This is a genomic window from Lonsdalea quercina subsp. quercina (assembly GCF_000688655.1).
Taxonomy (GTDB): Bacteria; Pseudomonadota; Gammaproteobacteria; order Enterobacterales; family Enterobacteriaceae; genus Lonsdalea; species Lonsdalea quercina.
The window spans coordinates 173,015-403,700 of the sequence record NZ_JIBO01000004.1 but is presented as its reverse complement, the minus strand read 5'-3'; the positions used below and the strand labels follow the sequence as shown (position 1 = coordinate 403,700).

At 54.6% G+C, this 230,686-nt stretch carries 175 protein-coding genes, 4 tRNA genes, 1 other RNA gene, 10 pseudogenes and 1 riboswitch (2 of these 191 cut by a window edge); of the genes and pseudogenes, 92 read left to right on the top strand and 98 right to left on the bottom strand.

Going from position 1 to position 230,686, the window contains the following annotated elements:
* From RZ35_RS04620 to RZ35_RS04605, 4 genes are all read left to right on the top strand, one after another.
* Nucleotides 1-109, top strand: partial view of a fimbria/pilus periplasmic chaperone gene (locus tag RZ35_RS04620; RefSeq protein ID WP_081825696.1) — the 3' end only. Its footprint begins 737 nt before the window's first position; only the last 109 of its 846 coding nucleotides appear in the window; its start codon lies off the left edge, out of view; the stop codon is at nucleotides 107-109.
* A gap of 17 nt (nucleotides 110-126) precedes the next feature.
* The gene (locus tag RZ35_RS04615) at nucleotides 127-2,607 is read left to right on the top strand and encodes a fimbria/pilus outer membrane usher protein (RefSeq protein WP_026742245.1); all 2,481 of its coding nucleotides are present in this window, start codon (nucleotides 127-129) and stop codon (nucleotides 2,605-2,607) included.
* Nucleotides 2,608-2,651: 44 nt separating this feature from the next.
* Entirely contained in the window at nucleotides 2,652-3,104 is a 453-nt protein-coding gene (gene afaD / locus RZ35_RS04610; RefSeq protein WP_157755368.1) for an AfaD family invasin, read from the top strand.
* Nucleotides 3,105-3,231: 127 nt separating this feature from the next.
* A complete protein-coding gene (locus tag RZ35_RS04605; RefSeq protein ID WP_026742243.1) occupies nucleotides 3,232-3,750 on the top strand; it encodes a hypothetical protein in 519 nt (172 codons plus the stop codon).
* 261 nt (nucleotides 3,751-4,011) lie between these two features.
* On the opposite strand, the pseudogene RZ35_RS18255 reads toward RZ35_RS04605, so the two are convergent.
* A pseudogene (locus tag RZ35_RS18255) lies at nucleotides 4,012-4,374 on the bottom strand (transposase); the annotation flags it as partial.
* A 78-nt stretch (nucleotides 4,375-4,452) separates the two neighbouring features.
* Here RZ35_RS18255 and RZ35_RS18510 point away from each other — a divergent pair.
* Both RZ35_RS18510 and RZ35_RS18505 read left to right on the top strand, forming a co-directional pair.
* Nucleotides 4,453-4,683, top strand: a pseudogene (locus RZ35_RS18510) (RstR family transcriptional repressor); the annotation flags it as partial.
* 84 nt (nucleotides 4,684-4,767) lie between these two features.
* Nucleotides 4,768-4,905 (top strand): SymE family type I addiction module toxin, encoded by a 138-nt coding sequence (locus RZ35_RS18505; protein ID WP_327062220.1) that lies wholly within the window; start codon nucleotides 4,768-4,770, stop codon nucleotides 4,903-4,905.
* A gap of 39 nt (nucleotides 4,906-4,944) precedes the next feature.
* Here the strand turns inward: RZ35_RS18505 and RZ35_RS04590 are convergent, their stop codons facing one another.
* The 3 genes and pseudogenes from RZ35_RS04590 to RZ35_RS17620 all read right to left on the bottom strand — a co-directional run bounded on the left by RZ35_RS04590 (nucleotide 4,945) and on the right by RZ35_RS17620 (nucleotide 6,453).
* Nucleotides 4,945-5,169 (bottom strand): hypothetical protein, encoded by a 225-nt coding sequence (locus tag RZ35_RS04590; RefSeq protein WP_026742241.1) that lies wholly within the window; start codon nucleotides 5,167-5,169, stop codon nucleotides 4,945-4,947.
* A 2-nt stretch (nucleotides 5,170-5,171) separates the two neighbouring features.
* The gene (locus RZ35_RS18045; protein WP_162174218.1) at nucleotides 5,172-5,309 is read right to left on the bottom strand and encodes a hypothetical protein; all 138 of its coding nucleotides are present in this window, start codon (nucleotides 5,307-5,309) and stop codon (nucleotides 5,172-5,174) included.
* 42 nt (nucleotides 5,310-5,351) lie between these two features.
* Nucleotides 5,352-6,453 (bottom strand): annotated as a pseudogene (locus RZ35_RS17620) (IS3 family transposase).
* Between the two features lie 497 nt (nucleotides 6,454-6,950).
* Here RZ35_RS17620 and RZ35_RS17925 point away from each other — a divergent pair.
* The 5 genes and pseudogenes from RZ35_RS17925 to RZ35_RS04570 form a co-directional block, all read left to right on the top strand.
* Nucleotides 6,951-7,031 (top strand): annotated as a pseudogene (locus tag RZ35_RS17925) (IS3 family transposase); the annotation flags it as partial.
* Between the two features lie 30 nt (nucleotides 7,032-7,061).
* Nucleotides 7,062-7,166: pseudogene (locus RZ35_RS18500) on the top strand (helix-turn-helix domain-containing protein); the annotation flags it as partial.
* Between the two features lie 77 nt (nucleotides 7,167-7,243).
* Entirely contained in the window at nucleotides 7,244-7,399 is a 156-nt protein-coding gene (locus tag RZ35_RS18495; protein ID WP_327062217.1) for a hypothetical protein, read from the top strand.
* On the top strand, nucleotides 7,354-7,485 hold the full coding sequence (locus tag RZ35_RS18575) for a SymE family type I addiction module toxin (RefSeq protein WP_394296477.1): 132 nt from the start codon (nucleotides 7,354-7,356) through the stop codon (nucleotides 7,483-7,485). Before RZ35_RS18495 ends, RZ35_RS18575 begins: the two co-directional genes overlap by 46 nt.
* A gap of 51 nt (nucleotides 7,486-7,536) precedes the next feature.
* Nucleotides 7,537-8,079, top strand: coding sequence for an RNA 2'-phosphotransferase (locus tag RZ35_RS04570; protein ID WP_026742239.1), 543 nt, complete (start codon nucleotides 7,537-7,539; stop codon nucleotides 8,077-8,079).
* Here RZ35_RS04570 and RZ35_RS04565 read toward each other — a convergent pair whose 3' ends face one another.
* From RZ35_RS04565 to RZ35_RS04555, 4 genes and pseudogenes are all read right to left on the bottom strand, one after another.
* Nucleotides 8,080-8,478, bottom strand: a complete 399-nt coding sequence (locus RZ35_RS04565; protein WP_026742238.1) for an SMI1/KNR4 family protein — start codon at nucleotides 8,476-8,478, stop codon at nucleotides 8,080-8,082.
* Nucleotides 8,479-12,114: pseudogene (locus tag RZ35_RS18665) on the bottom strand (hemagglutinin repeat-containing protein); the annotation flags it as partial.
* Nucleotides 12,115-12,396: 282 nt separating this feature from the next.
* Nucleotides 12,397-20,184, bottom strand: a pseudogene (locus RZ35_RS04560) (two-partner secretion domain-containing protein); the annotation flags it as partial.
* Nucleotides 20,185-20,252: 68 nt separating this feature from the next.
* Nucleotides 20,253-21,893: a ShlB/FhaC/HecB family hemolysin secretion/activation protein gene (locus RZ35_RS04555; protein ID WP_235195083.1), complete on the bottom strand. Its 1,641-nt coding sequence runs from the start codon at nucleotides 21,891-21,893 to the stop codon at nucleotides 20,253-20,255.
* Between the two features lie 583 nt (nucleotides 21,894-22,476).
* Between RZ35_RS04555 and RZ35_RS04550 the strand changes: the two genes are divergently transcribed.
* From RZ35_RS04550 to RZ35_RS04515, 8 genes are all read left to right on the top strand, one after another.
* A complete protein-coding gene (locus RZ35_RS04550; RefSeq protein WP_026742236.1) occupies nucleotides 22,477-23,457 on the top strand; it encodes a 6-phosphofructokinase in 981 nt (326 codons plus the stop codon).
* Between the two features lie 9 nt (nucleotides 23,458-23,466).
* Nucleotides 23,467-23,757: a PTS sugar transporter subunit IIB gene (locus RZ35_RS04545; RefSeq protein WP_026742235.1), complete on the top strand. Its 291-nt coding sequence runs from the start codon at nucleotides 23,467-23,469 to the stop codon at nucleotides 23,755-23,757.
* 15 nt (nucleotides 23,758-23,772) lie between these two features.
* The gene (locus tag RZ35_RS04540; protein ID WP_026742234.1) at nucleotides 23,773-25,110 is read left to right on the top strand and encodes a PTS sugar transporter subunit IIC; all 1,338 of its coding nucleotides are present in this window, start codon (nucleotides 23,773-23,775) and stop codon (nucleotides 25,108-25,110) included.
* A gap of 46 nt (nucleotides 25,111-25,156) precedes the next feature.
* On the top strand, nucleotides 25,157-25,435 hold the full coding sequence (locus RZ35_RS04535) for a hypothetical protein (protein ID WP_026742233.1): 279 nt from the start codon (nucleotides 25,157-25,159) through the stop codon (nucleotides 25,433-25,435).
* Between the two features lie 6 nt (nucleotides 25,436-25,441).
* A complete protein-coding gene (locus RZ35_RS04530; RefSeq protein ID WP_026742232.1) occupies nucleotides 25,442-25,879 on the top strand; it encodes a PTS sugar transporter subunit IIA in 438 nt (145 codons plus the stop codon).
* Nucleotides 25,876-26,454 (top strand): P-loop NTPase family protein, encoded by a 579-nt coding sequence (locus RZ35_RS04525; protein ID WP_051625471.1) that lies wholly within the window; start codon nucleotides 25,876-25,878, stop codon nucleotides 26,452-26,454. The genes RZ35_RS04530 and RZ35_RS04525 overlap by 4 nt, the downstream gene beginning before the upstream one ends.
* Nucleotides 26,451-27,362, top strand: a complete 912-nt coding sequence (locus tag RZ35_RS04520; RefSeq protein WP_026742231.1) for a tagatose-bisphosphate aldolase — start codon at nucleotides 26,451-26,453, stop codon at nucleotides 27,360-27,362. Before RZ35_RS04525 ends, RZ35_RS04520 begins: the two co-directional genes overlap by 4 nt.
* Nucleotides 27,363-27,431: 69 nt before the next feature.
* The gene (locus RZ35_RS04515) at nucleotides 27,432-28,139 is read left to right on the top strand and encodes an HAD family hydrolase (protein ID WP_026742230.1); all 708 of its coding nucleotides are present in this window, start codon (nucleotides 27,432-27,434) and stop codon (nucleotides 28,137-28,139) included.
* A 126-nt stretch (nucleotides 28,140-28,265) separates the two neighbouring features.
* On the opposite strand, the gene RZ35_RS04510 is transcribed toward RZ35_RS04515, so the two are convergent.
* Nucleotides 28,266-29,195, bottom strand: coding sequence for a LysR family transcriptional regulator (locus tag RZ35_RS04510; RefSeq protein WP_051625470.1), 930 nt, complete (start codon nucleotides 29,193-29,195; stop codon nucleotides 28,266-28,268).
* 938 nt (nucleotides 29,196-30,133) lie between these two features.
* Between RZ35_RS04510 and RZ35_RS18435 the strand changes: the two genes are divergently transcribed.
* From RZ35_RS18435 to RZ35_RS04485, 5 genes and pseudogenes are all read left to right on the top strand, one after another.
* Entirely contained in the window at nucleotides 30,134-30,259 is a 126-nt protein-coding gene (locus RZ35_RS18435; RefSeq protein WP_268748613.1) for a hypothetical protein, read from the top strand.
* 350 nt (nucleotides 30,260-30,609) lie between these two features.
* Nucleotides 30,610-31,925, top strand: a pseudogene (locus RZ35_RS04500) (aldehyde dehydrogenase family protein).
* Between the two features lie 108 nt (nucleotides 31,926-32,033).
* A complete protein-coding gene (eutR, locus tag RZ35_RS04495; protein WP_026742228.1) occupies nucleotides 32,034-33,077 on the top strand; it encodes an HTH-type transcriptional regulator EutR in 1,044 nt (347 codons plus the stop codon).
* 422 nt (nucleotides 33,078-33,499) lie between these two features.
* Nucleotides 33,500-34,285, top strand: a complete 786-nt coding sequence (locus RZ35_RS04490; RefSeq protein ID WP_026742227.1) for a glucose-1-dehydrogenase — start codon at nucleotides 33,500-33,502, stop codon at nucleotides 34,283-34,285.
* A gap of 93 nt (nucleotides 34,286-34,378) precedes the next feature.
* Complete coding sequence (locus RZ35_RS04485; protein WP_026742226.1) at nucleotides 34,379-35,227, top strand: GRP family sugar transporter; 849 nt, start codon at nucleotides 34,379-34,381, stop codon at nucleotides 35,225-35,227.
* A 103-nt stretch (nucleotides 35,228-35,330) separates the two neighbouring features.
* Here RZ35_RS04485 and RZ35_RS04480 read toward each other — a convergent pair whose 3' ends face one another.
* Nucleotides 35,331-36,836: a sugar porter family MFS transporter gene (locus RZ35_RS04480; RefSeq protein ID WP_026742225.1), complete on the bottom strand. Its 1,506-nt coding sequence runs from the start codon at nucleotides 36,834-36,836 to the stop codon at nucleotides 35,331-35,333.
* A gap of 492 nt (nucleotides 36,837-37,328) precedes the next feature.
* On the bottom strand, nucleotides 37,329-38,984 hold the full coding sequence (locus RZ35_RS04475) for an alpha-keto acid decarboxylase family protein (RefSeq protein WP_455709695.1): 1,656 nt from the start codon (nucleotides 38,982-38,984) through the stop codon (nucleotides 37,329-37,331).
* 293 nt (nucleotides 38,985-39,277) lie between these two features.
* Between RZ35_RS04475 and RZ35_RS04470 the strand changes: the two genes are divergently transcribed.
* From RZ35_RS04470 to RZ35_RS04445, 6 genes are all read left to right on the top strand, one after another.
* Entirely contained in the window at nucleotides 39,278-40,102 is an 825-nt protein-coding gene (locus RZ35_RS04470; RefSeq protein ID WP_026742223.1) for an alpha/beta fold hydrolase, read from the top strand.
* A 385-nt stretch (nucleotides 40,103-40,487) separates the two neighbouring features.
* Complete coding sequence (locus tag RZ35_RS04465) at nucleotides 40,488-40,901, top strand: GNAT family N-acetyltransferase (protein WP_026742222.1); 414 nt, start codon at nucleotides 40,488-40,490, stop codon at nucleotides 40,899-40,901.
* Between the two features lie 30 nt (nucleotides 40,902-40,931).
* A complete protein-coding gene (locus tag RZ35_RS04460; protein ID WP_026742221.1) occupies nucleotides 40,932-41,621 on the top strand; it encodes a helix-turn-helix transcriptional regulator in 690 nt (229 codons plus the stop codon).
* Between the two features lie 176 nt (nucleotides 41,622-41,797).
* The gene (locus RZ35_RS04455; protein WP_026742220.1) at nucleotides 41,798-43,072 is read left to right on the top strand and encodes a cytosine permease; all 1,275 of its coding nucleotides are present in this window, start codon (nucleotides 41,798-41,800) and stop codon (nucleotides 43,070-43,072) included.
* Nucleotides 43,073-43,300: 228 nt separating this feature from the next.
* Nucleotides 43,301-43,984: an oligogalacturonate-specific porin KdgM family protein gene (locus tag RZ35_RS04450; RefSeq protein ID WP_026742219.1), complete on the top strand. Its 684-nt coding sequence runs from the start codon at nucleotides 43,301-43,303 to the stop codon at nucleotides 43,982-43,984.
* 21 nt (nucleotides 43,985-44,005) lie between these two features.
* Entirely contained in the window at nucleotides 44,006-45,283 is a 1,278-nt protein-coding gene (locus RZ35_RS04445; RefSeq protein ID WP_051625468.1) for a histidine-type phosphatase, read from the top strand.
* A gap of 94 nt (nucleotides 45,284-45,377) precedes the next feature.
* On the opposite strand, the gene def is transcribed toward RZ35_RS04445, so the two are convergent.
* From def to RZ35_RS04410, 7 genes are all read right to left on the bottom strand, one after another.
* Nucleotides 45,378-45,902 (bottom strand): peptide deformylase, encoded by a 525-nt coding sequence (def, locus tag RZ35_RS04440; protein ID WP_026742218.1) that lies wholly within the window; start codon nucleotides 45,900-45,902, stop codon nucleotides 45,378-45,380.
* Nucleotides 45,889-47,127, bottom strand: coding sequence for a DUF2075 domain-containing protein (locus tag RZ35_RS04435; RefSeq protein WP_455709694.1), 1,239 nt, complete (start codon nucleotides 47,125-47,127; stop codon nucleotides 45,889-45,891). Before RZ35_RS04435 ends, def begins: the two co-directional genes overlap by 14 nt.
* 214 nt (nucleotides 47,128-47,341) lie before the next feature.
* Nucleotides 47,342-48,328, bottom strand: a complete 987-nt coding sequence (locus tag RZ35_RS04430; protein ID WP_026742217.1) for a nickel/cobalt transporter — start codon at nucleotides 48,326-48,328, stop codon at nucleotides 47,342-47,344.
* Nucleotides 48,329-48,566: 238 nt separating this feature from the next.
* A complete protein-coding gene (locus RZ35_RS04425; RefSeq protein ID WP_455709693.1) occupies nucleotides 48,567-48,794 on the bottom strand; it encodes an MliC family protein in 228 nt (75 codons plus the stop codon).
* A gap of 256 nt (nucleotides 48,795-49,050) precedes the next feature.
* Nucleotides 49,051-50,853 (bottom strand): phosphogluconate dehydratase, encoded by a 1,803-nt coding sequence (gene edd / locus RZ35_RS04420; protein WP_026742216.1) that lies wholly within the window; start codon nucleotides 50,851-50,853, stop codon nucleotides 49,051-49,053.
* A 12-nt stretch (nucleotides 50,854-50,865) separates the two neighbouring features.
* Entirely contained in the window at nucleotides 50,866-51,387 is a 522-nt protein-coding gene (locus tag RZ35_RS04415) for a gluconokinase (protein WP_026742215.1), read from the bottom strand.
* Between the two features lie 212 nt (nucleotides 51,388-51,599).
* Entirely contained in the window at nucleotides 51,600-52,100 is a 501-nt protein-coding gene (locus RZ35_RS04410; RefSeq protein WP_026742214.1) for a TIGR00645 family protein, read from the bottom strand.
* A gap of 683 nt (nucleotides 52,101-52,783) precedes the next feature.
* Between RZ35_RS04410 and RZ35_RS04405 the strand changes: the two genes are divergently transcribed.
* The 5 genes from RZ35_RS04405 (at nucleotide 52,784) to ydfZ (ending at nucleotide 56,874) form a co-directional block, all read left to right on the top strand.
* A complete protein-coding gene (locus tag RZ35_RS04405; RefSeq protein ID WP_026742213.1) occupies nucleotides 52,784-53,398 on the top strand; it encodes a helix-turn-helix domain-containing protein in 615 nt (204 codons plus the stop codon).
* On the top strand, nucleotides 53,399-54,268 hold the full coding sequence (locus RZ35_RS04400; protein WP_026742212.1) for a queuosine precursor transporter: 870 nt from the start codon (nucleotides 53,399-53,401) through the stop codon (nucleotides 54,266-54,268).
* A gap of 4 nt (nucleotides 54,269-54,272) precedes the next feature.
* On the top strand, nucleotides 54,273-55,115 hold the full coding sequence (gene queF, locus RZ35_RS04395) for an NADPH-dependent 7-cyano-7-deazaguanine reductase QueF (RefSeq protein ID WP_026742211.1): 843 nt from the start codon (nucleotides 54,273-54,275) through the stop codon (nucleotides 55,113-55,115).
* A gap of 177 nt (nucleotides 55,116-55,292) precedes the next feature.
* Nucleotides 55,293-56,492 (top strand): multidrug efflux MFS transporter, encoded by a 1,200-nt coding sequence (locus tag RZ35_RS04390; RefSeq protein WP_026742210.1) that lies wholly within the window; start codon nucleotides 55,293-55,295, stop codon nucleotides 56,490-56,492.
* Between the two features lie 175 nt (nucleotides 56,493-56,667).
* Nucleotides 56,668-56,874 carry a putative selenium delivery protein YdfZ gene (gene ydfZ, locus RZ35_RS04385; RefSeq protein WP_026742209.1) on the top strand — a complete coding sequence of 69 codons (207 nt, stop codon included), beginning with the start codon at nucleotides 56,668-56,670 and terminating at the stop codon, nucleotides 56,872-56,874.
* 72 nt (nucleotides 56,875-56,946) lie between these two features.
* Here ydfZ and alkB read toward each other — a convergent pair whose 3' ends face one another.
* Nucleotides 56,947-57,603, bottom strand: coding sequence for a DNA oxidative demethylase AlkB (gene alkB, locus RZ35_RS04380; protein ID WP_026742208.1), 657 nt, complete (start codon nucleotides 57,601-57,603; stop codon nucleotides 56,947-56,949).
* 533 nt (nucleotides 57,604-58,136) lie between these two features.
* Here alkB and fumA point away from each other — a divergent pair.
* Nucleotides 58,137-59,780 carry a class I fumarate hydratase FumA gene (fumA, locus tag RZ35_RS04375; protein ID WP_026742207.1) on the top strand — a complete coding sequence of 548 codons (1,644 nt, stop codon included), beginning with the start codon at nucleotides 58,137-58,139 and terminating at the stop codon, nucleotides 59,778-59,780.
* 247 nt (nucleotides 59,781-60,027) lie between these two features.
* Nucleotides 60,028-60,891 (top strand): SAM-dependent methyltransferase TehB, encoded by an 864-nt coding sequence (gene tehB / locus RZ35_RS04370; RefSeq protein WP_026742206.1) that lies wholly within the window; start codon nucleotides 60,028-60,030, stop codon nucleotides 60,889-60,891.
* A 49-nt stretch (nucleotides 60,892-60,940) separates the two neighbouring features.
* Here the strand turns inward: tehB and ribB are convergent, their stop codons facing one another.
* A complete protein-coding gene (gene ribB, locus RZ35_RS04365) occupies nucleotides 60,941-61,594 on the bottom strand; it encodes a 3,4-dihydroxy-2-butanone-4-phosphate synthase (protein ID WP_026742205.1) in 654 nt (217 codons plus the stop codon).
* 127 nt (nucleotides 61,595-61,721) lie between these two features.
* Nucleotides 61,722-61,888: riboswitch (FMN riboswitch) on the bottom strand.
* 162 nt (nucleotides 61,889-62,050) lie between these two features.
* Between ribB and ubiK the strand changes: the two genes are divergently transcribed.
* Nucleotides 62,051-62,344, top strand: coding sequence for a ubiquinone biosynthesis accessory factor UbiK (gene ubiK, locus RZ35_RS04360; RefSeq protein ID WP_026742204.1), 294 nt, complete (start codon nucleotides 62,051-62,053; stop codon nucleotides 62,342-62,344).
* A gap of 165 nt (nucleotides 62,345-62,509) precedes the next feature.
* On the opposite strand, the gene zipA is transcribed toward ubiK, so the two are convergent.
* Nucleotides 62,510-63,415 (bottom strand): cell division protein ZipA, encoded by a 906-nt coding sequence (zipA, locus tag RZ35_RS04355; RefSeq protein ID WP_026742203.1) that lies wholly within the window; start codon nucleotides 63,413-63,415, stop codon nucleotides 62,510-62,512.
* Between the two features lie 220 nt (nucleotides 63,416-63,635).
* Between zipA and cysZ the strand changes: the two genes are divergently transcribed.
* The 5 genes from cysZ to crr all read left to right on the top strand — a co-directional run bounded on the left by cysZ (nucleotide 63,636) and on the right by crr (nucleotide 68,531).
* On the top strand, nucleotides 63,636-64,406 hold the full coding sequence (cysZ, locus tag RZ35_RS04350) for a sulfate transporter CysZ (RefSeq protein ID WP_026742202.1): 771 nt from the start codon (nucleotides 63,636-63,638) through the stop codon (nucleotides 64,404-64,406).
* A 146-nt stretch (nucleotides 64,407-64,552) separates the two neighbouring features.
* Entirely contained in the window at nucleotides 64,553-65,521 is a 969-nt protein-coding gene (cysK, locus tag RZ35_RS04345; protein WP_026742201.1) for a cysteine synthase A, read from the top strand.
* A gap of 426 nt (nucleotides 65,522-65,947) precedes the next feature.
* Nucleotides 65,948-66,205: a phosphocarrier protein Hpr gene (gene ptsH / locus RZ35_RS04340; protein WP_026738658.1), complete on the top strand. Its 258-nt coding sequence runs from the start codon at nucleotides 65,948-65,950 to the stop codon at nucleotides 66,203-66,205.
* Nucleotides 66,206-66,253: 48 nt separating this feature from the next.
* The gene (gene ptsI, locus RZ35_RS04335) at nucleotides 66,254-67,981 is read left to right on the top strand and encodes a phosphoenolpyruvate-protein phosphotransferase PtsI (protein ID WP_026738657.1); all 1,728 of its coding nucleotides are present in this window, start codon (nucleotides 66,254-66,256) and stop codon (nucleotides 67,979-67,981) included.
* A gap of 40 nt (nucleotides 67,982-68,021) precedes the next feature.
* Entirely contained in the window at nucleotides 68,022-68,531 is a 510-nt protein-coding gene (crr, locus tag RZ35_RS04330; RefSeq protein ID WP_026738656.1) for a PTS glucose transporter subunit IIA, read from the top strand.
* A 339-nt stretch (nucleotides 68,532-68,870) separates the two neighbouring features.
* On the opposite strand, the gene RZ35_RS04325 is transcribed toward crr, so the two are convergent.
* Together RZ35_RS04325 and RZ35_RS04320 are read right to left on the bottom strand one after the other, a co-directional pair.
* Nucleotides 68,871-70,235 carry a sensor histidine kinase gene (locus RZ35_RS04325; protein WP_200873743.1) on the bottom strand — a complete coding sequence of 455 codons (1,365 nt, stop codon included), beginning with the start codon at nucleotides 70,233-70,235 and terminating at the stop codon, nucleotides 68,871-68,873.
* Nucleotides 70,235-70,915, bottom strand: a complete 681-nt coding sequence (locus RZ35_RS04320; protein ID WP_026742199.1) for a response regulator transcription factor — start codon at nucleotides 70,913-70,915, stop codon at nucleotides 70,235-70,237. Before RZ35_RS04320 ends, RZ35_RS04325 begins: the two co-directional genes overlap by 1 nt.
* A 184-nt stretch (nucleotides 70,916-71,099) precedes the next feature.
* Here RZ35_RS04320 and RZ35_RS04315 point away from each other — a divergent pair, with 184 nt between their 5' ends.
* Both RZ35_RS04315 and RZ35_RS04310 read left to right on the top strand, forming a co-directional pair.
* Entirely contained in the window at nucleotides 71,100-72,302 is a 1,203-nt protein-coding gene (locus tag RZ35_RS04315) for an efflux RND transporter periplasmic adaptor subunit (RefSeq protein WP_026742198.1), read from the top strand.
* A gap of 3 nt (nucleotides 72,303-72,305) precedes the next feature.
* Nucleotides 72,306-74,282, top strand: a complete 1,977-nt coding sequence (locus RZ35_RS04310) for a MacB family efflux pump subunit (protein ID WP_026742197.1) — start codon at nucleotides 72,306-72,308, stop codon at nucleotides 74,280-74,282.
* A gap of 18 nt (nucleotides 74,283-74,300) precedes the next feature.
* Here RZ35_RS04310 and cysM read toward each other — a convergent pair whose 3' ends face one another.
* The 4 genes from cysM to RZ35_RS04290 form a co-directional block, all read right to left on the bottom strand.
* Nucleotides 74,301-75,188: a cysteine synthase CysM gene (gene cysM, locus RZ35_RS04305; RefSeq protein ID WP_026742196.1), complete on the bottom strand. Its 888-nt coding sequence runs from the start codon at nucleotides 75,186-75,188 to the stop codon at nucleotides 74,301-74,303.
* 46 nt (nucleotides 75,189-75,234) lie between these two features.
* Nucleotides 75,235-76,134, bottom strand: coding sequence for a Dyp-type peroxidase (locus RZ35_RS04300; RefSeq protein WP_026742195.1), 900 nt, complete (start codon nucleotides 76,132-76,134; stop codon nucleotides 75,235-75,237).
* 235 nt (nucleotides 76,135-76,369) lie between these two features.
* A complete protein-coding gene (locus RZ35_RS04295) occupies nucleotides 76,370-76,960 on the bottom strand; it encodes an RpoE-regulated lipoprotein (RefSeq protein WP_099049237.1) in 591 nt (196 codons plus the stop codon).
* Nucleotides 76,961-77,117: 157 nt separating this feature from the next.
* Entirely contained in the window at nucleotides 77,118-77,543 is a 426-nt protein-coding gene (locus RZ35_RS04290) for a GNAT family acetyltransferase (protein WP_026742193.1), read from the bottom strand.
* Between the two features lie 169 nt (nucleotides 77,544-77,712).
* Between RZ35_RS04290 and hemF the strand changes: the two genes are divergently transcribed.
* The 3 genes from hemF (at nucleotide 77,713) to tal (ending at nucleotide 80,220) form a co-directional block, all read left to right on the top strand.
* A complete protein-coding gene (hemF, locus tag RZ35_RS04285) occupies nucleotides 77,713-78,648 on the top strand; it encodes an oxygen-dependent coproporphyrinogen oxidase (protein ID WP_026742192.1) in 936 nt (311 codons plus the stop codon).
* On the top strand, nucleotides 78,648-79,100 hold the full coding sequence (locus RZ35_RS04280) for a YaiI/YqxD family protein (RefSeq protein WP_026742191.1): 453 nt from the start codon (nucleotides 78,648-78,650) through the stop codon (nucleotides 79,098-79,100). Before hemF ends, RZ35_RS04280 begins: the two co-directional genes overlap by 1 nt.
* Nucleotides 79,101-79,269: 169 nt before the next feature.
* Complete coding sequence (gene tal, locus RZ35_RS04275; RefSeq protein ID WP_026742190.1) at nucleotides 79,270-80,220, top strand: transaldolase; 951 nt, start codon at nucleotides 79,270-79,272, stop codon at nucleotides 80,218-80,220.
* Between the two features lie 56 nt (nucleotides 80,221-80,276).
* On the opposite strand, the gene nudK is transcribed toward tal, so the two are convergent.
* Together nudK and RZ35_RS04265 are read right to left on the bottom strand one after the other, a co-directional pair.
* Nucleotides 80,277-80,858 carry a GDP-mannose pyrophosphatase NudK gene (gene nudK, locus RZ35_RS04270; RefSeq protein WP_026742189.1) on the bottom strand — a complete coding sequence of 194 codons (582 nt, stop codon included), beginning with the start codon at nucleotides 80,856-80,858 and terminating at the stop codon, nucleotides 80,277-80,279.
* A gap of 90 nt (nucleotides 80,859-80,948) precedes the next feature.
* Nucleotides 80,949-81,833, bottom strand: coding sequence for a LysR family transcriptional regulator (locus RZ35_RS04265; protein WP_026742188.1), 885 nt, complete (start codon nucleotides 81,831-81,833; stop codon nucleotides 80,949-80,951).
* Between the two features lie 111 nt (nucleotides 81,834-81,944).
* Here RZ35_RS04265 and RZ35_RS04260 point away from each other — a divergent pair, with 111 nt between their 5' ends.
* The 3 genes from RZ35_RS04260 to RZ35_RS04250 are packed head-to-tail and all read left to right on the top strand — an operon-like array spanning nucleotide 81,945 to nucleotide 85,218.
* Nucleotides 81,945-83,135 (top strand): MFS transporter, encoded by a 1,191-nt coding sequence (locus RZ35_RS04260; RefSeq protein ID WP_036152610.1) that lies wholly within the window; start codon nucleotides 81,945-81,947, stop codon nucleotides 83,133-83,135.
* A gap of 3 nt (nucleotides 83,136-83,138) precedes the next feature.
* Nucleotides 83,139-84,974: an FAD/NAD(P)-binding protein gene (locus RZ35_RS04255; protein ID WP_026742186.1), complete on the top strand. Its 1,836-nt coding sequence runs from the start codon at nucleotides 83,139-83,141 to the stop codon at nucleotides 84,972-84,974.
* Nucleotides 84,975-85,017: 43 nt separating this feature from the next.
* Nucleotides 85,018-85,218 (top strand): tautomerase family protein, encoded by a 201-nt coding sequence (locus tag RZ35_RS04250; protein ID WP_026738640.1) that lies wholly within the window; start codon nucleotides 85,018-85,020, stop codon nucleotides 85,216-85,218.
* Between the two features lie 41 nt (nucleotides 85,219-85,259).
* Here the strand turns inward: RZ35_RS04250 and RZ35_RS04245 are convergent, their stop codons facing one another.
* Nucleotides 85,260-86,498: an Nramp family divalent metal transporter gene (locus tag RZ35_RS04245; RefSeq protein ID WP_026742185.1), complete on the bottom strand. Its 1,239-nt coding sequence runs from the start codon at nucleotides 86,496-86,498 to the stop codon at nucleotides 85,260-85,262.
* A 328-nt stretch (nucleotides 86,499-86,826) separates the two neighbouring features.
* Complete coding sequence (grpE, locus tag RZ35_RS04240) at nucleotides 86,827-87,399, bottom strand: nucleotide exchange factor GrpE (RefSeq protein WP_026742184.1); 573 nt, start codon at nucleotides 87,397-87,399, stop codon at nucleotides 86,827-86,829.
* Between the two features lie 136 nt (nucleotides 87,400-87,535).
* Between grpE and nadK the strand changes: the two genes are divergently transcribed.
* The 3 genes from nadK to bamE all read left to right on the top strand — a co-directional run bounded on the left by nadK (nucleotide 87,536) and on the right by bamE (nucleotide 90,611).
* A complete protein-coding gene (gene nadK, locus RZ35_RS04235) occupies nucleotides 87,536-88,414 on the top strand; it encodes an NAD(+) kinase (RefSeq protein ID WP_026742183.1) in 879 nt (292 codons plus the stop codon).
* An 85-nt stretch (nucleotides 88,415-88,499) separates the two neighbouring features.
* Entirely contained in the window at nucleotides 88,500-90,161 is a 1,662-nt protein-coding gene (gene recN, locus RZ35_RS04230; protein WP_026742182.1) for a DNA repair protein RecN, read from the top strand.
* Nucleotides 90,162-90,272: 111 nt separating this feature from the next.
* Entirely contained in the window at nucleotides 90,273-90,611 is a 339-nt protein-coding gene (gene bamE / locus RZ35_RS04225; RefSeq protein WP_026738635.1) for an outer membrane protein assembly factor BamE, read from the top strand.
* 322 nt (nucleotides 90,612-90,933) lie between these two features.
* Here the strand turns inward: bamE and RZ35_RS04220 are convergent, their stop codons facing one another.
* The gene (locus tag RZ35_RS04220) at nucleotides 90,934-91,224 is read right to left on the bottom strand and encodes an RnfH family protein (RefSeq protein WP_026742181.1); all 291 of its coding nucleotides are present in this window, start codon (nucleotides 91,222-91,224) and stop codon (nucleotides 90,934-90,936) included.
* Nucleotides 91,217-91,651, bottom strand: coding sequence for a type II toxin-antitoxin system RatA family toxin (locus RZ35_RS04215; RefSeq protein ID WP_026742180.1), 435 nt, complete (start codon nucleotides 91,649-91,651; stop codon nucleotides 91,217-91,219). Before RZ35_RS04215 ends, RZ35_RS04220 begins: the two co-directional genes overlap by 8 nt.
* A gap of 153 nt (nucleotides 91,652-91,804) precedes the next feature.
* On the opposite strand from RZ35_RS04215, the gene smpB reads away from it, so the two are divergent.
* The 6 genes from smpB (at nucleotide 91,805) to ddlA (ending at nucleotide 99,118) form a co-directional block, all read left to right on the top strand.
* Nucleotides 91,805-92,287, top strand: coding sequence for an SsrA-binding protein SmpB (smpB, locus tag RZ35_RS04210; RefSeq protein WP_026742179.1), 483 nt, complete (start codon nucleotides 91,805-91,807; stop codon nucleotides 92,285-92,287).
* A gap of 49 nt (nucleotides 92,288-92,336) precedes the next feature.
* Nucleotides 92,337-92,700: a transfer-messenger RNA gene (ssrA, locus tag RZ35_RS17130) on the top strand.
* A gap of 605 nt (nucleotides 92,701-93,305) precedes the next feature.
* Nucleotides 93,306-93,674, top strand: coding sequence for an ArsR/SmtB family transcription factor (locus RZ35_RS04205; protein WP_026742178.1), 369 nt, complete (start codon nucleotides 93,306-93,308; stop codon nucleotides 93,672-93,674).
* Nucleotides 93,631-96,255 (top strand): heavy metal translocating P-type ATPase, encoded by a 2,625-nt coding sequence (locus tag RZ35_RS04200; protein ID WP_081825692.1) that lies wholly within the window; start codon nucleotides 93,631-93,633, stop codon nucleotides 96,253-96,255. The genes RZ35_RS04205 and RZ35_RS04200 overlap by 44 nt, the downstream gene beginning before the upstream one ends.
* A 490-nt stretch (nucleotides 96,256-96,745) precedes the next feature.
* Nucleotides 96,746-97,828 carry a lytic murein transglycosylase B gene (gene mltB / locus RZ35_RS04195; RefSeq protein WP_026742177.1) on the top strand — a complete coding sequence of 361 codons (1,083 nt, stop codon included), beginning with the start codon at nucleotides 96,746-96,748 and terminating at the stop codon, nucleotides 97,826-97,828.
* 189 nt (nucleotides 97,829-98,017) lie between these two features.
* Complete coding sequence (gene ddlA, locus RZ35_RS04190) at nucleotides 98,018-99,118, top strand: D-alanine--D-alanine ligase (protein ID WP_026742176.1); 1,101 nt, start codon at nucleotides 98,018-98,020, stop codon at nucleotides 99,116-99,118.
* Between the two features lie 133 nt (nucleotides 99,119-99,251).
* Here ddlA and RZ35_RS04185 read toward each other — a convergent pair whose 3' ends face one another.
* A complete protein-coding gene (locus tag RZ35_RS04185) occupies nucleotides 99,252-99,836 on the bottom strand; it encodes a GNAT family N-acetyltransferase (RefSeq protein ID WP_026742175.1) in 585 nt (194 codons plus the stop codon).
* Nucleotides 99,837-100,129: 293 nt separating this feature from the next.
* Here RZ35_RS04185 and nifJ point away from each other — a divergent pair, with 293 nt between their 5' ends.
* Together nifJ and RZ35_RS04175 are read left to right on the top strand one after the other, a co-directional pair.
* Complete coding sequence (nifJ, locus tag RZ35_RS04180; protein WP_026742174.1) at nucleotides 100,130-103,663, top strand: pyruvate:ferredoxin (flavodoxin) oxidoreductase; 3,534 nt, start codon at nucleotides 100,130-100,132, stop codon at nucleotides 103,661-103,663.
* Nucleotides 103,664-103,960: 297 nt separating this feature from the next.
* The gene (locus tag RZ35_RS04175; protein WP_026742173.1) at nucleotides 103,961-105,112 is read left to right on the top strand and encodes a L,D-transpeptidase family protein; all 1,152 of its coding nucleotides are present in this window, start codon (nucleotides 103,961-103,963) and stop codon (nucleotides 105,110-105,112) included.
* Between the two features lie 145 nt (nucleotides 105,113-105,257).
* Here RZ35_RS04175 and RZ35_RS04170 read toward each other — a convergent pair whose 3' ends face one another.
* Complete coding sequence (locus RZ35_RS04170; RefSeq protein WP_026742172.1) at nucleotides 105,258-106,268, bottom strand: AI-2E family transporter; 1,011 nt, start codon at nucleotides 106,266-106,268, stop codon at nucleotides 105,258-105,260.
* Between the two features lie 733 nt (nucleotides 106,269-107,001).
* The gene (locus RZ35_RS04165) at nucleotides 107,002-107,394 is read right to left on the bottom strand and encodes a hypothetical protein (protein WP_026742171.1); all 393 of its coding nucleotides are present in this window, start codon (nucleotides 107,392-107,394) and stop codon (nucleotides 107,002-107,004) included.
* 763 nt (nucleotides 107,395-108,157) lie between these two features.
* Here RZ35_RS04165 and acs point away from each other — a divergent pair.
* Nucleotides 108,158-110,116 (top strand): acetate--CoA ligase, encoded by a 1,959-nt coding sequence (acs, locus tag RZ35_RS04160; protein WP_026742170.1) that lies wholly within the window; start codon nucleotides 108,158-108,160, stop codon nucleotides 110,114-110,116.
* 48 nt (nucleotides 110,117-110,164) lie between these two features.
* Here acs and RZ35_RS04155 read toward each other — a convergent pair whose 3' ends face one another.
* The 3 genes from RZ35_RS04155 to lpxP all read right to left on the bottom strand — a co-directional run bounded on the left by RZ35_RS04155 (nucleotide 110,165) and on the right by lpxP (nucleotide 114,710).
* Entirely contained in the window at nucleotides 110,165-111,811 is a 1,647-nt protein-coding gene (locus RZ35_RS04155; RefSeq protein WP_026742169.1) for a Na+/H+ antiporter, read from the bottom strand.
* A gap of 246 nt (nucleotides 111,812-112,057) precedes the next feature.
* Nucleotides 112,058-113,425, bottom strand: a complete 1,368-nt coding sequence (locus tag RZ35_RS04150) for an NCS2 family permease (RefSeq protein WP_026742168.1) — start codon at nucleotides 113,423-113,425, stop codon at nucleotides 112,058-112,060.
* Nucleotides 113,426-113,783: 358 nt separating this feature from the next.
* Nucleotides 113,784-114,710, bottom strand: coding sequence for a kdo(2)-lipid IV(A) palmitoleoyltransferase (gene lpxP, locus RZ35_RS04145; protein WP_026742167.1), 927 nt, complete (start codon nucleotides 114,708-114,710; stop codon nucleotides 113,784-113,786).
* Between the two features lie 728 nt (nucleotides 114,711-115,438).
* Between lpxP and RZ35_RS04140 the strand changes: the two genes are divergently transcribed.
* From RZ35_RS04140 to RZ35_RS04120, 5 genes are all read left to right on the top strand, one after another.
* Nucleotides 115,439-116,311, top strand: coding sequence for a carbohydrate ABC transporter permease (locus tag RZ35_RS04140; RefSeq protein WP_026742166.1), 873 nt, complete (start codon nucleotides 115,439-115,441; stop codon nucleotides 116,309-116,311).
* Nucleotides 116,301-117,185 (top strand): carbohydrate ABC transporter permease, encoded by an 885-nt coding sequence (locus tag RZ35_RS04135; RefSeq protein ID WP_026742165.1) that lies wholly within the window; start codon nucleotides 116,301-116,303, stop codon nucleotides 117,183-117,185. The genes RZ35_RS04140 and RZ35_RS04135 overlap by 11 nt, the downstream gene beginning before the upstream one ends.
* Nucleotides 117,186-117,196: 11 nt before the next feature.
* Nucleotides 117,197-118,018 (top strand): phosphodiesterase, encoded by an 822-nt coding sequence (locus RZ35_RS04130; protein ID WP_026742164.1) that lies wholly within the window; start codon nucleotides 117,197-117,199, stop codon nucleotides 118,016-118,018.
* Nucleotides 118,018-119,103 carry an ABC transporter ATP-binding protein gene (locus tag RZ35_RS04125; RefSeq protein ID WP_026742163.1) on the top strand — a complete coding sequence of 362 codons (1,086 nt, stop codon included), beginning with the start codon at nucleotides 118,018-118,020 and terminating at the stop codon, nucleotides 119,101-119,103. The genes RZ35_RS04130 and RZ35_RS04125 overlap by 1 nt, the downstream gene beginning before the upstream one ends.
* Complete coding sequence (locus RZ35_RS04120; RefSeq protein WP_026742162.1) at nucleotides 119,096-120,403, top strand: ABC transporter substrate-binding protein; 1,308 nt, start codon at nucleotides 119,096-119,098, stop codon at nucleotides 120,401-120,403. Before RZ35_RS04125 ends, RZ35_RS04120 begins: the two co-directional genes overlap by 8 nt.
* A gap of 68 nt (nucleotides 120,404-120,471) precedes the next feature.
* Here the strand turns inward: RZ35_RS04120 and RZ35_RS04115 are convergent, their stop codons facing one another.
* Both RZ35_RS04115 and RZ35_RS04110 read right to left on the bottom strand, forming a co-directional pair.
* Complete coding sequence (locus tag RZ35_RS04115; RefSeq protein ID WP_036152648.1) at nucleotides 120,472-121,020, bottom strand: sugar transferase; 549 nt, start codon at nucleotides 121,018-121,020, stop codon at nucleotides 120,472-120,474.
* 34 nt (nucleotides 121,021-121,054) lie between these two features.
* Entirely contained in the window at nucleotides 121,055-122,008 is a 954-nt protein-coding gene (locus RZ35_RS04110) for a UDP-glucose 4-epimerase family protein (protein ID WP_455709692.1), read from the bottom strand.
* Between the two features lie 188 nt (nucleotides 122,009-122,196).
* Between RZ35_RS04110 and RZ35_RS04105 the strand changes: the two genes are divergently transcribed.
* Nucleotides 122,197-124,065, top strand: a complete 1,869-nt coding sequence (locus RZ35_RS04105) for a polysaccharide biosynthesis protein (RefSeq protein ID WP_026742159.1) — start codon at nucleotides 122,197-122,199, stop codon at nucleotides 124,063-124,065.
* Nucleotides 124,066-124,140: 75 nt separating this feature from the next.
* Here RZ35_RS04105 and RZ35_RS04100 read toward each other — a convergent pair whose 3' ends face one another.
* From RZ35_RS04100 to RZ35_RS17915, 17 genes are all read right to left on the bottom strand, one after another.
* Nucleotides 124,141-125,277 (bottom strand): glycosyltransferase family 4 protein, encoded by a 1,137-nt coding sequence (locus RZ35_RS04100; RefSeq protein ID WP_175527818.1) that lies wholly within the window; start codon nucleotides 125,275-125,277, stop codon nucleotides 124,141-124,143.
* A gap of 8 nt (nucleotides 125,278-125,285) precedes the next feature.
* Nucleotides 125,286-126,419 (bottom strand): glycosyltransferase family 4 protein, encoded by a 1,134-nt coding sequence (locus tag RZ35_RS04095; protein WP_036152598.1) that lies wholly within the window; start codon nucleotides 126,417-126,419, stop codon nucleotides 125,286-125,288.
* Complete coding sequence (locus RZ35_RS04090; RefSeq protein WP_026742157.1) at nucleotides 126,420-127,316, bottom strand: GDP-mannose 4,6-dehydratase; 897 nt, start codon at nucleotides 127,314-127,316, stop codon at nucleotides 126,420-126,422.
* Nucleotides 127,316-128,350 (bottom strand): GDP-mannose 4,6-dehydratase, encoded by a 1,035-nt coding sequence (gmd, locus tag RZ35_RS04085; RefSeq protein ID WP_026742156.1) that lies wholly within the window; start codon nucleotides 128,348-128,350, stop codon nucleotides 127,316-127,318. The genes RZ35_RS04090 and gmd overlap by 1 nt, the downstream gene beginning before the upstream one ends.
* Nucleotides 128,351-128,372: 22 nt before the next feature.
* The gene (locus RZ35_RS04080) at nucleotides 128,373-130,211 is read right to left on the bottom strand and encodes a glycosyltransferase family 4 protein (protein WP_455709691.1); all 1,839 of its coding nucleotides are present in this window, start codon (nucleotides 130,209-130,211) and stop codon (nucleotides 128,373-128,375) included.
* Nucleotides 130,212-130,918: 707 nt separating this feature from the next.
* The gene (locus RZ35_RS04075; protein ID WP_162174219.1) at nucleotides 130,919-133,243 is read right to left on the bottom strand and encodes a methyltransferase domain-containing protein; all 2,325 of its coding nucleotides are present in this window, start codon (nucleotides 133,241-133,243) and stop codon (nucleotides 130,919-130,921) included.
* A gap of 13 nt (nucleotides 133,244-133,256) precedes the next feature.
* Nucleotides 133,257-134,549 (bottom strand): ABC transporter ATP-binding protein, encoded by a 1,293-nt coding sequence (locus RZ35_RS04070; protein ID WP_026742153.1) that lies wholly within the window; start codon nucleotides 134,547-134,549, stop codon nucleotides 133,257-133,259.
* Nucleotides 134,549-135,346: an ABC transporter permease gene (locus tag RZ35_RS04065; RefSeq protein ID WP_026742152.1), complete on the bottom strand. Its 798-nt coding sequence runs from the start codon at nucleotides 135,344-135,346 to the stop codon at nucleotides 134,549-134,551. The genes RZ35_RS04070 and RZ35_RS04065 overlap by 1 nt, the downstream gene beginning before the upstream one ends.
* Nucleotides 135,347-135,349: 3 nt before the next feature.
* Nucleotides 135,350-136,726, bottom strand: coding sequence for a phosphomannomutase CpsG (gene cpsG, locus RZ35_RS04060; RefSeq protein WP_026742151.1), 1,377 nt, complete (start codon nucleotides 136,724-136,726; stop codon nucleotides 135,350-135,352).
* 22 nt (nucleotides 136,727-136,748) lie between these two features.
* A complete protein-coding gene (locus RZ35_RS04055) occupies nucleotides 136,749-138,155 on the bottom strand; it encodes a mannose-1-phosphate guanylyltransferase/mannose-6-phosphate isomerase (protein ID WP_026742150.1) in 1,407 nt (468 codons plus the stop codon).
* A 369-nt stretch (nucleotides 138,156-138,524) separates the two neighbouring features.
* A complete protein-coding gene (gene rfbC / locus RZ35_RS04050) occupies nucleotides 138,525-139,073 on the bottom strand; it encodes a dTDP-4-dehydrorhamnose 3,5-epimerase (RefSeq protein ID WP_026742149.1) in 549 nt (182 codons plus the stop codon).
* Nucleotides 139,074-139,077: 4 nt separating this feature from the next.
* Nucleotides 139,078-139,950 carry a dTDP-4-dehydrorhamnose reductase gene (gene rfbD, locus RZ35_RS04045; protein ID WP_026742148.1) on the bottom strand — a complete coding sequence of 291 codons (873 nt, stop codon included), beginning with the start codon at nucleotides 139,948-139,950 and terminating at the stop codon, nucleotides 139,078-139,080.
* Nucleotides 139,951-139,970: 20 nt separating this feature from the next.
* Nucleotides 139,971-140,834: a glucose-1-phosphate thymidylyltransferase RfbA gene (rfbA, locus tag RZ35_RS04040; protein WP_026742147.1), complete on the bottom strand. Its 864-nt coding sequence runs from the start codon at nucleotides 140,832-140,834 to the stop codon at nucleotides 139,971-139,973.
* Nucleotides 140,831-141,901, bottom strand: a complete 1,071-nt coding sequence (rfbB, locus tag RZ35_RS04035; RefSeq protein ID WP_026742146.1) for a dTDP-glucose 4,6-dehydratase — start codon at nucleotides 141,899-141,901, stop codon at nucleotides 140,831-140,833. The genes rfbA and rfbB overlap by 4 nt, the downstream gene beginning before the upstream one ends.
* 601 nt (nucleotides 141,902-142,502) lie before the next feature.
* Complete coding sequence (locus RZ35_RS04030) at nucleotides 142,503-153,542, bottom strand: amino acid adenylation domain-containing protein (protein ID WP_455709690.1); 11,040 nt, start codon at nucleotides 153,540-153,542, stop codon at nucleotides 142,503-142,505.
* A gap of 152 nt (nucleotides 153,543-153,694) precedes the next feature.
* Nucleotides 153,695-163,213 carry an amino acid adenylation domain-containing protein gene (locus RZ35_RS04025; RefSeq protein WP_455709689.1) on the bottom strand — a complete coding sequence of 3,173 codons (9,519 nt, stop codon included), beginning with the start codon at nucleotides 163,211-163,213 and terminating at the stop codon, nucleotides 153,695-153,697.
* Nucleotides 163,214-164,488: 1,275 nt separating this feature from the next.
* Nucleotides 164,489-164,767 (bottom strand): hypothetical protein, encoded by a 279-nt coding sequence (locus RZ35_RS17915; protein WP_139171503.1) that lies wholly within the window; start codon nucleotides 164,765-164,767, stop codon nucleotides 164,489-164,491.
* A 615-nt stretch (nucleotides 164,768-165,382) separates the two neighbouring features.
* On the opposite strand from RZ35_RS17915, the gene RZ35_RS16910 reads away from it, so the two are divergent.
* The 4 genes from RZ35_RS16910 to RZ35_RS17125 all read left to right on the top strand — a co-directional run bounded on the left by RZ35_RS16910 (nucleotide 165,383) and on the right by RZ35_RS17125 (nucleotide 170,486).
* Entirely contained in the window at nucleotides 165,383-165,937 is a 555-nt protein-coding gene (locus RZ35_RS16910; RefSeq protein ID WP_051625462.1) for a fimbrial protein, read from the top strand.
* Nucleotides 165,938-166,000: 63 nt separating this feature from the next.
* Nucleotides 166,001-166,690: a fimbrial biogenesis chaperone gene (locus RZ35_RS04010; RefSeq protein ID WP_051625461.1), complete on the top strand. Its 690-nt coding sequence runs from the start codon at nucleotides 166,001-166,003 to the stop codon at nucleotides 166,688-166,690.
* A gap of 101 nt (nucleotides 166,691-166,791) precedes the next feature.
* Nucleotides 166,792-169,233: a fimbria/pilus outer membrane usher protein gene (locus tag RZ35_RS04005; protein WP_051625460.1), complete on the top strand. Its 2,442-nt coding sequence runs from the start codon at nucleotides 166,792-166,794 to the stop codon at nucleotides 169,231-169,233.
* 239 nt (nucleotides 169,234-169,472) lie between these two features.
* Complete coding sequence (locus tag RZ35_RS17125) at nucleotides 169,473-170,486, top strand: fimbrial protein (RefSeq protein ID WP_071999751.1); 1,014 nt, start codon at nucleotides 169,473-169,475, stop codon at nucleotides 170,484-170,486.
* 426 nt (nucleotides 170,487-170,912) lie between these two features.
* On the opposite strand, the pseudogene RZ35_RS18245 reads toward RZ35_RS17125, so the two are convergent.
* From RZ35_RS18245 to xerD, 7 genes and pseudogenes are all read right to left on the bottom strand, one after another.
* Nucleotides 170,913-171,197 (bottom strand): annotated as a pseudogene (locus RZ35_RS18245) (IS3 family transposase); the annotation flags it as partial.
* Nucleotides 171,198-171,249: 52 nt separating this feature from the next.
* A tRNA-Gly gene (locus tag RZ35_RS03995) sits at nucleotides 171,250-171,323 on the bottom strand.
* A gap of 335 nt (nucleotides 171,324-171,658) precedes the next feature.
* Nucleotides 171,659-173,176, bottom strand: coding sequence for a lysine--tRNA ligase (gene lysS / locus RZ35_RS03990; RefSeq protein WP_026742142.1), 1,518 nt, complete (start codon nucleotides 173,174-173,176; stop codon nucleotides 171,659-171,661).
* A gap of 9 nt (nucleotides 173,177-173,185) precedes the next feature.
* Nucleotides 173,186-174,284 (bottom strand): peptide chain release factor 2 gene (prfB, locus tag RZ35_RS03985; RefSeq protein WP_099049236.1). Its coding sequence is split into 2 segments (ribosomal slippage): nucleotides 173,186-174,208 and nucleotides 174,210-174,284, totalling 1,098 coding nucleotides; the frame shifts between segments, so codons are not numbered across the junction.
* Between the two features lie 162 nt (nucleotides 174,285-174,446).
* Nucleotides 174,447-176,180: a single-stranded-DNA-specific exonuclease RecJ gene (recJ, locus tag RZ35_RS03975; protein ID WP_026742139.1), complete on the bottom strand. Its 1,734-nt coding sequence runs from the start codon at nucleotides 176,178-176,180 to the stop codon at nucleotides 174,447-174,449.
* Between the two features lie 7 nt (nucleotides 176,181-176,187).
* On the bottom strand, nucleotides 176,188-176,898 hold the full coding sequence (gene dsbC / locus RZ35_RS03970) for a bifunctional protein-disulfide isomerase/oxidoreductase DsbC (protein ID WP_026742138.1): 711 nt from the start codon (nucleotides 176,896-176,898) through the stop codon (nucleotides 176,188-176,190).
* An 80-nt stretch (nucleotides 176,899-176,978) separates the two neighbouring features.
* The gene (xerD, locus tag RZ35_RS03965; RefSeq protein ID WP_026742137.1) at nucleotides 176,979-177,878 is read right to left on the bottom strand and encodes a site-specific tyrosine recombinase XerD; all 900 of its coding nucleotides are present in this window, start codon (nucleotides 177,876-177,878) and stop codon (nucleotides 176,979-176,981) included.
* 252 nt (nucleotides 177,879-178,130) lie between these two features.
* Here xerD and RZ35_RS03960 point away from each other — a divergent pair, with 252 nt between their 5' ends.
* Together RZ35_RS03960 and fldB are read left to right on the top strand one after the other, a co-directional pair.
* Complete coding sequence (locus tag RZ35_RS03960) at nucleotides 178,131-179,459, top strand: MFS transporter (RefSeq protein ID WP_026742136.1); 1,329 nt, start codon at nucleotides 178,131-178,133, stop codon at nucleotides 179,457-179,459.
* Nucleotides 179,460-179,616: 157 nt separating this feature from the next.
* Nucleotides 179,617-180,150, top strand: coding sequence for a flavodoxin FldB (gene fldB, locus RZ35_RS03955; protein WP_026739682.1), 534 nt, complete (start codon nucleotides 179,617-179,619; stop codon nucleotides 180,148-180,150).
* Nucleotides 180,151-180,208: 58 nt separating this feature from the next.
* Here the strand turns inward: fldB and rlmF are convergent, their stop codons facing one another.
* The 3 genes from rlmF to sdhE form a co-directional block, all read right to left on the bottom strand.
* Nucleotides 180,209-181,162, bottom strand: coding sequence for a 23S rRNA (adenine(1618)-N(6))-methyltransferase RlmF (gene rlmF / locus RZ35_RS03950; protein ID WP_026742135.1), 954 nt, complete (start codon nucleotides 181,160-181,162; stop codon nucleotides 180,209-180,211).
* Nucleotides 181,163-181,454: 292 nt separating this feature from the next.
* Nucleotides 181,455-181,871 carry a protein YgfX gene (locus RZ35_RS03945; protein ID WP_026742134.1) on the bottom strand — a complete coding sequence of 139 codons (417 nt, stop codon included), beginning with the start codon at nucleotides 181,869-181,871 and terminating at the stop codon, nucleotides 181,455-181,457.
* Complete coding sequence (gene sdhE, locus RZ35_RS03940; RefSeq protein ID WP_026742133.1) at nucleotides 181,852-182,118, bottom strand: FAD assembly factor SdhE; 267 nt, start codon at nucleotides 182,116-182,118, stop codon at nucleotides 181,852-181,854. Before sdhE ends, RZ35_RS03945 begins: the two co-directional genes overlap by 20 nt.
* Before the next feature lie 232 nt (nucleotides 182,119-182,350).
* Between sdhE and ygfZ the strand changes: the two genes are divergently transcribed.
* A complete protein-coding gene (gene ygfZ, locus RZ35_RS03935; RefSeq protein WP_026742132.1) occupies nucleotides 182,351-183,331 on the top strand; it encodes a tRNA-modifying protein YgfZ in 981 nt (326 codons plus the stop codon).
* Nucleotides 183,332-183,638: 307 nt separating this feature from the next.
* Here ygfZ and trhA read toward each other — a convergent pair whose 3' ends face one another.
* Nucleotides 183,639-184,286, bottom strand: a complete 648-nt coding sequence (trhA, locus tag RZ35_RS03930) for a PAQR family membrane homeostasis protein TrhA (RefSeq protein ID WP_394296475.1) — start codon at nucleotides 184,284-184,286, stop codon at nucleotides 183,639-183,641.
* Between the two features lie 230 nt (nucleotides 184,287-184,516).
* Between trhA and RZ35_RS03925 the strand changes: the two genes are divergently transcribed.
* The gene (locus RZ35_RS03925; RefSeq protein ID WP_026742130.1) at nucleotides 184,517-185,119 is read left to right on the top strand and encodes an HD domain-containing protein; all 603 of its coding nucleotides are present in this window, start codon (nucleotides 184,517-184,519) and stop codon (nucleotides 185,117-185,119) included.
* A 60-nt stretch (nucleotides 185,120-185,179) separates the two neighbouring features.
* Here RZ35_RS03925 and RZ35_RS03920 read toward each other — a convergent pair whose 3' ends face one another.
* The 4 genes and pseudogenes from RZ35_RS03920 to RZ35_RS03905 form a co-directional block, all read right to left on the bottom strand.
* On the bottom strand, nucleotides 185,180-186,505 hold the full coding sequence (locus RZ35_RS03920; RefSeq protein WP_394296474.1) for an MFS transporter: 1,326 nt from the start codon (nucleotides 186,503-186,505) through the stop codon (nucleotides 185,180-185,182).
* The gene (locus tag RZ35_RS03915; protein WP_026742128.1) at nucleotides 186,502-187,152 is read right to left on the bottom strand and encodes a DUF4286 family protein; all 651 of its coding nucleotides are present in this window, start codon (nucleotides 187,150-187,152) and stop codon (nucleotides 186,502-186,504) included. The genes RZ35_RS03920 and RZ35_RS03915 overlap by 4 nt, the downstream gene beginning before the upstream one ends.
* Before the next feature lie 14 nt (nucleotides 187,153-187,166).
* Nucleotides 187,167-187,599: pseudogene (locus tag RZ35_RS03910) on the bottom strand (amidase); the annotation flags it as partial.
* The gene (locus tag RZ35_RS03905; RefSeq protein WP_026742126.1) at nucleotides 187,592-188,281 is read right to left on the bottom strand and encodes a DUF2848 domain-containing protein; all 690 of its coding nucleotides are present in this window, start codon (nucleotides 188,279-188,281) and stop codon (nucleotides 187,592-187,594) included. The pseudogene RZ35_RS03910 and the gene RZ35_RS03905, both read right to left, overlap by 8 nt.
* A gap of 92 nt (nucleotides 188,282-188,373) precedes the next feature.
* Here RZ35_RS03905 and RZ35_RS03900 point away from each other — a divergent pair, with 92 nt between their 5' ends.
* Nucleotides 188,374-189,087: a GntR family transcriptional regulator gene (locus tag RZ35_RS03900; RefSeq protein ID WP_081825689.1), complete on the top strand. Its 714-nt coding sequence runs from the start codon at nucleotides 188,374-188,376 to the stop codon at nucleotides 189,085-189,087.
* A gap of 97 nt (nucleotides 189,088-189,184) precedes the next feature.
* Here RZ35_RS03900 and gcvP read toward each other — a convergent pair whose 3' ends face one another.
* The 5 genes from gcvP to budA all read right to left on the bottom strand — a co-directional run bounded on the left by gcvP (nucleotide 189,185) and on the right by budA (nucleotide 196,714).
* On the bottom strand, nucleotides 189,185-192,058 hold the full coding sequence (gcvP, locus tag RZ35_RS03895; RefSeq protein WP_026742124.1) for an aminomethyl-transferring glycine dehydrogenase: 2,874 nt from the start codon (nucleotides 192,056-192,058) through the stop codon (nucleotides 189,185-189,187).
* Between the two features lie 83 nt (nucleotides 192,059-192,141).
* Complete coding sequence (gene gcvH, locus RZ35_RS03890) at nucleotides 192,142-192,543, bottom strand: glycine cleavage system protein GcvH (protein ID WP_026742123.1); 402 nt, start codon at nucleotides 192,541-192,543, stop codon at nucleotides 192,142-192,144.
* Nucleotides 192,544-192,571: 28 nt separating this feature from the next.
* Nucleotides 192,572-193,672: a glycine cleavage system aminomethyltransferase GcvT gene (gene gcvT, locus RZ35_RS03885; protein WP_026742122.1), complete on the bottom strand. Its 1,101-nt coding sequence runs from the start codon at nucleotides 193,670-193,672 to the stop codon at nucleotides 192,572-192,574.
* A gap of 558 nt (nucleotides 193,673-194,230) precedes the next feature.
* On the bottom strand, nucleotides 194,231-195,910 hold the full coding sequence (gene alsS, locus RZ35_RS03880; protein WP_026742121.1) for an acetolactate synthase AlsS: 1,680 nt from the start codon (nucleotides 195,908-195,910) through the stop codon (nucleotides 194,231-194,233).
* Between the two features lie 51 nt (nucleotides 195,911-195,961).
* Entirely contained in the window at nucleotides 195,962-196,714 is a 753-nt protein-coding gene (gene budA / locus RZ35_RS03875; protein WP_394296476.1) for an acetolactate decarboxylase, read from the bottom strand.
* A gap of 147 nt (nucleotides 196,715-196,861) precedes the next feature.
* Here budA and RZ35_RS03870 point away from each other — a divergent pair, with 147 nt between their 5' ends.
* A complete protein-coding gene (locus RZ35_RS03870; protein WP_026742119.1) occupies nucleotides 196,862-197,755 on the top strand; it encodes a LysR family transcriptional regulator in 894 nt (297 codons plus the stop codon).
* Between the two features lie 528 nt (nucleotides 197,756-198,283).
* Nucleotides 198,284-198,568, top strand: a complete 285-nt coding sequence (locus RZ35_RS03865) for a DUF1435 domain-containing protein (RefSeq protein WP_026742118.1) — start codon at nucleotides 198,284-198,286, stop codon at nucleotides 198,566-198,568.
* A 78-nt stretch (nucleotides 198,569-198,646) separates the two neighbouring features.
* Here RZ35_RS03865 and RZ35_RS03860 read toward each other — a convergent pair.
* From RZ35_RS03860 to RZ35_RS03845, 4 genes are all read right to left on the bottom strand, one after another.
* Nucleotides 198,647-198,733 (bottom strand) — tRNA-Leu (locus tag RZ35_RS03860).
* Nucleotides 198,734-198,782: 49 nt separating this feature from the next.
* Nucleotides 198,783-198,869: transfer RNA gene (locus RZ35_RS03855), tRNA-Leu, on the bottom strand.
* Nucleotides 198,870-198,902: 33 nt separating this feature from the next.
* Nucleotides 198,903-198,989 (bottom strand) — tRNA-Leu (locus RZ35_RS03850).
* A gap of 115 nt (nucleotides 198,990-199,104) precedes the next feature.
* Entirely contained in the window at nucleotides 199,105-200,007 is a 903-nt protein-coding gene (locus RZ35_RS03845) for a LysR family transcriptional regulator (protein WP_026742117.1), read from the bottom strand.
* Nucleotides 200,008-200,123: 116 nt separating this feature from the next.
* Here RZ35_RS03845 and RZ35_RS03840 point away from each other — a divergent pair, with 116 nt between their 5' ends.
* Nucleotides 200,124-201,119, top strand: coding sequence for an aldo/keto reductase (locus RZ35_RS03840; RefSeq protein ID WP_026742116.1), 996 nt, complete (start codon nucleotides 200,124-200,126; stop codon nucleotides 201,117-201,119).
* Nucleotides 201,120-201,169: 50 nt separating this feature from the next.
* Here the strand turns inward: RZ35_RS03840 and rsmC are convergent, their stop codons facing one another.
* Complete coding sequence (gene rsmC, locus RZ35_RS03835; RefSeq protein WP_026742115.1) at nucleotides 201,170-202,210, bottom strand: 16S rRNA (guanine(1207)-N(2))-methyltransferase RsmC; 1,041 nt, start codon at nucleotides 202,208-202,210, stop codon at nucleotides 201,170-201,172.
* Between the two features lie 112 nt (nucleotides 202,211-202,322).
* On the opposite strand from rsmC, the gene RZ35_RS03830 reads away from it, so the two are divergent.
* The 7 genes from RZ35_RS03830 to RZ35_RS03800 all read left to right on the top strand — a co-directional run bounded on the left by RZ35_RS03830 (nucleotide 202,323) and on the right by RZ35_RS03800 (nucleotide 210,242).
* The gene (locus RZ35_RS03830; RefSeq protein ID WP_026742114.1) at nucleotides 202,323-202,760 is read left to right on the top strand and encodes a DNA polymerase III subunit psi; all 438 of its coding nucleotides are present in this window, start codon (nucleotides 202,323-202,325) and stop codon (nucleotides 202,758-202,760) included.
* Entirely contained in the window at nucleotides 202,705-203,148 is a 444-nt protein-coding gene (rimI, locus tag RZ35_RS03825; RefSeq protein ID WP_026742113.1) for a ribosomal protein S18-alanine N-acetyltransferase, read from the top strand. Before RZ35_RS03830 ends, rimI begins: the two co-directional genes overlap by 56 nt.
* A gap of 136 nt (nucleotides 203,149-203,284) precedes the next feature.
* Nucleotides 203,285-203,827, top strand: a complete 543-nt coding sequence (locus RZ35_RS03820; RefSeq protein ID WP_026742112.1) for a sigma-70 family RNA polymerase sigma factor — start codon at nucleotides 203,285-203,287, stop codon at nucleotides 203,825-203,827.
* Between the two features lie 20 nt (nucleotides 203,828-203,847).
* Complete coding sequence (locus RZ35_RS03815) at nucleotides 203,848-204,837, top strand: FecR domain-containing protein (RefSeq protein ID WP_026742111.1); 990 nt, start codon at nucleotides 203,848-203,850, stop codon at nucleotides 204,835-204,837.
* A 98-nt stretch (nucleotides 204,838-204,935) separates the two neighbouring features.
* A complete protein-coding gene (locus RZ35_RS03810; RefSeq protein ID WP_051625458.1) occupies nucleotides 204,936-207,362 on the top strand; it encodes a TonB-dependent siderophore receptor in 2,427 nt (808 codons plus the stop codon).
* A 36-nt stretch (nucleotides 207,363-207,398) separates the two neighbouring features.
* Nucleotides 207,399-209,072 (top strand): ABC transporter ATP-binding protein/permease, encoded by a 1,674-nt coding sequence (locus RZ35_RS03805; RefSeq protein WP_026742110.1) that lies wholly within the window; start codon nucleotides 207,399-207,401, stop codon nucleotides 209,070-209,072.
* 216 nt (nucleotides 209,073-209,288) lie between these two features.
* A complete protein-coding gene (locus RZ35_RS03800; protein ID WP_455709684.1) occupies nucleotides 209,289-210,242 on the top strand; it encodes a DMT family transporter in 954 nt (317 codons plus the stop codon).
* Nucleotides 210,243-210,375: 133 nt separating this feature from the next.
* Here the strand turns inward: RZ35_RS03800 and deoD are convergent, their stop codons facing one another.
* From deoD to deoC, 4 genes are all read right to left on the bottom strand, one after another.
* A complete protein-coding gene (gene deoD, locus RZ35_RS03795) occupies nucleotides 210,376-211,095 on the bottom strand; it encodes a purine-nucleoside phosphorylase (RefSeq protein ID WP_026742108.1) in 720 nt (239 codons plus the stop codon).
* A 56-nt stretch (nucleotides 211,096-211,151) separates the two neighbouring features.
* Nucleotides 211,152-212,375, bottom strand: a complete 1,224-nt coding sequence (gene deoB / locus RZ35_RS03790) for a phosphopentomutase (protein ID WP_026742107.1) — start codon at nucleotides 212,373-212,375, stop codon at nucleotides 211,152-211,154.
* 43 nt (nucleotides 212,376-212,418) lie between these two features.
* Nucleotides 212,419-213,762: a thymidine phosphorylase gene (deoA, locus tag RZ35_RS03785; RefSeq protein ID WP_026742106.1), complete on the bottom strand. Its 1,344-nt coding sequence runs from the start codon at nucleotides 213,760-213,762 to the stop codon at nucleotides 212,419-212,421.
* Between the two features lie 68 nt (nucleotides 213,763-213,830).
* Nucleotides 213,831-214,610 (bottom strand): deoxyribose-phosphate aldolase, encoded by a 780-nt coding sequence (gene deoC / locus RZ35_RS03780; protein ID WP_026742105.1) that lies wholly within the window; start codon nucleotides 214,608-214,610, stop codon nucleotides 213,831-213,833.
* 1,149 nt (nucleotides 214,611-215,759) lie between these two features.
* On the opposite strand from deoC, the gene RZ35_RS03770 reads away from it, so the two are divergent.
* Nucleotides 215,760-216,065, top strand: a complete 306-nt coding sequence (locus RZ35_RS03770; RefSeq protein WP_026742103.1) for a GIY-YIG nuclease family protein — start codon at nucleotides 215,760-215,762, stop codon at nucleotides 216,063-216,065.
* Here the strand turns inward: RZ35_RS03770 and RZ35_RS03765 are convergent.
* Nucleotides 216,052-216,555 (bottom strand): GNAT family N-acetyltransferase, encoded by a 504-nt coding sequence (locus RZ35_RS03765; RefSeq protein ID WP_026742102.1) that lies wholly within the window; start codon nucleotides 216,553-216,555, stop codon nucleotides 216,052-216,054. The two genes, RZ35_RS03770 and RZ35_RS03765, sit on opposite strands and share 14 nt — an antisense overlap.
* The gene (ubiT, locus tag RZ35_RS03760; protein WP_026739651.1) at nucleotides 216,549-217,073 is read right to left on the bottom strand and encodes a ubiquinone anaerobic biosynthesis accessory factor UbiT; all 525 of its coding nucleotides are present in this window, start codon (nucleotides 217,071-217,073) and stop codon (nucleotides 216,549-216,551) included. Before ubiT ends, RZ35_RS03765 begins: the two co-directional genes overlap by 7 nt.
* 318 nt (nucleotides 217,074-217,391) lie before the next feature.
* Here ubiT and ubiU point away from each other — a divergent pair, with 318 nt between their 5' ends.
* The 3 genes from ubiU to RZ35_RS03745 all read left to right on the top strand — a co-directional run bounded on the left by ubiU (nucleotide 217,392) and on the right by RZ35_RS03745 (nucleotide 220,444).
* Nucleotides 217,392-218,387 (top strand): ubiquinone anaerobic biosynthesis protein UbiU, encoded by a 996-nt coding sequence (gene ubiU / locus RZ35_RS03755; RefSeq protein ID WP_026742101.1) that lies wholly within the window; start codon nucleotides 217,392-217,394, stop codon nucleotides 218,385-218,387.
* Nucleotides 218,388-218,400: 13 nt separating this feature from the next.
* Entirely contained in the window at nucleotides 218,401-219,279 is an 879-nt protein-coding gene (locus RZ35_RS03750; protein ID WP_026742100.1) for a U32 family peptidase, read from the top strand.
* 142 nt (nucleotides 219,280-219,421) lie between these two features.
* Nucleotides 219,422-220,444 (top strand): luciferase-like monooxygenase, encoded by a 1,023-nt coding sequence (locus RZ35_RS03745; protein WP_026742099.1) that lies wholly within the window; start codon nucleotides 219,422-219,424, stop codon nucleotides 220,442-220,444.
* Nucleotides 220,445-220,502: 58 nt separating this feature from the next.
* Here the strand turns inward: RZ35_RS03745 and RZ35_RS03740 are convergent, their stop codons facing one another.
* The 9 genes from RZ35_RS03740 to nusA all read right to left on the bottom strand — a co-directional run.
* Nucleotides 220,503-222,350 carry a DEAD/DEAH family ATP-dependent RNA helicase gene (locus tag RZ35_RS03740; protein ID WP_026742098.1) on the bottom strand — a complete coding sequence of 616 codons (1,848 nt, stop codon included), beginning with the start codon at nucleotides 222,348-222,350 and terminating at the stop codon, nucleotides 220,503-220,505.
* Nucleotides 222,343-222,411: a protein YrbN gene (gene yrbN, locus RZ35_RS18570; RefSeq protein WP_368073407.1), complete on the bottom strand. Its 69-nt coding sequence runs from the start codon at nucleotides 222,409-222,411 to the stop codon at nucleotides 222,343-222,345. The genes RZ35_RS03740 and yrbN overlap by 8 nt, the downstream gene beginning before the upstream one ends.
* Nucleotides 222,412-222,524: 113 nt before the next feature.
* Nucleotides 222,525-223,409 carry a lipoprotein NlpI gene (gene nlpI, locus RZ35_RS03735; RefSeq protein WP_026742097.1) on the bottom strand — a complete coding sequence of 295 codons (885 nt, stop codon included), beginning with the start codon at nucleotides 223,407-223,409 and terminating at the stop codon, nucleotides 222,525-222,527.
* Nucleotides 223,410-223,536: 127 nt separating this feature from the next.
* On the bottom strand, nucleotides 223,537-225,657 hold the full coding sequence (gene pnp / locus RZ35_RS03730) for a polyribonucleotide nucleotidyltransferase (RefSeq protein WP_026742096.1): 2,121 nt from the start codon (nucleotides 225,655-225,657) through the stop codon (nucleotides 223,537-223,539).
* Between the two features lie 263 nt (nucleotides 225,658-225,920).
* Entirely contained in the window at nucleotides 225,921-226,190 is a 270-nt protein-coding gene (rpsO, locus tag RZ35_RS03725; protein WP_026739644.1) for a 30S ribosomal protein S15, read from the bottom strand.
* A 112-nt stretch (nucleotides 226,191-226,302) separates the two neighbouring features.
* Entirely contained in the window at nucleotides 226,303-227,259 is a 957-nt protein-coding gene (gene truB, locus RZ35_RS03720; protein WP_026742095.1) for a tRNA pseudouridine(55) synthase TruB, read from the bottom strand.
* Nucleotides 227,259-227,663, bottom strand: a complete 405-nt coding sequence (gene rbfA, locus RZ35_RS03715) for a 30S ribosome-binding factor RbfA (protein ID WP_026739642.1) — start codon at nucleotides 227,661-227,663, stop codon at nucleotides 227,259-227,261. Before rbfA ends, truB begins: the two co-directional genes overlap by 1 nt.
* Nucleotides 227,664-227,738: 75 nt before the next feature.
* Nucleotides 227,739-230,444 (bottom strand): translation initiation factor IF-2, encoded by a 2,706-nt coding sequence (infB, locus tag RZ35_RS03710; protein WP_026742094.1) that lies wholly within the window; start codon nucleotides 230,442-230,444, stop codon nucleotides 227,739-227,741.
* A gap of 25 nt (nucleotides 230,445-230,469) precedes the next feature.
* Nucleotides 230,470-230,686: the 3' portion of a transcription termination factor NusA gene (nusA, locus tag RZ35_RS03705; RefSeq protein ID WP_026742093.1), read on the bottom strand. It continues 1,274 nt past the right edge of the window; only the last 217 of its 1,491 coding nucleotides appear in the window; its start codon lies off the right edge, out of view; it ends in the stop codon at nucleotides 230,470-230,472.

Genomic DNA, 230,686 nt, shown 5'->3' with positions numbered 1-230,686 from the left:
CGCTTCCCGCACCTTCCACCTGCCGGAAGGCGCTGGCGGACAAGTGAGTTGGAAAATCATTACTGACGAAGGTGGCGAAAGTCACCTCTTTCAGGCACCGCTGAGATGATCCCGGCGCCTTAGATAATGAAGGTTAGATCACCGAGTTTTATCGCCATCAGCATATGTTTGGCACTGCAGTCAACACTTGTACAGGCTGAAAAATGGGAGTTTAACGCCTCTGCCCTGGGCGTTAGCGATCAGGATGTCGCGCTGTTTAACCAAGGAGGCCAGCTTCCCGGTACCTATCGGGTGGGGGTACTCCTAAACGGAGAGTTAGTGGATTTACGCGATGTGACCTTTCGGCTGGAGAAAGACGCTGCCGGAAAGAATGTCCTGTCTCCCTGCCTGGATCGGGTACAGCTTTCACGGTACGGCATCAAAACAGATGATTATGCAGAACTAGCAGCGGGGGCAGACGGCTGCGCAGAACTCAGTGCCATACCGGGAGCCAGCGCGGAGTTCAGCTTCAGCGGACAGCAGCTTTTACTGAGCATACCTCAGATCGCGTTGCGCCCAGAGTTAACGGGAATTGCACCACAAGAGATGTGGGATGACGGGGTGCCCGCTTTCCTGATGAACTATCAGGCCAGCGTCAATCGCTCGGAAAACAGAGCCGGAACGGGTAACAGAGTCGAGTCAGGCTACCTCCAGTTGGAGCCTGGGGCGAATCTGGGTCCTTGGCGGCTACGTAATTCCGTCACCTGGGAGAGCAAACGGGGACAGTCGAGAGGCTGGCAAAGCGCATACACATACCTTGAGCGCGGCCTCTACAAAATGAAAAGTCGCCTGACGCTGGGGGAGCGTTTTACCCCCTCAGATGTGTTTGATAGCGTCCCCTTCCGCGGGGTGATGCTGGGGGCAGATGGAAACATGGTGCCGTCAAATATGCGCTCATTTGTCCCGATAATACGCGGCATTGCCCGTACTCAGGCCCGTGTGGAAGTGAGTCAGAAAGGTTATACGATTTACAGAACCACGGTAGCGCCAGGCCCATTCCAATTGGAAAGCCTGCCGGTCTTTGGCTCGGGTGGAGACCTGATGGTTACCGTCATTGAGGCGGACGGCAACAATCAGGTGTTTATCGCGCCATATCAGACGCCGGCGATAGCACTGCACAAGGGATATCTGGATTACAACCTGATGGCAGGAAAATACCGTTCGTCGTATGCCGGCGTAACTCGCGCGAACGTAGCACAGGCCGTAGTGATGTACGGGTTGCCCTGGAATCTGACCCTTTATGGGGGCTGGCAGGGGGCGACGCATTATCAGGCACTGTCTGCCGGGCTTGGTATCTCGCTGGGACGATGGGGAAGCCTCTCTCTGGATGCTACCCGCGAACGCGGCCAGCTGTATGAGCACAACGCGGAAGGCGGCGGAACCAGGCGGCTGCGCTACAGCAAGTTGATAGACGCAACGAATACCACGCTCGCACTGAGCAGCTACCAATATTCCTCATCCGGTTATATGGCGCTGTCAGATGTTTTGGACAGTTATCGCCAAAACTCCGGAACGTCGAATACGAATAGACGAAAATCCCGGAACGCTCTGACCTTGAGCCAGTCACTGGGTAACGCCGGAAGCCTTAGCCTGGGGGGTTATCAGGACCGCTACCGCAGCAGTCAGCAGGACACAACAGGATTAAGCGCCAGCTACAGCGTCGGTATACATGGGGTTTCCCTGTCGCTGAGCTGGTCGCAAAACCGCAGCGGAGGCCGTAACGATCAGCTGGTGAGCGCAGTAGTCAGTATGCCGCTATCCCGCTGGATGGGTGGCAATACGCGGGCCAGCGGACAAATAACCTCGCCCGTTCACGGATCAAGCACCGAGCAGTTGGGCCTCAGCGGAGATTCGTACGACCACCAACTGAGCTGGAACGTGATGCAGTGGCATCAGTCCGGCATGGGCGATCACAATAGTAGTGCCCTGCAGCTTGGTTGGAGAGGGACCTACGGACAGCTTGATGGAAGCTACAGCTACAGCCCGTCTTACCGACAGGCAGAGCTGGATGCGTCAGGTGGCCTGCTGATTACCCGCGATGGGCTGGTTGCAGGTCAAACGCTGGATGACACGGTGGTTCTGGCGGAAGCGCCAGGCGCTTCCGGAGTCCCGGTAGGCGGTATGACAGGCGTGAAGACAGATTTCAGAGGGTACGCAGTACTAGGGGGGCAGCAGCCCTATCAGAAGAGCGTGGTCAGCCTGGATCCAACATGGCTGCCAAATGACGTCGAAGTCACTCAGACCGACGTCACGGTGGTGCCAACCGGGGGGGCCGTCATCCCGGCCGCCTTTACCACCAGCCTCGGGGGAAGAGCACTGGTAACCCTGACCCGTCCAGACGGCAGGCCTGTGCCTTTCGGAACGCTGGTAACGCTGCTGGAGAAAAATTTATCCACCACCAGCGTGGCCGATGAAAGCGGACTGGTCTATCTGTCGGGCCTGCCGACTACAGGGCAGTTACAGGCAAAATGGGGCGCCTCTGCCGAGCAGCAGTGCCGGGCGGATTACCATCTGCCAGACAAGGTCGGCCCCGCTGGCGTGTATACAGTGACGGTGGCCTGTCATTGATGATTACACGGATGAAAATAAGGAAATCTTTCGGAGAAAGGCTGATGAAAGATATAGGCAAAGCGGTTGGCTGTCTGCTGGTGGGCATCCTGGGTGTAATGACCACCTACCCCGTACAGGCAGACGAGACTCCACGGCTGGGGCTGCGAATGAAGCATGGCCTGCAGGCGCATGTAGTAAAAGACGGAATGCGTCTCGGTCAGGGCACGCTGGTGAGCCATGAAGCCCACGCCGGCTTCCGGTTGTGGAGCGAGGTTCAGACTTCCTCCTTCCCGACAGGCCATTTTGTGCTGTCCGGGAAGCAGAATGATGCACATAAGCTGCGTATCCGGCTGGTGCCGAGAGGACTTACCGCCGAGGGTAGCCCTGGCAGCTCAGAGATGGTTCTGAATACCAAAGATGATCGGGTTGTGTTTGACGTCATCGCAGACGGCGAGCAAAGGGTTGAAGCTGACCATTATAGGCTGGATATCAGCGGGACGGCTCTGCCCCCCTGAAATAGGGGTACGAACTATCTGATGCGTGTGGCATGACGGAATTATGCTTCCATTTCGATCGGAAGCTAATGGCCCACCAGTAAATACTGGTGATTAATCTAAGTAAAATACTTTAAAGGGTAAATTTATGTCTATGATGAAAAAAACAATGCTGGCTGCGGTAATTCTGGCTGGCGCAGGTCTGGGCGTGGCTCACGCTGGCGTGAGTGGTAGCGGTATTAGCGCGACAGCTGATCTGGTATTTTCCAATGTCACCAACATCACCAATGCGATTACTGCATCCAGTAACTTGACCGCCGGAAAACATTCGGCAGACGATACTATCGCTACCGGTTCTATTCGTTCATTGGACGGGCTGGCTCATGCTTATGCGGTAAAATTTAGCCCAGACATCGACACTTCAAAGGGTGGCATGTCCATCCCTAGTGCGGTTGTCAAAGGTAAAAACGACAGCTCCAACCAAGTCACTCTGGCATTGACTGGTGTAATTGGCGAGAGCGCTGTACCTAAGGATGGTTACTTGATCGTCGGACAGAGTAGCGCTGCTAACGAGACGGTTAAATACTCAATCGTTATGCCTGCTGGTCAAACTGTAGCCGCAGACACCTACACTGTAGGTACTGTTGCATACACTTACACCGCTTAAAAAAGCATCATAGGGTTGTCAAGAAAACCCTATATTTAGCACAGCTAAGCCAACACCAAAATTCGGTAGATTTCAGCCGACGATAAAGAACGGTGTTTAACAACGTTCTTTTTGAAGCCAGCGGGGGTGTGTTTCAAGACACTCCCCCGCTTTCATGTATTTTGACATCTGGAAAACTAAATCCCGTTCTTCCCCAACAATAATCGACTCATCATTATATGTATAAGTGACATGTCCTGATAAGGTTGACACTTTTCGGCCTTACAATGCCCAATAAACTCCCTCGGGCGTTTTGTATTTTAACGACAGATGGGGACGCCGAGTGGTGTTGATTTTCACCGACTCTCTGACCATTTTTTGCCTGCGTGATATCTTTTGGTTTAACAGCAGATATTCCATTTATAAAATCTCATTTCCGCGTTCTGCCCATGCATTCTGATAGCAGTCATATCCGTTCGTCATTGAGCAGATGACGCCATGTCGTTCATGTTATTCCTGATATTTTGTAGAGCAGTATTGGATACCTCGATCGGAGTGATGCACCAGCGGTGCTCGCGTGCGCCTCTTCACCAAGGCCATTTTAAATGCTCTTATAACTTGATGCGTATGCACACTCTCATGCACACACTATTCTTCTGCCTTTCTCGACCAAAAAACCGGCACACGCGCGTGACGGTGAGTCCCGGCGCTTGTGCTTGCAACGAGGCGGGGTCGGCTCACCCCNCCTTAGACGCCCTCATCAGGCTGGCTAAAGTGTTGCATGTCTCGCTGGATGGACTGGTGTTTGATGACCACGAGCGTGGCCCGTCTGATGATTTGGCGTTGCAGTTTGAGGCCGTCAGCGGGATGCCCGAAGAAGAGCGCCGTATTATCAAGGCGTTACTGGATGGGATGATACTGAAGTACCAGGCTAAAAAGATTACTGAACGCGGTTGTAAGTCAGAACCCGCCATACCCCCAGCATTACGACGCCGGAAGGTCGGCTATGTCAGCCGCCGTCACGCCGACCGCAATGACATGACGCGCTATTACAGCCGCAGCCCCAGCCTGCACCTCAAGGGCCACTGGTTGGAAGCGGCAAGATTTGGGACCGATACACCGGTTGTTATCACCGTTGAACATGGCCAACTGCTGATACGCACTGTGGCTGAATGACGGATAAAAAAATCCCGGCCTTTTTAGGGGCCGGGGTTTTTATCCTTGATTTAATAATTTTTTTCTGGCTTCGTTTAATGCATTCTGAAGCCAGTCAAAATCCAATGCATTAATGTTGGACGAAAACTCAACTTTAATATCATTAATGCCATTTTCTTGTTGCAAAAGAGCAATGAACTCATCATTACAATAAATTTCAGCTATTAATTTTTCATAATCAATATCACTAGTGATTATGATCTTTAATTGATCTTTAAAATTCATAATTAAGGTTCCAAAAATCCACGGAAGTTACCTTGAGGATCGAATGTAGCTCCGCGCCCATCAGGAGCTATAACATCAAATCCACCAAAACGATTCCCTTCTTTTACTGAAGCATTCGGTGCATTAATTATTCCATCCAATATTTTTTCCCTTGCTCGTTGATTTTGTAGTCCCTCCGTTTTTTAGTACCACCGCCAGTGAGGATCTCCGGCCAGTTTTTGCCTCGCATAGATAACGGGTGGCATATCACCCAGTGTGCTATGCGGGCGTTCTTCGTTATATTCTGTGCGCCAGTCTTCTGTTAGCACGCGGACTTCTGACCGTGTTCTGAACAGATACCTATCGAGTATTTCTGTTCGTAGCGTTTTGTTAAATCGCTCAATAAATCCATTCTGCATCGGCCTGCCTGGCTGAATAAAATCGAGTTTCACACCATGTCATTCTGCCCATTCGGCTAAAGCAACGGCAGTGAGTTCTGGCCCATTGTCACTTCGTATAAAAGCCGGGTAGCCTCGTTCTGCGCTTAATCGTTCCAGAATACGCACAACACGATGAGCCGGTATATTCAAATCAACGTCGATGGCCAGCGCTTCCCGATTAAAGTCATCAATGACGTTAAATAACCTGAATCGCCGCCCGTCGATCAAGGCATCACTCATAAAATCAACTGACCAACAGTGGTTCATTTTAGGCGGAAAAACCAACGGTTGTGGATGCCTGTTAGGTAGGCGTTTTTTTCCTTTGCGTCGAAGATTGAGTTTTAATAGACAGTAGATCCGGTAAACCCGTTTTGCATTTCACGGTAATCCTGCCTGACGTAACTTATTGAACATCAGTCCAAAGCCATAGGCCGGATACTGATGCGCCAATTTTTGTAGTGCCTCGACCACCGGCAGATCCCGTGTCGTGTTCGGGCGGTAATGCAACAGACTTCGACTAATACCGATAATGCGGCACCCACGTCGCTCACTGGCCTGATGTTCCGTCATGACATAACGCACCAACTCACGCTTTTCAGGCACCGCTAGAGTTTTTTGCTACAACATCCTTAAGAATTTCATGATCTAAGCTGAGGGATGCGTACATTTGCTTTAATCGGCGATTGTCTTCTTCCAGCTCTTTCATTCGTTTAATATCGGAGGACACCATGCCGCCGTATTTGGCTTTCCAGTTATAATAGCTGGCTTTCGACACACCGTTTTCGCGGCAAACATCCTTCACGTGTCGACCCCCTTCAATCCCCAGGTTGCCGTTGGCCGTGATCACGCTGGCATCATTGAGCAACTGCCCGTTAATACGCAGCGTCATGTCGCCGCCCGCCAGAATTCGGGCGCCGGTCCCTTCCGAAATCAGTCTGTCACGCGTGAGCGAGCCGGTGACCGTACGCTCACGCAGGTTGTTGTAATCCGTGACGTTCGGCGCGCTGTAAATATCGATGTGTTTTTCCGGGTCCCATTGTTCCAGCCTGCCGCGGTTAAATTCGCGCCAGACGGTATTTTGGTAAGGCGTCGGCACCGCTCTCTGCCAGAATCCGGTGGTTTGATAAAACGTCATGGCATAGCTGCCGTCTGCATTCGGTTGCAGGGCGAGGTAATTCACCCACATGTCCGTTAACGTCCCGGACGTGTCTTTTACGCGAACCTGCGCCCGCTTGCCGGCCGCGTCAATCGCCAGAATGGTGCCGTACGGATTGCTTTGCGCCGCAGCCTCATCTTGGAACGTCAGCGACTGTGTGACGGGAGCCACGGTGTTCTTATCGGTGTTGACCGTTAAGTCGTATGTGTGATTACAATCGTTGGCGTCGTCACACTGCCTGCGGCGGTCTTAGCCCGGAACAATTTGAAAACCAGAACCTCGCTTAGGGCGGTGTCCACATTACGTGGGTAGGATCACAGTTCGAGGGGCTTAAGCAGATGGACAAAGAAGAACTGAAGTCAGTGACATCGATTCTGGATGCACTGATTTTAAAACATCAGGCCCGGCGAGTGCTGGGGTAAGCCTGATTTAGCGCGGCCTTAGCGTGGTGCAACAAGATAAGACTGCTGACCACAACAACTAGTTAGGATTAGTTATTATGGCTGAGCAGGATTGTATTTCAGAAGTGAAGATTTCCAAAGCGCAGCGGCGGCTAAAGGTGGGTTATACCAGTATTCGCCATGAGCAACGCGCCACTAAAATGACTAAATATCACAGCCGCCCCCCAGCCTGCACCTTAAAAACGACTGGCTAAAAGAGGCTGGGTTCACCACCGATACGCCAGTGATAGTGGTGGTTGGGTGGGAACAGCTGGTTATCAGACCAGTGACCGCTGAGTGACCGATAAAAATACCCCGGCTCGGTGACCGGGATTTATTTGAGATTATTATCATGAGTAAAAAAAACACAGATATAAGCAAGTTTTTGAGTTATGTATTACGCCATAAACCAGAAGCCATCGGTTTATCTCTGGATAATGAAGGATGGGCTATCATAAGCGATCTTATTCTTTGTTCAGTTAAAGAAGGCTATACACTTGATGATAACCTTCTTCATGATATTGTTGATAGCAGTGATAAAAAACGCTTTACGATTTCAGACGATGGGTTACGCATCCGGGCAGCTCAGGGGCACTCAACACAGCAGGTTAATATCGCTTATACAGAGAAAAAGCCGCCAGATATTTTATATCATGGAACAGCAAGCCGCTTTATATCTGCAATCAGGGAGCATGGTCTGATCCCTCTGTCACGCCAGTATGTACATCTTTCACCTGATGAAGATACTGCAATTCAAGTAGGACAACGTCATGGAAAACCGGTAGTACTAAAAATAAAAGCCCTGAACATGTACGAACAGGGCTTTAAATTCTTTCAGGCTGATAACGGGGTCTGGCTAACTGACACCGTTCCTTACCGGTTTATTCAGGAATAATTACTCTTCGTCTTCTGCTCGTTCAGCTTTATGACGGGCAGACTCAAGACGCGCCATTTTTAGCCATTCCTCGAAGTTATCTGTATAACCTTTGTCCTCCCAGCCTGCGGAAGCAAAAGCATGGACATAATATACTTTCGGATCGCCTGACGTATCTTCGCCGTCGAAACAGACAATATCATCCGTATAACGCCAGTTCGCAAAAGGTATCAAACTCCGTTCCGGATAAAGCTTTCTAATCTTGTCGCACCAAAAATCAACATAATTTTGAGCACAACAAAATAACCACCACGACTCGATATCTTCTAATTCAGCTCCTGAGACATAATCAATAAAACTTTCAGGTAAAGAAAAACCTGGAGATAAATAATTTTTATACATGCCTGCTCTGTTAGTCATTTATTTACCCTTACCAGTTATTCTTGGCGAATCGGATGATCCATTGGGATTATTTTTACTAAAACTACTGCTCTGGTTGTTAATTCTTCCAGTGATAGCTTCACCCCATGTTTTAGCAGAACCAAAACGTCCCGAGTCCACCATATCTTTTGGTAATGGATCGTCAAAACTCCTGACGTTAGCTTCAACTTTTATGCCTGCTTCTCTGGCAGCACTGATCCTTGTATTATCCATACTGGTCATTTTTCCATCAGGCATCTTGATAACATCAACTGGTTCACCTTTCCAGCCATCTTTTTTCATGCTGGAAACAAGATCATCGTAAGTGTATTTCACGCGTGTATCTCGATCTGTCTTATTGTAAGAAACGGTATTCTGTGAAAAGCGAATTTCGTTAGCATCAAATGAGGAAGTATTTCCTGTCGGTTTAACTGTGGTCTGCTCATTGATTCCTTTTTTCCCAATCCCTGCCGCTATTCCCGCAGCACTGGTTCCAGCCGCCTGGGCCAGTGAGTTGATCGCAAGCTGCTTCGCTTCCTCCGAATCCCCTGACATCAGTGCATTATGGATCGCCGTATTTCTGTCTGCCTCAAGCTGGATAGATGTTACCTGAAGAATAGATAATTCGTCCTGTTCTTCCGGCCTCAGACCACCTGTAGTACGTGCTTTCTCCAGCAACTCACTGGTTCGTTTGGCATAATCAGCCTGCAGCAGGCCAACTTCATTCGCTTTATCGACACAATCCTTAGCACCAGAGCAGTTCACAACGCTTTCATGCTGTTCTGCATTGATTTTCTTGTACTTATCAATAACGTCATTTTTACAAGCAGCATCCCCCTGGCACTGAGTCATTTCTTTGGCCCGGTCCTGGTTTTGCTGAACACTCAGCGCATTATTCTCAACCTCAACCCTGGCCGCATTACCCGCGCTCACTATCCCGCTCGTGTCGCCGGTGGCCAGTCCTCCGCCTGCCGCACCCAGTGCTGAAACCAGATTGAGGATAACCATTTTCTCATCCGGCGCCAATTCCTCCGCTTCTTTTCCATACAGTGCCTGCGCAAACGTTTTTGCACTCGCCGCTGCGATGAAGCCCCCCGCAGCACCCGCTGTCGCATTGCCTCCCTGCGCCTTCGCCAGGACCGCTGACGCCAGCGTATGCAGCGCTATACGCGCACCCTCATTATCATCTCCGCTCGCATCCTTTATCAGCTTTGCCAGCACCGGGGCGGCGCCCGCTGCCGCTCCGCTCTGTACATTGCCCCCCAGAACGCCGGCCAGAAGACCGCTCACCGATGTCCCTGCCGTCCAGAACGGACTGCCTACTCCGTACTCGCTTTCCGCCGCCTTGAACGTCTCCGACGCCAGCACGCGCTGTTCAATCTCCGCTTCGCTCAGTCCCTCAAGCTCGCCCGATGCCGCCATTTCATCACGCGCCTGCTGTTTCGCCGCATTCTGCTGGCTCTCTGCATACGCCGTCATCGCCTGCGTACCCAGCGACGTCGCCTGCTGCTGAATCTCCAGCTTGTCCCGGATGGCATTTCTGTCGAAATTATTCTCCAGCACGCTGTGCGCATGCTCCGTGTCACGACTCAACGTCGCCACATCCTGCTGCTGGTTGGCGTTGTCGCGGACCAGCACGTCACCCTCAGCGACCGCGCTGTGCGTCGTGCTGGTGACCCTTTGTGTGAAGTTCGCCATCGACATCGACGGCTTACCCCCCGACGAACCTTGATATCCCCCCGTCTGCGACTCGCCCGTGGTCGCGACCNCGCCACCCGAGTCCGTACTCTTTCCCACGCCGCCGGATACGCTCAAGGCATACTGGCTACCGCTGGACTCCGCCCAGTTCTCGATATCGCTCCAGCCCAACGTGTCCGTACTGAGCCGATTTTTCGCCGCCTCCGCATCCGAGGCGATGACCGCTCCCTCCAGCTGGGTATGCCCGCCGACAAAAATATCAAAGCCGCCTTTACCGGCGAACAACCCGCTTTGGTCTACCACCGCCCGATATTCGTTGTTCATCCTGCCGCTGCTGACGTCCATGCTGCCCTGAGCCGAGGACGCGGAAGAGGCCCCGGCGCAGATGGGAGGGACACAGATACTCAGGTTGAGTCCGGTAGAGTTCGAGCGACTATGGTACTCCGCACTGTCCTGCTGGCTGCTGATAGTCAGGTCCCGGCCAACATCGGCGACGACCCGCTCCCCATACAGCTCCGCGCCTTGTAAAGTGGTATCGCGGTCACTGTTCATCGTCAACGTGTCGGTGGCCCGGACTTCGCTGTTATGGTTAACCAACGAATGCCCCTCCATTTGGCTCCGCGAACGGCTGGCGCCTATCTCCACACTGAAGCCATTTTGCTGACCAATCAGCGAGAAACCCACGCCGAGAGAGAACTGATTGCCGCTGCTCCGGCTCTGCTCTTTCTCCGTATCTTGCGCCGAGTTCAGCGTGATATCACGTCCTGCATCCAGCGCCACATTCTTACCGGCGATGCTCACGCCCCGACCCGCGATATCCTTATCCGCATCGAGACGCACCGTCTCGCCCGCCACCAGATGAGTTCCTTGCTCCTCTTGGCTACGGTAGTCTTGCTGCTCTTTCGAGCTGCCAGCAGAAACGCCAACGGTCACTTTCACCAACGAACCGTTGTAAGCCTCCTGAGCCACGCCGGTGGCGGTAGTCAGCGCAGCCTGAGCGGCATAGATAGCTGTCAGACGCGAGTCACGGCCCTCTTCTTTCGAACGGGCCGCATTCTCCAGGGCCTTCGCGGCGGAAACTGCCCAGCCAGAGGCCGAGGCCGTGACGCCATACTGCGAAGAAGAGGACTTACTCGAGTTATGCAGGCTGTCTTCACTGACATCCAGATGGATATTGTCACCGCTCAGGAGCAGCGATTTACCAGCCCGGATATCCGCACCATCCACTGATACATCCTGCTTGGCCTGGAGGGCGATATTGCCCTGTTGGCTTGTTATCTGACTGTGCAGCGTGCTCTGCTGATTGCTGTCGAGCTGCGACGAATGTTTTGAGCTGCGGTAGCCTACCTTGCCGCTGTAGCCATCACCGCCAAGGCTGCCCACCATACTTTCTTTACCGTCCTGTCTATCGGATATCGTGTTAGTGCCGGTGGTGATGTTGATACCGCCGCTTTCAGCAGACAAGAGGAGATTGTTGATCGACGCCAGGGTGCTACCCTCAAGATTGATATGTCCGTCTTTGCTGGTAATAAAGATGTCATTCCCAGCCATCTGGCTACCGCTCTGGGCAATGGTCTGCCGCTCGCCTTCGCTGCTGGATTTTTCCATACCAAACGGTAGTACGCCACTGCCATGGTTCGGCCCGCCGTTCATCGTACGGGTGCCTGAACCCACCGTTGGCGCTGCGGAAGTCACACTCCAAGCGCTGCTAGCGGTGCGGGTGCTCAGGTTCTCTTGGTCCGTTGAGGTCGTGATATCGACACTGTTTTTAGCATCAATAATGATAGATTCTTCAGCCCCGAGGCGGCTACCGCTAATCAGGACATTACCCTGACCTTTTTCGCCGGTGGCATTAAGCTGAATATTACCCGCCGCCGTCAGGTTGCTGCCGCTCGAAAACGCCGCGTAGTACTGTGACTCACTTTTTGAAGATGAGCGCCCGTAACTGATGGGCAACGAGGCTCCACCGCCAATGTCGGCCGCCGCCGCCAATTCACTTGACAACTGCTTCGCTTTAGTTACGCCACTGTCGTTTTCCTTGTTGATGGCCTTAATGTTACGCACCGCCTCGACAAGCGGATCGGAGAGAGAGATACCTACGCCTTTGCTATTACTGGACTGTTTCGCCGTCTCCTGCACCACGTCCTTGCCGGGGATAATATCAATATCACTGGCGGTAATGTCGATATGACCAGTTTTACGTTCCGTATCACCTTCTTTACGTGCTGCCGTCACGTCCGACGCGCTCACCGTAGCCTTATTACCGGCGTTGATTATCACGTTGCCGCCACTCGTTCCAATTAGGCTACGCGCCTCGCTTTGCGTTACCTCATTCCCTTCACGTGATGCCTTAGATGATTGAGAACCGATGGTGATGCCGAGATTATTGCTTAAAACCCCGCTCTTTTTTGACTCCTTTATACTGAGAGATGAAGACGTTTCCGTCGCCGCCTCAATGGTGACATCGTTGACCGCTTTCAGACGAACATCCTCCTGAGCAACAACGGAAGAGCCTTTTACCACCAAATCATTTCCCGCATTCACGCTGATACTGTTACCACTCAGCAGCGAGCCGCGTTCCGTCGTCACACGGTCATGCTGTACCGTGAAACCGGTGCTTTTGTTCAAAAAGCCTTTATTCTGAGAACGCTCTTCACTATGTTCAGTCTCTTGTTCGGTGGCGCTATTCATCGTCACATCGTTTTTGGCCTGTAGCGCAATCTCGCCGAGTTCGCTGTGCAGCGTACTGCCGGTAACGGCAAGATCGCCTTCACGCGCAATCGCGGTCACGCCGCCCTGGCCGCTAAAGGTGCTGCCCACCACGGCATCGCTGGCCCTATCAATCATGCGCTGGCTTTTCGTCCGCCCATCCTGTTTGTCTTCGCTGTCAAAAGCATTCGTTAGCTGATGCGCTTCTTTAATCGTGACGTTTTTCGCGCTGACGCCGACCCGACCTTCCGTACTGTCGACCTGAGCGCCCTCTGCGAGCAAATCATTGCCTGCGATCAAGGTGACACCCTTGGCCCCGCTCATCGAGCTGAGCAGCAGACGATCTTCCTCCCGACTATTGCTCACCGACGACGTGCTGCTGTTGGCCTCAAGGTGCGTGGTGTGGGTGGATTTGTCCGCCAGCAAATTGATATCGCCGCCCGCTTGCACGCCTAGCAGCCCTCCCGCGCTGGCCTGACTGCCGCGCAGCGTAATATCTTGGCCAGCGTTGAGCGCCAGATTGCCCCCGGCCTTCAGTTCGCTTCCCAGTGACTGCTGCCACTCCCCGCTAAGGGTCGCCATGCGCTCGCCGGCTTCTTCCATGCCGTCGCTGGTTCGATTGCCCATCGCACCGGAAATGACCTGCAATCCATCAGACTTGAAGCTGCTTTTCGCCGCGCTGATGTCCAGATTATCGCGGGCGCTCAGGCTAAGGTTATTCGTCGCGTCAAGCTTGGCGCCCTGTAGATGGATGTCGTTGCCGCTGAGGCTAATGTCGCTGGCGCTCAGGGTGGCCTGACGCAAGGCGTCCTGAAGATTCGTACTCATAGTCAGGCTTTCCGCCTGAACGTTAATGCTGTCACCCTTGATATCGCCGCTCAGATGCGAAAATTGCCCCGCATCGATGCTCAGCGCCTGGTCGGCGAACAGATTGCCCGCATTCGCGATGCTCTCCGCAGAGAGATCCAGTTCGCCACCGGCAATCAGCGCGCCATCACCGGTCAGGCGCAGTGTGGACTGAGCGAGGTAAACCTTAGGCACGAGAACGGTTTGCGGACCTGAAGCCGTCTCGACCGTCTCGTCAACCATCCAGACGATATCCTGCTGAAGTGAGGCGATCTGCTCCGGCGTCAGCGCCACGCCCGTGACCAGATGAAAGTCCTGCGCCACTTTGATGCCGTTGTTCATCAAATTCTGGTACTGCGCCATGGCATCTTCACCCTGAACGGACTGACGTCCGGTCAGACTCAGCACCTGATCCCGCACCAATCGCTGTTCGTAGAATCCGTCACCCAGACGCTTATGCACCGTCGACGGGTCATACCCTACCTGCGACAGCAGATAATCGCTGCTGACAAACTTCGTGCGGCTGGTAAACCGTTCATCGGTGACCACCAGATAAGGGCTGCCCGTCGCCGGATTCTGGNGGAACAAGCCATTGTCCGGAATCGAGGTCGCGACGCTGCCGACATATTGCTTAGCCGTCAGCGCCACTTCGGCTGGCAGCAGCGGTCGGCCTAATGCCGATGGGCTTCCGGCCGTGGCTTTGGCGCCCGGGGCTAGCGCCACGTTAGCCTGCTGACCGTCGACACCCTCAACGCTAAACGCCAGCGGATTACGCTCCCACTCCGCCCTCTCCGCCTCGGCCGCTTTCAGCGCCGCTTCCACGCTGCTGATCTGCGCCTGATTCACCGTGGTATTAGTGATATTCGCCGCGGCGATCGCCACCTTCCCTTGACCGGAAATGATGCCATCAATGGTGGTCAGCGCCGTGGTGGCATCGTAGTTGGTGGTGGGATACCAGTGGCGCGTGTCTCTGTCATAGTGGTCGGCAATCACTTCGGTGCGGTGTTCGTTGACCGAGTATCCCCGGTTATCCACGTTGCCGCTCCCTTCAATCCCCAGGTTGCCGTTGGCCGTGATCACGCTGGCATCATTGAGCAACTGCCCGTTAATACGCAGCGTCATGTCGCCGCCCGCCAGAATTCGGGCGCCGGTCCCTTCCGAAATCAGTCTGTCACGCGTGAGCGAGCCGGTGACCGTACGCTCACGCAGGTTGTTGTAATCCGTGACATTCGGCGCGCTGTAAATATCGATGTGTTTTTCCGGGTCCCATTGTTCCAGCCTGCCGCGGTTAAATTCGCGCCAGACGGTATTTTGGTAAGGCGTCGGCACCGCTCTCTGCCAGAATCCGGTGGTTTGATAAAACGTCATGGCATAGCTGCCGTCTGCATTCGGTTGCAGGGCGAGGTAATTCACCCACATGTCCGTTAACGTCCCGGACGTGTCTTTTACGCGAACCTGCGCCCGCTTGCCGGCCGCGTCAATCGCCAGAATGGTGCCGTACGGATTGCTTTGCGCCGCAGCCTCATCTTGGAACGTCAGCGACTGTGTGACGGGAGCCACGGTGTTCTTATCGGTGTTGACCGTTAAGTCGTAGGAACGCCAGAAATAGTTGTAGCGCTGCCATTTGTAATCACTGGACTCCGCATCGCGCTCGATGTTCAGCCCCACGCGCTCGTTGACCAACCGCTGCGCATCAACCGTCACATTGCCGTCCGCCTCGATCGCGCTGGCCCGGTTTTCGATGAGATCGTCACTGCCCAACTGTAAGCTGCCGCCGCTGAAAATCAGGGCGCCGTCACGGTTAGTCAGACGTTCGTTACCGCGTAAATTGAGGGACTGAGCGGCCGCCAGCACCGCTCCCGAGCCGTAGTTATCAATGACGCGGCCACGAAGGGTCAGGTTGTCGCCCATCACCGCATTCGGGTTATCCAACGTGTCGACATCAAGCGTCATCGCATCGGCTTCAATCCGTCCACGGTTGGTCAATTGCCCGGTAGTGACCTGCATCGACTTGCCGACCAAAGCGCCTTGGTTATTGAAGTGAGCGCTGTTCAAGGTCAGGTCGCCGGGAAGCAGCCAGTCCGTCAGATTGGTTAATACGCCGGCGACAGAGAACGTGAGCGCGCCGTTGCTGCTCAACGTGTCGCCCGCGCGATGGGTATAGTCCTGCTGTACGCTGAGGCTTANCGCCTGCTGACTCTGCAACGTACCGCCCTGATTGTTCAGGGACAGGGCATCGAGAACCAGCGATGCCCCGCTCTGCATCAATCCGTTGGGGTTCAATACCGACAGCGCCGACGCCGAGCGCGCCAGACGACTGCTGAGAGCATTAATGCTGAGCGGTCCGTTCGCGACAACGCGCCCCTGAGTGTTGTCTAACTGGGTCAGTCCTGTCAGCGTCATGCTCCCGGCGCTTTGCAGGCGACCTGCCGTGTTATCCGCTTCACGCGCAGTCAAGCCTGTACGTGTTGTCCCTAAGATCAGTCCGCCATCACGGTTATTCAATGTATCGCTTTGGATATCCAGCGCGCCCTGACTGCTGATGATCCCTTGTCCGTTATTGTTCAACTGTGCGGCGTTAAGGAGCAGATCTTGTGTGGAAACCAGCTGCCCCGCCTGATTGTTGACCTGACTCCCGGTCAGCATCAGCGCATTACCGCTATGCAGTTTGCCCTGAGAGTTATTCAGCGTATCGACATGGTACGTCCCTAGGCCTTGACTGATGAGCGTTCCGCCCGCGTTGTCCAGCTGCGGAGCGTTGATCGTCAGGCCGCGTTGACTGCTGATCACCCCTTGCGCGTTATCAACACGATAGGCGGCAATGCGCTGATCGCCATTGCTGCGCAGCGCCCCGCCCTGATTGCTTAGCTCGCCCGACGTACTCAGCAGCATCTGTTGCTGGCTGTCTACTGTGCCGCCATCGTTTTGCAGTGATTGCGCATTCAGCGTCAGCGTTTCACCGCTTTGCAGTTTGCCGCGCTGATTGTCGATCTGTGTCCCAACATTCAAATCCAACTGCTTCTGGCTATACAACAGACCGTCCTGCGTATTATCCAGCCTCTGCGCCGTCAGACTTAAGCCCTCACCCGCCAGCCACTGTCCGCCCGCATTATTCACGGCGCCCGTATCGTCGTCCGCCGTGCGGCCCCGCACAGTCAACTGATGCTGAGCGCTGACCTTGCCCCCGCGGTTATCGATATCGCCCGCTACCCTTAAGGTCATATCGGCGGCGGACTGCAATCCCCCTTCCGCGTTGGTTAACGCGTCGGCCGTCAGCTGAGCGCCCTGTTGCGACTGCACGCTGCCCTTCGTATTGTCAAAACGGGTGGCGTTAGCGCGCCACTCGCCCTGACTGCCCATCCATCCTTGATTGTTCAGGATCTCTTGCGCAGCCAGCGTTTGCGTAGATTGACTGAAAATGCGGCCACTGCCGTTATCCAGCGTTTCTGTCAGTTGCATGTCCAGACTGCCCAGCGCGTTAACCGTTCCCTGCGCGTTGTACAGATTAGCGGCACGCAGCACGGCCGGCCCCTGACTGGTCAACTGACCGCCCTGGTTATCCCAGTCTGATGACAGATCGAATGAAAGTGCTTGCTGGCCCAGTACCACGCCCTGCTGACGGTTGCTCAGACGCCCGCCGTTCAGAACCAGATCGCCGCCGCTCTGTAACGAACCACCGTCATTATTTAGTAAGCTGGTCGATGCGCCTTGCCAGTTGAGGTGGTCCTGAGCCGTCAATTTCCCCGCTTGATTGTTGACGTCGGCCGTCGTGTTCAATGATAACCCGCCGCCTGACTGTAGCCGCCCCTGAGTGTTGTCGAGGNGGCGGGCCGTCGCGACCACCCGGCCGCCGCCTTGCGCGGTCCCACCCTGATTGTTCCAGTCTCCTTCGGTCTGAACTGTCAAAGTCTCGGCGGCTTCGAGCAGTCCGGCGGTATTATCCACGCCGTCCTGCACCCGCAGGTTCAGGTTTTGTCCGGCGATAACCCTACCCTGTACGTTATCGAGCTGTATGGCCGCGACGTCCAGCTCGGCCGCGCTGGCTTCTCCGTCGCGGTTAGTTAATAGGCCGTCGGTACGAAGAACCAGTTTCTCGCGGGCAGACAGTAGCCCCTGCGCATTATTCAGCGCCTGCGCCGCATTCACCTCCAGCGAGCGCTGACCGATGACCTTCCCTTTTTCATTTGAGAAATTCGCCGCGCCGAGTTCAACCGTCGTCGCGCTGATCTCACCCGCCTGGTTGTTGACGCCGCCAGCGGCATTGAGCGAGAGGTGGTCGCCTGACAACAGCTTGCCGCTCTCGTTATTCATCGTGTTCGCCGTGGCGCTAATCACGGTTTCACTCTGCGCGGTGCCGCCCTGGTTGTTCCAGTCGCCTTCGGTCTGAATAGCCAGATCCTGCCCGGCCCCAATAAAGCCCTGCTGGTTATCCAACCCCTGATGCGCGGTAAGCTGAAGATCTTGCTGACTGATGACCTGCCCAAGCGTGTTGTTCAAACCTTCAGCCGAGAGCTGGAGCTGTTCGCCGCCAAGAACTCCTGATGCGTTATCGACCTGTCCCGCATCCAGGCTCAGCGCAGCGCCCGCCAGGAGAGTGCCGCGGGTGTTATCCACGTCGCCTGCGCTGTTGATACGCAGCGCCTGCAAGCTTTTAACCGAGCCCGCCTGATTTTTCAGCGCGCCGACATTGAGCGCCAGGTCGCCGTTGCTGCCCAGCTCACCCTCGCTGTTATCCAGCAATCCCCCGACCTGCCACTCCCGTGCGTTGCTATCCAGCGACACCAGCCGACCACTCTGGTTATTCACCTCACCGGCAAACAGACTCAGGTTGTTCGCCTCAATATCGCCCTGCGTATTATCAAGCTTGCCGTTCAGTCTGAAGCGACTTTCCCCGGCATCAGTCTCTACCCAGACGGCCTGCTGGTTAAGCAGATTATTGCCGCCCACCGCCCAGGTTCCCGCCTTAACCTGCGCCTGACGGGCGTCGATATCCCCAGAGGTATCGACAGTGAACTGCTGAGCATCGACTTTAGCTTGCCGCAACCCGACACCGCCGCTCTGGGCGGAGACCGTCGCCTGCCTGGCGGCAAGCTGCGCCTGACCGATATCGACGCGCTTTCCGGTCAACGCCACGTTTTTCTGACTCAACAGGCTGCCGCTGCTGCGGACCTCGCCCTGACTGGTCAGGGTGAGATCGGCGTCATTTATCAACGTACTACGGGTATCACTCCCCGCCAGCAGATGCCCGGTATTTTCAATGCCCGCCGCAGCGGAGAGCTGGACGTCGCCGGCTGCCGCCAGGGTGCCGGACTGCTTAATCGACCCCGCACGACTCTGAACATTTAATGTGCCGCCGCTGTGTAATTTTCCATCGTGCTCAATATCATTATTGGCCGTCAGACTGATGGACTCTGCCGCCTGCGTCACGGCCTCCTGCTGGGCGGGCTGCCAGACCAGTCGACCTTCGCTGCTGACGGTCAGCGTTTTGCCCGCCTGTAGTTGTCCGCCCTGATTGCGCACCCCGACGCCCGCTTCAGTGCCGATCATGTGAATCTGGCCGCTGTACATCCCCCCCATCTGGCCCATATCAATGGCCAGCTCGGGTTTGGCTTCATCCGACGCCGCAGAAGGAACGACGGTTTCACCGTCTGCGCTGACGCGGTTGCGGCCTGCGACGACATTGACTTTCTCTTTGGCCCAAACGCCCGCATTCACCTCAACGGCCCGGGCAAGCACATCGACATACTCCGTATCATGGCGGGCGTCGCCGNTCAGCCCACCGCCTTCGATACGCACGACGCCCCGCTCAACCTGATATCCGGCCAGGCTGCCATCCGCATTGAGTTGGGGTTTGCCGGTGGTCAAGGTCATCCGCCCCGCATTGATCGTCCCGCAGCCGTCGCAGACAATCCCCGACGGGTTAGCCACAATCACCTGAGCGCGTCCGCCCGCCACTTCCATATAGCCGCGAAGCTGGCTGGGATTGCTGCTATTAACCTCATTCAGGATGACTTTGGCTGACGCGCTACCCACATTCAGATTGGGGTTGCCTTGAATCATCCCCGCCATCTGGGTAGAGGTCATCGCCGCCGAATTGTTCAGAATGGCCCCTTTCTGATCGACATCGAACTGGCTGTACTGGTTGTGTGAAATCCCGGCCTGATTCGGCGCGGTGATGTTGACCTGAGGAAGACCATTTTGCGTGGCAATAACATCGGGTCGTTGGCCCGCCGCCGCACCGCTATCCGCCACAATGCCCGCCGCCAGCGCCGGAGTGGCGAACAACGCCAGTCCCAGCATCCAGACCGCACGACGCACCGTCACCCACAAACGAACGGCCCCCGGACCTCGGGTCTGACCGGGTTCGCTGCTGCAACTACGCGCTAATTCGGAAACAACTCGTAACTCGCCGTGCGTGCGGCTAAAAATAAGACGGTAACAATGCTTGTTCATGACATCCTTCCGTGAAAAAGGTTAATCCCTGGGAAAACACAAAATGGCAGCGGACCTAATAGCGTGAATCAGATTTCAACGTTGATACTGAAACCGGCAGTCGCACCTGAGGTATGGAACGCATCCGGTTTTAAGAGCGGTACGCCGGCGAAAACGTCATAGCTAATGTGTTGCCAAAGAGCCCCGCGTAGTCCCAAGGCGGAACCCGCAAGTTGATGCCCGACCAAATAACGTGTTCCCGGTCCGCCCACTCGCCCATAATCCAGCGCCAGATAGAGTTCATGTCCCCGCGACCGGATGTTCCAGCCTAATTCGTTACGCCAGACAATCCCTCTTTCTCCTGACAGCATCTGCTCGCCATCGAAGCCTCGTACGGTGTAGCGACCGGCAATCGCCAAACGTTCCTGAGGGGTTAATGCGTTAGCGCTCCACTGCCCACGCAAGGTGGTGGAGTAACGCAGGGATTGGTCGACGAATGTGAAAGGTTGATGAATACTCACGTCCCCCAACAGCACGCCCGTGCGCGCACTGCCGCTGTGCGTCGCTTCTTCCGGCGCGCGCGTCGCGCCGAATGCGCCGGTCCCACGACGCCAGCTAACATTGGCATCTACCGTGGTATCGCCGAAGTAACTGCGCTGATTGACGCCCAACTCCCAGCCCGCGGTGCGGCGACGCTGCTGTTCGATCTCAATGCCATTAACGGAGTTTGTGGCGTGTTTGCGGTAGGTCCGCAGGTTGAGCGTGGTTTTATNGGACTGATTGCGAAACAGCAATCTGGAAACGGTCACCACGACGTTGTCGCTTTTTCCGTTGTAGCTCAGGACTTCATTCGCGTTGGGAATATTTTGATGGTACGTGTAGTCGCTATAGTTAGCCGAAAACGCCCAATAGCCTACGGGGAAGAAGTAGTTCAGCGTGTTAGAGCGGTTGCCGTACGGCCCCTGAGCAAACATATCTCTGCCGATATTGGCGTAAAACAAATCGTTTTGTGCGAAAGGCGCATCGATGGCCAGCGTGGCGGTGCCCAGATAACGTCCGGTGCTTTCAGAGCCGCTGTCATCCAGTCCCAGACTCAGACGAACCGGGCGCTTTTCTTGCCAATTGACCCGCAAATCACTGGCGCCCTCCTGTTCTCCGGGAACAATTTCAATATCCGCCGTCGCGCTGGAAACACGCTTGAGGTTCTCCAGCCCCTGCTCGACATCTCGCAAATTGAGAATATCGCCACGCGATGCCGGAATGGCATTCCACAACCGCCCACGCCACGACGTCGGTTGGCCGAAGCGAATATCGCTGATGCGCCCCGGCTGAAGGGTAAGCGTAAGAATCCCTTGAGTTAAGTCCTGTTCCTGCGCCATTACTCGGGTGGTCACATAACCTTTTGCAAGAATGGCATTTTGCACTTTGTTGATAGCGAGCGTGATGCCCTGAGCGCCCAGACAGCGGCCGTTGGCATCGGCGGCAGAGGCCAAAGCCCACTGGAATTGCTCGGAAGCCTCTCCCTGTAATGCGAGGTAATGAAGGGTGAAGCAGGGATTTTCCTCTGTCGGATACCCTGGCAACGCGGCGTCAGGCGTTTGGAGACGAACATCGGCCTGCGGGGTGTTTTGTTCTCTCAGCGCACGCGTTCGCTCTTGCTGACGCAGCTGCTCGCGAGCATCAATCGCGGCGGCCCCTTGCATCGGCGCATCAGGACTGTCTGCCGCCATCACCGAGGAAGCATAGGCAAGCACGGTTGCAGCTAACACAGGGGAGATCGACTTTGAATAAGAAAAACACATCAGAAAAATCCCTTTAATGAAAAGATTTCATCCATTAATCGTAAGATTGTGTAAATTTCCACGTATTATTCATTCGGTGGTATTAAAAGCAAGCATATTATGTGCACTCTACAAACAAATCCGCGTCGCCCTTTCCTCATCCCTGACATCACAAGATCGCTTACCTCCCCCCAACGCCTCCCCTCGCCCCGACTCCTTTCGCGCTTTANCCCAAATTAATGTGAAGAAAATCACAAAAGCAGCAGCCGTTTTCCTGTGCAAATCCGCCTCGCCTGTCCGTCAAACGTCCTATAACCAAAACATATGTAAAACAAATAATTACCTAGCGGCATTAGAAGAGTCAGGACAAAATAGTGTGATGCCAATCACAAAATCAGGTGCTAAAACAGCCTGTCAAGCCTCGCTGGCCGAATGAAATGTTGCATAAGTGTGACGTGCTCCAAAAAAATTAATCCCGCCATCTCTACTATCGATCCCATAGTCACTGAGGAGCCTTCATCCGAGGTTAACCATGAGAATAGGATTGGTACTAAGCGGCGGCGATGTCAGCGGAATGAATAATTTCCTTTTTCAGATCAACCGGATGACAGAATCTGACATGGTGATCTTCGACGGCGGCATTAATGGGCTGATTGAAAATCGCTGCAAAGACATCACGCGCCGCGATCTGGTCGATTTATCTCTCTCTTCCGTGCCGTTGCTCGCGTCAGGGAGAAAGGAGGATAAATGCCGGAAATCCGACTACGAGAGGATTGTTAAGAACATTCGTCATAAGAAACTGGATTGTCTGATCATGGGCGGCGGCGATGGTTCTTTTCAGTTTCTGAAGACACTGAGCAGCTACGGCATCTGCTGTTACGGCGTGGGAATGACGATTGATAACGATATTGACGGCGACAGTTATACCCTCGGATTTTCCACCGCCTGCGAACAGGTCATCAGTGAAGTCGCCAAATTACGCAATACCGGACGCGGCTTGCCGGGACGGATATTTATTATTGAATTGCTGGGAGGCTACTGCGGCGAACTGACATTACAGGCGGCGNTAAAAAGTAATGCGGATATTGCGCTCATTCCAGAAGCCCCCTGGGACATTGATGTCCTGGCGGACCAGATAAAACAGAAAATAAAAATACAGAACAGCGTCATTATTTTATGTTCTGAAGGATATACCAAAGAATATACCCCCGGATTTCAGGGGGCGATTGATACCATGATTGGAAAGATAGAGCACAAGATAGGCATCCGCATCCGAAAAACGATTCTGGGATACGGTTTAAGAAATGGCACGCCGACCGGAGAGGAGATCATTCAGGGCGCTATTCTCGCAGAAGAGCTAGTGAGATGTATTAACAGCGGCCTGACAAATAAAATTGTTGTCATCAACAATAATAATAAAGCCATACCGATAGATCTTGAAAACATTAAAAAACGATTGGTGGACAAAGATAGTTATCTCTACAAACTCGCTAAAGTAAATAACCTTATCTGAGGTAATATTATGCTTAATGTACTCTGCGTATGTGGCTGCGGTCTCGGTTCAAGTTTTGCTATTGAAATGAGCGCCAAGTCTGTATTACAAAAACTCGCCATTGATGCGAATATCGATCACACAACAGTATCGGAAGCGTCATCCTATCAATACGACATTATTCTTACCCAAAAAATGTTCGCTGACATTCTAACGTCGGATGCCAGCGAAGAGGATAAGAAAAAAGTCATCATCTTGAATAAACTCACCGACAAAAAAGAAATTGAAGAAAAAATCCTCGCATATCTGAAATCCATCTAAAAAATGAGGTAACCCGTGGACGCTATTATTCATTTTATTGTGACTGATTTTCTAGGCCAGGCTTCGATATTAATTGCGTTAATCGCAATGATCGGTCTTATTCTGCAAAAAAAATCCGTCGGTAAAACCGTGGAGGGAACGTTCAAAACCTTATTAGGGTTTCTCATCATGATGGCGGGGATTAATATTATTGTGGCCGCCCTGACCTTTCTTAACGATATTTTTACCCACGGATTCGGCATGCAGGGGTATATCACGGACGTGGCGGCGATTGCCGGCGTCGCTAACCGTGAACTGGGTTCCGAAGTCGCGCTGACGCTGTTGGTGATTTTTGCCGTCAACATCCTCATCGCCCGGATCACGCCGTTCAAATACATCTTTCTCACCGGCCAGGCGTTGCTATGGATGGCGACCATTGGCACCGTCATCGGCTACAAAGCGGGGCTGACGGGCGCGACGTTGATTTTGACCGGCGGGATCTTCGGCGGCGTGATGGCGGTGCTGATGCCGGCCATCGCCCAACCTATCGTCCGGAAAATCACGGACTCAGACGATGTAGCGCTCGGTCATTTCTGTACCATCGGCTACCTCGTTCAGGCCGCGGTAGCGCGAGCAATCGGCAAAAACTCGCGCTCTACCGAAGATCTGGAACTGCCCGATAACTTCAAATTTCTGCAAGACACCTACCTGTCGATGGCGGTCATCATGGTGCCGATGTACCTCATTCCGGCCATCTTTGCCGGGTCGGCGTACATCGCGCAGTTCGCGGGCGAAACCAACTACATCATGTATGCGTTTATGCAGTCCATGCAGTTCGTCGCCGGGGTCTTCGTACTCTATAGCGGCGTCCGCCTGCTGCTGAATGAGCTGGTGCCCGCCTTCCGCGGCATCGCCATGCGGCTGGTGCCTAACGCCAAACCCGCGCTCGACTGTCCGGTGCTGTTCCCGTACGCCCCGAATGCCGTCATCGTCGGCTTTTTGGCCACCACCGTCGGATCGATTATCGGAATGCTGGTCTTCCCGCTGTTCGGGCTGGCCATGATCCTGCCGGGCCTGCTGACCAACTTCTTCGCGGGCGGTGCCGCCGGGGTCTTCGGCAACGCAATGGGCGGCAGAAAAGGCGCCATCATCGGCGGCGTGGTTCACGGCCTGTTCATTACCTTTCTGCCCGCGATATTGGTGCCGCTGCTAGAAACCTTCGGCTTCAAAGGCGTGACGTTCAGCGACTCAGACGTCATCAGTACCGGTCTGGTCCTTGGCCATACCTTCCAGCATGACTGGCCGTTCGTCATCGGTTTCATCGCCTTCGTCATCCTGATTGTCTGGCTAGCGAATAGAAAATTGGGCAAATAAGGCGGCAGAACGCGCGGGTTATTCCATCACGACGTGAGGAGGAAATATGTTCGCGAAATTAAAGCATCTCTTTCAATTAGAAAAGACGCCAGGGAAGCCGGAAAATGAAAACAGCGAAGAGGCGGAAACGCTTCACTCGGAAATCATGCAGCTGGAATCCGGACTCAAGAAAAACCCGGCGGATACCACGATTCAAAAACGGCTGATGGTGAAATATACCCAGGCGGTAAAAGTATTCTCAGCCGCTAAGCCGTATCGACATCAGGTTGACGATATTTTCCTGAGAATGGATGAGTTAAGAAACACCATCCGCAAAAATATATGAGGCGATATGACGATTAAATCATTTCTTGCTCAAAATTCGTTTATTCAGGTCAGAGTCAGCGTTAACGCCTGGCAGGAAATTATCGAAAAAGCGGCAAGACCATTAATTAAAGGTGGTTTTGTCACCGCTGACTATCCGAAAGCCGTAATTGATAACACATTGGAATATGGCCCCTATTATGTTTTTGATGAAGGTATCGCCATTCCTCATGCCCGACCGGAATGCGGGGTCATCAAAGACTGTTTCAGTATGGTGACACTCGCAACGCCCATCTCAATTAACGGCAGTGAACCCGTCGATATTATTGTGATGTTTGGCGGCGTTAACGGGGACTCTCATATTACGGAAGGCATTGCTTCCATTGTTGGCCTTCTGGATCACGAGGACACGTTAAGTCGAATAAGACACGCCGCCACCGTTGATGAAATACTTGGATTATTATGAAAAAACTGATTTTGGTTAATGGAATACCGGCATCAGGAAAAAGTTACGTTGCCGGACAGATTGCCGACTTTTTCAATTTACCTGTCTTGAGCATCGACGAAATTAAAGAGCCTTTTATGGCGCAGTTCGCCGATATTATTGACAGGCCATTGAATCGCCAACTGGGCTATTCCGCTTATGCGGCTATGTTCAACATTGTAAAAAGTTCGCCGTCGAACACGGTATTTATTTTAGATGCCTGGTTTGGATTTCGGCATAAATCAGTCTTAGCCAATTACCTGTCGCAATGCGACTGCGAAACCGTGATTGAAATATGGAATCAGATTTCGCCCGAGCGGGTGGCGGAGCGTTATTCCCAGCGCTGCCACTGCCGGGTGAAAGGACATCCCGGCGAAGAGTATATCCCCGAATTAGTCGCATTAGCGGAAAAGGCGCAGCCCATGGCGTTAGGCCCGGTTTACACCGTGATTCAGGATAAGGAGATCGAGACAGAACGCCTTATTTCATGGGTCGCTCAGCACCTTAATCATTCAGAACCCTACATCTTATCTCCTGTACGAGGAATTAACCGATGAACAAAATGACAACAGCAGAACGTCGTGGCTATCAAATGATTTGCGACAATACCGGCGCTATGATGGTGGTCGCCTGCGATCAGCGCGGCGGAATGAGAACCCTATTGGCCGATACGCCGGAAGAACAGGCGAAAATCAGTAACGAGACGCTGGGGAAAACCAAATACGATATTACGCAATATCTGGCGTCGGAGGCGGGCTGCGTGCTGGTCGATCCGCTCTGCGCCGTCCCCGGCATCATTGATGAAGGCGTGGTACCACGCAATACCGGCCTGCTCGTCGGCCTGGATGCCTCCGGTTGGGACACCTCGCCCGAAGGCTACCGCATCTCAAAAATGGTCGAAGGCATCACCGCCCGCAAAGTGCGTGAACTGGGGGCGACCGGCGGCAAAATCATGATCTACCTGCGCATGGATACGCCGGAGGCCAATACCGCCAATCTGGCGACGCTGCGCAACGTCATTGCCGATTTCGCCCGAGAAGATCTGTTCTTGGTCGTCGAGTTCCTGACCTATCCGCTGGAAAATGAAAGCAAAGAAGACTACCAGCGTAAAATTCCCCAGCTGATCCTGGAAGGCTGCCGCGCCTGCATCGACTGCGGCTCTAAAGTGCTGAAGATCCCGTACCCCGGCTCGGAAGCAGCCTGCGCCGCCGTCACGGAAACCTGCGGAGACGTTCCGTGGGCAGTCTTGTCCGCCGGCGTCGACCACGAAACCTTCCTGCAACAGGTTGACGTCGCGCTTCGAAACGGCGCGTCCGGCGTGATCGCAGGCCGTTCACTGTGGAAAGACTGCATCTCTCTTGACCGCAGCGTCACACGCGAAAAATTGACCACCCTCGCCGTGCCCCGTTTACGGGACATCCAGCGGCTGCTGGTGAAATATCGCCAACAACGCATCAGCGCTTAATCTCCGATTTAACCAGGCTGGCCAGCGCAGGCAACGGCGCTCGGCCAGCCCTGCTGACAGGAAAATGAGATGACGGACAGAGTGGATTTAATTATTTTCGACTGTGACGGCGTGTTGGTCGACTCGGAGATCATCGGTATCGAGCTGACGGTGTCCTTGCTGAATCAGCATAGGGTCAATATCGGGCTTGATGAGTTCACGCATCGCTACAGCGGACTCACCTGGGATGAGCTGCTCGACCAGATCCGCGTTCACAAGGGGGTCACGATCCCGCCCCACATACGTCAGGCGTTTTATCCGCAGCTGATGGCCGCGTTCGCCGACAGGCTGGTCAGTATCGCCGGCGTGCGGGAGACCTTGTCCCAAATTCCCCTCCGTCGGTGTATCGGCTCCAATTCCAGCGCGGAACAGCTGGATTACATGCTGACGCGGGTGGGTTTGAAGTCCTTGTTCGCGCCGTATATCTTTTCCGCGGTCGATCTCGGTCCAGGCCGCGGCAAACCCCGTCCCGACATTTTTCTGCATGCGGCTCAGGTCATGAATACCGCGCCGAAACAGACGATTGTCATCGAGGATTCCGTTCATGGCGTCGCGGCGGCGAAAAGTGCGGGAATGTTTGTCGTGGGATTTACCGGCGGCGCGCATACCACGCCCAGCCACCGTACACGGCTGATTGACGCAGGCGCCGATCGCGTAATTGAAGCCATGCCGCAACTTATCGGGGAGATACGCCGTTTCGAGCATCGCTCGATGGAAAGCCCAAGCCGCCATCGATGACGAAAATCGCACTCCCCAAGATAAGCACGTCATTTCCTCACTGGACAGAACGTCGTCACCGTCGGTCAGAAGAGGTAGCTGACAATAGGGTTAATACGCTGATGACAGCGTCGATATCCACGCCTATCAATCAATATATTGAATGAATGCTAAACGCTCCTCCAATATTTCCTGTTTTAGGAAGCGATTGAGAGCAATTAACTTCTCACATTGCAGATTATTTCTTAGCCAGGAGAAGTGGTATCCATACCCCGTTTTTATTGCATATTTGAATGGCAGGACCAACGTACCGTTCTCGAGTTCTTTTTTCACCATATTAACATCAACAATGGCCATACCTAGCCCTTGGAGCGCAGCGCTGATCGCCAAATCCATCGAGTTGAAATCCTGACGGTTTAAGGGCGTAAGATAAATATCGGCGGGGACTTTTTCGTTCCACAACATCAGCTTGTCTTCGGGTGATTTATAACCCAGCAGATCAATCCCCACCCTTGAGGAACGTGTGTATTGCGTTAATAGACTGGGTGAACAAACGGGGATCACCCNCTCCTCTAATAATAAAGTCTTCTCTTGGTTATCGGGACTTTCATCCCTATGGAGATATTGAACTATCCCGTCGAAACCTTCTTTTTTGAGATCTTTGATATCGATAAAATCAGCCCCTACTCGCTGACTATCGAGAATAATACGGGGGTAGTTCTCGTCCGCATCCAATTTCCTTAATACGGCTATAAACCAACGGAGTGAAAATGTCACAGGTGCGCTGACTTTCAAAATTTCTTCAGTATTTGAAAATTGTTCACAAGCATGACAGAGCGAATAAAATGCCTCATGAACTTCTTTCGCGAAATCCATCCCGTCGGACGAGAGAACCACTTTAGGTCCATTACGTTCAAATAAACGGCGCCCAAAAAAACTTTCTATCGTTTGAATATGTTTACTAACAGCGCTTTGGCTGATGGACAGCTCGTCTGCGGCCAAGGTAAATGATTGATACCTGGCGGCGGATTCGAAGGCCTTCAAAGCGTATAAAGGAGGAGTTTTCAACCAATCCATAGTCTTATACCACCATTTTCACACTGGAAGAGTCAATCCCATCACAGGGATGGTATTGCACGCAAAAAATTTATTTCGAACATAGTAAAACGGCAATAATTATAATTTATAAAACGACACTAGTCATACAATACCAATTCATCCCTAAACGCCACGCGGTTCGCCCTAGTATGATTTAGAGTAATACTTTTATGACTATTTTCCCTTTTTAATAAATACACATTTACGATATAAAAGCCATCATTATCTACTAATGAAACTATCACATTATTGAGAGATGGTTTTGCCTATTTGTATCCTTATAGTATCACACAGCTTCGAGCCGCCTGGGGAATGCTGTATTTCGTCCTATCGATTTTAACCTTGAGTTAAAATTAGAACAGAAACAACACATTCACAATATAAATGGTTTATTTATAAGGAAAACACGCTCCTTCTTCATTATTAATACCATATTTGATATTGACTTAATGTGACTATCTAACACGGTATTAATAAATGGCAGGAGAGTGAATCACTAAATAGAGGAACTAAACCTAAAATACCATATCTTCTCGCACTGATTTTATCTGTAAAAATAGCTTGTCTTATTAAAAATAGGAAATCAAAACACCAGTCACAAAAAATTATTCCCTCAACGCTATATTGCTGTTCAAATTTTGCGCCATCACCATCGGAATATTCGCATTGATTTTTTTATCAGGAAGTCGCGGTGACGAACCGGTAATGACCCGAATCTTCATCTGTTAATCGACCCATAAGGAGATACCACATTGAACCTTCAAAACACCCTGTTAATGATTCTGGTCGACGCTCTTTTCATCGGCGCTCCCCCGCTTGGATATTGACCCATACATCAACCTTCGAGACGGTCTTGGATCTTTCCCACGCTGAATCAGGTCTTTGCCTTTGGCGATATTCCGCTCGCCCACCAGGCGATGAAAGACGGAAAGATCCACGGCAATGCGGCGATATTGGTCAATGCGCCCTCACCCGGGTTGGGCGCGATCAAGGAAAAAGGGCAAAGAAAGGGCGAGGCCAAACCGCAAACGGCGACGACGTAAAAGCAAGACGTTATTGGAAGAGAAAATGTCAATTTATGACGCGGTTCAAACTTAAGGAAAGTTTGCCGATTTTTGATAGTGGCATTCATTAAACGAACGCAACATGCCTGTAGCCCGCGGGCGATAACCGCGCTAACCACGGACAGATTCACGCCATTAATCTGTTCGCCGTGCGACCGCTGTAGGAGCGACCGCACAGGGGGGCGCCTGAACGCCCGCAGGGAAAGCTATTCCGCGTTTCGACATCCCTCGATTCGCGGATGGGGTCAGAACCTATCCTGGAGGATCCACGTATGGGACAGTCAATATTCGAATCCACCGCCCCGGCAAGTCCGGCGCCTAAATTCGATATGCAATACGGTGTTTTTGCCTCATTGGATGATGCGGTGAATGCGGCGGCGCAGGCGCAGAAACAGCTGGATAATGTGGTCTTGCGGCAAAGGGTGATTACGGCGATCCGTCAGGCCGGTGAGCGCTACGCGCAGGTGCTGGCGGAAATGGCCGTGGCCGAAACCGGCATGGGCCGCGTGACGGACAAATATGCCAAAAATGTCTCTCAGGCACGCCGGGCACGGAAAGCCTGGAGGCACAGGTGATCACCGGCGACAACGGGATGACGCTGATCGAAAACGCGCCCTGGGGCGTGGTGGCCTCGGTCACCCCCTCGACGAACCCGGCTGCTACCGTCATCAATAACGCCATCAGTATGATCGCCGCGGGCAACAGCATCGTGTTTGCGCCGCATCCTTCGGCGAAGAAGGTCTCCCTGCACGCCATCAGCCTGTTGAACAGGGCAATTATCGCCGTAGGCGGCCCCGATAATCTGCTGGTCACCGTCGAAGACCCAAATATTGAAACCGCTCAGCGCCTGTTTTGCCATCCGGGTATTAGTCTGCTGGTCGTGACCGGGGGCGAAGCGGTGGTGGAGGCCGCGCGTAAACATACGGATAAGCGCCTGATCGCCGCTGGCGCAGGCAACCCGCCCGTCGTGGTGGATGAAACCGCGGACATCGCTCGCGCCGCGCGTGACATTGTGCGCGGCGCGTCCTTCGACAACAACATTATCTGCGTCGATGAAAAAGTGGCGATCGTCGTCGACAGCGTGGCCGACGCGTTGCTGACCCACATGCAGCAGCATCAGGCGGTGTTGCTGACGAGCGAGCAGGTCGAACAGCTGCTGCCGCTGCTGCTGACCGATATCGACGAAAACGGGAAAGGCCGCCCCAACCGCGACTGGGTAGGGCGCGATGCGGCGAAGATCGCCGCGGCGATTGGCCTGGACGTCGGCGACAACACGCGGCTGCTGCTGGCGGAAACGCCTGCCGATCATCCCTTCGCCGTGACGGAGATGATGATGCCGGTGCTGCCCGTCGNGCGCGCGGCCGACGTGGAAGAAGCCATCGAGCTGGCGGTGCGGCTGGAGGGCGGATGTCGCCATACGGCGGCGATGCACTCGACCGACATCACCCATCTGCACAAGATGGCGAGCCGCATCAACACCAGTATTTTCGTTAAGAACGGTCCCTGTATCGCCGGGCTGGGATTCGGCGGCGAGGGCTGGACATCCATGACCATTTCCACACCGACCGGCGAAGGGGTGACATCGGGACGGACTTTCGTTCGAATCCGTCGTTGTGTGATGGTGGATATGTTCCGCATCGTCTAGTTTTCGTATGCTAAGCGTCCCTGCCGCCAGCACAGAGTGGCAGGGACCACGCCCCCCATCGGCTCATTGTGCGACACAGCGCAAAGGTTTTACCGGAGGAAACGACAGATGAAAACAGACCATCGCCTTCATCCGCATCAGCTTNCCGCCCAGCCGACACCTCCCGACGCCGTCCAGGCATTACAGAGTCAAACTCATCACCCGATGCATCAGCGTTACACGCAGGACGTTTACGCCCAGTCCCGCACCATCACCGCCTGGCAACAGCTTTACGATCAAGTCTCGCCCGGCCATTTCCGCGGCGAGCTACAGGAACTGCTGTTAGACGGCATGCAGCTCTGTCACGAATACACTAATCTGGCGTTGCGCCAATCCTGTATGGCCTGGGCAGGGTCGTTATGGTTCGGTATTCCTTCTACGCAGGAGAACATGGGGTTTATCAACGCGCAACCGCTGGACAAGTACGGCATTGCCGTCAGCCCCGGCGGGAAAGAGTTCGAGCTTTCAACGCCGGACGACTTTTCCATTTTGGGGGTCGTGATTTCACATGAGTTGCTGCATCAATACATCGGCGCGCTCAGCGACCCGCAGTGGCTGACCGAACGGCTGACCCGCGGCACCACGCTGCAAATGGATCTCAGCAACAAGGAACAGCTCTGCGATTACATCCGCCATGCACTGTGGTACAGCTGCCATTTCCCGCAGGTCATGAAAAAAGGCAATACGCAGAAACTGTTGAACCATAACCTTCTCACGATGCTGATGTCGTTTCTGGAAAACGTCCAGCCGCCGACGGAACCGGCGCAAAATCATCATCACCGCAAACTGATCGCCTTTGCACGAGAATATGTGTTGAGCCAAACCTCAGAACCGGTCACCGTGCTGGACCTGTGCAATCGACTCCACGTCAGCCGCCGCACCTTGCAAAATGCCTTCCAGAACATCTTAGGCATCGCCCCCAACGCCTGGCTCAAAATCATCCGGCTCAATGCGGTGCGGCGAGAGCTGATCGACCCCGAGACACCGCATCGCACGGNGCAAGACGCCGCGATGCAGTGGGGATTCTGGCATTTGAGCCAGTTCGCCATCGACTATCAGAAATTGTTCAACGAGAAGCCCTCGCTAACCCTACGGCGTCACTGTCCGCAGTGACGGTCGGACTGCGTCTCTCACCCGCCCTGACGCCACGTCGCTTCGGGCGGTTCCCCTCCATCGCGCCGTCGATGCCGCGACATTCACGACAAATCCAGCGTATTTCACTGCTTTTCGGCCGCCGAAAAGAGAAAAAACTGACATGAACTATACTGTAACGGCGTGAATGGTGACGCGCCTTCATCGGAAGTCCCTACCCGGCCTCAGGCTCCGCAGCGAGCTGATATCAAGCGCGGCAAAGCGACACGTCCGGCGTTTGCGCTGGGCATGAACGCAAGGCTTTTGGTTCCACGGCAGCTTTGCGATTGCATTAAGCCCTCAGCGTTAACCGCGCCATCCTCGCGCCATCTGCATAAAACCCTGGGCTAAACACGACTTGAAAACAACAGTACCAACACACGCACACTGTGAGGAAAGTTATTATGTTCAATGATTTACAGGATAAGGTGGCGATTGTCACTGGCGCATCGAAAGGCATTGGCGCGGCGATTGCCAAGCGTTTCGGGGCGGAGAAAGTCAACGTGGTGGTGTGTTACCGCTCGGACGATGACGGGGCGAATGAGGTGGCCAAATCGATTGAGCAAAGCGGCGGAAAAGCCGTCCTCTTCAAAGGCGACATCAGCCTCGAAGAACACACGCAAAAGGTGCTTCAAACGGCTATCGACACCTTCGGACGTCTCGATATTCTGGTGAATAACGCCGGCATCGAGAAACAGACCGCTTCCCACGAGGCGACGCTGGACGACTGGAATCAGGTCATCTCTGTTAACCTGACCAGCTATTTTCTGACCGCCAAACTCGCCATCAAGTATTTCCTGGAAAACAATATTCAGGGCACCATCATCAACATGTCTTCCGTGCACGAGCAGATCCCGTGGCCGACTTTCGCCAGTTACGCGGCCAGTAAAGGGGGCGTGAAACTGCTGACGCAGACGCTGGCGCTGGAATATGCGGACAAAGGTATTCGCATCAACGGTATCGGACCGGGCGCCATCAATACGCCCATCAACAAAGAAAAAATGAACGACCCTGAGAAACGCGCGGCGCTGGAAAAAATGATCCCGATGAAACGCGCCGGCGAACCCGAAGAGATCGCCAATGTCACGGCCTGGCTCGCCTCTGAGCAAGCCTCTTATGTCACCGGCATTACGCTATTCGCCGACGGCGGCATGACGCTCTACCCCTCTTTCCAGGGCGGTCAGGGATAACCCCCTCCCCTCAGCAACGCTTCCTTCCTTTCTCTTCGCGCCGTGGGCCGAAGGGAAGGGAGACGTCGTTAATCCGTTAAGAGATAAATAGGCATGAATATACTGATCGCGCTGATCCCGGCGCTGTTTTGGGGGATCCTCCCGCTCGTGGTGTCGTCTATCGGCGGCTCGCCCAATAATCAGATCATTGGCACCACGCTGGGCGCTTTCGTGGTCGCGCTTGTCGTCGCGATCTTCGTGCCAGCGAATCTGGTCTGGCCGGTTATCGTCGGGGGTGCCGGTTCGGGCATGTGTTGGGCCTTCGGTCAATATTTGCAATACGTCTCCTTTACGAAAATAGACGTGTCGAAAGCCATGCCCGTTTCCACCGGGTTGCAGCTGATCGGGACGTCACTGTTCAGCGTCTGCTTTTTTGGGGAGTGGAAAAGTACCAAAATGGTGGGCTTTTTCGCCATTTTGCTGGTGATAGTCGGCGTCTACCTGACCACGTACACCTCTAAGAAAAACACCTCGCGTGAGCAACACCTGCTCGCCGGGGTGGGCATTCTGATCGTCTCCATGTTCGGCTACATCGGCTATTCCGCCCTGCCCCGCATCTTTAATCTCAGCGGGNGGGACGCCTTCCTGCCGCAAACGGCGGGCATGGTGGCGATGTCGCTCCTGCTCTCCATCAAACAACTCGGCGGTACGCTCAAAGAGAAACGGACCTACTGGAGCATGCTGCCCGGCCTGATCTTTGCGGTGGCCGCGCTGGGTTATCTGATCTCCGCGCAGCGCAACGGCGTGGCGACCGGCTTTACCCTGTCTCAGATGAGCGTCATTATCTCCACGCTGGGCGGGATCTTTATTCTGAAGGAACATAAAACCCGCAAGGAACTGACCCTCACCCTGATTGGTCTGGCGCTGGTGTTGAGCGGCGGGATTATCATCAGTCAGATTTAACGCGGGCCGTTGCGTCTGCCCTCGCCGCCCCTGCGATTAGGCCAGACGGTGACCGGAAAAATTAAGCCGAAAAAAGAGGGGCGATGCCCCTCTGACGAATGAGTTACGGTTCCTGCGTGACGGCCTGTTCGCGCTGATGGCTGGGATAAAAACGCCCTTCCTTCAGAGAGGTTTCAATCTCTTCCAGACTGCGCCCTTTCGTTTCCGGCATCATGAAGTAGATGAAGATGAACCCCAGCAGATTCAGCAAAGCGTAGAACCACATGGCGCCGCCAATACCCAGCAAATTCACCATCGACAATGCGGTGGAAGTCAGCAGCAGGTTTGAGCCCCACAGCGTAGCCGCGTGCAGGCTGCTGGCCTTTTCACGGNCGCCCAGCGGGTAGACCTCCGATCCCACCAACCAGCCGATGACCTGAATCCCACCCGAGTTGAAGATCATAAAGGCAAACAGGCAAGCCACAATTAGCCAGCCGTGTTGACCGCCGCTGGCGTTCAATCTAAACATCAGCCCCAGCAGCGCCAGGCTGATGACCGCGCCGGGGATCATGTACAGCGTCAAGGTACGGCGGCCGATGCGGTCGNCCAACAGCTTGCCGACGATGGNCAGCACCAGATAAATGATCGCCACGCCCAGCGCGGAGTGTAGCGCCATATCCCGGCTGAAACCTGCGCCAGTCAGGAAGGTCGGTGTGTAGTAAATCATCATTTCGATGCCAGAGAGCTGAGTAAACGCGGCAATGCCCAACCCAACGACCAGCGCCGGACGTAGCCACGGCTGCTTCAGATCTTTCCAACTGCCGGTCGACTTGCGTTTGGCGCGCTCATGCACGCGCTGGATGGCCTTGATCTCGCGGCGCACTTCCCGGGCGGTTTCACGCACCGTATCCAGCGCCACATGCGCTTCCTTCATGCGCTTTTTACCCACCAGCCAGCGCGGGCTTTCCGGCAGCGGCAGCATGCCGAGCAGCAGAATTACCGCAGGGATCGCCGCGACGGCGAACATCACTCGCCAGGACCAGAGATCCTGCAAAAACGTCCCGACCAGCGCGGCGGTGAGAATACCGATCCCGATAGAGATATTAAAGAATGTCACCAGTCGGCCGCGTTTCTCCGGCGGCGCCAGCTCGGCAATATAGACCGGCACAATCTGCGATGCGCCCCCGACGGCGAAGCCCAGCACCAGCCGCGCGGCGCCGAGATAATAGGCGTTGGGGGACAGACCCGAGCCAATCACCCCCAGCGCGAAGATGGCGGCGACAATCATGACCGTGTACCGCCGCCCCAGCACGCTGGACAGCTTACCGCATGACAAGGCGCCGACTACGGCGCCGACCAGTATGGCGCTGGTGACCAGCTCCTGAGCATGGGAAGTGAGGGAAAAGTCATGGGTGATTTGCAGCAGAGCGCCGGAAATAATTCCGGTATCGTAGCCATATAAGAATCCCGCGATGGCGGCAATGGCCGTTGCTGTCAATAAAAAGGCATCAGCGCTTAAAAAGCTGTTATTTTCACTCTCGGATGTATCGGATGTCTTTTCATTGTCAGCCAGTGATATCACCGGTGGTTTATGACTGTATTTATCGCTGTCGTCGTGTACATCAGACATAATTTTCCTTTATTTCAAGTGAGTGTTAAACGTGGCATAGATAATTCTTCGAAAGGTGGTTATTGATGAAATATTTGGACATATCGTCTAATGACGATATTATCGACCGTTATATGCAGTATTTATAGATATAGCACAACATGTTGAAACTGTCACTCCTGAATAAAAACACACGCCACCCAAAATGTATTTGGCATCAGATCGGTATGCCATTGTCACTGAAACAGGAATAACCTTCGCGTGAAGCGCGGATATATAAAAACATAAGAAATAGTTATACCTAAAAGAAAAATATAACCATTGCCTGTAAACAACGGTCATTATCCCAAAAGGAACGATGCGTAAAATAAAATAAAATCATGCGGACACTCAGGCAATAAATATCGCTACAAAGCGGAATTGCATAACCGGGATAATGATAAAATAACTTTCTAGCGTTGGGGCGTGATGGCAGACCACCCGAAAACGGCGGCCTGCAAAGATGACACCGTGCTACGGAAGNCGTGGAGCCCGAATCCCGAAATTAAATCGGCGACAGTGGCCGCACAGCGTTTTCAAAGCCGCCGGACTATCCAAGTCTGACAGCCTGACTTCAATCAACGTGAGCGACTGAGCACGTTCGGCCTGCTCCAGCGCGGCGTCCAGTTGGGCGCTATTTTCCACCACCGCGCCGACAACGTCATCTCCGCCCTCCATGGCATGGAGCAGTTCGGTGTACCGCATGGCGGGTATCGTGTTGTAGGACGAGCGCTTCCCCAGGATGTAGCGCTCAATCGTGTAGCCGTTATTGTTGAGCAGAAAAATAACGGGAGCCAGACCGAGACGCATCAACGTCGCCAGCTCCTGACAAGAGATCTGAAACGCCCCGTCGCCGACAAACAGCACATGCCGGCGCTGCGGCGCCGCCAGCATCGTGCCCAGCAAGGCCGGTAATGAATAACCAATGGCTCCCCATAGCGGCTGCCCCACCACCGTGACGCCATCCGGCAGCGGCAGCCCCATCACGCCCGCGTTGCTGGTGCCGATATCCACGACCACAACGTCATCCGGCTGAATGAAGGTCTGTATGCGCTGCCAGAAGGCCTGCTGTCCCCAGGCTGCTTCGCTGACCTCCGTGGGCGCCCCCACCACAGGTCGCTCGCTCGTCCGCTCCGGAAGCGCCAGCATGACGGCGCGCAGCAGATCCCCCGTCGCCACGGCGGGATAGAAGTCCGCTTCCATCGTCAGAGAATAGGGCGCGATATGGATGACCTCTTTGAACAGCGGCGACGTGTAGAAAAAGTTGGTGTTGAGATCGATAGGTTTTACGCCGAAAGACAGCGTGCAATCCGTCTCTTCCAGTCGACGAAGCACGTCCGGGCGAGATAAATCGCCGTTATAGCTCCCCAGCCACAGCGGATCGTTTTCAGGAATAACCCCTTTAGCCGTGGACATCGAAACGATGGGAATAGAAAAGCGTCGGGCAAATGCGCACAGCCTTTCGGACAGACCAAAGCGCGCCACCGCATGATCAACCAGCATCACCGGTCTTTCGGCCTGTTGAAGGCGATGGGACAACGCGTCGGCGGCCATCTGCAATCGGCGTACGTCACTCTGCGGCATCACATAGTCGTAGGGCGTATCCGGCACCTCGATTTCCACATCGCTAATATCCGAAGGCAACTGCAAGTAGACCGGTTTCTTTTCAACCCAGGCGCGGGATATGACCCGGGGAATGGACTGCGCTGCGTTTTCAGGCGTGATGAGGAGTTGGTCGGCAGTGAATTGACGAAAACAGATCATGTCGTGGTCAAGCTGACCGTCCGCCAGTGAGTGATGCAGCAAAATCCGATACTCTCTGGCATATAAAGGCGGCGCGCCAGTCAGTAAAATAATCGGCACCGATTCCGCATACGCCCCGGCAATCGCCGACAGTACCGCCAAATCGCCGACGCCATACGTGGCCACCAACGCGGAAACGCCGTGAATGCGGGCGTATCCGTCCGCTGCATATCCTGCATTAAGCTCATTGCAACTCCCGACGAAATCGATCTGCTCGTCGTGCTCAATCAACTCCAATAACTCAAGATTATAATCGCCAGGAACGCCAAAAACCGTTCGAATGGATAAGGCTTTCAGTTGCGCCAGCACGAATGCGCCAATCGTCATTTTCATCTTGTATTCCTCCTTAAATTCAGATGTCCTCTTTGAGTAAAGCGTGTGCCTCTCTTCCTGTAAAACACCGCAAATGCGCCGCTCGCTCACATCGTGACGACAATCGTGCCTCTCCGCTATTTCATTCTTTGTCTTCGCCGAATAAGCCGTGCCCAACGCCCAGCGGCCTGTCAAATAAGGATATCCTGCTAAGCTGAGAAATAGCGTCTGCGTCGCCCGAACCGGCACCAAGCGAGCCGGGAGTACGCATTCATCTTCACATTCGCTACCTATCAGAGGTATTACGCATGAGCACATTCAGAACGAAAGACGGTACTCAGCTGTATTACAAGGATTGGGGGAAAGGTAAGCCGCTGTTGTTCAGTCACGGCTGGCCGCTGGATGCCGATATGTGGGACAGTCAGTTGTATTTCTTCGCCGAACACGGCTTCCGCGCCATCGCCTTCGACCGCCGCGGTTTTGGGCGTTCAGACCAGCCCTGGAATGGCTATCATTACGATACGCTGGCCGACGATATTCACGAATTGAGTGAACACCTGCAGTTAGACGAGATGACGCTGATCGGTTTTTCGATGGGCGGCGGCGACGTTTGCCGCTACCTCCACCGCCACAGCGCTGACCGCGTCAAGGCCCTGGCCCTGCTCAGCGCGGTCACCCCGAAGCTGATGAAGTCCGCCGACTATCCGAATGGGGTGGAGCAACAGGTTATCGACGGCATCCGCGAAGGGATTATGCAAGACCGTGCGCAGTTTATCAGCGATTTCGCCACGCCGTTTTACGGTCTTAATAAAGGGATGCAGGTCTCTGAGGGCGTGCTGACGCAAACGCTGAATATCGCGCTGCTGGCCTCTCTGAAAAGTACGCTCGACTGCGTCACGGCATTTTCTGAAACGGACTTCCGCCCGGATATGCACAGCATTAACGTTCCCACGCTGGTTATTCACGGCGACGCCGACCAGGTCGTGCCGTTCGAATCGACGGGCAAGGTGGCCGCAGAGATGATCAAAAACGCCCAACTTAAGGTCTATGCAGGTGCGCCACATGCTATCGCCCAGACGCACGGGGATCGATTGAATCAAGATCTGCTGGCGTTTATTCGGTCGGTCGACTAATTTGTTTTACTCGCCCGAGCCTCCGTCTAAGAGGCTCGCTTTCTTAGATGTAAAGTATCGTTAAATATTATTAATTCACTACATACAATCGATTATTTTGATCATTAATAATTGATACGCAAAAGAACTGATACTCACTCATCATTACTCCCCCCTCCAATAAGAATATATTTCCCTGGTGATGACAAAGAGGATACGACTCATCATTTCACTATAAGCGTATTTAACGCCTGGATTTTCTTGCATAAACTCGAAATAGACTAACCAAAGCAACCTAAAGATAAAGGAGTGAAAACCTCTCTTGTCTCAAAAAACAATTTATGCTAAAGATTAATATTCGCCTGGATGCGATATAAGTTACATAAAAATCAGGAGCATAAAAATAATGAAGTTGAATATTACCGACACCCCCGCCCCTCAGGATGAGGAATTTGTCATTCAAAGTTTATTGCAACACAATAAACAATTTCAGGAAGGTGATATTCACCCGCTCTTTCTAACTTTCACCAATGACAATAATGAAATTATTGCAGGACTGGTTGCGAGCACCTGGTGGGGAGCGCTGGAAATTAAATTTCTGTGGGTCGGCGAACCGTATCGGCATGCCGGTTTAGGCCGCCAAATGATGCAGCAGGCTGAGGCGGAAGCGCAAAAACGCGGCTGCCATATGGCGTATGTCGACACCTTCAGTTTTCAGGCCAAGGGATTTTACGAGAAACTTGGTTATCAGGAGTACGGCCACCTCGCCGGTTACGCTCACCGTTTTACGCGCCATTATCTCCGTAAGGAGTTCCAGTAAGTTATCTAACCGTCTTGAAAGGAGGCCAGGATGCCACAGGNCACCGAGGACATCAGCCGTTATATCGGCGGTCTGATTACCGTGATGGAAGCATTGCACGAACCCTGGGGTATCAAGGATCTGGCATCGCGGCATATTTATATGAACAAAGCCGCCCTAACGTATACCAATACGCCCGCCCATTTTGAGTTCGAGGGGAAACTGGACGCCGAATTCCCCGCCGAATGGGCGGAGATGTCGGAAGACTTCATCGAGCACGACAGACGAACGGAGCACAGCAAGAAAAGCGTCGCCGTCATTGAAACACACTATTGGAACGGCGAACCTTTTCTCTCGCCGTTCGTCAGTGAAAAAATCCCTATCTTCGATGTCAGGAAACGCTGTATCGGCNCTATGTGGAACGCCAAACCGCTGACGACGCTCTCCCCGCTGGTTTATATCGATAAGAAAGCGCCCTCTACGCTGATTACCCGCGTCGAAAACAGTTTATTTACGCCCTCGGAGCTGGAAATGATTTTTCTGATTTTGCAGGGCTTTTCGGGCAAGGAGATCGCCCAAAAAACCAACCTTGCCTATAAAACCGTCGAAAACAGAATATATAGCATTTACCAAAAAGCCGACGTGCATTCACTGCATCAATTTAAAGCGTTTTGTTATCACACCGGGCTGGATAAATACATACCGCCCACCCTGCTGGTGAAAGGCATTCAATATATTTAGCGCGGTGACCACGCCGGGCGAATTTACCGATCCATCCCGAGAGATTCCCGATTGTCTCGGGGCGCAAGGTGACCTCGCGTCCGCCCGACGACCGGGAATCGCGTTGGCTGTCAGCTGGCATTAAAACCGGCCGCGCCTGCAGGAATAGGCGATTAACCACAAGGACTCTGGAAAACATGGAAAAATTAGACGATTACCCGGTTAGCCGGGTTCCCCTCTCCGCGAGGCTGCCTTTTTTCAATATCGCGCTGGTGCACATCGGCATGCTGACCGCCCTGGATCAGTTCATGCTCGGTGCCGTGCTGGGGCATTCGATGACGCTTAGTCAGGCATTCGCCGCCATCGCCATCGGCAGCCTTATTTTCGGCATCGTGACCGTCGGTCTGGGCTATGCGGGCATGATGGAGGGACTGTCCGGCAGCCTGCTGGCGCGGTGGTGCGGCTTCGGCCGACTGGGCGCCGTGCTGATGGGCGTGGTGATCGCCATCAGCCTGCTCGGCTGGTTCGGCGTACAGAACGCGGTGTTTGCGCGAGCGCTCAACTACGCGCTTAACGACAAGTTGGGCTTCGCCGGCTCCGCCACGCTGTCGGGCGTGGCGCTGACCCTGCTGGTCGCCTCCGGTTTCAGAGCCTTGCGCTATACCGCCCGTATCGCCGTCCCGCTGTTCATCGGTATCGTCGCCTACATTTCGACGCAAACGCTGGCGGGGCACTCGTTCTACGCTCTGATCAACTCGATCCCGTCCGAGTCCGTCTCCATCAGCGCCGGGGCCACCATGGTCGTCGGCGGATGCATCGTCGCCAGCCTGATTACGCCGGATATGACCCGCTATTCGCAGAAAGGCCGCCACGTATTCTGGATGACACTGATGTCGATTATCGTCGGCGAATTCATCGTAAACGGTCTCGCTATCCTGATCGCGAGAGCGCTGAACACGGCGGATGTCGTCACCATTATGTCGCAGATGGCCGGGGGCATCGGGCTGATCGCCGTCGTATTCTCCACGTTGAGAATCAACGATATCAATCTCTACTCCTCCTCGCTGGGATTAGCTAACGCGATTGAAGGCATTACCGGTAAAAAGCTCAGCTACATGTCGATCACGCTGGTCATTGGTCTGATCGGCACGCTGCTGTCGGTGCTCGGTATTCTGGACCGGTTTGTCGATTTCCTGACGCTGTTGGGCGTGGTATTTCCGCCGATTATCGGGGTTATGTTGGTGGACTATTACCTGCTGCGCAGTCATAGAACGCTGCTGGACGCCAGCCGCAAGACGGGTCAGTTGCCGGATGCGGCCAACACCCCCGCGATCGGTTGGGCGGCCATTCTCGCCAGTATTGTCGGCAGCGTCGTGGGCCTGAACGTTGAGTGGGGCGTTCCCGCGTTTACTTCACTCGTCGTCGCCAGCGTGCTGTATATCGCGCTGAAAAAGACGACGCGTCTGCCTTAAGCGCGATAGCCTGCCTATTCTGCCGATGGTGACAATAACGTCATGCCATCGGCAGAATAACAATTTAATTATCATGAGATAAAAAGCATTTTATTTTATAGGCAGACATTGACTTCTGGCTTATTTAATAAAATCTCATCTCATTATCTTAGCGACAAATAATTTTCATTTTTTTGTCATGTCGCACCCCTATATTCGCAGCACTTTTAGCACAAACGGCGATTATTAATGTTATTACGTCAATTTTTATTCATCCTTTTATCCGTTTTGTCTTTTCAATCTCAGGCGGTTTCTCTTTTCTGGAAACATGAATTCAGCGATGTCTCCCATACCCACAGCGATAAATTCGGTATTGAACACCGCTTCAGTCAGGGACTGGGGCTGTCCGCAGAGTGGGAAACCTATTCACGCGAGTCATCGGATGGCTCGGCAGGCAAGGCTTTCAACCNCTTACGAAAAGATAAAACGGAGTTAGGCGTCGATGATGCGTTGGCGGTTTCCCCTTCCCTGACATTGACGCCCGGCATAACCACCAGCATTTACGATGAAAAGCAGACCTGGAAACCGTCTTTGAGCGCGGAATGGTTTATGGTTGATAATATTGCCCTTGCGACGCGTTATCGCTACGAAATAACCGATTACGACGATAAACCGACCAAACATACACACCGTATTGATGCCGGAGCAAAATATAAAGTCAGCCGCGCGACGCTATCTTATAAATACTCTCGTTATTTTAGCGACCAGCCTATTTTCGCTAAACGTGATACCGACTATGAACATCAGGTCGAAATGAAAATCAAATTCCTGACCCACTGGCAATATGTCCTTGAGGTCACCAACGAATCCGTTTCCAAAAGCAGCGATAAACGGCAAACGACTTACGCTACCGGATTTAAATACACGTTTTAATCATGAGGTTCGCTATCCGCTATGAACATGTTCAAACTGGGCGCCGCCACGCTGGCGCTGGTCACCACGTTCCCTTTGATGGCCGCGCCCGAGGCGCCATTCACGCTGGAAAATGTCGTTACCCTGAGCCGCCACGGTGTCCGTCCGCAGACGGACACCGACGCCTTGAACAAAGCGACCGGTAAAACGTGGCCCGCATGGACGGTACAAGACGGTTANCTCTCTGGTCACGGTTACGCCGGGATTATCCATCAGGGCGCCTATCAAATCGCCCGCTGGCGAGCGGCAGGTCTGCCCATCGGCGCGGGCTGTCCGCCGCCGGAACAGGTGTTTGTCTGGTCCAGCCCGTTGCAAAGAACCCGCGCCACGGCGCAAGCGCTCCTTGACGGGATGTTTCCGGGCTGCGGACTCGCGGCGGGCAGCACGCGTGAAAAGCGCGATCCGCTGTTTCAAAGCGTGGATATGGGCCTGAGCCAGCCGGACAAAGAGACGGTCAAACAGCAGGTCACGGCACGGACGGGCAGCGCAGAGGACCTGAATAAACGCTATCAGCCCGCCATCACGCTGCTGCGCGAGGCGGTCTGCGCCGATACGCCGTCGTCCTGCGAGTTCCTGAATGCGCCGTGGAAGCTGGTGGAAAAAAAGCACGGCGTATCGCTCAAAGGCCCGCTGTCGCCGGGGGCGACGATAGGCGAAACCATCCGCCTACAGTACAGCGAGGGACTGCCGCTGTCTCAGGTGGCTTTCGGCCATGCCCGTAATGCGCGCGAGGTGTCGGCGCTGATGGCGCTGCACGCGGCTAAATACGATTTGGTCAGCGATACCCCGGAGCTGGCGCGACACGGCGGTACGCTGCTGATGTCTCAGCTGGTCGCGGCGCTCACGGCCGGCACCACGGCGTCCGCCCTGGAAAACCGCAGATTCCAGGCACCGCTGGTGATGTTCGTCGGCCATGACACCAATATCGCGCAAATCCAGACCATGCTACAGATGAACTGGACGTTGGGAGAATATCCGCGTAACGATATCCCGCCGGGAGCCAGTCTGGCATTCGAACGCTATCGCGATACCCGCAGCGGCGAGCGCTACGTGCGCCTGACGTTTAGCGCCATGTCGCTGGACCAGTGGCGCAATCTCAGCCCGCTGNCGTCAGAGGCGCCGCCGCTGATCGAGGAGTATCACGACAGCCACTGCCAACAAACGGCCGTCGGCTGGCTCTGCCCGCTGGACGACATCGTTCAGAAGATGACGCGCTCTGAGGTCCCAGGCGTGACGTCCCCACAGCCTTTGTTCCACTAGCTCTCGCGCTCCCTCGGGCGTGTTCTGCGCCCGGGGGGAGATTCATCCCGGCTGTCGCTAATACGGCAACACGGGGAAAGACACGGCGACCTCGCTATTCGTCGCGCGGTGCGAGCTTGCGACGCAGCTTCGCCAGCTGGGTTCGAATGCGGTTACGTTTCAAAGCGGACAGGTTATCGATCAACGACAATCCATCGAGATGATCGATTTCATGCTGTAAACACACGGCCAGCGCTCCACCCGCTTCCAACGACTGTTGATTGCCGTCCCGATCGGTATACGCCACGCGCACGCGCTTGGCCCGCTCCGCAGGCAAGGGATGCTGCGGGATGGAGGAACATAGTTCGAGATGCGAGGTTGTTTCTTCAGATCGTTCCACCACCTCCGGGTTAATCAGCGCCAAACGCTGGCGCGTACCCTGTTCGTCGTCCATATCAATCACCACGATGCGCTGCGGGATCCCCAACTGGATCGCCGCCAGACCCGAATCATTCATACTCTCGATAAGGGCGAACATCCGTTCCACCAGCGCGTTGACGGAGTCATCAATCACCTCGACGTGCCGGGACACCGTTTTCATGCGCGGATCGTCAATCCACACCAGTTCATTTGCAGACATGGTTCTCTCCGTGGTTTGCCGCCTCATCCTGTAAGTGAAGCAGCTGGCGACGCAGTCCTGCGTCGTGAGCGTAAATATAGAGTCCATCAATCGCGCGGGTCATCAGCACGTTAATGGCATTGAGCATGATACGGACTTTCACCGCCTCGGCGTCGTCAAGACGCCCGGTCCCTTGAAACGCCGCGCCGTCCTCATAACGGGACGGGTCGATGAGGATTTCACCGCGCTCGGCGTCCCACGATACCGACGGCCCCAGAATCAACCCGACGTAGTTGAGGTCAAAGCCCTGCACCGTGTATACCGAGCCCNCTTCGTCGATAGTGTCTTCCCGCTCCGCCCACGGCAGGCGCTCGTTCGGCTTCGAGCGATCCCAGCGCAGCCGGAAGTCGCCCGCTTCAATAAAGTGATCCTGTCCGTCCAGCCGATAGGGGTAATCATAGGTCGACAGCATCCGCGACAGTCCGCTGTCGGCGTTGCGCCGCCGGATCGCCGTATACATGGCCTGCGCATCGTCGAAGATCTTCAGCTCAAACATCGGCTCGCCGGGTGCCGCGACCGGCAAGGGCAACAGTTGTCGCCGACAGAAGTGGTCAATCCAGCATTGCACCGACGTAGCGGCCTTCATCCTGAACTGATGCCGCAACAGATGGACTTCGTGCGGCCCGCGGGCGATCAATCGCTCAAGATCGCCTTTTCGCCACAGGCTTTTGGATTTCAGCACCTGCTGCTCATCGAAAATCAGCACCACACAGCGGGCGAGGCGCAAAATCTCTTCCAGATGATTGTCCTGAAAAAAATGGTTGTAGCGATCGCTACGGGTCAGCAGCAAGTGGGCTTCGTCCACCAGCACGATATCCACCTTGGCTTCACGTTTGCGCATGCGGTTAATGAACGTCGTCGGGCGTTCATAGTCTTTTTTACGGAGTGCGGCCTGCAAGTCCGACGCGTTTTTATAGGCTTTAAGCATTTCAGGATGGTTGACGAGCAACACGTTTTCGCTGCCGTACAGCGGATGATCCGGCCGCTGACGCGCGTCACGCTGTAAATCGGCGAACAACGCATGCAGGAACACGCTTTTGCCGGTGCCCGCCGCCCCTTGGATAACGAAACACGCCTGAGCGGCGTGACGATGTTGGCACAGAAAGGCTTCCACTCGCTGTTTGAGCGCTAGCTGTTCGTCCGACAGCGTTTTTTCTGGCGAGAGTTTGAAGCTCGCCTGGTTCATCTGAGACATGGCATTGGATTATCTGAGAGTGAGTCGGCTCTTCCGCCGCGCGAAAAGCGGCGAAGGAGCGCCCGTCGCCGACGTTGCCTCGCTTCCTAAAAAAACAACGTTCTGCCGCCGTCGACGCCCAATGAAAACACGCGGCCGCTGGGGTGACAACCTTGAATACGCCCCCGCCCCGTTCTCATTCCAGGCCTTTCATCGGGGTTTGCGCTTAACAGCCGTTGTTAAGCGCATCGCCCATCGCGTTCGCTGGCAAGGTGGAGGAGAACATCAGAAGGGCAAACAGGAACAGGAGCAGTCCCGAAGCCGACAGCAGCCAAGGACGCAGCGTGCCGAACACAGGGTGGCGCGTACGCTGCAACACAGACGATGCCCGGTCGCGCGAATGGATTACCCACGTTGCCAGCGCGCAGATCGCCAACGCCGTTCCCAGCGCCATCGCCATGACGGCGGCAATGCCCCAGTTGAAGCAGCCGACCGCGTTGGCGAACGCCAGGATCATTATCGCGCCGGTGCATGGCCGAATGCCGATAGCGGCAATCATCGCCAACGCGGACGACAGATCGCGTGGCACGGCCGCCGGGTTGAGGGCGTGATGTCCGCAGCAGGCCGCCGGCGCAATAGCCGTTTTCGCAAGAGATCGAGCCAATACCGCCGACGCACCGGCGACCACCGGCGTACAACGGCGGATGGCCGGACGGGTTTGCCCCGCGCGTGCGGCTCTGACAATCAACACGACGGCGAACGCCCCGATGTAGAGCGCGCTGATTTTTTCCATATACCAGCGACTTAGGCTCAAATCGCCTATTGAGACGTTCAGGAACACCACCAGCAGAGAGACGAACAGAATTGCCGCAAGACCCTGCGTCATCGCGCCCAGAAAGGCGAGGATTCTGGCGGAAGAGGCCGTCTCATGGGAGACGCTGAGGTAGGTCGTGATGATGAATTTGCCGTGTCCGGGGCCGATGGCGTGCAATACGCCGTAGATGAAGCTGGCGGCCAGCAGCCATGCCCCATAGCCCAGATGCGTGTGTCCAAGTTGAAGTTGGAGCAGGTATCCCACCAGATAGCGGTGGAGATCGATCTGTATTGCCAACATCACGGAGAGGAAATCGGGCCAATAGCGTACGACAGCCCCGATCAAAGCGATAAAAAGAAGTGCGGCAATACCGCATATAACCCGTTGTTTTCCTGACATCCTTATCAGCCTTCGCGTACATGTGTTCAGACTGGATGATAGGCCGATCGCCGCGAGAAATCACGCCGCAGACAGCCAAACGGCCGACGAGCAAGTCGGCGGACGGGCGATCTACGGCCGTTGCCCCGTCAGATCAGTGCGCATCGACGTGATTGCCGGGAATGTTGAGGTGGGAAACGTCAAAGCATGACGAGATAGCGCCCCCGACGAGGATAGCGCTTTATCGCCGAGGATAATTTTACTTATGGCACTCAATAGTTTTATCTTCAATGNCCTGTTTCAACGTACCGTCGTCGCCCTTGGTCCACCATTCGAAGACGTTGCCGACATAGCGGGAACCGCTGGCCGCAGGCACGTTAACCATCAACATTTTTCCTTTATCCGGAATGTTGACCAGCGCGGCATAGTTTGGCTCATTGTTGTAGTACATCACCCCCAGCTTTGAGCCATCATCACAGACATACATTTGCTTCGACACTTCCATCTTTTCATTGCCGGGCACCATAAACTCAGCGGGATCGTTAGAATGACAGGCAGTTAACGCCATACCGACGACCAGTGCGAAAATCAGTGATTTTTTCATCGTAAATTCCTTAGGAAGCCTGCAAAAAATATAGCCACTCCCAGGAAACATGCACAAAAAAGGCCGGATGACGAGAGANCCTGACGGACATTCGTCATCCGACCGGAGCTACCGCACACCAACGTGCGCGGCGAAGGCATTAGAAGCTGAAGATGGACGCGCCCTGTTCGGCGCTGGATACCATCTGGCGGAACACTGAGAACAGCTCACGGCCGGACCCCAGGTGCTCAGGCGCCAGTTCCGGATGCATTTCCGGGCGCGCGGACAGATCGGTCTGAACGTCGATACGACCGGCCTGCGCATCCACNCGAATGACGTCGCCGTCGTGGATCCGACACAGCGGACCTCCGCGTTGCGCTTCCGGCGAAAGGTGGATCACCGCAGGCACTTTGCCGGATGCGCCGGACAGACGTCCGTCCGTCACCAGCGCGACCCGCAGTCCGGATTTCATTAAGTTGCCCATTATCGGCATCAACTTATGCAGCTCCGGCATGCCGTTGGCGGCAGGGCCGTTATGGCGCACGACAATCACCACGTCTCGCGTAAACTCGCCGGCATGGTAAGCCGTCTCCACGTCGTGCTGAGATTCAAAGACGCGAGCCGGAGCTTCGATGAAGCGGTATTCCGGCGCGACGGCGCTGACTTTGATGACGCCGCGTCCCAGATTGCCGTCCAGCACTTTCAAGCCGCCCTGTTCACTGAACTGAGTGCCGGGCAAAGCGATGACGTTCGGGTTGGAGGAGTCGGCCGCAGGCTCGAAAACCAATACGCCATTTTGCAGTCGCGGCGTGAGGAGATAGTCTTCCATGCCGCCGTAAACCGGCGTGGCGTTCATATTCAGCAGACCGCGCTCCGCCAGCGCCTTCATCAGCGTCGGCACACCGCCCGCCCGCTGGAATTCATTGATGTCGGCTGGACCGTTCGGGTACATTTTCGCCAACAACGGCACCACCTGAGATAGCTCTTCGATGTCGTCCCAAGTCAGGACGTATCCCGCCGCCGCCGCGACCGCCACCAGATGGATAGAGTGATTGGTACTCCCGCCGGAGGCCAGCAGAGCGACCAGACCGTTAACAATGGATTTTTCATCCACCACGCGCGACAGCGGTCGGTATTGGGTACCGTTGTCGGCCAGAGTGGCGATATGCGCAGTAATTTTTTCGGTCAGAGCCGACCGCAGCGGATCGTTCGGTGCGACGAAAGAAGAACCGGGCAGCATCAGCCCCATCGCTTCAAAGACCAGCTGATTGGTGTTGGCCGTGCCGTAGAAGGTGCAGGTGCCCGGTGAGTGATACGCTTCGCACTCCATGTCCTGCAACGCCGCCTTGCCCACCTCACCCGCCGCATACTGCTGGCGCACTCTTACTTTCTCATCGTTGCTGATGCCGGCCGACATCGGGCCGGACGGCACGAAAGCGGAAGGCAGGTGGCCGAACGACAGCGCGCCGATCAGCTGTCCGGGCGCGATTTTGTCGCATATGCCCAGCAGCAGTGTCGCATCAAAGGTGTTGTGGCTCAGCGACACCGCCGTCGCCTGAGCGATCAGATCGCGCGAGAACAGGGACAGATCCATCCCATCTTGACCCTGGGTCACGCCATCGCACATCGCCGGAACACCGCCGGCAATCTGCGCGCTATGGCCCGATTCGGCCAGCGTTTTTTTAATCGTGTCGGGATAGGTGCCGTAAGGCTGATGGGCGCTCAACATGTCGTTGTAGGCGGTGATAATACCGACATTCACACGGGTAAAATCCAGAATCGTGCCTTTCTGACTGGATGAACAGGCGGCTACCGTATGCGCCAGATTGCCGCAGGACAGGTGACTGCGTGTTTTGCCTTGCGCCGCCTGGGCTTCCGTTTTAGCCAGATAGCGGCTACGAGAGGCTTGACTACGCTCCCGTATACGACGTGTGACTTGCTCAATGACTTTGTTGTTATTCATTCACTTCTCCGTTTAAGCACGGCACGCTCTCCCACGTACCGCCATGACGCAGCGTTTCACCACGTCATCAAAACTGCCATCAATACTGACCGTGACGACATCGGGTTCGTCGTTTGCCGGTACTTCTAATGTGTCGAACTGACTCTTTAGGAGTGCCGCAGGCATAAAGTGGCCTGCGCGCGCCATCATGCGAGCCAGAACCAATTCGAAAGAGCCGGAAAGATGGATAAAGGTGACATGCTCGTTGCCCGAGCGAATTTGATCACGATATTGCTTTTTCAGGGCTGAACAGACGATAACGCCGGTCTCATTCTTTCGTTCAAGGCTGAATGCCGCATCGCGGATGCGCTCCAGCCACGGTGCCCGGTCATCATCATTTAGCGGGTCCCCCCCCGCCATTTTCAGGATATTGTTGCGCGGGTGCAAATCGTCACCGTCGATAAACTTGGCGCCGATAGCCCTCGCCAACGCCTCGCCGACTGATGATTTACCCGTGCTGGACACGCCCATCAGAATAAAGCTTTGACCCGCCATACTTCTCTCTCCACCCATGGAATAAAAACGGTCATGTCAATAATCGTAGCACCGTTACCGGTAACATGTTACCGGTAACAATATAGAGTTGTGACAAAACACTCAAAATGATTTGGAGAGGAGCCGCGCGCCACAGAGGCGGTTCGCCGTAGCCAACGCGCTTGATTCTGTGGGTAATCGCTAGCATGACGGGCAACGCATAGCGCCGGGTGTTAGTGGTCTTTGTCCCGACGCGACAGTCGGTCCAAATACCCCATCACGAATGCGGACAACACAAAAGTCAGATGGATAATCACGTACCACATCAACTTGTTATCGGCGACATTGCGGGCATCCATAAATATGCGCAGTAAATGGATGGAGGAGATGGCGACGATAGAAGCCGCCACTTTGTTTTTCAACGAACCGGAGTCCATCTTGCCCAGCCAGCTCAGTTTCTCTTTGCCCTCGTCAATATCGAGAGCCGAGACGAAGTTTTCGTAGCCTGAAAACATCACCATGACCAGCAAGCCTCCCACCAAGGTCATATCCACGAGCGACAGCAGCGTCAGGACCAGTTCAGATTCCGCCACGGAAAAAATGTTGGGCAGAACATGCCAGATCTCCTGAAAAAACTTAATGGTCAGCGCGAGCATCCCCAGCGATAAACCAAGATAAACCGGAGCTAACAGCCACCGGGCGGCATACATCGTATTCTCAAGAAAACGTTCCATAGTACTCATCTGTCGCAGGTAGAAAGAAAGCATAATAGCGAAAATTCGCGTTTCGGTGTGACTTCCTTGTGAACGAATTGGCGCTGACAAGGCGCCTCATGAATCATTCTAGAGCGCGGTGCCGCCGGTATCCACTTCGGACATAAGCCGAACCAAGGATGACGGGGAAAGGTTGATATAAGGCGAGAATAGCAATGAGAGCCAAGCCATTATATTACCGCGCTGCCTGCTTCAAGACTGCGCGCCATATAATTTGCATTGCTAATAATTTCCGCCCAATAGATTTCGAATGAAATTTTCTTCATTTATTCTCACCTAAGTTCCCTGGTGTTGGAATTAGTATGACTCTGGTTCTAATCAAAAAATCACGGTAATAACTTTCTAATCAATCATTACCGTCAAAAGAGGCAACAACAGCATGCACCGTGTATATCCATCAGCGCTTTTCAGAACAGTAACGCAGCCAAAATCGTTTAGTCAACAGATAAGTTGACGCAAATAAAACTATAGTGTTCACTTATCGATAGGAGAATAATAATGACAAAGATAGTGAATGGGTGATGATTTTCGCAGGATGGTTTAACCGCCGAATTCGACAAGAAATTACGCCCCTCTGGATGCGGACAAACGTTGTTTTAGCGTAAGATAAACGGGTAAGAGGCGTTATTGCGTAAAGGATGTCTATGAAAACAACGAATGCTCAACGTAAAACAAACATCATCAAGAATATTGAATATTTGATGCGAACGCGCGGGGAAACGAAAGCGTCATTTTCAAACCGCACCGGTGTGACCCGCACGACTATCTACAAAATTCTTGATGGCCGCGTGAATAACGTACAGCAATCAACCGTGAATCGTATTTCCGATTTTTTCGGCCTGTCGTGTGAGGAAATAGAAGATTACGATCTGGAAAAGATCGAGCAGATTAATAATACCCTTTCCTATGAAGGTAATAAAAATCCGGCCGCGATCCCCATTATTCCTCAATCTGATTTATTAGCATCACAAGATAAGAAAATAGGTCAACTAGTCATTCAATATCCGCTCACCTATTTTTTCGGCGAAGAATCGAATATTTTAGCGATGAGAGTTGAATCGACTATTAGTGACCAATTTTCACCGAACGATGTCATTATTATTAAACGTCCGCCAGCCCTGGTAGTTGATACCCCTTTACTATGCTATTCGCAGGCTGAAGGTTTTATTATTCAGCCATCAGAAGGCAGCATCTCATTTGAAAGGAAAAGATCCAGCAATGTAGTACTGCTGGGCTATATCATAGAGGAAAGACTGTAAATGGAATCCAACAGAAAGTTCAAACTACTGGGCTTTAATCATAGCGGCGAATTATCAGCCAATATTATGGTACTGGCCACAGGAAAAACCATCAGTATGGATTTGAAAGAGCTAGTGGATAACGAAATCTCCGATGATTTCAGCCGCCATGAGCTCAATGCCTTATATAAAAAGCTCTACAACAGCAAAGACATCACTACCGTCTACGATATCAGCGACCGCAACGATCGTTCCTGGCACGCCTATCTTCTCATCAGCATTGCGCTGAGCGTTATTTACATTTTTTCGACCATTGCCGGGGTGAAGCCGGTATTCGTGCCCGCGCTGAACATGGTGGTGCCGCCCGCTGTTTTCGTCTACCCCATTACGTTTATTCTGGTGGATATCCTCAACGAATTTTATGGACTGAAGTTGGCGAGGCGAACGATCTTCATCACCTTTTTTGCCAATCTCGCCTTCGTCCTTGGCCTCTGGGTCACAAGCCTGATCCCAGGGCTGCCACAGTGGGAGTATGACCGTACCTATAACGGTATCGTGCACAGCATCATGGCGGTGCTGGTGGCGTCTTCGCTTGCCTATCTGGTTTCTGAAAACGTCAACGCTTATGTTCTATATAAAATTAAAATCATGACAAAGTCGCGTTATCTGTTCATTCGCGTCATCACCAGCACGATCACCGCATCAGCGGTAGACAGCGTTATTTTCTGTACCGTAGCGTTCTATAATGTGCTGAGTTTTGACGTCATTAAAACCATGATTCTGTCTCAATTCATGATCAAAGTCGTTTATGCTGTGCTGGGCGTCGGCCCGATTTACGGCACGCGAAAACTGTTCAGAAGATATATCAACGCCGCTCCGGCAAGGAAATGATCTTATGCATATCACGGAAAACGATAAAATCACACATCTTGGCGTTCGCTCCAACTATCCCGATCAATACGATCCGGAACTGCTGGAAGCGCTGCCTCGCGCCAATGGGCGCGAGCTGGTCGGCCTGACTGACGCCGATCTGCCTTTCACGGGCTATGACCTGTGGACGGCTTTTGAGTTGTCCTGGCTCAACAAGAAAGGCAAGCCAATGGTGGGGATTGCCGAATTTCAGGTTCCAGCCTCTTCAGTCAACCTGATCGAATCCAAGTCATTCAAGCTTTACCTCAACAGCTTTAACCAAACACGCATGCGCGATATTGAAACCCTGCTGTCCACGCTGGTCACCGACCTCTCGGCCGCCGCGCAAGGCCAGGTTAAAGTCAATATTTATCCCGGTCTGAGCGGCTATCCAGCGCAGATTGACGGCCTGCCAGGCACCGTTATCGATGACCTGGATATCGAAGTGAACGACTACTCGTTTAACCCGGAATATCTGAAATACGCCGTTTCCGAAAATGCACCGATAATTAGCGAGACGCTCAGCTCCAACCTGCTGAAATCCAACTGTCTGGTGACCTACCAACCAGACTGGGGCAGCGTGGTGATTAACTATGAAGGCAAAAAAATAGACCCGGAATGCCTGCTGCGCTATTTGATTTCGTTTCGCCAGCACAATGAGTTCCATGAGCAATGCGTCGAGCGCATCTTCAACGACATTCAACGCTACTGCCAGCCGCAGAAGCTGACGGNTTTCGCGCGTTATACGCGGCGTGGCGGTTTGGATATCAACCCATTCCGCAGTAACTTTGAAGACAGTCACGCAGTCGGCCGACTGGTTCGTCAGTAAGGCTTCACGCCGCCTGTTCTGACTGAAATGGCGGCGTAATCTTCCCCCTTCGTCTCTCCTCGGTTGCGCTTTTTTTTGCCTATTGGTTATCCTTTGATATACAAAAACCATTTCACGATGCGGGTAAAACGGCCATACTGATTATTCCCAGTCTAAGCCACTTCATGTCCTGACCTTATGGAAAAATGGAAACTTAACCTCTTCTCCGCTTGGGTAGGGTGCTTTTTTACCGGCATGGCCATGAGCCAGATCCTGCCTTTCTTGCCGCTGTATATCGAGCAACTCGGCGTTCGCGATCACGCGTCTCTCAACCTATGGTCCGGGCTGATTTTCAGTTCTTCGTTCATGATTTCAGCCATCGTCGCGCCTCTTTGGGGCAGCCTGGCCGACCGTAAAGGGCGCAGGCTGATGCTGCTGCGCGCCGCGCTTGGGATGTCGATCGTCATGGGGTTACAAGGAATGGCGACCAGCGTCTGGCATCTTTTCCTACTTCGCGCCTTGATGGGACTGACTTCCGGCTATATTCCCAACGCCATGGCGTTGATCGCCTCTCAGGTACCCCGCGCCCGTAGCGGTTGGGCATTGGGCACACTTTCCACCGGTCAAGTCTCCGGCGTGCTGATAGGCCCGATGCTGGGGGGGTTCATGGCGGACCACCTGGGTCTGCGAACGGTCTTTTTCGTGACGTCCGGCCTGCTGTTTATCTCCTTCCTGATTACGCTATTCGCGATTAAAGAGAATTTCGTTAAAGTCAGCAAAGCCGACCGGCTGTCCGGTAAGGCCGTCTTCGCGTCCCTGCCTTATCCGATGCTGATCGTCAGCCTCTGCATCACCACCATGATGATACAGATGGCCAACGGGTCCATTGGCCCGATACTGACACTGTTCATCCGCGAGCTTTCCCCCGACATCGAGAATATCGCTTTCATCAGCGGGGTCATTGCCGCGGTTCCCGGCGTGTCGGCGCTAATGTCCGCCCCCCGACTGGGCAAACTCGGCGACCGTATTGGCTCACAACGCATTCTCATCGTCGCGCTACTGTTCAGCGCACTGCTGTTTTTCCTGATGTCGACCATTCAAAGTGCGACCCAATTGGGGATACTGCGCTTTATCCTGGGTTTTGCCGACGGCGCATTATTGCCCGCCGTGCAGGCGCTTTTGGTGAAATACAGCAGTCAGCAGGTGACCGGACGCATCTTCGGGTATAACCAGTCCTGCATGTATCTGGGGAATGTCGTCGGTCCCCTGCTCGGCTCCGGTATTTCTGCCACGTTGGGGTACCGCTGGGTCTTTTTGGTGACATCGCTGCTCATCATCATCAACGCGGTTCAATTGATCTGCAGCTTTAAGCGCCTGCCCAAAAACGCGACGTCTTAACGGCCGACAGAATGAACGCACACCTGTGCGTTCATTCTGTTTTTTAACGCGATCCGTCACAAGCCTTCTGATCTATAGAGTCATTAGCTATAACCATGCCAATCATATGGTTTATTGTATTACTGAGCAGTAGGATCGTTCGCGTTGTAGGTCGTCAAAGCGATGGAGGCAAAAAATGTACACAGCGTATGATCGATATAGAAACCCGCTCAGCATCGGTTGTCGAGTCATGCAGGATGGCTCCCGCGCCGTAGGTACCGTCGCCGCTATCCATGTGGAAAACCTCAAACGTGAAGAGGTACGTAAGGCTAAATGCGTTGAACTGAAAGGCCTGAACGGCTTCTTTGCACCGGAAGAACTCATGCGCCTGGGGCAAGCCTAATCTCTCCGCATCGGGTGCATCCGACGCCCGATGCTTGTACCCGCTGACCCGCGCCATGCGCTCTCCCATGCTTTAGCGAACCTTGCGAAACGTCATGTTGAACCGATATTCCCCCGGCATGCCGCTGGGTAAAGGTCCCGATTTCAGCGGCTGAATACCGTGGTAAAACAACCGAGATTCCCCACCCCAAACGACCACATCGCCATGAGAAAGCAGTACACGCTGACACGGATCGCTACGTTCCCTTCCCCCAAAGAGAAAAATGGCATTCAAACCCAGAGAAAACGAAACGATAGGCTGCTCAAGATCGCGTTCATCCTTATCCTGATGAAGTGACAGACGCGCTCCCTGTGAATAGCGATTGATCAGGCAAGCATCGGGCTGAAATCTCGGAAATCCGGCCTCTTCAGCCGCAGCCGTCGCCAACTGATGGAAGAGAGGCGGCATCTCGGGCCAAGGGCGGCCGGAAAGCGGATCGCACGCGTCGTAACGATAGCCTCGCTCATCACTCACCCATCCTAATGGCCCACAGTTGCTCATGGCCACGGACATGCCATATCCGCCCGGTGTTGTCAGGTGCCGAAAAGGCGCTGAATCACTCACCCGCTTGATATCGTTTAATAACGTGTCAGCCTCGTCCCAGACATAGCCACGCATCACCACGGCTCCCGGCGCGAGAATCTCCGTACGGCGCTCGGGTTGCTCATCGGCAAACAGATCGAAGTTCATAGGTATTCCTCTCTGAGTGAAGGGGCGTTGCTCTGCCCGATCTTCCGAATGCAAACAGAGACATGTTTGAAATCAAGCCTAGACGCTGACGCAGAAGGCACATTTTCAAAACCGGGATCGAACTATTATGCGGATTTTATGGAATAAAATAGAGGGACATTTGTGGAAGAGTAATAATGAAAATGCATAACTCGCTTGCGCATTGATATTTTTTTGACGCGCGTTATCGCCCCTTATTTATATAAATTATATAAATTAATTAACTTAAATATTATTTAATGACGCGCATTAGACTGAATTCTCACCGAATGAAACAACCCTATCGTTATTTTCCATGAAAACATGACGGAGATTAATAATAATGTGCCTCTCATACGTAGCACTCGTGGAAATAAAACCATAACATTGTAGCGTCTATTATTTTTGTCGCAGCACGAAACGCACCGTTCTAATGATTAAGACTGCGCAAACACGCCGCCAGGGCGATAAAACTGAACGAATTCATAAACTATACGGCCTTAAGTGAGAAACCAATGTCGAATAAAACTTTTCATTACCAAGAGCCATTTCCCCTCGGTAAAGATAAAACCCAGTATCGCTTACTCTCCAGTGACTATGTTTCAGTAACCCAGTTCGACGGTCAGGACATGTTGAAAATCGCGCCGGAAGGACTGACGCTGCTCGCTCAGCAAGCCTTCCACGATGCGTCTTTCATGTTGCGTCCCGACCACCAGCAGCAGGTCGCCGACATTCTGAGCGATCCGGAAGCAAGTGAAAACGACAAATATGTCGCGCTACAATTCCTCCGCAACTCAGAGATCGCCGCCAAGGGCATTTTGCCGACCTGTCAGGATACCGGAACCGCCATTATCGTCGGCAAGAAAGGCCAGAACGTCTGGACCGGCGTTAACGATGCGGAAGCGCTGTCGCACGGCGTCTATAACACCTTCATCGAAGACAACCTGCGCTACTCGCAGAACGCACCGTTGGATATGTATAAAGAGGTCAACACTGGCACTAACCTGCCCGCTCAGATTGATCTCTACAGCACGGAAGGCGAAGAGTACAAATTCCTGTTCGTCACCAAGGGGGGCGGTTCTGCCAATAAAACCTATCTGTATCAAGAAACCAAAGCGCTGCTGACCCCGGGAAAACTGAAAAACTTCCTGGTGGAAAAAATGCGCACGCTGGGCACCGCAGCTTGCCCGCCGTACCACATTGCTTTCGTCGTCGGCGGCACCTCGGCGGAAACCACCCTGAAAACCGTCAAGTTGGCCTCAACGCATTATTACGATGAGCTGCCGACCGAAGGTAACGAACACGGTCAGGCTTTCCGTGACACCGCGCTGGAGCAGGAACTGTTGGAAGAAGCCCGTAATCTGGGCCTGGGCGCACAATTCGGCGGTAAATATTTCGCGCACGACATTCGTGTCATCCGCCTGCCGCGCCACGGCGCATCATGCCCGGTCGGTATGGGTGTATCGTGCTCCGCCGACCGTAACATCAAAGGCAAAATCAACCGTGACGGTATTTGGTTGGAACAGCTGGAGCAGAATCCCGGCAAATACATTCCGGAACATCTGCGTCAGGCTGGCGAAGGCGAGGCGGTCCGCATCGACCTCAACCGTCCGATGGATGATATCCTCACCGAGCTGTCTCAGTATCCGGTCTCTACTCGTCTGTCCCTGAGCGGCACCATCATCGTGGGACGCGACATAGCCCATGCGAAGCTGAAAGAACGTATCGACAATGGCGAAGGCCTGCCTCAGTACGTCAAAGATCATCCGATTTACTACGCAGGCCCGGCCAAAACGCCGACGGGGTTCGCCTCCGGCTCTCTGGGTCCGACTACTGCGGGTCGTATGGACTCCTACGTAGACCTGCTCCAGTCCCACGGCGGCAGCAAGATCATGCTGGCAAAAGGCAACCGCAGCCAGCAGGTGACCGACGCCTGTAAAAAACACGGTGGTTTCTACCTCGGCAGTATCGGCGGTCCTGCCGCGATCCTCGCGCAGAACAGCATTAAGAGTCTGACCTGCGTCGAATATCCGGAGCTGGGTATGGAAGCGATCTGGAAAATCGAGGTTGAAGACTTCCCGGCATTCATCCTGGTGGATGACAAGGGCAATGATTTCTTCCAGCAGATTCAGGCCAAGGCCTGCAACCGCTGCGGCTGATAGCACGTTATTCTGACACTAATACAGGTCAGGCACTCCGGGGCGGAAGCGATAGGCTTCCCCCCGATTCCTCATTTAGCGTTCGCACTTTCTCCCTGTATCATCCCTTTCTAGTTTTTTGACGCTTTCTCATCTGGCCTTAAATGACTTCCCAACCATTGATGCATTCAAAAAGTAACTTCGTGGTTTTCGACGTATCCTGCCGATACAATGATGAAATTGCTTTCGCTATGCTATTGAGATCATGATGAACGCATTGATGTGCTACAGACAGCTGCCGGTATGGGATTGCGGGACACTACAAACGGCGCTCCGAGAGGAAATCAACGCTCAGGATGCCACCTGGACCAAACTGGCGGTGTTAAAAGGAGAGTTAACGCTGACGATGCTCTCGGAACACGATGAGGCCCTCTCGACACACCGTCTTTCCCCACAGTACTCATCCCCTTATATTCAACCGCAGCAACGCTACCGCATTGAGACCTGCTCCGACGACATGCTCTGTCAACTAAGCTTATACTGCCATCCTGACGATTATTTCCATCAGAAGTATGGCCTGACTCGTACGCNCTCGGAGGTCGTTGATGCCCTGCGTAATCTTGGTAGCGGCAAGGCATTGGATCTCGGCTGCGGCCGCGGACGTAATGCACTTTACCTTCATCAGAAAGGCTGGAATGTCACCGCATGGGATAAAAGTCCTGAAAGTATCCACGCATTGAACAGCATCATTGAGCAAGAGCATCTCGAGGGTATTCGGGCACGTGAGCATGATATTAATCTCGCCGACATTGATGACGCCTACGACATGATTTTGTCTACCGTTGTATTGATGTTCCTCGAGCGTTCACGTATACCGGCCATTATCCAGAATATGCAGCACCAGACCGTCGACGGGGGGTACAACCTGATTGTCGCGGCGATGTCGACCGAGGATTCCCCCTGCCCGCTGCCCTTTTCGTTTACGTTCAAAGAGGACGAGCTGCGCCGCTATTACCAAGGGTGGGAGATTGTGAAATACAATCAGGATGTAGGGGAATTGCATAAAACAGATACGGATGGTAAGCGAATCAAACTGCGTTTCGCCACGCTGCTCGCGCGTAAACCGCGTTAAAACATAACCGGGGCACCGCCCCGGCATAAGGCACTGATCGGTAGCACGATTAGCTGGCTTTCAGTTCAACTGCCTTGCGATAAGCCACCAGATCCTCGATCGTCAGGACCGGCATATCATGCTGCTGACCAAAGGCGATCACCTCCGGCGCACGCGCCATGGAACCGTCGTCATTCGTCAGTTCGCACAGCACCCCAAACGGCTTCAGGCCAGCCAGCGTCATCAGATCGACCGTCGCTTCAGTGTGGCCGCCGCGAACCAGTACGCCGCCAGGCTGAGCACGCAGAGGGAAAACATGACCGGGACGATTCAGATCGCTGGCACGGGCATCGTCGGCCGTAGCTGCACGCACGGTAGTCAGGCGGTCCGCTGCGGACACGCCAGTCGTCACGCCTTCAGCCGCTTCGATTGTCACCGTAAAAGCCGTTTGATAGTGGCTGGAGTTATGCTCGACCATCATCGGCAATTCCNGTTTCTGTCTACGCTCTTCAGTCAGGCACAGACAAACAATCCCACTGCCGTGACGAATGGTCAGCGCCATCTGCTGGACAGTCATATGTTCGGCAGAAAAAATCATATCGCCTTCGTTTTCACGATTTTCATCGTCCAGCACCATGACGCCACGTCCCTGACGCAGCGCTTCAAGCGCGCGTTCAACACGCTCGGTCGGTGTACCAAATTGAGAAAGCAAAGTCTGATTCATGGTAAAAAACCCTCACTATTTTCTATGGATTACCAGAATCAGGGCTAACTTGAGGAGTGGCACTGACGGCATGGAAATGCGATCAATGCTAAAAAAATAACGCGGGCAGGCTCAGCCTGACGGATACCGTTACTCTCTCCCATCCGGACTTTAACCGTCGGCCCCGGAATTTCACCGGATCTGCTGACCTCAAACCTAATACGACAGTCTGAGCGCTCGCGGGCTTCCAACCTCATACCGTGTATGGACTGGTTTACCGCCGGTGGGGAATTACGCCCCGCCCTGAGAATAAGCGGGTTTACTATAACGCTAACGATTTGCAGGGGCAACGGGTATAAAGACTCTCATCATCAATAACCAGCTATGCTGGGCGGTTTAGGTTTATACAATGCCTGGGAGGCATTACACTTAGCCAATAGCAGCACTTTTTCCGTCTAACCCATCAGGAAAATCATTATGATTGACCCTAAAAAGATAGAGCAAATCGCCCGTCAGATGCACGAATCCATGCCCAAAGGGATTCGGGAACTCGGCGAGGATATGGAAAAAAAGATCCGTCAGGTTCTGCAGTCGCAGCTATCCCGTCTGGATCTGGTCAACCGGGAAGAATTTGACGTTCAAACGCAGGTTCTGCTGCGTACGCGTGAAAAACTGACTCGACTGGAACAACGACTGGACGAGCTGGAAGCCAAGTCAGCCTCGACCACAGACCCCAAAGCTGAGCCGCCGGCAACACAAGCGCAAGAATAACGGTTCACCGCCGTCGCTTAGGGAAAAGCGGGTTGGGCATTTATGTGCTTCAATGATGAAAACGGGTAGTCATGCAACTTAAGCGAATTCAAGCCTAAAGAAAAAGCCTCCGCAAGCGGAGGCTTTTTACTGTGTATCGTTAGAAAACACGATAACACTGAACGGTTAGCTGAGTACTTCGCGGATACGTGATTTGTATACCTCAACCTTTTGCGGCGTCATCATGCGGCGCTCATCGTCCAATACTACGCCCCCGACATCGTCGGCGATGCGCTGCGCTGATTGCAGCATGAGTTTGAAATTCTGGCCAGCGTCACCATAAGACGGCACCATCATGAAGATTGACACGCCCGGCGTCGAAAACTCCGACATGTCGTCAGGATTGAAAGAACCCGGTTTGACCATATTCGCCAAACTGAACAACACCGGACCGCCGCCAGCGGGATTAACGTGGCGATGGAAAATATTCATCTCACCGAACTGGAAACCCGACTGAAGAACGCTCTGCAGCAGCAGTTCCCCGCCGATGACGCCGCCTTGATGTGCAGCGACATGCACCACCAATACCGCCTCTTTCGCTGCCGGCGCTTCATTAGCGGGAGCCGCTTCTTCTTCCGCTTCCTGCAGGCTTGCCATTTTGGCTTCACGCTCCGCCACCGTTTCCGAATCGGAATGCGTGTCTGCCGCAAGCTCACGCTCGGCCTCATCGATGCGAGACTGTTCCGCAGAATCCGTTTCACCCAACAGCGGATCATAATTTGCTGAAGATGATGTCGGTTCATGAGACGTCAACGGAGGATCGTCCACGGCACGCCCTGAAGCGCTCGCTGGCGAACGAGTCGCAGGGGGCGTACTTTTTTGCGGGCGCACGGGCTTGACCCGTACTTCTCCAACGCCTTCATCCAGCGCCTCGAACGGCGTTTCTTCCGGATCCTGCTTCAAACGCTTCACAGGACGATCGCGAAAAAGGGACGAACGCTCTTTACGGCTGGTCCNCAAGCCGTGCAGCAGCAGTGCTATAATAGCGATCGCGCCAACAACGATTAATATCAGACGCAAGTCCTGCATCATTGCTATCCCAGTTATTCCAATACATTGCCACTATGGCATATACATATATCACTAACTGTATTTGCCCGTGTACACAAGTGCAAGTCTGGCCGACAGTTTATGACAATAAAGATAGGAAGTGCGCACTTTTTTGCTGTTTTTTCATGCAAAAGCGGGCTAGCCAGCACAATATCGTCTCGATATGATGCCGCCATCTTCAAAGAACAATGAGAACAAGAGTATGCCTTACGCCCAAGAAAGCCAGAACCTTCGCAGCGGTTTCCACTATTTCGTAAGAGGCTGGCAGTTGCTCTCGCTGCCGGGAATCCGGCGATTTGTCATCCTGCCTATGTTGGTCAATATTTTGCTGATGGGNGGCGCCTTTTGGTGGCTGTTCCAGCAACTAAACAGTTGGATTCCTCAACTGATGAGCCATATTCCTGATTGGCTGCAGTGGCTCAGCTATCTGCTCTGGCCTCTAGCAGTCATATCCATCCTCTTGGTCTTCGGCTATTTTTTCAGCACGTTGACCAATTTCATCGCGGCGCCTTTCAATGGACTGCTGGCTGAACAGTTAGAAGCACGGTTGACCGGCGTCGCTCTGCCGGACAGCGGTATATGGAGCATCGCTAGAGACACGCCGCGTATCATGCGACGTGAAGTACAGAAACTTGGCTATTATTTACCTCGAGCGCTGGTGCTGTTTTTACTCTATTTCGTACCGGGCATAGGTCAAACGGTCGCGCCTATCCTCTGGTTTATCTTCAGCGCCTGGATGCTGGCGGTGCAGTATTGCGATTATCCGTTCGATAATCATAAGGTCAGTTTCCCGGTCATGCGCCAGACTTTACGACAGCACAAAATGAGCAATCTGCAGTTCGGCGCGCTAGTCAATCTGTGCACGATCGTTCCTGTGCTGAACTTGATCATCATGCCCGTCGCCGTATGCGGCGCAACGGCGCTGTGGGTAGATCGTTACCAGCATTTATCCAACGTGTTGAAAGCCAAATAAACCTCGCTGACTCGGGTCGGGATATTATGAAAATATATTTCCTAAAAACATAACGATATAGCGATTGCTTACTTCACTGAAAGTGTTGAAAAGGTATTCTCTCTAGCGTTCACGAAAATTACACACAGCTATTTAAAGGACGGGCTATGAGCAAGATCTACGAAGACAATTCTTTCACAATCGGCCATACGCCGCTGGTTCGGCTGAATCGCATAGGTAATGGACGCATCCTCGCTAAGGTGGAGTCTCGCAACCCAAGTTTCAGTGTTAAATGCCGTATCGGTTCCAACCTGATTTGGGATGCCGAAAAACGCGGCGTTCTGAAGCCCGGCGTAGAACTGGTCGAACCGACTAGCGGCAACACTGGTATCGCTTTGGCCTACGTGGCTGCCGCCCGAGGTTACAAATTAACGCTGACGATGCCGGAAACCATGAGCATCGAACGACGTAAACTGTTGAAAGCGCTTGGAGCGAACCTGGTACTGACCGACGGCGCGAAAGGCATGAAAGGCGCTATCGCCAAAGCCGAAGAAATCGTCGCCAGCGATCCTCAGCGTTACCTGTTGCTGCAGCAGTTCAGTAACCCCGCCAACCCGGAAATTCATGAAAAGACCACCGGGCCGGAAATCTGGGAAGATACGGACGGCGAAGTCGATGTTTTCATCGCGGGCGTCGGCACAGGCGGTACTTTAACGGGCGTCAGCCGCTACATTAAAAATACCCAGGGCAAAGCTATCACGACAGTCGCGGTTGAACCCGTAGACTCTCCTGTCATTACTCAGGCCCTCGCGGGCGAAGAAATCAAGCCGGGTCCTCACAAGATTCAGGGCATTGGCGCAGGTTTCATTCCAGATAACCTGGATCTGAAACTGGTCGACCGCGTTGAACGTATTAGTAATGAAGATGCCATCAGCAACGCACGCCGCCTGATGGAGGAAGAAGGCATTCTGGCGGGAATTTCATCCGGAGCAGCCGTTGCCGCGGCACTTAACCTCCTGAAAGAAGAGGATTTTAAAGACAAAACCATCGTGGTCATCCTGCCCTCTTCCGGCGAGCGCTATTTGAGTACCGCTTTGTTCGCCGATGTATTCACCGAGCAAGAACTTCAGCAGTAACTAACAAGCCACGGATAAGTAATAAGCATGTTACAAAAAGCACTCTTCGGGGTGCTTTTTTTGTGGGCCATGTCAAAGTTTGCAAGTGTGGTGGATTGCATTTCCAGCCCAGGTTTAGTATTTAACCGGACAATTATTTTGATGCGTGAAATTAATATCTGTCTCCACCCTCTGAAAATTTTATGATTGAGCGCAACGCGAATCGAGTCTCCGAACGGTATTCTGATTCATCTGTGTGACGATGGTTGAACTCTCAGGGTGGTTTACTGATATTGTATTCAAGGTAATGCTTAGGCGTTCCTTGCCGCATCCCGGCCTGCCCCTGTAACATGCGCAGGGAGTTAACCAAACAGGCTAAAGTTCAGTCGATAAACTAGACTTTAGTTCCACAACATTTATCTAATCCAATAAGTTGGGGAAAACCGAATGTTCCAGCAAGAAGTAACTATTACCGCGCCGAATGGCCTCCATACCCGTCCCGCCGCTCAGTTTGTTAAAGAAGCCAAAGGCTTCGTTTCTGACATCACCGTCAACTCCAATGGTAAAAGCGCCAGCGCTAAGAGCCTGTTCAAATTACAGACCCTCGGCTTGACTCAGGGCACAGTCGTCACGATCTCCGCTGAAGGCGAAGACGAACAAAAAGCCGTTGAGCATCTGGTTAAACTGATGGCTGAGCTTGAGTAACAGCAGCCGGTCTCTTTAGTGCACATCAGTATTAAGTAAGGTAGGGTTATGATTTCAGGTATATTAGTATCACCCGGGATTGCTTTTGGTAAGGCGCTGTTACTGAAAGACGATGAGATCGTCATCAACCGGAAAAAAATCACTGCGGAACAGGTCGATCAGGAAGTCGAGCGTTTTCTGGCTGGCCGGGCGAAAGCCTCACAGCAGTTGGAAGCGATCAAAAACAAAGCAGCGGAAACACTGGGGCCAGAGAAAGAAGCTATTTTCGAAGGCCACATCATGCTGCTGGAAGATGAAGAGTTCGAGCAGGAAATCATATCCCTGATTAAAGATGACCACGCATCCGCAGACGCGGCGGCTTCTTCTGTTATTGAAAACCAGGCCAAAGCATTGGAAGAACTGGATGACGAATACCTGAAGGAGCGCGCTGCCGACATGCGTGACATCGGCAAGCGCCTGCTGAAAAACATTCTCGGCATGAATATTGTCGATTTGGGCGATATTCAGGATGAGGTGATTCTGGTTGCTAACGACCTGACCCCGTCTGAAACCGCTCAGTTGAATCTGAAAAAAGTGCTGGGCTTCATCACCGATATCGGCGGCCGGACATCCCACACATCCATCATGGCACGTTCTTTGGAACTGCCGGCTATTGTGGGTACCTCAGATGCGACTCAACAGGTTAAAACCGGTGATTTCCTGATCCTGGACGGCGTGAATAACACCATCTACCAGAATCCGAGCCAGGACATCATCGATAAGCTAAAAGAAGTTCAGCAGCAGTTCATCTCCGAAAAACAAGAGCTGGCTAAACTGAAAGATCTGCCAGCGGTCACGCTGGATGGACATCAGGTTGAAGTCTGCTCCAACATCGGTACCGTGCGCGACGTCGCTGGCGCTGAGCGTAACGGCGCGGAAGGCGTTGGTCTGTACCGTACCGAATTCCTGTTTATGGATCGTGATGCGCTGCCCACTGAAGAAGAACAGTTCCAGGCATACAAAGCCGTTGCGGAAGCGATGGGCGCTCAAGCAGTCATCGTTCGTACCATGGACATCGGCGGCGATAAAGATCTGCCGTATATGAACCTGCCGAAAGAAGACAACCCGTTCCTGGGCTGGCGCGCGATCCGTATCTGTCTGGACCGTAAAGAAATTCTGCATTCACAGCTGCGCGCTATCCTGCGTGCTTCCGCCTTCGGCAAACTGCGTATCATGTTCCCGATGATTATTTCCGTCGAGGAAGTACGTACGCTGAAAGCTGAACTGGAAATGCTGAAAGCGCAGCTGAAAGAAGAAGGTAAAGCCTTTGATGAAACCATCGAGGTCGGCGTCATGGTGGAAACACCGGCTGCAGCCACGATCGCCCATCATCTGGCCAAGGAAGTGGACTTCTTCAGTATTGGGACAAACGACTTAACCCAGTATACTCTGGCTGTAGATCGCGGTAATGAGCTGATTTCTCATCTCTACAATCCGATGTCCCCAGCAGTGTTAACCCTGATCAAGCAAGTGATTGACGCTTCTCACGCAGAAGGCAAATGGACAGGGATGTGTGGAGAGCTCGCCGGTGACGAACGTGCTACACTACTGTTATTGGGAATGGGTCTGGATGAATTCAGCATGAGTGCCATCTCAATCCCTCGTATCAAGAAAATCATCCGTAATGCCAATTACGGCGATGCGAAGGCGCTGGCGGAGCAGGCATTAGCCCAACCGACAGCGGAAGAGTTAAGCAATCTGGTAAACCGGTTCATTAAAGAAAAGACGCTTTGCTGATCCGCCATGCTGGCCCAATATTAAAGCTTAGGAGAGAATCATGGGTTTGTTCGATAAACTGAAGTCTCTGGTTTCTGATGATAAAAAAGATACCGGCAGCATTGAGATCATCGCCCCGTTGTCTGGCGAGATCGTGAACATTGAAGATGTGCCTGATGTTGTTTTCGCCGAGAAAATCGTCGGTGACGGTATTGCTATCAAACCAAACGGAAACAAGCTGGTTGCTCCGGTAGATGGCACCATCGGTAAAATTTTCGAAACCAACCATGCTTTTTCCATCGAATCCGACAGCGGTATCGAGCTGTTCGTTCACTTCGGTATTGATACCGTTGAACTGAAAGGCGAAGGNTTCAAACGCATCGCTGAAGAAGGTCAACGCGTCAAGAAAGGCGACACGATCATCGAATTCGATCTGCCGCTGCTGGAAGAAAAAGCCAAATCTACACTGACGCCCGTTGTGATCTCCAATATGGATGAAATCAAAGAGCTGACCAAACTGAGTGGTTCTGTTGTCGTCGGCGAAACGCCGGTTATTCGCATCAAAAAATAACAACGGCTTGGTTTGTACATCAACGGCGCTTAGGCGCCGTTTTTTATTGCCCCGTCCTCTATCATCTCCGCCAGCGCCCCACCTCGCTCATCCATATTCCATCACGCCTCCGCACCAATCTCCTGACTTCTCCGCCTGTACGAGACATCTGGCGCCCTGTTGGCGCACCGCATCAAGTTCAGAGCAAAGGGGGTGATGTCGATGAGGGTGAATGGGCACAACGGAAGACAAAGAATATGCCTTTCAAAGAGGCGATGGCGGGGAGATCGGCCCCCACAGAGAGCGGAGGGCCGATGGCCATAACAGCGGCGAAATGCCGCGGAAATAGGCAGGACGCCCCTATTTCCAACGTGGCAGGCTGATGCGAATCAGTAACCCTCTAGGCTCCCGATTCATCGCTTCAATACGCCCGCCGTGAGCCAGCACGGCTTTACGGGCAATGGCCAGTCCCAGCCCATAACCTTTGCCAGACTGGGGAGAATCTATGCGTATAAACGGATCGAAGATGCTGGAAAGTTTACCCTTTTCGACTCCGGGACCACTATCAGCGACATCGATAATCCACTCGCGTTCGCTTTTCCTCAAGGTCACTGTGACCTCCTCTCCCATAGAAGAAAAGCGGAGCGCATTTCTGATAATGTTATCCAGCGCGCGACGCATCAGCTCCGATACGCCCTTGAGGGTGTAGTCCTCGTAGTCACCGGCATTGAGGTTGATCTCAACACCCGGTATTTGCGCTTCGTACCTGGCATCATTCACCACCGCGTTTACCAGCCCCAGCAGGTCGAAATACTCCTCGTTAATTTCCTGGTTAATCTCCGCGTTATCGGTGCGAGACAAGGTCAGCAGCTCGCCTATCATCTTGTCCATCCGCTCCGCCTCGCGCTCGATACGCTGTAAGCAGCTTTCCACATTACTGTCGTTTTGCCGAGCCAGCCCTATAGCCAATTGCAGACGCGCCAACGGCGATCGCAACTCATGAGAAACATCGTGAAGCAGTTCCTCCCGCGCACTGNCCAGCACGTCCAGACGCTCCACCATCGAATCGAAGTCTCGCGCCACATCGCTGATCTCATCATGCCGGCGNCGCATCGCCGGCGGCAGCCGCACGGAAAGATTGCCTTGCGCGACCTGACCAAATCCCGCTCGCAGCTGGTTAAGGGGCCGGGCAAGATTCCAGGCCATCATCGCGCTAAACAGCAACCCGCTGATAGCACCAATCCACAGGATAGGACCGGGAATATGCAAAAATCGCTGCAATGCAGGAGGCCCAAAACGGAACTCTTGTCTCAGCTTATCCATATCGAAGCGCAGAAGATAATGCTGGTGATCTGGACCGGTGACCCGCTGTAAGGGCCTGGCAGGGTTATTGCCTTCAACCATATCGTCAGGCAGCAGAGGCTCACCATTGTCATCCTGCGGCTGTACGGTATCCGACGTATTCTGCGTGGAGACCGTAAGATAGTGCCGTTCACTTTCAGGCCAGCTCGACATCTCCTCATCCAGCGCAGCGATCCCACCGCGCTGCAAAGCCTGAGATGCCAGCGTCATCTGTAACGAGATGACGTGCCGCCCCAGTCTTATTTCAGGAGGAACATCGCGATCGCCATAAAAAGAAATGCCTACCCACAGCAGTTGCGAAATCACGATCAGCGTTAGCCACAGACCGATCAGGATCTTCCAGAAAAGTCTTCCCTGCATCATTATCGGATCCGGTAGCCGACGCTACGCACTGTCTCAATGGTTAACGTGCTACCTTCCAACGCGCTGAGTTTCTGTCGAATATTGCTGATGTGAACGTCTACGCTGCGATCGTACGCTTCGCGCCGGCGCCCTAGGCATTTCTCCGACAACTCATCTTTCGTCACCACCCTATCAGGTGAGCGCATCAACAGCTCCAGCAGATTAAACTCGGAAGCCGTAAGATCGAACGACTCACCGCGCCATTCGCTGTTGCGAGTAGAGGTATTCAGCATCAGCTCGCCATACGTGACCGTCCCCGTTTCACTGGTCTTTTCCGGTTTATCTTCATAACGACGCAACACCGCCCGCAGTCGCGCTACCAATTCCCGTGGGTAGCAAGGTTTAGGAACATAATCATCCGCGCCCATCTCCAGNCCGATAACGCGATCGATGTTGTCGCCTTTCGCCGTCAGCATGATAATCGGCAACTGTTGACTCCGCCTGACCTGACGTAACACATCGATTCCACTCATGTCCGGCAGCATGATGTCCAGAATCATGGCGGTGTACTGATTGGACATAGCCCCGTCAACACCCTCTTGACCGGTCAGCACCTGCTCGGCGTTGAACCCTTCGGCCGTCAGGTATTCGCACAGCATACTTCCCAGCTCTGCATCATCATCTACCAGTAAAATTTTCATCATTTGTTCCCGTATGTTCGTATGAAACCTATTCTCAATTGTGCCAGTATCTTACGCAGCTGTATTTACAGATTACTTACTTTTTATTTAGACAATTATGACGTGGCGCTTGCGATAAATAGAGTAAATTGGTGTCTTTACTATGCTTTATGTCTTCGGCCTTACTAAGGACACTGAAGTTTTGATGAAATTCCGTTTACGGCCCATCCGCTTAATTTTAATTATATTGTTCACTATTCTTCTTGCCCTGCTCTCGCTTTATTTACTGCGTCCAGAAAGCAAAGTTAACTATATTACTACCCCCGTCGCCATTCGGGATCTGGAAAAAACCGTGCTGGCCGACGGCACCATAGAAGCACAAAAGCTGGTCAGCGTGGGGGCGCAAGCCTCGGGGCAAATTAAGACACTGCCGATTTCATTGGGCGACAAGGTCACCAAAGGCCAGTTGCTGGCCGAAATCGACGACCTGACTCAGCAGAACGCGTTCAAAGATAGCCAGGCTGCGCTGAAAAACGTGCAGGCACAGCGCGCGGCCAAGCTCGCAGTACTGAAAAATAATCAGATTAGCTGGCAGCGCCAGAAAATGTTGATGCAAAAAGGCGTCGGCGCTCAATCGGATTACGACAGCGCCAAGGCGACGCTAGATGCGACACAGGCCGAGATTAACGCGCTGGACGCGCAAATCATCCAGGCTCAAATCGCCGTGAGCACGGCGCAGGTCAATTTAGGCTATACCCGCATCCTCTCTCCCATTGACGGCACCATCGTCGCCATTCCGGTCGAAGAGGGACAAACGGTGAATGCCGCGCAGAGCACGCCCACCATTACAAAAGTCGCGAACCTCAAGACCATGACGATCGAAGCTCAGATCTCGGAGGCGGATGTCATCAAAGTCAAGCCCGGCATGTCGGTCTGGTTCACCATTCTCGGCGATCCGGATAAACGCTATCAGGCTACGCTACGCGCCATCGAACCAGCGCCAGAATCGCTGAGTTCCGATACCACATCTACCGGCAGCAGTAGCGCCAGCAGCAGTAGCAGCTCGACTTCATCCACCACGGCGGTGTACTACAACGGCCTGTTCGATGTCGACAACCCCGAAGAGATCCTGCGAATCTCGATGACGGCACAGGTCTACATCCTGCTGGATACCGTCAAGAACGCGCTGGTTGTCCCGATGACCGCGCTGCATAACGACAACGGGAAGACATCCGTACAGGTGGTCGGCGCAAAGGGAGACATCCAATCACGGGCGGTGACGACAGGCATCAGCGACAACGTCTTCGTCCAGCTCACCTCCGGCGTCAACGCCGGCGAACAGGTGATTGTCAGCCAACAGGGCGGCACGACCGGCAGCCGTCCGGGCAGGCCGCCGATGGGGTTCTGAGCCATGACGACACCGTTGTTGCACCTGCGCCATGTCTTTCGCCGTTTCGCCAACGGAGAGAAGACCGTCGACGTCCTGAAAGACATTAATCTGACGATCCAATCGGGTGAGATGGTCGCCATCGTCGGGGCGTCAGGCTCGGGAAAATCCACCCTGATGAACATCCTGGGCTGTCTGGACAAACCCAGTGAGGGCGACTACCTCGTGGCGGGAACGTCCACGCTGGCGCTGGATAACGACAGTCTGGCCGCGCTGCGGCGGGAACNCTTCGGCTTTATTTTTCAGCGTTATCATCTGCTGGGCGACCTGACGGTACAAGACAACGTGGAGATCCCGGCCATCTATGCCGGTAAAGCACGCCATGAACGCCAGCAACGTTCGCTCGCGCTGTTGACCCGGCTGGGGCTGGAAGAACGTCTAAACTACTCGCCTAACCAGCTTTCCGGCGGCCAGCAGCAGCGTGTCAGCATTGCCCGCGCCCTGATGAACGGCGGCAACGTCATTCTGGCGGACGAACCGACCGGCGCGCTCGATAGCGCCAGTGGAAATGAAGTGCTGGCGATCCTGAAGGAGCTGCACCGGCAGGGGCAGACCATCATCATCGTCACACACGATATGCAGGTGGCTCGGCAGGCGGAGCGCATTATCGAAATCCGTGACGGTGAAATCATCGGCGACCATCAACACGAGGCACCACGAAGCGATCCCTCCCCGTCCTCACGCCCGGCGGTGACCGGCGCCCAAGGCGCCGTTCTGTCCGCCAGACCCACGATGTCCCAGTGGTGTGATCGCTTTATCAACGCGTTCAAAATGGCGCTGCGTGCAATGAACGCACAGAGAATGCGTACCTTTCTGACCATGCTGGGCATCATCATCGGCATCGCGTCGGTGGTGTCGGTCGTGGCGCTGGGTAAAGGCACTCAGCAGCAGGTGCTGGATAGCATCAACGCGATGGGGACCAGCACGCTGGAAATTTTTCCCGGCAAAGACTTTGGCGATATGCGGTCAGGCGCGATCCAAACGCTGAGGGCCAGCGACATCAAACCGCTGTCGGAACAGCCTTACGTCCACAGCATCACTCCCCTGCTTTCCTCCAGCGTAACGCTGCGCTATCGCAACGTGTCGGTCTCCTCCACCGTGAACGGCGTCGGCGAACAGTTTTTCACCGTGCGCGGCTATACCCTCTCGGAAGGGGTATCCTTCCCCTCCCGCAGTATCGACACACTGGCGCAAGAAGTGGTTATCGACCAGAACACGCGCGATAAGCTGTTCGCTCATGGGGAAAATCCACTGGGACAGGTCATTCTGCTCGGCACGTTGCCCTGCCGGATTATTGGCGTAGCGACCCGCCAGCAGAGTGGCTTCGGAAGTGATGAAAACCTGAATGTCTGGGTCCCTTACACGACCGCGATGTGGCGATTGGTCGGACAGTCCTATCTGCGCAGCATCACGGTTCGCGTCAAAGACAATATCGATCTGAGCGTGGCGGAGCAAGGCATCACGGAAGTCCTGACGCGCCAGCACGGCAATAAAGACTTCTTCGTGATGAACACCGACAGCATCCGGCAAACCATCCAGCAAACCAGCGCTACCCTGACGCTGCTGGTATCGCTGATTGCGGTGATTTCACTGATTGTCGGCGGGATTGGCGTGATGAATATCATGCTGGTTTCAGTCACGGAGCGAACGCGTGAAATCGGCGTACGGATGGCGGTGGGGGGGCGTACCAGCGATATTATGCAGCAATTCCTGATTGAAGCGGTGCTGGTCTGCCTGTGCGGCGGGCTGCTGGGCGTCGCGGTCTCGATGCTGGGCGGCTGGGTATTCGGCCTGCTGGTCAGCAGCTTCTCTCTCGTGTATTCCCCCGCCTCTATCGTCGCGGCTTTCGTTTGTTCCAGCCTGATCGGCGTCATTTTCGGCTTCTTCCCCGCCCGACGCGCCGCCAACATGCAGCCTATCTACGCATTGGAAAGGGAATAGTCCAAGGTGACACGGCGGTCAGTTAAAGACGCCGGTCGAGAGATAACGATCGCCGCGATCGCACACAATCGCGACGATATGGCTTCCCGGCTCAGCGGCGGCGATCTTCAGGGCGCCCGCCACGGCACCGCCTGAACTCACGCCGCACAACAGACCTTCCTGCTGCGCCAGCGAGCGCGTGGTGGACTCGGCCTCCTCCTGAGAAACATCCAGAACGCGGTCGACCAGCGTCGGCTCGTAAATCCCCGGCAGATAGCCGGGCGACCAACGTCGAATCCCCGGGATCTGACTGCCGGCCTGCGGTTGCAGTCCGACGGTGCAAATCGCGTCACGCTGACTTTTCAGATAACGGCTAACGCCCGTGATTGTCCCCGTCGTGCCCATACAGGAAACGAAGTGGGTCAGGCGACCCGCCGTTTGACGCCAGATTTCCGGGCCGGTGCCGACGAAATGGGCGTGAGCATTGTCCGGGTTGTTGAACTGGTCAAGCACGTAACCCACGCCCGCTTGCGCCATGCGGCGCGCCATGTCCCGCGCGCCTTCCATTCCCTTTTCCGCGCTCACCAGCTGCAGTTCGGCACCGTATGCGCGCATAGCGGCCTGACGTTCCAGACTCATGTTCTCCGGCATCAGCAACCGCAGGCGGTACCCCTTCAACGCCGCAACCATCGCCAACGCGATGCCGGTGTTGCCGCTGGTTGCTTCGATCAGCGTGTCGCCGGGGGAGATCATCCCCCGCAGCTCCGCCCGACAGATCATGCCGTAAGCGGCGCGATCCTTGATTGACCCCGCCGGGTTTTGCCCTTCCAGCTTGACCCAGATCTCGCTATCCGTGTGGCGAGCCAATCGCTGTAATTTGACCAGCGGCGTATTGCCGATGCAGTGTTCAAGCGCGTCTGTCTTCACGTCCTCTGCCTGCCTCCTCTCTGTCAGGATCGTCTCGTTTCGGCAGTTACAACGCCTGTAACCACGTCAGCGACGGAGCGAAATAGTAGCTCCCGCTCACNGCGCGGGTAAAGCGCAACATCTCGTCCCGCTTTCCGTCCCGGTCGCCGAACATACTTAGCAACTGCTGTTCGATATTATGCAGGCGAGAGCAGTAGGCCATGAAATAGAGTCCTTTTTTACCGCTGGCGGTGCCATAAGGCAGGCTTTGGCGCAAAATTTTCAGACCTTTGCCGTCTTCTTTGAGATCGACACGGCTAAGGTGGGAGGTCTCCGGACGCCGATCGGACGGCAGCTCTTCGTTCTCTTGCTTGGTGCGACCGATCATCTGTTCCTGTTTTTCCGTACTCATACGCTGTAGCTGACGCAGGTTATGCTCCCAGCGCTGTACAAAAACGTAGCTGCCGCCCGCGCCCGGCTGTCCGTCGGGTATAATGGCGACACGTTGGCGATCTTCGCCTTGTGGATTTTCGGTGCCGTCGACAAAACCGCTTAGGTCTCGGTCTTCCACCCCGCGGAAGCCATGAGTTTCTTCTTCGACGTGAATGGCGCTGCCGAAGGCGGCTATCGCCGCCTGAGCCAAGCTGAAGTTCACGTCATGACGTAGNGACTGGATATGGATCAACATATCTCGCTGCGTCGCCGGCGCCAGTCCTTTCCCGAGCGGCGTAAACGGCTTCAGTTCGGCGGCGCTGCCGTCACAATCCAGCTCGCGCCATACATCGTGACCAAAGGCGAGCGTCGCGCCCAGACCGGCCTCTGGAAACTGCTGCTGTAACTCATTCAGAGACTGACAAAATTTCTTGCATCCCTGCCGGATGGCATCAAATTCTCCCTGAACTCTGGCTTCCATATAAATGGCAAAACGGCGATGCTCCAGCAAAATACCGCTTTGAATGGGTGTCATCTCTCTCATTCCTCTAATTATTCAGTATGTTGTATTGTCGATCTTGCTCCGAAAATACCCAGCGCGCTTATGATACCGGATGCAATACTCATTTTGCTTTGCTTCAACGCAAAATGTTTCCCAGGCCGCAACGCGGCTGAGAGAAAGAGAGAAAGGTCATGCGGGAAATAACCGGCGAATAGATTGAAAAAATCAGAAAAAGCATGGGCGGCAGCGCCCATGCCGGATGCGGGAATCAGCTGCGCGGCTGGGCGTGCCAGATGATTTTGCTGACTTTCCAGCGCTGCAAGATATCGTCAGGCGGCATGAGCCCGTCCGGACCGCTCCAGCGACCGGTAAACAGATAGCTCACATGCTTGCTCTGCGGCGCGACACATTCCACGTCGCGAGCGCTGTCGCCCTGTCCCAGTTGGCAAGCCTCAAACGCCTTGCTATAGAGCGAGCTGAATTCGTCACCGATTTTAACGCCCCAGACGCTGGCGGCCGACGCGTCCATGACATCCACCTGACTGACGTGACGCTTCGGCTCACCGTTGATCGTCACTTTCACCTGGTCGTCCTTCAACCCTTCATAGAACGCCATTAGCTTACCGTTATGCATCGCCATTCCGCCGCGCAGCCGGTAATTTCCGTCCAAGGCGCGATCAAGCTCGGCTTCAGACATCGACGTTCCCGCGGTGATACCGCCGACGCCCGTCTCTGAGACTGTCAACGAAGAGCCGAACCAGTTCATTGGCGACAGGCTGGACAAGGAAAAATGGGAAAGCGTGCCGCAGCCGGTCAGCAGCAGCGGAAGAGCCAAATATAGCGGTCGAANAGTTATCACAACCAACTCCTTAACAAAAAACGGCACCTGCCTGCATGCAGATGGCTATTGGAGTCTTCTGTGAGCAGAAAGTGCCGTAAAAATCGTTGCGGGGGAATGCGGCCGTCAGACCGAATCCGTGGGAGATAGCATGCCGCGCCAACACATCATCCCGGGGTTAATACTCCTGATCTTCTATCAGGCGTTTGCCCAGCGTAATGCAGTCTGCGGTTTGATAATCCAGCTTCTCGTACATGCCGATCACCGCATCGTTATCTTCGCGGACCATCAGATTGATTTTTGGACAGCCGCGCGCAATCAATTTCTTTTCCAGCCGGCTGACCAGCGCATTGGCGATGCCGCGCCCGCGGAAGTCAGGATGAACGCCCAGATAGTAGGCCGAACCACGATGACCGTCATAACCGCCCATCACGGAGCCGACGATCTCTCCGCTGNCTTCCGCCACAAGAAACAGATCGGGATCGTGATTCATCTTACGTTCGATATCCATCTCCGGATCGTTCCACGGACGCAGGAGATCACAACGATCCCAAAGAGTGATCACTTCTTCAAAGTCATCTTGACTGAATATGCGGATGTCCATCGGTCACGACCCATTATCGACAAGTAAATGAGGTAAGTTCTGATTATCGCGTGATTCCCGTCAGACGCAACCGTAAATTGCGGTTGTCGCCTCATCGCCACGACGGCATTTATCGACGCGGAAATCTCGTTATACTGACGGCTTTGCCACAGATGCCAAAAGGATCACGATGAGTTCTCCCGATATCGACGCGATTAAACGTTTTCTGCTCTCGTTGCAGGACACCCTCTGCCAACAGCTGGAACAGATGGACGGTGCCGAAACCTTCAGGGAGGACGCCTGGGAATACGCAACCGGCGGCGGCGGACGAAGCCGGGTCCTGCGCCAGGGACAGGTCTTCGAGCAAGCTGGGGTCAACTTTTCCCACGTTTCAGGCGCGTCTTTGCCGCCTTCCGCCAGCATTCATCGGCCGGAGCTGGCCGGACGAAGTTTTCAGGCCATGGGCGTCTCACTGGTCATCCATCCGCTCAATCCGTACGTGCCCACCAGCCATGCCAACGTGCGCTTCTTTATTGCCGAAAAAGAGGGCGAGACGCCGGTGTGGTGGTTCGGCGGCGGCTTCGACCTGACGCCGTTCTACGGCTTTGAAGAAGATGCGGTTCATTGGCATCAGACGGCGCATGACCTCTGTCAGCCCTTCGGCGAAGACATCTACCCGCGCTACAAAGCCTGGTGCGACGAGTACTTCTTCCTGAAACATCGCAACGAAGCACGAGGCATTGGCGGCCTGTTCTTCGACGACCTGAATACGCCGAATTTCGCCACCAGCTTCGCATTTATGCAGGCCGTCGGCAGAGGGTTTGCAGAGGCTTACTTGCCGATTGTCCAACGCCGTAAAGATCTGCCCTGGGGCGAACGGGAGCGCGAATTCCAGCTTTATCGTCGCGGGCGCTATGTGGAGTTCAACCTGGTGTGGGACCGAGGCACGCTATTCGGCCTACAGAGCGGCGGGNGGACAGAATCCATTCTGATGTCGATGCCGCCGTTGGTACGCTGGGAATATCAGTACGCCCCGACGTCGGATAGCCCGGAAGCTGCACTGTATCGGGACTTTTTGCCGCCGCGCGACTGGCTGGCGCTCAAAGAGAACGAGGGGGATCGCTGATGGCCGTCATCTGGGTCGATGCCGACGCGTGTCCGGTCGTGATCAAGGAAGTCCTGTATCGTGCGGCAGAACGCACGGCGACCACCGTCACCTTCGTCGCGAATCAGCCGCTGAAAGNGCCGACCTCCCCCTATCTGCGCACGCTGCGCGTCGCGGCAGGCTTTGACGTCGCGGATAACGAAATCGTCCGCCGCGTTACGCCCGGCGATTTGGTGATCACCAGCGATATCCCGCTGGCGTCCGAAGTGCTGGAAAAACAGGGCGAGGCGCTAAACCCTCGCGGAGAGCGCTACACCCCAGACACTATCCGTGAGCGACTCACGCTGCGCGACTTTATGGATACCTTGCGTTCCAGCGGCATTCAGACCGGCGGCCCCAACGCATTGAGCCAGCGCGACCGCCAGCAGTTCGCCAATCAGTTGGATCAGTGGCTGCAACGACAGTCCCGCTAATCGCTCTTTCCCCGATCGCATCCCTTCGATCGGGGAAATCCATTGCCATATTGTCTTACTCCATCACAGTAATCAGAAAAACCGCATGTCATTCTGTCCGGTACTGATGCAGGGTATGTCATTACTACCCTGAGTTTTCGTCGATCCGTTCTTATCCCAGGAGTCATGCATGAACCAACTCGATGCCCTTAAACAGTTCACCGTCGTGGTGGCTGACAGCGGCGATATCGACTCAATCCGGCATTTCGCGCCGCAGGATGCCACGACCAATCCTTCGCTGATCTTGAAAGCCGCCAGCCTGCCCTCCTATCAGTCGCTGTTTACCGACGCGCTGGACTATGCCCGCCAGCAGGGCGGATCGCGCGAAACACAGCTGATTAACGCCAGCGACCAGTTGGCCGTCAACATTGGCGCCGAAGTGCTAAAAAGCATACCGGGGCGGATCTCCACCGAAGTGGACGCGCGCCTGTCATTCGACCGGGGTATGTGCGTCACCAAGGCCCGCAAGCTGATCGGGCTGTATGAACGCAAGGACATTCCCCGCTCACGTATTCTGATCAAGCTGGCGGCAACCTGGGAAGGCATTCAGGCCGCCGAAGCGCTGGAAAAGGAAGGGATCAACTGCAACCTGACGCTGCTGTTCTCATTTGCGCAGGCACGGGCCTGTGCGGAAGCGGGCGTGTATCTGATCTCACCGTTCGTCGGCCGCATCTACGACTGGTATCAGGCTCGGGAACCTAATGCGGACTATTCAGCGGAGCAGGATCCCGGCGTACAGTCCGTCAAACGCATCTATGACTACTACAAGCAGCATCGCTACGAGACCGTCATCATGGGTGCCAGCTTCCGCAAGGTCGAACAGGTGCTTGCGCTGGCTGGCTGCGACCGCCTGACCATCTCTCCGCATCTGCTGGAGCAGCTGAAAAACAGCGACGCGCCGGTAGAGCGCAAACTCAGTCCGGCAACGGAAGGGCTCTACCAGGCCTCGCCGCTTTCCGAAGCCGAATTCCGCTGGCTGCACAATCAGGACGCTATGGCGGTAGAGAAACTGGCGGAAGGGATACGTCTCTTCGCCGCCGATCAACAGAAGCTTGAAGACCTGCTGGCCGCACAGCTGTAACAGGAAAAGAGAGGTCGCGGGGCGAACTTCACCGCCCCGCCCTGACAGTCAATCCACTACGACTGACTAAACCACCCCTGTATCTGGGCGTACTGTAAGAGCATGATGGTCTTCGCGTCTTTGATTCGTCCGTCTTTCATCATGGCGACCGCCTCGGAAAAAGGCAGTTCGACCACTTCGATATCCTCATCGTCAATCCCGCCTCCGCTGTTTTCGCGCAAGGAGTCGTCGTACTGCGCGGCGAAGAAGTGGATGATCTCAGTCATTCCCCCCGGCGACATATAGGCTTCAAACAATTTTTCGACGTCTCTGACGACGTAGCCGGTCTCTTCTATGGCTTCATTGCGTACACAGGTTTCAGGCGAGTGATCGTCCAGCATCCCCGCACAGGCTTCCAGCAGCATGCCGCTCTCATTGCCGTTCAGGTATGTCGGCAACCGAAACTGACGCGTCAGAACCACGTTGCCGCGTTCCCGGTTGTACAACAGAATCGTTGCCCCATTCCCCCGGTCATAAACCTCGCGAACCTGCCGAACGGTTCCGCCGTTTTTCCTCTTCAGGTCATAAACATACTTATTCAGCACAAACCATTGGTCGGACAGCAGTTTCTTTTTAACGATGGTAATCGATGACGTCATGAAAGGTCCTCGGTCTCAAATCGGGNCAATCAACATCAGGATATTCTGATGAGCAGGATCGCCGGGCCATGTCGACCAGGCGACGCCGAGTCACTCATCATGCACCGAACCGTTATTGACCACAAATTGCCTGAATGCGGAAGAGCCCCAGCCCGACTCTCGGCTCTTGAGCCAAATCATCAGCGTATCGATTTCACCAATCGCAGGGTCGATAGTATGGCTACGGACAGCAAAGCTCTGCGCATAGCGCCTGACCACGCTTTCAGGGAGAAGANAAATTCCCATGCCTGACGCTACACAGCCGAGAATGGTCTGAAAAGATCCAAACTCCTGTAGCCCGGCGCCAGCCAGATTTTGCTGGCTAATCCACTGTTCGAAGCGGAAGCGGTAGTGGCTGCCTCGTGCAAACGCCAACGGTTTGGTGACCTGCAAATCGTCGGCGGTCACGACGTCGGCGTGATCCTTAGCCGTGACCAAAACCAACCTCTCCCGCCAGACGGGCATGCATCCGAGCAGATCGNACGGTAAGAGTCCATGGTCAGCGACAAAGGCGATATCTAATTGGCCATTTAGCACTTTTTCAACCAGTTGAGACGTTGGATAGGTTTCCAGACTCAGCTCGACCAGCGGCATCTCGAGGCTAAATGAGGACAACAGGGAAGGTAAGCGGATCGCCGCCGTGGTTTCCAATGACCCGAGGCGTAGCGGCCCGGAAGGCGTTCTGGCCTGCAAATTTCGCTGCGCCTCGTCCATCAACGCCAGAATTTGTTTGGCATACCCCAGCAAATATTCTCCCTCCGGCGTGATGTAGAGACGATTTTTCTCACGCCTGAACAGACAGACATTGAGGCTGGCTTCTAATCGCTTGAGCCGGGTAGTCACATTTGACGAAACACAGTGCAAACGCTTTGAAGCTTCTGTGACAGAGCCGGTCTCAGCTACGGCCTTGAAGAAACGCAATGAATTGCTGTTCATATCGTACGCTCCCTTTAAATGAATATTTAGCTAATAAATATTCACTTTTATTTATCCTAATAACCGTCAGGATAGCTCTAACACCATTCCTGCTACCTTCGGAAGAGAAAAATGAATCATGTGCGATATTCCCAGCAATTGTCGTCATCTATTAGCGCTGCGCTGTTTGGCATGGCGATTTTGGCGTTGGGAATGGGACTCGGCCGTTTTCTCTTCACCCCCATGTTGCCCATCATGCTCAGCGAGAAACTGTTTACCTTCGACCAGCTCTCGTACCTTGCCAGCGCCAACTATGCGGGGTATCTGTTTGGTAGCCTACTGTTTGCTTTCAGCCGCCTGATCCCCCCCGCTTATACCAGCGCGACGCTGTTTGCCGCCGCTATCGCCACCGCCGTGCTGACATTCGCCATGGCCCTGACTCATGATTTTACCCTGACGCTGTTGATTCGTTTCACCGCCGGTATTGCCAGCGCTGGCATGATGATTTTCGGCTCATTAAGCATCATGCGCCTCACGCATGACTTTGGGGCTATCGCTGCGTTATATGCGGGCGTTGGCGTGGGGATCATCATGGGGAATGAGTTTGTCGTCGTCGGCCAACGCTATGCGCTGGACGCAGAGACCCTATGGTGGGGCGCGGGCCTGCTGTCCGCTTTGCTATTGATGGGAATGTGGCTGCTGACGCCACGGCGTGCCACTGCGCCAGCCAGCGTCGCTCCCACGCCGGTCAAACAGGAAACCATACTCTGGTGGCAGTTGGCGCTGCTATATGGACTCGCCGGCTTCGGCTACATCATTATCGCCACCTATCTGCCTCTGATGGCCAAGACACTGGCATTCCCGCTGCTTGCCAGCCACCTGTGGTCGCTGGTCGGTCTCGGCATCGTTCCCGGCTGCTTCATTTGGCTATGGGCCGCGGGTCGTTGGGGAACGCAGCAATGTCTGACGGCAAATCTTTTCCTGCAGGGAGCGTGCGTCCTGTTGACCTTGGTCAGCGNCTCCCCCGTACTGTTAACCCTCAGCAGCATCGGCTTCGGCGCCACGTTCATGGGCACCACCTCGCTGGTGATGCCATTAGCCAAACGCATTCGCGTTCCGCGACATATCAATCTGCTCGGTCTCGTCACCTTGACTTACGGCATCGGGCAAATTGCCGGCCCCTTGCTGACCAGCGCGTTGAAATACGGTCCCCATGCGGTCGTCTCCGCCATTGTCTGCGGTGCCATCGCGTTATTTATTGCCTCTGGAATGAGTTATTTCACAACAGGAAATCGTCAATGTTCGATCAATCAAAGGAGATGAGTTATGGCTCGAACAACTATCGCAATATTGGGCGTAGGCCCAAGAGGGTTAAGTATTCTTGAACGTCTGATCACGCTTTATCAGCAATCACCACATTCAGATGGAATGGAAATCCTGCTCGTGGACCCCAATGAAATTGGCACGGGCGCTCACAGTCCTCAACAACCCGACCACCTGCTGGTCAACACCGTCGCCAGCCAAATTACGCTATTCGGTGACGAGTCGGTCAAAAATAGCGGCCCCATCCGCCGTGGGCTTAATTTTTGTGAGTGGGCCAGAGCACAGGGCTACCGAAACAAAAATGGCACTGAAGTTCAGGAAAACGACTACCTTCCCCGTCGGCTGCTGGGCGAATATCTCGGCTGGGGATACCACGAAATCACCCGCGGCCTGCCGCACGATCTCGTGATCCGCCATCGTCCGTACCGTGCCATCAACATGACCCTTCAGGACAACGGGAAAACCACCATTGCTCTGCAAGGCGGGACGTGCGTTACGGCCGATTTTGTTTTCCTCACCACCGGTCATGGGCACAATAGGCTGTCCATTGACGATCACGTGCTGCTGCAGTTCGTGGCCGCCAACCGCACGCAAAATCCCCGACTCCAGTATTTCAGCACGCCTTATCCAACCACGATGCTGGACGAGATATCGCCCCAGTCGCGTGTGCTGATTCAAGGTATGGGGCTTACCGCTTACGATGTGCTGTCGCAACTAACCTATGGCCGAGGAGGCATTTTCACAGAAGAGGGAGACCGATTGTTATACACGCCCAGCGGACGTGAACCGGATATCGCCCTGTTCTCCCGTCAGGCGCTGCCGTTTAGCAGCCGTGGCCGTAATCAAAAAGGCATCGGTGGGCAGTACCATCCCGCGTTCATCACTCTCGCCGTCATCGACAAACTTCGTCAGCAGACGCACTCCGACACGGGATCGTCGAAGTTGGATTTTGAAAAACAGATCCTGCCTCTGCTGGTGAAGGAGATGTGTTACGTCTATCGCAGCACTCTGGATAAGCACTGGCCGGATGCGGCGACGTATCAAGAAGATCCCGCGGATCGTCAACGTATCCTCGCACTGTTTTATCCACATCAGGGCATGTCATTCGCTTCTCTGCAGGCCTACACCGAGTTCTTTATGGCGCACCTGATTGACGATCTCCACGCCGCGGATCTAGGCAATATCGAGGGCGCGGTCAAAGCGGCTACCGATGTGATCCGAGATGTGCGCGACATTCTACGCTATGCGATCGATTTCGGCGGGCTGACGGGCGAATCCCATGAGCGTCTGTTAGAGCACTACGCGCCGGTGTTTAACCGCATCGCGGTGGGGCCGCCGTTAGTGCGCAATCGCGAACTGCTGGCGCTGATGGAAGCGGGAGTGGTCAAAGTTGCAGGGGGACCTGCGTCAACGCTGCTGCTCAACGCCCACTCGGGGTGTTTCGAGATTAACAGCACGTTTGCCGATACGAACAGCCGAACGGAATTCGATGTGCTGGTCAAAGCCAAGATCGACGGTTTCTCTGCGCTGCATGATGATTCTCCGTTTATCCACAACCTCATCACACAGGGAATTATCCGCCCCTTCATCAACCAGGGCTATCATCCCGGCGGGATAGATATCGATCGCAATCAGCATCCAATCTCCAGCGAAGGAGAAACGCAGAAATCACTATGGGCGCTGGGAGTCCTCGCAGAAGGACCGAACTTCTATACCTATGTGCTGCCGCGTCCGCAGGTTAACTCTCGCGCGCTGCAGGATGCCGGAAGATGCGTCACCGAAATGTATCAGCAGTTGGAACAGCTTTATTCCATGAATGATTCGAATGTGTTCTCGTAGTCCCATTACCTGAATAATTTTCAGGTCTACACCGGAGGAAACGATGCCATACGTCAATATCAAAGTGACACGGGAAGGCGTGACCGCTGACCAGAAAAAGCAATTGATCGAAGGCGCAACAAAATTGTTGGTAGACGTTTTAAACAAGAATCCCAGCACCACCGTCGTGGTGATTGAGGAGGTTGAAACGGATAACTGGGGCATCGGCGGCGTCCCCGTCACCGAATTGAGAAAAGGGAAATAAACTCGCGTAAAGATGCGGCGCAATAAGCGCCGCGCTTTGTACTAAAGACCGAACAGGCTGCCTATCAGCAGATAGAGGTTCAATGTCACCACCACGGCGACGATGATCCAGCCAATCAATTTCACCCACCGGCCGTTGACCAACTCGCCCATAAGTTCACGATCGTTGGTGAATAACAGCAGAGGAACCAGCGCCAGCGCAATGCCGAAGCTCAGCAGTACCTGACTCATGACGAGCACCCGCGTAGGGTCCATACCGCACAGGATGACGATAAACGATGGCAGCATGGTCACCGCTCTACGCAGCCACAGCGGTATTCTAAAGCGGACGAATCCCTGCATAACGACCTGCCCCGCCAGAGTTCCCACCACCGTCGAAGACAACCCCGCAATGACCAGACTGAGACCGAATATCGTCGCGGCTGCCTGTCCCAACAAGGGTTTAAGCGTTAAATACGCCTGATCCAGATCCGCAACGTGGGTGTTGCCGCTAAAGTGAAACGCCGCTGCGGCTGTCGCCATCATGGCGAGGTTGACGAATCCAGCGATGGTCATAGCCACGGCCACATCAAACTTCGTCGAAGCATAGCGATCGCTTCGAGTGTTGTCTTCCTCATGCTGCGTCAGCGACGAATGCAGATAAATGACGTGCGGCATAATAGTCGCACCCAGTACGCCTGCCGCCAGCAACACGGCGTCGGAGGTCGGCAGACTCGGGATAGCCATGCCGCGCGCAATCGATGCCAGCTCAGGACGAGAAAACATCAGCTCGACGATATAGGCCGCAGCGACAAACAGCAGCAGGCCGCCTATCACCATCTCAAGCGGCTTTTGCCCGCGCTGTTGCAGCATCAGTATCAGGAATGTAGCGATACCAGTCAGCACCGCACCTTCCAGCAAAGAGACGCCCAGCAGCAGTTTGAAGCCAATAGCGGCGCCAATGAACTCAGCCAGGTCGGTCGCCATAGCGATAATTTCAGCCTGTACCCAATAGGCCCAAACGGCAGGACGCGGAAAGCGGTCGCGAATATGCTCGGCAAGGTTTTTACCGGTCGCGATCCCCAACTTGGCGGAAAGCAGCTGAATCAGCATCGCCATGAGATTAGCCCATACGACCACCCACAATAGCTGATAGCCGTATGAAGCCCCGGCCTGAATATTGGTCGCGAAGTTACCAGGATCGATATAGCCGATCGCCGCGATAAACGCAGGCCCCATCAGGGAAAGTTTGATCTTCCTAGATGTACGGCTGACAGATGTGATAACGCGACTCTCCTGCATAAAATTGACCCTTCTAAACATACTGAAATTATACTCTCACAAATATGAGAATGATTATCAAGTGCATTTAGATCGGTAGAAATGATTATTCTGATAGGCAGAAATAATGATGTATGTCGACACAAAACCCTATGCGTTTCAGAAAACTAATATTAACAAAATATAAACAATGTGATGCTTCCAGCCTGAAAAAAAATCGGATCGGCATGAATCAGACGAGAATTGTTATCGAGTCGATACTTTGGAGGGGAGATAAAGGGGAAGAGAAAAAGCAGGTTCTCTTCGGAGCAGGTAGACATCCCACTGCTCCGAAGCAAAGCCAAAAGTATTACTCTTTCGCTTTTGATACCGCAACCATCGCCGGACGTAGCAGACGACCGTTCAGAGTGTAGCCTTTCTGCATGACCAGCATCACCTGATTAGGCTCGTGATCGGCAGATTCCATCATTNTCATAGCCTGATGAATTTCCGGGTTGAACGGGACATTCACATCCGCCACCACCTCAATGCCGAACTTGCGCACGACAGACAGCAGGGATTTCAACGTCAGTTCGACCCCTTCGATCATGGCTGTCAGCGCATCGTTGGACTTGTCTGCCGTTTCCAGCGCACGCTCCAGATTATCGATCACTGGCAACATCTCACCGGCAAATTTTTCCAGCGCAAACTTATGCGCTTTTTCAACGTCCAGCTCCGCACGGCGGCGAATATTCTCGCTCTCGGCGCGAGAACGCAGCACGCTTTCACGCTCACGTTGCTGTAACTCGCTCAGTTGCGCTTCCAGTTCGGCAATACGTTCATCTCGGGGATCAGCTGCTTCTGGCGTCTCAACAGAGGCGTCTGCTGCTTTCTTTTGATCCTGGACCTGTTCGTCCGGCGACTTCTGTTCTTTACTACTCATGAAATACTCCGCGGTTTTGGCATTCATCTCGCTTGTTCGCTTATTATGGGGATCATAACGGGGGTTTCAAGGGAACCCTGACATATTGCTCGGCTGAAAACACGGAACGCCTCTTCCCGTAAGGATTAACCGCCCAATGAATACAACATTTAACTGCATCGGTATCGTCGGTCATCCGCGGCATCCTTCCGCCCTGGCCACACACGAAATGCTCTATAAGTGGCTAACTGGTCAAGGATATTCCGTTATTCTTGAGCAACATATTGCCCAGGAACTGAACCTTACTGACGCCTTCACCGGCAGTCTGGCGGAAGTCGGGCAACAGGCCGACCTCGCCGTAGTGGTCGGTGGGGACGGCAACATGCTCGGCGCCGCGCGGGTGCTGTCCCGCTACGATATCAGCGTCATCGGCGTCAACCGAGGAAATCTCGGCTTTTTAACCGACCTGGACCCGGATCACGCCCAGCAACAGCTGAGCGACGTCCTCGCCGGACGCTATATTCGCGAAAGTCGCTTTATGCTGGAGGCTCAGGTGTGCCGGGCCAACCATATGAACAGCAGTAGCAGCGCCATCAACGAAGTCGTCCTTCATCCCGGCAAAGTTGCCCACATGATCGAGTTTGAAGTCTACATAGACGACAGTTTTGCCTTTTCACAGCGTTCAGACGGCTTGATTATCTCAACGCCCACCGGCTCCACCGCCTATTCCCTTTCCGGCGGCGGCCCAATCCTGAGTCCATCACTGGATGCCATCGCGCTGGTGCCCATGTTCCCTCATACGCTGTCCGCTCGGCCGCTCGTCATCAGCAACGACAGCACTATCAGACTAAAGTTTTCTCAAATTACCAATGACTTAGAGATAAGCTGCGACAGTCAAATCGCGCTACCTATACAGGAAGGCGAAGAGGTGTTGATTCGCCGCAGTCCTCACCACCTCAATCTGATCCATCCAGAAAATTATAATTACTTCAATACATTAAGCAGTAAATTAGGCTGGTCGAAAAAATTATTTTAATAAGTCAACCTAACTACTTTACTGTATAAAAAACCAGTTTATACTGTATGCATTAACACTTGTTTTTACATACAGGAAAAACATCATGCTGGCTCAACTCACTATCAGTAACTTCGCTATCGTGCGCGAACTGGAGATTGATTTTCAGGCAGGTATGAGCGTCATTACCGGAGAGACCGGGGCGGGCAAATCCATCGCGATTGATGCCTTGGGCCTTTGCCTCGGGAATCGCGCCGATGCCAGCATGGTTCGCCCCGGCGCGGCGCGCGCGGACATCTGCGCGCGGTTTTCTTTAGCAGATACGCCAGCCGCACTTGAGTGGCTGGAGCACAACCAGTTAGATGACAGCAACGAATGTCTTCTCCGCCGGGTAGTCGGAGCTGATGGGCGATCCCGCGGGTTCATCAACGGGACTGCCGTGCCGCTTTCCCAACTTCGTGAATTGGGTCAGCATTTAATTCAACTGCACGGTCAGCACGCCCATCAACTGCTGCTGAAACCCGAACATCAGCGATATCTGCTGGACGCTTATGCGGACGAACCGCAGCTACTGTCTGCGATGCGAGAAACTTGCCGTCAGTGGCACCATAGCTGCCGGGAGCTTGCTCAGCACCAGCAGGCCGCGATTGAGCGAGAGGCCCGACGCGAGCTGCTGCAGTACCAGTTAAAAGAATTGAACGAGTTTACGCCTCAAGCTGGCGAATACGAACAGATCGACGCCGAGTACAAACGTCTGGCCAATAGTGGGCAGTTACAGTCTTTGAGCCAACAGACGTTGCATATCCTCAGCGAAGGGGAAGAGCAAAACCTGCTCGGTATGTTACACAGCGCTCGTCAGACGCTGACCGAACTGGTTGGGCTGGACGAATCACTGTCTGGCATTCTGTCTTTACTCGACGAAGCCCATATTCAGATCAGCGAAGCCAGCGACGAGTTGCGTCACTACAGCGACCGCATGGAGCTTGATCCTGTCCGCCTGTATGAACTGGAGCAGCGGCTTTCCCGCCAGCTGTCGTTGTCTCGTAAACACCATGTCACGCCGGAAGAGCTACCTACGTTTTATCAGCAACTGCTGAACGAGCAGCAGTTGTTGGATCAGCAGGAAAGCGATCACGAGGCCTTGAGTCAGGCTGTACACGAATATCACCAACAGGCGCTGCATGCCGCTGAACAACTGCATACTCGTCGCTGCCAGCATGCTGAGGCGCTCTCCCTGTTGATTACAGAGAACATGCGCGAACTGGCAATGCCACACGGCCAATTCTCCATTCACGTCACCTTCGCGACCGAGCATCTCAGCATGACGGGGGCCGACCAAATCGAGTTTCGCGTCACAACCAACCCAGGACAGCCCCACCAACAATTGGCCAAGGTCGCATCAGGCGGGGAGCTGTCACGTATTGCATTGATTCTGCAAGTCATCACCGCACAGAAAATGGATACGCCGGCACTAATTTTCGATGAGGTGGATGTGGGAATTAGCGGTCCGACCGCGGCGATCGTAGGCAAAATGCTGCGCCAACTGGGTGAGTCCACGCAGGTGATGTGCGTGACCCATCTACCACAGGTCGCCGGTTGCGGGCACCATCATTACTTCGTCAGCAAACAGACTGACGGCGCAGAAACTGAAACACTGATGGAGCCTCTCGGCAAACGCGCTCGCCTTCAGGAGCTGGCCCGCCTGTTGGGAGGGAGCGCCGTGACCAAGAATACGCTGGCGAATGCCAAAGAGTTACTGGCCGCATAAAAACGTTCAACTTTTTCAGGTTCCTGAGGTCTTACATGGGCCTTGCCGGTTTTCAAGACAGGCAAGGTCTATTATCATCGGCAACCTATGCCCTTAAGGAATGAACTCACTATGCGCTGTAAAACGCTGACTGTCATCGCCGCGGTGGTCGCTGTTATGTTGACCGCCGGATGCTCCACTCTGGAGAAGGTGGTTTATCGCCCGGATATCAACCAGGGGAACTACTTAGCTCCGGCTGATGTCGCCAAGATCCATAATGGTATGACAAAACAACAGGTTGCTTATTCTCTGGGAACACCGATGTTGCAGGACCCGTTTGGTAGCGATACCTGGTTCTACGTATTCCGCCAGCAGCCAGGACATGAAGCCGTGAAACAGCAGACTTTGACGCTGAATTTCAACAGCCAAGGCATTCTGACCAGCATCGATAATAAGCCAGCGCTGAACTGATCGGCCAGTGTTGTCGGATAGGCTTTAGACTGTTGGGTTGAAGCCGAAGACGCCTGAAAAGCCTTCCTCTACGGGAAAGCTTTTCAGGTCATACCGAATTCTGGAAGCGTGCGATACGAGCGCGTGATTAAACGAGATACGCACAGTATGTCCATACGGGTGCGTCACGCAGCAGATGTCGGGAATAACGATTAAGTCAGTAGGTGGCTGTCGCTTCTTCGATTCTACGCTCGTGAAACTGCCACCCTTACTTTTTCCCTTTGACGGGGACTTTTCTGGCAACGAAATTAGTTAGGTTGGTTAGCTCGTTGGCCCACGTCGTCTAGCGTTTACTTTTTGAGTGTTCAGCCCTTTGTCGGCGCAACTCTTTGGGATCGGCAATCAAGGGTCGATAGATTTCAACGCGATCGCCTTCCTGCAACTTTTCATCCAGTTTGGCCGGGCGGCTAAAAATACCAATCTTATTAATATTGAGATCTATCTCGGGACGCAATGTCAGCAAACCCGACGCTTTGATCGCCTGCTCTACTGTACTACCCTCATTGAGCTGCAGCGGACGAAGAAACTGACGCTCCGGCAGCGCGTAAACCACCTCAACCCGTATCTCAGGCACTGTAAACCTCTTTGGCTCGTTCGGTAAAAGCCTGAACCATATTGTTCGCTAACTCTTTAAAGACTTTGCCGAAGGCCAGTTCAATCAGCGCATTTTTGAACTCAAAATCCAGGTCAAGCTCCACTTTACAAGCCTCTTCGCTCAGGGGGGTAAACCGCCAATCGCCTTTTAATTGCCGAAACGGGCCGTCAACCAGCTGCATTGAGATAGACTGGTTATCTGTCAGCGTATTTCGGGTTGTAAAGGTTTTACTAATGCCAGCTTTGGAAACATCAACCGCCGCAGTCATTTCCTCCGAAGAGGTGGATAAAACTCGGCTTCCTGAACATCCCGGTAAAAAAGCAGGGTAAGAAGGAACATCATTGACGAGTTTATACATTTGCTCGGCACTGTAGGGGACTAACGCAGAGCGATTGATTTTGGGCATACCATTTTCCAAGAGTCACAAATGCGCAAAATAATAGCACTTTCGGTCTTCGGATTAAAACGCCGGGAAAGTTGCCCCACGGCAGAACACAATGTCACTCTACACTTTGGCGGGGATTTCATTCCCTTAGACATCTAGTATAATGACGGCACTATGAAAAAGAAAAAAGCGTACAAACCCGGTTCCGCTACCATTGCGCAAAATAAGCGTGCTCGCCATGAGTATTTCATCGAAGAAGAATTTGAAGCTGGCCTTGAACTGCAAGGTTGGGAAGTCAAATCTCTGCGAGCGGGCAAAGCCAATATCAGCGACAGCTATGTGACCTTAAGAGACGGCGAAGCCTTTCTCTTTGGCGCCACCATTACACCGCTCAACGTTGCATCTTCACACGTTGTATGCGACCCCACTCGCACGCGCAAACTGTTGCTCAACAAACGTGAGATAGAATCGCTCATCGGCCGAGTCAGCCGCGAGGGTTATACCGTTGTCGCACTGTCGATGTACTGGAAAAATGCCTGGAGCAAAGTCAAAATCGGTGTAGCGAAAGGTAAACGAGATCACGATAAGCGCGACAATATCAAAGAACGTGAGTGGAAATTAGACAAAGCCCGTATCATGAAGAACGCAAACCGCTAAGCCGGTGGCTTAAGCGCGGTAAGTTCTGGTATAATAGCGAAAGTTTCTTGGGGCTGATTCTGGATTCGACGGGATTTGCAAAGCCCAAGGTGCATGCCGAGGGGCGGTTGGCCTCGTAAAAAGCCGCAAAAAAATAGTCGCAAACGACGAAAACTACGCTGTAGCAGCTTAATACCCTGCGTATAGCCCTCTCTCCCTAGCCTCCGCTCTTAGGACGGGGATCAAGAGAGGTCAAACCTAAAAGAGATCGCGTGGATGCCTTGCCTGGGGTTGAAGCGTTAAATCTAATCAGGCTAGTTTGTTAGTAGCGTGTCTGTCCGCAGCTACCAGGCGAATGTAAAGACTAGACTAAGCATGTAGTACCGACGGTAGAGTAATTCCGGACGGGGGTTCAAATCCCCCCAGCTCCACCAAAATTCTCCATCGGTGATTACCAGAGTCATCCGATGAAGTCCTAAGAGCCCGCACGGCGCAAGCCCTGCGGGCTTTTTTGTGTCTGCTGCTTGCTGTGGCAATCTTGTGGCTTCCACAACATTTAGGTGCCTTCAACATTTAGATACCTAGGCACGGTTACCCTGTTATCCTTTAACTAATACACATTGATGCGCGTGATATCATCATATTGCCCCCCCCTAATAAACTGGGCAACTCAGATCGCTTCATGCCAGAGCGGACATCATTGACTTCAATCCAAATACTTCAGGTCACAGGGAGCGAACAAGACTATTTTCTCACGCCAATTATCTGCGCTGTCAGATGCCGTGTTTTACCACCCTTTTAGCTGAAGTAATAATACCCATGGGCGACCTCCGGAACACTTAACCGATCATTAACTATTTTTAAATCACCAGCCAAACTTGCTCGTATATTGTTCAAGACAACAATGATTCACCATGTATGCCTGAGAGGTCTACGTGGGATCGCATTAAATATTTTAGCTAAACTCTCCTTTTATCTTAGTTACTTATGCCGAGCTATCTTTTCGCATCAGTTATGACTAATATGTTTCGTATTAGCCATGACTGATATGATAACTATGATCTCCCACCTAAACGCTAAGATGAAATTCCTGCGCGGNGTTGCCGAGAGAACGCGCCTCAATATCTTGCTTACACTTCGCGAAGGCGAGAAGACCGTCAACGATATCACCACACTGACCGGCGGAACCCAGTCCAATATCTCCCAACATCTCGCCTGCCTAAAGGGCTGCGGCATTATCAGCCGCCGTCAGGAGGGGAAATACTGTTATTACGCTCTGTCAGGGCCACACATGCTGGATTTTCTCAATATGCTTGACGTACTGATGGATGAAATTGGTTGCGACGTTGCCTGCTGCGGCATGAATGCCTCGCTGGTTCCGGGAGAAAAAGATGAACAAGAAGCCTGATTTAGGTGGCCGTAAAATCGGCCAGATCTCCGCTATAAAGCCGGGGCGACTTTGCGGCCGGGCTAACCTAACCATGAGCAAACAAAAATCCGCAAAACCAGCGCTAAGAGGGATATGGGAGGACACCTGTCAGAATGAGTGCAGTGCTCCAGCAACAGCCAAACCAGATAACACCTGTACAGATGCCTGTTGCATCCCGCCAGCAGAAGCGACGCCTATCGATTCCGGTTGCTGTATCTTCGGCGTATGTGATAGCCCCACTGTGACTTCAGCAAAAGCAACTGAACAACTGGATTACCGTATCGGCGGCATGGACTGCCCCTCCTGTGCGGCCACTATTGTACGCAAAGTGACGCAGATGAGTGGTGTAACAGCCTGTGATGTTAATTTCAGCGCTGGTACCATGCAGGTTGCACTGAGCCAGCCAGAGGTGCGTACAGTCATGGAAAGAGCCGTGCAGAAACTCGGCTTCACCCTCGATGCAGTAAACAAAGAGGAGGCGGATACCTATTTGATTGAGGGCATGGACTGCGGTGCCTGCGCTGTCACGATTGAAAAGCACCTGATGAAAACACCGGGCGTGAAAGCGGCAGAAGTCAGTTTTGCTACCGGCCGCATGTCAGTGCGACACCAATTGACGCCGGAGCAGATCATCAGTGAGCTCAAAAAAGCTGGTTATCAGGCACAGCGACTTTCTGATACCACGTCTGTCGCAGAGCCAGGACGCTTCAGTGGACTGAGAAGCGTGTTGATTTCCGGCGCAGCACTGGTTACCGGCTTTGTACTCTCGCATATGAGCGTGCCGCATATCATCCCGGTGATGTTGTATGCGTTATCCATTGTTGCCGGTGGGCTGAAGCCATTTCGCAGCGCTTGGTATGCGCTCCTCAGTCGATCGCTGGACATGAACGTATTGATGACGGCTGCCGCATTGGGTGCAGCCGTCATTGGACAGTGGATCGAAGGCGCAAGCGTAGTATTCCTGTTCTCGCTTGGCACCGCCCTCCAGAGCCGTAGCATTGAAAAAACGCGCAACTCCATTCGCAATCTTATGGCATTGGCACCTGAACAGGCCACGATTCGCCGCAATGGCGAGTGGGTCAGAGTTCCGGTTGCGCAGGNCCGCCCGGGCGAAATCATGCTGGNGAAACCAGCCGATCGTCTTGCGCTAGACGGCGAAGTGGTCACCGGAGAATCAGGGGTCAATCAGGCCCCCATTACCGGTGAGTCGATTCCGGTGGATAAGGCGCCGGGAGATAATGTTTACGCGGGCAGCATAAACCACAACGGCGTGCTGGAGGTGCGGGTCACCCGTCCTGCCTCCGATTCCGCGCTGGCGCGCATCATTCATATGGTTGAAGACGCGCAGAGCCGTAAATCCCCGACCGAGAGTTTTGTTGAGCGTTTCTCTGCCGTTTACACGCCGGTAGTGTTTGTGGTTGCACTGCTGGTTATGGTGCTGCCGCCGCTGCTGGGAGTGGGAAGCTGGACCACTTGGTTCTATCGCGGGCTTGAACTGCTGGTCGTCGCCTGTCCATGTGCCTTGGTCATCTCAACTCCAGTCGCCATTGTTTCGGCGATAGGCAACGCGGCGCGCCACGGTATCCTGGTTAAAGGGGGCATCACTCTGGAAAAACTCGGCAGCATCCGTGCGCTGGCGTTTGATAAGACCGGCACTTTGACCGAAGGTAAACCGCGCGTCACCGGCTGGCAGGTGTTCAGCGGTGACCCGGATCAACTGCTGAATATCGCTCTGAGCATTGAAGCGCACTCCTCGCATCCGCTGGCGGCAGCGGTGAGCACCTGGACGCGCGAACAGGGTGCGAAGAGTCTGGAAGCGTCTGCGCATCAGGCTATTCCCGGTAAAGGGGCTGTCGCCACTTTTGATGACACAGTCTGGCTGGCGGGCAATGAAAAGCTGTTTACGAGCATTTCCTTCTCAGCTGAAATCCGTTCGGCGCTTGATGAATTGAAAAATCAGGGGACATCATTGGTCCTTCTGGGTACGCAGCAGGCTGTTTACGGCGTGTTTACCATCGCTGATGCCATTCGTCCCACCACGCTGGACGCGCTAAACGCTCTGCGCGCGGACGGGATGACGCATACGCTAATGCTGACCGGTGATAATGAAGGCACGGCCCGCACCATCGCCGCGCAGGCTGGCGTGGACGCTTGGCGCGCTGAACTGCTTCCGGAAGACAAGGTCAGCGTGATTGAAGAGTGGCGACATAAAGGTACCCGTATTGCCATGGTAGGTGACGGTATCAATGATGCTCCCGCGCTGGCGGCTGCGGATATTGGCATCGCTATGGGCGGAGCCGGAACGGATTCCGCCATTGAAACCGCGGACGTGGTACTGATGTCTGATCGGCTTGAGCAGTTACCCCATGCGTTTGCACTCAGTAGACTGACCGCATCGATCATTCGTCAAAACATTATCTTTTCCCTTACCGTTAAAGTGCTGGCGCTGGCGCTGATTTTCCCCGGCTGGCTAACATTGTGGATGGCGGTACTCAGCGATACCGGTGCGGCACTTCTGGTCATTCTGAACAGTCTGCGGCTACTTCGCTTCCGTCACTGAACAAAACGTATTTTTCCCCGGCACTCCACCGGGTATTTCCTTTAAGAAAATAAACACAGAAAAAGCAAACAAAATAGCAGCGGTTAAAAGCTTAATCATTGCTATTCATGTGTTTATTAATGCGTCATGTTACTCATACACGAGTAGTTGTGAATTAAAAAAACGCAGGTTGAGTGTCATCGATACTTTCGCGTTTATCGGCTGTGGATGAGTAGCCAGAACAGAGCAACGGCAAGCCAGAATATTAGCAAATCGTCTGCTTATCGCTCATTGCCGCCTGACGCAACTCTTGCGGGCAACTGAGTGCCAGAACAAACACTACCGCATGTTAATCAATGGGGAGCCGATCACGTCAGGTATGTACTGAAGCAATAATGAAGCGAACCACCGAGTGAATAATTAACCGAACTATTCGCATTTCACTAACCGTTTTTCAACGTGATGAGCTAACATTCCAACATCCAATTTTCCTAAATTTTATGGATTTCCGATGCGTCGACTGGTTGCTTTATTGCCCCTTATCGTGTTGCTGCAAGCGTGTAGCAGCAAGCCAGCCTCTTCCCTCCCTTCAGACACTACGCTAAAGCCCTCTGGCGGTTTTTTTCACTCTTCGTCAGCGAGCTTCCTGAACGGGGACTTCGCAAATAATCCAGACGTCGATCGCTTCGTGGATCATATGGTGAAAGAGTACGGATTCGAGCGCGAAANCCTGCACCGTGTGCTTGGACAGGCGCAACGGCTGGACGGTGTGATCCGGCTGATGGATCGACAGGCNCCCNCCCCGTCAACCGCGCTGCCTTCCAATATCCCCAACGGCGCCTGGCTGCGTTATCGCAAGAAATTCATTACGCCGGACAACGTGCAAAATGGCGTGATGTTCTGGAACCAATACGAAGATGCCTTGAATCGAGCATGGCAGACCTATGGCGTGCCGCCGGAAATCATCGTGGGGATTATCGGCGTCGAAACCCGTTGGGGCCGCATCATGGGTAAAACCCGTATTTTGGATGCGCTGGCGACACTCTCATTCGCCTATCCGCGCCGCGCCGCCTATTTCAAAGGCGAGCTGGAGCAATTTATGTTAATGGCCCGAGAAGATGGTTTTGATCCGCTGACGCTGCGGGGTTCTTACGCCGGCGCGATGGGATATGGGCAATTCATGCCCTCCGCCTTTAAGCGCTATGCGGTAGATTTTAATGGCGATGGCATCCCCAATCTTTGGGACCCCGTCGACGCCATCGGCAGCGTCGCCAACTACTTCAAAGCTCACGGCTGGGTACGCGACGGGCAGGTCGCCGTCGCCGCTAATGGCCAAGCGTTGAGTCTGGACACCGGCTTCAATACCCGTTACTCGATGAGAACCCTGTCCGCCGCCGGCCTGTCGCCGCTCGAACCACTAGTCGGTAACCAGAACGTCAGCCTATTGCGTTTAGATATGGGGAACCGCTATCAATATTGGTACGGCCAACCCAACTTCTACACCATCACTCGCTATAACCACAGCACCCATTACGCCATGGTGGTCTGGCAGTTGGGCGAAGAGGTGAAAATCGCCCGGAAAAGTCAGCAGTGACGTCATGTCTACCCGTGTGAGAGGCTGATGGACCGGCGGGGAGTTAGGCGCTTAGGCGATAGTTTCTTCGCTTGCAACGTAAAATCGAATTTCCCGGAATGATTCCCTTGCGCCCGGTGTCGTTGGCTGTTTTAGTGAGAACTATCGATTAAGGCTGGGGCAAAGACCTCGCATAACGGAAAGAGTGATATGACTAAGATTCGAGTTGGCGTCGTGTTCGGTGGTAAATCGGCAGAACACGAAGTTTCGCTGCAGTCCGCCAAAAACATCGTGGAAGCCATTGATAAGGATAGATTCGACGTCGTGCTGCTGGGCATCGACAAGCAGGGTGAATGGCACATTAATGATGCCTCCAATTATCTGCTGAATGCAGAAAACCCGGCGAAGATAGCCCTTAACCGTTCAAGCCAGCATGTCGCGCTGATCCCCGGCCGGGCTGACCGCCAGTTAATCGATACGAAAAGTGCAAATGCCCTGTCCCAGATCGACGTGATCTTCCCGATCGTTCACGGCACGTTGGGCGAAGATGGTTCTCTGCAGGGACTGCTGCGGATGGCTAATATACCGTTCGTCGGCAGCAGCGTACTCGGCTCAGCAGNCAGCATGGATAAAGATGTCGCCAAGCGACTATTACGAGACGCCGGACTGCTGGTCGCACCGTTTGTGACGCTCACCCGCGCCAACCGCCGTCGATTCGATTTCACCACGATCACCGCCAAACTCGGCCTGCCCTTGTTTATCAAACCGGCCAATCAAGGATCTTCCGTCGGCGTCAGCAAAGTCAAAGACGAAGCGTCATTCCGACGCGCGGTCGATCTGGCGTTCAGCTATGACCATAAGGTGCTGGTAGAGTCCGCGATTGTCGGCCGTGAAATCGAATGCGCCGTACTGGGCAACGATTTTCCACAGGCCAGCGTATGCGGCGAGATCGTGCTGCACGACGAGTTCTACTCTTACGATACCAAATACATTGATGAAGACGGCGCAGGCGTCGCAATCCCGGCACCTCTGCCGGAAGTGACCGACGAGCGTATTCGCGCCGTTGCGCTGCGCGCTTTCCAGACGCTGGAGTGTCAAGGGATGGCGCGGGTCGATGTCTTCCTGACTCAGGACGACGAGATCGTCATCAACGAAGTCAATACGCTGCCCGGTTTCACCAATATCAGTATGTATCCGAAGCTTTGGCAGGCGAGCGGTATTGGCTATACCGCATTAATTACTCAGTTGATTGAGCTGGCGCTGGAGCGCTACAAACAGGACAACGCCCTGCAAAGCTCAGTACGCGACTGACGCTCATGGTCATCGGGCAAGGCGACTGAACCTCTTGCCCGGTTCGCCTTCTATTTCTCTCTCGATATCCGGATTTACCTCGAACGCGCCTTCCTTCACCTGTCCCCGATATTCACGACGCCTCAAGCGGCAGTTATTCCGCCAGCGCATCATCTTGCGCCAGCACCGTCTCCCCAGCGGCGACTCTCAAATAAAAAGCGACCCATTCATATCGCTGCAGCTCGGCGATATACAGATTCTGACTGCCCAGTCGCTGAAATCCGCTTTTCAGCAGCACCTTGCCTGACGCAATATTGCCGTCTTTGTGGCATGCATACAGCCGGTCCAAACCGAGTTGCTGAAACGCGAACTGGCATATCGCCAGACAGGCTTCCGTGCCATAGCCGCGCCCCCAATACTCCGGCCCCAACCAGTATCCGACTTCCGGGTAATGGCTATCCAGCGCCGACAGCGAAATCGCGCCCACGACTTCGCCTACCTGTCGCAGACACAGGGCGAACGTCACGCTTTTTCCGCTTAGCCAGTCACCCTGTAGAGAAGCAATCCACGATGAAATCCGGGATTGCGGACAGGGATAAGGAATATGCACGGCCATAGCGGCAATGCGCGGGTCGCTTTCCAGCAGTGCGAACAACGTTTCAGCGTCGGAATCCCGCAGCGGTCGCAGCGCCAGACGCGGTGTGTCAATGCTCGGCTGTTGTCGCTTTTCTTTTGTCATAACATCCNCCTTACGCGCGGTCCCCACATAAATGAACGGGGTGATGAGGATTCAGTGGCGGCGCAGGAAAAAACAGTTCCCGTATTCGTCGCAAGGATGAACGTTTTCGTCGGACCTGTTATGATCGAAAAACGATTCGTCTCGCTGTAACAAAATTGCTACATATTGGCTGCAGCGAGAAGTGAACAGATATTTAAGACAACTCCGCGCCCAAACGGCTGTATAACGATCAGTCCCAGCGGTGATAAAACCCGCCCCATAAGGTAATTCGCTCAGCAATTGAAGGTTAAGTCATGATCACCACCGACGGTAATAACGCAGTCGCATCCGTGGCCTGGCGAGCTAATGAAGTTATCGCCATTTACCCCATTACGCCCAGTTCCACCATGGCGGAGCAGGCCGCAGCCTGGTCCAGCGAAGGCCGCCGCAACCTGTGGGGAGACACGCCGCGTGTGATGGAAATGCAGTCCGAAGCCGGCGCCATCGCGNCCGTGCACGGTGCGCTGCAAACCGGGGCCTTGGCGACCTCGTTTACATCGTCGCAGGGACTGTTGTTGATGATCCCGACGCTGTACAAACTGGCCGGGCAGCTGACGCCCTTCGTCCTGCACGTGGCCGCCCGTACCGTAGCCACCCACGCGTTGTCCATTTTCTGCGACCATTCGGATGTGATGGCCGTACGTCAAACCGGCTGCGCCATGCTGTGCGCCAGCAACGTTCAGGAAGCGCAGGACTTCGCGCTGATCTCTCAGATGGCCAGTCTGAACAGCCGCCTGCCTTTTATTCATTTCTTTGATGGTTTCCGCACCTCGCACGAAATCAATAAGATCGAGCCGCTCAGCGATGAACACATTCTGCAGCTGTTGCCGCAGAAGTCGATTGATGAGCATCGTGAGCGAGCGCTCACACCAGAACGTCCCGTCATTCGCGGGACCGCGTCCAACCCGGATACCTTCTTCCAGGCGCGCGAAGCCACCAATACCTGGTACAACGATGCCTATCAGCATGTTGAACAGGCGATGAACGACTTCGCCGCCGCGACCGGTCGTCAGTACCACCCGTTTGAGTACTATGGACATCCGGAAGCGACCCGCATCATCATCCTGATGGGGTCCGGCGTCGGCACCAGCGAAGAAGTCATTGATACGCTGCTGACCCGTGGCGAAAAAGTCGGTGTGGTGAAAGTGCGTCTGTACCGCCCGTTCTCCGCCAAGCATCTGCTGGATGTCATCCCGCAGACCGCACAGAACATTGCCGTACTGGACCGCACCAAAGAGCCGGGCGCGCTGGCGGAGCCGCTGTATCTGGATGTCATGACCGCGGTGGCCGAGGCTTTCTCACGAGGNGAGCGCCCACTCATGCCCCGTGTGATCGGCGGCCGTTACGGCCTGTCGTCCAAAGAATTTACGCCTCAGTGCGTCGAGGCCATCTTTAAAGAGTTAGCGCTCGCCAACCCACGCCCGCGCTTCACGGTGGGTATCTACGATGACGTGACCCATTTGTCTCTGCCGCTGTCCAACCTGCCGATGCCGACGCAGGCGTCGCACGAAGCGCTGTTCTACGGTTTGGGCAGCGACGGCACCGTCTCCGCCACTAAAAACTCCATCAAAATCGTCGGTAATTCCACGCCGATGTTCGTGCAAGGCTACTTCGTGTATGACTCGAAGAAAGCCGGCAGCCTGACCGTATCCCACATGCGCGTCGGCCCGACGCCCATCAACGCGGCCTATCTGATCGAGCAGGCCGACTTCGTGGCCTGTCACCAGTGGCAGTTCATTGATAAATACAACATGGTCGAACGCCTGAAACCGGGCGGAGTCTTCCTGATTAACACGCCGTATAGCAGCGAAGACCTGTGGCACCGACTGCCGCAGGAAGTGCAGGCGGGACTGAATCAGCGTCAGGCGCGGGTCTACTGTATCAATGCCGCCAAGATCGCACGTGATTGCCAGCTGGGTGCGCGTATCAATACCGTCATGCAGATGGCCTTCTTCCACCTGTCGCAAATTTTGCCGGGTGAAGATGCGCGGGAGAAGCTGCGCGCCGCCATCAACAGCAGCTATGGCAGCAAGGGTGTGGAGCTGGTGGAACGTAACTGGCGCGCGCTGGACGCTACGCTGGAAGCGCTGGCCGCCGTTCCGCTGGAACCGGTCAACCCAGGCAGCCCGCAGCGCCCGCCGGTCGTCTCCGACGCCGCGCCCGNCTTCGTCAAGACCGTGACCGCCGCCATGCTGGCCGGATTAGGCGATACCCTTCCCGTCTCCGCGCTGCCGCCGGACGGCACCTGGCCGACGGGCACCACCCGTTGGGAAAAACGCAACATCGCGGAAGAAATCCCGCTGTGGAAACCCGACCTGTGCACCCAGTGCAACCATTGCGTCGCCGCCTGCCCGCACGCCGCCATCCGAGCCAAAGTCGTACCGGCGGAGGAGATGGATGCCGCGCCTGCGTCGCTGCAATCGCTGGACGTGAAGGCCCGCGACATGCGCGGCCAGAAATACGTATTGCAGGTTGCGCCTGAGGACTGCACCGGCTGTAACCTATGTGTGGAGGTATGCCCGGCGAAAGATCGTCAGAATCCAGAGATCAAGGCAATCAACATGAAGCCGCGTCTGGAACACGTTGAGGAAGAGAAGACACATTACGACTTCTTCCTGAATCTGCCGGAAATCGACCGCAACAAACTGGAACGTATCGATATTCGTACGTCTCAGCTGATTACCCCGCTGTTTGAATACTCCGGCGCCTGCTCCGGCTGCGGCGAAACGCCCTATATCAAGATACTGACCCAGCTGTACGGCGACCGTTTGCTGATCGCCAACGCCACGGGGTGTTCGTCGATTTACGGCGGCAACCTGCCAACGACGCCTTGGACTACCGACGCCAACGGCCGCGGTCCGGCATGGGCCAACTCGTTGTTTGAAGATAACGCCGAGTTCGGTCTGGGCTTCCGCCTGAGCGTAGATCATCATCGTCAGCGCGCGCAGCGCCTGCTGAACCAGCTGGCGCCTCAGTTGCCGACGGAACTGGTAGCCTCTCTGCTGGAAGAAAATATCAAAACCGACGATCGTCGCCAGCAGATCGAGCAGCTACGCGAGCAGCTTGCTTCNCTGACGAGCCACGAAGCGCGTCAATTATCGGAAGAGGCTGATCATCTGGTCGATAAATCCATCTGGCTGATCGGGGGCGATGGCTGGGCTTATGATATTGGCTACGGCGGTCTGGACCACGTGATGAGCCTGTCGGAAAACGTTAACGTTCTGGTGCTGGATACGCAGTGCTACTCCAACACCGGCGGCCAGCAGTCCAAAGCGACGCCGCTGGGTGCGGTGACCAAGTTCGGCGAGAACGGCAAACGCAAGGCGCGGAAAGATCTCGGCATCAACGTCATGATGTNCGGTCACGTCTACGTCGCGCAGATCTCGCTGGGCGCTCAGCTCAACCAGACGATGAAAGCGATTCAGGAAGCGGAAGCCTGGCCGGGTCCGTCACTGATTATCGCCTACAGCCCATGTGAAGAGCACGGCTACGATCTGGCGTTCAGTCACGATCAGATGCGTCAGTTGACGGCGACCGGCTTCTGGCCGCTGTACCGCTTCGACCCACGCCGCAGCGCGGAAGGCAAACCGGCGCTGATGACGGACTCTCGTCCACCGTCCGCCAGCCTGAGCGACACGCTGCTTAAAGAGCAACGGTTCCGACGCCTGAATACGCAGATGCCGGAGGAAACGGCCGTACTGTATGAAGAAGCCGAGCTGGATCTGCGCCGTCGCTATGACTTCCTGAATTTGATGGCCGGCAAGGCCGAGAAGAACACTCAGGAATAACAGCCGCCGCGGCAATCTCCACGCCCTGCGCCGTCACTCCGGCGCAGGGCGTTTTTTGTGGTGAGGTTGACTTGTATAAGCAGCGGCCAATGTGACGGTATCCCTGTCAGGACAACGTCCCCGGCACTTTTCCATGCCAAAAATGACAAACCACGCAAATGGGCTTCAAAAAGTGTGATTGGTTACACATGTTGTTTCCCAATTAAGTCGATCTGACCATATAATGCGCACAGGTCAATAATGACCACAATAACCATTTTCCGCCGGTATGGCTTCACACTCAATTAAGATACCCACATGAGTATTCGTGCGATTCTAACGTTCGTTTTGGCTGCTGCCAGCTTTAGCCAGGCAGCCCTGGCCGTAGTCTATCCTCTGCCTGCCGGTAAAAGTCGGTTGGTGGGTGAAAACATTCACTTTACTATCCCCAGCGATAGCACCCAGCCTCTAGAGCATTTTGCCGCCCAGTTCCAAATGGGGCTGAGCAATATGATGGAAGCGAATCCGGGGATTGATGTTTACCTGCCCAAACCCGGCAGCGATATCGTCATCCCCCAGCAGCTGATCCTACCGGATACGCCGCGTCAGGGCATTGTGATCAACAGCGCTGAAATGCGTCTGTATTACTACCCGAAAGGCACAAATACCGTCGTGGTGCTGCCGATCGGCATCGGCGAATTAGGCAAAGACACCCCGATTAACTGGGTCACCTCGGTACAGCGGAAGAAAGATGGCCCGACATGGACGCCGACCGCCGCTATGCATGCCGAATACGCCGCACGCGGCGAGACGCTGCCTGCGGTCTACCCGGCCGGTCCGGATAACCCGATGGGCCTGTATGCGCTGTATGTTGGACGCCTGTATGCCATTCACGGCACCAATGCCAACTTTGGCATCGGCCTGCGTGTCAGCCACGGCTGCGTGCGTCTGCGCGCCGACGATATCAAATACCTGTTCGATCATGTGCCGGTCGGCACGCGCGTTCAGTTCATCAATGAACCGGTAAAAGCAACGACGGAGCCTGACGGATCCCGCTATCTCGAGGTTCACCACCCACTGTCGCGCACCGTGGAAGAATTTAACGCCGACACGCCGGTGCCGCTGACGCTGACGCCTGCCGTGACCAAGATTCTGACTGATGCCAGCGTAAACGAAAGCACGGTTAATCAGGTGATTCACGATCGTCTCGGCATTCCGCTCAAGGTTAACGGCCCGGCCAATGACCCTGCGTCACCGACAGCGCCGCAGAATACCGCGCCGGTCGAGCCGCAGACCGTACAGCAGCCCGCACCGGAAGCGAACGCGCCTGCTGCGCCGGAGACCACTCAACCGGAAACTCCGCCGCAGTCTGATACCGCACAGCCGGAAACGACGNCGCCCGATGCCACAGCAGCGCCGGAAGAAACCGACACTGCGACGGCCCCTTCAGAGACACCTAGCCAGTCTTAAGTTCTTCGACAGGGCGGCGCTCAGCCGCCTTGTTGCAATTTCCATCCGCCCCTCTCACGCATTCACCTACGCTGATCTGCCCGGACTTGCGTAATAGACCGTGCGTCAGGCCGTCCCCACCTAGAACGGTAAACGCTTAGGAAAGTTAGATCAGCGCAGCCTGCTTTAGCTCGCTTTTCAGATAGGCGTAATAAATGGGCGCGGCGATCACGCCGGATAAACCAAAAGCCGCCTCAAACACCAGCATCGCCAGCAAAATCTCCCAGGCGTGGGCTTTGATTCTTGTCCCGACGATCTGCGCATTAAGGAAATATTCCAGCTTGTGGATCAACATCAGATAAAGAAGAGCGATCAGCGCCGTCGGCAGCGAGATGGAGAGTGCGGAGATGAAAACCATCGCGTTGGAGATCAAATTCCCGACCACCGGCAGCAGGCCAAAAACAAACGTCAGCACGACCAGCGTTTTCGAAAACGGNAGGTGAATGCCGAACGCCGGCAGAATGCCCAGTATAAAAATGGCGGACAGGATCGTGTTCACCAGCGAGATTTTCACCTGCGCGAAGACGATGTTGCGGAATGAAGCCGATAGCAACGCGACGCGGTTCAGCAGCTCCATTTTAAGCAACGGCTTGTCCACGCGATGATCGACGTTATACAGCGAAATGATCGCCCCCAGGATCATGCCTATCAGCATCGTAACGAAGCCGTGCAGGAAGCTTTTCCCCAGATTTTGCAAAATCGCAACATGCTGCTGTAGCCACTGGATAATCTCTTGCTGTAACTCTTCAACGCTAACCGGCAGGTAGCCCGGCAAAAAAGTCATGATCTGGGATTGCACATCACCCAGTATGTAGGCGATACGCGCGTTGAAAACGCGGGTGTCCCTCATTTCCTGCATCAATAGCCCTGCCAACGCGGCGAACATGAGGCTCAGCAGACTGACAACCAAAGCGCTGATCACGGCGACGACAGCCAGGCGAGCGCGTTTACCGCTAATGACCTTCTGAAAATGGGGCGTCAGTAGATTGATAATTTCGTACACCAAAAAACCGGCGATAAAACAAGCTAGTAAACGCAGCTGAATCAACAGCAGCAACCCTCCCATAACAAAGACAAAACTTAACAATCGGGCCTGTTTCAAATTCAACAACTGCATGATGGCATCCTGTGTCCGTAATGCTGCGTCAAAGCATCGCCTTCCCCTGTTCCCTGACATAGCGAAGCCCGCAGAAAGAGTGATGTTCTGACCATGAAATGCTTTTTCTGCAATTATTCTTAGCGTTTTACCTCGGAAACGCCAGCAGCAATTTACCGTAGATCTTTCATCAGCCTTCGATCGAGGCGAGCAACGTCGCCAGCGCCACAGGCGCCTAAGCCGAATAGATCGAATGATCATTTTACCAAACCGTTCATGCGCCAATTTAAGCCTGAAGGATAACGAATACCGCTGTAAATAATAGGTTCATTGGTTATTCGGGAAAAAGCGCAGTCATATAAATGTCAATAAGGTTAACGCGGTGTCATCGTTGTATTAGTACTAATACCGAAACGGAATTTCGTGGTGACATTTAATTTGACTCATTGGTCCGGGCATGGCTCCGCTTCCATAATGCACAAAAGCGAGGCCAAGATGAGGTTAGCTCAGCGAATATTACCCCATACGTCGATGAGGGAAAAAGAAGGATGAGAGAAATAATTTAATATTATTTATGAAATATGGCATGAGCGTGTGTAGAAGAAGGGCCGTCTATTCCCACCGCTTACTGATTAGATTCTCTAATTTGAGATAAAAGATTCATAAAACTTAGGTATAAACATCCAAAAGAGCGGACGACAGCGATACCAACAGTATGTCTGTCGTTCCCACAAAGAGACCAAGAGGATTGGATTCAGGAAGCCAGACCCGGTTTCAAGAACACACCGCCGTCATTAAGGATGATCAGCGACAACACACGGCTTTCGACATTCAACTTGGAAAAAGTCAGTGTGCTTATCGGTTTTTTCATAAAGCCATCCGCAAGCAGTTCGCAGCTGACATGTGTGCTCAGCACATTCTTGTCGGCGATAAAGTCCTGGAAAGCAAACCTCACATTAATAGGCAGTATCTCGTCGATAGATGCCGGTTTTCTGGAATTCGGGCATAGCCCAAAATGGGCGTTGAATGCAGAATTGGCGCAGAGTACCTGGCATTTTTCGTCAATGATGGCGACCGCCCGGCGGTCATTATGGATCGGGGTACTCAATATGCCGATGATGTCATTTCGCCCAAATATCAGACTCATTGTTTCCTCTGTTCTATATCAAGCTGTATAGAAAATGATAAAGCCAGACATCAGTTCGACCAGACAAAGATGGATCTTCTGATGATGGCAATCCTCACCCCGTCGGAAACGTTCCGACAGAAGAAAAACAAACCGTGCCATAAATAGCATCAACTCTCTAAGTTATGTCGAAATGCCGCTTTAATTCGCGCATTGATTCTTTATGCTTATTTATAATTAATTAACAAAGTGTTTGTGAGCTATTCCTTAAAAGGATGCTCATAGATTTCTTACTAAAGCGAATGGAATATAGTTCTGTTGAACAACGATACAACCTAATCTATATGCCCTTATCCAACGCACCTAATGCACGTCACATTCCGTTAACTCGAACCATTCATGAATCAAGACTGTGGCACTATACCTCATTTCGCTTAGATCTAATCGGCCAAATAAGCGCGATCTTTACGCCATTTGATCGCATACACCGATCAAATTCTTTTTAAGAATAGATTAAATCGATGATTGTTAGGCAATGTAGCTATTCAATTTCATGAGGACAAAAATCATCTGTCTATTCAATGAAATGTGATATTGGTCACTATTTTTAACCCCGATTAGGCTCCTCGTTTCTATTCCCGCTGCTCAATTCTGCCAGCTGAAAACATTACCCGTACTGGAGTAATCCGTGATCGTTCGCGCAAAAAACAAACAAACTCGCGCCTCAAAATGCAATTAACATTTTATTGACATAGTGTTAACCAAAATATAAAGGAGATGCACAATGAGCCAGCACACCCCCTATCCGGTCTCCGCCGCCATCGCGGATAAGGCGCTGATCACCGCCGAGCGCTACCGGCTACTTTATCAGCAGTCCATTGACGATCCCGATACGTTTTGGCGTCAGCAAGGAAGGATAGTCGATTGGATCACACCCTACCAGTCGGTTAAAAAAACCTCATTTTCTCCGGGTAATATCGATATCCGCTGGTTTGAAGACGGCACACTGAACGTGTCGGCCAACTGTCTGGATCGCCATTTGCCACATAACGCCAAGCAAAACGCCATTCTTTGGGAGAGCGATGACGGGCAACGCACCCGATGCCTGACCTATAGTGAGCTCCATCTAGCGGTCTGCCGATTCGCCAACGTGTTAAAAGCACAGGGGATGGGCAAAGGCGATGTTATTACTCTCTATATGCCGATGGTGCCGGAGGCAGCCATCGCCATGCTGGCGTGCGCCCGTATCGGAGCAATTCACTCCGTCATTTTCGGCGGCTTCTCGCCGGAGTCCATCGCAGGCCGGCTGCTCGACTCCGGCAGCCGGATGGTGATCACGGCGGATGAAGGCCAGCGAGCCGGAAAAACGATCCCCCTCAAACAAAACGTAACCGACGCGTTGAAAAACCCGCGACTCAGTCAGGTAGAACGGGTGATCGTGTTTCGGCATACCGGCAATGACGTGGTCTGGGAAGCAGATCGCGATTGCTGGTGGCACGCATTGATGGAACAGGCGGACGATCGCTGTCCGCCTGTAGAACTACAAGCCGAAGATCCGCTGTTTATTCTTTACACTTCCGGTTCAACCGGCACGCCCAAAGGCGTGCTGCACACCAGCGGCGGCTATCTGGTTTACGCGGCCCTCACCTTCAAATACGTGTTTGACTACCACCCCGGCGATATTTATTGGTGTACCGCCGACATCGGATGGATCACCGGTCACAGCTATCTGGTATATGGACCACTGGCCTGTGGCGCGACCTCACTGATGTTTGAAGGTATTCCCAACTGGCCGGACGCCAGCCGCTTGGGACAAATCGTAGACAGGCATCGGGTCAATATTCTGTATACCGCCCCCACGGCCATTCGCGCGCTCATGGCGGACGGCGATAAGGCGATTCAGGGATCGACTCGCCAAACGTTAAAGCTCATCGGATCCGTCGGCGAACCCATCAATCCGGAAGCCTGGGAGTGGTATTACCATAAGATCGGCAACGGCGACTGTCCGGTCGTGGATACTTGGTGGCAGACGGAGACCGGCGGCATCATGATCACCCCGTTACCGGGGGCCATTGCTCTCAAACCCGGCGCGGCCACGCTGCCTTTTTTCGGCGTCAACCCCGCATTGGTCGATGGCGAGGGCCGTCTATTGGAAGGGGAATGCGAGGGCAATCTGGTCATCACCGACGCCTGGCCGGGGCAGGCACGCACACTCTTCGGCGATCACGCCCGTTTCGAGGAAACCTACTTTTCAACCTTCAAAGGGCGCTATTTCAGCGGCGACGGCGCACGTCGTGACGCAGACGGCTATTACTGGATCACGGGCCGCGTGGATGATGTGTTGAACGTGTCCGGTCATCGGCTGGGGACGGCGGAAATCGAATCCGCATTGGTTTCCCNCCCCAAAATTGCCGAGGCCGCCGTCGTGGGAGTGGGACACGGCGTGAAAGGACAGGCCATTTATGCCTTCATCATGCTGAACCGCGGCGAAAAACCAACGGAGGAACTGCATGAGGAGGTGCGCGCGTGGGTGCGTAAAGAGATTGGCGCGATTGCCACTCCCGACATTTTACACTGGGCGGAGGCTCTGCCTAAGACGCGTTCCGGCAAGATCATGCGTCGGATCCTGCGAAAAATTGCCGCCGGCGAGGGCGATAATGTGGGAGATATCTCGACGCTGGCCAACCCAGGCGTCATCGCTCAGCTGCTGGAGGAAAAGCCGATCCCGAATGCTCCGCTCTGATGAAAATGCCCCGCAACGTCAGTATCGAGCAACGGGGCATAGCCTGACCTAGACCTTTTCGATCAGCACTGCTTCCAGCAGATCCAGCTCGCGCAGCATCTTTTGCAGCGTTTCATTGCTGATCTGCTGCGTCGCACGCAGGTGATAAAGTTCGGCGCGTTCCGCGTTGACGGCGGCCAGTCTGAAACGGCGNTCCAGGTTCTCAATCGCAATACTGGCTTCCAGCTCATCATTGCCGGTCACACGCCGACGCAACATCCCGATGACCTGCGCGCAGACCTCATTCAACACCTGTTCATCGATATTATCCTCACGGTCGGCCGCCAAACGCTCCTGCATTTTCAACAGGCTATCGATGGCGACTTTGGCCATGGCGGTACGGGCCAGTCGTTCCTCTTTTTTATGCGAACTTTTGTCCGTCATTACAATGCCTTTGAGCAACAGCGGTAGCGCAATCACCCCACACATCAATGAAAACAGGATGACGCCGGTCGCGATAAAGACCAATTGGTAGCGGGAGGGGAAATCACTGCCATCACTCAGCAACAGCGGGATGGACAACACGCCCGCCAGCGTGATGGCACCACGCACTCCGGCAAACGAGACGATCCACAGCTCGCGCGCGGAGTACTCCGCGAACACCATCGGGCGTTTGTTCTGAATGTGTAAACTGTAATGCTTCATCAGCCATACCCAGCAAAAACGCAGGAGCAGCAGCGCAAAGTAGATGATGCCGATATCGGTAAACAGCATCCAGGTCTCAATCGTCGGGTCTCTCTGCGCCTGAACGATCGACTCCTCCAGCACGCTCGGCAGCTGTAGCCCCAGCATCAGAAACACCATGCCGTTAAACACAAACTCCAGCATGGACCAGACGCTGTTGGCACGCAGGCGCATGTTCAACGGCGCGCTGCGCATCATGCCCGAGCGGCTAATCGTCATCCCCGACGCGACTGCCGCCAAAATGCCCGACACGCCCAAGTGTTCCGCAATCAGATAAGCGGCGAACGGCAGCAGGAGCAGCAGGACGATTTGCGTTGCGGCGTCGTCATCGCTCCAGCGACTGATCAACCCGAGCGATTTACTGTAGACCCAGGTGATGGCAATCCCCGCCAGCAAGCCGCCCAGAGCCACCTGCAGAAATTCCAGCGTGGCGCCATGCACGGTAAACACCATCGTGCCCATGGCGATAGCGATGGCGAACTTGAGCGATACCAGACCGGACGCGTCGTTCATCAGCGCTTCGCCCTGCAGGATCCCCATCAGTTTTTTCGGAATGCGATCCTCGCCGACAATCCCCGACAGCGCCACCGCATCCGTCGGCGACAACACCGCCGCCAGCGCGAAGGCGGCCACCAGCGGCATATCCGGCACCATCCAATGAATGAGATATCCCATGCCGACAACGGTGATAAGAACGAGCAGCAGAGCCAACCCGAGGATCTCTCGCATATGGCGAAGGAACTCTCTCGTCGGCGTCTTCCAGCCGTCGGCGAACAACAGCGGCGGGATGAACAACACCATGAACAGTTCAGGATTGAAATCGACGTGTAAACCGAACTTAGGCCAGGCCAACACCGCCCCCAGGCCAATCTGCATCAGTGGCAACGGTATCTGAAAGGGCAGAATACGTGTGATAACGCCGGACAAAGAAACCACCAGCGTCATAATCAAGATGGTAAAAAATATTTCCATGCTTTCCTTAGTTCTTGCTGTAACCGATCAACGCGCTTACACCGGTGAGGTGACGTGACATGTTTCTGGCTGGGCCGCGTAGGGCATTGACCTTAAGCGTCGTTCGAGCAATGTCGTCATCGACCTAAGAAAATAATAACAGAAGGAACGCGATGAAAAGGCAACGAAAAAAGAAAAAAGGAAATGAGTTGACAAAAAGGGGAACGATAACGTTCCCCTCTCGCTATTACAGTCTTTGCGACAGTATCACAGCGCCCAGCCGCCGGCGTAGAACACCACCAGCGCAACCGCGATGATGACCGTGCCCACATTCAGCTTGCGCCATTCGCCGGAGAAAACCCGACCCAGTACCAGCGAACCAAAACCGAGCATGATGCCGGTCACGATGTTGCACGTCAGCACGATAAAGACAGCGCAGACCAAACCGGCCATCGCGTCGACGAAATCGTTGAAGTCCAGCTTGGATACGTTGCTCAGCATCAACAGGCCGACGTACATCAGCGCGGGCGCGGTGGCGTAGTTCGGCACCAGATAGGAGAGCGGAGACAGGAATAGCATCAGCAGGAACAGTACGCCGACCACCGTCGCCGTCAGCCCCGTGCGCCCTCCGGCCGCCGTACCGGCTGCGGACTCGATGTAAACCGCCGCAGGCGAGGTCCCCATCAGACTGGAGAAAATGCTGCTCACGGAGTCGGCCGTCAGCGCACGACCGCCGCTGATGATCTGACCGTCTTTATCCAGCAAATTCGCCTGCCCCGCTACCGCGCGAATGGTCCCGGTCGCATCGAATACCGCCGTCATGACCAGCGCCAACACGCTCGGCAGGACGATAGGCTGCAGCGCGCCTTTGATATCCAGATTGAAGAACAACGACTGACCAGAGGCATCGCTCAGGCTCGGCAATGCGAACAAACCGTGGTAGGTCACGTTCGGATCAAAAATCAGGCCGAGTGCGGAAATGGCGATAATGACAATCAGAATGCCGCCGGGAACACGACGTTTTTCCAGACCGATTGTCGCCGCCAGCCCCAGCAGCGACATCATGACCGGGAACGCCGTAAACTCGCCCATCGCGACCGGCAGACCGGCGCCCGGGTTTTTCACCACCAGACCGATACCGTTAGCGGCAATGATCAACAAAAACAGACCAATACCGATACCCGCGCCATGCGCTACCCCTTGCGGCAGGTTACGCAAGATCCAGGAACGGATCCCCGTGGCGGAGATAATGGTAAACAGCACGCCCATCATGAAAATGGCGCCCAGCGCGACCGGCACGCTGATATTCTGCCCCAGCACCAGACTGAACGCCGTGAACGCGGTCAGAGAGATTGCGCAGCCGATAGCCATCGGCAGATTGGCCCACAGCCCCATCAGCAGAGAGCCGAAGCCCGCCACCAGACAGGTTGAAACAAAGACAGCCGCAGGCGGAAAGCCGGCTTTTCCCAACATGCTGGGAACGACGATAACCGAGTAAACCATCGCCAGAAACGTGGTGAGACCCGCCAGTATTTCCTGACGTACGCTGCTGCCTCGCTGAGCGATTTTGAAGAAAGCGTCGAGTGCGCCGCGAGGACGGGCAGCCTCATCAGCCTGACGAGTAGAATTGGACATGGTGGTATCCCTTGCTAAGTCATTATTATTAAGTCTCTGTTCATCTAATCCGGACGACACGCACGAGGTGACCGACCAGAGATGGGGTGAAGCAGAAACGGAGCCAAAATTCAGCTAACGCCACGCCGTTTATCCCTTGCCTAAGACAAACAACCTGGTTCATCACCCGCGACAGAAACGCCCCCTAAAGCCCCGACAACGTCGGGACAACGTTTGCTGCCGTAAAGTAAGCCTGCGATTATCCCGTTTTTAGGGCGGCAATTTCAAAAACTATTTATTTATTGCACCGACATTCCTTCATGATCAAAGACGGNCAATCCGCCATGAGCGGTTGCCCGTCTTTAAATTGAGGAAGCCTTTAGAGGTAAAGCGACGCTTCTCCTACCGGTCGAGTTTTGAACCGCCGGTGCAACCAGAGATACTGTTCCGGCGCGCGCATGATCTCCTGCTCGATCACGCGGTTCATATAGCTCGCCGCCTGCGTTTCGTCGTTTTGTGGATAGTCCTTTAACTCGGGTTGAATCACCAGTTGATAGCCCTTGCACTTCGGTTTGCGGATCAAGATGGTGGTCACCATCGCTGGCTGATTGGCCAGCTTGCTGATCGTGAACGTTCCACTGGTCGTCGCCGCCCGAGGGACGGCGAAGAACGGCGCGAATACGCTGCCGCGCGGGCCATAGTCCTGATCCGGCGCGAACCAGACCGCCTCGCCGCGTTTCAGCGCCTGCACCATGCCGCGTAAATCTTTGCGATCGATCATGGCTTTATTGGAGCGGGAACGCCCCCAGGTCTGCACCAGTTCCATCACTTTATTGTTGTGAGGCCGGTACATCGCCATCATCGGTCGGCATAATCCCATCGCTCTGCCGCCCAGCTCCAGCGACATGAAATGTACGCCGATCACCATAACGCCCCGCTGTTCGCTGCCTGCCTGCTCCAAATTCTCCAGCCCGACGACTTCGCACCAGGCGCGTACGCGGCGATCGGACCAAAACCAGGCCATGCCGGTTTCCATGAGCGCCATGCCCAGTGAAGCGAAGTTTTCTTTGACGATCGCCTCACGCTTTTGCGGCGACATGGTGGGAAAGCACAGTTCAAGGTTGCGGCGGGCGATGCTGACTCGGCGTTTCAGGAAAAAACGGGCGGCGTTACCCAGCCCGCGCCCGGTGTACATCAGCAGCGGATACGGCAACTGCACCAGGAGATATAAGAGGGCCAGTCCTGACCAGACGAGCCAATAACGGGGATGGAGTAAATCTTTGGTGAATTTTTTGGTGGTGCTCATTGCTATCATCTCGTAACGCCATGCTGGAATGACAGCAGCTATCAGCCGGACCATGCCAGAAATGACAAAAAAACCGTTAATTCCTTACCACGCAGGCCGGGAAAACCGACTAAAGCGGAATGGTAATGGCAGAGGAAACAATCGACCCCAGGCAGGCCAACAATTAATGGTAAAACTATATTACCTAAAATAGTCCACGCTGGCGCACAACTTAACGCGATAACAAAGCCTGAAACGATAGGGATATCGACTGTTAGAAAGAGAGTGCGCGCGTAGATGGCACACGCCCTGCGACTGCGGCGGGCAGTGTAACATGCTGAACAGACATGGCGCCGCCCATTCCTATCAGAATAATCCGCAACCTACGTAACACCTGAGGCCAAAACCGCGTTCTCTCCCTCTCATTTCCGCTCAGGTCATACGCTGAGTCTAGACAACCTGTGCCGCTGCTTTCCAACGTCATTCGCTGTTGTCCAATTCGACAACCTAGACCGTCCGGGGTTCTACTTTCTTTATTTTCATATTGCGGCGCTGCGTCAAGGGGGCAGTCACGCAGGATGCAGTCGCCGAGTAAGTTCACCAAAGAGACTCACCCGGCGTTGTGCCTGGCGATACGGACGGTCACGTCACGACCTCGTCACCAAACCGTCATGGTTCCGCCATGCGGATGCAGCATTTTCCCCTCAGGATAACCGCTCAATTTCATCGTTGACGACGGAAAACCTCACATGCGCAGTCACTGGTTGCCCTGGCTCATTCTGTTGCCTTCACTGCTGTTTCTCGCTCTGTTCACCTNCTTTCCCTTGCTACGGTCGGTCTACGACAGCCTGTTCGATACCCGTATGACCGGCGATAACGCGCCGTTCGTCGGTCTGAGCAATTTTGCGCGACTGCTGGACGACCCCGTATTCTGGCGCGCGCTCTGGAACAACCTGTTGTACATCCTGCTGACGGTCATCCCTGGCGTGATATTGGCATTGATGCTCGCGCTGGCCTTGTGGCAAAACACGGCGGTAAACCGCTGGTTACGCACCGCCTTTTTCTTTCCGATGATTATCCCGATGGTGAGCGCCGCCGCGCTGTGGCTGTTTATATTCATGCCGGGAATGGGGCTGCTGGACTATCATTTGGCCAAGATCTTCGGCCCCATGAACAACAACTATCTCGGACGCAGCCATAGCGCGCTGCTGGCCCTGAGCCTGATCGGCATTTGGAAATTCGCAGGCTACTACATGCTGTTTTTCTTGGCCGGTCTGCAAGGCATTCCCGCATCCGTGCGCGAAGCCGCCATCATGGAAGGCGCATCGCCGGTACAGGTGTTCTTCTACGTCACGCTGCCGCTGCTGCGCCCAACGCTGAGCTTTGTGCTCACTACCGCGCTGATTTACGCCATCACCCAGATAGACCACGTCGCCGTCATGACGCACGGGGGGCCGGATAACGCCACCACCGTACTGCTCTATTACATCCAGAATCTGGCATGGGACACTCATGACTTCGGCAAAGCCTCCGCCGCCACATTTATCACCCTGCTCGCCCTGTTCCTCTTCTCGCTCATCAATTTGAAAGTCTTGGAAAAAGGAGCGCACTATGAGCGTTGAATTAACGCCCGTCTGTCGGACTGAAACCGTCCCACGACCCACCTGGATACGCTGGCGCCAAAGCAGGCGCATCACCCTCGGCGCGCTGCTGATCTGCGCCGCGCTGCTGTGGGTGGCGCCGTTCATCTGGATGCTGTCGGCGGCATTCAGCCCCAGCACGTTCGGCCCCGGTATGGCTTCTCTGCTACCCCGTTGGCCGCTGACGCTGGATAACTTTCGTGACGCCTGGTACAGCGCCGACTGGATCCGCCTCTACGCCAATACCGCCTTCTTCGCCTTCGGCACCCTGTTGGTGCAACTGCTGACTATTTCCACGGCAGGCTATGTCTTTGCCTGCCACGAGTTCCGCGGCAAACAGACGCTGTTCATCCTGTTTTTGGTCCAGTTAATGATCATTCCGGTGATGATGATGGTGCCGAATATGATGACGTTGCAGCAGTTTGGTCTGCTTAACACGCTCACCGGCGTCATGATGCCCTACTTCACTTCAGCCTTCGGCGTCTTCCTGATGCGCCAGGCCTTTATGACTATTCCCAAAGAGATCGAAGAAGCGGCCCTGATGGAAGGTTGCCGCTGGTGGCAGGTCGTCTATCGCGTCCTGCTGCCGATGTCCTGGCCCTCCATGATGGCCTTCGCCACCGTTAGCCTGACCTACCACTGGAACGAGTATTTGTGGCCGCTGATGATGCTTAACGATCCGGACAAACAGGTCCTTACGGTCGGGCTGGTGTCCTTTGCGATGGGCGCGGAGTCCGGCGGTCAGTGGGGCGCCATCGGCACCGGTACGCTAATGGTCTGCCTGCCGCTGATGCTGGCTTTCATCCTGTTCCAAAAACAGTTCCTCAAAAGCTTCGGCTTCTCAGGAATAAAATAACGGAGTGACTCATGCTGTTAGCGCATATTTCAGATACGCATTTTCGTCACCAGGGACAAAACCTGTATGGATTCATTGATGTCAACGCGGCCAACGCGGACGTGGTGTCCCAGCTCAATGCACTGAAGGAACGCCCTGACGCGGTGGTCGTCAGCGGCGACATCGTCAACTGCGGCCAAGCGGCGGAATATCGCCTGGCGCGCCAGACGCTGGGGGCGCTGGACTACCCGCTCTATCTCATCCCCGGCAATCATGATGACAAAACCTATTTTCAGGAGTATCTACACGCCATCTGTCCGCAGATCGGCTTCGATCCACAAAATATCCGTTACGCCATCGACGATTACCCGCTGCGCCTGCTGTTTATCGNCTCAAGCCAGGCAGGATCGTCTAAAGGATGGCTGACGGAAGAGACGTTGAACTGGCTGGAAGGTCAGCTCCGCCTCGACGACAAGCCCGTCGCTATTTTCATGCACCNCCCGCCGCTGGCGCTAGGCTCCGCCCAAATGGATCACATTGCCTGTGAAAACGGGCACCGTCTGTTGGCGCTCATCGAGCGTTTCCCGGCCCTCATCCGTGTTTTCTGCGGCCATAATCACTGCATGATCTTCACCCAATATCGTCAGGCGATTATCGCAACCATTCCCGGGACCGTGCATCAGGTGCCTTATCACCATAAAGACGCGCGCCCTTATTACGATATGTCCCCCGCCGCCTGTCTGATGCACCGCCTGGTGGATAATCAGCTGGTGAGCTACCTGCATCCGCTGTCGCATTATCCCGGACCGTGGCTGTATAACGCGGCCATTAGCTGCCCGCTGGACGACGCGTGATGAGCCAGATACGACTACAGAATCTCGGCAAACGCTTCGAGGGCAAATCGGCGCTGACGTCGGTCTCGTTAGAGATCGCTTCCGGCGAGTTTCTGGTGCTGGTTGGCCCCTCCGGCTGCGGGAAGAGCACGCTCCTGCGGCTGTTGGCCGGTCTGGAAAGCCCCAGCGAGGGCCAGATTTGGCTTGAAGGAGAAGATGTCACGGCCACGTCGCCGCGCGAGCGCAATTTCGCCATGATTTTCCAGAACTACGCGCTATTTCCGCACTTAACGGTCAGGGACAACATCACTTTCGGCATGCGGATACGGCGGGAACCCAAAGCGACACGTCAGGCGCGACTGGAAGACGCGGTCCGCTTGCTACAGCTGGAAGCCCTGCTGGACCGGAAGCCGGGCCGACTGTCGGGCGGGCAACGTCAGCGGCTGGCCATGGCGCGCGCTATCGTACGCAACCCACGTCTGTTTCTGATGGATGAGCCGCTGTCGAATCTGGATGCGCGCCTGCGCACCGATGTTCGAGACGGCATCATGGCGTTGCACCGCCAGTTAAAGACCACCACGGTCTATGTCACCCATGATCAGATCGAAGCGATGACGATGGCCGATCGTATTGCGGTGATGGATCGCGGAGAGTTGCAACAGATCGGCACTCCGGAGCAGCTCTACGCGTATCCGGCTAACGTGTTTGTCGCGGGGTTTATCGGCTCCCCCGCCATGAATCTGGTCCGGCTTTCCTGTCGCAACGGCAGCGTCATGCTCGATGAAGACACGCTAATGCTCCCCACGCAGGCCACTCACATTCCCGAGATCGTTTTCGGCGTGCGGCCAGAACACCTCATCGATCAGCCCGAGCCGGGCGTACATACATTTCAGTTGGCTGGACGCGTCACGCAGCGAGAGCTGCTCGGTGGTGAGTACTTGCTACACGTAGAGACCGCCATCGGCATGCTCCGCTACTGCCGTAGAAATCGGGGCGACGTTCCCGATCGCGGCGATCCTGTACGTCTTGGCATCGAGTCCACGGATATTCATCTATTTGATGCGGCTACCGGTCATAACCTATTTCAGGAGATCCCTCATGCGTAGTATCAAACTGCTGGCGTTCGGACTGGCGATGTCATTCGCCGGCGGCGCGCTAGCCAAACAAAATATCGACTTCATGTTTCCGGCGCCGGTCGACGGCAAACTGACGATGGAGATGACTCGCGTCATCCGAGACTTTAACCAGTCACAGCAGGAGGTTGAGGTGCGCGGCATTTTCACCGGCAACTATGACACCACCAAAATCAAAGCGGAGGCGGCGGCCAAGGCCGGACAGCCGCCCGCGCTGGNCATCATGTCAGCCAACTTCACGACCGATCTGGCGCTGAAACAGGAAATCTTGCCCATGGACGAGCTGTTCAAATTTGGCGATCAAAAAGCCTCGGCATTCCTGCACAGCGAGTTCTGGCCCGCTATGCATCAAAACGCGCAGGTGATGGGTGTCACCTACGCCATTCCGTTCCATAACTCGACGCCGATCCTGTATTACAACAAAACCCTGTTCGACCAGGCCGGTATCAAACAGCCGCCGCAGACCTGGCGGGAGATGCGGGAGATCGCGCAGAAACTGACAGACCAGAGCAAAGGACAGTGGGGGATCATGCTGCCCTCCACCAACGACGATTATGGTGCCTGGCTACTCTCGGCGCTGACGCGCGCCAACGGCGGTCAGTACTTCAATCCAGACTACCCCGGCGAGGTTTACTACAATGCGCCCTCGACGATAGGTGCGCTGCGTTTCTGGCAGAACCTGATTTATCGCGACAAGGTGATGCCGTCCGGCGTGCTCAATTCCAAACAGATCGGTGCGGCATTTTTTTCCGGCAAATTGGGGATGGCGATGCTGAGCACCGGCGCGCTCGGCTTCATGCGGGAAAACAGTCAGAATTTCGAACTGGGCGTGGCGATGTTGCCGGCGCGCCTACAGCGCGCGGTGCCGATCGGCGGCGGTAGCCTGGTCAGTTTCAAAGGCATCTCGGAAGCGCAGAAAAAGGCAGCTTACCAGTTCCTGACCTATCTGGTCAGTCCGCAGGTCAACGGCAGTTGGAGCCGTTTTACCGGCTACTTCTCGCCGCGAAAAGCCGCCTATGAGACGCCGGAGATGAAGGCCTATCTGGCAGCCGATCCGCGCGCCGAAACGGCATTGCAGCAGTTGAGCTATGCCCACCCGTGGTACGCCACTTACGAAACGGTGGCGGTACGTAAAGCGATGGAAAACCAGCTGGCGGCCGTAGTGAACAGTGAAAAGGTGACGCCGCAGGAGGCCGCCAATGCCGCCCAGCGCGAAGCGGACAGCTTGATGAAGCCCTATGTGGACCAAACGGCATTAGAGGACGTGAGGTAAGCCTTTGGCGGCCAGGGAGTGGCTGCCTGGCCCCCCCGTGACCGTCGGCAGGCCGCGGGCGGGCAATCTCAGCGCACGCGGTCGCCCGCGCCTTTACCCACCACCGTAAGCAGCAGATAGCGAAAATAGCGTTTCACCGTCAGGGTCTGAATCATGCGCTGATCCCATTCCGCCAACTTCTGCGGCGTAGACATGTCGATGGCATTGATCTGCGCCAACCCGGTAATGCCCGGCAGAACGTCAAATACGCCACGAGACTGACGTTCCTCAATCAGTTCCCGCTGGTTGAACAGACAGGGGCGCGGCCCCACCAGACTCATTTCGCCCCGAACCACATTGATTAATTGCGGTAGCTCGTCCAGCTTGGTTTTACGCAAAAAAGCGCCCAGCGGGGTCACCGCATGGCGGTTGGCCAAATGCGTCGCCACCGACTCGGTCGCGACCGCCATGGNGCGGAATTTAATCAGTTTGAAAGGCCGTTGGTGACGCCCTACCCGCTGCTGAATGAACACCGGCGAGCCGGTATCGAACAGCCCGATGAGATAAATAACCCCCATCACGGGCCATAAACAAAAGAGTCCAATCAACGCGAGCGTGATATCTAAAAAACGATACATCATGTGTATTACACCTTGATCTTTATCGGTTAAATCAGGCGTTGCCCGTCAGGTCGCGCTCAGCCTGATAGGCGCTGGCGGTCAGCGCAAGCGCCTGAGGATAAGCCACAACGGGCCGCCACGCCAGACGATCGCAGGTGTGAGAAATATCGATCTGCAGCGACCCCAATAATCTTTCCGCGACGGGCGCTTTGCCCAGCGCCTTCGCCGCCCATAACAGACAGCGCGGCGGCATCGGCCAAATTCGACTGGCGACGCCCAACGCCGTCGCCATATCAGTGAGCAGCTCAGCGGTAGACACATCGTGATCGTCTGAGACCAGAAAGGTTTCGCCCGGGGCCTGCGGATGATGGGCGCATAGCAAGATAAGGTCCGCCAGATTATCGACAAAAACCAGGCTGCGTTTGTTCTTTACGGCCGCCAGCGGCAAGGGTAACCCTTTGCGGATCCAATTCATCATCGTACGGAAGTTAGCTTTTACGCCAGGCCCATAAACCAACGGCGGGCGAATCACCGTGACTTGAAGCCCGGNCTCACGCGCAATCCGCCACAGGCCCTGCTCAGCTTCATATTTACTCAGGCCGTAAGGATCTTGCGGAGGCTGCGTGACGTCAGGTGTGAAAGGATGATCGGGTGGGCTTACTTCTCCGTTGACCTTGATGGAGCTGAGAAACACGAAACGCTTCACCCCGGCCTCCGCCGCCTGGCGAGCCAGCGTTAACGTCCCGGCCACGTTGGTCTCGCGGTATAGCGACAGCGAATCGCGCTGCGCGTCCTGCATCTGGTGTACGCGAGCCGCACAGTGAATGACGGTATCGATACCATCAAGCGCCTCACGCCAGTTCGCATTGGCCGACAGATTTTTGTAGACGACGCCTTCCTGATTTGCAGCGCCCTGCTTCTCACTGCGATGGGACAGGCACGATATTCCCTGAGCTTGAGCCAGTTCAACGACGCGGCGCCCAATAAACCCAGTACTTCCTGTCACTAATAGTTTCAAAATGAATTACCTTTCCAAAGCCGACACTCGTAAGATAGCGGACGCCATCGTATACATATTAACCTCACACTATGAGGGGATATACTTCCCGCTAGCTAATAAAAAAAGGGGTGTCTACAATGGTTGTGGATAGTAACAACAAAACCCAATTTCATCATCTGACATCCAGGCTTTAGATGTTTAACCCCATTCATGCATTGCTTAACGCGCCAAGAAAAAACAAACGTATCGTTACCGTTCTGTATGATGTTGCCGCGATTATCTTTTCGCTCTATCTGGCGGTTGCCTTTCGTCTGGGCACTTACACCTTCCATGTTGGCCTTTCGGAAATAGCCAGCCTGTTGGTGACGTTGGTGATCACCATCGCCGTGTTTATTCGATGCGGGATGTACCGCGCCGTACTGCGCTACATGATGCTGCCAGCCTTGGGCAACGTGTTCTTCGCTGTCATCTTGTCGACTTTGACGCTTGCCCTGAGCAGCTTTTTCTTTCAGTCTTTCGTGCCGCGCAGCGTCCCCTTTATCTATGCGGGGTTAGCGATCCTGAGCCTGGGTAGTCCACGTGTTTTTATTCGCAGCTTCTACTATCACTATTACAAACGCCAAAAGCCTAACGTCTTTATCTACGGGGCCGGGGCTACTGGTCGCGATCTTGCCTATGCTTTAACGCAAGGCGACGAGTTCCATCCCGTCGTGATCCTGGATGATGATGTACGTAAAGCAGGCCAGATTATCTGCGGTATTCGCGTCCACCACAGCGGCGAATTCGATACGCTGCAAAAGCTGTATCAACCCGTCAAATTGCTCTTGGCCATCAACAACATCAAGAAAGGCCTTCGACTCAGGCTGTTGGAAAAATTGTCTCACTGGCCTATTGAAGTCCAGTCAGTGCCCTCCATGGAAGATATTGTCGCGGGACGCGCTCACGCGACAGAAGTCAGAGACCTGGAGGTAGCAGACCTTTTAGGGCGCGCGCCGGTCGACCCCGACCAAGCGCTGCTGACGAAAAACATCTTTCAGAAATCTGTGATGGTCACCGGAGCTGGCGGCTCCATCGGCGCTGAACTTTGCCGCCAAATTATTGCCCTGAAACCCAGCACGCTGGTGCTGTTTGAACTGAACGAATACAACCTCTATACCATCGATCAGGAGTTACAAAGCATCAAACAGCGGCTGGGACTCGAAACTCGGGTTGTCACCACTCTGGGTTCCGTTCAAAAACAGAACCGTCTGCTCAAAGTGATGCGCGATAACCACGTCGACACGGTATACCATGCGGCGGCATACAAACACGTACCGTTGGTTGAAGACAATGTTATCGAAGGCATTCGCAATAACGTTTTCGGAACACTCGCCTGTGCTGAAGCCGCCATCGAGGCGAACGTAAACAGCTTCACCCTCATTTCTACTGATAAAGCCGTACGTCCCACTAATATCATGGGGGCCAGTAAACGGCTGGCAGAGTTGGTCTTGCAAGCGCAGGCCGACAGGCAGGGACAAACCGTGTTCACCATGGTGCGTTTTGGCAACGTATTGGGATCTTCCGGTTCCGTTGTCCCATTATTTAAAAAACAAATTCGCCAGGGCGGACCGGTCACCGTTACCCACCCGGATATCATTCGCTACTTCATGCTGATCCCCGAAGCCGCCCAGCTGGTGATTCAGGCCGGCGCCATGGGCAACAACGGCCAGGTCTTCGTTCTGGATATGGGTGAACCAGTGAAAATTCTCGATCTCGCCCGTCGGATGATTCATTTGATGGGGATGAAAGAATATGTTGAAGGCTCTGGTGAGGAAGGCGATATCGCCATTAAGTTCACCGGTCTGCGCCCAGGAGAGAAACTCTATGAGGAGCTTTTGATCAGCGAAAATGTGGAAGGGACTTCTCACCCTAAAATCATGACGGCGCTAGAGGAAAAGTTAAGCTGGAAAGAGATGGAGGACTTGCTAAAAGAGTTAGATGAAGCCTGTCACCGTTTCAATGTCGAAGGCATTAAGAAAATTTTATTGGAAGCGCCAACAGGATATGTGGTGAATGCACTATAAAATATTTGGATGGTAATATTTAACCCCGCAGCGTTTGGGGCTAATTTCAGAGAAAATAAGATTATTTCTATTCATCTATTGGCGGTCGGAAACCGTTCTATTCTCCATCATCTCTTGGTAAAGCTCTATGTAACTTTGCGTCATTTTCTCGGAAGTGAACAAATGATTGAAGCGTGCAAGCGCTTTTTCGCCATAATCTTTTGCTAATAAAGGATTTTCCCAAAGAGTAGTCATTGCCAATTTGAGCGCGCCGGAATCTTCTGGAGGAACGACGATTCCGGTTTCCCCATCGACGTTAATATACGTTGTGCCTGTACCAATCTCGCACGAAATAAGAGGCTTGGCATACATAGCGCCTTCAAGCAACGTGATACCAAATGCTTCAGAACGAAGGTGAGAAGGGAATACCACGCCACAACAGAGTTGTAGTAGTGCAATTTTATCTTCTTCTGAAAGTAACCCGAGAAAATGTGTATTTTTCAATCTTAAATCTTCGGCTTGCTTTCTAAGTTCCGATTCCAATGAGCCAACTCCAACGATGGCTAATGGATAGTCTACGCCTTCCATTGCATTCAAAAGGACATCCAGTCCTTTGTAATATCGGAAAGCACCGACAAAAAGGAAGAAACGTTCACCGAGTCGTCCGCGCCAATAATCTAATCTTTCAGCACCGACGGATTGATAAAGGTTTCTATCCAGTCCATAAGGTATGACTTTCACCTTAGATGAAAATTTTTGCAAGGTAGAGCTTGAAGCCAAATAGTTAGGAGAGGATGCAACGATATAATCGACAGAACTTAAAAACTTATTCATTAATGGCGAGTAGATTTTTAGGGCGAACTTTTGTTTCACGATATCAGAATGATAACTCACAATACTGGGTTTTCTGACACCTGAAATAAAATGCAAAATATCCATAAATGGATAAGGGAAATGATAATGAATAATATCAGCCTGCTCTGCTAATTTTTTGAATTTTTTTATAGCGTTGAAAGAAAATGGCGTAGATGCCAGCTCAAAACTTGTTTTTGAATAATAGGATGAATGAGATCCAACTACTCCACCATCAATATTACCCCGTGGACTTAACGTTAGCGTTGTCACAGAAATATCACGACGACTAACTGTTTCACTCAATTGAAATATGACCTGTTCTACTCCTCCGAATGTATCCGGATAATAGGTTTTATAAAAGTGCAAAACTTTCAACATATAAAATCTCAAATTTTCTGGTAAGCGCGAATCGTCTCTTGAGCGCAACGTTGCCATGAAAACAGCGCAGCGCGTGCTAAACCATCTGCTTTAGCCTGATTGCGCCACATATCATCTTCGATACTTTTTTGAATCAACTCAGTTAGCGATTCCGTATCCAGAGGATCACACATCAACGCACAATCACCGACAACTTCAGGGAGAGATGAACTATTTGAGCATATGACAGGCACGCCAGATGCCATAGCCTCCAGGACAGGTAAACCGAATCCCTCATAAAGAGAAGGAAAGATAAAACTATGCGCACCTGCAAATAAGTAGGGAAGATCAGCAGACTTCATATAGCCTAAATAGTGCAACCATCCTGCACGTTGTCCCTTCTCGAAACGGTGATGTAAAGCATCACTGCTCCAGCCCTTAAAACCACAGATAACTAATGGATATCTCTGTCGCAGCGCTAATGGCAGTCGTTCATAAGCATCAAGAAGTGTTTCAATATTTTTACGGGGCTCGATAGAGCCAGTAAATAAGCAATAATTGCCCGCACTGAGTCCATACTCTGCAATCACTGTTGTGATAGCTTGAAACTCGCGTGGGTAAAAGTCCCCACTGCTTGCTAAATGCGCAGAATAAACTCTGTCCAAAGGGAAATTGAAATAATCCGCGAGCTCTCTACGCGTAAAATCCGAATCAGTGATCAGAATATCTGCTCGTTTGATCGTTAAGAGTAATTCTTTTTGCATAAATCTAATACGAGCTTTCGGATGGCATTGAGGCCAAGTAAAGATGGAAAGATCGTGAAATGTCGCCACACTTGGACCTACTTTGGGAGGCAAGTAAAAGTTAGGGCTATGGTAAATAGCATCACGATGTTTTTTTAATGTTTGCGACTTCAGTGAGGGTACAGTATGACGATAAATCTCTGAAATCAATCTACTTTTAAGCAATATTCTACGTAGACTGAACCCTGATGATATTGTTTCTTTAGCAACAGGAATGTTGTTAGATAATGTCCTTCCTCGAAGAAACAAAAGCTCAGAGATCTCTGAGCTTTTTTCTAAACAAGCCGCTAACTCGTAAGCATAACGACCAATTCCAGTTAAAGGGTACCTAATAGAATCTGTACCGAATATGACTTTCATTTATTCGCTTTCCAGCATCCAACGAAGAGTTTCTTCAAGGGCAGGCGTATCCCATGTACCAATGATTGAACGTAACTTTGTTGCATCTCCACAAAGTGTCTTAACTTCATTTGCCCTAACAAAGGCAGGATTGACTGAAATTGTTAAAGTGTGACCAGTTATTTTTTCGCACAGATGTATGACATCACGGATCGAGTATACCTTTCCTGAACAAACATTAACCGTTTCTCCTACGGGCTTGATCTTCAATAACCCTAAATAGGCACGGCACAGCGCCCGCACATCTGTAAAATCTCGCCAAACGTCAATATTTCCTAGCTCTAAAGTGGAAGCTCTTTGTTTAAAATGCTTAACGATTTTCGGCAAGAGAAAATTATCCGCCTGACCCACGCCGGTATAGTTAAATGGGCGAGCGATAATAATAGGTAATTTATCCCCCCATAAACTTGCCATATATTCCATGGCTAATTTACTGACAGCGTAGTCATTGGCTGGATTAACTCGCGTATTCTCACTGAGCGTCCCTTCAGTGCTATTGCCATAGACGTTAGCACTACTGGCAAGCAGTACTGCATCTAATTGACGGCCCGACGAATGCAAAGCCTGGAGCAAATTTCGCGTTCCCAACAGGTTAACGTTATAAAAGGCATTAACGTCCCCATGACCCACAAATGCAATAGCAGCAAGATGCACTACCACATCAGGCGCGATCTCGTCGACGGCTTTGGTTAAAGCATCAAGATCAAGCAAATCCACCTGATGGTAATCGGCTTCTTCCGATGGCATGGAACCCATCCCGAATACCCGGAATCCGGCAGCGGATAACTCCGCTGCCATATACTGGCCAGTGAACCCATTGATCCCGGTAATCAGGGCACGTTTGCCAGTAGCCAACATCAGAAAGAAAACCCTTGCTGATTACGGCGCAGATCTTCCTCAACCATCATCTGGCATAACTCTTCCAGAGACGTTTTTGGCTCCCAGCCTAACACTTCTTTTGCGCGCTCTGGGTTACCAATCAATAGCTCAACTTCTGCAGGACGGAAATATTTAGGATTAACCCGAACCAGTGTCTTGCCGGTGGCAACATCCACACCGATCTCGTTTTCGTCCTTACCTTCAAAGCGCAAGGTATAACCCGCCGCTTTGAACGCCATTTCAACGAAATCACGCACTGTTTCGGTACGATTAGTTGCAAGAACAAATGTATCCGGCTTGTCGGCTTGCAGCATACGCCACATACCTTCGACATACTCTTTGGCAAAGCCCCAATCGCGTTTAGCATCCATATTGCCAAGTTCTAAGACATCCAGTTTGCCTAGTTTGATTTTGGCCACAGAGTCAGTGATTTTACGCGTCACGAACTCACGTCCTCTCAACGGGGATTCGTGATTGAACAGAATCCCGCTAGACGCAAAAATATCGTAACTTTCGCGGTAGTTAATCGTCATCCAGTGTGCATACAACTTGGCAACACCATAAGGGCTACGAGGGTAGAAAGGCGTGTCCTCTTTTTGAGGAATAGCCTGAACCTTGCCAAACATTTCGGAAGTTGAGGCCTGATAGAATCGAATCTTCGGATTAACAATACGGATTGCTTCAAGCAGGTTAACCGGGCCAATCCCTGTGATTTCGGCTGTCGTCAGTGGCTGTTCAAACGAAACACCGACAAAACTTTGGGCTGCCAAGTTATAAACCTCTGTCGCCTGGGTTTGCTGCAGTAGACGAATGCTGGCAGAAAGGTCGGTCAGGTCATATTCGACCAGATGCAAGTTAGGATTTTTATCGATTCCCAGCTCTTCAATACGCCAGAAGTTGACTGAACTGGTGCGACGGTAAGTTCCGTATACTACATAGCCTTTATCCAACAACAGCTCAGCAAGATAAGCGCCGTCTTGGCCAGTGATGCCGGTAATTACTGCAGTTTTCATACTCAATCCTATATATTAAAAATTATTTTAATTTAGCAATGGGAAGTTGTTCCAGCAATTGTAGAGTACTTTCTTTCCACGTAAGCCAAGGAATAGCCTTCGACTGAATCGTCGTGCCGTTCTCATCCATCTTCATCCATTTTTGTATCGCCACANCAACATCTTCCGGTTCATCACCTCGGAAATAAAGGGCGTTTTCGGCAGCCACTTCTCTTAACACCGGAATGNCTCGACAAATGATCGGCAAACCGTTCTGAGCAGCTTCGATAACAGGTAATCCGAAGCCCTCAGCCAGTGACGCCACAATCAGTGCCTGCGCATTAGCATAAATTTCGCTCAAGAATTCATCACTAATCCCATTCAACCAAAAGAGTTTTTCGTTGAACTGCTGATGACTCGTTATTTTATTAATTAGAGCGTCAATGTCCCACCCTTTTTTACCGACAATGACAAGATTACAGTCAACGCCAAGTTCCCAAAGCTTGTCAAAAGCGGCAATGACCTGGGCATGACCTTTTCGGGGCTCGATAGTACTCACCATCAGAAAGGTCGTTCTCTTCCTAATCTTTGACAAAATTTCGTCAGAATCGGCTGGCAGTCCCATCGAAGGAAGGCTGGAGGAAAGATCCGCGCCTAAATGGAAATGTTTGATTTCGAGATAGGGATTGATAGTGTATTCATTAGCATGCTCAGATAGCCATTGTTTGACTTCATGAGCCACGCTTTTTGAAATGCAGACTAACCCATCTGTATGACCCGCTAACGATTCTAGCCACACGGGAAAAGCGGCTTGTATTCCTTCCGAACACCATTGAGGATTCAACAACGGGATAATATCGTAGACGACATAATAAACACGAGCTCCGGCTTTCCGTGCATCTTCCAACTGCCTGGCAAGAAATGGAAACAAATGAGCCGTAAGATCCAAACCTAAGAGAATATCATCCTTGGCAAATAAAACTGGGACGTCTCCTTCCTCATGGTTAATACCAAATTTCTCTGCAACAAAGGTATTCGCATAGCGAAATACACCACCGTAAGTGCAGTAAACCGGCCTGATACGATACCCGGGAATATCAAGCTGCAGTAGGTTCGACAATACACTACGTACCACTCGTTGAATGCCCGTAGCTGCATCCACCTCAACCAGAACGGATATATCGACCAAAAGCTCTTTTTGATGACGTTGATAACAGTTTCTGGCAATAGCCCAGGCAACACCCAATCGATCTACCTCATTCAATTCTTCATCTGTAAGATCATGAATACGGGCTAATGCCCGCTGGTATGCGCTTTCGGGAGTGATTGGCTGACGGTCTATTTGATTCTGAGAAAGGCTCTTTTCAAAAGCCTTCAGCGCTGTCTGCGCCGTTTTATCCCATGAGAACTCTTTCGCCTGACGCAATGCATTTTCGCGAAGCGCCTGATAGAACTCGCTATCCGTCAAAGCACGAGTCATCAGATGGGTCATATCGTCAACATCTCGAGGATCGAACATAGACTCCGACCATCCCATCACTTCGGGGAGACTGCTTGTGTTAGATGCAATGGTGGCGGCACCGCAGCTCATGGCTTCAAGGGGCGGTAAACCAAACCCTTCGTGAATGGAAGGGAAAACAAACAACTTACAAGTATTATAAAGCCCAACAAGATCGTCATCAGGAATAAACCCAGTAAAGACAATATGATGCTCAGGAAGACCGTATTTCGCAGCTATTCCCAGCAAATGTTCTTTGTCATGAGGTTTGATCTGACACGCGAGCAGAAGCACATATTTTTCTTTTAGCTCTGCAGGTAAAGCCGCATAAGCTTGGATCAGGGCCTCTATATTTTTTCGAGACTCGACGATACCAATCGTCATAATATATTCTGAAGGAATATGGTATTTATGCCAGAGTGCCCTTTTACTCTTATCAGAAACATCTATGACCTTAAAATTCGAGCTTGAAGCAGACGAAATATTCGTTACTTTTCCATGTTCAACCTGAGTATGGGCTTTAACCTCACTTGCGGCTGACTCAGAAATAGCTAACAAACCGTCTGCTTTTGGCAATTCGGCCAATAACCCCATATAAAAATTTTTATAATCGGGTGAGGTTAAATATCTCTCCGGGTACAAAAATGGGATGAGATCGTAAATAACAGTAAAATGACGGACTGCACTTGGGCTATCGGGATATGATACTATATAATCACCATGATATCCCTCAGTAAACCCCATATTACACACAACATCTGGGTTAATATTAGCGATAGCTAACTCTCGGCATATCTCCGCCGCTTTAACCCTTCCCTTATTGCCATAATTGATTTGAGCCGTTGGCCCATAAGCTGAAAAAGTATAAATATCTTTATCGGGTACTAAACCTAAAAATTCCTTTTTCACTGCATTAGTTAGATCATTAGAATAAAGACCACTTAATAACAGGCTAACTTTATGTCCGGAGGCATTATTTATAATAGATTTTGCTAGCATTAGGGAATAGCGACCAATCCCTCGTAACCTACTCTCTGTCTGGCAACTTTGTAGGTCAATAAGAATATGCACGTTTATTTCTCCATCAAAATTTATTTTTTTATTTTTTGGTAGATCTCATTCACTTCAGGAGGGAGATCGTCTCGAACTTCCAGTTGATGTTCCAAATGTGAATGCTGCTGTATAATATCTTGTTGGCTTGCTCTATGTGCTGGGTTTAGTCGTTGGTAAACTTTCAACGCATTGGGATATTGACCAGTCTTATGCATAAGATTAATAACAAATATTTTCATTCTGGGATGCGTTCGAAGAAATGAAAATGCTTTATTTAACACTCTGTTAACCAAATGCTTGCTGCGTTGAATCACTCCAAATTTGCTTAGCAGATGGATCTGTAATCCAATATAACGATAACCTGCTGTCATGCGCCAAGATCGGCTAGAAAGTATAGCCTGAGTTTGCTGTTGTAAGATCGTATTCTCTTCTGTCAACTTATTAATTTTTATCTCGGCTTCTCGCAGTAAAGCATTTTCAGCTGCCATCTTTTCTAATTGCTGTTCGATCCTTTGCAATTCGCACCGCTGAAGCTCAATGTTTTCTGATGTCAACCTTTGGACCTCTTCCTCGATTCGACGTAATTCACACTGCTGTAACTCTAAATTTTTTGAGGTTAAATTATTAATACGGGTCTCTATTTGCTGTAATTCGGCATTTTCCGAGGTGAGATTATCAACCGTTTTCTCAGTCAGATGTAATCGTTGCTCTAACTCTTCTTTTGCCTGCTCCAACGAGGATATTAATTGCTCATTTAAACTCGTAATTTGTTCTGGCACACTTTGTTTTAACAAAACAAGTTTATTCTTTAACTCATCACGATAAACGTCCAACTGCTGATTACTGTGTTCAAGTGCACTACTGAACCTATGATCCAGGTGCGTTACTGCATTGATTAGGTTATTAAGCTTAGACTCAACCTCCTTCAGTTTTTCTTGCTCGAATACCATCATTTGTTCTTGAGCAGTAATCCAGCGCTCAGAGCCAGAAGCCAATTCATCAAAGTCTGATAGATTCTCTTTATCATGAAACAATTTATTTAGCAGATCGAAACTCCACTCAGCTTGAGGCACTTTCCAAAATGCATAAAGCCAGTTGGCATACAGTCTTGGAAGCTTAAACGGACTAATCATTACAGGGCGAATAAAAGCAGTGCGAGCTTGTTCGGGAAGAAATATTTCATTCACTAAGATAAAAAACGACTGAAATATGTCACCTGGCCATGCACAATCTTTTTTTGCATTCGATATGGAACCATAATCAATTAGATTTACCTGTTGGTCATCTGAGATCATGATATTCCAACTTCTTACATCATCATGATACAAACCAATATTTTCTAATGCAACCAGCTGTTTTAATATTTGGATAAAGAAAGATTCAAAATCGATACTTTCTTTGTTTTTTAAGCGTTCCATCAATAAATTGCCTGGTAAACGCTCCATAACTAACCAACTTTCAGTCTCATTTTCATCACTGAGAAATAATTTCGGTGTTCTCATGTTGGGCAGTGAGGAACAGCTTAGGAATTCAGCTTCAGCTTTCAACTCTGCGGCGTTACGTTTACCCTCGATCTCTGTGAGTTGGCCATTAACAGATCTATGCTGAAATATTTTACATACATATTCATCTGAAAAATAATAACGACGACTGCCTTTATGAATGTTGCGGTCGGCCGAATAGGGGTTGTCGTACCATTGCAAAAAAGGTTGGCAAAAATCGCCCAATGCAACATAACTATTGCTAACAAAATACATTGGACGCGATATATCAGACAAATGAGTAGGAAAACTAGCGACCTGATGATAGAAGTGGCACTGTTCTATGAGTTCCCTGGGATCATCCGGTTGAGCTTCTCCCCAGTATAAAGGCTCTTCCTTTACTGCGAGCTCAAGAACCATTAATTTAACATTATCGGCCAGCTTAAACAGCCATTCTTTAACTTGTGGAATACCATGTTGATAAACGATATGGTGGAATACACTCAGTCCGATAACAAAATCGTACTCATCTGGATTTAGACTCTGGATCGTGTCTTCAATTCTTCCGATAGTAAAATTCACATTTAAATTTGAATTTTCTTGCGCTAATGCTTGGCATACATCAATATTTTCCTGTAAAAAGTCAATGCCAGTTACAGTCGCACCACGACTTGCTAAATTAAGACTAAAAAATCCCTGAGCGCAGCCAAGATCTAGTACACGCAAAGGGCGATCAAGTGTCTTCGCTAATGCATCATACTGCTTATTAATAATCATCAAACGTTCATTGCAATCGCGCGACGCTTCCTGGTTCCATTCAGCATGACCATAAATCGGTTGATAAACCTCTGGCAATGCCGATACAAGATCTTGCAAAGTCATACTCATAATACCTTTAATTACAACTTTCAAATTTAGATTTCAAATCGACAACACCCCAAAATTCCATGCCTTTATGTACATGAAGAATGATCGAGTCGTATCGGCGATCCAGAGGAATCATTTCTGATTGGGCGCTTCCCGAAGAAATACCGAAAGAGAGCAAATAGTCTCCTTGGTTTAAATTGAGGGGGAAGCTAAATTTGAAAATATGCATATCTCCTTGACGTACACTCATATTACTTCGGCCTTCAGATGCCAGAAATGAGTTTGTACCGTACAAGAATATGCCATCTAGTGTTTTAATTAGTATTCCAGGAACGACATTTTCGAAGTCGTTTTCAAATATTACTTTAAAGTAAAACTCAGTGAACTTATTACTTTCAATACTACTGGGGTAATGGGTTCCATCGACCAAAATATCATAGTCAATTATTTTTGCTCCCCCTTGCCCCCAACGATATTCTTCCGGACGATACCCCGGATGCGTACAAAACACATCCTCACTATTGCTTAATAGCAAATCGCTACCTGCTGAGGTTTGTTTATCTTGTGTTTCTGCTAACAACGATTTTTCAGATTTACCAAAAAGTTCATCGAGATACCGATTCGTCACATCGCGAGCCGTCCCGTCCATCTCCACAGAACCGTTTTTGAGAAATATTGCTCTGTCACAATGTTTTACTATGTCGCCCGCACTATGGGAAACCAAAAGTAAAGTGGTACCTTGTTTTTTAAATTCGGCAATTCTCGCATAACATTTAGCCTGAAAGCGCGTATCTCCTACGGAAAGCGCCTCATCGACAATCAAGATGTCCGGACGCGACGCTGTCGCAACAGCAAATGCTAACCGCATTTGCATACCGCTGGAGTAAATACGCACAGGCTGTTCGATATAGTCACCGATATCCGCAAACCTTTCGATATCAGGCATCAATTTCGTTATTTCTTCACGGCTTAATCCCATCATTAAGCCCGCCATGTAAACATTTTGGCGCCCCGTGAAATCAGGGTGAAACCCCATACCTAACTCAAGAAGCGCGGCGATGCGCCCGTGGACTTTTATTTCACCTTCCGTGGGCTTAGTGGTACCCGTTAATAACTTTAATAGAGTACTTTTCCCTGCGCCATTAACCCCAACAATACCGACTGACTCGCCTTTATTGATAGTAAAGTTGATGTCTTTTAATACCCATTTTTTCGTGTGTTTTACTGATGAGTCAGGAAGAAGCTTTTCCAGTAAACGAAGCCACTTGGAAGAATAATATTTATAACACTTACCAAGTTGGTTAACTGAGATACATGTCATTACAATTCATCCACAATATCAGCCGAGTGTTTTTTGAACATCTTCCACCCAAGTACGAATAAAACAATAGCAATCAAAGTTACCGGCCAAAGCGAATTCCAATCAGGCGCACGGTGGTAGAGCATCACACTCTGGTAGCCTTCAATCAGATTGGCCATCGGATTATATTTCAATGCATCGCGAGCCCATTCAGGGATGGTTGAGCTAACATAGACTATTGGCGTAAACCAAAACCAAAACTGCAGCAATATACTGACGAACTGACCAATATCCCGAACGAAAACATTCATAACGCCCAGAAAAACACCCAAACCTACGGAGAACAACATTTGTATAATTAGTAGAGGGATAATGCTAAAGAAAATCCACCCAGGAAAGTTTCCAGAGAAAACCAAAAATAATAAAAAGAGCGAAAATATGATCAAGAAGTTGATAAATGCGGAGCTAGCGACAATGATAGGAAGACATATTCTCGGGAAGCTCAGCTTTTTCAATATATTGGCATTAGCAATAAAAACATTCACTAATCCATTCAATGTCTCTGAAAACAGTCCCCACGTTAACACACCTGAGCAGAGATAAATGCTATAAGCGTAGGGTCCTGACATATCAGACATCCGCGCACGCATCAGCTCAGAAAATATTAATGTATAAACAGCGATCATCGCTATTGGTTGAAAAATCAGCCATAGCGCCCCAAGAAAACTACTTTGATAACGGGACTGAAAGTCACGTTTGATACTATCAAGAATAAAGCCGCGATAACGAGATATCGCCTTTAGAAGACCGAGTAACATGAATTATTCACCACCCAGAATATCGAGAATTTCATGTGTCTTTCGGTGCATCACAGAAGAGTCCTGCTTAGATTCAACGTTTAAACGCACAACAGGTTCTGTATTTGAAGTTCGCAGGTTAAAACGCCACTCAGGGTATTCAATGCTAATACCATCAGTGAGATCGATATTTTTAGCATCGGGTTCATAGATGGCACGAATTTTCTCAATCTTGCGTGTTGCATTTTCCAGCTTACGATTAATTTCCCCTGAAGCCGGATAGGCAAGTAAGCGATCTCCAACCAGTTGGCTCAGCGTTTTACCTTTAACCGCCACCAGCTCAGCCACCAGCAGCCACGGGATCATGCCGCTATCGCAGTAAGCGAAATCACGGAAATAGTGATGGGCGCTCATTTCTCCGCCGTAAATAGCATCTTCTTTACGCATACGTTCTTTAATGAAGGCATGCCCGGTCTTAGACATCACCGGAACCCCCCCGGCTTTGGTCACCACATCAATGGTGTTCCAGGTCAAACGCGGGTCATGAATGATCTTGGCACCCGGCTGCTTCTGCAAGAAAGCCTCAGCCAAGAGGCCAACGATGTAATACCCTTCGATAAACTCGGCATGCTCATCAAACAGGAAGCAACGGTCGAAGTCGCCATCAAAGGCGATGCCCATGTCTGCGCCATACTCACGTACGGCATCAGCCGTATCTTTACGGCACTCAGGCAGCAACGGGTTAGGGATACCATTGGGAAATGTGCCGTCAGCCTCATGATGAACCTTGATAAATTCTACCGGCGCGCCTGCCTGCTGGAAGCGCTTTTCAATCTCATCAACCACATGTCCCGCAGCCCCATTGCCTGAGTTGATCACCAGTTTCATCGGGCGCTTGAAGTTGGACAGGTTCACATACCCCATCAGGTGATCGACATACTCTTTCAACATCGAGATCTGCTTGTAGCTACCTCGTTTAGATTCATCGACCGGACCAAAGTTATTCTCTTCCGCCAATCGTTGAACGTCACGCAGGCCGGTATCGCCGCTAATCGGCTTCGCATTTTCACGCACCAGCTTCATACCGTTATAGTTCATTGGATTGTGGCTAGCAGTGACTTCAATACCGCCATCAATACCTAAATAAAAAGTAGCAAAGTAGATCTCTTCAGTACCGCTCATACCAATATCCAGTACGTCCGTACCCGCATCCCGCAAGCCTCGCGCCAGCGCCTGCTTCAGCGTTTCACTGGTTAGACGGACATCGCCGCCCACGGCAATGGTTTTCGGTTTTAAAAACTCACCATAGGCTCTGCCGATACGATACGCGATATCTTCATTCAGCTCAGGGCCTAATTCACCGCGAATATCGTAGGCTTTGAAACATGTTAATGCTGACATAAATCCCTTCTAAATGTTTCAGTTACTGGTTATTGGCTACATCAATAAAGTCGTCGTCACCCAGGTACGAACCGGATTGGATCTCAAGGAGTTCCAGCGGAATTTTACCTGGGTTTTCAAGCGTATGTTGTGACCCAATAGGAATAAAGGTCGACTGATTTTCCGTTAATAGCAGTGTCTTATCCTGAATAGTGACCTTCGCCGTCCCTGAAAGGATGACCCAGTGTTCCGTACGATGATAATGCATCTGTAGCGGGAAGGATTCGCCGGGCTTCACGGTGATACGGTTAACATTGAACCTGTCACTTTGCACAACCAGATCGCAACGTCCCCAAGGCCAATAAGTTTCGCGGTGGCGGCGATATTCGCTGCGGCTGTTCGCCTTCAGGAATTCAACGACGCGTTTGACGTCCTGCACTTCATTTTTATTGGCAACCAATACGGCATCTTTGGTGTTGACGATGACCAGGTTGTCTACGCCAATGGCCGCCACCAGCTGGTCGTCGGTATTGATGTAGCAATCTTGAGTGTTATGCAGGAAGGTATCTCCTTGAAGAGAATTGCCCTGCTCGTCTTTTTCATTAACTTCCCACAGGGCAGACCAAGAACCGACATCGCTCCAACCCGCGTCTAAGGGAATAACCACGGCGTCATCGGTCTTCTCCATGACTGCATAATCCACGGACTCATCCGCACAGTTCATGAAGCACTCTTTGTTGATTTTGATGAAATCGCTCTGTTTATCGATGCACGAAATCGCTGACTGGCAGACTTCCAGAATATCAGGGCGGAATTTCTCCAATTCCTGTAAATAGCGCTTGGCTCGGAACATGAACATACCGCTGTTCCAGTAATATTCACCGCAACGCAAATAAGCTTCCGCAGTTTCAAGGTCGGGTTTCTCCACGAAACGCTGCACACGGAAGGGCGCGTTTTCCGCGCCCGACAGCTGTTCGCCACGGTGAATATAGCCATAGCCCGTCTCTGGACCGGTAGGAATGATGCCGAAGGTGACCAGGCTTCCGTCTTTAGCATGCGGAATCGCATTTTCGACGGCCGTGTGAAACGCAGCCTCGTTTTCCATAATGTGGTCTGCGGCCAGAACCAGCAGGATAGGATCGTCGCCCGAAGAGACGGCATTCAACGCCGCCAATGCAATCGCTGGCGCCGTATTACGTCCTACGGGTTCCAGGATAATGTTGCTGGAGAGCTTGTTGACTTGTCGCAGCTGTTCTGCAACCAAGAATCGGTGTTCTTCGTTGCAGATAACCATTGGATCGCGCGTAGGAATACCATCGAGACGATTTACCGTCTCCTGCAGCATGGAGTTTTTCCCATGCAGGCAAATGAATTGTTTGGGATAAAGTTCACGAGAAAGTGGCCATAAACGGCTTCCGGTTCCACCGGCCATAATCACTGGAAGTAGCATTTTGCGTTGTAACCTTTTATATATCTTTGAATAATTTATATAATTTTATACAGAAAATAATTAAACAAGCTTTCCATTTGACCAACCTGTCTCTGCGAAAATCCTACCCCTTTGCTCTGAGCTTTGAGTTAACTTCCTGCTCAAGGTAGAAAGATTGCACGAACAAGCATAGTCACTACTCCCCAAGACCGACAACGTCGAAAGACATTATTGAACCCTGTTTTATCAATGAATACACGTTTATAGCTTAATCTCTCAACACAGGACACAAACAGTGCGATCTGAAGAGAGATTAAGGCTTGTTGGTGCTATATCCAGGCAAATATTTCACATTGAACCAGCGATATAGAAACAACCTACATATAAAAATTACAACAGAACGTTTTCCTGGAGCGTCTTTGCCTGTTTATCTTTTGCCGACAGCACGACGTTGCCATTCTGGATTGGCCATTGGATGCCGATAGCGCTGTCGTTCCACAAGATGGAATGTTCAGCGGCAGGATTGTAGTAATCGGTGCATTTATAGACGAACTCCGCTTCATCGCTGGTCACATAAAACCCGTGTGCGAACCCTTCAGGGACCCAGAGCTGGCGTTTGTTTTCAGCGGAAAGGAAAGTGCCGACCCATTGGCCGAACGTTGGCGAACCTTTACGAATATCAACCGCAACATCAAAGACTTCCCCTAATACCACGCGAACCAGCTTACCCTGAGTGTTTTCCGTCTGGTAATGCAATCCGCGCAGGATGCCCTGACGCGATTTAGAATGGTTGTCCTGCACAAACGAGCAAGGCCGCTTGGCGACCAGCTCTTCGAATTTTTTCTGCTGCCACGTCTCCATGAAGAATCCGCGCTCGTCACCAAATACCGCGGGCTCAATAATTTTCACATCAGGTATAGCCGTATCGATTATTTTCATAAGATCACTTATACGCTTGAATATTGTTGAGGGCGGATTGCCAGTCGCTGGGAGCGATACCAAACTGTCGTTGGATCTTCTGGCAATTAAGTCGAGAGTTGGCCGGTCTTTTGGCGCGGGTGGGATAGTCGGAGGTCGAAATAGAGGTCAATGTCGGCAGAGACGCCAGTAATGCCGTCTTGCCCGCCAGCTCGAAAATAGCCTGCGCAAACTCATACCAGCTGACATACGGCATACCGGAGAAATGATATACGCCCCACTCCGGCGTGTTGCCGGCTTCGATAAATTCCACCATCCGGATCAACGCCGCGGCAATATCGCCGGCGTAGGTGGGACCACCCACTTGATCGCCGACGATGCTGAGCGCATCGCGTGTTTCGCCCAAACGCAGCATTGTCTTGACGAAATTATTGCCGTATTCGCCGAACACCCAGGCGGTACGCAGGATCAAATAGCGGTCGGCCGATTCTGCAACCGCATACTCACCGGCGAGCTTGCTTTTACCATAGATCCCTTGCGGTCCTACGGGCATCTCCTCACTGTAGATCAGGTCGCTTTCACCGTCGAAAACATAATCGGTGGAGATATGCAGCATGACGGCACCGACCCCTTTCGCGGCCTCGGCCAGATAGGCCGGACCGTCGCGGTTGATGGTATAGGACGGCGCGATTTCATCTTCGGCCTTATCCACCGCCGTATGTGCTGCGGCGTTGATAATATAGTCCGGTTGAAACTGTTCCACTTTCCGCATCACGGCGTAATGGTCAGTGATATCCAATTCATCACGGTCGACGGCTAGCAGCTCAGCCTTCCCCTCCAGCTGAGCGACCAGGCTATGACCTACCTGTCCCCGACTGCCGGTAATCAAAATTTTCATTCTCGCTCCTGAATGTCCGGTCAGTTAAGTAGGTTCATGAGGTAGCGACCGTACTGATTTTTCATCATCGGATCCGCCAACGTCGCCAGCTGTTGATTGGAAAGCCAACCGTTGCGCCAGGCGATCTCTTCCAGACAGGCGACCTGTAGGCCCTGCACATTTTCGATGGTCTGCACAAAGGAAGAAGCGTCGTGCAAACTCTCATGCGTCCCCGTATCCAGCCAGGCGAAGCCGCGCCCGAACAGCTCGACATTTAGCGAATCATCCTCAAGATACATCTGGTTGATAGAGGTAATTTCCAGCTCGCCGCGATGAGACGGCTTCACCTGCTTGGCGAACTCCACCACGCGGTTGTCGTAGAAGTAGAGTCCGGTAATGGCATAGTTGGATTTGGGCTTGGTCGGTTTTTCTTCGATGGAGACGGCTTTCATATTCTTGTCAAACTCCACCACGCCGAAGCGTTCGGGGTCTTTCACCTGATAGCCGAACACGGTCGCGCCGTGCTCTTTGGCGGCGGCATTCGCCAACATGCGGCTGAAAGACTGACCGTAAAAGATATTGTCGCCCAGCACCAAAGCGCAGCGATCGTTTCCGATAAAGGATTCGCCGATGATAAACGCCTGCGCCAGGCCATCCGGACTAGGCTGTTCCGCATAGTCGATATTGATGCCGAAATTAGAGCCATCGCCCAACAAACGACGGAAGGCCTCATTATCTTCCGGCGTCGTGATAATCAGGATGTCCCGAATGCCAGCCAGCATCAGCGTGGAGAGCGGATAGTAGATCATCGGCTTGTTATAGACCGGTAGCAGTTGCTTCGACACGCCGCGCGTCAGGGGGTACAGACGCGTGCCGGACCCGCCGGCCAGAATAATGCCTTTCATGATGTCTCTCCCATACCCAGGCGCTCACGCGCATAGGAGCCATCCTGAACGCGGCTCCACCATTCCCGGTGAGTCAAATACCACTCCACGGTTTTACGAATCCCGGAATCGAACGTTTCCTGCGGTTTCCAGCCCAGCTCGCGGGCGATTTTACTGGCGTCGATGGCGTAGCGAACGTCATGGCCAGGACGATCTTTCACATAGGTGATCAGGTCCTGGTACTGGTTGACCCCATCGGGCTTTTTCGGCACCCGCTCTTCCAACAAGGCGCAGATGGTCTTCACGACGTCGATATTGGCTTTCTCGTTATGGCCGCCGATGTTGTAAGTCTCACCCACTTCGCCGGTGGTCACCACGGTATAGAGCGCTCGGGCGTGATCTTCGACGAACAGCCAGTCGCGGATCTGCATGCCGTTGCCATAGACCGGCAGCGGTTTACCCTCCAACGCGTTAAGAATGATCAGAGGGATCAGTTTCTCTGGGAAATGGTAGGGGCCATAATTGTTGGAACAGTTGGTGACGATCGTGGGTAGACCGTAGGTCCGCTGCCAGGCGCGCACCAGATGATCGCTGGACGCTTTCGAGGCGGAATAGGGGCTGCTGGGCGCATAGGATGTCGTTTCGGTAAACAGATCATCCACGCCTTCCAGATCGCCATAGACTTCATCGGTAGAGATATGGTGGAAACGGAAACGTGATTTTTCCGCCTCGTTGAGCGACAGCCAGTAAGCGCGAGTAGCCTCAAGCAGCGTGTACGTCCCGACAATATTCGTCTCGATAAACGCCGCCGGACCGTCGATGGAGCGGTCTACATGCGATTCCGCCGCCAGGTGCATGACCGCATCAGGGCGGTGGCTCTGGAAAATATCGTCCAGCGCGGCGCGATCGCAGATATCCGCTTGAACAAAGGCATAACGCTCGTGGTCTTCAACCTCTGTTAACGATTCCAGATTCCCAGCGTAGGTCAGCTTATCCACATTAACCACGGCATCCGAGGTGTTGCTGATGATGTGGCGAACGACGGCAGAACCGATAAAGCCTGCACCGCCTGTAACCAATATTTTCATAGTAAGAAATCCCAAAAAGAAATGACTAGCCTTAGCGATTGCAAGGCTATGAAGCCGACGATCCCTGAATTTTAGGCACGCTACCGCCCTTAGGCTTTCTCCTAAAAGACATCACTTGCCGCTAGACTGTTTTCTTCCTGGGACTCTTTTTCGCGCCGTCAGGCAAGTCAAAGAGTGGTCGCATTCTACATGCCCTAATACCCAAGGTGTAGTGACTCCTGCAGGAAGACCGCCAAAAACAGTCAATTTTTATCTCCTTCACATTCACTCTTCTGTTGGCAAGAATCGACTCTAACAATGAATTGCAAAGGCAATAAATAAGCATTCTCTGTAATTGCACACGAAAGGAAACTTAACGCGTCTCCGCCCTCTGCATGCTTCCGGCGTGGATGGGACACAATACAGCATAGTGGCTAGGGATAAAGGTTCGCTGAAAAGACAATTACGAGGGGAAACCGTGGGTTCGTCTGGTTGACAAAGTCGGATATCGGGGCAACGAAATGCGGGCTGACGCCCTGAAAAAGGCACAAAAGAGGGGCGTGAACAGGGAAGGCCCGCCCAAGGGAGAATCCCTTCAGGCGGGCAGGTCACCGTATAAGGACTATCGGCGTAATACCTCGCTTAAGGCCTGAACGCAGGGTGACGTCAGCAGTTCGATATGGTTGCCTTCGCCATAGACACCGCGCAACGTCGGCACCACCGCCTGCCAATCGGATAGCAGCTCAGGGGACGCTTCTTTCGCCATCACCAGAACCGGCGCCGTCGAAGGCAAAGCCGTCGGCCGGTAAGCGGTACGGATATTCGTAGAGAAAACTCGATATATCCCCGCCAGCGCCGACACCTTGGTCTGTTTCGGCAATACACCCTGATCGATCAGACGCTCCAGCATGACCTCCAACCGACGAGGCAAGGTCAGACTGGCAAGGATCTCTTCCGTGAGTGCCAGAGAACAACCTCTCATTTCGAAAAGCTCCGCCAACGACATCAACGCCTGAATATCCGTATACTCCCGGGGTTCTGGCTCGGGCGCATCGGAATCGACCAGCAGCAGCGATGCTGGCACGATCCCTGCTTTTTCCAGCCTGGACGCCAGCTCCAGTGCGACCCAACCGCCAAACGAGTGCCCCAGCAGGTGCACGGTTTTCGTCAGAGAGTAGCGGCTCAGCGCCTGCTGATAACACGCCGCGGCCGCCTCCACGCTGGAATGAGGCACTTCACTGCCCCACAACCCACGCGGTTGCAGCCCCAAAACCGTCCAGTCGTCGGGTAAGCTCTGCACTAACGCTTTGAACGCGAACACGTTATCGCCCGCGCCGGGAATGCAGAGCAGAGTCGGGCCTGCCCCGCTCCCGGCCTGCAGCGCCACCACAGGGTCATCGCTGCTTTCCCTTCCTGAGCGCCCCGTCTGCAACGCCTCACTAATCGCCTTACCGACCTCCTGCACATAAGGTTCCGAGACTAAGCGCCGATGGTCGCCGGGCACCGGAATACGACGAATGGACGACGTCGGCAGCACGCGTTCCCAGCCAAGATAGCGCCCACCCGCGTTCGGCTCATCCTGAGCAATAAACAGATCCAGCCTCAGCGGCAACGTCGGCGCCCGATACTGCACTCGCAGCAAGGCCAACCGGTGGCGCAGCCAGCCACGGTAATATGATGGCGACCACGCCTCTGGGAAAATGCCCGTTTCGCGCCCGATGTCATAGTGATCTTCCAGCCGTCCTCGCCGCGCCCGCGCAATCGCGTCCGGTTGTAGCGCCACCGCCCCGTTGGCCATAGCCTCTAAATCGCCGCGGACCAAAAACGCCAGCATCTCCTCCTCGTCGGTCATCGCCAACATCTCATCCAGCGGGACGGTGAACCCCTCCGGCGAGTCCGGCAGCCGCGTGTCCAGCATGCCCATGAATTCGACCTGTTGATCTTGTCCCAGCAGCTGCGCCGCGATTTCATAAACCATCGTCCCGCCAAACGACCAACCAATCAGCCGATACGGTCCTTCTGGCTGAGCCGCACGGATGATCCGGACATAACGCGCTGCGGCGGCCTCCAGCGTCGCGAAAGGCGGCTGGTGGCAATCCGGTCCTGGCAGCCCGTAGACCGGAATATCGTCGTTGATGCAACGGGTCAGCAATGGCCCATAAAACAGTTCGCCGCTGGCTTCCGGTACGATAAACAGCGGACGCTGTGCTCCCGTAGCGCGAAATACAATAGCCTGATCCGATCCACGTCCAACCTGCGGGCTTTGGGTCTGGATCTCCGCCGCCAGCGCCTGCAATTGCGGCTTAGAAAACAGCGAAGACAGCGTCAGTTGCACGCCTTGCTGCCGCGCCTCATTCACCAGCCTCAGAGCCAGCAGCGAATGGCCGCCCAACGCAAAAAAGTCGTCATGACGGCTGACCTGCTCCACGCCCAGCAAACGCTGCCAGATCTCCGCCAGCGTGCGTTCGATGCGCCCTTGGGGGGCCTCATAATCGCATCGCACTCGCGCGTTGTCGTCCGGCTCAGGCAGCGCCGCGCGGTTCACTTTGCCATTAGGCGTCAGAGGCATCTTCTCCAGCTGCACATAGGCGGAGGGCACCATGTAGGCGGGTAGACGCGCGCCGATCCCCGCCTGTAGCGATGCGATGTCGACATCCGGCTCGGATGCGGTGAAATAGGCCNCCAGCTGTTTTTCCTGAGTGACCGTCGTCCGGACTATCACCACGGCCTGCGACACCGCGTCCAGCGTCTGCAACGCCGCCGCAATCTCCTCAGGTTCGATGCGAAAACCGCGAATCTTCACCTGAAAGTCATTGCGTCCCATAAACTCGATATTGCCATCCGGCAGCCAGCGCCCCAGATCGCCGGTCTTGTACATCCGCGCACCCGGTTCGTTCGAGAAAGGATCGGGCAGGAAACGCTCGGTCGTCTGCTCGTCCAGATTCAGGTAGCCGCGCGCGACACCGGCCCCGCCGATATACAGCTCGCCGCTCACGCCGACAGGCACGGGTTGGCGATAGCGATCAAGGATGTAGAGCGTGGTGTTGGCGATCGGCCGGCCAATCGGCATACTTCCCGTTCCGGGGTCCGCGTCGTTCATGCGGAACGCGGTGGCATAGGTCGTCGTTTCCGTCGGCCCATACATATGCAGGAAGTTCTGCGGCGGCCCGACGCGCAGCACCCGCCGTATAAACGTCAGATCGAGCGATTCGCCGCCGACCATCAGGTAACGCAGGTTGGGAAGCACCGGTTGTAGCGTGTCGGCATATTGATTGAACAGTGCGATGGTCATAAAGACGGTATCGACCCGCTGCCGCTGAAGTTCGTCCGCGAAGCGCACAGGATCAAGCACCGTCTCCTGACTGAACAGCACGATACAGCCGCCGTTGAGCAAGGGTCCCCAAATCTCCATCGTACTGGCGTCGAACGCCGGATTGGCAAGGCAGGCCACGCGGTCGCTCTGCCGAAACTCGGCGTAGCCGTTGTTGATGACCAGCTTCACAATATTGCCGTGTTCAACCATCACGCCTTTCGGCTTACCGGTCGAACCGGAGGTGTACATGATATAAGCGAGCTGGGAAGCGTCGCACCGCACCGGCGCGGCGAGGACGTATTCATTCCTGTCAGTCTCGTTCGATAACGGACAATCCAGATTCAGAATCGCACACTCAAGCGGCACCCCGTCGAAGGTCTTGCCCGTGGTTGAATCCGTGATCAGCACCTCGGAGGCACTATCCGCCAGAATAAACTGCAGATGCGCCTGCGGATACCCGCCATCCACCGGAACATAGGCGCCGCCTGCCTTGAGCGTCGCCAATATCGCCACGATCAGCTCGCCGCCGCGCGCCAGCGCGATCGCCACCCGGCTGCCGGGCCGTACGCCCATTGCCACCAGCCGTCCGGCCAGTTGATTGGCTCTCGCATCCAGCTCGCCATAGCTCAGCCGCTGTTCACCGCACATGAATGCCTGCGCATCGGGATGCCGCCGCGCCCTCTCCTCAAACAGCGCAGGCAGGCTCTTCTGCGTCGGGTATTCCGTCCGGGTCTCGTTGAAATCACNCAACACCCGCTGCCGCTCGGAAGCAGAGAGCAACGGCACCGCCTGCACCGGTCGATTCGGTTCAGACGCCATGCCTTGCAGCAGCCGTACCCAATAGCGCAAATAGCGCCGTACGGTGACCTCGTCGAACAGAGCGACCGCATAATTCAGATGCCCCACCAGCCGATTGTCTTCCTCGCGCAGCTCCAGAATGAGATCGCACTGCGCGGTCTGGGTTTCGTGATGCAGCGGCGAGAGGGNCAGTCCAGGCAACTCGGCGGATTCTGCGGGAAGATTTTGCCACGCCAACATAGCCTGAAAGACCGGTCCGTGCGACAAACTGCGGGCCGGAGCCAATGCTTCCACGACCTGTTCGAAGGGAATATCCGCATGCGCCTGAGCGGCCAGTTGGGTTTCCCGAATCTGCGCGATCAGCGCGACGGCGTCGGGATCGGCGGACATATCAACGCGCAGCGCCTGAGTATTCACAAACATGCCGATCAGCGGTTCCAGCTCGCGCCGGTGACGACCGGCGACGGGGGTGCCAATAACCACGTCGTCTTGTCCCGACAGTCGGCTCAGCAGCGCCGACCAGCCCGCCAACAGCGTCATAAACAGCGTACCGCCGCAGCGCTGACTCAAGGCTTTCAGCGACTGAGTCAACTCGCGATCCAGTTCCACCGCCAGGCTCGCGCCGCGGTAATCCTGCACCGCAGGTCGGGGGCGGTCGCTCGGCAACGTCAGACACGCCGGGATCCCCTGCAACTGCGCCACCCAATACGCTTGCTGAGCCTGCAGGACTTCGCCCTGCGTATGCTCCCGTTGCCACTCGGCGTAGTCGCCGAACTGGATCGTCATCTCCGGCAACGAGTCGGGTTGGTCTTGTATGAATGCCGAATACAGCGTGCGCAGTTCATTCATCATCACGCCCAGCGACCAGCCGTCGGCGATGATGTGGTGCAACGCCAGACGCAGCCAATGCTCCTGCGCCGAAACCTGAACCAGCTGTCCCTGCGCCAAAGGACCGGCCGTCAGATCGAATTCAGGGGTAAAAGACGCGCGCTCGTCCTGCCGCTCGCTCGCTGTCGCTACCTGCAGCGGGAACCCCCGGTCCTCCGACTCCACCACCTGCACCGGCTCGCCGTCCCGGCACTCAATGTGAGTGCGCAAGGCGGCATGGCGAGCCACGATGCGATCGAGCGCGTGCTGTAGCGCCGACACATCGAGTATCCCCTCCAGTTTGATCCCGCCGGCGATGACGTAGGCCGCGCTGGCGTTGGCATCCCGCTGCGTCAGGAACCAGATGCGTCGTTGAGCCAAAGACAGCGGCGCTTCTTGAGTCTCACGCGGCATTATCGGCGCCAGATCGCTCTGCGTCGCCGCTTCCAGCACGGCGGCGACATCGTGCAGCGCAGAACGCGCAAACAGCGTCGCCAGAGACAGCTCGCGCCCCAGCTCGTCACGTAGTCGCGAAATCAGCTGCACAGCCAGCAGCGAGTGACCACCGAGCGCGAAGAAGTCGTCGTAACGGCTGACGTTTTCCACGCCCAGAAGCGACTGCCAAAGTGCCGCCAGCGTCGTTTCCATGTCGCCCTGCGGCGCGGCATAGGGTTGATGCGAGAAAGCAACCTGATCCGGGAGCGGCAAGGCTTTGCGATCGACCTTGCCGTTCGCGGTGAGCGGCATTTCCGCCAGCGCCATCCAGGCGACGGGCAGCATATAGGCTGGTAGCCGGGCGCTCAGTCGTTCACGCAGACCGTCAGCGCTGATCTCTTGAGGATCGTCGCTGGTGTAGTAGGCGACCAGCCGTTTTTCCTGCGTCAGATCCGTCAGGCTCCAGGCTTCAACCACCGCCTCGCGGATCCCCTCGCAGTCCAGCAGCGCGGACTCGATCTCGCCCAGTTCGATGCGGAAACCGCGGATCTTCAGCTGGAAGTCATTGCGTCCAAGATAGTCGATCGTCCCGTCGTCCCGCCAACGCCCCAAATCGCCGGTTTGATACATCCGCGCTTCGGCATCATGCACAAACGGATCCGGCAGGAAGCGTTCGGCGGTCAAATCCGGACGATTCACGTACCCGCGAGCCACCTGCACACCGCCAATGAACAATTCGCCGCACACGCCCGGCGGCACCGGTTCACCCTGAGCGTCCAAAATATAAACGCGGGTATTGGCGATAGGACGACCGATGTGGAGCGCCGTCTCATCGGCGCTAATGACGCCAGAGGTCGCTACGACGGTGTTTTCCGTCGGGCCGTAGTTGTTGAACAGGGTATAGCGCGCCCCGGCGGGCGGACGGCGTTTAAGCCTGTCGCCGCCGACCAGCAGCGCCCGCAGCGTTGACGGCGACATGTCACGGGCGAATGCCAGCTCAGCGACGGGCGTCGGCAAAAAGCTGACGTCCAGCGGCTGCGCCGCCCACCATGCCAGCAGCTGCTGCGGATCCCGTGATATCTCCGGCGTCGGCATCACCAACATGGCCCCGACCGACAGCGGCGGCCAGATCTCCCAGGCCGCGGCGTCGAATCCCAATCCCGCCACGCAGGACGAGATGTCTTCCGCCCGCAGATCGAACGCCTCCTGGTGCCAATGAACCAGATTCACGACATGTCGATGTTCGACCATGACGCCCTTCGGCTGGCCGGTCGAACCGGAGGTATAGATGAGATAGGCCGGGTGATGAGGCGTCAGCCCAAGCGCTTCTGTCGGAAGATTGTCCCGCGACAACTGCGCCCAAGGCCGGATCTCCCCCTCCATCAAGACCAGCGTCACCGCTGACGGCGGCGCCCCCAAACGCTCGCGCACGTCGCGGCTGGTTACCNCCGCCTGCGGCGCGCTGTCTTCCAGAATATAGGCCAGTCGTTTCGTCGGCAGCGCCGGGTCCAGCGGCACGTAGGCGGCCCCTGACTTCAACGCCGCCAGCAGCGCGACAATCAGATCGCCACCGCGATCCAGCGCGATAGCCACCCGATCGCCCGGTCTCACGCCCTGCGCCTTCAGCCAGTGCGCCAGCTGATTAGCCTGCGCATTCAATTCGCCATAGCGCAGGCTCCGGCCGCCGCACAGCACCGCCTGCGCATCCGGTTGACGGGCCGCCTGCGTCTCGAACAGCGAATGTAGACTGTACCCGGTTGGATAGTCGGCGTGCGTGGCATTGAAGTCGCACAGTACCTGACGGCGCTCCTCTTCCGACAATAGCGGCAACGCCGTCACCGGCGTTGCCGGCGAAGAGACCATGCCGGCGAGCAGCCGCTGCCAATAGCCCAAATAACGGCGCACCGTGCTTTCATTGAACAGCGCGCGGGCGTAATACAGCCCTCCGCTGAGCTCATCGCCCTGTTCGCTCAGGACCAGACTGAGATCGAACGGCGACACCGTCGCCTCGTCTTGCAGCTCCGTCACCGTCATGCCGGGCAGCGTCAGCGCCCCTTCCGGCGTATTCTGCAGCGTCATCATGACCTGAAAGATCGGGCTGTGAGACAGGCTTCGGGACGGCGCCAGCGTCTCCACGACCTGCTCGAACGGAATATCGGCGTGCGTCTGCGCCGCCTGTGCGGTCGCTTTCNCCTGTTCCAGCAGCGTCACGGCATCCGGTTGGGCCGACAGGTCAACGCGCAGCGCCTGCGTGTTGACGAACATGCCAATCAATGGCTCGACCTCGCGGCGATGACGGCCAGCGTTAGGAGAACCGATCACCACATCCTCCTGCCCGGACAACCGACTCATCAATGCCGCCCAGCCCGCCATCAGCGTCATATACAGCGTGGCATTCCCGCGCTGGCTCAGCGCCTTCAGCGACTGTGTGAGCGCGGCGTCCAGCGACACCGCCACGCGGCCGCCACGATAATCCTGCGTCTGCGGTCTGGGACGATCGGTCGGCAGCGTCAGACATTCGGGCGCGCCGCGCAGCTGTTCCGCCCAGTAGTGCTGCTGCGCCTGCATCCGCTCGCCGCACAGATAGTGCTGCTGCCAGGCGGCGTAATCGCCGTACTGGATCGGCAGCGCGGGCAGAGGATCGTCTCTGTGCTGATTGAACGCGGCATACAGCGTTCCGATCTCCTTCATCAGCACGCCGATAGACCAACCGTCGGCGATAATATGGTGCAGCGCCAGCCGCAGCCAGTGCGTTTGTTCAGATACCGTGACCAGCTGCGCCAGCGCCAGCGGCCCGGCCGTGAGATCGAACGTCGGCGGGAAGCTCAGTGGATCGCGCGGGTCGTCTCGCCCGACCACGCTGAGCGGAAAGCCGCGGTTCTCCGCCTCAATCACCTGAACCGGCGTGCCGTCGCGAACCTCGATATGCGTACGCAACACGTCATGCCGCGCATAAACGCGATCCAGCGCCTGGCGCAGCGCCGCCGTATTCAGCGGCCCTTCAAGCTTCAGACCGCCCGCCAGCACGTAGGCGTCTCCCGCCGCCGCGTCCATCTGGCTTAACACCCAGATTCGCCGTTGCGCCAAAGACAACGGAGCGTCTTCTCCTGCTTTCAGCGGAAGGATTTCGGTCAGCGTCTCCTGCGACGCGGCGTCCAGCGACGCGGCCAACCCGCTGATCGACGGATAGGCGAATAACGTCGCCAGCGGNAGCGCCCGATGCAGCGTTTCCTGCACCTGGGAAACGAGCTGCATCGCCAGCAGAGAGTGCCCGCCCAGCGCGAAGAAGTTGTCGTGACGACTCACCTTCTGCACGCCGAGCAGCGACTGCCAGATCGCCGCCAGCGCCATTTCCGTTTCCCCTTGCGGCGCTTCGTAGGGCTGCTGTGCATAGGCCGATTCATCCGGCGCAGGCAATGCCTTGCGGTCTACCTTGCCGTTCGGCGTTAACGGCACGTTCTCCAGCGCGACCCAGGCAGCAGGCACCATGTAGTCAGGAAGACGCTCGCTCAGCGCCGTCCGCAACCCCTCGCGGGTGATCGTCGCGTCAGCCTCCGCTACGTAATAAGCGACCAGCCGGGCTTCCTCATGTTCACCGCTCAGCGCCGTCACCACCGCCTCGCGCACGCCCGCGCAGGCCAACAGCGCCGTCTCGATCTCGCCCAGTTCGATACGGAAACCGCGGATCTTGACCTGGAAGTCGTTACGCCCCAGATATTCCAGCACGCCGTCGGGCCGTCTGCGCCCCAGATCGCCGGTTTGATACATACGGGCATCGGTATCGCGGCAGAAGGGGTCGGGCAGGAAGCGCTCCGCCGTCAGGTCAGGACGGTTGAAATACCCCAGACTGACGCCATCGCCACCGATGTAAATCTCGCCCGGCACGCCGGTCGGCACCGGCTGTCCTTCCGCGTCCAGCAGGTAGACCCGCGTATTGGCGACGGGATGACCGATGGGGATCGACACCTCTTCAGATCCGATGCGCCACGTCGTCGACCAAACCGTGGTCTCCGTGGGACCATACATATTCCACAGCGCGTCAACGCGCGGGATCAATGCCGCCGCTAACGTCGGCGAAAAAGCCTCACCGCCTATTAATCCCGTCAAGCCGGGCGCGCCTTCCCAACCGGCGGCCAGCAACAGTTTCCACGTCGCCGGCGTGGCCTGAAACAGCGAGATCGCCTGCGCGTTCAGATAATGCCCCAACCTTTTACCGTCCCGGCGCAGGNCGTCGCTCGCCAGATGCAGCTGACCGCCCGCGATCAACGGCAGGTAAATTTCCAGAACGTGAATATCAAAGGAGACGGTGGTGACCGCCAGCACTCGGGTATGCGACGCCGCCTGATGCTGATGCCGCTGACTGTGCAGGAAATTCACGACGGCCCGGTGCGGCACCGTCACGCCTTTGGGACGGCCGGTCGAGCCGGAGGTATAAATGAGATAAGCCGGATGCTTCGCCGTCAGCCCGCGCGACACAGGGGCCAGATTGGCCTCGGCGCACCGCGTCCACGGACCGGTTGCATCATCGCACTCCAGCAACGTGGCCGAGTCAGGCAGTTCGCCCAGCGCGGCACGTGTTGTTTGCGAGGCGATCACCGCGATAGGCGCGCAGTCATGCAGTAACGCGTTAAGTCGCGCCGACGGCTGGGCCGGGTCCAAGGGCACATAGGCCGCGCCCGCCTTAAGCACCGCCAGCAACGAGGCAATCAGCTCAGGACCGCGCGGCAGCGCCACGGCCACCCGGGTCTCCGGGCCGGCCCCGTGCGCCACGAGCCAGTGCGCCAGTTGGTTAGCCATGCGGTTAAGTTCGCCGTAGCTCAGCGTCCGTTCGTCGGAGACCACCGCCAGCGCCTCAGGCTGCGCGGCGGCCTGATATTCGACCCATTCGTGGACGCAGGCGTCGCGGGGGTAGTCCACCTGCGTCGCATTAACCTCGTCCAGAACCTGTCGCCGCTCATCGGCAGACAGTAGCGGCAGCGACTGCACCGCGCAGTCAGGCTGCTGCGCCATGCCGCGTAGTATCCGTAGCCAGTAGCTCAGATAACGCCGCACCGTATCCGCATCGAACAGGGCCTTCGCATAGCACAGCGTCCCTTCGCATCCCCCGTCGGTTTCCGTCAACGTCAGATTCAAATCGACCTGCGCCATCGTGGCTTCGCCCNCCAACGGCGAGGCCACGACGCCAGGCAGGGTAAACGGCTGCTGCGGCGTATTTTGCAGCGACAGCATCACCTGAAACAGCGGGCTGTGAGACAGGCTGCGGGTCGGCGCGACCGCTTCCNCCACCTGCTCCAAAGGGATGTCGGCGTAACGCTGGGCCGCCAGCGCCGTGTCTCGCACCTGCTTCAGCAGCGCGGGCGTGTCCAATGGTTCCGAGAGATCGATTCTCAGCGCCTGCGTATTGACGAACATGCCGATCAGCGACTCGACCTCGCGGCGGNGACGGCCGGCCGTCGGTACGCCGACGACGATGTCGTCCTGAGCCGACAGACGGCTNATCAACGCCGCCCACCCCGCCAACAGCGTCATGAACAGCGTACAACCGTGGCGCCGCGCCAGCGCTTTCATCTCGCTCAGCAACGTCGCGTCCAGCGTCACTGACGCGCAGGCGCCGTCGTAATCCTGTACCCGCGGACGCGGGCGATCGGTCGGCAGCGCCAGACACGTCGGCGCGCCCCGGAGTTGCGTCCGCCAGTAGTCGCGCTGCGTTTCCAGCGCCTCGCCGCTCAGTTGCGCATGCTGCCACGCCGCATAGTCGGCATATTGAATTGGCAGCGGCGGCAAAGGATCGGCCTGTCCCTGGCTAAACGCCGTATAAAGGGCGTTCAACTCATGCAGAAAAATCCCGAGCGACCATCCGTCGGCAATCAAGTGATGCAGCGCAATGCGCAGCAGGCACTCCCCTTCGCCCAGACATACCAGCTGTCCGCCCAGCAGCAGGCCAGCTTCCGGATCGGGCCGCAGCGTGAAATCCGGCAGCGGTTCCGAGGCATCCGATAACGTCCGGATTTCCAGCGCGAAGCCGCTGTCGGCGGAAGCGATGAGCTGACGCGGCGTCCCCGCCACGTTAACCACCCGCGTCCGTAGAATTTCATGACGGGCGACGATGCGGTCCAACGCCGCCTGCAGCGCCACCGTATTCACCTGGCCCCTGAGCCGATAGGCCATGCTCAGGAGATAACGCTCCGGCGCTTGCGACTCCATTTGCGACAGAAACCACAGCCCGCGCTGGACGGGCGCCAGCGGCATCCCGCCTTCGACGCGCGGCGCGCGAGGGATCGGTTGTCGACTGCCCGCGGCTTTCGGCTTAAGCCCTTTAGCTTTTGCCAGCGCCAGCAGTTTGGCCTTTTGCTCCCGCGTGAGGGGCTGGACAGAGGATGAGGTTTCTTCCGTGTTCTGCATTATTCTTCTCCTTCCATAGATGCCGCCATATCCAGCAGCTCTGCGATATCAAACTCTTCGATGCTCAGGTCCAGGATCCGCTCGCTGAGCGCGCTCAGACTCGGATGGGCAAAAATTTCCGCCAACGGCACGTCGACGTCCAGCTCAAGCCGGAGTCGGGACACCAGCTGCACCGCCAGCAGCGAGTGCCCGCCCAGTTCGAAAAAGTTGTCGTGCCGGCCGATGCGCTCGACGCCCAACAATGACAGCCAGATTGCCGCTACCGCCTGTTCGGTTTCATCCTGCGGCGCTTCAAACGCCGCATGCGCGAACGCATCGTCACCGGGTTCCGGCAACGCGTGGCGGTTCACCTTGCCGTTGGGCGACAGTGGGAACTCGGTCAATGCCACCCAGGCCGCGGGCACCATATAGGCAGGCAGCTGCGCCACGAGATGAGCGCGCATCGCCTCGATTTTCGCGCTCCCCCGGTAGTAAGCGACCAGCCGTTTTTCTCCTCCGCACTCACGCGGAACGACCACCGCCGCCTCAACGTACGGACATCCGCTCAGACAGGCTTCCACCTCGCCTGGCTCGATGCGGAATCCTCGGATCTTGACCTGATCGTCGTTGCGTCCCAGATAATCGAGGATGCCGTTTTTGCGCCAACGTCCCCGGTCGCCGGTTTTGTACATCCGCGCGTCCGCCTCAGAGGAGAAAGGATCTCGGATAAACCGCTCGGCGGTGAGCGCCGGCTGATTCAGGTAACCTCTCGCCACGCCGACGCCGCCGATATAGATCTCCCCCGCCACGCCGACTGGCACGGGTTCGCCTTTTTCATCCAGGATGTAGAGTCGGCTGTTGGCGATAGGACGCCCGATAGGCGGCTGGGGCACCCCGTTCGAAAATGTCGCCGGACAGACGAATTCACTCGCCACGTGCGTTTCCGCCGGGCCGTACTGGTTGTGAAGCCGGACATGCTCCGAGTGCTGGAACAACGCCCGCACATCAGGCCCGAGGCGCAACGCCTCGCCGCTGGCGATAATCTCCATCGACGGCGGCACGCGCCCCGAAGCGCGATACATCTGCGCCAGCGCAGGCAGGACTGACGGCGGAATAAAGGCCCGCTCGATGTGCTGCTCCAGCAGATCCGCCAGCCTGGGCATATCGAGCCGCACGTCGTCCGGGACGATGATCAACCGCCCTCCGCCGATCAACGCGCTGAGGATCTCCTGGCTCGCCACATCGAAGCCAAAAGAAGCAAACTGTAGCGTGGCACCCGCTGGGCGCTGGTTCTGCCAATGGATTAAATTGACCAGCGGCGCGTGCGGCATCGCCACGCCTTTGGGGCGTCCGGTCGAGCCGGAGGTATAGATGATGTAAGCCAGATGACGCGGGGTCAGCCCGATACGTTGCGGATCCGGATCGCTGCGCTCTGACTTGGCCCACAGCGGCTCATCCGCGCTCAGGTCGAGGATGGGCGGCAACGCGGAACAAGACGCCAGCGAAGAGCGGCCGACGTCGTCACACAGTACCGCCAGCGGCGTGCAGTCGGCGATCATGTGAGCCAGCCGCTCGGTAGGATAGAGAGGATCAAGCGGCACATAAGCGCCGCCGGCTTTCAGAATTCCCAGCAGCGCCACGACCATATCAGGCCCCCGCGCCACGCAGATCGCCACGCGATCGTCCGGACGCACGCCCTCAGCCATCAGCCAGTGCGCCAGTTGGTTGGCCCGCTCGTTCAGCTCGCCGTAGCTCAGCCGCCGTTCGCCGCTGACCAACGCCGTTGCCGTCGCCTGCCGATGCGCCTGCATCTCGAACAATTCATGCAGACAACGGTCTGCCGGATAGGCGGACTCCGTGGCGTTGAACGCCGTGAGCACCCGCTGCCGCTCATCGGCGGAGACCAGCGGCAGCGTGGCTACCGGCTGCGCGGCGGAGGCGACCATCCCCCGCAACAGACGCTGCCAGTAGTCCAGATAACGCTGGGCGGTATCCTCATCAAACAGCGCGGTCGCATAATACAGCGTGCCTTCCAGCAGCCCGTTCGCCTCACGTAATTCCAGATTCAAATCGAACTGACAGGTCGCCGTCTCGTTAGGCAACGGCGACACTTGAAGCTCAGGTAACTCAATCGCCATGTCAGGCAGATTGTGCAGCGCCATCATCACCTGGAAGATTGGACTGTGGGACAGCGTGCGCACCGGCGCGACGGCTTCAACCACCTGTTCGAACGGAATGTCAGCGTGGCTCTGCGCCGCCAGCGTGGTACGCCTGACCTGCGCCAGCAGCGCCGCCGTGTCCATCTCTGGCGTCACGGCAACCCGCAGCGCGAGCGTGTTGACGAACATCCCGATCAGCGGTTCGATTTCCTGTCGATCGCGCCCGGCGATAGGCGACCCGATCACGATGTCATCCTGCCCGGAAAGGCGGCTCATCAACGCAGACCAACCGGCTAACAGCGTCATATACAGCGTACAGCCGTGTTGCTGACCTAACGTCTTCAACGCCTGCGTCAGGTCGGCGTCCAGCGTCAGGGTTTTATACGCCCCGGCAAAGCTCTGCAACGGCGGACGGGGTCGGTCCGTCGGCAACATCAGATTGTCAGGCGCGCCGCGCAGCTGTTCGACCCAGTAACGTTGCTGCTCCTGCATTCGCTCGCCCTGCAAATGTTGTCGCTGCCAAGCGGCATAGTCGCCGTATTGGATAGGCAGCGGCGGCAGCGGGTCGGGTTGTCCCTGACTTAATGCGCTATAGAGGGTACCTAGCTCGCGCATCAGAATGCCGACCGACCAGCCGTCGGCGATAATGTGGTGCAGCGCCAACCTCAGCCAGTGTTCCTGCGGGGAAATACGGAGCAGTTGCCCCTGCGCCAGCGGGCCGGTCGTGATGGACACTGACGGCGTGAACGGTTCCGGGCGATCCTGGCTGCCGCTCATATCCAGCCGGTGCAGGGGGAAACCGCTCTCCGCAGGAGCAATCGCCTGCACGTCGACGCCGTCTCGGTGAACGATGTGCGTGCGCAGTGCCGCATGACGCAGCACGATACGATCCAACGCCTGTTGCAACGCGGCGAGGTTCAGATCGCCCTGTAGTCTAATCCCGCCGGTAATCATATAGGCCGCGCTTGCCGCCGGATCCATTTGCACCAATAACCAGAGGCGTTGCTGCGCCAGCGACAGCGGAGGCTCAGCCGCCGCCAGGCGAGAAATCGCCGGTAACGGCGGTACCGCCTTCTCGCCCAGCGCCNGCGCCATCTCGCATAGCGTGGGATGCATGAACAGCGNTTTCAGGNCCAGCTCCCGCTGCATTTCGCTGCGAATACGCGAGATCAACTGCACCGCCAGCAGCGAGTGCCCGCCCAACAGGAAGAAGTTATCCCGGCGCCCCACCGTCTCCACGCGCAGCAACGCTTGCCAGATGGCGGCTAACGCCAGCTCCACCTTGCCCTGCGGCGCTTCATAGTGTTGCCGTGCAAATGCGGAGTCATCCGGCTCAGGCAGCGCACGCCGGTCAACCTTGCCATTGGCCGTCAGAGGCAGGCTTTCCAGCGGCACCCAGGCCATCGGCACCATGTATTCAGGCAAGCGCGCCAGCAGCTGTTCACGCAGTACGTCGATAGAGGGTGCATTCGTGCCCTGCTCCGCCAGATAGTAGGCGATCAGACGTTTTTCTTGAGCGGCGCCCCCCTGCGCGACCACCACGGCCTGCTGGATCCCCTCGCAGTGCAACAGGGCATCTTCGATTTCGCCCAGCTCAATGCGAAAGCCGCGGATCTTCACCTGGAAGTCGCTGCGTCCCAGAAACTCGATCGTGCCGTTGGCGCGCCAGCGCCCCAAATCGCCGGTGCGGTACAGTCGCGCATGCGGCTCGGAGGAGAACGGGTCGGGAATAAAACGCTCGGTAGTGAGATCCGGGCGGTTGAGATACCCTCGCGCCACCTGCGCGCCGCCGATATACAGTTCTCCGCACACCCCCACCGGAACCGGCTGCATCCGCGCATCCAGAATATAGGTTTGGGTATTGGCGATGGGACGACCGATGTGCAGCAGCGCTTCATCGGCGCAGATGTCTCCGGAGGACGCCACCACCGTATTTTCGGTCGGTCCGTAGTTGTTTATCAGGGTGAAACGCGCCCCGGCAAACGGCTGACGAGTCAGACGATCACCGCCGACCAGCAGCGTGCGCAGCGTGGCAGGAGCCACCTCGCGGACAAACGCCAGTTCAGCGACGGGCGTCGGCAGGAAACTCACGTCAAGCGGCTGCGCGCTCCACCACGCCAGCAGTTGATCCGGATCGCGTGAGATTGCCGGCGACGGCAGCAGCAACCGCGCGCCGATCGACAGCGCAGACCAGATCTCCCAGGCGGCCGCGTCGAAGCCCAGACCCGCCACGCTGGAAACGCAGTCCCGTGAGCGCAGGGCGAAGGACTCGCAGTGCCAATGCACCAAATTGATGATATTGCGATGCTCGACCATGACGCCTTTCGGACGACCTGTCGACCCCGAGGTGTAAATGAGGTACGCCAGATGAAACGACGTCAGCCCTACCGCCGCAAGCGGAATATTGTCCTGCGGGCAGCGCGTCCACGGACGGGCGGCGCCATCAATGACGAACGTATGAGGATGGGGCGACAGTTCACCCATTCGGCTACGCAGCGCGCGTTCGGTGATGATGGCCTGCGGCCCGCTATCTTCCAGCAGATAGGCCAGACGTTCAGTAGGCGTCGACGGATCGATCGGCACATAGGCCCCGCCGGCCTTCAGCGTCGCCAGCATCGCGACGATCAGATCGCAGCCGCGTTCCAGCACTATCGCCACTCGGCCGTCCGGCCGGACGCCCTGCGTCATCAGCCAGTGGGCCAGTTGGTTAGCGCGCCGGTTCAGTTCGCCGTAGCTCAGGCGTTCTCCGTCGCACTCCACCGCCGCCGCGTTCGGCTGTCGCTCCGCCTGCACTTCGAACAGCGTATGCAGGGCATTTTCGGCCGGATAGTCAGCACGCGTGGCGTTGAAGCCAAACAACAGCTGACGGCGTTCGTCGTCGGGTAACAGCGGCAGCGTCTGCACCGGTTGATGCGGATCCGCCGTCATCCCGCGCAACAGCGCATGCCAATAGTCCAGATAGCGCCGGGCCGTCGCGGCGTCAAACAGTGCGGTGGCGTAGTAGAGCCGTCCGGTGATCCGACCATCGGCCTCACGGAGATCCAGGCTAAGATCGAATTGGGCCGTCTCCACGGGATCAGCCATCAGGGAGGTGTTCAGACCCGGCAACGTAAATGTCACCTCCGGCGTATTCTGCAACGCCAGCATCACCTGAAATACCGGGCTGTGAGACAGACTGCGGGCAGGCGCCAGCATCTCCACCACCTGCTCGAAGGGAAGATCCGGATGTTCCTGCGCCGCCAGCGTCATCGCCTTCACCTGCGCGAGCAGCGCGACGGTATCCGGCTGTTCCGACAAATTGACGCGCAGCGCCAGCGTATTGACGAACATGCCGATCAGCGGCTCCAGCTCCTGACGACCGCGGCCAGCGACCGGGCTGCCGATCACGACATCCTCCTGACCGGACAAACGGCTCATCAGCGCCGACCAGCCCGCCAGCAGTATCATGAACAGCGTCGCGCCATGACGCTGACTCAGCGACTTCAGATCCTGCGTCAACGACGGCTCCAGCTCAATATTCAGGCTGGCGCCGCGATAGTCCTGCATCGGCTGACGCGGCCGGTCGCTGGGCAGCGTCAGGCAATCCGGGATCCCGCTCAGCTGTTTTTCCCAATACGCCTGCTGGGCGCGCAGCTCCTCTCCCTGCATGTGTTGCTGCTGCCAGGCCGCGTAGTCACCGAATTGGATAGCCAGCGGAGGTAACGGATCGCCGCTGCCCTGACTGAACGCGGTGTACAGGCTTTGCAGTTCCTGAAGAAAAATGCCGACCGACCAACCGTCGGCGACCAGGTGATGCAACGACAAACGCAGTCGGTGCTCCTGCGCGCCGACGACGGTTAGCTCGCCGTACGCCAACGCGTCCGTGACTGGTTCAAATGCGGTATCGGACGAGGCCGTCGGATCGNCCGCCGTTATCTGTCGAAGCGGAAACCCACCATCGTCAGAGGCGATAACCTGCACCGGCGTGCCATCACACTCGGCAATACGGGTGCGCAGCGCGGCGTGACGAGCCACGATACGATCGAGCGCCTGCGTAAGCGCCGTGACGTTAAGCTCGCCCTCTATCTGGATCGTAAATGCGATGAGGTATGCCGCCCGCGCGCTGTCATCCATGCGCGACAGGAACCACAGTCGTTGCTGAGCCAAAGACAGCGGAGGATGAACGCCCTCCGCCAACGGCATGATGTCGGGCAGATGCCCGTTGGTCGGCGCGATGTCCAACGTGGCCGCCAGTTCATGCAGCACCGGACAGTCGAACAAGGNCGCGACCGACAGCTCCCGTTGAAGTTCGCTGCGCACGCGGGAAATCAGCTGCACCGCCAGCAGCGAATGCCCCCCCAGCGCAAAGAAGCTGTCGTGGCGCCCGACTTGCTCCACGCCCAAGACCGAGCGCCAGATCGCAGCCAGCGTCGTTTCCGTGTCGCCTTCCGGCGCCTCATACACCTGATGCTCGAAAGCCTCAAGATCCGGGGCTGGCAGCGCTCTGCTATCCACTTTACCGTTCGACGTCAGCGGTATGGAGTCCAATGCTACGTACGCCGCCGGCACCATAAAGGCCGGTAAACGTTTACCGAGCTGTGCCTTCAGCGCTTCCGTCGTCGGAGCCTGTCCGCGATCGTCCACCACGAAGTAGGCGACCAGCCGTTTATCCTGCTCCGTGCCTATAGCCGTCACTACGGCTTCTTTGACGCCGTCACAGGCCTGCAGGGCAGATCCGATCTCCCCGAGTTCGATGCGGAACCCGCGGATCTTGACCTGAGAATCGTTACGGCCGAGATACTCCACCGTGCCGTCTTCACGCCAACGGCCCAAATCGCCGGTGCGGTACATCCGCGCACCCGCCTCGCCATAAAATGGGTCGAGCGGGAATCGCGCTTCCGTCAGCGCAGGCTGATTCAGGTAGCCGCGCGTTACCCCGGCGCCGCCGACGTACAGCTCGCCCGGCACGCCTAACGGCACCGGCTCGCCATGACCGTCCAGGATGTACAGCCGCAGGTCCGGCAGCGGCCGGCCTATCGGGCTATCTCCCGTTGGCNTCCCCGCCGTTAACGGACAGTGCGTCACATGCACCGTCGTTTCGGTGATGCCGTACATATTCACCAGTTGCGTATCTACGTCCGGGTTCTGCTGGTACCACGGCGTCAACGCCGCCACGTCCAGCGCCTCTCCCCCGAAAATCACGTAGCGCAGCGCGTGACGCTCAGGGCTGTCCGCCTGCGCCGCCGTCAGTTGGCGGAAGACCCCCGGCGTCTGGTTCAGCACCGTCACGCCTTCGCGGCACACCAGCTGATACAGCGCCTGCGGCGAGCGCGTCACCGCCTGCGGCACCACCACCAGACGTCCGCCGTGCAGCAGGGCGCCCCAGATTTCCCATACCGAGAAGTCGAAGGCGTAAGAGTGGAATAGCGTCCAGATGTCCCGATGGTCGAAGTCGAAGAGTGCCTGCGTCGAGGTCAGAAGGCGGGTGACGTTGCGGTGCTCCACCATCACGCCCTTGGGCTGGCCGGTCGAGCCGGAAGTGTAAATGATGTAGGCCAGATGATGTGGTGTCAGGCCAAGCGAGGCGGCGGGAATATTTTCATCTGAATGATGCGTCCAGGTCGGGGCATCGCCGTCCAGTACCATCAGCGACAGCCTCTGCGGCAGCTCGCCCAGCGACGGCAGGCTGCTGCTGTGGGTAATCAATACGTCGGGCGCGCTGTCTTTCAGCATGTACTGCAAACGGGCCTGCGGGTAACTCGGGTCCAGCGGCACATAGCCCGCACCGGCCTTGAGTACCGCCAGAATGGCGACGATAAGTTCGCTGCCGCGCGGCAATGCAATCGCCACCCGACTGTCGGGCTGCACGCCCTGCGCTATCAACTGCCGGGCCAGCGGGTTAGCGCGACGGTTCAGCTCGTCGTAGCTCAGCGAATCGCCATCAAANCTCACCGCTACCGCATCGGGGCGCTCCTTGGCCTGCTGCTCGAACAGCTCGTGAAGACAGAATGGGGAGGACGACGCTGGCGCGGATGCGGAATGCCACTGGCGCATTAAAGCTCGTTCTTCAGGCAACAGCAGCGGCAGTTCTGCGACAGGCCGACTCAGCTCAGTCGCCGCCGAACTGAGAAAGTGGCTAATGCGTCGCAGATGCCATGCTAACTCTCGTTCGTGGTAGAGCGCGGCATTGGCATTCAAACATAGCTCAATGCCTTCGTTTACCCCCCGGTCGAACAGCGTAATGGAGAGATCGTCGACCGGTCCCAGCAAGAGATTGTGAACTTTGGCTTTCGCGCCCTCGAAAGTCAGCGAATCGTTATGGCAAGGAAGAATATTAATCAGTGTGGAAAACAGCGTTTCACGCCCGGCAGCCATTCCCAGATCGGCTTTCAACGTCTCATACCGATAGCGTTGATGCCGCGATACTTCCAGCACAGTACGTTTTGTCTGTTCGAGTCCTGCGGACAGCGTGGTTGTCGGATTCACGCGCAACCGCAACGGCAGCACATTGCTCATCATGCCGGGGTAACGCCGCAATGCCTTGCCGACACGGGCCGTCATCGGCATCCCCAGCAGCAGATCTTCCTGTCCCGTGATCCGGTGTAAGTAGAACGCGACCAGCGTGATTAACAATGCCGGCAACGAAGCGTTATGCTGCTCCGCTACCTGCCGCAGCAGCTGATGTGTTTGCTCGGGAAGATAACGCTGCCGATGCAGTATATCGGCGCAGCTGGCCTGTCTGCCGGAGATACTCACCGGATCCGGTCGATTCGCGAGCTGTTCCAGCCAGTATTCGCGATCACGGCATAAGCGGGATGAGGCGTCGTAGTCCTGCTCACCCCTCTTGGCTTGTGCAAGCCCGAGAAGGTCGTGGTCCGTAGCCACCNCCCCTGTTAAGAACACGGCGTAGCGCTCCGCGACCCGCTGAATAAATATCGAGACGCTGTAACCATCCATGACGATATGGTGGTGACACTGGTAAAAAAGAAAATGTTCCTCCGCTAGCTGAATCAGCGCGAACGAAAAAAGCGGCCCCTGTTCCAGGTCAAACGACCTGTTGCAAGCATCCTCCATCCACTGCTTCGCCTTCTCCAGCGGATCGCTTTCCTGACGAAAGTCGAGCACAGGGAAAGGCCAGGACGACGCCACATCCGTCGACTGCGTAATGTCAAAGGACGAAACGTGTAAACGCNCTCGCAGGGACTCTATTTCTTGAACGGTGGTTCTTACCGCCATTTCAAATCGCTGTGGGTTTAGCGCCACCGGTATCTCAAGATATTCGGCCACGTTAAAGACTTTAGCTTCCGCTTCAGGATTGAGATGCTGAGCAAACCAGATACCTTGCTGAGCGTGGTTGAGGGGATGAATGGACTGTGTTTCCCGTGTCAGACCGGGCTGCATATCAACATTTGACATAGGACTCCTTTCTTACATCATTAATTAGATCACAAACTAAAAACTGTCATTAATTCACTCATCCCTCATCATTTCGACGTTAACTATTCTCATGTCAAAGATTATTCTTATATTAATTAATGGTGATAGGTGAAAATACTATAAATAACAAAAATCGCCTCAATAATGAGACTTAGGAAAACGGTCACTGAGGACAACACAGAACTATTGGATAAAGCAAAAACAGGATCCGAGGACGAGGCTGTGATACATGTCATATAGCGCCTATCATAAAGCTGCCTTCTGTTTATATATAAACTCACCGCCAATAAAAAATGTTAAAAAGACAAGCTGAGATGACTGAATAAAAGGATGCCTCCACCCCGCGCAATTCTCATCATAACGACATCCTTACCACAACAATTAAAAATCCACAGAACAAAACAAAAACCAACAAAACCGATAAAAAACAATAAGTAAAAAACAACCCGCAAAGCAATGGGGCATATGCGGGGTTTTTTATTCTGTTTTTAAGAATATGAAATTCGGTCTGCGCCATTAGATAGCATGAAATTAATAAAAACAACCCCATTTCAAAACTTTCTATTTTAACAGGAAAGTTAAATTAGCTGGAACAAGGCTCACTCAATTAAAAATAGTCTTTATCCGAAACACGTATTTATGAAATACATAACTATAGATAACCATCTTTCATTATTTTATTTTTATTTTATTAGGGAAACATTTTAAGAAATAAACCCACAAATGTAACACCGGTTTGACAATCAACTTTCCCCCATTGATGTCCTTTGCCACCGTTATTGGTAACGTTAATGACAGAGTAAGCATCAAAAGGTTATGAAATTGTCCGCAAAAGGTATCCAAATTAAGAAACAAAACCACGAGTAAAAAAAGATGAGGACTGTCTATCTCTCTCATTAAGAGATCCGCTAACGCGGATTTTTGACGCATTTATGCAGCATACGCTCAACACTTTCCTCCGTGTTGCGCTAAGGCGTATTAACCACTTCTACGAGAAAGGCGCGTTGAGCATCGTTAACCTGGTGTCGCCATTCAGGCATGATCTTAATCTTCATCGAAAGCACATCTTATGAGCAGGAAGGCAATGATCTGAGTATCCCTGAAAAGCAAAACAACCCCGTAACGCGCAATCTCGGGTTATCACGGTCTTTTTAACGGCAGACAGATATCCGTTATCAATTCGTGTTCTGCCCCTTCATGGACAAAGTTAAGGTAGTGAAAAAACTGCGGGTAATCGCGTCATTCTTCGCCACAATGCGGCAGCCAGTTGTTGTAACGATTGCGGGCGCCAGTAGACAGAGCATAATGCGAACCACAGTGCCGCGCCGCGCCACAGCCTCCTGTGGGGATGACCGCATTCACGACGCCAAAGGGGTTATCCTCATCGACAGGCGCAACCACTGAACCACAGATATCAGAGCGAAAATCGGCTGTAGGCGTCATTATTGGAGCAACAGGAGCGACGCCATAGGTCTGGCGACTGCCGACGGGGGAAAGTCCGCTCGTGATCGATATCATTTAATTCAAGGCCCGCTTGAAACGATGGGTGTAATAATCGGACTTATCGTCAAACATGGCCGCCTCCGAGCGGATCAATATGCCCGGAGGCGGCGTTCCTTGCCTGACCGATCTTGCGTGAAACAGCCGCCGATGTGGCTGAACCCTACACCGTGGACCTATTCAAGGGGATGCCAAAGAAGAATGTGGATTATCTCGCCTATGGTTGGCGAGCTAGCCCTGCCCCATAGCAGTAAAAGCTGACAATGTTCGATTACCTCCTGCAGAGCCGTAGCATTACGATGTCTAACGTATTCTCCGCTCTAACCATAGAACTCTTCAGGCTGAAGCCATACGAATGCAAACGGATTCATTCCCGTGATTTTCCCCGCAGCTATCGACACAAATAAACAAGTTCGCTACTCATTTCAAACAAAGGTCAGGATTGAGAGCGTTTTACGCTTGCATTTTGGTTTTATTTATAAACCGCCGATCAATAAACCTCTTATTGATAGGTATAAACATATATAATTACCATGATTGATCGTTAAAAACGATCATATAATGCTTCCGTAGGTTTCTAATTAACCGTTTTTCTTTTTTGTCTAACTAAAACTTATGTATGGAGTAATTATCTTGAAAAAAAATCTACTGACCCTGTCCGTCCTCGTCGCATCTCTTGGGGTTACCGGACTGGCGCGGGCAACTGACGGAGTCATCAACTTCACAGCAACCATTTCATCTTCAGCCTGTTCAGTGAACAGCGTGGCGGATGCTTCCTCCACCACCGGGACAGTCAATTTCGGAACAGTCAGCAGCAGCACCTTTGGTACTGCTGGTGCGAGCACTGTCGGTACACCGTTTTCCATTGAACTGGCCGATTGTGCCGTCGCGACGGCACCGACTATTACCTTTGAAGGCACATCTGTGTCCACCAGCGGTTATACCGAACTGTTTGCCAGCGACATTAGCGGACTAGGTATTCGTATTGAGGATGCTGACAACACTGGCACCTATTACACCTCCGGCACACCAGCATCCAACACTGGCTTTAATGTCCTGACATCTACCGAAGTCACGTCCGCCACGGGTAATTTCAACGCCTATCTTGTCGACTACACCGGCTCCACAGCTTATAGCGGTAGTGTCGACACGGACGTCACCTTCACCATCAACTACAGCGATTCCTGATATTACCGGGCTGGCCAAAGGCCAGCCCTCCCTTGGTTCGGCTTTTTTCGCAAAGGTTATCTTATGAAATGTTCTATCGGATGCATCGGTGGTGCATGTCTGTTATCTGCATCGCTAGTCTGCCACGCAGACGGGCTTACCTTGGGAGGAACCCGTCTAATCTACGATGCTGCCAAAAAGGAGGCGAGTCTTTCCCTGAGTAACGCAGGGCAAAGCACGCCGTATCTCGTTCAGGTATGGGTCTCTGATATGCAGAGAAAGACCAAAAACATCCCCTTTATCGCCACGCCCCCCTTATTCAAACAAGCACTGAATGGGGAAAGCGCTATCCGTGTCGTCTACACCTCCTTACCGGCCCTACCGGAGGATCGGGAAAGCGTGTATCTGCTAAATGTCAGGGCGATACCAGCTGTTGAGAAAAAAACCGACCCGAAACGCCTAACCATCGCCACGCAGAACATCATCAAGCTGATCTACCGACCAAAAGGACTGTCGGCAAAAGAAGCCGGGCTGGCTTGGCAGAAGCTGAAAGTCNCGCCCGTGTCTGGCGGTATCTCGTTCAATAACCCGACGCCTTATGTTGTCACCCTGACAGGCATGTCGGTAAACGGTAAAAAAATCGATAGGCCGGGTACCATTATGCCTCGCGCGTCAAAAATCGTACCAGTGAATGAACATGCTGTCAGGCACGTGACGTATAGCACCATCAATGATTTTGGCGGAATGACGACGGCAAAAGAGGTGAATTTTTAGTGGGGATTCAGGGAGTGATACCTAAATATCGTTTTTGTTCTCGGGNGAAGATACTGGTGCTCTGCGGGTATGCGACTGCTTCCCTGTCGGCTCAAGCTGAGATGTATTTCAACGTCAATGCACTGCATCTGGAAGAAAACCAGAAAGCGCAGACCGACCTCTCTCTGCTCTCTCGCACGGATATTCAGATACCCGGTGAGTACGACGTCCAGGTCCGGGTGAACAAAACTCGCGTCGGTGAACATCACCTGCGTTTTGTGGTGTGTGATGGTCGCCGCCTATGTCCGCAACTGACGCCGTCTCTGTTACGTGAGCTGGGCGTAAAAATTCAAGTATTTCCCGCTATTGTCGCCATGGTTGCCGATGCTCCGATAGTGAAACTTGGGGACTATATTCGCGGCGCAAACAGCGACTTTGATTTTGACCGGAGGATACTGAACTTAAGTATTCCCCAGGCTGCTCTGGATAACCGCGCTCGTGGCGATGTTCCCCCCGAACAATGGGACAGCGGCGTTCCAATGCTGTTTGCCTCCTACAGCGCTACCGGATCCGAAGTGAAAAATCACCGTAATGGTCAGCAAACCAGCACGCAGTACCTCAGCCTACGCAGCGGCGCTAATCTGGGCGAGTGGCGGGNGCGTAACTACAGCTACTACACTCGAACCCGCCAGGGGCGGGCGAGCTGGAATAGCATGCAGACCTGGGTCGAACGGGATATCCGTTCGCTGCGTGCGCGTCTGGTGACCGGCGAAACATCCAGCCCAGGCCTGGTTTTTGACAGCTTTAGCTTCCGGGGTGCCAGCTTGTCCACTCAGAGTGAAATGCAGCCGGATAGCCTTCGGGGTTATGCACCAGAAATCCGCGGCGTAGCGATCACCAACGCCACGGTTGAGATACGTCAGAACGGCAACCTGCTCTACCAGACCTTTGTGTCGCCCGGGGCGTTCGTTATTAATGATCTGTATGCCACATCAACGTCCGGCGAATTGGTTGTGACCATAAAGGAAGAGGATGGGGAAATACGAACATTCACTCAGTCTTTCGCTTCACCACCGATTTCAGTCCGTAAGGGCGTTGTGAAATATTCCGTTACTGCCGGAGAATATGGTACTCGTTATTACAACGATAGCAGCAATGCCGTCAGTCAACGTTTCGCCCAGGCTGAAATTCTGTACGGCCTGCTGAATAGCACATCAGTCTATGGGGGGATCATTGTCGCGGAGCATTACCACTCGGGTATGCTGGGTATGGGGCAAAGTCTGGGAAGATTGGGGGCCGTGTCGCTAGATGTCACGCATGCCGAGTCAACCTTTAGCGATGGCACCATTCGCAGCGGCCAGTCCCTGCAAGCGAAGTACAGTAAACACTTCGATATTACCGGAACCTCAATGACACTGGCGGGTTATCGCTATGCCACCGACGGCTTCTTCAGCTTTGATGAAGCGAGCAACTACTACCACAGCAGTAGCCTGGCCTCGCGCTATAGCCTGAAAAGCAAGGCGCAGCTCACCCTAAGTCAGAACATCGGCTGGTTAGGGTCGGTCTCATTTTCAGCCTATCAGTCAGAGTATTGGAACCGTGGAAATTCAAAAACGCGTTCCATAACTGGGAGCTGGAGCAAAACCTTTGATGGGATATCGGTCAGTTTGAACCAGAGCCAAAGCAGAATTTGGCGGACCGAAAAAACGGACAACATTACCTCCGTCAGCCTAAGCCTTCCACTCGGCAAATGGCTATCGTCTTCCGGCAGCAGCGTACGAATGACCAACAGTTGGTCGCGATCAGACCAAGGGACAAGCAGCCTGACGTCCACATTATCGGGGACGGCACTGCCGGGTAACAACTTGTCTTGGTCGGTATCCCAGGCGCAATCTCGAAGCAGCGCCGGCAGCGCCACAGACAGTACTGCAATTAGCGGCAGCTATCGAGGCGGTCGGGCCACTGCGGGGTTGGGTTACTCGAACTACTATGGCCTGCGGGAGACGGTGAGCTGGAATCTGCGAGGTTCAGTGGTAGCGCATCCGTACGGCATCACACTGTCGCAGCAGCTATCCGAAGGGGCCGGGTATGCCTTAGTGAGGGCACCAGCGGCTGAAGGCGTAAAAATCAGGAACAGGACAGGTCTAGTAACGGACTGGCGAGGCTATGCGGTGGTGCCGTCGCTGACAGCTTATCGTGATAACAATGTCAGTCTAGATACATTCACGCTGCCGGATAACGTTGACGTGACAGATCCTATAGTGCACAAGGTACCGCAGAAAGAGGCGATGGTTTTGGCGGATTACCGTACCCGCGTAGGCTACCGGGTATTTCTGACACTGACGCATGACGGAAAACCTTTGCCGTTAGGCGCATCGGTATCGGCTGGCGAAGCGGCGGGTATGTCCAACGAACAGGGGCAGATATGGTTGACGGGAATGAAGGCGAACGGCGTGATAAAAGCCACGCTGGCCGGTGGCCGGGAGTGTCAGGCTCCGTTCAGGGTGGACCAAGCGGAGACGAGGAATGGGATCAAAATGGTCACACTCGAATGCAGGAGTTAGCAGTATGAGAAAGATTGATGAATTAGGTATTAAAAATANCCGCGGAAACTTAATTTTTTATTTTTGGTGTGCAGACGATGGTTATCAAGCCCCTCAAATGGCTGTATTTACTTCATCGGGATAATCTCTATACCTCCTCACATAAAAAAACGGCACGGTTATTTATAGTTCTAACTCATCTTTAATATCAATAATACCCGAACCAGAAATAAAAACCCTGTAATATAGGAGTGGTTAAAGTGATTAATAAAGTAACTTGGGATAATTTCATTATCGGAAAGATAATGTCCAAAACGGCTCTTTTCTTTATTGCTTTTGTAGCACAAGGAATAATCGGCTTAGTCTCTGCAGAGGGTGTTTATGATCCTACGTCATCAACTATTACATTGCCGTCGTCGTTAGTCATACCGGCCAACACTGAGATTGGAACGATAGTATACACATCAGATGCAATATCAACATCGATGAAAGATGGTAAGTCCAGCACATCAGCCTTTGCATCTGAATATGCCACATCTCCAACATTATCATCGTATGGTAACAACGTATACGAAACCGGTATAACAGGCTTGGGGTTTCGTTTGCGTGGAGTGTTTCAAACACCAGCTCAGTCGGGAATTGAGCAATATTATAGCGTATCAACTGCACAGCCATCTTATTATTGGCTCGGCTCACAGACAACCAGCTATGAACAATATACGTATCTTGAATTGGTTGTCATTGGGAATTCCGTAGAGTCGGGTTCACTTGACTTAAGTGGCGTCACAGCGCGGTTACGCTTTAATTATGACTCCACCAATTCAAGTAGCGAGAGTACCTGGCTTATTTACCTTAGTGGCACAACAGAAGTGACAAGCGCTTCCTGTGAGGTGAATACTTACGACACTTCAGTAGATTTAGGAACTATGTATACGCAAAACTTGAAGGCGGCTGGCAGTACATCAAACACAACAGATTTTACTATAAACTTGACCTGCTCGTCATCATTAGTCCCTAATATAACGTTTTCAGGCACGGTCGACAGTAACAACAATAATATTTTTGCCAATGACAGCGGCACAGCGACGGGCGTAGGTATTCAACTGCTCTATGATAATATCGCCATTACACCGGATACCGCAGTTTCTTTGGGGACGGTAACGTCCACCTCTGCGACCGACTATGATTTTAAAGCCCGGTTATACCAGACCACTAACACGGTGACGGCAGGAAGCGTGGATACTACGGTCAATTTCACCTTGGAGTATGAATAATATGACACATTCACCAGAGAAAATTTAATATACACTAGTCCATTTTTCCTAGCGGTTTATGATGGCCGCAAGTCTAGTGTTCTGATAAAGGAAACAGTACTTGTTTTTATCTTCTGGTAACTCATGATTGAAGCTATTAAAGTTATCAATCTGGAATATAAAAAACTGTCGTTTATTATGGTAGGAGTGACCATCAAATAAAAATTAAAATAAATTGGTGGCGATTATTTTCACTAACACTAATGAATAACGTGATGATTTATTTCGCAAAGAAAAACGCAACCACGTTAATTTTTAAAAACAATTTAATTTTCAAACTTATTTTTATGATCATTTTACCTTTTTATTACATGAAAATATGAAAAACACTTACACGAAAAAATATATGATAACGTGATAAGAAAAAGGTTTAATTTTAGTTATCAGCCCGTACATCATCGCAAGACACTCCCGACCCAAATTATCCACGGCAGTCAGCACTTGGAAACGCCGCCCGTTAAACAGATTATCCGACACGAAATCCAGACTCCAGCACTGATCGATGTGTGTCAGGGCCGGCCGCTGCTGGCGACGTGCTGCACAGGCATGCCTGCGAGGGCGCTTTCTGCGCAGATTGAGACCTTACAGGAAATAATGGATGCGGTGTGTTTTCTTGTGGTCAACCCACCAGCCCTCGCATCGCGNCCGAATAGGGTTACAGTAAGTAACTCTGTAAGGAGGCTTGAAGCCATATCCCTTAGGATTCAGTACATTAAGAAGGTCATGGAGCGGGCGAAGGGAATCGAACCCTCGTATAGAGCTTGGGAAGCTCTCGTTCTGCCATTGAACTACGCCCGCACGGAGAAGTGCCCGCATTATAGCGCTATCTGTTTGCCGGGCAAGATAAAAACCCGTCAAACTGACTGTGTTTTAAGCAATTAAATGCGCTAAAAAAAGAAATTAAGGTGCGAAGGCTTGCGCCAGAGGTCCAGCAACGATCATCAAGCCAGCAGCGTTTCTCTTCCTAGATTAGAGGCAAGCCCAATCGTTAGCCCGTGCGCGACAAAAATTATTCAGAACCCACAAAAAGAAAAAACCCCACGCAGAGCGTGAGGTGAAGTCGTTTATAACAGCACAGCATTCCTCATACCGTGCTGAACTGACGGCCTCACACCATGAGGCCGTCATCGTCATTATTTCTGCGGGCGCATGGCCGGGAACAGAATCACGTCGCGGATGGTGTGGCTGTTGGTGAACAGCATTACCATACGGTCGATACCGATGCCCAGACCCGCCGTCGGCGGCATGCCGTGCTCCAGCGCGGTGACATAGTCTTCGTCATAGAACATCGCTTCGTCGTCGCCGGCATCCTTCGCACTCACCTGCTGAGCGAAACGCTCCGCCTGATCTTCCGCATCGTTCAGCTCGGAGAAGCCGTTGCCGATCTCACGGCCGCCGATGAAGAATTCAAAGCGATCGGTGATCTCCGGATTTTCGTCGTTACGTCGCGCCAGCGGCGACACTTCCGCTGGATATTCGGTGATGAAGGTCGGCTGGATCAGGTTGCTTTCCGCCGTTTCTTCGAAGATCTCGGTCACGATGCGGCCCAGCCCCCAGCTTTTCTCGATCTTGATGCCCAGGGACTGTGCGATCGCCGTAGCTTTTTCCAGATCGTCCAGGTCCGCCACGTCAGTTTCAGGGCGGTATTTGCAGATCGCTTCACGCATCGTCAGCTTTTCAAACGGCTTGCCGAAATCGAAGGTCTGGTCGCCGTATTCCACCGTGGTGGTGCCCAGCACGTCCTGAGTCAGGGTGCGGAACAGCGTTTCCGTCAACACAATCAGGTCTTTATAGTCGGCGTAGGCCATATAAAGTTCCATCATGGTGAATTCAGGATTATGACGCGGTGAAATCCCTTCGTTACGGAAGTTACGGTTGATTTCGAATACGCGTTCGAACCCGCCGACCACCAGGCGTTTCAGGTACAGCTCAGGCGCGATACGCAGGTACATATCGATGTCCAGCGCGTTGTGATGCGTGATAAACGGACGCGCTGAGGCACCGCCCGGGATCACCTGCATCATCGGCGTTTCCACTTCCATGAAGCCTTTTTCGACCATGAAACGACGGATAGACGCCATCACCTGAGAGCGAATGCGGAATGTGTTGCGGGATTCATCGTTGGCGATCAGGTCCAGATAACGCTGGCGGTAACGCGTTTCCTGATCGGCCAGACCGTGGAATTTGTCCGGCAGCGGGCGCAGCGCTTTGGTCAACAAACGCAGTTCGGTACAGTGAATGGACAGCTCGCCGGTCTTGGTTTTGAACAGTTTTCCGCGCGCGCCCAGGATATCGCCCAGGTCCCACTTTTTGAACTGTGTGTTGTAAACGCCTTCCGGCAGGTCATCACGGGAGACGTACAGCTGAATGCGTCCGCCCACGTCCTGCAGCGTCACAAAAGAGGCTTTCCCCATGATGCGGCGGGTCATCATACGCCCGGCGACGGTCACTTCCAGACCCAGCGGCTCCAGCTCTTCGTTGTCTTTTTCATCGTAGCTGGCGTGCAGCAAATCGGAGGTCGTATCACGACGAAAATCGTTCGGGAAGGCCACGCCGTTTTCACGCAGAGCGGACAGCTTTTCGCGACGCGCCTTGAGTTCGTTATTAAGATCCTGCGCCTGTTCGGCACCCTGAGATTGTGGTTCAGACATGTGGATTCCTTATAGCCCCGCTTTTAAACTTGCTTCAATAAATTTGTCCAGATCGCCGTCGAGCNCCGCCTGGGTGTTGCGTGTTTCCACCCCGGTACGCAGGTCTTTAATGCGCGAATCATCCAGCACATAAGAGCGAATCTGGCTTCCCCAGCCAATGTCGGACTTGTTGTCTTCCAGCGCCTGTTTTTCAGCATTTTTCTTTTGCATCTCAAACTCGTACAGCTTGGCTTTCAGCTGTTTCATCGCCTGATCTTTGTTTTTATGCTGCGAACGGTCGTTCTGACACTGGGTAACGATGTTGGTCGGTATATGGGTGATACGCACCGCGGACTCGGTCCGGTTAACGTGCTGACCACCGGCGCCGGAGGCGCGATAGACGTCGATACGCAAGTCGGCCGGGTTGATTTCGATATCAATATCGTCGTCCACTTCGGGATAGACGAATGCCGAGCTGAAGGACGTGTGACGGCGGCCGCCGGAGTCGAACGGGCTTTTACGCACCAGGCGATGCACGCCGGTTTCCGTCCGCAGCCAGCCGAAGGCATAATCGCCGATGATTTTGAGGGTCGCGGATTTGATCCCGGCCACTTCACCATCTGATTCTTCAATGATTTCGGTTTTGAAGCCTTTAGCTTCCGCCCAGCGCAAGTACATACGCACCAGCATGCTGGCCCAGTCCTGCGCTTCCGTACCGCCTGAACCCGCCTGGATGTCGAGATAGCAGTCGGCGCTGTCGTACTCGCCGGAGAACATGCGGCGAAATTCCAACTGGCTGAGTTTATTTTCCAGACCGTCGAGTTCGGCGCAGGTTTCGTTGAAGGTGTCTTCGTCGTCTTCTTCCACCGCCAATTCCAGCAGACCGGAGACATCTTCCAGCCCCTGCGTCATTTGGTCGATGGTGTCGACGATCGCTTCCAGAGAGGAGCGTTCTTTACCCAGCGCCTGAGCGCGTTCTGGCTCGTTCCAAACGTCCGGCTGTTCCAGTTCGGCGTTTACTTCTTCAAGGCGTTCTTTCTTGGCATCGTAGTCAAAGATACCCCCTCAGAACTGCTGTCCGCTCAGACAGGTCCTGAATTCGGTTTTTTACCGGATTAATTTCAAACATGATGTTTAAGATCTTTTGTTGGTCAAAGGGACGACGTGTATTCAAACGGCGAATTGTAACGGATCCACGTCGGGGTTTATAGCAATCCGTTCAGTTTTTAGCAGCGGGCGGGCGTGTCGAAAAGATACCGCGACGCCCGCCCGGCTCGGCAGAAAGCTTGCATTACAGCGGCCACAAATGTTCGATTAGCAGCTGCACCGAACGCTTGCCGCGATACTCATTCACATCCAGCTTATAGGCCAGTTCCACCTGCCGGACACTGCTGTCCGGCCACTGCGTGGTATCCACGTTGAACGCGATGCCGTCCAGCAAAGGNCCGCCCGCCAGCGGTTCCACCATCACTTTGAGATGACGTTCTCCCACCAGACGCTGTTGCAACAGGCGGAAGCGGCCGTCAAATGTCGGCTCGGGGAATGTCTGCCCCCAGGGACCGGCTTCCCGCAGCAGCTGCGCGGTACTCAGCGTCAACTCGGGGGCGGCCAGTTCGCCGTCGGACCAGATGACGCCCTGTAGCTGAGAGGCATCCAGCCACTCGCCGACCAGTTCGCCGAAGCGCTGGCGAAACTCCTCAAAACGCGCTTCTTCCAGCGACAGCCCGGCGGCCATCGCATGCCCGCCGAACTTCATCATCAGGCCGGGACAGGTGGTGTCCAACCGCTCCAGCGCGTCGCGCAGGTGCAGGCCCGCAACCGAGCGGCCTGAGCCTTTCAGTATGCCGTCGCCCGCAGGGGCGAACGCAATGACCGGGCGATGGAAACGCTCTTTGATGCGAGACGCCAGAATGCCGACGACGCCCTGATGCCACTCCGGATGGTACATCGCCAGCCCGCAGGGCAGCGTCTCGCTGCTGCGTTCCAATTGTTCGCACAGTTGCAGCGCCTCGACCTGCATCCCCTGCTCGATCTCGCGCCGAGTCTGATTAAGCGCATCGAGATCGCTCGCCAGCATCCGCGCCTCTACGATGTCCTCACACAGCAACAGCGCCACGCCGACGGACATATCATCCAGCCGTCCGGCGGCGTTCAGGCGCGGCCCGAGGGCAAAGCCCAAATCGCTGGCGACGAGCTGAGTCGCCTCTCGGTTAGAAACTTCCAGCAACGCGCGAATGCCCGGTCTGCATTTACCCGCGCGGATGCGGTTCAGGCCCTGGGCCACCAGGATCCGATTGTTGGCATCCAGCGGCACCACGTCCGCCACCGTACCCAGCGCGACCAGATCCAGCAGCTCTGCCAGATTAGGCTCAGACAAGCCGTGCTGTTCAAACCAGCCGCCGTCGCGCAGCCGCGCCCGCAGCGCCATCATCAGATAGAACGCCACCCCCACGCCCGCGAGGGCCTTGGACGTGAAGGCGCAATCCGCCAGATTAGGGNTGATGATAGCCTCCGCCGCGGGCAGGGTTTCGCCCGGCAGATGATGATCCGTCACCAGCACATCAATCCCGCGCTGATGCGCATCGTCTACGCCTGCATGGGAAGAGATCCCATTGTCGACGGTGACGATCAGCTGCGCGCCTTTGGCCGCCGCCTGGGCGACCACCTCGGGGCTGAGGCCGTAGCCGTCTTCAAAACGGTTAGGCACTAGGAAGNCGATATGCTGACCGCCCATCCGACGCAGCGCCAGCACGGCCAGGGCTGTACTGGTCGCGCCGTCCGCGTCGAAGTCGCCGACGATCACGATACGGCGCTGCTCCGCCAGCGCCGCTTGCAGACAATCTACCGCCTTGTCGATCCCCGAAAGCTGTCGATAGTCCAGCAGGCCGCGCAGGCTGCGTTCCAGCTCCTGCGCAGCCTGAACGCCGCGCTGGGCGTAAAGCCGACGCAGCAGCGGCGGCAATGTGTCGGGAAGATGATGACTCTCTACCGCCGGACGGCGGCAGAGCTGAGTTACGAAAGTCACGGGGCGCTTAACCACCCGACTTCTGGGAGGCTTTATGCGCCTGCAGCATGGCGGCCATCTCTTTCGGATCCTGATAACCCGGGATTACAGAGCCGTCGTCCAGCACGATGGCTGGCGTTCCCTGAACGCCGAACAAGATGCCGAGCTGATAGTGCGCGGAGATATCGGTTTTGCAGGTCGCGGGCGAGATATCGTCGCCTTTCATCGCCGCATCAAACGCTTTTTTGCGGTCGGCTACGCACCAGATGGATTGCATATCCTTTTCCGTCTGAGAGCCTGCGCCCTGACGCGGGAAAGCCAGATAGCGGACGGTGATGCCCAGCGCATTGTAGTCGTTCATCTGCTCGTGCAGTTTGCGGCAGTAACCGCAGGTGATATCGGTAAACACCGTGATCACATGCTTTTCCTGCGCCGCCTTGTACACAATCATCTGATCCTTCAGCGCTTCCAGCTTACCCATCAGAATAGAATTGGTGACGTTGACCGGATTTTTACCGCTCACGTCATACAACGGGCCTTGCAACAGGTGTTTGCCGTCATCGGTGATGTATAGCACGCCATTATCGGTCAGGAGGGTCTTCATTCCTGGGATAGGCGCCGCCTGAATTTCCGCATTTTGCATACCCAGACGGGTCAGTGACTGTTGGATGGCGGCGTCGTCCGCGCTGGCGCTCATGGCGACGACAAGCAGAGAAAGCAGTAATGCACTCTTTTTCATAAATTGATCCTGTTATTGGATGAGGCCTCGTATGCAGCCGACATGGCTGACGCCGCCCCACCCCATGATTCATCTGTCAATCACGCCCGGGGATGATGCTGCTGGTGCAGCTGCTTCAGGCGTGCCGTGGCGACGTGCGTGTAGATCTGCGTGGTGGACAGGTCGCTGTGCCCCAACAGCATTTGTACTACGCGTAAATCCGCGCCATGGTTCAGTAAATGCGTGGCAAAAGCATGACGCAAAACATGCGGAGAAAGTTTGGCGCTGTCAATAGCGGCGATGACCGCATAATGTTTGATGCGATGCCAGAAGGTCTGGCGGGTCATCTGCTGCCCTCGGCTGCTGGGAAACATCACGTCGATCGGCTTATCGTTGATAAGCCAGGGGCGACCGTATTCCAGATACTGTTCCATCCAGTGCACCGCCTCTTCTCCCAGCGGCACCAGACGCTCTTTGTTGCCTTTGCCGATCACGCGCACCACGCCCTGACGCAGGCTGACATCGCTGATGGTCAGTCCCACCAGCTCCGAGACCCGCAGGCCGGTGGCGTACAGAACTTCCAGCATCGCTTTGTCGCGCAGTTCAAGAGGTTTGTCGACACAGGGGGCATTGAGCAACGCGTCGACCTGCGCCTCCGTTAAATCCTTCGGCAATCGCTGCGGCAGTTTGGGAGACGAGAGCGCCGCGCTGGGATCGTCCGAGCGTTGCTTTTCGCGGTAAAGATACTGAAAAAGTCGCCGGGTGGCGCTTAACAGACGCGCAGAGCTGGTCGCCTTGTAACCGCCCTCCAGTCGTTCAGCCAGAAAAGCCTGCAGGTCCACGGCTTCCGCCTGCAACAGGCTTTTATCATGGTGCGCCAGCCAGTCCGCCAAAGAGCGCAGATCCTGTCGGTAGGAAGCCAGCGTGTTTTCCGCCAGATTTCGTTCCAGCCACAATGCATCCAGAAACTGTTCGATCAGGGGGTGATCCGGTGTCTGCATGGCGGCCTCCTCTGTTTCATGCGGGGACTATTATGCCTGACAGCGCGTGAACGGGGTACAATTCGGTAATTGCTTTTATTTTTGTCATATCCTGCGGCAAAAAATGCGGCGCAAGGGATTATATCTTATGAATCGGGGGAAAAGCGGGACAGTTCCCAGCGCAGCCCGCGCCAGACGCGGCTTGGTGGTTTGAAAATAAGCATTTTCTATGCATAGAATACCCATTCTTGTTGTTAAAAAACTGAAAAAACTATGCAATCCTCCGTCGCATCCGCCGTTGATGACAATCAGAGACCAGACGCCCCCGTCAACTCCCGTAATAAGGTTGTGGTTGCTTCTCTGGTCGGCACTGCCATCGAATTCTTTGATTTCTATATCTATGCTACCGCCGCGGTGCTGATTTTCCCGCACATCTTTTTCCCACAGGGTGATAACGCTGCCGCAACACTCCAGTCACTGGCGACGTTCGCGATTGCTTTTATCGCTCGCCCCATCGGTTCCGCCCTATTCGGGCACTTTGGGGACCGGGTCGGACGAAAAGCTACGCTGGTGGCTTCGCTGCTGACGATGGGGATTTCCACCGTCGCCATCGGCCTGCTGCCGAGCTACCAAACGATTGGTATCCTGGCGCCAATGCTGCTGGCGCTGGCTCGCTTTGGTCAGGGTCTTGGTCTCGGCGGAGAATGGGGCGGCGCGGCGCTGCTTGCGACGGAAAATGCGCCGGCGCACAAGCGCGCCCTGTACGGCTCTTTCCCCCAGCTGGGCGCGCCGATTGGCTTCTTCTTCGCCAACGGCACTTTCCTGCTGCTGTCCTGGCTGCTGACCGAAGAACAGTTCATGCAGTGGGGCTGGCGCGTACCGTTTATTTTCTCTGCGATTCTGGTGCTGATCGGGCTGTATGTCCGCGTTTCCCTGCACGAATCGCCGGTCTTCGCCAAAGCCGAACAGGCGGGTAAGAAAGTGCGGATCCCGATGGGGACGCTGCTGAGCAAACATCTGAAAGCGACGATCCTCGGCACGTTCATCATGTTGGCGNCCTACACGCTGTTTTATATCATGACCGTTTACTCCATGACCTACGGTACCTCGCCGATTCCGGCCGGATTAGGTATTCCGCGCAACAATTTCCTGTGGATGCTGATGATAGCGGTGATTGGCTTCGGTCTGATGATCCCGGTCGCCGGCTATCTGGCCGACATCTACGGCCGACGTCGCACCATGATCGTCGTGACCTGCAGCATGCTGGTGTTCGCTTTCGTATTCCCCTTCCTGCTGGGTTCCGGCGAACAGGGGTTAGTGATGGCGTTTTTGGTACTGGGTCTGAGCATGATGGGCTTTACGTTCGGGCCAATGGGTGCGCTGCTGCCGGAACTCTTCCCGACGGAAGTCCGCTACACCGGCGCTTCCTTCTCCTATAACGTGTCCTCGATTCTGGGCGCCTCGGTCGCGCCTTATATCGCCGCCTGGCTGACCAGCAACTACGGGCTGTTCTACGTCGGCCTCTATCTGGCCGCCATGGCCACGTTGACGCTGATTGCGCTGCTGCTCGTCAAAGAAACACGTCACCAGTCCCTCGATTAAACATCACGGGCGAAGGCGCCTGTCTTCGCCCCGATGCTTTCCCCACGGTCATTTGTGCTTTACGGGCGTAGTATACTTCGCCAGACTAACGCCCTGACTGTGCGGTGCGGCGCTGCGGCATCGCCTTACATTCACTTTCCCAACACACTGACGGCTTATGAAGATAGGACTTTTTTACGGCTCCAGCACCTGCTACACCGAAATGGCGGCAGAGAAAATCCGCGACATCCTGGGTGCGGATATGATCGAACTGAACAACGTCAAAGACGTCGATCCCCAACGTATGGAAGACTATGAAGCGCTGATACTCGGCATTCCGACCTGGGACTTCGGCGAAATTCAGGAGGATTGGGAAGCCATTTGGCAGCACCTGCCGACGCTGAAACTACAGGGAAAGATCGTCGCACTTTATGGCATGGGCGATCAGTTGGGATACAGCGAGTGGTTTCTGGATGCGCTGGGTATGCTGCATGAGCAGCTACAACCGCTGGGCGTGCGCTTCATCGGCTACTGGCCGACCGACGAGTATGATTTCATCAGCACCAAGCCTCTGACGCCCGACGGCAAGCACTTCGTCGGGCTGGCGCTGGACGAGGTGAATCAGTACGACATGAGTGAAGACCGCATCCAGCAATGGTGTGAGCAGATCCTGCAGGAACTCAAAGCATTACGCCAATCCGAGCAGGCGTAACGTGCGCCGTCGGGCGATGGTTGTCTCGATAAACCGTCGCCCCGCGCTTTTGAGATAGTTAACGACGCTTCTGCGCCCACCNCTTGGCGCGAGCGGCTGGCGTGAAGAAACTCCAGGCGACGAAGCGGCTCTGCTTCTGTCCCTGCGCCATATCCACGGTTTTAACGCTCTCGGCACCGACCTCATCCAACACCCGATACAAATCGGGCAGATTCTCTTTGCGCGAAACCAGCGACGTAAACCATAGGCATTGACGTGAAAAGACCGCGCTTTCGCGGATCATTTGCGTGATAAACGCTTTCTCACCGCCTTCACACCACAGTTCCTCTTCCTGCCCGCCGAAATTGAGCGGCGATCGTTTGTCCAGACCGAGGTTATGCAGCTTCCGGCGTGACCCTTGCTTCGCCTCGTTGGCCGAAGCATGGAAAGGCGGATTGCACAGCGACGCGTCAAAAATCTCATTTTTGTGGATGATGCCGTTGAGGATGGCCTGATGGTCTTTCTGACGGCGCAGACGGATAGCCCGGCTTAGGCCGGGGTTGGCGGCAATGGTCGCGTTGGCCGCCTGCATGGCCTGCGCATTGATTTCACTGCCGGTGAAGCGCCAGTCGTATTCCCGGTGGCCGATCAGCGGGTAAATGCAGTTGGCGCCGCATCCGATATCCAGTATGGAGGCGTCGCGCGGCACCTGAGACTGATTATCCTCGGCCAGCAAATCCGCGAGGTGATGAACATAGTCCGCCCGTCCGGGGATCGGCGGGCAAAGGAACCCCTCGGGTAAATACCAGTGTTCAATCTGATAGAACTCATGCAACAGCGCCTGATTCAGCATTTTGACCGCGTCCGGATTGGCAAAATCGATCGACTCGTCGCCATAGTCGTTCACATGAACGAACGGGGTCAACGCAGGATGCGTAAGTTTCAGGGCGGTGAAATCGTAGCGGCCGCGATGGCGGTTGCGTGGATGCAGCATGTTTTTCTGCGCGGCGCGTTTTTGTGCAGGCGTGGTCATCAGCTTCTCTCTTGTTGAACGACGCGTAAGATACCCGCTGCGGCAAATGGCGTAAATCGCTGCGGGCATTTTTCTCGCCCCCAGACCTAATGGCTCCGATTTCTTCNCCCATCAGCGACGAGCGAGACTGTTCGAACCAAGTGCCAGAAGTGCTCAACGATTGAAGGGCGGCAAGATCGCCGGAGGAGAGTCGCTCAAAGGCCGAGTTTTTGGGTGGTCTGTGAATCAATGCGGCAAATTTCCGTACGGCGGCGGTCATTACGCTACGGAACAAAAGTCACAGTATGCGTAATTATCCTGCGCAGTTGTCCTTTTGCAGCAAAAGCTGGCGCAGGTGCCGCCACTCATCCCGCCCCATACTGTCCGATGAGATCCACAGACGCTGTTCCAGCGCCGCGCCGTCCGCCGCGCGCAGCGACAGCAGAATACCGTTTTTAAGCATCCACGGACGTTTGACGATACGCCACTCACGCTGCTGCCAGCGCAGATGCTGTTCGCCATACAGCGATATTGCGCCGTGTCGGGATTTGATATTGCGCTGACTGCGAATGAATCCGAACATCACCAGCGACACCAGCCCCAGCCATAGCGGCGCATATCCGCTCGGCCACGGGGCCAGCAGAATCAAGAACACCATAATGCCGTGCGCCAGCAGAGAGAGCAGCTGCATGCGCCAGGAAACTTTGAGATCACATTGCCACTGGGCCACGGTGTTTATTTCGCGTCTGAATAAGGGAAACCATGCGTTTAAGCGCCTGATCTGATGGCTCGCCGTGGTTCATCAGCCAGTTGAACAGATCGGGATCGTCGCATTGCAGCAGGCGGACAAAAGCGCTTTTGTCGCTATCGTTCAACGCATCGTAGTCATGCTCGAAAAACGGCATGATGGAAATATCCAGTTCACGCATGCCGCGCCGACAAGCCCAGTGGATGCGTGATTTATCATTGATATCCATATGATCGCTCACTTTGTTCAGTCATGGACTTCAGTGTAACCCTATTTTGTTCGATGATATTAAACCAATAGTAATACTTTGACATATTTTAGCGCAGGAATCGCATCGGCATCGCTCACTCTGCGTAGCGCTTCGCGCATTCGACATCTCCGCCCAATAAGCGCTTGCAAACCCTTGCCGCTCTTTTACCATTAGGCGATTGCTGAATCCCCCTCATAGCAGGACTGTAACCATGGCTAATACAATTCCATCACACCCGTTATTCCCGTCATCCGCCCTTCCCGCCACGCTAATGACGCTGGACGACTGGGGGCTGGTCACCCTGATTGGACCCGACACCGTGAGCTATGTTCAGGGGCAGGTGACCACCGACGTGACGGCGCTGCAGGCTAACCAGCATGTGCTGTGCGCCCATTGCGACGCCAAAGGTAAAATGTGGAGCGCGCTGCGCCTGTTTCACCACGGCGAGGGACTGGCCTACATCGAACGCCGCAGCGTGCGCGACGCACAGTTGACCGAGCTGAAAAAGTACGCGGTCTTCTCCAAAACCACGATTGCGGCGGACGACGATAGCGTACTGCTGGGCGCCGCCGGGCAAGGCATCCGGGAACAACTCGCCCCGCTGTTTCAGGCATTACCGGATGCCGACAACGCCGTGGTACAGGAGTCGGGCGCAACGCTCCTGCATTTCACGCATCCGGACGAGCGTTTCCTGTTGGTGCTGTCAGCCGAACGCGCGGCCATCTTAATGAACGCGCTGGATGCGAAAACGCCGCGTCATGACGGTGAACAGTGGCTGGCGCTCGATATCGAAGCGGGCTACCCCGTGATTGACACGGCGAATAGCGCGCAGTTCATTCCACAGGCAACTAATCTTCAGGCTTTACAAGGTATTAGTTTCCTGAAGGGGTGCTATGCAGGGCAGGAAATGGTGGCGCGCGCCAAGTATCGCGGCGCCAATAAGCGTGCGCTGTATTGGCTGGCCGGCACGTCGAACACTGAACCGGCGCCAGGAGACGATCTCGAGCTTAAGCTGGGAGACAACTGGCGTCGTACCGGGACCGTGCTGGCGTCCGCGCGTTTGCACGACGGCCAGCTGTGGGTGCAGGCGGTGTTGAACAAGGATTTGGAAGCCAACAGCGAGCTGCGCGTACGCGACGATAGCGCCAGCGCACTGTCAATTCAGCCGCTGCCCTACTCACTGGAAGAGTAACCGATCACACGTGCGGCCGCCGGGAAACGGCGCGCCGCTGAGATCGGGTGAAGGCATAGCCTTAGTTAGGGAATATCGCCGCGCGCCTGCGACTGGCCGCCATGCACTAAGGCAGAGCCGGCACGACATCGATATTTTCTGCGTTGTGGGTGTGACGGATTCAAGGCGATGTCCGTCGAGCGCGACCTCGACTCACGCCGAAAGGCACGCTCAAACCTTTATTTTCAAGCGTTGATGTCCGATATCAGCAAGGATGACCAGACATTCTCAGCTGCCGCCCGAAGCGGGCGGCATCGCCCCTGCGGGGTTAGACATAAAGATAAATCGCCAGAAAATGACACAAGCTGCCCCCCAGCACGAAGCCATGCCAGATGGCATGGTTAAAAGGGATCCGCTTGCTGGAATAGAAAATCACGCCCAGCGTATACACCGCCCCGCCAACCGCCAGCAGCACCACGCCGCCGAGGGAGAGCGTCACCGCCAGCTCATAAATCACAATCAGCGATAGCCAGCCCATGACCAAATACGTCACCAGGGAGAGGATCTCAAAACGATGCGCAAACACCATTTTGAAGATGACGCCCAATAGCGCCAGACTCCAGATGGCAATCATCAGTCCATACGCCAATGGCGTCTTCAGCCCCACCATCAGGAACGGCGTATAAGTGCCGGCTATCAGCAGGTAAATCGCACAGTGGTCGAATTTTTTCAGCCAGCGCTTGGCGTCCTGATTGGGAATGGCGTGGTATAGCGTAGAAGCCAGAAACAGCAGAATCACCGTGCCGCCATACAGGCTGTAACTGGCGATGGCCGTGGCATCTGCGCCGTTCTTTTCCGCCTGCGTCAGCAGTAAAACCAGCCCGATGATCCCCAACACCAAACCGACGCCGTGGCTGATGCTATTGGCGATTTCCTCCGCCAACGAATAACCCGAATCCAATACCTGCTGCTTCATGATTTACCTCTTGAATATCCTGTTCGCCGCTCAGCGGGGACTTTTATCATGCAAAAGCCTAAGCGGATGATGTCCTCGCAACCAGAGTAACGGAGAACTTTTTCAGTGTACACGCGTACGCTGAAATAATTATAGCCCTTACGGTATGAACCACCTGCCTCCAATTCCGCATTTCAATGTCGCCTGTGTTGCCCTACAATTGGGCACTTTCCCTTCTGGAGATTATTCAGATGTCCCTCGCCGTACTGGACTTTGGTCCGTTGACTGACGTCGTCGCATTCTTGATGGAAGTCGATAAGCTTAAAAGCGTGAAACGCCGTTCCAAAGTGATTGGCACTGACTGTCAGGAAGATTCTGCCGAGCACAGCTGGCACTTCGCGCTGGCGGCGATGAGCCTTGCGCCATACGCGGGAGAAGACGTCGATATTCAGCGTGTCATTCAGATGGCGCTGATCCACGATATCGTCGAGGTCGATGCAGGCGACGTGCTGGTTTACGATCTTCAGGGACGCGCCGATGCACACGATCGCGAAGTCGCGGCGGCCATACGGCTGTTCGGCCTGCTGCCGGAGCCGCAGCGCAGCCTCTTCCACCAGCTATGGCTGGAATATGAGGCAAGCAAAACGCCGGACGCCCGCTTCGCGCTGTTGATTGACCGCCTGATGCCGGTGCTGATGAACCTCCACAACGGCGGTCAGAGTTGGGTGGAGCACGGCATTCGTCTGGAACAGGTGCTGTCGCGCAATGCTTTCATCAGCGAAGTGTATCCAGAACTGTGGGGCTATCTCAGTCATCACCTGGAAGTCGCAAAGAGCAAAGGCTGGCTGAAGTAGCCCATTTGCTCTCCGGTCTGTTGTTTGTGACATCAAACGCGCAACAGACCGTTGCGCTTCTTAGTCTTTCAGCGGCTTATGGGCCGTTTCTCTCGCCGACCACACGGCCCATAGCGTAAAAAACAGCGCCAGCGTCACATACAGCGAAACCGACACCGACGTACCGTAAGACGCAAACAGGTACGTGATAATCAATGGCGCGAAACCGCCACCGACAATCCCCGCCAGCGTATAAGCCATCGACGATCCCGCATAGCGCACCTGCGTAGGAAATTGCTCGGTGATAAACGCCGCCTGCGGCCCATACATCGACGCATGGATCAGCAGGCCGACCACCACCGCCAGACATATCAGCAACGGCTGCGTGCTATCCAGCAAAGCGAAAAAGACAAATGCCCAAAGGATCGCCGCCAACGCGCCGCCCATACTGACAGGTCGTCGTCCAAAGCGATCGGACAGCATACCGAACAGCGGGACGGCGATGGCATTGCCGACCGCGCCCAGCATGGTGGCGGTTAACGCCAGCGGCCGCGGCAGATTCAGCACCGTCGTCACATAGGTCAGGGTAAACACCACCACCAGCGCATACAACACGTCGGAACCGATGCGCGAGCCACCGGCGATCAACAGCGAACGCAGATGCTGACTGAAGACCACGCGGACCGGCGCCTGCGTGATGTGTCGACTTTTCTCCAGCTTGAGAAAAGCGGGCGTTTCACCGACGCTGCTGCGCAGCCACAGGCCGAATACGACCAGCACCAGACTCAGCAGGAAAGGAATACGCCATCCCCACGCCTGAAAGCTGTCCGGCGACATGGCGAGCGTCACCAGCGTGATAAGCCCCGTGCCGATGAGCGTGCCGCAAGAAGGCCCCACCTGAGCAAACGAGGCGTTGCGCCCGCGCTGATGCGGCCTGCCGTGCTCCATCGACAGCAGCACCGCGCCGGCCCATTCACCGCCGAGCGCGATCCCTTGAATGAAACGCAACGTGACCAACAGCAGCGGGCTCCAGATCCCCCAGTGCGCATAGTCGGGCAGCAGGCCCATTAACGCCGTCGTCACTCCCATGATCACCAGCGTGGCAACGAGCACGAAACGCCGCCCCAGCACATCGCCCAGATGACCGAAGATGACCCCGCCGATTGGCCGCGAAATATACCCGACGGCATAGGTGGAAAAAGCCAGAATCGTCCCTACCAACGGGTCGAACGACGGGAAGAAAATATGGTTGAAAACGAGCGCCGCCATGATGTTGTAGACGGTAAAGTCATACCACTCCAGCGCGGTGCCTATAGAGCTGGCCGCCGCCAGCTTGCCGGTATTCGGCGTATCGGCGGCAATCGGCGTTGCCTGATCCGCCGTTTCGGTCGTCACGGTATTCATCATTTCAGCTCCTGTGCGGTGAGTTGCCAACTGAAGGCGTAATGCAAGAAATCGTGAGGAGACACCGTCAATGCCTGTGCCGCCAGCGCCGCCATCTGTTCTCCGGCGGACGCGGAGCTGCTTTCCAGCACCAGTAACGGGACAAGCGGCGCGGATGCGGGAGACGCATTCGGCAGCGTCGTACTTAATGCCGCATCCGGCAACAACAGGCTGCTGCTGACGAATCCCGCCGCCTTGGTCAGCGACTTGCCAAGATGAGTGATGCGATCGATCAGCGTACGCTTCTCACCGGGGACGAGGGACAGCAAACTCAAGTGACTGCCCGTACCGCAGCCGGTGACCGCCGTGATAGAGGACACCCGCCGCAGCGGATCGCGCATGCGCCGCAAATTGGTTTGCGACCACGCCGTCTGGTGGGAATAAGCCGCCTGATAAGACGGCGAGGTGAAGCAGTCCAACGACGCCGTTTTGTACAGTCCCAAATATTTGCGTCCGCCCTGCAAAGCCTGATAGCGCGTACCCGTGAGGAAGCCGGGAATCCGCACCCGCTCCTCCACGTGTTCGCAGTCGTACCACTGGTTAAAATCCGCCTCATCCTGCTCGGCGACGTCGGTGGCGACAAGCAACATCCCGTTCGGGGAAACCTTCATGATTTCTCTCCTGCTCATTCAAGTGAGGCGGTCAGGCCGCCGTTAAGGCATCGTTCAATCGACAACGTCCATCCTAATAGCGCGCTGTCCTTCATCGGCAAGAGCNCCGGCATCAGGCCGACCGACGCATCTCCTGGTTGGTGGCACGGCAGGGAACCCGCGCAGCCGTCCAGAAAGTTGATGACGGAAGGATTCCGCAACGCAATGCCGTCAACGCGAAAATCGGTCTCGCCATCGGCCTCCATCTGATCGATAGGCGGCGCGATAAAAAGAACGGTGGCTATCAGTAACGCGTCGTGACCTTGGATTTCGGCGGTCACTCGCTGCTGCCACTGGACACGCCGCCGCGCCAGCAAGACTCCATCATGTTCTTCCGCGGCGAATGCGCGACAATACGCGCGGGTCGTCCTCGGCGGCCGCTGTAATGTCAGCGCGCCCATCACGCCACCACCGGCAGCACAACGCTGGAGTAGCTGTGGCTAATGATGCGTCCCAGATGCTCATCGACCAACGCCATACGAAATGCCGCCGCTGGGCGAATGCCGCCAATCGCCGTCATCGTGCCGCAGCTCATGGCGAGTCCATCCACCCGCGTCGGAACGTCAGACGCCAGATAGCGTTCCAACAGCGCCATCGGCGGTTGCAGGCTGGATAACGCGCCTTCCTGATAGAGCCGATACTCCCCATTTTCGACGATCCATGAGCGCAAAATTAGCGAGTCCCAATGGGCGATCACTTCTCGCAGCGGCCAGGCATCCCGCGCCACCGGCTTAGCGCACAGTTGTTTTGACAGTGCTACGCTCTGCGCTTCCAACTGACGATCGGTATGATCCGACGCCAGCGAAACATAGAGTTTCCCACAGTAGGAAAAGATCAGCGGCTCGGCTTCGCCGGAACTGGCGTTGCCGACGACTTCAACGAGAGAGGACTGCGTCAGCTGGTTCGCCGCTACGCGATAGAACAGCGGAATTGCACTGGGTTGAGGCACGCCCAGCGCGGCCAGTTCCCGGATATGGTGCATCACAGCGTCACGATCGCGTCCGGNCCACCCGGCGATCACCAGACGATCAATGTCGACCTCAATTCGCTTTTCTGCTGATTTTTCCAGCACATTGAAGATCAGTTTCATGACGTTGCTCACCCCACACTAAAAATAACTGTGAAATTTCACACGGTTTTCAATCAGGGAATAAGCGATTTTCGTGCCATGTTCTGTGTACTATGGTGAAAGACTTTTCATTGCAGGAGCGATACGTGAAGCACGTCGATGAACAACGTCGGGTCTTGCCGACAGCGGAAGAGGCCGGACTCTCGCAGAACGAACTGGCCTATCGGCGATTCAAACAGTTGCTGGTCACTCTGAGCTATAAACCCGGCGAGTATGTGAACACGGCACAGGTCATGAATGAGCTAGATATGGGCAGGACCCCCGTCAACCAGGCCATTCATCGCCTGGCGAATGAGGGATTGCTACAGGTGATCCCACGCAAGGGCGTGGTGGTGTCTCCCCTTTCGATCAACGATGCGCTGGAACTGATCGAGGTCCGGCTTGCGAACGAAAACCTGTGCATCCGGCTTGCCTGCCAGCGCGCTACGGCGGTGCAGATTACCGAACTAAGCGAACTGAATCAGCAGATCGACGCCGCCTGTCAGGCCCGTGACCGAATACAAATGATGACGCTGGACTACGCATTCCATCAGATGCTGGCGCAGATTGCCGGCAACAGCACCTTGACGGACATGCTCAGCGTCCTGCACGCCAGAGCGCAGCGTTTTTGGGCCAGCACCTTGTCCAAAGAAAGGCACATGCAGGAAGTGGTTGAAGAGCATCGCGCCGTGATAGAGGCGCTCAAGAGGCAGGATGTAGCAGCAGCGGAAGCTGCGATGGAAGCGCACATCCTGTCGTTCCGCCACGCGCTGTTGCATACCTTTTAGTCGCGCGGGCCGCTCAAAACAGGACGGGGACTGACCTTACGGCAAGTCCCCGTCCTTCCCTCCAATTCAGCCCCTGAGCCGCGAAAGCGAGACGCCGTCAGACGTCGTCGCTGATAGGGACGCATGAGCAAAACAGGNTGCGGTCGCCGTACACGTCGTCCAGTCGTTTCACAGTCGGCNAGAACTTGTTCGCGGCGCCCGCCGGGAACACCGCCAGATCACGCCCGTAAGGGNGGGACCATTCGGTAACCAACTCGGTTTGGATATGCGGCGCGTTGACCAGCGGGTTATCGTCCAGCGGCCACTCCCCGCGCGCTACGCGGTCGATCTCTTCACGTATCGCCAGCATCGCGTCGATAAAGCGATCCAGCTCTATCTGACTTTCCGACTCCGTAGGTTCAATCATCAACGTCCCCGCGACCGGGAACGACATCGTTGGCGCATGAAAACCATAGTCGATCAGCCGTTTGGCGATATCCAGTTCGCCGATCCCGCTGATTTCCTTCAAGGGTCGGATGTCCAGAATGCATTCGTGCGCAACCCGGCCACCGAGGCCGCTGTAGAGCACCGGGAACGCCGACTGTAGCCGCGCCGCCACGTAGTTGGCGTTAAGAATGGCGATCTGGCTGGCCTGTTTCAGCCCTTCAGCGCCCATCATGCGGATGTACATCCAGCTGATAGGCAGGATCGAGGCGCTGCCGAACGGCGCGGCGGATACGGCGCCCTGCGCGGTCAGCACGTCAGCGATTTTTACGACCTGATGCCCCGGCACAAACGGCGCCAGATGCGCCTTCACCCCTATCGGCCCCATCCCCGGACCGCCGCCGCCGTGAGGGATACAGAAGGTTTTGTGCAGGTTGAGGTGAGACACGTCTGCACCGATAAAACCGGGCGAGGTGATGCCCACCTGCGCGTTCATATTGGCCCCGTCAAGATAGACCTGGCCGCCGTACTGGTGCACAACCTGACATACTTCACGGATGGTCTCTTCGTAGACGCCATGCGTCGNCGGATAGGTCACCATGATGCAGGCCAGCCGCTCTCCGGCCTGAGCCGCTTTCTCCCGCAGATCGTGCAGGTCGATGTTGCCCTGCTTGTCGCAGGCGACAACGACCACCTCCATGCCCGCCATGTGCGCGGAAGCCGGGTTGGTGCCGTGCGCGGAGCTGGGGATCAGGCAGATTTGGCGCTGCGGCTGATTGCGGCTTTCATGATACCGACGGATGGTCAGCAGACCGGCATATTCGCCCTGCGCACCGGAATTCGGCTGCATGCAGACGGCGTCATAGCCGGTCAGCAGCACCAGCCACTCGCTCAGCATAGCGATCATCTGGCGGTAACCCTGCGCTTGCACGGGCGGGCAAAACGGGTGCAACTCGGCAAATTCGGGCCAGGTGATCGGCAGCATTTCCGCCGCCGCGTTGAGTTTCATGGTGCAGGAGCCTAGCGGGATCATGGCCTGATTGAGCGCCAAATCCTGTCTCTCCAGACGATGCAGATAGCGCATCATCTCGGTTTCACTGTGATAGCGGTTAAACACCGGGTGCGTCAGGATGTCGTCCTTCCGCAGCAGCGCGGCAGGCAACGAGTCCGATCGCGCGCTGACCTCGCGATCCAGCGCATCGATATCCAGACCGTGCTCGTCCCCCAGCAGGATCGCGAACAGCGCCTGTATATCATCGCGCGTCGTGGTTTCATCCAGCGAGATCCCGACCGCGCCGTCCAGATCGCCGCGCAGATTTACGCCAAAACTTAACGCCCGGCTCAGCGTCGTTGCCTTATCCGCGACCGAGACGGTCAGCGTATCGAACCAGCGGGTATGCCATAAGGNGGCGCCGCGCTGCCGCAGCCCGGCGGCCAAAATATCGGTAAGGCGGTGAATGCGTCGGGCGATGCGTTTAAGCCCTTCCGGGCCGTGGTACACCGCATACATGCCCGCCAAATTCGCTAACAATACCTGGGATGTGCAAATGTTGGAGTTGGCCTTTTCACGGCGAATGTGCTGTTCGCGAGTCTGCATCGCCATACGCAGCGCTGTGTTGCCCGCGGCATCGCGAGAGACGCCGATAATGCGGCCCGGCGTCGCGCGTTTGTACTCTTCGCGACTGGCGAAAAATGCCGCATGCGGGCCGCCGTATCCCATTGGCACGCCGAAGCGCTGCGCGGAGCCAAAGACGATGTCGGCCCCCTGAGCGCCAGGCGCTTCGAGCAGTACCAGCGCCAGCAAATCCGCCGCAACGCAGGTGATCACTTTGCGTTGGCGCAGCTCGCTCAGCAGCGTCCGATAGTCGTGCAGTTCGCCGGTCGTACCCAGCTGCTGCACCAGAACGCCGAAGATGCCGTCATCCTCAAGCGCGTCCTGCGGATCTCCGGTCACGATGTCAAAGCCGAAGGTCGCGGCGCGCGTCCGCATGACATCCAGCGTTTGGGGGTGCACGTCGTTCGCGACGAAGAAACGGTGGGCTTGCTTCAGCTTGCTGACGCGTTTGGCCATCGCCATCGCTTCCGCCGCCGCAGTCGCCTCGTCCAGCAGCGAAGCGGACGCCACCGGCAGTCCAGTCAGATCCTGGGTTNCCTGCTGGAAATTGAGCAAGGCTTCGAGCCGTCCCTGAGACACTTCGGGTTGATAAGGCGTGTAAGCGGTGTACCATCCCGGATTTTCCAGCACGTTCCGCAGGATCACCGGCGGCATCTGTACGCCGTAGTAACCCATGCCGATATAACTTTTGTAGATCTGATTACGGCTGGCGATCGCCTTCAGCTCCGCCAGCGCCTGATGTTCCGTGACGGCATCCCCGACGGCGGGGGGACTGGGCAACTGGATATCCGGCGGGATGATCTGCTGAATCAGTCGATCCAGCGATTCTGCGCCGACCGACGCCAGCATATCCTGCTGCTGCGCGGCGGTGGGACCGATATGGCGTTCCACGAAAGCGCTAGGGTATTCAAGTTGACTGAGAGTCTGGGTCATTACGACATTCCTGCATCAAACCACATCAAGCGAGCGCCGCCTGCGGCGCCCCGAAAGATCACCCGTCCGGGCGCCAACGACGATTAGTGCCCGTCGTCTTCTTCATCCAGCAGCGTCTGATAAGCGGCGGCATCCAATAGATTGTCCCACTCTGCGCCATCGCCGGACTTAATACGAAATAACCATCCGCTGCCGTAGGGATCGCTGTTGACCTGTTCCGGTGCGCCTTCCAGCTCGCCGTTGACCTCAACCACTTCGCCGCTCAATGGAGTGTAGACATCCGATGCGGCCTTGACCGACTCCGCCACGGCGCATTCGCCCCCGGCGTTGAACTGGCTGCCCACATCGGGCAAGTCGATAAATACCATGTCGCCCAGCAGCGCCTGCGCGTGCTCGGTGATCCCAACACGATAGGTGCCGCCTTCGTCCGCCGCGACCCATTCATGGGACGAGGTATATTTCAATTCCGCCGGTACATTGCTCATTGCCACTTTCTCCTTTTAGACAAAACGGTTAAATCTCTATCAGGGCTTTTCCTGCACGGACAAAATTAGGCTTCGTCACCCGGACGGGGACTTCGCGCTGGCGGATACGCACCACCGCCTGTTCGCCGATGCCTTGCGGGACGCGAGCCAACGCGATGCTGACGCCCAAAGTGGGCGAGAACGAGCCGCTGGTGATCACGCCTTCGCGCACCGCGCCGCTGGCATCGGTGAAATGCACCGGCAAGCCGTTGCGCAATACGCCTTTTTCCGTCATGACCAGCCCGACCAGTTGCTCGGTGCCGTGGGCTCGTTGACGCTCCAAAGCTTCACGCCCGATAAACTGACGATCTTCCGGCTCCCAGACGATCGTCCNCCCCATATTCGCCGCCAGGGGAGAAACGCCTTCATCCATATCCTGTCCATACAAATTCATGCCGGATTCGAGACGCAGAGTATCGCGCGCCCCCAGCCCCGCAGGCTGAACGCCCTCCGCCAGCAGCTGTTGCCACAGGCCGACCGCGTGTGCTTTCGGCAGCGCGATTTCATAGCCGGCCTCGCCGGTATACCCGGTGGTGGCGATAAACCAGTCGCCGCTCTGTACGCCGAAAAACGGCTTCATGCCGGCCGTATCTTTGCGCTGCTGCGACGTCAGCAATCGCTGTACCTTTTCCTGCGCCAGCGGCCCCTGGATCGCGATCAGCGCCAGATCGTCACGCTCCTGAATTTGCACCATGAAAGGTTTCGCCTGCTCTTCTATCCAGGCCAGATCTTTTTCGCGAGTGGCCGAGTTGACCACCATCCGGAAAAAGTCTTCCTTGAGAAAGTAGACGATTAAATCGTCTATCACGCCGGCGGAGGGAGTCAGCATGGCGGTGTAGAGCGCTTTACCGGGCTGCTTCAGCCGGGCCACGTCGTTCGCCAGCAGATGGCGTAAAAACTCGCGTACGCGAGCGCCATGCAAATCGACGATAGTCATGTGCGAAACATCGAACATTCCGGCGCTCTTGCGCACCGCGTGATGTTCCTCCAGCTGTGAGCCGTAGTGCAGCGGCATCATCCAGCCATGAAAATCCACCATTTTGGCGCCGTCGGCCAAATGTTGTTCATACAGCGGGGTTTGCTTTGCCATCTTTTCCCTCTACGTTAACCGTGCTGGTTACAGCGGATGCGTCCAACGCAAACGTGATCTCTGCCTTTGAACTTACCACCGATGTGGGTTCTTAACCACACGCCCTGCCATAAGTAAATCTATATAATAACGCCTAATAAAAGTGTGATTACCCTTCCACCACATCCACTTTTTTCGCTATTAAAAAGGCATTAATCAGCAGATATAAGCGAAGATATTCGGCTTAATACTTAAAAATGATAAAAACCCCCGCATACTCCCTATTTCTCAACACACCACAGAAACAAAACGCATTAGGTAATCTAATGCGAAAAAGTAGGTAAAATTAGATTATTTCAGGCAAGAATGAGGCGGTGCAGAGTGGTCAGGCGACGGAGTTTCTATTCGCTATCAATCGCGATGCGATCCCTATCACGCTTTATTGCCATCCAGAATGAGAACGCCCGAACGCGATCGTGAATAAGGGGGAAGAAGNGAGTGGCGACAGGCAAATAAAAAGGCGGCGCACCGCCGGTCCGTCATGACCGTGATGTGCCGCCCGCAACGAACGCGACTGACTTAGATCAGATGCGCGATGTTGACGTTTTCCATCAGATAGTGGTTGTCGGAGTAGTCCACCGGAATTGCGATCACCGCAGGTCCGTCGACGTCCATCGCCTGATGCAGTTTTGGAATCAGCTCTTCAGACGACTCAACCGCGAAGCCTTTCGCGCCGAAGGCTTCCGCATACACTTTGAAATCAATCGGTCCGAACTTGACGCAAGATCCGCGGTTGTATTTCTTCTGTTCCTGGATTTCAACCATGTTGTAGGCATTATCCACCCAGATGATATGCAGGACATTACAGTTCAGACGAACCGCCGTTTCCAGTTCCATACTGGACTGCATGAAGCCACCGTCGCCAGATACCGACAGCACTTTCTGGTTCGGATTCACCAACGCGGCCGCAATCGCCCAGGGCAGCGCCACACCCATGGTCTGCTGACCGTTGGTCATTAGCACTTGGCGTGCGCGGAAGCTGTACAGGTAACGCGCAAGCCAGATATGGAAGCTGCCCATATCGACACACAGCGTGACATCTTTGTTCACCAGATCCTGCATCGCACGAACCAGACGCAACGGATGGATAGCGAAGCCGTTCATGTTGATGGCATGGGTCGCCAGTTGATGACGCAGTTCGCGACGCTCTTCCAAAATAGCGACGGCGTCGGAAGACAAGCTAATCGGCGAATTCAGCTGCTCGTTCAGCATATCGATGGTGATGCAGATGTCCCCCACCAGCTCCAGGTCCGGACGGTAGTCGCATTCCAGTTCGGATGGCAGCACATCGATATGCACCAGCGTCGCATTGCCGGTGTTCCACAGCGCCGGCGCATATTCGACCGGGCTATAACCGACGGTGATGATCAGGTCGGCTTGCTGCAACAGTTTGTCGCCTGCCTGGTTATTGAACAGACCGACACGGCCGGCAAAATGGTCAAAGTGCTGCTGATCGATAACGCCGGCAGCCTGATAGGTGCTGGTGACCGGCAGTTGGCTGCGGTGTAGCAGGCGGCGCAGCGCATCGGCATTTTTCGGCTGGCTGGCCATCAGACCTAGCAGCAAAATCGGGTTTTTTGCCTTTTCGATCATTTGCGCAACGCGTTTGACGTCCGCCAGAGGCGCGCTATTCAGCGTAGGCAGGTTTGTCGCGGCCAGCACAGGGCTTGTCNCCGGATCGTTGACAATGTCTTCCGGCAGACTAATAAACGAAGCGCCCGGACGACCGAACTCGGCGGCGCGGAACGCATTAGCCAGCACTTCAGAAATAGCGGAGGAAACAGGAATTTCCGCGCTGAACTTGGTGACCGGCTTGAACAGGCTGACAGTATCCAGGCTCTGGTGAGTCAGTTTTAGTCTGTCGGCGCGTTTCACGGCCCCCCCCAGCGCAACAATCGGGTCGCCTTCCGAGGTCGCCGTCGCCAGACCCGTCACCAGGTTGGAGCAGCCAGGACCGGAAGTCACCATCGTAACGCCCGCTTTCCCCGTCAGACGGCCGATTGCCGATGCCATGAAAGCCCCATTGGCTTCGTGACGTACGGGGATGGTCTGGATCGATGAGTCCACAAGTGAATCAAAAACGCGGTCGACTTTAGCGCCAGGAATACCGAAGACGTATTTGACCCCTTCCTGCTCCAGATGTTTTACGATCAGATCCGCACCGCAAGCCCAGTGCTGTTGACCATCCTTATTTTCCATAACATTTTTCCTATGCATTTTTGTGCTTTCTTTTCAGTACCTTGATGAACTTTAGCTTTCCACAGAGTGGATGAGGCTATCGAGATCTTCATGGGACAAGTTGGCTCGCAGAAAATCCTGATCCAGAGGCAGGTNGATGACTAATTTGGCGATGGTGCCAAATTGCAGCATGCCGTTCTCCAGGCGGTAATCAAGGATATGTCCGCCGCCTTGTCGGCTATCAGTGATAAAATGCTCGTGATAGCCGGCGACATTGATCCCTTGAACATAATTAGGGCTACGAAAACCGATTACGTTGCCCTTGCAGTTGTCGAAACGGAAAGTCGGTTGCTGGGCAATAGCTTCCAGCATCGGTTTATAAGGTCGTTCCTGGCGAGGTACCGTACGAGTCTCGACGTAGCTGAAGGAGCCATCGATTCGTAAAGCACAAAAAAGATTGTCTGTTGCAACAAAATCATCAATACGCTGATGAAGGTCCTCACGACTGAGCGCATGGTCAAACTGCATCTTTTCAGTCGGACGGAAGAAGGTCATTACGGCAAAAGGCGTTTTCTGATCGGGCTTGGCGGCGCGAGCGCTGCCATCGGAGCGCAATTGGAAAATACGGCTTTCCATTGCAACCAGCTCTCCATCAAGATCGTTAAACGTGCCTAATCCGAAATCACCATGTTCAAGCAGATCCGCCATGGTTGTACTGCCTTCGTACACGCCATTTATCAACCCGCTCATCAATGAGGTTTGATAGATCTGACACTCTGGGTGGTGTTTTTGATGCTGATGGACGAAGTTGGCAAGCTCTGCCATACAGGGGTCAACGCAGTTGGAATCTTTCATATCCCTTCTCTTCCGACGAGGTACGACATAAATTTAATTAATGTTTCCCTTGAATATTGCTCCCGTGAGATTCAAAGTTCCAATATAAAAACGTGACTATTTGGAGATCTAAAATATATGGAGTTACGTTATCTGCGCTATTTCGTCGCCGTTGCATCCACGCGGCACTTTACCCGCGCAGCTGAATCACTAGGGATATCGCANCCTCCGCTTAGCCAACAAATACAAAAGCTCGAACGTGAAATTGGCACCCCGTTGCTGAAGCGAATGACGCGCGGCGTGGAGATGACCGAAGCGGGAGAAGCCTTTTACCAGGATGCCAAGCAGATACTCGAACTGACCGACGCCGCCATGGAGAGGGTGCGTTGTATCGCTCGCGGAGAGAGTGGCGCCATTAATGTGGGGTTTTCTTGCGCGGTGACCTTCCACCCGCTGGTGCTGAAAATGTTGCGGCTTTTCCGCCAGCGCTTTCCGAGCGTGCAGATGCAGCCGCAGGAAGAGCATATCAATGAGATTTTGGAGAGCCTGCGCAATCGCAGCACGGATATCGCCTTTGTGCGCCTGCCCTGTGATATTGGCGACGAGTTCGACGGTGAAATCCTGGTAGAAGAGGATATGCGGCTGGTGTTNCCAGATAGTCATCCCCTCAGCGATCAGCAGGAAGTGCATCTCAGCCAGATGGAGTCTGAACCGCTAATTATTTTCCCGCGAGAACTCTGCCCCAGTTTGCACGACATGATCATTCGCGCCTGCTATCTCGCGGGTTACCAACCCAAAATCAACCCACTGGCGCCGCATATCACGGCGACGATCAGCATGGTCGCTTCCGGCTTCGGCATTACGTTCATTCCGGAGTCCCTGTCCTGCATTCAGACCGGAAATGTGACGTATCACGAAATCGACACGCCCCATCTCAACACGCAGATTGCGGTAATTTGGCGCAAGCACGATACGTCAGCCACCCTGCACAATATGGTGCAATTGCTGCACGGCCACGAACAGGAAAAGTAGCGAACTCGGTAGGTGAAACCGGTCAGGCGATATCAAGGCGAGTCAGAGATTCAGGCTCGCCCTCTTTTGCACGTCGATACGTCAGAAATCGTAGCCGACGATGACGGAACGTGCTGCCCCAGTAGCAGATTCTCAGCTCATCGCAGGGCGCGATGCAGTCACGGAATAAAGGAAAAGGAGACATGCGATAGTTTCGTACATAAGCGCCTGAACCGTTGGCTTCCTTTTCATTCACCGTGCGCGTTTAGCGAAAAACGCGTTACACCAGGCGGAAAGCTATCGATCAGAAAGCGCAAAAAATAGTTAAATCAAGTGATGATTATTTCATTTAACTGTTTTCACATCCAACCCTTAAGGTTCGCGATTATCCCATAATTCTATTGCTCTTTGTCCGATCTCCGCCCATCTCCTTTGATGCGAATAGTCAGGTCGCCGTCATAAGTGAGTTATGACGCTGTCCGGCAGAAGTTGTATTCAGCAAGGTTTTCTATATGATAGTAATTATCATTATCGTCATGGTAAGAGACTATGTTGACCGCGATGATTGCCGCCTGTGGGCTATGGGGAATCACCTGGTACTTCGGCAAACCGCTTTCCAGCGCCTGGGGGACTCTGGTTCCCGTGACGTTGATGCCCCTGCTGTTGCTGCCGGGTATCGACCTGCACTCTCTGAGATACATCGTGACGCTGGCCATGCTGGTGACGCTGGGAATGCTGTTTCATCAGCGGCTGCGCCACTATCTGCTGCTGCCGTCCTGTATTGCGCTGGCAGGCGGACTGACGGCGCTATCCGTGACGCTGCGCGGCATCTAGCGATAAGGCTATGGCATAGATAAAAATAAGGAAAAAGTTAGGGGGGGTAATCGGGAGGATAAAGCCGGGAGTAATACGTGGTGCGAAGAGAGGGACTTGAACCCTCACGNCCGTTAAGACACTAACACCTGAAGCTAGCGCGTCTACCAATTCCGCCACCTTCGCACATGAGATTTTCTACGTATTCAGTACTGCGCGATCTGCATCACCAGCGTGGTGCGAAGAGAGGGACTTGAACCCTCACGNCCGTTAAGACACTAACACCTGAAGCTAGCGCGTCTACCAATTCCGCCACCTTCGCAGGTACTGTGCAATACAAATCATTGTGGTGAGGTGGTGCGAAGAGAGGGACTTGAACCCTCACGNCCGTTAAGNCACTAACACCTGAAGCTAGCGCGTCTACCAATTCCGCCACCTTCGCAAACCAGGGACATAACGTCACGCAATGTCACCACGGAGGCGAATTCTAGAGATTTTACGGCCGAGGTCAATGATTATTTCCCCTCCTCGTGAGGGTTCGCTGTAAAAATCGGCATTTAATCGACCGGGGCAGGCGCAATACACGCGTGTAACCAGTCCACGACAACCTGAATACGCGGAGCCAGGAAACGTCCGGCGGGAAACATGATGTAAAGCGGCATGGGCGGAGGCGGCATATCTGGCAGGATCTCCACCAGTTCTCCCCGTTCAATCAACGGTCTGAGACTCCTGCGCGGCCCCTGAATCATACCCAGCCCGGCCTGCGCGGCGGCGATATACGCATCTACGCCGCTGACGTCCACCCATGTGGGCAGGCTCTGCGTGAGCAACTGTCCATCCTGAACGAACTCAAGGGGATAGCGGTGCAGGTTGCGCAAAGAAAAATAGCCGACCATCCGATGACCCGCCAGCTCGGCCAGAGAAGATGGTAACCCGTGCTCAGCGCAATACCCAGCAGAGGCGCAGGAGAGCTGCGGCAACGACGGCAATTGCCGGGCGGAGAGCGAATCATCCTCCAACTGCCATGCCCGCACCACGCAGTCTACGCCCTCGCGCTGGACGTTAATCGCCGCGTCGTTGGCGCTTAGCACCAACCGGATGCGCGGATACTGGCGATAAAACGCTGGCAGCGCGGGAATAACGAGTTCACGGGCCATCGAGTGCGGCATGTCGATACGCACCTGTCCGCTGGGTTGCTGTTGCTGCCGGGTGAACATGGCGTCGCTTTCATCGAAAGCGGATAACAGCTGCGTGCAGCGCTGATAGTAAAGCCGCCCTTCATCCGTGATGCGAACCTGACGCGTCGTCCGTTCCGCCAACCTGACGCCCAGCCGCAGCTCCAGCCGTTTCAGCGTCTGGCTAACCGTAGCTCGCGGAAGCCCTAGCCCTTCGGCCGTTCGACTGAAGTTTTCCGTTTCCACGATGCGGACGAACACGCGCATCGCCTGTATGTGATCCATGAACCCGTCCGCAGGATTGTTTGTGATTTACAAACAGTGTTGCATAAAACGTGTGATTTATCTTTATCGAGCAAACAACCACACTGGCATTCCCATCACCTATCGAGGACATCAGCATGCAACAGAGAACATTAGGGCCCCGGGGGCCGCAGGTTTCCGCTCTGGGACTGGGCTGTATGGGTATGAGCGATTTCTATTCCACCCATCAGGACGCCAACGAATCCCTTGCCACCCTACACCGCGCGCTCGAACGGGGTATCACTCTGCTGGATACCGCCGACATGTACGGTCCGTATACCAATGAGCAACTGGTGGGAACAGCGATCAAGGGCAAACGCGATCGTGTCTTTCTGGCGACCAAATTCGGGATCGTCCGCGATACCGCCAATCTGGATGAGCGTGGTATCTGCGGCAGACCGGAGTATGTGCGGCAGTCGGTGGAAGGCAGCCTGAAACGACTTGGGGTAGAGACCATTGATCTTTACTATCAGCACCGGGTCGACCCGACGGTGCCGATTGAAGACACCGTCGGTGCGATGGCCGACCTCGTGAAAGAGGGCAAGATTCGTTTTCTCGGATTAAGCGAGGCTTCCGCCGCCACGCTGGAGCGTGCGCACCGCGTTCATCCCATCACCGCGCTGCAAAGCGAATATTCGCTATGGACACGGGATGNGGAAACACAAATCCTGCCGACCTGCCGCAGGCTGGGGGTCGGTTTCGTTCCCTACAGTCCGTTGGGCCGCGGTTTTCTGACCGGCGCGATCCGGGATCTCGACACGCTGTCTGACGACGACTTCCGTCTCAAAAACCCGCGTTTTCACGGCGATAATTTCACCAGAAATCTGCGTCTGGTCGAACATGTGGAGGCGTTGGCGAAGGAGAAAGGGGTGACGTCCGCACAGCTGGCGCTGGCCTGGGTGTTGGCGCAAGGGGAACACATCGTGCCGATCCCCGGCACCAAACGACGCCGTTATCTGGAAGAGAACATCGGCGCGTTGGATGTGATATTGACTGCTGCGGAGCTGTCAGCCATCGACAGCCTGTTTCCGCGACAGGCCGCTGCGGGCGAGCGCTATGGCGTCGAAGGCATGAACACCATCGATAACGACTAGCCCCTCTACGCGATCCCCTGCGGCCTGCCGCCGCAGGGGATCATGCACATTTAGGCGCGCGACTTGGTTTTAGCGCCGCGTCCCATAATCGCCTGATACACTCGGAAACGGCCATTCTGCGCCAGCACTTCGTGGCTGCCGAACGTCTCATCCAGCAGCGCCGGATAAGGCAGGAAGGCGTTAGCGACAATACGCAGCTTGCCGCCGATGTTCAGATGCGCCGCCGCGCCGCGGATCAGCGCTTCCGCCGCGTGCAGACTGGTTTGCATCCCGTCATGGAAGGGCGGGTTGGAAATGATCATGTCGAAACGACCGGCGACATCCGAGTAGACGTTGCTGGCGATGACGGCGCCTTCCAGCTCGTTACGCGCCAGCGTCGCCCGGCTGGCTTCCAGCGCAGCGGCGTTCACATCGCTCAGCGTCAGACGGATTTTCGGCGCGCGCTGAGCAAATGCCACAGCCAGAACGCCCGCGCCGCAGGCGATATCCAGCACTTTACCTTTCGAATGCGGTTCCAACGTGCCAAGCAGCAGCTGGCTACCGTTATCCAGCCCATCGCGGCTGAACACGCCCGGCAGCGTACGTACCGGTACGCCGTCCACATCATATTCATGCCACCAGCGTTCCAACTCGAAGGTCGGCGTCTGTTCCAGACGACCGTNATACAAACCACAGCGACGCGCGCTGTCGATTTTGGCCAGCGCAGTGACGTCCGCCAGCAGCGTTTCCGCGCTGCGTACGCCGCAACGGTTCTCGCCCACCACGAAGATATCGCAGCCGACAGGCAGCAGCGATAGCAGGTTGGACAGTTGGAACTGGGCTTCCTGCTTGCTTTTCGGCCAGTAGTAAATCAGGGTGTCGCAGCCCGCCACCGTGTCAGCGTCGGCCAGCAGGGCGAAATGCGCCGCCTCGCCCATCGTCCGGTTTAGCTGCTGCCAGTGGTGGTACTGCATCGTGTGCACGCGGACGTCTTCCGCCTCAAACTGGGCGGGCAAGGTATCTTGCAAATCACCGGCAAACAGCACCCGGCGGGTGGAAAAATCATCGCTGTGACGCAGTATCACTTCACTGGCGGGGGTAAATGCGGACATCAGGCTTCAAACTCCTCAATTAACTGAGCGACGATTATAGAGGTTTGTTGCCGCATGTTCGATGGGTTTGCTAGCATAGCGGCGCATACTCGCGCTCCGGACAAGGTAAGGCATGACATCACATCGGGACAGGCTGCTACAGCAATTGGGCATTACGCAGTGGACATTGCGCCGCCCCGCCGCGCTGCAAGGCGAAATCGCCATCAGTCTGCCATCGACGGTTCGTCTGCTGATCGTCGCCGATCCGCTCCCTGCGACCGATGATCCGCTATTGCAGGATGTACTCAGAAGTCTGCAATTAACCCCCGAACAGATCTACAGCCTGCTGCCGCAGCAGGTAGAAATGTTGCCGGACACCCGCGATTGCCCGGCCTGGTGGCTGGGCGCCCCCCCCATGCAGCCGTCGCAAGGCGNGCAGCTTACCAGCCCGGCGTTGTCCGAGCTTGACCATAACCCGGACGCCAAGCGCGCGCTGTGGCGGCAAATTTGTCAATATGAACACGATCTCTACCCTGACCTCCGCCGATCTGACGACCGCCTTTCAGATTGAGCGCCTGAGCCACGCCTTTCCGTGGACGGAGAAGACCTTTCTCAGCAACCAAGGCGAACGCTACTTCAACCTGAAACTGAGCCATGACGAGCAGATGGTCGCCTTTGCGATCACGCAGATCGTGCTGGATGAAGCCACGCTGTTCAATATTGCGGTCCATCCCGAACATCAACGTCGCGGCTACGGCCGGGCGCTCATGGAACACCTGATCGCCGAGCTGGAGCAACGCGGCACTCTGACGCTGTGGCTCGAAGTCCGCGCGTCAAATCAACAGGCTATCGCGTTGTATCAGTTTTTGGGTTTTAATGAGGTCTCCATCAGGCGGAATTACTATCCCACGAAGGAAGGTCGTGAAGACGCCATCATTATGGCCCTGCCGCTGGGATAATCCCTGTCAGACACGCTCTGGCAGGCAAGTAGCGAATTCTTCCCAACTTGGCATAAAAATTGAAATGCAAATTATTCTCAATTAGAATGCCGACCTCTTTTTTACATTCAGGGACTGAAGGAACTCGATATTCATTATGTCTGCGGTTAACGTACCGACCTCGCCCGATTTTTGTCAGCTCTACCAGCAGCATCACGGTTGGCTGCAGAGCCTGCTGCGCAAACGCCTGGGAAACCTGTGCGACGCAGCCGATCTGGCGCAGGAAGTCTTTCTGCAGTTACTGATGAAACCCCGCGAGTTCGACAGTCACCACGGTACCCGCGCTTATTTAAGCGTCATGGCGCAGGGGATGTGCGTCGATCTCTGGCGACGCAAAGCGCTGGAGCAGGCTTGGCTGGAGTCGTTGCAGCACCATGCGACGGATGCCTCCCTGTCGGCCGAACAGCACTCCATCGTGCTGGAAACGCTGNTTCAAGTGGACAGCATGCTGCGTCATCTCCCTGAAAAAACACGTTCGGCATTCGTGATGTCGCAAATTCAGGGGAAGACCTACGCGCAGATCGCCTCCGTCCTGCACGTGTCTGAGCGTATGGTGAAAAAGTATATGGCGCAGGCCATGCTGCACTGCATTCTTCTCGAAACAGATACCGACGCCACGCCGCCGACCCGGCGCAGCTGAGTCAGTCAGGTCGATCTCCCATGCCTTTCTCCCCTTCCCCGCCACCCAAGCCCGGTTTCGAGTCTCTGCAAGAGGCGGCGGACTGGTATGCGCAATTGTTGGAGGACGACGGGGAGCACAGTGAGCTGCGCCAACGCTGGCAGAGGTGGCTGGATGAAAGCGTCGAACATCGGGAAGCCTGGATCTACGTGCAGACGATTAGCCAGCGCTTTCAGCCGCTGCGGGGCGAACTGCATCAGCCGAGCGCGGAGGCTCTCCTGCGCTCGCCGCGCGTCAGCCGCCGCCGGGCGCTGAAGCTGACGGCGTTGCTAACGTCCGGCGGGCTGCTGTCCTGGATGGGTTATCGCTATACCCCGCTGCGCGAGTCGCTGCTGGCGATGACCGCCGACAATCGCACCGTGACCGGTGAGATTAAACCCATGACGCTGACCGATGGTTCGCGTATCTGGCTGGATACCGCCAGCGCCATGGATATTCGCTATACGACAACGGAGCGGCAGTTGTTTCTGCGCGCCGGACAGATATTCATCGCCACCGCGCCTGACCCCCTGCGGCCTTTTGTGGTGGTCAGCGAGCAAGGCAGGATGCAGGCGCTGGGCACGCGCTTCAGCGTCAGCCAACAGGACGAAAGCACGCGGCTCAACGTCTACGACGGCATCGTCGCCGTCNCGCCCCGACAGGACAGCGTCACGCGCCGCGTCAACGCCGGTCAGCAATGGCGTTTCACCGCCGACGGTTTGGGTACGCTCGATCGCTTGGACAGCGCCGACGCCGACTGGCGTCGGGGTAAATTAAGCGCGGACAATACCCCGCTTGGCGAGGTGATCGCCCGTCTGTCCCGCTACAGACGCGGTTATCTCTCCTGCGATCCGGATATCGCCGCGCTCCGGCTGGTGGGAACCTTCCCGCTGGACAACACCGACAAGGCGCTGGATATGATGTCCCGGGCGCTGCCGATCCGCATTCATCGACGTTTTTCCTGGTGGGTGACGATCGAAAAAAAAGTGTAGCGATGGCTTCCGTTTTGGTTCCCTTTTTCACCGCTCGTTCGATTCAGTATAAAAACAGGCTTTATTTCTTTTGACTCTGGGTATTAAAGGCTATTCCTATGTTATTCACCGCACCACCTCGCGCTCTCCGGCCGTTGGCTCTGGCCGCCCGTCTTTTTGTTCTGGGCTCACCGGTTATCATTCTACCTACTGCGCCTGCCAGCGCGGCGGAAAACGCCGCCGTGCAGCACTATGCCATTGCCGCGGGTTCGCTAAGCGAACAGCTTAATCAGTTAGCGCGCCAGTCCGGCATCGACCTCGCGGCCGATGCGGCGCTGACCCAGGGTCTGAACGGCAAAGCGCTAAACGGCGATTATGACGTGGAGAGCGCTCTGGCAACGTTGCTGCAAAGCCACGGTTTGCAGGCGGTGAAACAGGCGGACGGCAGCTTCCTGCTGCAAAAGGCGCCGACAGAGGACGAATTAGTGGTGGTGGCGCAGGTGAACCATCAGGGAATGACGGAAGGCACCGGTTCCTATACCACTCGCAGCATGAGCACGGCGACGGAACTGGCCCTTTCGCCAAGAGAAACCCCCCAGTCGGTCAGCGTCGTTAGCCGCACTCGGATGAACCAGCAGCACATGACCTCGCTGGATGAAGCGATGAGTCAGACCACTGGCGTTAACGTGGTGAACAATAGTTCCTATCAGGTGCAATTTCAGTCACGCGGCTTCACGATGGACAACATCAAAGAGGATGGCGCGAACTCCTCTTCTCAGAATAGCGTGTCCGGCATGGGCTACTCCGAGGCGTCTTCCGAGTCGCCCGATTTGGCAATCTACGATCACGTCGAGGTCCTGCGCGGTGCCTCCGGCCTGACGCAAGGCAATGGAGAACCGGGCGGCACCGTTAATCTGGTGCGTAAAAAACCCACTTACAACTTTCAGGGCTACGTCAGCGCTGGCGCGGGTTCCTGGGACAATTACCGCAACGAGGNCGACGTCTCCGGCCCCCTGAACGATGATGCTTCCGTGCGCGGGCGCTTCGTCGGCGTTTATCAGGACAAGCAAAGCTCGGTAGATTATGTCGATAGCGACCGCAGCGTGCTGTATGGGACGCTAGCCTGGGATATCACCCCGGATACCACGCTGACGACCGGGGTTAATTGGCAGAAAACCCATACGGTTCCCGATCTGTACGGCATCCCAATGAGCAGCGATGGCAGCAGTCTCGGCCTTCCACACTCGACGTTCCTCGGCGCGAGCTGGAACCGCATCGAGNTTGATAAAATCAATCCCTTCATCGAATTTGAGCATCAATTCGAAAATGACTGGGCGCTGAAAAGCACGCTGAATTACACACACGCCGAAGCAAAAAGTAAAACCATCGGGGTTTACGGCAGCGTAACGCCGAAACTCAATAACGCGCTTCAGCGCGATAATCAATCCGNCCAGTGGAGCTATAACCTCAGCCTGAAAGGGCCTTTCGAATTGCTGGGCCGTTCCCACGAACTGGTGGTCGGCGGCGAGTATCAGAAAGAGAACTTTGACAACCTCTACGGCCGAATCATCAAAAACGACGCGGTAGATATTTACCACTGGAACGCCAGCGAACTGGCCGAGCCGGAATGGCCGGACTACACCAATCGCTACCGTTATAACCTCTACCAACGCGCGCTGTTCGCCACGACCCGACTGGAGCTGGCGGATCGCTGGAAGCTCATTCTGGGCAGCCGCTATAGCGCCTACAGCTATGACATGTACTCCACGAATCGTACTACTGACGTCACCAATCACAGCAGCGGTTACAAAGTGCGCGACAAACTGATCCCCTTCGGCGGGCTGCTGTGGGACTTCAGCGATCATTACACCTGGTATGCCAGTTATAGCGATATCTTTAAACCCCAGGAAGATATTGATCGCTCTGGCAACATGCTGCCTGCGGTGACAGGGAAAAACTACGAAACGGGAATTAAGGGTGAGTTCTTCGATGGTGATCTGAATACCTCCGTCGCGCTCTATCGCATTATTCAAGCCAATCGGGCCGTGGAGGACACCAACTGCCTCACCAGCGAATACTGCTATCGTTCACAAGGCAAAGTACGCAGCCAAGGGGTAGAACTGGAAGCCTCAGGCAAGCTGGCGGAAGGTTGGCAGCTTTTCGCAGGCTACACGCTGACCAACACCAAATATCTGGAAGGCGAAGAGGGCGAAAAAGGACAGACCTACAACCGCTATACGCCCCAGCACATGTTCAAACTGTACAGCAGCTACACGCTACCGGGCAGGCTAAACCAATGGAGTGTCGGCGTTGGGATGACCGCGCAAACCGACACCAGCTCCAACTACGATATCCATCAGGGCGGCTACACGCTGTACAACGCCAACGTCAGCTATCAGTACAACAAACACCTCAGCTTTAATCTGGTGGGCAACAACCTGACGAATAAAGAGTATTACCGGACCCTGAATAACCGCATCATCAACGGGAATAACTACTACGGCGATCCGCGTAACTTTATGCTGACGGCGAAGTGGGACTTCTAATGACGTTGATGACTCACTCTTTTAACGTGTTACGCCATGCAGACGCTTAAACGTTTTTATCAACTGGTCGCGCCGTTGTGGTTATCGGCGCAGGCGATAGTGCTGTGGCTGCTGTTGCTGGTCGTGGTGGCGCTGACGCTGTCCGTCGTCGGCATCAGCGTGCTTTACAACAACTGGAGCAAGGACTTTTACGATGCGCTGGCGGACTTCTTCCAGCACGCCTCGGTCGCCGATCTGATTTGGCGCTATCTTGGGTATACCGCGCTGTTCGTCCTGGTGATTATCAGCGGCAACTGGCTGAAAAAAGCGCTGATCTTGCGCTGGCGCGACATGATGACCCAGCACTATGAAACACAGTGGCTACGGGATCATGCGCATTATCGGCTGCAACAGGATCCCGCCGGCACGCCGGATAACCCGGACCAGCGTATTGCCGAAGATATCCGCCTGCTGTGCGAGCAAAGNCTGGAACTGCTGCTGTCGCTGCTGAAAAACGTGGTCGGCCTGCTGTCCTTTATCGCCATCCTGTGGGGCATCTCCGGGGTACAGACGTTCACGATCGGCGGGCATACCGTCACGATCCACGGTTATCTGGTGTGGATTGCTTTGATCTACGCCCTGGTCGGCAGCATTCTTACCCACGCACTGGGCTTTCCCCTGCATCGCACCAACCATCAGATGCAGAAAGTCGAGGCCGACTATCGCGCCAGCCTGATCCGGGTCAACAGCCACAGCGAACAAATCGCTTTTTATCAGGGCGATGAAATCGAAAACAGGCGGCTGCGCGNCCGCTTCCGCGCCGTGCTCGCCACCGGCTACCGTCTGATGGGGCAAGAGTTTCGATTGGAAAGCTTCACGGTCAGCTATTTTCGTTTCAGCCTGATCGTGCCGGTTTTCGCGGTGCTTCCGCTGTATCTCGCCCACAAGGTCTCGTTAGGCGCGATCATGCAGGCCAAAACCGCCTTCGGCTACGTGCTGGACGCTTTCGGCTGGTTCGTTGACAGTTATCGCCAGTTGGCGCGGTGGTCTGCCACGATCGAACGTCTCTGGCAGCTGCAACAGCGGTTGGAGGCGCTGCCGCCAGCGACCACGCGCACGCCGCAGGGCGAAGCACTGCAAATTCACCAACTGACCGTGCTGCGGCCGCAGGGTCGGGCGCTGCTCGCCCCCTGCTCCGCACGGGTGAAACCGGGCGAGTGGTGTAGCCTGCAAGGCGCCAGCGGGATCGGCAAAACCACGCTGCTGCGGGCGCTCGCGGGACTATGGCCTTATACGACCGGACGCTGGTATCTGCCGGCTGGGCGCGTGCTGTTTCTGCCGCAGAAGCCCTATCTGCCGCAGGGTACGCTGCGGCAGGCTTTGACCTATCCGCAAACAAAAGAGTTCAGCGATGCGGTGTTGCAGGAAGCGCTGATCGATATGCATCTGGGGCATCTGAGCACAGAGCTGGATGCCGATGAGCCTTGGGCGCAACGGCTGNCCGGCGGCGAGCAACAGCGGCTTTCGCTCATCCGGGCGATCCTGATGAAACCGACGCTGCTGTGTCTGGATGAGGCGACCAGCCAGTTGGATGAAGAGACCGCGATAGAGGTGATGAAACGGCTGCGGCGACATTTGCCGGGCACCATCGTGCTCTCCGTCACGCATCAGTCGGTGCTGAATCCGCTGTTCGAAACTCAGATCCATCTCCAACCTGCGTCCCAGCCGTAATCTGGCGAAGCCGGATAGCGATTCCGCTGTCCGGCTGTCAGCGGCAGAGTCAGCCTCTACGCGATAACCACCTCGAACCAGCATGCAAACGCACGCGATGATAGATTTTTTGCGTGCGGGCTTTCATAATCGGCAGTTAAATCATCCGGCTTCGCCAGGGACAGATCGTGCATTTTGCGGTCCAGCCCAGCACTTATGCACGCTTGCCGTTAGCGCATGCCCGGCAGCTTTTCTCCAGGAAACGAAGCTATGTCTCAGTCCCCTTCTGTGGGCGCTCAGCCATCGCGGCTGATCGTCTTTTTTATTCTGNCCCTCCCGCCGCTGCTGTGGGCTGGCAACTTCATCATCGGACGCGCGGTGCGCAACGAGATCCCACCGGTGACGCTGACTCTGGTGCGCTGGCTGATCGCGCTGATCTGCATCCTGCCCTTTGCATGGAAATATATCCGCCGCGATGCCGAGCGTTACCGGGCGTTTCCTCTCCGTATCGTCGCCATATCCCTCAGCGGGATCGTTTTCTTCAGTCTGCTGACCTATGTCGGACTGCATCACACTTCCGGCACGAATGCGCTGCTGCTCAACTCCTGTATTCCGGTGTTAATCATGCTGTTTGCCGGTCTGTTTTACGGTCAGCCGCTCAGGCTCTCGCAGGCGGCAGGTCTGCTGATTTCATTCTGCGGCGTGCTGACCATTATTTTCCACGGCGAACTGGCCGGTCTGCTGTCTTTGTCCTTTTCGTCCGGCGACCTGATGCTGCTGGGCGCGATGGCCAGCTTCTCGTTTTATACGCTGTGGCTGAAAAAAATCCCGCCCGAAGTCAGCCGTCTGGGGCTGCTGGGCGTACAGGTGATTATTTCGCTAATCGTTATATTTCCCCTCTGGCTGTGGGAGAGCCACAGCGGCGCGAGCGCGGTTTGGGATCGCATTACGCTGTCAGCCGTGCTCTATCTGGGGATCTTTCCGTCTTTTGTCGCCTACTTGCTGTTTGGTCGCGGCGTAACACTCGTCGGCGCGGCGCGAGCCGGGCTGACCATCCATCTGATTCCCGTGTTCGGCGTGGCCCTGTCGGTCCTGTTTCTGGGCGAACAAATCCATCTTTATCATCTGATGGGGATCGCCACCATTTTCGCAGGCATCACGCTGGCGAGCCGCCACTCGATAGCGCGTTAATCAGGTCAGAAAAACAGAGTGGGAGGAAGGATAAGGCGGGGAGTGCTGGCTAAAACACAGGCGCCCCGCCGAAACGGAGCGCCTGAAGGGAATGGGGGTCGGNGAAAGCCGGTCCCATTTCAAGACGACAAAATTAGTCTTTGTCGCCCAGCAGAACGGATTCGAGCGCGATTTCGATCATCTCATTGAACGTGGTCTGACGCTCTTCCGCCGTGGTGACTTCCTGAGTCCGAATATGGTCGGACACGGTGCAGATCGCCAGCGCCTTGGCGCCGAATTCAGCGGCAACACCGTAGATGCCCGCCGCTTCCATTTCCACGCCCAGTACGCCGTATTTTTCCATCACGTCGAACATCTGCGGGTCCGGCGTGTAGAACAGGTCCGCGGAGAACAGGTTGCCCACGCGTACTTTAACGCCGCGGGTGTTGGCCGCGTCTACCGCGTGACGCAGCAGATCGTAGTCGGCAATCGCCGCGAAGTCGTGATCCTTGAAACGCATGCGGTTCACTTTGGAGTCGGTGCAGGCGCCCATGCCGATCACCACATCGCGAACCTTCACGTTTTCGCTGACCGCGCCGCAGGAGCCGATGCGGATAATTTTTTCCACGCCGAACTCGGTGATCAGTTCTTTCGCGTAGATGGAGCAAGACGGGATACCCATGCCGTGTCCCATTACCGAGATACGGCGGCCTTTATAGGTGCCGGTGAAGCCCAACATGCCGCGCACGTTATTCACTTCCACCACGTCTTCCAAAAAGGTGTCGGCGATGTATTTTGCGCGCAACGGATCGCCCGGCATCAATACCACGTCCGCAAAATCACCCATTTCAGCATTAATGTGAGGCGTAGCCATCCTTATTGTTCCTTTTTCATCAGCATAAATAGTGGTTATTCCGTCAGCCTACTGGCTCACAGCATTGAGGTTCCATAGTCCATCGGCGACACGCCGAAATAGCTTGCCACCGTCTGCCCGATATCCGCGAAGGTCGTGCGATGACCGCGCGATCCCGGCTGAACCTGCGGACCATAAATCAGTACCGGTACGTGTTCACGCGTGTGATCCGTGCCTGGCCAGGTCGGATCGCAACCGTGGTCCGCCGTCAGGATCAGAATATCGCCTTCGCCGACCTTATCCATCAGCTCAGGCAACCGGCGGTCGAACAGCTCCAGCGCCGCGGCATAGCCTGACACGTCGCGGCGATGGCCGTAGGAGGAGTCGAAGTCGACAAAGTTGGTAAACACGATCGTCTCGTCGCCAGCGGCATCCATTTCTTTCAGCGTTGCATCAAACAGCGCGTCCAGACCGGTGGCTTTGACCTTTTTGGTGATGCCGACGTGGGCGTAAATATCGGCGATCTTGCCGACCGAGACGACGTGGCCGTTTTTCTCCTCCACCAGCTTTTTCAGCACGGTGGGCGCCGGCGGCTCGACAGCCAGGTCGTGACGGTTCCCCGTCCGCTGGAAGTTGCCCGCTTTATCCCCCACGAACGGGCGCGCAATCACGCGACCAATGTTGTAGCCGCCCTCGGTCAACGCTTCACGCGCGATTTCGCATAACGCGTACAGGTTGTCCAACCCGTAAGTTTCTTCATGGCAGGCGATTTGGAATACCGAATCCGCCGAGGTGTAGAAAATCGGCTTGCCGGTCTTCATGTGCTCTTCACCCAGCTCATCCAGAATCACCGTTCCGGAGGAGTGGCAGTTGCCGAGATAACCGGGCAGGTTGGCGCGCTCAACCAGCAGGTCCAGCAGCGGCTGAGGAAAACTGTTCTGCGTGTCGTGAAAATAGCCCCAGTCAAACAGGACCGGGACGCCCGCGATTTCCCAATGACCCGACGGCGTATCTTTTCCCGAGGAGATTTCGCTGGCGTGGGCATAAGCCCCAATGATGTCCGCTTGCGCATCCAGGCCGGCCGGGAAACGACCGGTTGATGCTTCCGCCGCCTTGCCCAACCCCAAGCGGCTCAGATTCGGTAAAGACAGCGGTCCCTGACGTCCTTGCTCGGCGCGGCCTTCCGCACAGGCCTGCGCGATGTGGCCCAGCGTATCCGAGCCGACGTCTCCGAACCGCTCGGCGTCGGCGGCGCTGCCGATGCCAAACGAATCCAGCACCATGATAAATGCACGTTTCATTTCACTCTCTCCTGCGTTCTTTTCTGGGGCCATGCGCCACCCACTATTCAGCGGCGTCGACATCTGAGATGTTCACCCGGCGATAAACCATCGGATGCGCCTCCGATGCTCGGTCGCTTACCGTCACCGCCGCCTGAATTCGCTGTGCGGCCTGCTGCCATTGCACTTCGGTATTGGCATGAATTATGGCCAGTGGACGCTGAGAATCCACCGGTTCGCCCAGGCTAATCATGTCGCTCAATCCCACGCTGTGGTCAATAGTATCATCTGGCCGCAGGCGACCACCACCCAGGGAGACCACTGCCATACCTATGGCGCGGGTGTCCATAGAGGCGATCACGCCCTCGCGTTCGGCGAAAACGGGTTTACTCAGCGTGGCAGGTTGCAGGTAGCGCTCATAGCGCTCAACGAAATCGCTCGGTCCCCCTTGTGCGGAGACCATGCGGCCGAAGACCTCCGCCGCCCGGCCGCTTTCCAGCACGGCCATGAGCTGACGCCGGGCATCTTGCGGCGAAGCGGCCAGATTCCCCGTCACCAGCATCTCTTCGCACAGCGCCATCGTGACGTCGAACAGTCGAGGATTTCGCTGCGCGCCGGTGAGGAAGCGCACGGCTTCCCTCACTTCAAGCGCATTTCCGGCGCTGGATGCCAGCACCTGATTCATATCGGTCAACAGCGCGCTGGTTCGGCACCCGGCGTGATTGGCGACGCCGACGATAGCCTGCGCCAGCTGTTCTGATGCCGAGTAGGTCGGCATGAAAGCTCCTGAGCCGACCTTGACATCCATCACCAGCGCATCCAGTCCTTCCGCCAGTTTTTTCGCCAGGATAGAGGCGGTGATGAGCGGGATCGTATCAACGGTGGCGGTCGTGTCGCGCGTGGCGTAGAAGCGCCGGTCCGCAGGCGCCAACGAATGGGTTTGCCCGATGATTGCGACCCCCACCTGCTGAATCATCTCGCGAAAGCGATCATCGTCGGGGTAGATATCCAGACCAGGAATGGACTCCAGCTTGTCGAGCGTACCGCCGGTATGCCCTAGTCCCCTGCCCGAAATCATCGGCACATAGCCGCCGCAGGCGGCCACCATCGGCCCCAGCATCAGCGAGGTGACGTCTCCCACGCCGCCGGTGGAATGTTTGTCCACCAGCGGTCCGTTCAGATGGAGGGATCGCCAGTCCAACACAGTGCCGGAATCGCGCATCGCCAGCGTCAGCGCCACACGTTCATCCATGGTCATATCATGGAAATAGATCGTCATCGCCAGCGCCGCAATCTGCCCCTCCGACACGGTATTGTCGCGAATACCGTTAACGAAATGGCGGATCTCGTCCTCGCTGAGCGGGTGTCCGTCACGTTTCTTACGAATAATTTCAGGGATTAGCAACAAGGTAACGCCTCCAACCTGCTCTGTCGCACTCTCTTCTGTACTGACAGAGGTACCGCCGGCGGCGATAGTTAATAATCGCCACGTGCGGTTTCAGTGCCGCGCCCCAACGTGTTCAGCAAGCTGCTTAACAGTCCGGAAGCCCCGAAGCGGAAGTGCCGCGCGTCCGCCCATCCCGCGCCCATAATGCTATCTGCCAGCTGCAAATAGCGTGCCGCCTCTTCGGCGGTGCGCACGCCGCCAGCCGCTTTGAATCCCACCCGATCGCCGACGTGCATGTCTTTGATCACGTTCAGCATGATCTCCGCGCTGTGCAAGGTGGCGTTGACAGGCACTTTGCCGGTCGACGTTTTGATGAAGTCGGCCCCCGCGTTAATTGCGATTTCGCTGGCCTGCCGAATGAACGCGTCCTCTTTAAGCTCACCGGTTTCGATAATGACCTTGAGCAGTACCTGACGTTCTACGCACGCCTGCTTACAGGCTTGCACCACATCGAAACCGCGCCGCGTTTCACCAGCCAGCATCGCGCGGTAAGGAAATACCACATCGNCTTCATCGGCGCCGTAGGCAATCGCGGCGCGGGTTTCCGCCAGCGCTATCGCCACATCATCGTTGCCGTGGGGAAAATTGGTCACCGTCGCGATACGGATCTCCGGCGTGCCCTGTTCACGCAGCGCCTTGCGCGCCAGCGGAATAAAACGGGGGTAAATACAGATTGCCGCCGTGTGACCGGCAGGGCTGTTAGCCTGCCGACAGAGATCGCTGACCTTTTCGTCCGTGTCGTCGTCGTTCAGGGTCGTCAGATCCATTAGCCCTAGTGCGCGCTGCGCGGCAGCGGTTATTTCAGTCATGTCGCCACTCCAATTGAAAGTCGACGGTGATCTTCAAGCCTCTCGTCCCCCCTGTAATGTTTACCTACAGAAAGAGATCAAACATCGCATCACCGATAAAAAAGGAAGCTTTGCTACTGCCGCTATTGGACCACAGTAACGTGAATAATTTGTGCTGACGCTTCCCAGAAATAACAATAAGCCACAAAACGAAGACTCGCTATCTCTGTTTGCGCAACAAAAAACGCGTGTCAAAGGTCTTATTAGGGGGGTTATCCACACCTTTTTCCGGATGATTTACCTCCACCGGGAACATGACCTATTTAGACCACATTTCTATCCACACGCGCGATGACATAAATACCAAGAGACCGGGGGTTTATGAACCCTGGAATCGCCGGTCATAAATCTTGACACCCCTTCAGATTAACAGTATTTAATAGTCGCTCCATTTTCCGGGATATTTCAATAAGGATGTTATTCGTGAAAAAAATCGCTCTCTCTATTTGTGGTTTATTGCTGCTTTCCACCGTCGCTGGTCCCGTTATAGCGGCCAAAAGTGGGCTAGTGATTAATAAACCCAAGGATGACTCGGCAATGTGCTGCATTGCTGATGAGTGCCTCCCCTGCTCTTGATTGACTAATAAGATAGAGAGGCCCATGCGGCCTCTTCATCCATTCCAGACCAGAGAACGCTTTATACCGCTTCGGATGACGCCGCATAAAACTTTGGCGCAGCGCCTCTTCTTATCCCCAGTGACAAAAGCTTATATCTTGATCGCGCTGTTCAAGAAAATGACAAAGTCAGGATAACGCGGTGAAGAAAAGTATTCATTGGAAACCCTCAATAACATTTATGTTTTCACTGGTACAGACAGAAAATATTCACCCCCCGCCTGATTTACTTTATATCTTCAAAATATTGATGACTCTGTCTATGTTTTATTGAACATTCCTAAAATGATCATGAAATTTCATTTTATCTGTCATGAAATTAATGTAAAAACGCCGATGTCGCGGCAATAAATAAACGATGACGTTTCTGCCATCATGAACTTTATTGGCAATTCATCATGATCCGTGACCCACATAGCGACAAGCATTCACCTTTAGACGCAGAACACCGTAAAATAGACGATGAGTTTATCTTTGAACGAGAAAGCCACGACGATGCAGGATTCCCCATCACCAGACTGGTTTGTCTATATGCTGCGTACCGCCGGCGGCATGCTGTATACCGGCATCACCACCGATNCCGCGCGGCGNTTGGCTCAGCATCAGGCGGGCAAAGGCGCCCGTTCGCTACGCGGCAAGGGCGAACTCTCATTAGTGTATTGGTGTAAGGCGAGCGACCGATCTGTCGCGCTGCGGTGGGAATATCGCATTAAACAGCTGAGTAAAACGCAGAAAGAGCGGCTGGTTCACGACCAGCCTGAGTCTGTCGCCCGCTTTTTAGCCGAATTTAAACGCAATTGAACGGATGGGCGAACTCCACTTTCCCACTAACACCCTGGAAATGATTGTCCGCCAACGGGTAGATCTGAAAGGTGGATGTGGGATCTTTCCGGCAGCAGCTGAGCTGATGTTCCGACGCCGCGACAAAGCCAAAACGGGAGAAGTAAGCCGGGTCGCCGAAAACAACCACCGCGGTGTAACCGAATTCATTGAGCGAATCCAGACCGCCATACACCAGTTGCTCGCCTAACCCTTCCTTTCTCAGGCGCTCATCGACCGCCAGCGGCGCCAGTCCGACCCACTGAAGATCTTCCCCTTCAATACTGACCGGACTAAACGCGGCATAAGCCACCACGCCGCCTTCGTCATCCGTCGCCACCATGCCCAGCGTCAGCTGAGCGCTTTCACGCAGCGCTTGCACCCGTTCAGCTTCTGCCGGGGTCGGAAATGACCGTCGTAGCAGGCGATCGATCCCCGGCGCATCGACGGGAATTTCAACACGGATTAGCATGACGCCGGCGCATGTGCCGGAGCCTGATCCGCGCCCTCCCGCAGTCCCGACTCGACAAAGTCCGCCAACTGCAGCAGCGCAACACGCAGTGGAGTCGGCATGCTTTCCAGCTCAACGGCATCCATCAGATTCTTCACGTAGAGGCCCAGCTCCGTATCCCCTTCGATACGCAGACGACGTTGAAAAAACAGCGTATCGGGATCTTCTTTACGCGCCGCGATCAGAATCAGATCGTTGGCATCGGCGCTGAAAGTCACTTCCGCGATTTCGTTGCGACTCACCAGCAGGCGCCCCTCGCGCTGCGTCATAAACCAACGCAGTCCCATGTCCCGGACTTCAATCTGCAACCAGCGATCTTCCAAAAATTCCAGATCGCCATCTTCCAGCGCCTGACGGAACTGCCACTTGAGCAGTTGCTCCAATATCCGGCGCTGCACGGAAAAGGGCGTTAACGCTAACGGTTTGCCCAAAAATCCCGGCCCCTGACGCACAATTTGCGCCCGTAGTTGTTCCAGCACTGGCGTACTCCTCTAAAGCTAAAGCGATACAGACGACACGATACTCTTGCATCATTTTGCCACATTGCAAACTCGCGACAGCGGCTTACATCAACAATGTAGCCGGTTATCGCTCAAATCACGAAATACGCGCGTCTGCTATATTAATTTCATCACACTATATACTGGTTTAAATCAAAGTGTTGCCACAGCGGGTTAACTAAGATGCCTTTTAGTCAGAATTTTTAATTGACTGATAACCTGCTTCATCAATCAGACAACATCATTGATCGCCTCCGTTTAAATATAACGAAGGCCTTGATGAGTGAAGGAATAGGTATGGAACTGCTTTGCCCTGCCGGTAACTTGCCGGCGCTAAAAGCCGCTATTGATAATGGTGCAGACGCGGTGTACATCGGGCTAAAAGATGATACCAACGCACGACATTTCGCCGGACTAAACTTTAACGATAAAAAACTGCAGGAAGCTCGTAGTTACGTGCATCAGCATAAGCGCAAACTGCATATCGCCATCAATACCTTCGCCCATCCAGACGGTTTCCAACGCTGGCAACGCGCCGTGGATAGCGCCGCAGACGCCGGCGCCGACGTCCTGATCCTGGCTGACCTGGCGACGTTGGAATACGCCGCGGAACGCTATCCGCATATCGAACGCCACGTTTCTGTGCAGGCTTCGGCAACGAACGAACAGGCTATCCGTTTTTATCAAAAACACTTCGACGTGGCGCGCGTCGTCCTGCCGCGCGTGCTGTCAATTCATCAAGTCAAACAGCTTGCTCGCACCAGCCCGGTGCCGCTGGAAGTCTTCGCCTTCGGCAGCCTGTGCATCATGGCGGAAGGACGCTGCTACCTCTCCTCTTATCTGACCGGCGAGTCGCCCAACACCGTAGGCGCCTGCTCTCCGGCGCGTTTCGTCCGTTGGCAGCAGACCGACAAAGGAATGGAATCTCGTCTGAACAACGTGCTGATCGACCGTTATCAGGATCACGAAAATGCCGGTTATCCCACGCTGTGCAAAGGGCGTTATCTGGTGGACGGCAAACGCTACCACGCGCTGGAAGAACCGACCAGCCTGAATACGCTCTCACTGCTGCCGGAGCTGATGGCTGCGAATATCGCCTCAGTGAAAATCGAAGGCCGCCAGCGCAGTCCAGCCTATGTCAGCCAAGTCACGCGGGTGTGGCGTGAAGCAATCGACCGCTGCAAGGCATCGCCAGAATGCTATGCCCCCAACCCTGAATGGATGGACGCCCTGGGCGCCGTAGCCGAAGGGACTCAAACCACGCTGGGCGCTTATCACCGTGAATGGCAGTAGTCAGGAGAACACTATGAAGTATGCATTGGGAGCCATCCTTTACTATTGGCCCAAAGCAGATATTGAGGCCTTTTATCAGGCGGCCATGTCCAGCAGCGCGGATATCGTCTATCTCGGGGAGACCGTTTGCAGCAAACGCCGAGGCATGAAGGTCAATGACTGGCTGGAGGTCGCCCGTCAGGTTTCCGCCAGCGGCAAACAGGTGGTCATTTCCACACTGGCGTTGCTGCAAGCACCCTCAGAGTTGAATGAACTCAAGCGTTATGTCGAAANCGGCGACTTTCTGCTTGAGGCCAACGATCTCGGCGCCGTCAACATGGCGGAGGAGCATCGTCTGCCGTTCGTCGCCGGGCATGCATTGAACTGCTACAACGCTTATACGTTGCGACTGTTGCACAAACAAGGGATGGTTCGCTGGTGTATGCCGGTAGAGCTATCGCGCGACTGGCTACAACATTTACTCAATCAGTGCGACGAACTCGGCTTCCGCGATAAATTCGACGTCGAGGTGCTGAGCTATGGTCATCTGCCGCTGGCCTACTCCGCCCGCTGTTTTACCGCGCGCTCCGAAAATCGGCCCAAGGATGAGTGTGAAACCTGCTGCATTCATTATCCACAGGGGCGTAAGGTGATGTCGCAAGAAAATCAGCAAGTATTCGTGCTCAATGGTATTCAGACCCAGAGCGGATATTGCTACAACCTCGGCAACGAGCTGACCTCGATGGAGGGCCTCGTGGATATCATCCGGCTCTCGCCGCTGGGGCTAGAAACGCTGGATGTACTGGAGCAGTTCCGCGCCAACGAACACGGCACACAGCCGCTGTCGCTTCATCAAGAGAAGGAGTGCAACGGCTACTGGCGCCGCCTGCCCGGCCTGGAGCTGGTAGATTGATCTTTCCGGATGCCCTACACTTTGGGCATCCGCACACCTCATCCGCTACTGCCGCTGAATATTGCGTACTATGATTATCCAATAATACTATTCTGCGGTTAGCCTGCTAACGGGTTGACCCTCAATCCGGTGAGCCAAGCCTATGTCACAACAGCCCGTCACTTTTTCCGTACTGGATCTGGCCCCCATTCCTGCTGGGGCAACCCCGCGCGACGCCTTTCACCGCTCTCTGGATTTGGTCAGACATGCTGAGCAATGGGGGTATCATCGCTACTGGCTCGCCGAGCATCACAATATGACCGGTATCGCCAGCGCAGCCACCTCCGTTCTGCTCGGCTATCTCGCGGCAGGTACCGAACATATCCGACTAGGCTCCGGCGGCGTTATGCTGCCCAACCACGCGCCGCTGGTCATCGCCGAGCAGTTCGGAACGCTGGAATCACTCTATCCGGGACGTATCGACCTGGGGCTGGGACGCGCGCCGGGCAGCGACCGTCGCACCATGATAGCGCTGCGCCGGCATTTAAACGGCGAAGAGGATGATTTCCCCGCGGATGTTCAGGAGTTACAGCGTTATCTGGCGCCTGCACAGCCGGATCAGGCGGTGCGGGCCATTCCGGGTCAGGGTCTTAACGTACCGATCTGGCTTCTTGGCTCCAGTCTGTACAGCGCGCAGCTCGCCGCTGCGCTGGGACTTCCGTATGCTTTCGCCGCCCATTTTGCGCCGGATATGCTCATTCAGGCACTGCAACTCTATCGCGATAAATTTCAACCTTCGGCGCAGCAGTCTCAGCCCTATGCGATGGTTTGCGTTAATGTCATCGCCGCAGAGAGCATCTCCCACGCGCGTTTCTTGTTCACGTCGCAGCAGCAACAATTCATCAATTTACGCCGTGGCATGCCGGGGCCGCTGCCCGCGCCGGTACAAGAGATGAATGACATCTGGACACCAGCCGAACAACTCTCGGTTGAACAGACACTACGACTTTCCATCGTGGGTGATCGCTCGCAGGTACGTCATGGATTACAGATGCTGTTGCGGCAAACTCAGGCGGATGAGCTAATGATCAACGCCTCAATTTTCGACCATGAGGCCAGACTGCGTTCATTCGAGATTGTGGGGAAGTTACAGCAGGAAGTGATTAGAGAAGCAAGAATCGACTGACAAAAAAAGCCAGCCCGAAGGCTGGCTTGATGCGTGTTACCACGTTAGTCCAAAGTGATTAGGAATTGGACGGCTGACGAGGTGCACGGTTACCGCGACGTTCACCACCGCCTTCACGACGTTCGCCGCTGAAGGAGCGACCACGACCGCCATTAGCGGGACGACCACCGGTAGGACGATCGCCGAATGAACGGCCACCACGCCCACCTTCACGACGCTCGTGCGGCTGAGCATCGCCCAGAAGCTGCATGTTCAACGGTTTGTTGAGAATACGCGTACGAGTGAAGTGTGACAGCAGATCGCCAGGCATCCCTTTCGGAAGCTCAATCGTGGAATGAGTACCGAACAGTTTGATGTTACCGATGTAACGGCTGCTGATGTCGCCTTCATTCGCAATCGCGCCCACGATGTGACGAACTTCAACGCCATCATCACGGCCAACTTCAATGCGATACAGTTCCATATCGCCAACATCACGACGTTCACGGCGCTGCGGACGTTCACCATCACGTCCCCCTTCACGGCGACGGTCGAAGCGGTCGTCACGATCGCGCATTTCACGACGCGGACGGCGATCAAATACCGGATCCGGCGGCAAAATCAGCGGACGTTCGCCCTGCGCCATCTTCAGCAGTGCGGCAGCCAACGTTTCCATATCCAGCTCTTCCTGCGGCTGTAGTTTAGCCAGCAGCGCGCGGTACATATCCAGATCGCTGCTTTCCAACTGGACCTGAACCTTGGCGGCAAACTTGGCCAGACGGCGTTCGCCCAGCAGTTCCGCGTTCGGTAGTTCCACTTCAGGAATAGTCAGCTTCATAGTGCGTTCGACGTTACGCAGCAGGCGACGTTCGCGGTTATCAACGAACAGGATCGCACGACCGGCGCGTCCCGCACGACCGGTACGGCCGATACGGTGAACATAAGATTCCGCATCCATCGGGATATCGTAGTTGACGACCAGGCTGATGCGGTCAACATCCAGACCACGTGCAGCAACGTCAGTTGCAATCAGGATATCCAAACGACCGTTCTTCAGACGCTCCAGCGTTTGTTCACGCAGAGCCTGGTTCATGTCGCCGTTAAGCGCTGCGCTGTTGTAACCACTGCGCTCCAGCGCTTCAGCTACTTCCAGCGTCGCGTTTTTAGTACGTACGAAAATAATCGCCGCATCGAAATCTTCCGCTTCAAGGAAACGGATCAGCGCTTCGTTTTTACGAACGCCGTGCACCATCCAGTAGCTCTGGCTGATATCCGGACGCGTCGTCAGACTTGACTGAATACGGACTTCCTGTGGATCTTTCATGAAACGACGAGTAATACGACGAATCGCTTCCGGCATCGTCGCGGAGAACAGCGCGGTCTGATGTTCAGCCGGGATCTGCGCCATGATGTTTTCTACGTCTTCGATGAAGCCCATACGCAGCATTTCATCGGCTTCATCCAGAACCAAACCGCTCAGATTGGACAGGTCCAGCGTGCCACGTTTCAGGTGGNCAAGCAGACGGCCCGGTGTACCGACCACGATCTGGGGTCCCTGACGCAAAGCGCGCAGCTGTACGTCATAACGCTGGCCGCCGTACAGGGCAACCACGTTGACGCCATGCATGTGTTTAGCGAAATCATTACAAGCTTCAGATACCTGAACCGCCAGCTCACGGGTCGGCGCCAGCACCAGAATCTGCGGTGCTTTCAATTCAGGTTTCAGGTTATTCAGTAACGGCACCGCAAATGCGGCGGTTTTACCGCTGCCTGTCTGTGCCATACCCAGCACATCACGGCCATTCAGCAGGTGAGGAATACATTCCGCCTGGATCGGCGAAGGCTTTTCGTAGCCCAGATCGGTCAGGGCATTAATAATCGGAGCAGACAGCCCCAAATCGGCAAAAGAGGTTTCAAGCTTAGTCATGTACACGTGCCTCGTAGATGGCGGCCAGTCTACATAACTCGTCGAGAAAATTTTCAGTCATTTTCATTGAAAAGTGTGAACCGGCTCAAATTGGATTAAAAAGCGAACAAAAAAGCCCTCACCAGTAAAGGCGATAGAAATCATTTTGATTCCAGGCTGAGTATTGTTCGTCAGCTATTGCTGGTCCGATCCTGATAGGTCGTCTTGCTCTTGGCCTAACTGCGCCAATTCCAACAATGCATAGCGGTGCTCAACAAAGTTATGAACATTGTTAGCCACCGTCAGCTTGAACAGCGCCGAAGCGGTGTCCTTGTCCCCCAGACTTAGGTAGTGCTTACCTAAATAGAAGTCAGTTTCACTGAGATGCTCAGCGAGCGAAGTGTTATCCTTTGCTTCTTCCTGCAAGCGCTGCATCAGTGTCTTTTCACTGATATCGCCCAGGTAGAATTCGACAATAGTCCATCCCCACACACCTTTCTTTGCTCCCTCGTAGCGCGTTCTTAATGCGCTTATGGCCTTATCAGGATCGATTTCTCTCTCGACCAGATACAGCCACAGGGAACGGAAAGGATCATTGGGATCGTCTCGATAAAACGCTAGCAGATCATCCTGCGCCAATTGGTACCGACCGCCGTAGTACAAGGCGATCCCCCTATTGAGACGCACATAATTATAAGTTGGATCAAGCTCTAGTACAGAATCAAACGCTTCATAGGCAGCATCAAAATTGCCTGCCTGCGTTAAGTAAATCCCCAGATAATTGAAGACCTCTGGGATGTCGGGACGGATAGAAAGCGCTTGTGAAAAATCATTCCGCGCCAATGCCCGTAACCCTAAGCTATCATACAGCACTCCGCGCTCATATAACAGCTGTGCTCGTTCATCAGGAGTAAGCGCTCGACTGGCCAGGATTTGCTCCATACGAGCCAGAATGACTTCCTGCTGCAGCGTGGGCTGCAACGGGACCGCCAAAACGGTATTTTTGCGCCAATCCATGCTACTGCATCCTGCAAGCATGAGTGCTGCCGCGACATAACACCAGCGCAAGAAAGGCTTCATTACCCACTCCCGAAGAAGACAAACAAAGGATGAACATCCTGTCCCGCGACGGTATCTATAAGGATATCCGATCCCCATCATACACGCAGCTCCCTAACTCGGTAAGGAGCTGCTAAATGATTATCCGTTATTCTACGTCGGGGGCTACCGCAGGTTCCTGAGACTGAGGAGTCGCTTCCTTCATGCTCAGGCGGACACGACCCTGACGGTCGACTTCCAATACCTTAACGGGAACTTCCTGACCCATCTCCAGATAATCAGTTACTTTCTCAACACGCTTGTCGGCGATCTGAGAGATGTGAACCAGACCTTCTTTACCGCCGCCGATGGCTACAAACGCGCCGAAGTCAACGATGCGGGTTACCTTACCCTGATAGATGCGGCCGACTTCGATTTCAGCCGTGATCTCTTCGATACGGCGAATCGCGTGTTTAGCTTTTTCACCGTCGGTAGAAGCAATCTTCACCGTACCATCATCTTCGATTTCGATCGTCGTGCCGGTTTCTTCGGTCAGAGCACGGATGACTGAGCCGCCTTTACCAATCACATCTTTGATCTTATCAGTGCTGATTTTGATGGTATGGATACGCGGTGCGAATTCAGAGATATCGCCACGCGGCGTACTGATCGCTTCTTCCATCACGCCCAGGATGTGCAAACGCGCACCTTTAGCCTGGTTCAGCGCCACCTGCATGATTTCGCGGGTAATGCCTTCGATCTTGATGTCCATCTGCAGCGCGGTGACGCCATCACGGCTACCCGCGACTTTGAAGTCCATGTCGCCCAGGTGGTCTTCATCACCCAGAATGTCAGACAGTACGACGAAGTTCTCGCCTTCTTTCACCAGGCCCATCGCGATACCGGCAACAGCCGCTTTGATCGGCACGCCTGCATCCATGAGCGCCAGAGAAGCACCACATACGGAAGCCATGGATGAAGAACCATTGGATTCTGTGATTTCAGAAACCACACGTACGGTGTACGGGAATTCGCTCGCCTTCGGCATAACGGCCAACACGCCGCGTTTCGCCAGACGACCGTGACCAATTTCACGACGCTTCGGCGATCCGACCATACCTGTTTCACCCACAGAGTAAGGAGGGAAGTTATAGTGTAGCAGGAAGCGGTCAGTGCGCTCGCCGGTCAGTTCGTCAATCGTCTGCGCGTCACGTTCGGTACCCAGAGTGGCTGTCACCAGCGCCTGAGTTTCACCGCGGGTGAACAGTGCGGAACCGTGCGTACGCGGCAGAACGCCAGTGCGAACGTCCAGACCACGGATCATGTCTTTTTCACGACCATCGATACGCGGCTCGCCGCTCAGAACACGGCTACGAACAACATTCTTCTCAATACTACCCAGGATGTCGCTGATTTCACCTTCATCCAGCGTTTCATCTTCGGCCAGCAGCGTGGCAACGACATCCGCTTTGATGACATCGACTTGAGCGTAACGCTCCTGCTTCTCGGTGATGCGGTAAGCGTCACCGAGACGGGATTCGGACAGCGCTTTAACACGGCTGTACAGCGTTTCATTCACTTCTGGCGCATGCCATTCCCATTTCGGCTTNCCAGCTTCAGCGACCAGAGAATTGATATTCTCGATCACAACCTGCTGCTGTTCGTGACCGAACACAACCGCGCCGAGCATCTGATCTTCGCTCAGCAGGTCAGCTTCTGATTCCACCATCAGCACAGCACCTTCGGTACCGGCGACAACCAGATCCAGACGGCTTTCTTTCAGCTCATCAGTGGTCGGGTTCAGCACGTACTGGTCGTTGATGTAACCGACGCGAGCGCAGCCGATTGGGCCGTTGAACGGAATGCCGGATAGGCTCAGCGCAGCAGACGCACCGATCATAGCGACGATGTCCGGGTTTACCTGCGGGTTCACAGAAACAACGGTAGCGATAACCTGAACTTCATTCAGGAAACCTTCCGGGAACAGAGGACGAATAGGACGGTCGATCAGGCGAGAAATCAACGTTTCGCCTTCGCTCGGACGGCCTTCACGACGGAAGAAACCACCCGGGAAACGGCCAGCAGCGTATGTACGCTCCTGATAGTTGACGGTCAGCGGGAAGAATCCCTGACCCGGTTTAGGCTGTTTAGCACCAACAACGGTAACGAATACTGCGGTGTCGTCCATGCTAACCATAACGGCAGCAGTAGCCTGACGAGCCATCATACCGGTTTCGATAGTGACGGTATGCTGACCATATTGGAATTTACGAATGATCGGATTTAGCAAAATTATATCCTTGTATCACGAAGGGTTGCCGCGCCACTTATCTCGGACGCCACAGACCAGTTTACACCCGATCCAGTCACTACATCCTCGCGACTAATGACAATCTTCAATCTGCTCTCCAGCAGAATAAAGTCTCTCATTAGCCGCGCGAATAGCTGTAATAACGGACCATTTTTCACTTCAACAATACATTACTCTGTTTCAGCAACGCATCCTAGAAGAAAGGGGCCATAATAGGCCCCTTTCTACTGAAACTCGTCGGATTAGCGACGCAGACCCAGACGCTCAATCAGGCTGGTGTAGCGCGCTACTTCTTTACGCTTCAGGTAGTCCAGCAGCTTACGACGCTGAGAGACCATGCGCAGCAGACCACGACGGCTGTGGTGATCTTTTTTGTGCTCAGCAAAGTGGCCCTGCAGGTGGTTGATCTGCGCAGTCAACAGTGCAACCTGAACTTCGGTAGAACCGCTGTCGTTAGCATCACGACCGAAATCTGCAACGATTTTTGCTTTAGCTTCAACGCTTAGAGACATAGTAGAACTCCAATAATATTATATAAGATAAAAAGGGTGCCGATCTCTAATTCAGCGACCCGGTACTTGAGCCGCGCTATTCTACCCGCAGTATAAGGGGATAGCAAGGCGGTCAAACGACCTCAGACTCGGGGTATTCGACCACCAGACGGCGAGGTGCAACGCGGCCTTCATCGTCGATAACGCCCATACCAATAAACTTCCGCGCGTCGCCTTCTGTGATGCGTACCATCCCCGAATCCGGGGCGTTGGCGGCACGTACCGCCTGTCCCAATTTCAGGTATCCGGCAACGACTTCCGGCAGATTAACCTCAGGAAATTCCTGAACAGCGCTGTCCATCGGCAGAAGTAAGGGATCAAGCAGCGCGCCGACTGGCTGCTCTTCTTCAGCGGCACGCTCGGCCAATACTTGCAGCTGTGCCAACGTGACCATACGTTCTATCGGATAAGTTGCCACCTGCAGACGGCGCAGATAAATTACATGAGCGCCACAACCGAGTTTTTCACCCAGATCGTCAATGATAGTACGGATATAGGTGCCTTTCGAACAATGGATCTCCAGTTCCAGCTCGTCCCCTTCCCAACGAATCTGCTGCAGCTCATAGACCGTAATTTCACGCGCTTCGCGTGGAACGGTCTGACCCTGACGGGCATATTCGTATAGCGGGCGCCCCTGATATTTCAGTGCAGAAAACATGGACGGGACCTGTGGGGTCGTACCGCGAAATGCATCCAACGCCTGCGCCAACGCTTCGGGGGTGAACGTAACGGGACGCTCTTCGACGACGTTACCATCGGCATCCGACGTATCAGTCCGCTGGCCCAACCGAGCAATGACGCGATAACGTTTGTCCGAGTCCAGCAAATATTGGGAAAACTTGGTCGCTTCACCCAGACAAATCGGCAGCATACCCGTCGCGAGCGGATCCAGNGCGCCAGTATGTCCGGCCTTGTTGGCATTGAAGAGACGTTTAACTTTTTGCAGCACATCGTTAGACGATGTTCCCTGCTGTTTATCCAGCAGCAGAACGCCATGAACGTCCCGGCCGCGACGACGAGGACGCCCCATCAGTCCTCCCGATCTTCATCCGAAGAGGAAGAAGAGCGACGCTCGGCATCTTTTCTAACGACATTGGTCACCAGATTCGACATCCGCATACCTTCAACCAACGAGTTGTCGTAGGAGAAGGTCAGCTCAGGCACCACGCGCAGGCGCATCGCTTTACCCAGCAGTACGCGAATAAATCCGGAAGCGTCTTGCAACGCTTTGATGCCGGTTTTCACCTGCTCTGGCTCGTTATCGTTCAGAAAGGTCACGAAAACTTTGGCGTAAGCCAGGTCGCGGGACATTTCAACCCCGGAGACGGTCGCCATACCCACGCGAGGATCTTTCACTTCGCGCTGAAGAATAATGGCGATCTCTTTTTGCATTTCCTGCGCCACACGCTGTGTGCGGCTATATTCTTTTGCCATGATAAACCTCACGGAAAAATGAGGGGGCACAAGGCCCCCTCATTGGAAAAGTAGAATGGTGCGGCGATGAAAGCATTACGCAATAGAGCGCTTAATCTCTATAATTTCAAATACTTCAATCATGTCGCCAGAACGAACATCGTTGTAGTTCTTAACGCCGATACCACATTCCATGCCGTTACGAACTTCGTTGACGTCATCTTTGAAGCGACGCAGGGATTCCAGCTCGCCTTCGTAGATAACGACGTTATCACGCAGTACACGGATCGGGTTATGACGTTTAACCACGCCCTCGGTCACCATACAGCCTGCGATTGCGCCAAATTTCGGTGATTTGAACACGTCGCGAACTTCAGCCAGACCAATGATTTCCTGCTTGTACTCAGGCGCCAGCATACCGCTCATCGCCTGCTTCACTTCATCAATCAGGTCATAGATGACTGAGTAATAGCGCAGATCCAGACTTTCTGCTTCGACGACTCGGCGAGCGGAAGCGTCTGCACGCACGTTGAAGCCCAACAGGATAGCGTTGGATGCCGCGGCCAGCGTAGCGTCCGTTTCAGTAATCCCACCCACGCCAGAGCCGACAATTTTGACTTTTACTTCATCGGTGGACAGCTTCATCAGAGAGTCGGAAATCGCTTCGCAAGAACCCTGTACGTCGGACTTCAACACGATGTTCAGTTCAGAAACTTCGCCTTCGCTCATGTTAGCAAACATGTTTTCCAGTTTAGATTTCTGCTGGCGAGCCAGTTTAACTTCGCGGAATTTACCCTGACGATACAGCGCAACTTCACGTGCTTTCTTCTCGTCGCGAACGACAGTGGCTTCGTCACCTGCTGCCGGCACGCCGGACAGGCCCAGGATTTCGACGGGAATAGAGGGGCCAGCAGAGGCGACTTCACGCCCCAACTCGTCACGCATCGCACGCACACGGCCGTACTCGAAGCCACACAGGACGATATCACCTTTGTTCAAGGTACCTTCACGGACCAGGACAGTCGCAACCGGACCACGGCCTTTATCCAGGAAGGATTCGATTACCGCTCCGCTTGCCATGCCGTTACGGATGGCCTTCAGCTCCAGGACTTCCGACTGCAGCAAGATAGCATCCAGTAGTTCATCAATACCCGTACCCGATTTGGCGGACACGTGTACGAACTGGCTTTCACCGCCCCAATCTTCCGGCATGATGCCGTGCTGAGACAGTTCGGTTTTAACGCGATCCGGGTCGGCTTCCAGCTTATCGATTTTGTTTACAGCAACGACAACCGGCACTTTGGCGGCTTTAGCATGCTGAATAGCTTCGATAGTCTGCGGCATCACGCCATCATCTGCGGCAACCACCAGAACGACGATATCTGTCGCCTGAGCACCACGTGCGCGCATTGCGGTAAACGCGGCGTGTCCCGGGGTATCCAGGAACGTGATCATGCCATTGTCGGTTTCTACGTGGTAGGCACCGATGTGCTGGGTAATGCCACCCGCTTCGCCGGAAGCGACTTTGGTAGAACGGATATAGTCGAGCAGAGAGGTTTTACCATGGTCAACGTGACCCATGATAGTGACGACAGGCGCGCGCGGTTCAGCAGCAGCACCGGTATCACGATCGCTCATCAGCGCTTCTTCCAGCTCATTTTCACGACGCAAGATCACTTTGTGNCCCATTTCTTCCGCCACGAGCTGAGCCGTTTCCTGATCGATAACCTGGTTGATAGTCGCCATTGCGCCCAGACGCATCATCGTTTTGATGACCTGAGAGCCTTTAACGGCCATCTTGTTCGCGAGTTCAGCCACCGTCACGGTTTCGCCAATCACTACATCGCGGTTAACCGCCTGGGCAGGCTTGTTGAAGCTCTGCTGCAGAGTGCTTGGTTTACGTTTGCCTTTACCGCCGCGAGTGACAGCGCGAGCCTCTTCGCGATCGGCTTTAGATTCAGACAGGCGGTTGCCTTTCTTCTGCTTGGTCGCTTTGCCGCCGCGAGTGCGAGCACGACGTTCGCCTTCGACCTTGCGATCGTTTTCATCTTCGGCTTCACGTGCGTGATGCGATGTGGTTACGTGATAGTCAGAAGTTTCGGTTTCGTCTTTCTGATTTTCCCAACGACCGGCGTTTTCCTCAGCCATGCGGCGAGCTTCTTCTGCCACGCGACGGGCTTCTTCTTCAACCTTCTGGCGTGCCGCTTCTTCCGCTTTTCGCTTGAGTTCAGCTGCTTCGGCTTCGCGACGCGCTTTCTCAGCCTGAGCTGGTTTGGTCATGGTGTTGTTTTGTTGATTGGTCACTTTTTCTTTTTCCGCTCCGTCGCGCTTAGCCTTGTCGGCGGCCTCACGTCTGGCTTGATCTTCAGCGGCACGCTTCGCTTTTTCAGCCGCTTCGCGCTGGGCTTTTTCTTCCGCCTCGCGTTTAGTCTGCTCTTCTGCAGCACGTTGTGCCTGTTCTTCCGCTTCACGCCGCGCCAACTCTTCTTCGGAGGTCTGCTGACCTTCCACAGAATCGCGTTTTACATAAGTACGTTTCTTGCGGACTTCGATCTGTACCGCTTTACTCTTACCACCGGTGCTTGGAACATTCAATGTGCTGCGCGTTTTGCGCTGCAGCGTCAGTTTTCCCGGCGCACTGCCGCGTTCACGGTTCAGGTGCGCCAGCAAGCTTTCTTTCTCGTGCTGGGTCACAGAGTCTGATGCGGACTTGGTTATACCGGCATCAGCAAACTGCTGTATCAGGCGGTCAACCGGAGTCTGAATCTCTGCGGCCAGCGATTTTACGGTTACATCTGTCATGCTGTTCCTTTCCTGCTACAGTTCGTTATTCGTTGTTGTCGCCAAACCAACAGATATTACGCGCGGCCATAATCAGCTCACCGGCTTGCTTCTCATCAAGCTCTTCAATATCTGTCAGGTCATCGACACCCTGCTCAGCAAGATCTTCCAGCGTACATACGCCGCGTGCAGCCAGAGCAAACGCCAGCTCACGGGACAAACCAGGCAGGTTTAGCAAATCATCGGCTGGCTGACCGTCACCA

Bases quoted from the DNA above. Each gene is read 5' to 3' on its own strand.
- RZ35_RS04490 (WP_026742227.1), top strand. From the start codon at position 33,500: ATGTTCAATGATTTACAGGATAAGGTGGCGATTGTCACTGGCGCATCG.
- def (WP_026742218.1), bottom strand. From the start codon at position 45,902: ATGTCTGCAAATGAACTGGTGTGGATTGACGATCCGCGCATGAAAACG.
- RZ35_RS04570 (WP_026742239.1), top strand. From the start codon at position 7,537: ATGAGTAAAAAAAACACAGATATAAGCAAGTTTTTGAGTTATGTATTA.
- deoB (WP_026742107.1), bottom strand. From the start codon at position 212,375: ATGAAACGTGCATTTATCATGGTGCTGGATTCGTTTGGCATCGGCAGC.
- ptsH (WP_026738658.1), top strand. From the start codon at position 65,948: ATGTTCCAGCAAGAAGTAACTATTACCGCGCCGAATGGCCTCCATACC.
- dsbC (WP_026742138.1), bottom strand. From the start codon at position 176,898: ATGAAAAAGAGTGCATTACTGCTTTCTCTGCTTGTCGTCGCCATGAGC.
- RZ35_RS03865 (WP_026742118.1), top strand. From the start codon at position 198,284: ATGTTGACCGCGATGATTGCCGCCTGTGGGCTATGGGGAATCACCTGG.
- cysK (WP_026742201.1), top strand. From the start codon at position 64,553: ATGAGCAAGATCTACGAAGACAATTCTTTCACAATCGGCCATACGCCG.
- smpB (WP_026742179.1), top strand. From the start codon at position 91,805: ATGAAAAAGAAAAAAGCGTACAAACCCGGTTCCGCTACCATTGCGCAA.
- rfbA (WP_026742147.1), bottom strand. From the start codon at position 140,834: ATGAAAGGCATTATTCTGGCCGGCGGGTCCGGCACGCGTCTGTACCCC.
- lpxP (WP_026742167.1), bottom strand. From the start codon at position 114,710: ATGAGCACCACCAAAAAATTCACCAAAGATTTACTCCATCCCCGTTAT.
- rimI (WP_026742113.1), top strand. From the start codon at position 202,705: ATGAACACGATCTCTACCCTGACCTCCGCCGATCTGACGACCGCCTTT.
- RZ35_RS04100 (WP_175527818.1), bottom strand. From the start codon at position 125,277: ATGTTGAAAGTTTTGCACTTTTATAAAACCTATTATCCGGATACATTC.
- rpsO (WP_026739644.1), bottom strand. From the start codon at position 226,190: ATGTCTCTAAGCGTTGAAGCTAAAGCAAAAATCGTTGCAGATTTCGGT.
- fumA (WP_026742207.1), top strand. From the start codon at position 58,137: ATGTCGAATAAAACTTTTCATTACCAAGAGCCATTTCCCCTCGGTAAA.
- RZ35_RS04055 (WP_026742150.1), bottom strand. From the start codon at position 138,155: ATGCTACTTCCAGTGATTATGGCCGGTGGAACCGGAAGCCGTTTATGG.
- RZ35_RS04430 (WP_026742217.1), bottom strand. From the start codon at position 48,328: ATGTCAGGAAAACAACGGGTTATATGCGGTATTGCCGCACTTCTTTTT.
- gmd (WP_026742156.1), bottom strand. From the start codon at position 128,350: ATGAAAACTGCAGTAATTACCGGCATCACTGGCCAAGACGGCGCTTAT.
- RZ35_RS04405 (WP_026742213.1), top strand. From the start codon at position 52,784: ATGAAAACAACGAATGCTCAACGTAAAACAAACATCATCAAGAATATT.
- tal (WP_026742190.1), top strand. From the start codon at position 79,270: ATGAACCAACTCGATGCCCTTAAACAGTTCACCGTCGTGGTGGCTGAC.
- ydfZ (WP_026742209.1), top strand. From the start codon at position 56,668: ATGTACACAGCGTATGATCGATATAGAAACCCGCTCAGCATCGGTTGT.
- RZ35_RS03920 (WP_394296474.1), bottom strand. From the start codon at position 186,505: ATGATGAATACCGTGACGACCGAAACGGCGGATCAGGCAACGCCGATT.
- RZ35_RS04215 (WP_026742180.1), bottom strand. From the start codon at position 91,651: ATGCCCAAAATCAATCGCTCTGCGTTAGTCCCCTACAGTGCCGAGCAA.
- RZ35_RS04410 (WP_026742214.1), bottom strand. From the start codon at position 52,100: ATGGAACGTTTTCTTGAGAATACGATGTATGCCGCCCGGTGGCTGTTA.
- RZ35_RS04135 (WP_026742165.1), top strand. From the start codon at position 116,301: ATGAGCGTTGAATTAACGCCCGTCTGTCGGACTGAAACCGTCCCACGA.
- RZ35_RS04465 (WP_026742222.1), top strand. From the start codon at position 40,488: ATGAAGTTGAATATTACCGACACCCCCGCCCCTCAGGATGAGGAATTT.
- RZ35_RS04150 (WP_026742168.1), bottom strand. From the start codon at position 113,425: ATGTCCAATTCTACTCGTCAGGCTGATGAGGCTGCCCGTCCTCGCGGC.
- rfbD (WP_026742148.1), bottom strand. From the start codon at position 139,950: ATGAAAATTTTGATTACCGGCAGTCGGGGACAGGTAGGTCATAGCCTG.
- RZ35_RS03765 (WP_026742102.1), bottom strand. From the start codon at position 216,555: ATGCTAATCCGTGTTGAAATTCCCGTCGATGCGCCGGGGATCGATCGC.
- RZ35_RS17915 (WP_139171503.1), bottom strand. From the start codon at position 164,767: ATGATATCGATCACGAGCGGACTTTCCCCCGTCGGCAGTCGCCAGACC.
- RZ35_RS04125 (WP_026742163.1), top strand. From the start codon at position 118,018: ATGAGCCAGATACGACTACAGAATCTCGGCAAACGCTTCGAGGGCAAA.
- RZ35_RS04470 (WP_026742223.1), top strand. From the start codon at position 39,278: ATGAGCACATTCAGAACGAAAGACGGTACTCAGCTGTATTACAAGGAT.
- lysS (WP_026742142.1), bottom strand. From the start codon at position 173,176: ATGTCTGAACCACAATCTCAGGGTGCCGAACAGGCGCAGGATCTTAAT.
- RZ35_RS03845 (WP_026742117.1), bottom strand. From the start codon at position 200,007: ATGGATCACATACAGGCGATGCGCGTGTTCGTCCGCATCGTGGAAACG.
- ygfZ (WP_026742132.1), top strand. From the start codon at position 182,351: ATGGCTAATACAATTCCATCACACCCGTTATTCCCGTCATCCGCCCTT.
- RZ35_RS04390 (WP_026742210.1), top strand. From the start codon at position 55,293: ATGGAAAAATGGAAACTTAACCTCTTCTCCGCTTGGGTAGGGTGCTTT.
- RZ35_RS18495 (WP_327062217.1), top strand. From the start codon at position 7,244: ATGGCTGAGCAGGATTGTATTTCAGAAGTGAAGATTTCCAAAGCGCAG.
- RZ35_RS04525 (WP_051625471.1), top strand. From the start codon at position 25,876: ATGAAAAAACTGATTTTGGTTAATGGAATACCGGCATCAGGAAAAAGT.
- ptsI (WP_026738657.1), top strand. From the start codon at position 66,254: ATGATTTCAGGTATATTAGTATCACCCGGGATTGCTTTTGGTAAGGCG.
- RZ35_RS18435 (WP_268748613.1), top strand. From the start codon at position 30,134: ATGAAAGACGGAAAGATCCACGGCAATGCGGCGATATTGGTCAATGCG.
- RZ35_RS03900 (WP_081825689.1), top strand. From the start codon at position 188,374: ATGGTGAAAGACTTTTCATTGCAGGAGCGATACGTGAAGCACGTCGAT.
- cpsG (WP_026742151.1), bottom strand. From the start codon at position 136,726: ATGTCAGCATTAACATGTTTCAAAGCCTACGATATTCGCGGTGAATTA.
- RZ35_RS04090 (WP_026742157.1), bottom strand. From the start codon at position 127,316: ATGTTGGCTACTGGCAAACGTGCCCTGATTACCGGGATCAATGGGTTC.
- nlpI (WP_026742097.1), bottom strand. From the start codon at position 223,409: ATGAAGCCTTTCTTGCGCTGGTGTTATGTCGCGGCAGCACTCATGCTT.
- RZ35_RS04605 (WP_026742243.1), top strand. From the start codon at position 3,232: ATGTCTATGATGAAAAAAACAATGCTGGCTGCGGTAATTCTGGCTGGC.
- RZ35_RS04415 (WP_026742215.1), bottom strand. From the start codon at position 51,387: ATGGCGGGTCAAAGCTTTATTCTGATGGGCGTGTCCAGCACGGGTAAA.
- RZ35_RS04075 (WP_162174219.1), bottom strand. From the start codon at position 133,243: ATGACTTTGCAAGATCTTGTATCGGCATTGCCAGAGGTTTATCAACCG.
- fldB (WP_026739682.1), top strand. From the start codon at position 179,617: ATGAAGATAGGACTTTTTTACGGCTCCAGCACCTGCTACACCGAAATG.
- RZ35_RS03925 (WP_026742130.1), top strand. From the start codon at position 184,517: ATGTCCCTCGCCGTACTGGACTTTGGTCCGTTGACTGACGTCGTCGCA.
- trhA (WP_394296475.1), bottom strand. From the start codon at position 184,286: ATGAAGCAGCAGGTATTGGATTCGGGTTATTCGTTGGCGGAGGAAATC.
- RZ35_RS04065 (WP_026742152.1), bottom strand. From the start codon at position 135,346: ATGTTACTCGGTCTTCTAAAGGCGATATCTCGTTATCGCGGCTTTATT.
- RZ35_RS04530 (WP_026742232.1), top strand. From the start codon at position 25,442: ATGACGATTAAATCATTTCTTGCTCAAAATTCGTTTATTCAGGTCAGA.
- RZ35_RS04520 (WP_026742231.1), top strand. From the start codon at position 26,451: ATGAACAAAATGACAACAGCAGAACGTCGTGGCTATCAAATGATTTGC.
- RZ35_RS04590 (WP_026742241.1), bottom strand. From the start codon at position 5,169: ATGAATTTTAAAGATCAATTAAAGATCATAATCACTAGTGATATTGAT.
- RZ35_RS04535 (WP_026742233.1), top strand. From the start codon at position 25,157: ATGTTCGCGAAATTAAAGCATCTCTTTCAATTAGAAAAGACGCCAGGG.
- RZ35_RS04095 (WP_036152598.1), bottom strand. From the start codon at position 126,419: ATGAAAGTCATATTCGGTACAGATTCTATTAGGTACCCTTTAACTGGA.
- rfbB (WP_026742146.1), bottom strand. From the start codon at position 141,901: ATGAAAATATTGGTTACAGGCGGTGCAGGCTTTATCGGTTCTGCCGTC.
- RZ35_RS04185 (WP_026742175.1), bottom strand. From the start codon at position 99,836: ATGACAAAAGAAAAGCGACAACAGCCGAGCATTGACACACCGCGTCTG.
- RZ35_RS18505 (WP_327062220.1), top strand. From the start codon at position 4,768: ATGACGCGCTATTACAGCCGCAGCCCCAGCCTGCACCTCAAGGGCCAC.
- RZ35_RS04515 (WP_026742230.1), top strand. From the start codon at position 27,432: ATGACGGACAGAGTGGATTTAATTATTTTCGACTGTGACGGCGTGTTG.
- afaD (WP_157755368.1), top strand. From the start codon at position 2,652: ATGAAAGATATAGGCAAAGCGGTTGGCTGTCTGCTGGTGGGCATCCTG.
- sdhE (WP_026742133.1), bottom strand. From the start codon at position 182,118: ATGGATATCAATGATAAATCACGCATCCACTGGGCTTGTCGGCGCGGC.
- recN (WP_026742182.1), top strand. From the start codon at position 88,500: ATGCTGGCTCAACTCACTATCAGTAACTTCGCTATCGTGCGCGAACTG.
- ubiU (WP_026742101.1), top strand. From the start codon at position 217,392: ATGGAACTGCTTTGCCCTGCCGGTAACTTGCCGGCGCTAAAAGCCGCT.
- nudK (WP_026742189.1), bottom strand. From the start codon at position 80,858: ATGACGTCATCGATTACCATCGTTAAAAAGAAACTGCTGTCCGACCAA.
- RZ35_RS04545 (WP_026742235.1), top strand. From the start codon at position 23,467: ATGCTTAATGTACTCTGCGTATGTGGCTGCGGTCTCGGTTCAAGTTTT.
- RZ35_RS04105 (WP_026742159.1), top strand. From the start codon at position 122,197: ATGTTTAACCCCATTCATGCATTGCTTAACGCGCCAAGAAAAAACAAA.
- nadK (WP_026742183.1), top strand. From the start codon at position 87,536: ATGAATACAACATTTAACTGCATCGGTATCGTCGGTCATCCGCGGCAT.
- RZ35_RS04165 (WP_026742171.1), bottom strand. From the start codon at position 107,394: ATGAGTCTGATATTTGGGCGAAATGACATCATCGGCATATTGAGTACC.
- RZ35_RS04455 (WP_026742220.1), top strand. From the start codon at position 41,798: ATGGAAAAATTAGACGATTACCCGGTTAGCCGGGTTCCCCTCTCCGCG.
- RZ35_RS03915 (WP_026742128.1), bottom strand. From the start codon at position 187,152: ATGAAGGTTTCCCCGAACGGGATGTTGCTTGTCGCCACCGACGTCGCC.
- alkB (WP_026742208.1), bottom strand. From the start codon at position 57,603: ATGAACTTCGATCTGTTTGCCGATGAGCAACCCGAGCGCCGTACGGAG.
- RZ35_RS04400 (WP_026742212.1), top strand. From the start codon at position 53,399: ATGGAATCCAACAGAAAGTTCAAACTACTGGGCTTTAATCATAGCGGC.
- RZ35_RS03745 (WP_026742099.1), top strand. From the start codon at position 219,422: ATGTCACAACAGCCCGTCACTTTTTCCGTACTGGATCTGGCCCCCATT.
- RZ35_RS04315 (WP_026742198.1), top strand. From the start codon at position 71,100: ATGAAATTCCGTTTACGGCCCATCCGCTTAATTTTAATTATATTGTTC.
- gcvH (WP_026742123.1), bottom strand. From the start codon at position 192,543: ATGAGCAATGTACCGGCGGAATTGAAATATACCTCGTCCCATGAATGG.
- RZ35_RS04250 (WP_026738640.1), top strand. From the start codon at position 85,018: ATGCCATACGTCAATATCAAAGTGACACGGGAAGGCGTGACCGCTGAC.
- RZ35_RS04565 (WP_026742238.1), bottom strand. From the start codon at position 8,478: ATGACTAACAGAGCAGGCATGTATAAAAATTATTTATCTCCAGGTTTT.
- deoD (WP_026742108.1), bottom strand. From the start codon at position 211,095: ATGGCTACGCCTCACATTAATGCTGAAATGGGTGATTTTGCGGACGTG.
- ubiK (WP_026742204.1), top strand. From the start codon at position 62,051: ATGATTGACCCTAAAAAGATAGAGCAAATCGCCCGTCAGATGCACGAA.
- rfbC (WP_026742149.1), bottom strand. From the start codon at position 139,073: ATGAAAATAATCGATACGGCTATACCTGATGTGAAAATTATTGAGCCC.
- xerD (WP_026742137.1), bottom strand. From the start codon at position 177,878: ATGCAGACACCGGATCACCCCCTGATCGAACAGTTTCTGGATGCATTG.
- RZ35_RS04255 (WP_026742186.1), top strand. From the start codon at position 83,139: ATGGCTCGAACAACTATCGCAATATTGGGCGTAGGCCCAAGAGGGTTA.
- RZ35_RS04070 (WP_026742153.1), bottom strand. From the start codon at position 134,549: ATGACATGTATCTCAGTTAACCAACTTGGTAAGTGTTATAAATATTAT.
- RZ35_RS04615 (WP_026742245.1), top strand. From the start codon at position 127: ATGAAGGTTAGATCACCGAGTTTTATCGCCATCAGCATATGTTTGGCA.
- bamE (WP_026738635.1), top strand. From the start codon at position 90,273: ATGCGCTGTAAAACGCTGACTGTCATCGCCGCGGTGGTCGCTGTTATG.
- RZ35_RS04245 (WP_026742185.1), bottom strand. From the start codon at position 86,498: ATGCAGGAGAGTCGCGTTATCACATCTGTCAGCCGTACATCTAGGAAG.
- rbfA (WP_026739642.1), bottom strand. From the start codon at position 227,663: ATGGCAAAAGAATATAGCCGCACACAGCGTGTGGCGCAGGAAATGCAA.